Below are 226,494 nucleotides of genomic sequence, written 5' to 3'. Positions count from 1 at the left end.
TCTGGTGGGTGGTGCCCTGCCCGTCGGTCCACTCCATGACCTTGCCGGCCGAGCGGGACGAGGCGAACAGGCGCAGCGTGCCGACCGGCACCGAGCGCTCGGTCAGCAGCTTCAGCATCACGGTGCCGACCTGCCCGGTCGCGCCGACGACGGCGATGGTGGGGCGGGGGGAGTTGCTCACGGGGTCCTCCTGGGGAGTCGGGTTCACGGGGTCCGGGCTCATCGACCGGTGCCCGCGTGGACGACCGCCTCGGTGTCGCCGTCCAGGCCGAAGGCCGAGTGGATGGCGCGGGCGGCGTCCTCCACCTGGTGGTCGGCGACGACCACGGAGATGCGGGCCTCGGAGGTGGTGAACATGTTCACCGTGATGCCCGCGTCGGCCAGCGCCCGCATCAGCTGCGCGGGGACCTCCGCGTTCGAGCGCACGCCGTGGCCGCTGACGGAAATCTTGCCGACCCCCTCGTCCACCGAAACGTCGGTGAACTCCAGCTCGTCCTGCATCTCGAGCAGCGCGGTGCGCGCCCGCTCGGCGTCCTCGGTGGGCAGGGCGAACGAGAAGTCCACCAGGCCGTTCTCCCGGGCCGTGTGGGTCTGGCCCAGCACGTCGATGACGGAGACGGCCTGGGAGAGCGCCGCGAAGATCGATGCGGCACGCCCCGGCTTGTCGGGGATGTTCACGACGGTCAGCATCGCCTGGTCACGCGTGTGGGCGACGCCCTGGATGAGCGGCTCTTCCATGGGGTTGTCCTCGGTCTGCTGGGGGTCGGTGGTCTCGTCGGTGCGGGTCGTGGCCCACCCGGCGGGCAGGTCCTCCCGGGAGGCGGCGACCCACGTCCCGGGCTGCTCGGTGAAGCTCGATCGCACGTGCAGGCGCACGCCGTGGCGCTGGGCGAACTCGACGGCGCGCAGGTGCAGGATCTTGGCCCCGTGCGCCGCGAGCTCGGTGGCGTCGGGGTAGGTCAGGAAGTCGATCCGCTGGGCGGTCGGCACCACGCGCGGGTCGGCGGTGAACATGCCGTCCACGTCCGAGTAGATCTCGCACACGTCGGCGTCCAGCGCTGCCGCCAGGGCCACCGCGGTCGTGTCCGAGCCCCCACGGCCCAGGGTCGTGGTGTGCTCGTCGGCGGTCCAGCCCTGGAAGCCGGCGACGATGGCGACGCACCCCTCATCGAGGGAGGAGCGCAGGCGCGAGGGGTTGATCTCGGTGATGCGGGCCGCACCGAAGGAGTCGGTGGTGCGCAGCCCGGCCTGGCGGCCGGTGAAGCTGGTGGCCGGCGCGTCGAACTCGTGCAGGGCCATCGCCAGCAGGGCGCTGGAGATCTGCTCACCGGCGGTCAGGAGCTGGTCGAGCTCGCGCTGCGACGGGCTCGAGGTGATCTCGCGGCTGAGGTCGATCAGGTCGTCGGTCGTGTCGCCCATGGCGGAGACCACGACCACCACCTCGTGTCCCGCATCGCGGGTGGCGGCCACACGGCGCGCCACGCGGCGGATCGAATCGGCATCGGCGACGGAGGACCCGCCATACTTCTGGACGACCAGGGGCATGCACTCTCCGGGGGATCGGTGATGGGCTGTGACGGGGCTCGACCATAACGAAGGGTCATGCACATGTCACGTTCTTGCTTCACCGAGTATCTGTTCGGGGGATTTTGGGCCGTGCGAGGACGGGCGCTACGAGTGCGCCTCGGGTCGGTCGGCGATGGGTCCGGCACCCGCGCCGCACGTGTGCCGGACCCGTGCTGTGCCGCGCGGAGCCGGGCAATAGGCTGGGGGCAGATCTCACCGAGGAGGAGTCATGGGCGACACCAGCCGAGCACGGGCCATTCCCGAGAACGTCGTGGTGGTGGGGGTGGACGGCACCGAACGCGACCGCGAGGTCGTGGGCTGGGCAGCGCGCTCGGCACTGCGGCGCGGTGTGGGGCTCCACGCCATCCACGCGCAGGAGACCATGGCCACCGCCTACGCGCCGGTCGGGTTCGGCATGGACGCGCCCCTGCTCACCCAGCAGGGCGACGAGGTGGACGCCGGCCGGGAGGTCCACGAGCACGTGCTGGACATCCTCGGCGGCTTGGAGGAGGCACCCGAGCTGACCTTCAGCGCCCCGTGGAACACCGGCAGCCAGGCGCTGCTGGAGGCCCAGGACAAGGCGCAGCTGATCGTCGTGGGCACGGCTCGCAAGCACGGCCTGACCCGTTTCCTGCTGGGTTCCACCAGCCTCACGGTGGCCATGCACGCCACCTGCCCCGTGGTCGTCGTGGGCCCCGAGGTGAGCCGCGAGACCCGTGGCCTGCTGCTGGTGGGCGTCGACGGCAGCCGCGACAGCTCCAAGGCCCTGCACTTCGCGATGGACGCCGCCCACAAGTGGGGCCTGCGCGTGCGGGCGGTCACCACCTGGCACATGGCCGTCGTGAACGGGTACGTCGTCACCGAGCCGGACTCCCAGGAGTGGCGCGGCATCGTGGCCGACCTCGAGGGCTCGGTCCAGGAGGTCGTCGCCGAGGTCAAGGCCGCCACCCCGGAGCTGGCCGACGTGGAGGTGGAGGTCCAGGCCGTCCACGGGCGCCCGGTCTCGGCCCTGGTCGAGGGCTCCAAGGAGGCCGACCTGGTGGTCGTGGGCTCGCGGGGCCGCGGCGGTGTCGCCGGCGCCCTGCTGGGCTCGGTGAGCCAAGGGGTCCTGGCCGACGCGCACTGCCCGGTGGCCATCCTCACGCACTGAGCGGACCCGTCCGGCGCCGGCCCACCCGGCACCCCGTCAGCGGCGGGCGGCGGCGTGGGCCTCGGCCTGGTCGGCGAACCAGTGCGCCAGCGGCGTCCACGCGGCACGGAGCTGGCCCTCCGCGACGGCCACGCGGCCGGCGGCCTCGGCGACGTCGATGCCGTCCTGGCGGGCCTGCTCGGCGCTCGGCTTGTCGATCGTCCAGGAGTTGAAGATGCGGGGCCCGGCCTCGGGGTGGCCCTGGATCCCGAGGCCGTGGCGGCCGAAGCGAGCGGCCTGGAGGGACCCGTCCGGGTTGTGGGCCAGCACGGTCGCGTTGTCCGGCAGGTCGACCACCACGTCGTTGTTCCACATCACCAGGGGTGCGCCGTCGCGCGGTGCCAGCACCGGGTCGGACCCGCCCGCGGGCGTCAGGGCCACCGGTGCCAGCCCGGTGGCGTGGCCGTTGGGGTTCACCGCCACCCGCCCGCCGTGGGCCACCGCCATCAGCTGGTGCCCCAGGCAGGTGCCGAGCTGCGGGACGGCAGCCGCCTCGGCCCGGCGGATCAGCTCCTTGGTGGGGGTCAGCCAGGCGAAGCGGTCGTCGTCGTGCGCGCCCATCTCGCCGCCGAGGACGAGCAGCCCGTCGCAGGCCTCCAGGCGCTCGGCGATATCGGCAGGCCAGTGCTCCCAGGCGCGCACGAGGTCGATCTCCACCCCGCGGTCCTCCCACACCTCCCCGAGCAGGCCGGCGGGGCAGTTCTCCTCTTGCTGGATGACCAGGATGCGGGGGGTCGCGGACGACATGGTCGCTCCTTCGACGGTGGCGGGATGATGCGGGGTGCGTGGGCCGGGGGCGCCCGGCGCGCAGGGTGCCGGGCCCACGGGGTGCCCGGTGCACGGTGGACGGGGCACCAGGTGCCCGGGGGTGCCTCGGCTCGGGTGCTCTGGCGGCAGCGCGGCCCGGGTCAGAGGGCCGAGCCGACAGCGTAGGTCAACGCCATCGCCAGGGCGCCACCCAGGCAGTTGCGCACCACGGCGACTCCCGGCGGCGCGTCCGAGAGCCTCGCGCTGGAGTACCCGGTCACGGCCAGGGCCACCAGCACCGAGACCGCCGTGATGGCCACCCGGGAGGCCTCGGGGGAGAGGACGATCGCCAGCAGCGGCAGCACGGCCCCGAGCGCGAACGCGATCATCGAGGCGATCGCCGCGCTCCACGGGTTCACCTCCTCGCCGGGGGTGACGCCGAACTCCAGCTCGCTGTGCACCTGGAGGGCGGCCTCCTCATCGAGCTGGTCGGCCACCTGGTGCGCCAGCGGCTCTGAGATCCCGCGCTCCTGCAGCATCTCGACCAGCTCGCGCCGCTCGAAGTCGGGCATCTCCGCCAGGTGGCGCCGCTCGTCGCGGACCAGCTGGCGCTCAGCATCACGCTGGCTGGAGACCGAGACGTACTCGCCGGCCGCCATGCTCAGCGACCCTGCCACCAGACCGGCCAGCCCGGTGATGAACAGGACCCGCGAGTCCGCCGTGGCACCGGCCACGCCGACCACGAGGCCGGCCGTGGACACGATGCCGTCGTTCGCGCCGAGCACGGCGGCGCGCAGCCAGTTCAGCCGGTCGCCCGTCCGGTGGACGTCACCGTTCGGGTGCACACGGGGCGTCGCCATGCCTGCACGTCCTCCTTCGGGCCGACGGCCCCGTTCAGACCACCAGCGGGCGGTCGTCGTTCTGAATGGCGGTGTCCTCGGCCGAGTGCGCGTCCGGACCGGCCTCCACCTCGATGGCGTGCGGCTGGATCTCCCCGTGGAAGATCTGCTCCACGTAGTGGCAGGCCACCCGGTGGGTGCTGGTCACGCCTGGCAGGTCCACGGTCCGCAGCTCCGGCCGCTCGGTGGAGCAGCGCTCCTCCTGCACGAACGGGCAGCGCGTCCGGAACCGGCACCCGCTCGGCGGGTTCGCCGGCGAGGGGAGGTCGCCCTGCAGCAGGATCTGCTCGCGGGAGTCCTCCACCACCGGGTCCGGGACCGGAACAGCCGACATCAGCGCCCGCGTGTACGGGTGCAGCGGAGCAGTATAGAGCTCCTCCGCATCGGCCTCCTCGACCAGCCCGCCCAGGTACATCACGCCCACCGTGTCGGAGATGTGCCGCACCACGGCCAGGTCGTGCGCGATCACCAGGTAGGTGAGGTCGTACTGCTTCTGCACCTTGCGCAGCAGGTTGATGACCTGGGCCTGCACCGAGACGTCCAGCGCGGAGACCGGCTCGTCGGCCACGATCAGCTCGGGGTCCAGAGCCAGCGCCCGGGCGATGCCGATGCGCTGCCGCTGGCCGCCGGAGAACTCGTGCGGGTACTTGCCCAGCGCGCTCGCCGGCAGGCCCACCTCGTGGAGCAGCTCCTTCAGCCGACGCCGGGCACCCTTCTTGTCCGTGGTCATGTTGTGGGCCGACATGCCCTCGTACAGCAGCGACTCCACCGTCTGCCGCGGGTCCAGGGAGCCCATCGGGTCCTGGAAGACCATCTGCATGTGGCGACGCTGCTTGCGCAGGGCCTCGCCCTTGAACTCGGTGAGGTCCTTGCCGTCGAAGTGCACGGTCCCCTCGGTGATCGGCTCCAGCTGCAGCAGCGCGCGCCCGAAGGTCGACTTGCCACAGCCGGACTCACCGACCAGCCCGTAGGTCTCGCCGCGACGGATGGTCATGCTCATGCCGTCCACAGCCTTCACGTGGCCCACGGTGCGGTCGAAGATGATGCCGCGCTTGATGGGGAAGTGGACCTTCAGGTCGCGCACCTCCACCAGCACGTCACCACGCCCGGCCTCACCGACGCGACGGCCCGATGCGGGGGCCTCGCCGGGGCCGTCGCCGGCCACCGGGGCGTCCTGGCCGGCCGCCACGGGGCCGGGGTAGTCGTCGATATTCGTGCTCATCGCGCCTCCTGGACGGGGTTGTGGCAGCGCAGCTGGCGGTCGTCGGAGACCACGTCGTCGCCCACCAGCTCGGGGCTCACCCGGGTGCACACCTCGATCGGCTGGGAGCAGCGCGGGGCGAAGGCGCACGCACTGGTCCACGGCAGGTTGTCCACCACGGAGCCGGGGATGGGGGTGAGCTCGGCGTTGCGGTCGCCGCCCAGGCTGGGGATGGATCCCAGCAGGCCGGTGGTGTACGGGTGCCGCGGGTGCGCGAACAGCGGGTGGCGCTCGCCGCGCTCGACGATGCGGCCGCCGTACAGGACGTTGACCTCGTCGCACAGCCCGGCCACGACGCCGAGGTCGTGCGTGATCATGATCAGCGCCGTGTTCGACTCACGGACCAGGTCCTTGAGCAGCTGCAGGATCTGCGCCTGGATGGTCACGTCGAGCGCGGTGGTGGGCTCGTCGGCGATGAGCAGCCGCGGCTCGCAGGCCAGGGCCATGGCGATCAGCGCGCGCTGGCGCATGCCGCCGGACAACTGGTGCGGGTACTCCTTGAGCCGGCGCTCCGGGTCGGGGATGCCCACCTTGTCGAGCATCTCCTTGGCCCGGCTCATGGCCTCCTTGCGCTTCAGGCCCTTGTGGCGCTCCAGCACCTCACTGACCTGCAGGCCGATGGGGACCACCGGGTTCAGCGAGCTGAGCGGGTCCTGGAAGATCATGCCCAGGTCCCGACCGCGGCGGCTGCGCATCTCCTCGGGACGCAGGCGGAGCAGGTCGGTGCCCTCGAAGAGCACCTCGCCGGACACGCGCGACCCGCGCTTCGGCAGCAAGCCCATGATGGCCAGCGAGGTCACGGACTTGCCGCACCCGGACTCGCCGACCAGGCCCAGGGTCTGGCCGGGGTGGACGTCGAAGGAGACACCGTCGACGGCCTGGAAGGGCTCGGTCCCACGGCGGGTGAACTGGATGGACAGGTCGCGCACGGAGAGCAGGGGCTCCCCGGAGCGCACCCGTTCGGCGTTGGCGGACAGGGTGGTGCTGGACGCGGCAGACGCTGCGGTGCTCATGCGCGTCACCTCCGGCTCTTCGGGTCGAGGGCCTCCCGGAGCGCCTCGCCCATCAGCGTGAACCCGAGGGCCACGACGATGATGCAGAGGGCCGGATAGATGGCCAGGTGCGGGTAGGAGTCGATGTAGTTCTGGGCGGAGCCCAGCATCTGGCCCCACTCGGGCTTGCGGGTGTCGGCGCTGCCGACGCCCAGGAAGCTCAGGGCGGCGGCATCGATGATGGCCGTGGCCACCACCAGCGTCGACTGGACGATGACTGGACCCATGGCGTTGGGCAGCATGTGGCGGAACACGATGGGGCCGAACTTCACGCCGGCGGAGCGCGCGGCCAGGATGTGGTCGCTCTCGCGTTGGGCCAGCATCGACCCGCGCAGCAGGCGGGCGAAGATCGGCACCTGCACGATCGCGATGGCCACGATGACCGTTTCCAGGGTGGGCTCGGAGAACAGCGCGGCGATGGAGAAGGCCATCAGCAGCGACGGGATGGAGAGCATCACGTCGACGACGCGCATCACCACGGCGTCCACCCAACCCCCGAGGGCGCCGGCGAGGGTGCCCAGGACCAGGCCGCCGACGAAGCCGCCGAGGGTGGCGAGCACGCCGACCATGAGGGTCTGCTGGCTGCCGACGATGAGCCGGCTGAGCAGGTCACGCCCTCGGTCGTCGCCGCCTAGCGGGAAGCCGGGCTTGCCCTCGGGGATGGGGGTGGAGGGGGTCACGTCTCCGAGGAGAAGACGTTCGGTCGCGTCGTGGGGTGCGATCCAAGGGGCCGTAATCGCCAGGATGACGAAGACCACGACGATCGTCAGGCCGATGAGGAAGGCGACGTTCGTGCGCAGGCGCTTCCAGGCGCCCATCCAGAGGGATTCACCCTTGCCCTCGTCGACGGCTCCGGCCTCGTCGACCGCCTGGTCGATGAGCACGCTGGGATTCGGTTGGGTCATGGCACTCACCTCGTCCGGACGCGCGGGTCGATGACCGCGTAGAGGATGTCGACGATCAGGTTGACGACCACGTAGACACCGGCCGCCACCATGATCAGCAGCTGCAGCATCGGGTAGTCGCGCTGGGTGAAGGAGACGGCCAGGGCATTGCCCAGACCGGCGATCGAGAAGACCTTCTCGGTCAGCACGGCGCCGGCGAGCAGCGCACCCACCTGGAGGCCGATGATGGTGACCACCGGGATCATGGCGTTGCGCATCACGTGGCGCCCGCGGATCACGCGGCTGGCCAGCCCCTTGGACTGGGCGGTGCGCACGTAGTCCTCGTCGAGCACCTCCAACACCGAGGCGCGGGTGATGCGGAAGATCACCGCGAACGGGATCGAGGCGAGCGCCAGTGCCGGCAGGATCAGGTGCTTGAAGGCATCCCAGGCGGCGTCCCACTCCCGCGTCATCAGGCCGTCGAGGATGAAGAAGTTCGTGATGTGCGTCGCGTCCAGCCCGGGGTCCTGGCGGCCGGAGACCGGGAGCCAGCCCAGCTCGACGGCGAACAACCAGCGCAGCATGTACGCGAGGAAGAAGACGGGCACGGCCACGCCCACCAGCGAGCTGACGACCGACAGGTTGTCGAAGATGCCGCCGTGGCGGCGCGCGGCCAAGTAGCCCAGGGGGATGCCCGCCGCGGTGGCCAACAGGATGGCGAGGACGGACAGCTCGATGGTGGCCGGTGCGCGCTCGATGAGGATGTCGGTCACCGGAGTGCCGGGCAGCAGGGCCGTGGAGACCCCGAAGTCTCCGGAGAGGCAGCGCTGCACGAAGGCGACGTACTGCATCGGCAGCGGTTGGTCGAGGCCGAGTTGGGCCTCGAGCGCCGCCCGTGCCTCGGGGGTGCCGCGGTCGCCCAGCAGGGCACCGACCGCCCCGCCGGGCAGGGAGCGGAGCCAAAAGAAGAGCAGCAGGCTCAACACGAGCAGGACGAGCACCATCTGCAGCAGACGGCGCGCGATGAAGCGGATCAAGGGCGCACTCCTGTCGGGTGGTCCGGGGAGGAGGGGGTGGTCCTCGGATGGGGTGGTCAGGGCTCAGGGCTCAGGGCTCAGGGCTCAGGGGGAGGGGCCCGGAACGGGGGCGCCCGGGGTGTCGGTCGGACACCCCAGGCGCCGGGGCCCGGCGGCGGGTCCCCCAAGGGGAGGGGCCCGCCTCGCCCGGTCACTCCTTGATGGAGACCGTGTCGAACTGCTCGCCGGTCAGCGGCGAGGAGACCAGGCCCTCGACGTTCTGGCTCACCACGATGGCGGGCGGTGAGTGGGTCAGCGGCACGGCCGGCAGGTACTCCTCCACGAGCTGGGCGTTGAGCTCCTTGTACTTCGCCTCGCGCTCGGCGTCGTCGACGATGGCGTCGGCGTCCTTCAGGTCCTTCGCGAGCTCCTGACCCCACTCGTACTCGCCGGTGGCGAAGCGGTTCTCGGTGCTGCCGAAGAAGGTGCCGATGAAGTTGTCCGGGGAGTCGTAGTCACCGGTCCAGCCGAGCAGGAAGGCCTGGGCCTGGCCGGTGTCCACGCCGTCCAGGTAGCCACCGTTCCACGGCTTGGAGTTGGCCTTGACCGTGATCCCTGCCTCCTCCAGGTCAGCGCGCACGGCCTCGAAGATCTTCTGCGGGTCCGGCATGTAGGGGCGCGAGACCTCGGCCGGCCACCAGAACTCGAGCTCGAGGTTCTCGGCCCCAGCCTCCTTCAGCAGCTTCTTGGCCTCCTCCACGTCATGGGGGATCGCCTCGAGCTCGTCGTTGTAGCCCTTCACGGTGCTGGGCATGAACTGGCTGGCCACCTCCGCGTTCTCGGGCAGCTGCGTGGTCTTCAGCTCCTCGCGGTTGATCGCCATGGCGATCGCCCTGCGGACGTTCGGGTCCTTGAGCTTCTCGTTCTCGGTGGGGTTCAGGCCCAGGTACAGGATGTTGAACGGGTCGCGCTTCATCACCTGGTGGCCCTCGTCCTCGAGCGACTTCCAGTCGATGGGGTTGGGCAGGTCGTACCCGTCGATGGAGCCGGCCTTCAGCTCCTGCTTGCGAGTGGACTCGTCCGGGATCACCTTGAAGATCACCTCGTCGAGCTTGGCCTTGTCGCCGTGGTAGTCCTCGTTGCGCTTGATGGTGATCGTCTTGTTCGACGTGTCGTACTTGTCGAAGGTGAACGGGCCGGTGCCGGTCGGGTGCTTCGTGGCGTACTCGGGGTACACGAACCCCTCGCCCTGCGCCTTGACCTCGTTGGCCTTGTACTTGTCCATGGCCGTGGGCGACTGCATGGCCAGCGCGGCGAGCGTGAGCATGGTGGGGAACTTGGAGGTCGAGTTCGCGATCGTGATGACCGCCTTGTTGTCCTCCGGGGCCTCGCAGCCCTCGTAGAGGGACTCGGCCTTGCCGTCCTTGAAGCCGCCCATGGTGTCCTGCCAGTAGGCGGAGACCGAAGGGCTCTGGCCGGCGCCCTTCTGGTCGTACATGCGCTCGAAGTTCTTGCACACGGCCTCGGCGTTGAAGGGGGTGCCGTCGTGGAACTTCACGCCCTCCTTGAGGGTGAAGGTCCACTCGGTGCCGTCGTCGTTGGACTCCCACTCGGTGGCCAGCCCGGGGCCGACCTCGGCGGTGCCGGGCTTGATCTCCAGCAGGCCCTCGAAGATCTGGCGGGTGATGCGGAAGGTCTCGCCGTCGGTGGCGTAGAAGGGGTCGAACAGCTTGGGCTCGCCCGTGGCACCGAAGGTCAGGGTGCCTCCGGAGGCACCCTCCCCGCCGTTGCCGGAGTTGCTGCCCTCGTTGCCGCCACCGCCACCCTCTTCGCGCTCCGAGTCGGCGCAGGCCGTCAGGGTGAGCGCTGCGGCGCAGATGCTGGCCGCGATGGCCGCCTTGCGGTTGGTGCTCATGAGCTCTCCTCAGCGTGTCTCGCGGCCGAGCGGGAGCCCGGTTCGCGACCTGTGGCCGTCCAGCGGCCGATGTGTCGCAAACGCTATGCGGGCCCGGGCGGTGGTGTCAGCAACCACGGCCCGCCGGGGGGGTGATTGACACCAATTCGTGACCTGCCCGCATCCTGCGGGATACTGGAGCCCATGACGCAAACCTCCCGCGCCGACCGGCGCAATGTGGCCATCGTGGCCCACGTCGACCATGGCAAGACGACCCTCGTGGACGCGATGCTCCACCAGTCCGGGGTGTTCGGTGAACACTCGAAGGTGGACGAACGGGCGATGGACTCCGGTGATCTCGAGCGGGAGAAGGGCATCACCATCCTCGCGAAGAACACGGCCGTGCACTACCGCGGCCCGGCCGCCCAGGAGGTGGAGGGCGTCGGCGACGACGGCGTGGTGATCAACATCATCGACACCCCCGGCCACGCTGACTTCGGTGGCGAGGTCGAGCGCGGTCTCTCGATGGTGGACGGTGTCGTGCTGCTCGTCGACGCCTCCGAGGGCCCCCTGCCCCAGACCCGGTTCGTGCTGCGCAAGGCGCTGGACGCCAAGATGCCGGTGATCCTGGTCATCAACAAGGTCGACCGTCCCGACGCGCGGTGCGCCGCCGTCATCGACGAGGTGTACGAGCTCTTCATGGACCTGGGTGCCGAGGAGGAGCAGATCGACTTCCCGATCATCTACGCCTCCGGCAAGGCCGGGCGCGCCTCGCTGGACAACCCGGGCGACGGCCAGCTGCCGGAGAACCCGGACCTGGAGCCGCTCTTCCGCACCATCATGCAGACCGTGCCCGCCCCGGTCTACGACGACGAGGCCCCGCTGCAGGCCCACGTGACCAACCTGGACTCCTCGAACTTCCTCGGCCGCCTGGCGCTGGTGCGCATCAAGAACGGCACGCTGCGCAAGGGCCAGACGGTCGCGTGGATGAAGCGTGACGGCACCGTGTCGAACGTGCGGCTCTCGGAGCTGCTCGTGACCGAGGGCCTGGAGCGCGGCCCCGCCGAGGAGGCCGGCCCCGGTGACATCGTCGCCGTCGCGGGCATCTCCGAGGTGATGATCGGCGAGACGCTGGCCGACCCGGAGAACCCGGTGGCCCTGCCGCTGATCCACGTGGACGAGCCCGCCATCTCCATGACCATCGGCACCAACACCTCGCCGCTGGCCGGCCGGGTGAAGGGCTCCAAGGTCACCGCGCGCCTCGTGAAGGACCGCCTCGAGTCCGAGCTGGTCGGCAACGTGTCCCTGAAGATCCTCCCGACCGAGCGTCCCGACGCCTGGGAGGTCCAGGGTCGTGGCGAGCTGGCGCTGGCCATCCTGGTGGAGCAGATGCGCCGCGAGGGCTACGAGCTCACCGTCGGCAAGCCGCAGGTGGTCACCAAGGAGGTGGACGGCAAGGTCCACGAGCCGGTCGAGGCCCTCACCATCGACGCCCCGGAGGAGTTCCTCGGTGCGATCACGCAGGTGCTGGCCAGCCGCAAGGGCCGCATGGAGGAGATGTCGAACCACGGCACCGGCTGGGTGCGCATGGAGTTCCGCGTGCCGAGCCGCGGCCTCATCGGCTTCCGCACCGAGTTCCTCACCGAGACCCGCGGCACCGGCATCGCCCACCACATCTTCGACGGGTATGAGCCGTGGTTCGGCGAGATCCGCACCCGCATCTCCGGGTCGCTGGTGTCCGACCGCGCGGGGACCGCGACCTCGTATGCGATGTTCAACATCCAGGAGCGCGGCACGCTGTTCATCAGCCCCACCACCGAGGTGTACGAGGGCATGATCGTGGGCGAGAACTCGCGCGCCGACGACATGGACGTGAACATCACCAAGGAGAAGAAGCTCACCAACGTGCGCTCCGCCGGCGCCGAGGTGCTCGAGCGCCTCGCCCCGCCGCGCGCCATGAGCCTGGAGCAGTCACTGGAGTTCTGTCGCGAGGACGAGTGCGTGGAGGTGACGCCCGAGGCCATCCGCATCCGCAAGGTCGTCCTCGATGCGGTGACGCGCGGTCGTGACGCGCGGCGCGCCAAGAACGCCTGAGGCCCACCAGTCACGTCCGGCGCGCCGCGCCGGACGTGACTCCGCGAGAACGGGCGCCCACCCCCGCCGGGGGTGGGCGCCCGTTCTCGTGCCCGCCGGCAGTGCCGCAGGCGTTCGCCGGCTCAGCGCACGAAGCCGAAGAGCACACCGCCGACGGCGAGCAGCCCGATGAGGACCAGGAACCAGTTCTGCCAGGAGCCCCGGTACCGCGCCAGGGCCGGCACCGTGGCCACCGCGTACATGGGCAGCAGGAAGATCAGCATCGCCATGACCGGTCCGGACAGGGACTCGATGGTGGCCAGGATGCCCGGGTTCAGGATCGCCGCTCCCCAGGTGACGGCGAAGATGACCACCGCGGCGGCGATCTTCATGGTGCGGTCGCTGATCCGCTGCTCACGGTCGGCCACGGCACGGGTCAGGCCGATCAGCCCCTCGGAGGCGCCCAGGTAGTGGCCGAAGAAGGAAGAGACGATCGCGGCGATGGTCACCAGCGGGCCGAGGACCGTGAAGAACCAGTCACCGCGCTCGTTGGCCAGGTGGGAGAGCACCGGCAGGTTGGCCTCGCGGGCGGTGACCACGCCGTCGGGGCCCAGCGCCAGCACGCAGGACCACACGAAGCCCATCGTGAAGACCACCAGCAGCAGGGCCGAGCGGAAGAGCACCTTCGAGGCGCGGCGCTCGGCGTCCTCACCGTGGGCCCGCTCCATGGCCATCGAGAAGGAGGAGACGGCCGCGGCGTGGTTGAACGCGAACACCAGCACCGGGATCATCAGCCACACGCTCATCAGCAGCGGCCCCAGCCCGGGCCACTCGGTGGCGCCCTCGAAGGACCAGTCCGGCACCAGCATCGCGGTGGCGATGGACAGCATCACGATCAGCGGGTAGACGACCACTTGGGCCACCCACAGCATCACCTTCTGGCTGGCGACGACCACGGACATCAGCAGTCCCACCAGCACCAGCGAGAGCAGCCACCGGGGCACGCCGGTCCAGCCCAGCTGGTTCTCCAGCAGGCTGCTCACGGAGTTGGTCACCGCCACGCCGTAGATGGGCAGAATCGGCAGGAAGCACAGCGCGTACAAGGCCGTGACCAGCAGGCCCTTGCCCTCCCCGAACTTCTCCCGCGAGAGCTCGGTGATGTCGGTCTCGGGGTCGTCGCCGGAGACCACGAAGCGGGCCAGCGCCCGGTGGGCCAGGAAGGTCATGGGGAAGACCAGCAGCGTGCCGATCACGAGCGGCCAGAAGCCGCCGGCGCCGGCGTTGAGTGGCAGGAACAGGATCCCCGCGCCCACGGCGGTCCCGAACAGGGTCAGTGTCCAGGCGTTGTCGCTGCCGGAGGGGTTCTGCGACTCGTCCGCGCGCAGCAGGGTCGACCCGTGGGCCGTGGTGGGGACGTCGGTGCGTCGCAAGAGGTCCTCCAGGTCGGACGGTGGGCCCGAACACTGTAGGGGCAGTGCAACAGCCCGAGGCAGCCACCCCTCATCGGGGCGCGGCGGTGGGGGGCGCGGTGGTGCGGAGACCCGGCGCGTCAGTCGCCGATGGTGTCCTTCGCGCGCTTCACGATCTGCGGGTCGGGTGAGCCCACGATGTCGGTGTCCTTGCCCTCGTAGTCGAACTGGCTCAGGAAGTAGCGCATGGCGTTGATGCGGCCCCGCTTCTTGTCGTTGGACTTGATCGTGATCCACGGCGCCCAGTCGACGTCCGTGCGGGCGAACATCTCCTCCTTGGCCTCGGTGTAGGCGTCCCACTTGTCCAGCGAGGCCAGGTCCATGGGGGAGAGCTTCCAGCGCCGCACCGGGTCGATCTGGCGGATGGCGAAGCGGGTGCGCTGCTCGTGGGCGGTCACGGAGAACCAGAACTTGGTGAGCGTCGTCCCCGCGTCGGTGATCATCTTCTCCAGCTGCGGTGCCTGTTCCATGAATTGTTCGTAGTCGTCACGGGTGCTGAAGTCCATGACCCGCTCCACCCCGGCGCGGTTGTACCAGGAGCGGTCGAAGAAGACCATCTCGCCGGCGGTGGGGAAGTGGTTGACGTAGCGCTGGAAGTACCACTGGCCCAGCTCGCGCTCGCTGGGCTTGTTGAGCGCCACCACGCGGGCGAATCGGGGGTTCAGGTGCTCCGTGAAGCGCTTGATGGTGCCGCCCTTGCCGGCGGCGTCGCGCCCCTCGAAGACCAGGATGTGGCGCTGCCCGGTGTTCAGGGTGTGGTTCTGCAGCTTGATGAGCTCCACCTGCAGCAGGTACTTCTCCACGTCGTAGTCCTCGCGCGTCATACGCTCGGCGTACGGGTAGTTCTCCCGCCAGGTCTCCACCGCGCGGCCGCCGGGGTCGATGAGGTCCGGGTCCGACCCCTGGTCGTCGCGGACCGTGTACCCCTCGCGGGAGAGACGGTCGATGTACTCGCGCAGTTCCATCTGCATGTCGGCAAGATAACGCCCTTCGGTGACCACAGGGTGAACGGAGCCCGGCCCCGTGCGGCGCGCGCGGACGGTTCGTTGCCTACCGTGGGGCCATGCCCTCCGACGCCCCGGCCACCGTCCCCGTCCTTGCGGTCCACGCCCACCCCGACGACGAGACGCTGGCCACCGGGGTCGCCCTGGCCACCCTGGCCGAGCGTGGGCACCCGGTGCACGTGCTGACCTGCACGCTGGGAGACCACGGAGAGGTGCTGCCGGCCGAGCTGCGGCACCTGGAGGGCACCGCGGACCTCGCGCCGCACCGCCGAGGCGAGTTGGCGGTCGCCTGCGCTGCCCTCGGGGTGGAGCACCGGGTGCTGGGAGAGGAGCCGGGCGTGCCGAACCCCACGGCCGTGCGCTACCGCGACTCCGGCATGGCCGGAAGCTCCGAGGCGGAACACCCCCGGGCCCTGGTCAACGCCGACCGGGCCGAGCTCGCCGACCTGGTCCGGGAGGAGATCCGCCGGGTGGGCGCCCGCATCGTGCTCACCTACGACGAGACCGGCGGCTACGGCCACCCGGACCACGTGGCGGCCCACCGGGCGACGGTGGCCGCGGTGCGCACCATGCCGGTTGCGGAGCGGCCGCAGCTCTTCGCGGTGGTCACCCCGCGCTCCTGGGAGCAGGAGGGCCGCCGGTGGGTGGCCGAGCGGGTCGAGGCGGTGCCCCCCTCGGGCTCGTTCCGGGGCCGCCCGACCGCCGGGGTGCTCGTGCCCCACCCGGACGGGCCCGATGCGGAGCGCCGCCCCGGTGCCGTGGAGGTCGACGCCCTCGCCTCCGGGGTGCGCGCCGACAACGACGTCACCCACGAGGTCCACGGCACCCCCTCCAGCCTCGAGGCGGTCTCTCGCGCCCGTCGCGCCCACGCCACTCAAGTGGCCGAGCACGACGGGTGGTGGGCGATGACCAATCTCGTGGCCCACCGTGCCGCTCCGGCGGAGGGCTACTCGTGGCTGGACCCCGCCTCTGGGCGCATCGTCACCGGGGACTCCGACCTGCGAGCCCCGTTGGCTGGTCCGATGGCGAGCCGCGAGGACTTCCGCTCGGCGATGGGGCACTTCGCCACCGGGGTGACCGTCCTCACCACGCGCCTGGGGGCGGGGGAGCACGCGATGACCGCGAACGCCGTGATGTCGGTGTCCCTGCACCCTGTCTTGCTGGCCGTCTGCATCGACAACGCGGCCCGCTTCTGCGAGGCCCTCGAGGCCAGCGGCGTGTTCACGGTGAACGTGCTGCCGGCCTCGGCCCGCGGCCACGGGGAGTGGTTGGCCACGCCGGGCCGACCGCTTGCGGGGCAGTTGGACCAGGTGCCCGCCTATTCTGGTCCGATGACGGGTCTGCCCTTGCTCGAGGAGGCCTCGGCCCGGGCCGAGTGCCGGGTCGTCCACCGGGCGGTGCTGGGTGACCACACCTTGTTCGTCGGGCTGGTCGAGGACGTCTCGGAGGGGGAGGCCGCGGCCGGCGCCGACCCGCTGCTCTTCCACCGGGGCCGGATGCGGGGCCTCCTGTGAGTTCCTCCCCCCGGCAGGCCGGGAGCAGCTGGCAGAGCCTCGTGGCGTCCCTCTTCCTGCTGATGGGCCTAGTGGCGTTGATCTACCTGGCGCTGGTGTTCGTGGTCGGGCGCACCACACCCTCGCACCTGACCGTGGGCGGCGTCGACGTGAGCAGCATGGCCCCCGACGAGGCGGAGCGCTCCCTGGAGCAGGAGGCGGAGCGTCTGATGCAGCAGCCGGTCACCGTCGTGGCCGCGGGCGAGGAGCACGAGTTCACCCCGCAGGAGCTCGGTCTGGGCTACGCCGTCGCCCGGAGCATGCGGGGTACGACGGGTCGTACCTGGGACCCGCGGGACCTCTGGGCACGGGCCACCGACCAAGTGGACCGCGACTGGGCGGTCACCCTCGACGAGGGGCGCCTGCACGACCGCCTGCGCGACCTCTCCGCGGAGATCGACGTCCCGGCCACGCGCGCCACCATCGAGCTGCGCGGTGCCGAGGTCGAGGTGACCGAGGGGTCGACCGGTTCGGCGCTCGACGTCCGCGAGACCGGGGAGTCGGTGCAGGACGCTTGGCCACGCGAGCACCGGGTCGAGGGCACCGTCGAGGAGGTGGAGCCGGAGGTCACCGCCGCGGTGCTGCGGCGCTTCGCCGACCAGGTCGTCGAGCCCGCCCTGTCCGCGCCCGTCACGCTCGTGGCCGTTCCCGTCGAGGGGCCGCGCCAGGGCCCGTCCGGCGAGTCGGCCGACCCGGCGTCGCCCGAGCCCTCCGACGGCTCGTCCGCCAGCGCCTCGGCACAGGACGAGCTGACCGCCACCCACCGGGTGACGATCCCGGCGGACCAGATCGCGGAGATGGTCTCCATCGGCGGCACGGCCCGCGAACCCGCCCTCGAGGTGGACGCCACCCGCTGGCGCGACGGGTTGCCGGACGACCACCCCTTCTCCGACCGGGAGGCCCGGGAGGCGAGCCTGCGGCTGGAGGACGGCAGCGTCCGCATCGAGCCTGCGCAGGTCGGGCGCTCGGTCTCCACGGGCGACATCGAGCAGGGCGTGCGCGACGCGGTGCGCGCCCAGGAGCGTGAGGCGCGGGTCACCGTCAGCGTCACCCGGCCGTACGAGCTCGGGGACGGGTGGACCGCCCAGCACCTGTCCACCTTCACCACCATGCTCCCGGGCGGGGAGGGGAACGAGGGCCGCACCCGCAACATCCGCACCCTCACCCGCAAGATCCACGGCACGGTGGTGCCCGCCGGCGAGCAGTTCAGTCTGCTCGAGGTGATGGGGGAGCCCACCAAGGAGGCCGGGTACGAGGAGGCCCACGTCATCAGCAACGGCACGCTGTCCCATGCGGTCGGCGGCGGGCTGTCCCAGGTCTCCACGGCCGTGTACAACATGGCCTTCATCGCCGGGGTACAGCTGGACGAGCACAAGCCGCACAGCTACTACATCGCCCGCTACCCCGAGGGGCGTGAGGCGACGCTCTGGTACCCGGCCATCGACAACGCGTGGACCAACGACACCGGCTCGCCCATGATCATCAGCGCCCAGCTGGACGGCCGGGAGCTCATCATGAGCCTCTACGGCGAGAAGCAGTACGACGTGGACGCCACCACCCGGCCACGCCAGAACGTGGTGCCCTTCCGCAAGTACCACAGCAACGACCCCGAGTGCGTGGATCAGGGCGGGGTCGACGGCTTCGACGTGACCGTGGAGCGGATCCTCACCCCGTACGGGGACCACGACGGCGAGGAGCGCACCGAGGTCATCGAGACGCACTACGACCCCAGCGACGAGGTGTTCTGCACCAACCCCGAGTCCCCGGAGTACTCGGGCTCGCAGGAGCCCCCGTCCGACGAGTACCGCCCCTTCTCGCAGCGCGAGCAGGACGTGAAGGACGACGCCCGCGCCGAGGCCGAGCGCGAGCTGCGCGAGGACGAGCAGGCCGATGCGGAGGCGCAGGAGGAGGACGGCCGCCCCGAGGGGACGCCGAGCAGCTCGGCGGAGCCGGAGCCCAGCGGGTCCTCGACACCGCAGCCCAGCGGTTCGGCCTCGGGGGACTGAGGCGGATGACCCCCATCGTGCCCGCACCGGGCCACAGACCATAGAATGAGGAGCCGGTGGGAGACCCTGACATCCGCCGTGCCCAGCAGCCAGGAGGATTCGCGTGACCTACGTCATCGCTTTGCCGTGCGTGGACGTCAAGGACAAGGCCTGCATCGACGAGTGCCCGGTCGACTGCATCTACGAGGGTGAGCGCTCGCTGTACATCCACCCCGACGAGTGCGTCGACTGTGGTGCCTGCGAGCCCGTCTGCCCCGTCGAGGCCATCTACTACGAGGACGACCTCCCCGAGGAGTGGGCCGACTACTACACGGCGAACGTCGACTTCTTCGACGACCTGGGCTCGCCCGGTGGCGCCGCCAAGATGGGGATGATCCCCAAGGACCACCCGCTGATCTCCGCCCTGCCACCGCAGGGTGACGCCTGACCTGGACCCTGTTGACCGGACACCGCCCGCGCGGTGTCCCCGCCCCGCTGAGTGCCCGCCGTGCGCGGGCTCCCCGAGAGGATGAGCATGACCGCCGACAAGGCACCCGCCACCTTCACCCACGAGGACGTCACGCTGGAGTTCCCCTTCATCGCGTCCGTCGAGGGTGACAACGGCTACGACATCTCCGCCCTCCGCAAGGAGACCGGCAACGTGACCCTCGACGTGGGTTTCGTGAACACGGCCTCGTGCTCCTCGGCGATCACGTTCATCGACGGCGACGAGGGGATCCTGAGGTACCGCGGCTACCCCATCGAGCAGCTGGCCGAGAAGTCCACCTTCATGGAGGTCGCCAAGCTGCTGATGGACGGTGAGCTCCCCTCCGAGCGGGAGCTCGAGTCCTTCCGCGAAGACGTCCGCGCCCGCGCCGAGATGCCCGAGGGCATGAAGGACTTCTTCAAGTCCTTCCCCACCGACGCCCACCCGATGCCGGTGCTCTCCTCGGCGATCTCCGCCCTGTGCACCTACGACACCGAGAACCTCGACCCCTTCGACCCCGAGCAGCTGGAGAACGCCTCCCGCCGCCTGATGGGGCAGGTGCCGGTGCTGGCCGCCAACGCCTACCGCAACCGCCAGGGCCTCCCGCCGATGCAGGCCGACACCAGCCTGACCGTGGTGGAGAACTTCCTGCGCATGACCTTCGCGGACGCCGAGGGCAACTACGAGCTCGACGAGCGCATGGTCCGCGCGTTGGACATGCTCTTCGTGCTGCACGCCGACCACGAGCAGAACTGCTCCACCTCCACGGTGCGCCTGGTCGGGTCGGCCAACACCAACCTCTACGGCTCCATCTCCGCCGGTGTGCAGGCCCTGTGGGGCCCGCTGCACGGGGGTGCCAACCAGGCCGTGCTGGAGATGCTCGAGGAGATCCAGAACCTCGAGGGCGGTGTCGAGGAGTTCGTCCGCAAGGTTAAGAACAAGGAGGACGGCGTCAAGCTGATGGGCTTCGGCCACCGGGTCTACAAGAACTACGACCCGCGCGCCGCCATCGTGAAGAAGACCGCCGACGAGGTGCTGGAGCACCTGGGCGCCGGGGACGAGCAGCTCGAGATCGCCATGCAGCTGGAGAAGGTCGCCCTCGAGGACGACTACTTCGTGCAGCGCAAGCTCTACCCGAACGTGGACTTCTACACCGGCCTGATCTACCAGGCCATGGGCTTCCCGACCGACATGTTCACGGTGCTGTTCGCCATCGGCCGTCTGCCCGGCTGGATCGCCCAGTACCGCGAGATGATCAACGACGAGAACACCAAGATCGGCCGCCCGCGCCAGATCTACACCGGTTCGGAGCAGCGGGACTACCCCACCGCCTGAACGAGTTCCCCGGCACCACCCCGGTCCCGCCCCGTCCTGCACCTGCAGGGCGGGGCGGTTACCGTGATGCGGTGAACACGACGAGCAGGCAGGCACCGAACGACCCCTGGGACGGCGACCTCCCCGAGGGGGCGGGAGCCGCCACGGACCCCAGCCGTGAGGTCCCGCAGCCCGAGGGGCTCCCGGCCCGGCGCCACGACTACTTCAGGGGCCCCTTGCGCCTGCGGGGCCGTCGGGTGCCGGAGGAGACCACCGACGAGCGGCTGCTGCGCAACGACGGCCAGGGCGCCTTCATCCACACCGACCCGTGGCGCGTCATGCGCATCCAGGCCGAGTTCGTGGAGGGCTTCGGTGCGCTGGCGGAGCTCGGGCCGGCTGTGAGCGTCTTCGGCTCGGCCCGGGCCGCCGCGGATTCCCCGGCCTACGCCTACGGCCTCGAGGTGGGGCGCCAGCTGGTCGAGGCCGGGTACGCCGTCATCACCGGCGGCGGCCCGGGCACCATGGAGGCCGCCAACCGCGGGGCGCAGGAGGCCGGAGGAGACAGCATCGGCCTGGGCATCGAGCTGCCCTTCGAGGCGGGGCTCAACGACTTCGTCGACCTCGGGGTCAACTTCCGCTACTTCTTCGTCCGCAAGACGATGTTCGTCAAGTACGCCAGCGGGTTCATCGTGCTCCCGGGGGGCTTCGGCACCCTCGACGAGCTGTTCGAGGCGCTGACGTTGGTGCAGACCGGCAAGGTGACGCACTTCCCCATCGTGCTCATCGGGACGGACTTCTGGCAGCCCCTGCTGGACTGGCTGCGCACCGTCCTGGTCGAGCGCGGGATGATCTCGCCGAAGGACCTCGACCTGCTCCACCTCACCGACGACCCGGCCGAGGCCGTCCGCCACATCGTGGAGAACCCCGGGGCAGCCCGGAGGGGGCGCCCCCCGGAGTGAGGCCTCGGCGGGCCGGTGGGGCTCCGGCATGTCATGATCAGCGCCATGGTCGTCGTTCTCATTGCCCTGCTGGCGTGTGTCGTGGCCTGGGTGGCCGCCGTGGTCATTGGCCGGCTCCCGGCGGGGGAAGGTGCACTGGCGCCCGAGATCCCCGGTGACGCCGCGGTGCACCTGCCCGACGGTCCCCTGCACCCCGAGGACGTCCGGGGCCTGCGACTGCCTACTGCGGTCCGGGGCTACCGGATGGCGGAGGTCGACGACATGCTGCGCCGCATGGCCGAGGAGCTGGAGCACCGCGATGCCGCCCTCGCCGAGATGCGTTCCCAGCGCCCCGCCAACCTGTGACGCAGGCCGTTTCATGGCAGGGTGACAGGCACCGTCCGCACTGTTCGGACCGTCCACTGCCCCACGCCCCCGTCCCGGACCCGAGAGGAACATCGTGAAGTCGTTCGAGGTGGAGCGCTTCGCGCACGCCCCCGTCGAGGCCCTGTGGCCGTTGGTCGCCGACTTCGGCGGTGAGGGCCGGTTCACCCCCTACCGGGTCACCTCGGCCGCTCCCGGCCCGGTGGCCGTGGGATGGACCTTTGAGGCGCGCACGCCGGTGGGGCTCGTCTCGGCGCGCGACGCGCTGAAGGTCACCCGTTGGACGCCGCCCGCCGGCGGCGCCGCCGCGTTCTCGCTGCGCCGGGTGGGCGCCAAGGTGGCCGGCTGGTGCGACGTCACGCTGACCCCGCACCCGCGCGGCTGCCGGGTCTCCTGGCGCGAGGCCGTGAAGACCTCCACCCCCGGCGCCGCCGGGGCGGTGGAGCGCGCGGTGGACAAGAACCTGCGCCGCGCGATCGACGAGGCCGAGGCCGGCATCCGCCGCCGCTGACTCACTCGCCGGTGAAGACCGGCTGCTCCTTGGCCAGGAAGGCCTGCACGGCGCCGCGGTGGTCGCGGCTGGACCCGGTGCGCTTCATCTGCGTGGCCTCGAAGGCCAGCGCGCCGGCCAGGTCCGTCCCCTGGGCGGTGCGCAGCGAGGACTTGATGCCGGCGAAGGCCAGCGTGGGTCCCTGCGCCAGGCGCTGGGCGAGCGCGTCCACGGCCTGGTCCAGCTCCGCGGCCGGCACCACGGTGCCCACGAGCCCCATCTCGAGGGCCTCGGTCGCGGAGAGCTTGGCGCCCAGCATGAGCAGCTCGGTGGCCCGGGCCGGCCCCACCAGCCGCGGCAGGTGCCAGCTGGTGCCGGAGTCGCACGAGAGCCCGATGCCGGAGAACGCGAAGGTGACGGCGGCCCCCTCAGCCATGATCCGCAGGTCGCAGGCCATGGCGAAGGCCGCGCCGGCGCCGGCACAGGCGCCGTTGATGCGGGCGATCACGGGCTTGTCCATGCCTGCCAGCAGGGTCACGATGGGGTTGTAGTGGTCGGTCACGGTCGCCCACGGGTCCGGCTCGTCGAGCAGGCGGATGTGCTCCTTGAGGTCCTGCCCCACGCAGAAGGCGCGGTCCCCGGCCCCGGTGAGCACCACGGCCCGGGCCAGCGGGTCCTCGGCCACCTGCTGCAGGGTCTGCAGCAGCCCCTCCTTCACGGCCGTGTCCACCGCGTTCATGGCGTCGGGGCGGTTGATGGTGACCGTCGCGACCCCGTCGGTGAGGTCGAGCAGGACGGGCTGGTCGGGCTGGTCGGTGGGGGCGGGCTGGTCGCTCACGGGGCGTCCTCCTGGGCGTCGGGGGTGATGACCCGAGCCTGCCACCTGAGCCCGCACACCGGGAGCCCGCGCGCCCGGATCGGTTGCGATTGGGTGACGATCCGCCCCCCGGGAGCCGTCGGCGGGTACCACTGCGGGGAATGAGAGATAATGGGTCCCGCGACAGCGGTCCTGCGCCTGCTGGACCATCCGGTGCCGATGCCGCACGAGCGATCGGCACGACGACGAAAGGTAGATCATGGCTGCCATGAAGCCCCGCACCGGCGACGGCCCTCTGGAGATGACCAAGGAGGGCCGCGGGATCGTCCTGCGCATGCCCCTGGAGGGCGGTGGTCGCTTGGTCGTGGAGATGACTCCCGACGAGGCCAAGGACCTCGGCAGGGTCATCAACGACTGCGTCGGTGGCTGACCAGCCGTCACGGCACTCTTGACAGGCCCTCGCCCCTGCGGGTGGGGGCCTGCCCGTCATCCGCCCGGCGCGTGGGCGCATAGTGTGGCCCCATGAATCGTGAGCAGGCCGCACTGGTGGGGTACGCCGAGCACTGGTCGACGCCACCGGCCGGGGCGTCCGACGCGGCCGACCTGGCCCGCACGGTGGCCCGCGGTCGCGACGCGGCGGCCGAGGGGGCCCTGTTGCGCATGTTCGCCCGCACCTCGCGGGCCCGGGCGGCGGTGACGGCCACCACACTCGGGGGAGCGCTGCCCCTGTGGATCCTGCAGGGCATGCCCACCGACGGAGCGCTCACCTGCATCGACCACGAGGCCGAGGCCGCGCTGACCCGGCGCGCGACGGCCTCCGCGGGGGTTCCGCAGCACCGCTGGCGCGTCATGCCGGGGAACCCCGGGGAGGTCATGAACCGGCTGCGGGACGCGGCCTACGACCTGGTGGTGCTGGACGCCACGAGCCCCGACCTGGCCGAGCAGGTGCAGCAGGCGCGCCGCCTGGTGCGCTCCGGCGGGCTGCTGGCGATGGTCGGTGTGGGGCTGGACGGCCGCCTCGCCGACCCCGTGGACCGCAGCAGTGGCACCCACCTGGTCCGCTCGGTGCTGGAGGAGTGGCGCGAGCTCGACTCCGATGCGGTGATCGTGCCGGTGGGCGCGGGGGTGGCCGCGGCGGTGATGCCGTGACGGGGGACTGGCACACTGTGCCTGCACGCTCCCGGTGGAGGGGGCCATGCTGCCGTGCGCTCGGGCCGGTGGCACCGACGACCAGGACGGGAGCACGCAGGTGAACATCTTCGGGATGTCGCAGTGGGAGCTGCTGCTGATCATGGTGGTGGTCCTGGTGATCATCGGCCCCGACCGGCTTCCCGGTGCCGTGGAGAACGTCCGCCGCTGGATCCGTCAGGCGCGGGACATGGCCAACCAGGCCAAGGGGGACCTGCGCGAGCAGGTGGGCGACGACATCGACCTCGACTGGCGCAAGTGGGACCCGCGCCAGTACAACCCCAAGCGCATCGTCCGCGAGGCGCTGATGGAGGACGTGGAGTCGCTCAACCCGTTCGCGCCGGACCCGGCCGACGACACCCCCGCCGGGGTGGAGGAGTCCGAGGCCGCCGTGGCACCGTCCCGGCACGCCCTCGAGGGTGCGGGGCGCCGCTGGGGCAACCCGCACGGTTACGACCCGCTGGCCCCCACCCCCTTCGACACCGACGCCACCTGAGCCCCCCGGTCGCGCCCGGCCGCCCGCAGCGGCCCGCCGGCACGGCCCCCGACGCGAGGAGGCCCTCCCCATCAGCGCATCGATGGGGAGGGCCGCGGCACGTACCGGACGGGTCAGACCGGGCTGATGCCCAGCTTGCGGCCGGACAGGCCACGGGCCCGCTGGGCCAGGCCGGAGGCGATGTCGTTCAGGGCCGACCCGGCGGCGCTGTCGGGCGCCGAGAGGACGACCGGCGTCCCCGCATCGCCGCCCTCGCGCAGACGGGTGTCCAGCGGCACCTGGCCCAGCAGCGGCACCTCGCCGCCCATGGTGCGGCTCAGTGAGTCGGCGACGGTCTGACCGCCACCGGAGCCGAAGATCTCCTGGCGGGTGCCGTCGGGCAGCTCCAGCCAGGACATGTTCTCGATGACGCCGGCCACGCGCTGCTTGGTCTGCATGGCGATGGCGCCGGCGCGCTCGGCCACCTCGGCCGCGGCCTGCTGCGGGGTGGTGACCACTAGCAGCTCCGAGCCCGGGAGCATCTGCGCCACGGAGATGGCGATGTCACCGGTGCCCGGGGGCAGGTCGAGCAGGAGCACGTCGAGGTCGCCCCAGAAGACGTCGGAGAGGAACTGCTGCAGGGCGCGGTGCAGCATCGGGCCACGCCACACGACCGGCTGGTTGCCGGGCACGAACATGCCGATGGAGATGACCTTCACGTCGTGTGCCAGCGGGGGCATGATCATCTCGTCGACCTGCGTGGGCTGGTGGGTCACGCCCAGCATGCGCGGCACCGAGAATCCGTAGATGTCGGCGTCCACCACGCCCACCTTCATGCCCTGGGCGGCCATCGAGGCCGCGAGGTTCACGGTGACCGAGGACTTGCCCACGCCGCCCTTGCCGGAGGCGACGGCGTAGATGCGGGTCATGTTGTCCGGGCGCTGGAAGGGGATCTCGCGCTCGGCCTGGCCGCCGCGCAGCGTCTGCTTGAGCTGGGCGCGCTGCTGCTCGTCCATGACGCCCATCTCGACCGTGACGCGCTCGACGGAGTCCACCTGGGAGACCGCCGCCGTGACGTCCTTCTCGAGGGTGGACTTCATCGGGCAGCCGGCGATGGTGAGCAGGATCCGGACCGTGACGTGGCCGGGGTCGGCCTCGTCGAGGCGGACGTCACCGACCATCCCGATCTCCGTGATCGGGCGGCGGATCTCCGGGTCCTGGACGGTGCTCAGGGCACTGCGGATGGCGTCGAGATCAGGAGTGGGCATGCCCTCCATCGTACGTGCCACTGCGGGTGGCACCCCCACACCGGGGGGAGGTGGGGGCCTCGGTGGGTGCTGCGTCCTGCGCCGTGTCCGGGGCGGGGTCGGGGTCGACGGGGTCCTCCGCGCGGCGGGCCTCGCGCTCGTCCAGCTCCTCCAGCAGGTCGGTCAGCAGGTCGCGCAGCTCGGAGCGCACGTAGTCACGGCTGGCCATCTCGCCCACCGTCAGCCGCAACGAGGCCACCTCGCGGGTGATGAACTCGGTGTCGGCCAGGTTCCGCTCGTCGCGGGCGCGGTCCTGCTCGATGCTGACGCGGTCGCGGTCGTCCTGCCGGTTCTGTGCGAGCAGGATCAGCGGGGCGGCGTAGGAGGCCTGCAGGGAGAGGATCAGCGTCAGCAGCGTGTAGTTCAGCGCCCGCGGGTCGAACTGCGCACTCTCGGGCATGAACGTGTTCCAGCCCAGCCACACCACCACGAACAGGCTCATCCACAGCAGGAACTGCGGGGTGCCCATGAACCGGGCGAAGGACTCGCTCGCGCGACCGAAGGCCTCGGAGTCCACCCGCGGCCGGGGCAGGCGCCGACGGGTCGCCTGTGGGGTGGCCAGGCCGCCGCCCGGCTCGGTGCGGTCGGTCGGCTTCGGCGCCGGGGTGCGCGTCCCGCTGCGGACGGCGGCGCCGCCCACCGCCTTGCGTCGGTCGCGGCGCTCCCGCAGCTCGCGCAGGCGCTGGGCGCGCTCGTCCGGGTCGGTCTCAAGCGCCATGGGCTGCCTCCTCGTCCTGCACGCTGAGGGCCGCGGTCACGTCCGGGGCCGCTTCGTCACGGTCCTCGCGCCAGTCGTCCGGGAGGATGTGGTCCAGCACGTCGTCCACGGTGACCGCGCCGAGCAGCCGACGCTCGGAGTCCACGACGGGCAGCGAGATCATGTTGTAGTTCGCCATCGAGCGCGTCACCTCACCGAGGCTGGCGTCCACGTCGAGCGGCTCGATGTCGCTGTCCACCACGGCGCCGATCGACTCGTGCGGGGGCTCGCGCAGCATCCGCTGCAGGTGCACCACGCCCAGCAGCTTGCCGGTGGGGACCTCCAGCGGGGAGCGGCAGACGAACACCATCGCGGCCAGGGCCGGGTGGAGCTCCGCCCGGCGGACGGTGGCCAGGGCTTCGGCGATGGAGGCGTCCGCGCCCAAGATCACCGGCTCGGTCGTCATCATGCCGCCCGCGGTGTCCTCGCCGTAGGTCAGCAGCGTGCGCAGCGGCTCGGCCTCCTCGGGCTCCATCGCCCCCAGCAGCTCGGCCGCGGTCTCGTCGGGCAGCTCGCCCAGCAGGTCGGCGGCGTCGTCGGGCTGCATGGCCTCCAGCACGTCCGCGGCACGGTCGGTGCTCAGGTCCGCAACGATCGCGACCCGGTCTTCCTCGGGCAGCTCCTCCAGCACGTCGGCGAGCTTCTCGTCCGGCAGGGCGTCGGCCACCTCGCGACGGCGCTTGGGGGTGAGCTCCTGCAGGGCGTCGGCGACGTCCGCGGGCTTCAGCTCCTCGAAGGACTCGATGAGGCGGTCCGCCCCCTGCCGGGCGTCCTCGGTGTGCAGGCCGCTCACCGCATCGACGTCCACCACCAGGGTCTCCCCCCGTCGACGGAGGTTGAGGCGACGGCGCTGCGTGGGGTCGGCCTTGCGCACGAACACCTTGGCGACGTGCCAGTCCCGGTTGCGCTGCTGGGTGATGCCGATGTCCTCGACCGTCGCGTCGAAGGCGTCGTCCTCGTCGAGGCGCACGTGCACCTGGCGGTCGAAGAGCTCGGACTGCACGAGCACCTCGCGGGGGCGGCGCTCGAAGCGGCGCATGTTCAGCAAGCCGGTGGTGATCACCTGCCCGGCGTCGATGGAGGTGATGCGGGTCATCGGCAGGAAGACCCGGCGCCGCCCGGGCACCTCCAGCACCAGGCCGATGACGCGGGTCACCTGGCGGGCCGATGAGTGCTGGACCACCACGTCGCGGACCTGCCCGACCCGGTCACCGATGGGGTCGAACACGCCGAGACCGATGAGGCGGGACACGAAGACACGGGCTGCACTCACGGGCTCAGGGTAGTCGGGCGGCCGCTCGGCAGGTTCTCAGGCAACGATCAGGGATCTGGGAGAGACTGGGCCCATGAGCACGCAGGCAGGTATGGGACCCCAGGCCGGGTTGGGCGCCGGACGGTCGTTGCTGGAGCTGAAGAACCCCCGCTCCGTGGCGACCTACGACGACTACTCCGAGGCGCAGGGCGCCGTCGACCACCTCAGCGACAAGGGCTTCCCGGTGGACCAGCTGGCCATCGTGGGCAGCGACCTGCGTCAGGTGGAGCGGGTCACCGGGCGGCTCTCCTGGGGCCGGGTGCTCCTGGGGGGCCTGCTCAGCGGCCTGTGGCTGGGTGCCTTCGTGGGCCTGATCATGTCGCTCTTCAGCGACGACGGCTTCTGGGCCATCCTGGCCACCACCCTGCTGGCCGGTGCCTTCTTCGGTGCCGTGTGGGCAGCGCTGGGCTACGCCATGACGAGGGGCCGCCGTGACTTCACCTCGGTGACCGCCGTCGTGGCCACGAGCTACGAGATCCTCGCCGAGTCGGCCCAGGTGGCCTCCGCGCGCGAGCTGCTCGGTCTGAACGCGCAGGCGACCCCGGTGCACGAGGGGCCGAAGCGCACCTACGGCGAGGCCGTGGACGAAGCGCGCCGTCAGGAGAGGGCGACGGCGGCCGGCCAGCCCCAGTACGGCCAGCAGGAGCCGCAGGGGCACGCGCCGCAGGGGCAGCCGCAGTACGGCCAGCAGCCGGCCCAGGACCCGCACGCCCAGCGCGACCCGCAGGGCTGAGCCCTCCCCACGTGATGGGGCCCGCCGCCGTGCACCCGGATCCACCGACCCCCCGCCGCCTCGCGCCCCTCGTCGAGCCGGCGGGTGAGTTGTCGGTGGCGCAGGTCGAGCGCTACGCCCGGCACGTCCTGCTGCCCAGGCTGGGCCTGACCGGGCAGCGCCGGCTGCGAGCCGCCCGGGTGGCCGTGGTGGGCGCCGGCGGACTGGGGTGCCCGGTCTTGCAGTACCTGGCCGCGGCGGGGATCGGCGCGCTCACCCTCATCGACGACGACCTGGTGGAGTCCAGCAACCTCCAGCGCCAGGTGCTCCACGGCCTGGACGACGTCGGCCGTCCCAAGGCCGTCAGCGCCGCGGAGTCGCTGCGGGCCACGGGCACCGAGACCGAGCTGCACGTGGTCCAGCGCCGGGTGACCGCCGAGAATGCCGTCGACCTGCTGCGCGGCCACGACCTGGTGGTGGACGGCACCGACAACTTCCCCACCCGCTACGTGCTCGATGCCGCCGCCGCGGAGCTCGGACTGCCGGTCGTCTGGGCCGCACTGATGCGCGACCAGGCCCAGCTCACGACCTTCTGGGCAGCGCCCCGCCCCGCGCCCGGCACCCCTCCGGTCGACCCGGTGCGCCTGACCGACCTGTTCCCGCACGCCCCGGACCCGGCCACCGTGCCCGCCTGCGGTGACGCGGGGATCCTGGGCGCCCTGTGCGGGCTCGTGGGCTCGGCCCTGGCGCTGGAGGTGGTGCGTCTGGTCACCGGGACGGGCGAGTCGATGCTGGGTCGCCTCGTCTTCGTGGACGCGGCCGCGATGCGGTTCGCCGAGCTCCCGCTCGCCGGTGCGGGCCGCGCCGGAGTGCCCGCCGGTGACGCCCCCGTGCACCACGCGCAGCCCGAGGAGCCCACGCGGGCTGCACACCCCAGCGAGCGGGCGGCAGCCACGGAGTCCGCGGGACGGGGCGAGCCCGCGGACGCCCCGGAGGTCACCCCCACCGCGCTCGCTGCCGCCCTCGCCTCGGACGCCCGCCCGGTGGTGCTCGACGTGCGCAGCCCCGGGGAGCTCGCGATGGGGGTGGTCCCCGGCGCGGTGCACCTGCCGCTCGACCGCATCCTGGACGACCCCGCCGCGGCCAGGGCTGAGCTCCGGGCGGCCGGCGTGCTGGGCGCGGCGGGCCTGGCCGGTGGCCCCGAGCCGGACACCGGAGAAGGGGGCCCCCGAGAAGGCGGCCCCGCGGTCGTGTGCGTGTGCAAGGCCGGGGTCCGGGCCGCGCTGGCCGCCGACCACCTGCGCCGATGGGGTGTCCCGGGCGTTTCGGTGCTCGCGGGTGGGATGCTGGCCTGGCGCGAGCAGGTCGACCCCAGCCTGCCCCGCTACTGAACCCCCGGGCGGCCTAGCACGTGGCCGTCGCGCCCGGCCGGATGCCACCCGTGCCGCCCGAAGCCCGCACCCACCCCCCAGGAGGCCGCTCGTGACCACCCCGCGCGAGGTGCTCAGCATCGAGGAGTACCGGTCCGAGGTGGTCGCTCTCGTGGACGGCCCCGTGGCCAGCGAGACGGTCGACACCGCATCGGCGGTCGGGCGCGTGCTGGCGCGGGACGCCCGCTCCGGCGGGGACGTGCCGGCGTTCGCGAACTCGGCCATGGACGGGTACGCCGTCCGCGGCGCGGATCTGGCCGGCGCCCTGCCGGTGCGGCTGCGCGTGGTGGCCGACCTGCCCGCCGGCTCGGCGCAGGACCCGGCCCTGGCGGCGGGGGAGTGCGCCCGCATCATGACCGGGGCCGCCGTGCCCACGGACGCCGACACGGTCGTCCCGGTGGAGCTCACCGACGCCGGGGAGGACGAGGTCACCGTGACCGAGGTGCCGCGCGGGGGAACCGGTGCCCACGTCCGCGGGGCGGGGGAGGACCTGGCCGCCGGCGACCTGGTGCTGCCCGCCGGCACCCTGCTCGACCCCGCGGCCCTGGGGGCCCTGGCCGGGACCGGGGTGGCCACCGTGCAGGTCCGCCGTCGCCCCGTGGTGGGCGTGTTGGCTACCGGCGACGAGCTCGTGACCGGCGGCGGTGCGCTGCGGCGCGGCCAGATCCATGAGAGCAACGGCGTGTTCCTCGCCGCTGCGGCGCGCCAGGCCGGCGCCGAGGTCGTGACCGGCCCACCCGTGCCCGATGACGAGGCCACCTTCACCGCCCGCCTCGACGAGCTCGCCGCGGCGTGCGACCTCATCGTGCTGTCCGGCGGGGTGAGCGTGGGCACCTACGACGTCGCCCGCATCGTCCTGGGCGATGCGGGCGAGGGCACCTTCCGCCACGTCCGCATGCAGCCGGGCAAGCCGCAGGGCCACGCGACTTGGGGTGGGGTCCCCGTGCTGGCCTTCCCGGGCAACCCGCTCTCCGCGGCGGTGTCCTGGCAGCTGTTCGGCCGCGCGGTGCTCAGCGCGCTCACGGCCAGCGCCGCGCCGGCGTGGGGGACGGCCGCCGCGGGCAGCGCGTGGAGCAGCCCGCCCGGGCGTCGCCAGCTGGTGCCCGTCGTCACCGCCACCGACGATGCGGGGCGCCTGGTCGCGACCCCCTCCCACCAGCGCGGGTCGGCCTCCCACATGGTCACTGCCCTGGCCCGCGCCGACGCCCTGTTCGCGGTCCCCGAGGACGTCACCGACGTCCGCCCCGGGGACGTCCACCCCCTGATGAGGTTCTGATGACCGACCCCGCACCCGCCCCCCAGCCGTTCACCCACCTCGACGCCGCGGGCCACGCCCGCATGGTCGACGTGACCGCCAAGCAGCCCACCGTGCGCGCCGCCACCGCCCACGGGCAGGTGGCCTGCTCATCCGAGGTGGTCGAGCTGCTGCGCTCGGGGAGCCTGCCCAAGGGCGACGTGCTGGCGGTGGCGCGAGTGGCCGGTATCCAGGCCGCCAAGCGCACCCCGGAGCTGCTGCCGCTGGCGCACACCATCGGAGTGCACGGGGCGGTGGTCGACCTGGAGGTGACCGACAACGGCGTCGCCATCGAGGCCACCGTGCGGACCGCCGACCGCACGGGCGTGGAGATGGAGGCGCTCACCGCGGTGTCGGTGGCGGCGCTCGCGGTGATCGACATGGTGAAGGGCGCCGATCGCAGCGCGCACATCCGGGATGTGCGGCTGGTGCGCAAGGAGGGCGGCCGCAGCGGCACCTGGGTGCGTCCGGACGAGGGCGCATGAGGCCCGTCGTCGATGCGGTGGTGCTCGCCGGGGGCGCCGGGCGGCGTCTGGGCGGGGTCTCCAAGGGGGAGGTCGAGCTGGCGGGGCAGCGGTTGATGGACCACGTGCTGGCCGCGACCGGCGCGGCACGGCAGGTGGTGGTCGTGGGGGAGGTGCCCGTGCCCGAGGGCGTGCTGCTGACGCGCGAGGAACCGCCCGGCGGTGGGCCGGCCGCCGGCGTGGTCGCGGGCCTGGAGCGGCTCGCTGCACAGCCCAGGCCGTCCGCGGACTGGGTGCTGCTGCTGGCCTGCGACCTCCCCGGGGCCGATGAGGTGGTGCCGGAGCTGCTCGCCGTGCTGGAGGAAAAGGTCCCCGGCGGCGCGTCGTCCTCTGCAGCCATGCCGCCGGGCGCGGCGCCACCGAACGTCACGCCATCGGATGCGCGGCCACCGGGCCCGAACACCCAGGCCGTGGTCGCGGTGGACGGTGACGGCCGGCCGCAGTGGCTGCTGGGCGCCTACCGCCGGGACGCCCTGGCCGCGGCGGCCGACCGGCTCGGCGACCCGCAGGGCCGGCCGCTGCGGGCGCTGGTGGGTGAGCTGGGCCGCATCGAGGTCCGCCCCGCACCGGCGGCGGTGGAGGATGTGGACACGTGGTCGGACCACGCGCGGTGGACCGACCGACTGATGCGAGAGGAGCACGCCATGAGCACCGAGACCCCATCGTCGGGGGCTTCCGCCCCTGACGGTCGCGCTGGGCACCTGCCCGAGGAGTGGCGCACCTGGTTGACCGAGGTCTGCGCCGCGTTCCACCTGGATCCCGCGCAGGTGGACGTCCGTGCGGTGCTGGACCTGACCAAGGAGGTCGCCCACGGGGTCGACCGGCCGATGGCGCCGGTCACCGCGTTCGTGCTCGGGCTGGCCCTGGCGAAGGACCCCGAGCTGTCGATGACCGACGGGTGCGAGCGCATCTCGGCGGTGGTCGCCGCGCGCGAGGGAGTGCAGGACGCTGCCCAGGACGACGCGAAGGGCACCCCGTGAGCGCCCGGGTGCGCTGGTTCGCCGCCGCCGCGGAGGCCGCGGGCTGTGCCGAGGGCGACTACCCCGGCGCCACGGTGGCTGAGCTGCTGGAGGCCGCCACCGAACGCCACGGCGCCCGGTTGGGGGCGGTGGCCGCACGCTGCGCGGTGCTCGTGGAGGGCCGCCGGGCGGAGCCGGCCACGCCCGTGCCCGCGGGCTCGGTGGTGGACGTGCTCCCGCCCTTCGCCGGCGGCTGAGCGGCGTTCGCAGCGCCAGGCCCACCCCTCTCGCGTCACCGGCCTGCCTCAGCCGCCGATGGCGCTCATGGGCCGCGGGGGCTGCAGGAACCCGGGGTCGTCGATGCCGTGCCCCGGCTGCTTGCCCAGCGTCGCCTCGCGGAACAGTGCCGCGAGCTCGGCGTGGTCCGCCCCGGCCCGCAGCGGACCGCGCAGGTCGGTCTCGGAGCGCGCGAACAGGCAAGAGCGCAGCTGGCCGTCGGCCGTCACCCGCAGCCGGTCACAGGCGCCGCAGAAGGGCGCCGTCACCGAGGCGATGAGGCCCACCACCGCCGGGCCGCCGTCCACCAGGAAGCGCTCGGCCGGCGCGGCCCCGCGCCCGGGCAGCGGGGTGAGTGTGAAGCGCTGCTCGAGCGCCGCCATGACCTCGGCGCGGGTGACCATGTCGCCGCGCTCCCAGGTGTGCCCGGCATCCAGCGGCATCTGCTCGATGAAGCGCAGCTCCACCCCGCGCTCGACGGCCCAGGTCAACAGGTCCACCGCCTGGTGGTCGTTCTGCCCCCGCATCAGCACGGCGTTGATCTTCACCGGGCGCAGGTCGGCGGCCAGCGCGGCGTCCACGCCCGCGAGCACCGCGTCGAGGCGCGGGCGGCGCGTCATCGTCCGGAAGGTCTCCGGGTCCACCGTGTCCAGGCTGATGTTCACGCGCGCCAGCCCCGCATCGGCCAGGCGGTGGGCGCGGTGGTGCAGCCCGATGCCGTTGGTCGTCATCGAGAGCTCGACGGGGCCGTCCTCGCCCTCCAGCGACGCGAGGTCGGCCACCAGGTCCTCGAGGTCCGGGCGCAGCAGCGGCTCCCCGCCGGTGAGCCGGATCTCGGTGATGCCGCTGGCGACGGCTACCGCAGCAATCGCGCGCAGCTCCTCGCGGCTCAGCAGCTCGTCCTTGGCCATCCACGGCACGCCCTCGGCTGGTAGGCAGTAGGTGCAGCGCAGGTTGCACTTGTCGATCAGCGAGATCCGCAGGTCGGTGTGCACGCGGCCGAAGCGGTCGACCAGTCCGGGGGTGCTCACGAGACCCCCAGGTTCGACCACGTCGACCGCCCGTCGGCCTCGCGCTGGTGCTTCCACACCGGCACCCGGGCCTTGACCTGCTCCACCAGGGCCTCGCAGACGGCGAAGGTGACCGCCCGGTGGGCCGCGGCGACCGCCACGACGATCGCCGGGTCACCGACCTCCAGACGCCCGATGCGGTGTGCCACCGCCACGCGCGTCCCACCGTGGGGGTCGTGCTCCGCGAGCACGTCGGCCGCCACCTCGTGCAGCGCCCGCTCGGCGTCCGGGTGGCAGCTGTAGTCCAGCGCGACCACCTCGCCGGCGGCCTGCGGGTCGTGGTCGCGGACGCGCCCGGTGAAGGTGGTCACCGCGCCCACGTGCGGCTCGGTCACGAGACGCTCCAGGGCAGCCGGCTCCAGCGGCTCGTCGCTGATGCGGGCGTGCACGACCCGCGGGTCGTCCACCCGGGGGTCGTGGACCCGGGGCGGGGCGCCCGTGCGGTCGTGGGACGCGTCGTCGGGGATCACGCGTGGTCACCCCCGCCCAGCTGGTCGAGCAGGTGCGGAACCAGGGGCAGCAGCACGGCCAGTCCGTCGCGGACGCCGCCGGTGCTGCCCGGCAGGTTCGCCACGACGGCGCCGGGGTGGCCGTCGGCCGCATCGACGACGCCCACCAGTCCCCGGGTCAACACGGCGTGCGGCGTCTGCTCGGCCCCGGCGCGACGGATGGCCTCGGCGACGCCGGGCAGCTCGCGGTCCAGCACCGGTGCGGTGCCCTCGGGGGTGCGGTCGCGGGGGGAGACGCCGGTGCCGCCGGTGGTCACGACCAGGCGGGAGCCACGGGCGAGCGCCGCGCGCACCGCACCGGTCACCGCATCGGCGCCGTCGGGGACGACGCGCAGGTCGACCGGCACGTCGAGGACAGCGGTCGCGAGCTCCAGGGCGAGCGGACCCGAGCGGTCCTCACGCACCCCGGCCGCGACGCGGTCGGAGACCGTGATCACGGTGACCGTCAGCGGGGTCTGCATCCCGTCGAGCCTATCGCTGCCGCGACGTCTTCGTACGATGCGGTCATGGCCACACCCGACGCGCGCCCCCTCCCGGTGCCGGTCAGCGCCGCCGACCCCGCGCCGTCGGCCCCGCAGTGGCGGTGGGACGCCCGCGAGCTGGCCGGCGCCGTGGCCGACCTGGGGGTGCTGGTGCCGATCGCCGTGGCGCTGGTGCTGGTCAATGGCCTCTCTGCCACCGCCGTGCTGCTGCCGGCAGGGCTGTTGTACCTGACCGCCGGGCTCGTCTACCGGGTGCCGGTGCCGGTGCAGCCGCTGAAGGCCTTCGGCGCCATCGCCGTGGCCCAGGGCCTGGGGGCGGACGTGATCGCCGCCGGCGCGCTGGTGATGGGGGTGCTCTTCCTCGGGCTGGGGGCCACTGGCGGCATCGATGCGGTGGCGCGCTGGGTGCCGCGCCCGGTGGTGCGGGGTGTGCAGCTCTCGGTGGGGCTGCTCTTCCTGCAGCTCGCCTGGGGGCTGGCCGCCGACCCGCCGGTGAGCTTCACCGGGCCGCAGCTGGGTTCGCTGCTGGGGCCGGCCGCAGCGGTGGCGGTGGCGGGGCTGCTCGCGCTGGGTGCGGTGCTGCTGCGCCGGTGGGCCTCGGCGCTGGTGCTGGTGGTGGCGGGGGTGGCGGTGATGCTGGCCACGCACTCCGGCGGCGTGGACTGGGGCCCCTCGGCGCTGCACCGGCCGGGGCTCACCGGCTCGGCGCTGCTGACGGCCAGCGTGGCCCTGGTGCTGCCGCAGTTGCCGCTGACCTTCGCGAACTCCTGCGTGGCCACCGCGGACGTGGCCCGCACCTACTACGGCCGCCGCGCCCAGCGGGTGACGCCCGGCCGGCTGGCGAGCACCCTGGGAGCGGCGAACCTGCTGGCCGGCGCGATGGGGGGCATGCCGGTCTGCCACGGGGCCGGGGGCATGACCGCCCACCGGTCCTTCGGGGCGCGGACCGGGGCCGCCCCCGTCGCGATGGGGGCGGTGCTCCTGGCGCTCGCACTGGGGGTCGGGGCGGGGCTGGCCGGGGTGCTGGCGCACTTCCCGGTGGTGGTGCTCGCGGCGCTGCTGGCAGTCGCCGGAGCCCTCCACATCACGCTCTTGCGTGACCTGGAGGGCTCCCGGGAGGTGCTGCTGGCGGTGGCCGTCGGCCTGGTCGGCTTCCTGGGCCACCTGGCGCTGGCGCTGGTGGCCGGCTGCCTGGTGTGGTGGGGCCTGTGGTGGGGCGTCCGGAGGCGGGTCAGCCGCGCAGGCGGGCCATCCAGGCCTCGACCTCGTCGGCCGTCCGGGGCATGAAGCCCGAGAGGTTCTCGCACCCGTCCTCGGTGACCAGCACGTCGTCTTCGATGCGGACGCCGATGCCGCGGAACTCCTCGGGCACCTTCAGGTCGTCGGCCTTGAAGTACAGGCCGGGCTCGACGGTCAGGCACATGCCCGGCAGCAGCTCGGCGCCGAGGTACTCCTCGCGGCGCGCCAGGGCGCAGTCGTGCACGTCGATGCCCAGGTGGTGGCTCGTGCCGTGCACCATCCACCGGCGGTGGTACTGGCCCTCCGGCTTCAGGGAGTCCTCCACGCTGACGCCCTCGGGGAGCAGGCCCCAGGAGTGCAGGTGCTCGGCGATCACGCGGATGGCCGCGGCGTGCACGTCACCGAACTTGTTGCCCGGCTTCACCGCTGCGATACCGGCCTCCTGCGCCGCGTAGACCGCGTCGTAGATCTTGCGCTGGGTCTCGGTGAAGGTGCCGTTGATCGGCAGCGTGCGGGTCACGTCGGCGGTGAACAGCGAGTCCACCTCCACGCCGGCGTCCAGCAGCAACAGGTCGCCGGGCTTCATGTCGCCGGTGTTGCGGATCCAGTGCAGCGTGTTCGCGTGGTCGCCGGAGGCCACGATGGAGTCGTAGCCCACCCCGTTGCCCGCGTGGCGTGCGTGGAGGCCGAAGACCCCCTCGATCCAGCGTTCGCCGCGGCCGCGCTCGACCGCCTCGTCCAGGTTCTCGATGACGGCGTCGAAGGCGCGGCCGGTGGCCTGCACCGCCGCGCGCAGCTGGTCGGCCTCCCAGTCGTCCTTCACCAGGCGGAGCAGCGAGCAGGCGTGGGCCAGCTCGTCGTCCTGGGCGCGGGCGGCCTGCCCGGCGTCGCCGGCTGCGTCGCCGCGCACACGGCGCACCAGCTCGGTCATCTCGCGGTCGGCGTCGGGCACGACGCGCAGTCGCTCGGCGTCGGTCTCCAGGTCCGCCTCCAGCTGGTCCACGTGGCGGGCGTCCAGACCGAGCTCGCGGCGGATGTCCTCCTCCACGGGGCGCGGCCCCACCCAGAACTCGCCGTAGCGGGAGTCGGCGAAGAACTCCTCGGAGTCCCGCGCGGCCATGGGGCGGAAGTAGAAGATCGCCTCCGGCTCGGCGCCGGCCTCACCGGCGCGGATGACGAGCACCGCATCGGGCTCGCGGTCGGCGCCCAGTCCGGTCAGGTGCGCGAAGGCCGAGTGCGGGCGGAAGACGTAGTCGGTGTCGTTGGAGCGCACCTTCAGTCCGCCGGCGGGCACCACCAGGGTCTCGCCGGGGAACTTCTCGGCCAGCGCCGCACGTCGGGGAGCCGCGTACTGGGCCGCCTCCAGCGGCCGCACTCCGGAGAAGTCGCGCTCGGCCCAGTCGGCGGCGATGAACGCGCGGAAGTTCTCACCATAGGGTCGGCTGCGGTGGTCTTGCTGCTTCTGCTCTTCACTCACCTGTGCAGTGTGTCACGCGGGGCGGACCCGCCGGCCGCCGGTCCGGTCCGGCCGCGGCCGCCCCCGGCGGGCCCGGACTTGTGGAACGGCGGGCTCCCGGGCGACAGTTACCCGCGTGTCCCCGTCCCGTGCACCGCGCTCCCTGAAGTCCGTGGCCCGGGGGGCGTCGGACCGGACCGCGCCGGGACCGACCGGACCGGGCGCCGGGCGGGCAACCGAGACCGGCACCCCCACGAGCTCCGGCACCCCCGCACCCCTCGTGACCGTCGCCGGAACCCAGCCGCTGCAGGCCAGTTCGGTGGCCACCGGACGGGACGAGACGTTCGTCCTGGCCCCCGGGGTGCAGGAGCAACTCACGCCCGGCACCATCCAGGGCGGCACCCGCCGCCGGGCCATCCGCCTCGCGGACGTCGTGCGGCCCACGAAGACCTCGGCGAGCCCCCTGGTGGACTCCGGCGACCGGGACCTCGACGAACGGCGCGGTCGTCACGTCATCGACCTCGCGCTGCGCACCGGGGAGGCTCTGCTCGCGGCCGGCACCCCGGCGGCCGACGTGGTGGCCACCCTGCTGCGCCTGACCAGCGCCTTCGGGGTCCGCTCGGCGCACGTGGACATCACGTTCACCTCGATCACCGTCAGCATCCACCGCGGCATGGGCGAGGACCCCCTGTCGGTGATGCGCGTGGTGCGCGCCCGCACGGCGGACTACATGGTCGTCGAGCGGCTCCAGGCCTTCGTCAACAGCCTGGCCCGGACCCCCGGCGACCTCGATGCGGCCTCGGCCCGCCTGGAGGAGATCCTCCATGCGCCGCGCGCCTACCGGCCGTGGGTGGCCAGCGTCTCGTTGGCGATGATGGGAGCGGCCATCTCCGCCCTGCTCGGCGCGGAGTGGGTCACCTGGATCCTCACCTTCTTCTCGGCCCTGTTCATCGACCAGACCCTCTCCCGCCTCGGCCGGTGGGGTCTGCCGCCCTTCTTCGGCCAGGTCGTGGCGGCCATGATCCCCACGAGCATTGCGGTGGCCATCTACGCCATCGAGAAGTACCAACCGACCCTCGGCGGAATCCCGCTTGACCCGCCGGGCGACCAGTACCACTCGCTCATCGTGGCCGCGGGCATCATCGTGCTGCTGGCCGGCCTGGGCGTGGTCGGTACCGCGCAGGACGCGTTGGACGGCTACTACGTGACCGCCGGGGCGCGCGCCTTCGAGGTGGTGATGATGACCGGCGGCGTGGCGATCGGGGTCTCGCTGGTCCTGTCCGCCGCCCGCCGGGCCGGCCTGAGCATGACCATCCTGAACCGGCCCTACCTTTCGGAGGACCTGAGCACCCTGGTGCTCAGCTCGGCGGTGTTCTGCTTCTTCTCTGCGATCGCCACCTACGCCTCGATGCGGGCGGCCGTCCTGTCCTCGATGCTGGGCGCCACCGCCTTCGCCGTGTACTGGGTGGTGGACGCCGGCGGGCTGACCTACGAGATGCGCATCCTGGTGGCGGTGGCGTTCGTGTCCTTCCTGGCGCAGTGGGCCGCCCGCGTGCTGCACGTCCCCTCGCTGGCGCTGACCACTGCGGTGATCGCGCCCTTCCTGCCCGGTGGCATGGTCTACCGAGGCCTCTTCCAGCTCATGGACAACGACCCGGCCACCTACACCTCGGGTCTGCAGCAGATCTTCTCGGCCGTGGCCAGCGGTCTGGCCCTGGCGGCCGGCGTCAGCCTCGGCACCTGGCTCTACCGGGCCCTGAACGGCATGAGCCGGTCGGAGCGCAAGGCCAGCCGGGTGGTGGAGACGTGAGCAACGACCTGCGCCACCGCATCGACCCCCACACGCACTCCGCGGCCTCCGACGGCACCCAGGCGCCCGCCGAGCTGGTGCGCACCGCCGCCGAGCTGGGGCTGGGCGCCGTGGCGCTGACCGACCACGACACCACCTCCGGGTGGGTGGAGGCCCTGGCCGCCGGGGAGGCGCTGGGGGTGCAGGTGCTCGGCGGCATCGAGGTGAGCGCACAGGTGCCGCGCATCGGGGAGCGTCCCGTCTCGGTGCACCTGCTGGCCCACCGGCTGGAGCCCGGCAATCCGGCGCTGGTGGAGCTGCTGCAGGCCACCGTCCGCGGGCGCCACGAGCGGATGGACCGGATGGCGGCGATGGTGGCCGAGGACCTGGGGTGGACGCCCCAGGAGGTGTGGGCCCACGTGCCGACCGGGGCCACCCCGGGGCGCCCCCACATCGCCGACGCCCTGGTGGCCGCGGGCACCGTGGCCGACCGCGACGAGGCCTTCGCCGGTCCGCTGGGGCGCGGTGGCCGGTACAACCTGCCCCACCCCGTGCCCGCGGCGGCCGACGTGCTGCGCGCCGTGCGGGAGGCCGGGGGCGTGGTGGCCCTGGCCCACCCGCTGGCGGCCCTGCGCGGGCGCAGCGTCACCCGCGAGGAGGTCGAGGAGATGGTGGACCTGGGGCTGCAGGGTATCGAGGTGGACCACCGTGACCACGACGCCGCTGAGCGCGAGCTGGCCGCGCACTGGGCCCGCGCCCTGGGCCTGGTGCCGCTGGGCTCCAGCGACTACCACGGGGCGGGCAAGCCCAACCGGATGGCGGAGAACACCACGCCGCTGGAGGTCTTCGGGGAGTTCCTGGCGCGCTGAACGCACGGCGCCCCGGACACCCTGTGGCGGGGGTCCGGGGCGCCGTGCGTTGCGTGGGGGCTCAGCCCTGGGCGCCGCCCCGGGTGCGACGGCGGCGACGGGGCCGGCGCGCGCCCTCGTCAGCGTTCTCGGACACCGGCGCGGTGCGGCTGGACTCGCTGCGGCCGCCGCGCTCGCGGGAGCCCTGGTCGTCCCGGCCCCCGCGGCCACCCTGTCCACCGCGGCCGCCCTGACCGCCACGTCCGCCCGCAGACCGGTCGCCGCCGCGCTGGGAGGACTTCAGGTCGCCGGCGTCGTCGAGCTCCTCGGCCTTCAGCCCCGCGCGGGTGCGCTGGGCGGAGGGCAGCTCGCCGGTCACCTCGGCCGGGATGCGCTGGTCGGCGTAGAAGTGGGCGGAGGTGGAGTAGGTCTCGGCCGGCTCCGGGGCGCCCAGCTCCAGAGCCCGGTTGATCACGGCCCAGCGGTGCAGGTCGTCCCAGTCCACCAGCGTGACGGCGACACCGTTCTTGCCCGCGCGGCCGGTGCGGCCGATGCGGTGCAGGTAGGTCTTCTCGTCCTCGGGGCACTGGTAGTTCACGACATGGGTGACGTCCTCGACGTCGATGCCGCGGGCCGCCACGTCGGTGGCCACCAGCACGTCGACCTTGCCGGTGCGGAAGGCGCGCAGCGCCTGCTCGCGGGCGCCCTGGCCGAGGTCGCCGTGGATGGCGGCCGCGGCGAACCCGCGCTCCACCAGCTGCTCCGCCACCTTGGCGGCCGTGCGCTTGGTGCGGGTGAACACGATGGTGAGCCCGCGCCCCTCGGACTGCAGCAGCCGCGCGACCATCTCGACCTTGTCCATCGCGTGGGCGCGGTAGACGAACTGGTCGATGGCCTCCACCGTGGCGCCGGCGCCCGGCACCTCCTCCATCGCGCGGATGTGGGTGGGCTGGTTCATGTAGCGGCGCGCCATGGCGACCACGGCACCCGGCATGGTGGCCGAGAACAGCATCGTGTGACGCCCGGCCGGGGTCATCGCCAGCAGCTTCTCCACATCGGGGAGGAAGCCCAGGTCGAGCATCTCGTCGGCTTCGTCGAGCACGACGGTGCGCGCGTGAGCAAGGGTCAGGTGGCCGCGCTCGGCGAGGTCGATGAGGCGCCCGGGGGTGCCCACGACGATCTCCACGCCGCGCTCCAGCGCCTCGATCTGCGGCTCGTAGGCGCGCCCTCCGTAGACGGTGAGGACGCGCACGCCGAGGCGCGCGGCGGCGCGTTCCAGGTCCGTGGCCACCTGCAGTGCGAGCTCACGGGTGGGGGCCACGGCCAGGGCCTGCGGGGCTCCGGGGCGCTCCAGCTGGTCGTAGCCCTCGTGGTTCGGGCCGACGACGTTCTGCACCATCGGCACGCCGAAGCCGAGCGTCTTGCCGGTACCGGTCTTGGCCTGGCCGATGATGTCCTGCCGGTCCAGCGCGACCGGCAGGGTCATCGACTGGATGGGGAAGGGGTGGGTGATCCCACCGGCCTCGAGTGCGGCCACGATGTCGGGGTGGATGCCGAAGTCGGCGAAGGTCTTGTCGGTCATGGATCTCCTGATCGCGCGCCGGGGCGCTGGCTGCGGGCCGATCGGAGATGTCTTCAGGCGCGTTCGCGCAGGGCCGCGCGTGCGGCGTGGGGGCGTCTCGCCCCGTTCACGGTGTGCCGACCGGGCACCGGGTGTCGGCCTCATCCTAGGGCCACCCGGCGCCCCGGGCGGCGGGGCGTGGCAGGGGGTGTCGGTCAGACGGTGCCGAAGCCCACGCGGCCGCGGTCCTCGCTGCCGAGGTCGACGTAGCCGATGTGGGCGGCCGGAACGATCACCTTGCGGCCGTGGGTGTCCTCCAGGGTGAGCACCTGGCTCTCGCCGGACAGGGCGGCGGTGACCAAGGCCTCCACCTCGGAGGCGGCCTGGTTGGACTCGAGGGTGACCTCGCGGGCGACCTCGCGGATGCCGATGCGGATGTCCATGGTGTTCCTCACTTCTGCGTCGTGGGGTGGCCGGGACGGGGCCCGGCCGGGGCGTCGGGCACCAGCGTAGGTCGTCCCCCGCGGGCGCACCCTGCGTAGGGTGACCGCATGTCCCCCGCCGTGATCGACCCCGAACCCTCCCCGGCGACAGCCGAACCCCGCATGCCCGGCCCGGGACACCCCCTGACGGACATGGCCGGTGAGTTCGACCGCGCCACGGTGCAGCGGTACGCCCGCCACATCGCGACGCCCGGCATCGGCATGGTCGGGCAGCGGCGCTGGTCCGCGGCCCGGGTGGCGGTGGTCGGCCTGGGGGGCCTGGCCTCCCCGGTGCTGGAGTACCTGGCCGGGGCGGGCGTCGCCGAGATCCTCGTGGCCGACGTCGATGCGGTGGAGCTCTCCAACCTCCAACGCAAGCCGATCTTCGCCACCGAGTGGGTAGGCCGGCCCAAGGTCGAGGCAGCCGCCGCCGGGGTGCACCGCATCAACGACCGCGTCACCGTCCGGCCCGTGGAGGGCTACGTTACCGAGGAGAACGCGCTCGAGCTGCTCGAGCGCTACGACGTCATCGTGGACTGCACCGACCACGCGGCCAGCCGCCGTGTGCTGGCGCGGGTGAGCGCCGAGCTGGGCGTCCCGCACGTCTGGGGCTCGGTCGAGCAGTTCGGCGGCCGGGTGGCCGTCTGGTGGCCGCCCTACGGTCCGTGCTCGGAGTGCACCCCGGACATCGAGCCCTCGAGCTCCACGGAGCTGAAGTTCACCGAGGCCGGCGTGTTCGGGCCGGTGACCGGCCAGGTGGGCATGGTCATGGTGAGCGAGACGCTCAAGCTGCTCCTGGCGCTGGGGGAGCCGCTGCTGGGTTGGATCCTGCACGTGGACACCCTCACCCAGCAGTGGACCGACGACCGGCGCGCGGCCGACCCGCAGTGCCCGGTGTGCCGTCCGGCCGCGGCGAACGAGCGGGCCTGGGCGCAGACCGAGGCCATCCCCCTGGCGGCTGGCGAGGACGCCTGGGAGCCGCCCCTCATCGGCGCGACGACCCTGCAGGAGATGCTGCAGAACCGGGAGGAGTTCGAGCCTTTCGTGCTGCTGGACGTCCGCGGCGCCCACGAGCGCGAGGTGGCCTCGCTGGAGGGCTCCTTCCACCTCGAGCTCGACGAGGTGCGCCAGGGGGCCGCCCGCGAGGTGTTCGGACCGCACGACAACGTGGTTGTCTACTGCCGCAACGGGCGACGCTCGGCCGAGGCCGCGCGTCAGCTGCACGCCCAGGGCATGCAGGGGGTCTACGTGCTCGACGGCGGCCTGATGCAGTGGGCCCAGGAGGTCGACCCCGACCTGCCCATCTGGTGAGCTCTCCGCTGGGCCCCGCCGGTCGGGGAGGTTGTCGGTGACGGCTGGTGGGATGGGACCCATGTCGCCCGCCGCCTCCTCGCCCCCCGTGACGCACCCGCCGGGTCGCCCGGGTGTGCACGTGGTGCTGGGCGCGCCGGGGACGGGCAAGTCCACCCGGGTCGTCGAGGAGGTCGTCGCCCACCTCGAGGCGGGGGGTGACCTCTCGCAGGTGCTGGTGCTCACCCCAACGCGCCTGACGGCCACGATGCTGCGCGAGCGGCTCGAGGAGCGCTGGCCCCACGCGACCACGGGCATGCCGGTGCACTCCCACCAGGCCTTCGGGTTCGCCGTGCTGGGCCACCACGCGCGGCTCACCGACGCGCCAGCGCCCACCCTGCTCACGGGTGCCGACCAGGACGCGGTGCTGGCCGAGCTGCTGGCGTCCGCCGCGCAGGACGACGCCGCGGCCGATGCGGCGGGGTGGCCGGAGGCGGTGCGCGCGGCGCTGGGCACACAGGGCTTCCGCGACCAAGTGCGTGACCTGTTCATGCGGGCGGTGGAGCACGGCGTCACCGCCGGGGAGCTCGCGGAGTTCGACGACCGTCAGGGGCCCGACGGGACCCCCGGGCTGTGGCGGGCTGCCGGGCGGCTGATGCGGGAGTACGAGCAGGTGACCGCGCTGTCCTCGCAGGCAGCGGTCGACGCCGCGTGGGTGGTGGCCGCCGCGGCCGACCTGCTGGTCGTGGACGACGAGGTGGCCGAGGACGCAGCCGGCCGGTTGCAGCTGGTGCTGGTGGACGACGCGCAGGAGCTCACGGCAGGCACCCTCGCGCTCATGGACGCCCTGGCCCGGCGCACCCCCCGGGCGCGGTGGGTGCTGGCCGGCGATCCCGATGCTGCAGTGCAGGGTTTCCGCGGTGCCCGGCCCGGGGCCTTCCTGGAGTGGGCGCGCGACGGCGTGTCGGAGGTGCTGCCCTGCTCCCACCGGCACGGTCCGGCGCTGCGGGCGGTCGCCGGGCGCATCGCCGAGCGGATCGGCGCGCACGGCGTGGAGCACCGGCGGCCGGGGCCCCGGGCGGACGGCGAGGGGTCGGGAGGCCCCGGGGTGGCCCCCTCGGAGGCTGGTGACGGGCCGGGGGTGGCAGGTGGGTCCGTGCGGCCGGAGGAGGCCGCTGCACTGGTGTTCCCCAGCGTGCACGCCGAGCTCTCGCACGTCTCGACGGTGCTGCGCCGGGAGCACGTGTTGGCCGGTGTGCCCTGGGGGCGCATGGCGGTGGTCGCGCGCGGCCGGGGGCGCACGGAGCAGGTCCGCCGTGCCCTGGAGCGGGCCGGGGTGCCGGTGCAGGTCTCCGGCGGGGGGCAGCCGGTCACCGGGCAGCCCGTGGTCGCGACGTTGCTGGACCTGGTGGTCGCCGCGCTCGATCTCGCGCGGCTGCGCCCCGGTGCGTTCGCCGGGCAGGGCGCCGGATCGGCGGCGGTGGTGGACCAGGAGCGCATCACCGGCTGGCTGACCTCGCCGGTCGGTGGCCTGGACCAGACTTCCGTGCGCCGGCTGCGGCGCGTGCTGCGTGCCGAGGCGGGTGCTCCAACCGGCGTCACCAGCGGCGAGCTGCTCGAGCAGGCGGTGCTGGACCCGGCGCACCCGTGGGAGCGGCGCGGCGCGGAGACCGGGGCCCTGCGCCGCCTCGCCACCGCCCTGCACGCGGGGGTGGCCGCGGCCCGGCGCACGCCCGACGGCCGCGGTTGGGCGCTGGGGGTCGATGCGGAGACCGTCCTGTGGGCGGTGTGGGACGGCCTGGGTCTGGCGAGCGGCTGGCAGCGGCAGGCCCTGGCCGGCGGGGTGGCCGGGCGGCGGGCCGACCGAGAGCTCGACGCTGTGCTGGGCCTGTTCGCGGCCGCCGAGCAGTTCGTGGAGCGGCGCCCCGGCGCGGGGCCCGACGTCTTCGTGGACTGGATGCGGTCTTCCCAGGTGGCGCGCGACTCACTCGTCCTGGGGCGGCAGCGTGACGCCGTCCAGGTGCTCACCCCGCAGACGGCCGCCGGGCACGAGTGGGAGGTGGTGTCCGTCGTCGGCGTGCAGGCGGGGGTGTGGCCCGACCTGCGGCTGCGGGGCTCGCTGGTGGGCTCCTCGCGGCTGGTGGACCTCGTGGAGGGCCGCGCGGCCACCGTGGCCGACGAGCTCGCGAGCGTGCGGCACGACGAGACCCGGCAGTTCCTCGTGGCCTGCACCCGCGCCACTCGGTGCCTGCTGGTGACGGCCGTCCGCGACACCGAGGAGTCCCCGTCAGCGCTGCTGAACCTGGTGGAGCCGCTGCCCGACGGTGCTGAGGAGCGGCCGTGGGCGCCCTGGGAGCCACCGCTGGACCTGCGTCACCAGGTGGCGCTGGCCCGCCGTGAGCTGCTGGCGGCGGCCGGCGCGGACACCGGGGAGGACAGTGCACCCGGGGAGCACCGCATCGACCCCGGGGCCCGCGCGGCCTGGGCCGCCGAGCTCGCGGCGCTGGTGCGCTCCGAGGTGCCACGCGCTCACCCGGAGCAGTGGTGGGCCCTGCGGCAGGTGACCTCGGCCCGGGCACCGTGGCCGGCGGACACGGTGCCGTCGGTGCGCCCCTCGGCGCTGGGTACCTACCAGGACTGTGCCCTGCGCTGGTTCCTCAGCACGCACGGGGGGAGCACCCCGCCGGGACGCTCGCAGGAGCTGGGCATCCTCCTGCACGACCTGCTGGCCGAACGGCCGGAGGATCCGGTGCCGGCGCTCGCGGCCGAGGCCGAGCGCCGCTGGGCCGAGCTGGGCTCGCCGGAGGTCTGGTGGTCCCGGCGGGAGCGGGAGCGCATGGCCGAGTGGCTCCGCCGCTACGAGATCTACCGCCGGGAATCCGGCCGGGAGCTGGTGGGCACCGAGCTGCCGCTCGCGGTCGAGGCCGAGGGGGTGCGCCTGGCGGGGCGCGTCGACCGCCTGGAGCGGCACCCGTCCTCCGGCGCGCTGCACGTGGCGGACCTGAAGACGGGATTCGTCGGGCCGCCCTCGGAGCTGCCGGGGAACCCGCAGCTGGGCGCCTACCAAGTGGCCGTGGCCGCCGGCGCGTTCGAGCAGGGGACCGTCGCCGGGGGCGCCTCGCTGGTGCAACTGGACTCCGGCGAGCGGATCGGCACCATCGACCGGCGCCAGCCGCCCCTGGACGAGGGAGAGGTCGACCACCGGGAGCGCGTCGCGCAGGCCGGGCAGGGCATGGTGCAGCCCCGGCACCTGGCCACCGTCGGTGACGCGTGCCGCGGGTGCCCGGTGAGGTCCAGCTGCCCGGCGGTGCCCGAGGGGAGGGAGGTCGCATGACGGGGCAGCCGGGGCAGTCAGAGCGGGCGGTGCAGCCGGAGCGGGCGGTGCACTGGGGCGCGGCGGACCTCGCCGACCTGTTGGGCCAGCACCGGCCGACGCCGGAGCAGGCCGCCGTCATCGAGACCCGCGACCCGGCGCAGCTGGTGGTGGCCGGGGCCGGGTCGGGCAAGACCGAGACCATGGCCGCCCGTGTGGTCTGGCTGGTGGCCAACCGGCTGGTGCGCTCCGACCAGGTGCTGGGGCTGACCTTCACCCGCAAGGCCGCTGCCGAGCTCTCCGAGCGGCTCGCGGCGAGGCTGGACGCGCTGGTGCGGGCGGGGGTGCTGGCGGCCGAGGAGCTGCAGCCGCCGGTGGTCTCCACCTACAACGCGTGGAGCGGCGGCATCGTGGCCGAGCACGGGCTGCGGCTGGGCATCGAGCCCGGCGCGCGGGTGCTCTCGGCGGTGGAGGCCTGGCAGGGGGTGACCGACCTGGTTACCACCTGGCCCGGTGAGCTGCCACCGGGGCTGACCAGCATCGAGGGCGCGGTGCAGGGGGTGCTGACGCTCGCCGGCCAGATGGGCGACCACCTCGTGAGCGGCGAGCAGGTGGAACGCGAGCTCGACCGCCTGGACGAACTGCTGGGCACCGTCGCCCCCAACCGCTCGGGCCGGCCGTACGCCGACGTGCTGAAGGCGCAGGCCACGCTGGCCGTCCGCCGGGCGCTGGTGCCGATGGTGCAGCGCTGGCAGGAGCTCAAGGCCGAACGCCAGGTGCTGGAGTTCTCCGACCAGACGCAGCTCTCGGCCCGGTTGGCGCGCGGCCACGCCGCGGTGGGCCGGGTGGAGCGGGCCCGCAGCCGGGCGGTGCTGCTGGACGAGTTCCAAGACACCACCGAGGCGCAGCTGTCGGTGGTCCGGGGCGTGTTCGCCGGCGACCCCACGCTGAGCGTCACCGCCGTGGGGGACCCCCACCAGTCCATCTACGGCTTCCGGGGGGCCTCGGCGCGCACGATGGAGTCGTTCGTGGAGTCCTTCGACGCCACCGAGCGCCACCTGTCCACCAGCTGGCGCAACTCCGGCCGCGTGCTGCGGGTGGCCAACCGGGTGGCCGAGCCCCTCCGCGAGCGCAGCGCCCTGGACCTGCCGGCACTGCGCCCGCGCCCGGGCACCGACGAGGGCCCACCGGTCACCGCCAGCCGGTTCGGGACCCCTGCCGACGAGGCCCGGGCCGGCGCGGCGTGGCTGGCGGAGCACTGGGCGCCCGGGGAGCTCGGCGCCGCGGTGCTGTGCCGCAAGCGCTCGCAGTTCCCGGTGGTGACCGAGGCCTTGGAGGCCGCGGGCCTGCCCTACGAGGTGGTGGGCCTGGGGGGCCTGCTGCTGGTGCCCGAGGTCGCGGACGTGCGGGCGCTGCTGGGCGTCGTGGACGACCCCACCCGGGGGGACCACCTGATGCGGCTGCTCACCGGGCCCGCCGCCCGGCTGGGCGCTGCGGACCTGGTGGGTCTGCACGCCTGGCGCCGCGAGCTCGAGCGGCGGTGGGGCGTGCGCAGCCCCGGTGACGAGGGATCTGCCGAACGGCGCGACCACCAACAGCTCGCGGTCACGCTGCTCGATGCGGTGCTCACCCCGGTGGAGGCCGGGTGGACCGGGCCGCAGGGGGAGGCCGTCAGTGACCTGGCCCGGGCCCGTCTGGCCTCGCTGGCCGAGGCTGTCACCCAGTGCCTCGGCGCCCAGCACCGGGGCGTCGGCGAGCTGGCGCTGGTGGCCGAGCAGGCGCTCGGGGTGGACGTCGAGCTGGCCTCGCGCACGGACGTGCCGCCGTGGCGGGCCCGCGCCCACCTGGAGGCCTTCCACGAGCACGTGGCCACCTTCGCCGAGGCCGGCACCCGCGAACCGAGCCTCTCGGCGCTGATGGGCTGGCTGAGCGCCGCCGAGCAGCACGAGGGCGCCCTGGAGCCCGGCGCCGTGGAGGTGGACCCTTCCGCGGTGCAGGTGCTCACCGTGCACGCCTCCAAGGGGCTGGAGTGGGATGCGGTGTGGGTGCCCGGGCTGGTCGCCGGCACCTTCCCCTCAGGCACAGGCACGGTGCGCCCCGAGGGTCCCGAGTGGGTGGCGCGGCCGGCCACCGACAGTGCCTGGTGGGCCCCGGCCTCGGGGATGCTGCCCTTCGCCCTGCGGGGGGACGCCCCCTCGCTGCCGGAGTGGTCGCTCCCGGCGGACCCGGACAAGGCGGACTTCGAGACCGCCATGAAGGACTTCGCCCGGGCCAACGGCGAGCGCGGTCTGCAGGAGGAGCGCCGCCTGGCCTACGTGGCCGTCACCCGCGCGCGCCGACTGCTGCACCTCTCGTCCGCGGTGTGGGGCACCTCGGCGGCACCCACGCCCACCAGCGACTTCCTGCTGGAGGTGCTGGACGACTGCGCACCGGGCACCTGGGTGGAGATGCCGCCGACGGACCCGGTGCCCGAGAACCCCGTGACGGCCACCCCCCGCACGGCGCTGTGGCCCCGCCCGGAGGCCGAGGACCTGGAGCACCACGCCCACGCCGCGGCGGCGGCCGAGGTGGGCCTGGCCCTGGAGACCGCCCCGGGCTCCGAGCCCGGGTGGACGGGCCTGGCTGAGGACTCCCGGGAGCACCTGCTGCGCTTCCGGCAGGACGTGCGCCTGCTGCTCGCGGAACGCGATGCCGCCGACCAGCCTGACATCGAGCCGCTGCGGCACGTCAGCACGAGCTCCCTGGTGGCACTGGCCCGGGACCCTGGCGCCCGGCGCTTCCTCGCCCGTCCGGTCCCCACCCCGCCGGCCCGGGCCGCGAGGCAGGGCACGGACTTCCACGCTTGGGTGGAGTCGCAGTGGGCCCCGGCGCGCCTGTTCGACGTGCCGGACCTGCCGCAGGAATCGCAGGGGGAGTGGGACGCGCACGAGGAACGGGACGCGCAGGAGGAGCGGGCCGCACCGGGTGCGCCGCAGGACGGGCTGGCACTCGACGGGCCCCGCCTGCGCACCCGCGCGCCGGGGGAGGCGGACCTGCGCCGGTTCCAGGAGCACTTCGTCGCCAGCGAGTGGTCGGGCCGCACGCCCACCTGGGTCGAGCTGCCGCTGCAGACCAACGTGGCGGGTCTGACGGTGCGCGGCCGGGCGGACGCGATCTTCCCCGCCACCCGGGCCGAGCGCGACGCCGGGCTGGAGTGGGTGGTGGTCGACTGGAAGACCTCGTCCTCCCCCCGGGAGGCAGAGGTCGGCGCGGCGGCCGTCCAGCTCGCCTGCTACCGCCAGGCCTTCGCGGCGTGGCGCGGCATCGACCCCGCCACCGTGGGTGGGGCCTTCTTCCACGCTGCCGATGGGGTGACGGTCCGCCCCGAGCTGCCCGACGGCGAGCGCCTGGAGCAGCTCGTCCGGTTGCTGGGCGAGCCCCCGGCCTGAGCGGACCCTCCCGCCCGAGCGGTCGGCTCGAGCGGCCAGCCCCGCCCTGCGCGACGCTCACTCCCAGGCGTCGAGCTCCTCGGCCTCGGCCAGCAGCCGCGAACGGTGGGAGAGGTCGGACTGGATGTCGGCGAGCGCGTCCCGGTCCCCGCGGGCGTGGGCCTCGACGAGGGCCGGCAGGCTGGCCATCTCGGCCACCAGCCGGGCCCGCTCCAGCAGGCGCTCGTCCGTCCGGCCGGTCCGCCGGTCGTAGCTGGCCCGCACGGTGCTCAGCACGTCCGGGCTGGCCGAGGTGCTCAGCACGGCGAAGTCCTCGGCGGGGTCACCCACGTGGGCGTCGCTCCACCCCATCACGGCAGCGAGCTCGTGGTCGGGGGTGACCAGCACGTGCTCGTCGGCCAGGCGACCGTGCACGACCGTGGGGGTGATGTCCCACAGCTCGGTGTCCTCCAGTGCCTCCTCCCAACGGCCGAGCAGGCGCGGGGGCACCAGCCCGGTGGTGGCGGCCTGGTCGAGGGTCTCCAGGCGCTCGGCGCGCAGGTCCTCGGCGGTGGGCGTGGCGTCGGGTGCGCCGGTCACCCCATCGGACTGGTGGGGCGCGTCGGGGGCCAGGGTCCGCACGTCGGTGCCGTGGAGGGCGGCCAGGAAGGCGGCGAACTCCTCCACCACGGGGTCGCCGGGGCGCACCATCACCCAGCGCAGCGCACGCCCCTCGACCCACGGGCGCACCGTGATGGTGGATCCGTCACCCAGCGTCGTGGCGCCGGCCGGTCGGGGTGGGGCGCCCGGCAGGTCCGTGGGCAGGGCGTCGGCGAGCCGCTCCCCGGGCGAGGGGGCGCCCGTCGTGTGCCGCACCGCCCAGCGCGCCGAGTCCTCACCGGTCACCTGGGCGAGCTCGTGGCGGGTGGCGCGGGGGTCCACCCACGCGACCTCGCGCGGGCTGATCGTCGGGACCGTCGCCACGGCCCACGCGGCCATCCGGGCCCATGTGGGCCGCACCCTCGTGTTCACCTGCACCTCCCGATGATGAGCGCACACCTTCTCACGTCGACCTCAGCGTCCACTGCTCGCGGAGCCCGTCGCGTCGATGGTCGCCCCGCGCGCGAGCGGGGTGCCGTCGTCGACCGGCAGCAGGGCCACGAAGGTGTCGCCCGGCTCGCCCTCCTCCTGCTTGCCCGAGGCCACGCGGGTGGTGGACTCGTTGTGCACGAACAGCACCACCGCCTCGGGGTGCTCGGCCCAGAAGTCCGTGGAGGTGAACTCCTCGGTGAGCGGCACCGAGGAGACCCGGTGCCCGTTGCGGCTGCGCTGCAGCAGCCCGTCGTAGTCGGTGGGCGGTGAGAAGGCGATGTTCCCGATGAGGTGGCCCGCGGTCGCGCGCCGCGCGTGGTTCTGCTCCTCGTCGCGCTTGAGGCTGAACACGTTCTGCCGGCCCAGCACGTGCCCGAACTCCGAGGCGGCGATGGCGTTGGTGCCGTCGTCTCGCGTGGCGCACACCATCGACTTGATGCCGGCGAGGTCCATGTCCTCCACCGCGTACTCGCTGATGATCGAGGCGGCCTCGGTGCGCAGCCCGGACATGCGGGCCTGGCGCAGGTCGCCGCGCTCGCGGGCCACGATGAGGGTGGGCACGCCGAGCTCGCGCAACCGCTTGGCGGCCGGCACCACCCACGGGCCGGTGCCGGAGAAGAGCACCCCGCGGGGGCTGGTGGTGGCTAGGCCCAGCCGCTCGGCCAGCCGGCCCACCCCCAGGCCGTAGAGCGCCACGGTGCAGACGATCACCAGGAAGACCAGCGGCACCAGGGTGTCCACCTGGGTGGAGAGGGCGTAGAGGTCGCTGGCGCGCTCGAACAGCGTGGCTGCCTGCGCGTGGTCGCCGTCGGCCCGGGCCTGCTCACCCACCGAGATCGCGTTGTCTGCGGCGTGGCTGAACTCCAGGGCGAAGATCGAGGTGATGGCCGCCGCCACGATGCCGCGCGGCGCCATCAACATCATCAGCGTCTTCTCCTCGCGGGTGACCTCGGTGCCGTACAGGCCGATGGCGATCGCCACCACCCGGATGACCACCAGCCCCAGGATGAACACGAAGGCCACGGGGGCCACGTCCACCAGCGCCGCGGGCTCCACCCGCCCGGCGAGGACCACGAACAGGGCGCCGACGAACAACACCTGCAGGTGTTCCTTGAACTCGATGATGTGGTTGATGTGCAGGTCCGGCTGGTTGGCCAGCAGGATGCCCAGCAGGGTCACGGTCAGCAGCCCGGACTCGGCCTGCACGTAGTTGCTGGCGGTCATGCCGCCCAGGGCGACGGCTAGGAAGGTGACGCCCTGCAGGTAGTCGGGGATCAGGTCCTGCTTCATCATCCAGGTCAGCAGCCAGGCCGAGACCGCGGAGATCAGCACCGCGATGCCCACCGCGCGGGAGAGGGTGAGCACGGCGTCCAGGAACGGACCGGTGCGCCCCGCGGCGGTGACCACCTGCAGCACCAGCACGGCGAGGATGGCGCCGATGGGGTCCACCACGATTCCCTCCCAGCGCAGCAGCTGGGAGACGCGGCGGGTGGGGCGCAGGGTGCGCAGGATGGGGTTGATGACGGTGGGTCCGGTGACCGTCAGGATCGCGCCGACCAGCAGCGCCGCGCGGATGTCGAAGCCCAGCGCCCAGGCCATGAGCGTGACCAGCACCCAGGTGACCAGCACCGTCCACGTGCACAGGCGCAGGATGGGTCTGCCCAGGTCCCGCACCTGCCGGAAGCGCAACCCCAGCGCCCCCTCGAACAGGATGATGCCGACCGCCAGCTGCACGAGGCTGAACAGCATCGACTGCCCGAGCACCTCGTCGGGCACGACGACCCGCCCCAGGCCGAACCCGATGACCAGCAGCAGCAGCAGGGAGGGGACCTTCCACCTCCAGGCGACCCATTGGCAGGCCACGGACAGGGCCACGACGAGGGCGAGGTAGGGCGCCGGTTCCATGGCGACACTGTAAGTGCCCCGCCTACGCTGGGGGGGTGGCCAACTCCCCTCAGCACCCGACCGACCACCCTTCTGCAGACCCCTCCCCGGGCCCGGCCGTGCGCCGATCCGCGTGGTTGCGCGGCGCGGTGGACGGTCGTCCGGGGTGGCACCGTGACGGGGCTCACCACCGGCTGTGGGTGACCGCTGGCGGGTCGGTGGCGATGGTGGGCGAGGACTCGCCGCGTGTGCTGTGGCAGCACGCCCCGGCCGGATCGCTGGCGGCCGACCTCGATGAGGACGGCGCCCCCGACGGCGTGGAGGTCTTCCTGGGGCAGGGTGCCCGCGGCCCGTTGGTGGCCGTGGTCGTGCCCGATGAGGAGTCGCTCACCCTGCCGGAGGGGGCCGCCTGGCAGGACCTCAAGGTGGTGGGCACCGGGTTGTCGGAGGACGACCGCCAGGCCGCGATGACGGCGGTGGCGCTGGCCCGCTGGCACCAGCGACACCGCTACTCGCCGACCACCGGCGAGGAGACCGAGGTGGTCGCCAGCGGCTGGGTGCGCCGGGACTCCAGCGGGCAGCTGCACTTCCCGCGCACGGACACCGCGGTGATCATGGCGGTGGTGGACGACCGGGACCGCCTGCTGCTGGCACGGGGGAGCACCTGGCCGCAGGGGAGGTTGTCGGTGCTGGCTGGTTTCGTGGAACCCGGCGAGACGCTGGAGGAGGCGGTCGCCCGGGAGGTGTACGAGGAGGTGAGCGTCGAGGTGGCGGACGTGCGGTACTTCGGCTCGCAGCCGTGGCCGTTCCCCGCATCGTTGATGGTGGGGTTCACGGCGCAGGCCGGTGCCCAGCCCGACACGATCGAGCCGATGGCGCTGGAGCGCGACGAGATCGCCCAGGCCCGCTGGTTCTCCCGGCAGGAGCTCGCCGAGGCGCTGACGGCCCGCGAGGTGGGTCTTCCCGGGCCGTTCTCCATCGCGCGGCGGTTGATCGAGCACTGGTATGGCGGTCCGTTGCCGGTGGCGCAGGAGCTGCGGGGGTCCGTGCGTGGCTGATCCCGAGCAGATCCTCCAGGGGCTCGACCCCGAGCAGCGGCAGGTAGCGGCCAATCCGGTCGGGGCCATGCGGGTGCTGGCCGGTGCCGGCACGGGCAAGACCCGCGCCATCACCCACCGCATCGCCTACGGGGTGCACGCCGGGGCCTTCCCCGCCCAGCAGGTGCTCGCGGTGACCTTCACGGCCCGCGCCGCGGGGGAGATGCGCACCCGCCTGCGGGGGCTCGGGGTGCCGGGTGTGCAGGCGCGGACCTTCCACGCCGCGGCGCTGCGGCAGCTGCAGTACTTCCACCCGCAGGTGGTGGGTGGGGCGCCGCCGCAGATCATCGCCTCCAAGGCACCGTTGGTGGCCGAGGCGGCCAGTCGCCTGCGCCTGGAGGTGGACCGAGCGGCCATCCGTGATCTCGCGGCCGAGGTGGAGTGGGCCAAGGTGTCGTTGCTGACGCCGGCCACCTACCCGGCCGAGGCGCGCCGTCTGGCCCGGGCCGCCGGGGGACTGGACCCCTCGGCCATGGCCCGCCTGCTGGAGGTCTACGGCGAGGTGGCCAGCGACCGCGGGGTCATGGACTTCGAGGACGTGCTGCTGTCCATGCTGGCCATCCTGCGCGACCGTCCGGACGTGGCGCGCACCATCCGCTCGCAGTACCGCCACTTCGTGGTGGACGAGTACCAGGACGTCAATGCCGTGCAGCAGGCCCTGCTGGAGGCGTGGATGGGGGAGCGGCACGACGTCTGCGTGGTGGGCGATGCGGCGCAGACCATCTACACCTTCACCGGTGCCTCACCGCGCCACCTGCTGGAGTTCCCCTCGCGGCACCCGCAGACCACCTCGGTGGTGCTGCACCGCAACTACCGGTCCACGCCGCAGATCCTGCAGGTGGCCAACGCGGTGATCGCGGCGGACCCGCAGGCCGCCGGGGGACGGGTGGAGCTGCACTCGCAGCGCCCCCTCGGCCCCGAGCCCGAGCTGAGCGTGCACGACGACGACGAGGCCGAGGCCCGCTGGGTGGCCGACCGCATCGGGCAGCTCACGGCGCAGGAGGACGTGACCCCGGGCGACGTCGCCGTGCTCTTCCGCACGAACGGGCAGTCCGAGGCGATCGAGACCGCGCTCGCCCGCGCCGGGGTGCCCTACCTGGTGCGTGGCGGGGAGCGCTTCTTCGCACGGCAGGAGGTGCGGGCTGGCATCGTGCTGCTGCGGGGTGCGGTGCGCAGCGACGACGGCGAGGTGCCGCTGGTGCGGCTGACCACCGACGTGCTCTCCGGGGCGGGGTGGACGCACGAGCCGCCCGCCTCCAGCGGCGCGCAGCGGGAGCGCTGGGAGTCCCTGCAGGCGCTGGTGTCCGTGGCCGAGGACCTCGCCGCGGTGAACCCCGACGCCCGGATGGGTGACCTCGTGGCCGAGCTCGACCGCCGGTCCGCCGAGCAGCACGCCCCGGCGATGGATGGGGTGACCCTCGCCTCCCTGCACGCGGCCAAGGGCCTGGAGTGGCCGGTGGTCTTCATCGTCGGTTGCTCGGAGGGGTTGATGCCGATCTCGCTGGCGCGCACCCCGGAGGCCGTCGCGGAGGAGCGTCGGTTGGCCTACGTCGGCATCACCCGCGCGGAGGACCGGCTGTTCCTCACCCGGGCGCGGGGCAGGGCGGGGGCGCGCAGCGAGCGCGAGCCGTCGCGCTTCCTGGCCGGTGCGGCCTCGGTGCTGGGGCAGGAGGCCGTCTCGGAGAAGCGGCCAACCGGCCCCGGGAAGAAGCGCTCCCGGCGGCGGCCCGCGGTGTGCCGGCAGTGCGGCACCCCGCTGGAGAACGCCACCCAGGCCAAGGTGGGGCGGTGCGCGGACTGCCCGCCGGACTACGACGTCGAGACCTTCGAGGCGTTGAAAGCCTGGCGCAAGGCGTTGGCGCTGAAGCTCTCCAAGCCGGCGTTCGTGATCTTCAACGACGCGACGCTGGAGGGCATCGCCACCGCTGACCCGCACGCCGTGGAGGACCTCGCCGGGGTCTCCGGGGTGGGCCGGGCCAAGCTGGAGCGCTTCGGGCCGGACGTCATCCGGGTGCTGGGCGGGGCGGACCCGCAGGAGGTCGCCGAGAAGTTCGAGGCCGAGGCCTGAGGCCGGCCGCCTGACCAGGCCCGGCACCTCGCGCATGGTCACGGCCCCGCACGTGGGTCCCAAGGTCTCGGTTCGGCCACGAAACCCGCATCCGGGAAAAAGGGATTGCCGCCGGTGAGGCGGTGTGCATAGTGTGGGCTCACACCTTCCGGGGCCGCGTGCGGTCCTGCCGGGTGGGCATCTGACCGCGAGTGAGGAAGGAGGAGCGAAACCATGATCAACACGATGAACATCAACGCCGTGGCTCACGCCGCGCGTCTCCGCGTTGCCCCTGTGACAGCCGACCGCCGTCCTGTGCAGGCCCGCTCCCACCTCATCGCGGTTCTGCCTCTGGGCTGACGTCTGGCGCGCCGGCACCCCCGGCCCCCGCGTCCTGAGTCTGCGGGCACCGCATCGACTCCCCTCGGCACCTGCTGCCCTTGCACGTCGCCTCGGCGCGTGCCGCTCCCTGCCCCCGTGCGGCGCAGGGACCCACCCGAAGACCTCGGAAGGAACTCCCAGGCATGTTGGCCCTGGCAGATCACCAGACACTCATCGACCAAGCCCGTGTGGCCGGGCGCCCCCTGCCCTGCCTCGAGAACGACCCCGACACCTGGTTCGCCGACACCCCCACGGGTGTCGAGTACGCCAAGTCCCTGTGCCACGCCTGCCCCGTGCGCACCCTCTGCCTCGAGGGTGCCTTGGAGCGCCGCGAGCCCTGGGGTGTGTGGGGCGGCGAGCTCATCGAGGCCGGCCGGGTGCTGCCGCGAAAGCGTCCGCGAGGACGTCCGCGCAAGCACCCCATCGCGGCCTGATGCGGCAGCACACCACGGCGGCGCGCCGCCGGTTGCCGTGCAGCCCGCTGGCGCGGCGCCGTTACGCCCTGCGGGCGCACCAGCAGTCCGGGTGCACCCCGAACTGCTCCACCCGGGGCATCGGGGAGTGGGCGATCACGCTGACCCGCGTGGCCACCTGCTCCCCGGTGCCGCCCCCAGCCCCTGTGCCGGCTGCCCCGTCGAGCGCCCACAGCGCGGTGCGCCCACCCCATCGGACCGCCCAGTCCACCAGGTCCTCCGGCGGATTGCCCTCGGCGGCACCCGGCAGCACCTGCGGCGACTCCTGGAGTCTGCCGAACCACTCGGTGACCACCTGCTCGGCCGGCACCTCGTGCCGCACCACGCACTCGGTGCACGCACCACCGGGCCGGACCAGCGGCCCGACGCTCACCCATCCCGCGGTGACCACCACCGGCAGGTGTGGGATGCCCACCTCCACCAGCTGACGCAGCATCACCGCATCGGTCCGGGCGGAGAACACCGGCACCACCAGGCTCGCCAGCTCGCTCGAGCCCACGTCCCCCAGGTCGTGCCACCACCGCTGTGCCGCAGCCGGCCCCACCAGGTGCCCCACGCCCCCCTGGTCCAGCCGCTCCAGCAGGCCACTGGCCACCGTGCCCACCGACTCGCAGCCGGCCCACGGCGGTCCGTGGTCCACCACCACCGTCGCCCGGTCGCGGGCCTCGATCGTCTCCCACCCGCCGGTCGCCCCGGAGGCGAGCAGGTGGTGCAGGGCCCCGCGCAGGCGGTCCCGGCGCGCGCCGCACATCTCGCGCACGTGGGCCGGGTCCGAGACGTCCACCACGGCATCGAGCTCGCGCAGGCGGGCGATCAACCGGTCCCGCGTCGCCTGGTCCAGCCCGGACTCGCGCAGCGCCCGGCGGTGGCTGCGCGGCGACTGCGGTGAGGCCAGCGCGCACAGGTAGGTGTACTCGCCACGGGTGAGCCCGGGCACCTCCACGCAGCGGCCCGGGGGACTGCCCAGCTGCACCACGCCGTCGTGGCGCAGCACCGGTCGCAGGCTGTGGGGGAGTCGGACGAGTTCGGCCATGCCCGGCACCCTGACACCCGCCGCGTCGACGGGGTCGCCGCTCGTCCACAGGCGGCCGGCTCAGGCAGTGCCCCACGCGTTCCGGGGTGGTCGGCTCCGAGGGCGTCGTCCGGCCACCGGTGGTCGGACGACGCCGACGGCGCTGCTCGTCCACATCCCCAGGGGCGGGGCGACGGGCCTGTCGGCGGGCGCGGCTAGCGTGCTCCCCATGACCAGCGCCGCCAGCCACCTGCCACCCGATGCCGTGACCACCGACCACCCGGACCTCGCCCTGCACCTCGTGCCGCACGGATCCGGCGAGATCGCCGTGGTCGAGCTCGCGCTGCCCGACAAGCGCAACGCCATGAGCGAGGAGATGACCGCCTCCTGGGAGCAGGTGGTGGCCGAGCTCGCCGGGCGGCGTGCCCTGCGCGCGGTGGTCGTCACTGGTCGCGGCCCGGCCTTCTGCGCCGGTGGCCAGCTCGACTGGATCGTCGCCGAGCCGGACGCGCCGGCGACCCTGCTGCGGGAGCGGATGGCGCGCTTCTACGCCACCTGGCTGTCGATCGGCCGGGTGGAGGTGCCCACCATCGCGGCCGTCAACGGCCATGCGATCGGGGCCGGCCTGGCCGTCGCCCTCGCCTGCGACCTGCGGGTCGTGGCCGATGAGGCGGCGCTCGCCATGCCGTTCACCGCCTTGGGGCTGCACCCGGGCATGGCCTCCACGTGGCTGCTTCCGCAGGCGGTGGGGCTCCCGGTCGCCCGGGACATGCTGCTGACGGGACGCCGGGTGCGGGGGGCCGAGGCCGTCGGCCTGGGGCTCGCCTCGCGGTCGGTCCCGGCCGAGCAGGTGCTGCCAGAGGCCCTCGAGATGGCCCGGGCGGTGGCCGACACCGCGCCGCAGGCCGAACGGCTGACGACGGTGGCTCTGCGCGACGGCGGGCACCGTTCGCTGGCCGATGCCCTGCAGTGGGAGGCACTGGCCCAAGGGGTCACGCTCACCACGGCCGACCTGCGCGAGGGGATCGCCGCAGCATCCGAACGACGTACACCGAATTTCCGAGGAGAGTGACCATGTGGGGGGAAGCCATCGATGGGGGAGCCCAGCGGCGGGACGACGGCTGGGAGGGGACCTTCGGCCCCGGCGAGCCCGTCGTTCCACAGGCACCGCAGCCCGAGGTCGTGATCACCCGCAGTGAGCGGCGCCGCAAGACGCTCTCGGCGCGGTGGGTGGACGGCGTGGTCGAGGTGGCCGTGCCGGCCGGCATGAGCCCGCAGGCCGAGGCCGACGCGGTGCACGCCCTGGTGCAGAAGATGGTGCGGCGAAGGGCCAACGAGGCCGACCAGGGGGCGCTGGAGCGCCGGGCCCACCGGCTCAACCGCAGCTACTTCGAGGGACTGGCCACCCCGGCCGAGATCCGGTGGGTGACCAACCAGCAGGCCCGGTGGGGTTCGTGCCACACGGGGCGGCGGACCATCCGCATCAGCGACGCGGTGCAGGGCATGCCGGACTGGGTGGTCGACGCGGTGGTCGTCCACGAACTGGCGCACCTCGTGGAGGCCAACCACGGGCCGGCGTTCAAGGCACTCGTGCAGCGTTACCCGCGGTACGCCGACGCGATGGTCTTCCTGTCCGGCGTCTCCCATGGGTGGGCCCACCCGCAGGGGTGAACCCACCTGTGGGTGGGAGTCAGGGGGTCAGCCCTTGGCGGGGCCGTCCTGACCGGAGTCGTCGCCGTCGCCCTGCGTGGGGCCGTCCCCGGCCGGACCGGTGGACCCGCTCAGACCGCCCGGACCGCTGCCCTCGGCATCGAGCAGCTTGGCCAGCTCGGTGTCGAAGTCAGTGCCCGTGATCTCGCCGGGGGCAGAGGTGCCCCAGGCCTGCACGAAGCCCAGGACATCGTCCAGGGCGGCCGCATCGGGGGCTACGTCCGGGTGGTCCCAGACCGCATCGCGCGCAGCGGCACCGTGCTTGTCCTCCATGGCGGCGAACAGGTTGGCGGCGTCCCGCATCCGGCGGGGGCGCAGCTCCAGTCCCACCAGCCCGGAGAAGGTCTTCTCGGCCGGGCCCTGCGTGGCGCGGCGGCGGCGGACCACCTCGGCCAGCGCGTCGGCGTGGGGCAGCGTCCCGCGGGTGGCGCGGTCGGTAACCACGTCCACCCAGCCCTCCACCAGGGCCAGCCAGGTCTCCAGCCGCGTGAGGGCCGCCTTCTGGGACTCGCTCGGCTCGGGGTGGAACAGCCCGTCGGCCAGCACCTTCTGCATGGCCTCGGGATCGGTCGGGTCCACCTGGGCCACCTTGGACTCGATGCCCTCGGTGTCCAGGCGCATGTCCGCGGCGTACGCCCGCACGGCCTCGAGCACCTGGCTGCGCACCCACGGGGCGCCGGCGTAGAGGCGCTGGCGGGCGCTCTCGCGCACGGTCAGGAAGAGCATCACCTCGGCCGGGTCGATCTCCAGGCCCTCGGCGAAGTCCCGCACGTTCGCCGGCAGCATCAGCACCTGCTCACCGCCCACCAGGGGCAGGCCGACGTCGGTGCCGGAGACCACCTCGTGGCTCAGCGCGCCGGCGGCCTGGCCCAGCTGCATGGAGAACATGGAGCTGGACATCTTGCGCATCATCGGCGCCATCTGCCCCATGATCGCGCTCATGTCCACACCCGGTGGCAGGCCCATACCCGGCGGGAGCTGCTGCTGCAGGGCCTCGGGGTCGTCGCCGAGGCGGTCGGTGAGCGAGGCGCTCACGGCGTCGTTCACCCCATCGGCCAGGGGGGTGAGGGCCTCCACCCAGGAGGGCATGGTGCTCTCCACCCACTCGGCGCGGCTCACGACGCGGGCGGGTCCGTCCAGGGCGGGGAACTCGGTGACGGCGTCCAGCCACAGCGAGGCCACGTTGCTCACCTGCTCCACGTCGCGCTGCGAGGCCTCGCCCACCGAGGAGTCGCCACCCTGGGCGGCGGCGCGGCGGGCGACGTCGGTGGCGAGGGTGGCGTTCACGGCCTCGTCACCGCCGGCGAACATCTGCTGGAACTGCGCCTGCATGGCGCCGAAGGCGGCCGGGTTGTTGGCCATCATCGCGGCCATCGGGTTGCCCCCCATCGCGCCGCCACCAGCACCGGCACCGGGGGCGCCCGCGCCGTTCAGCCCCAGGGCCGAGAGCATCTCGTCCACCTCCGGGGAGTCCACGGCGTCGCCGAGGAACTGCCGGAGCATGTCCTTCATGGGGTCGTTGCCCGACCCCTCGCCGTCCGGGTTCTCGCCGTCGTCGGCGCCCGAGCTGCCCTGGGGCAGGTTGTCTTGGCTCATGAGTTCCTCCCGATCGGTGGTCCTGCGTGCAACACCCGCAGGCCGGCATCACTTCCCGCCACGAGCACGGTGCGATGATGTCGCAATGACCTGGGCGCCCGACTCCGACCACGGCAGCACACGTGGGCGGTCCCGCTCGGCGGGCCGCCGGCTGGGGGCGGTCCTCCTGCTGGTGGGCGCCCTGGCCGTCGTGCTGGCCGTGCTCCTGTCCAACCTCATCACAGCCCCCTACGTGGTGTTCAAGCCGGGCCACGCCTACGACGTGCTCTCCGAGGACGGTCCAGGTGACGCTCCGATGATCAGCGTCGATGGCCACGAGACCCACCCCACAGAGGGCGCCCTGCGCATGACCACCATCTCCATGTACGGCGGCCCGGGGCACGAGGTGAGCTGGTGGGACCTCGCCGGGTCCTGGCTGGGGGGCGAGGACGAGATCCTGCCGCGCAGCCAGGTCTTCCCCGAGAAGGTCACCGAGCAGGAGGTCGAGCAGGTCAGCACCGCCCAGATGGTGGGCTCGCAGTCCGGGGCGGCGACCGTGGCGCTGCGCGCGGCCGGCATCGAGGTCAGCGAGGAGGTCGTCGTGGCGCAGGTGATGCCCGACGCCCCGGCCGAGGGTGTGCTGGAGGCCGAGGACGTCATCCTGTCCGTCGACGGGGTCAAGGCGACCGCGCTGGAGGCCGTCCAGCAGGCCATCCAGGAGGTCGACCCGGGCGATGAGGTGACCGTGGAGGTGGAGCGCGACGGCTCCACCAAGACCCTCAAGGTGCCCACCACCGAGATGGAGGGCCGCACCGTCGTGGGTGTGGGGCTGGCCACGATGGCCGAGAGTGACGTGGACGTGACGGTGCACGCCGGCGCGGTCGGGGGCCCGTCGGCCGGCATGATGCTGGCGCTGGGCATCTACGACAAGCTCACCCCCGGGCCGCTCACCGGCGGGAAGGACATCGCCGGGACGGGGACCATCAGCACCGACGGACGGGTGGGCCCCATCGACGGCATCCCGCAGAAGATGGACGGGGCCAAGGAGGCCGGGGCCACCTGGTTCCTGGCGCCGGACGACAACTGCGACCAGGTGCTGGGCAACGTCCCCGACGGTATGACGCACGTGGCGGTGACCGACTTCCCCGAGGCGCTGGCCGCCGTGGAGGCGATCGCCGCGGGGGAGACCGGCGAGCTCGAGACCTGCGAGGACGTCACCTCCCAGGGCTGACCGCTGGTGGCTCAGCCCTCGAGCGTCGTCCCCAGCGCTGCCTGCAGGTCGGTGCCCACCTCTGCGCCGACCGCCACGGCGTCGTCGCTGTCGTGGGCCGCGAACCGCACCAGCGTGAAGCGCTCGCCCTCGCGCGTGGCCACCACCAGCAGGCGCACGGGCTCGGTCCCGGTCCCCGATGCGGTGTCGCCCGCGCCGCCCCCCGATGCGGCGTCGCTCGCCTCGCCGGCCGTCTCGCCCTCGGCCGCGGGCGCGGCCCGCAGGCGCTCCACCGCCAGCGCGCACCCGGTCACCGAGCGCGGCCAGGCGAGCCGGCCGAGGTACTCCCCCAGCTCGACGCCCTCCGGCAGCTCCTGCTCGATCGACGAGTACCGCCCCGCGCCGGCCAGCGCATCGGCCAGCGACGGCTCGGCCGCCACCAGGTCGGCCGTGGGAACCAGCGCGAACACTCGCTCGCGCTGACCCCATCCGTCGGCGGCCACGTGCTGCTCGGTCTCCTGGGCCACCTGCAGCAGGTCGGCGGGGGGCAGGTCGGCGCGCTCGGGGCCCGGCGTGGCCCCGCGGTCGGCGTCGGACAGCTCGGGGGTGGGGGTGCTCTGGGTGGCGTCGTCAGTCACCCGCACAGTCTGGCGCATCCGCCGGCATCGTCGCCGGGGGTGTGGCCTACGCTGGGCACCCGCAATCCCCACCTGTGAGACGAAGGACGGCCTCGATGGCGCCACCCCTGCCCCGCCCGCGCACCGGAGCCGGGAGGATCGCGCTGGTCGTGGCCGGCCTGATGGTGCTGACCGTCGTGGCCACCTTCCTGTCCACGGTCTGGACGGACGTGCTGTGGTACCGCTCGGTGGACCACCAGGGTGTGTACCTGCGCGTGGTGCTGTGGGCCACGGGTCTCTTCGTGCTGGGCTTCGCCGTCACCTGGGCGCTGGTCGCCGGGGCGCTGTGGGCGGCCTACCGCTACCGGCCCACGCGCGACCCGCGCATGGCGGCCTACGACCCGCTGGAGAAGTACCGCGAGCAGGCCGCCGGGTCGCGCCGGCTCATCCAGCTCGGCGCCCCCGCCATCACCGGCCTGTTCATGGGCCTGGCCCTCTCCAGCGCGTGGCGGCAGGCGATGCTGTGGTGGAACCGCCAGCCCTTCGGCGAGACCGATCCGCAGTTCGGCCACGACATCGGCTTCTACGTGTTCACCGTGCCCTTCCTGTCGGTGCTCGTCGACGTCTTGCTCGCCGCGCTGGTGATCGCACTGGTGGTCAACCTGGCCACGCACTACCTCTCGGGGGCGCTCTCGGTGCGTCCGCTGCATGGCGGCCGCCACGTCACTCAGCCCGCCGCCTGGCAGATCGGCGGTCTGACGGCGGCCGCGCTGCTGGTCAAGGCGCTGGACTTCCTGGTGCAGCGCTGGGAGATGACCACCGTCATGGGCGGGCGCACCGCGGGGCCGGGGTACACCGACGTGCACGCCCGCATCCCGATGCTGGCGATCCTCGCGCTGACCACCGTCGTGGTCGCGCTCGTGGTGTTGTGGGCCGCGCGCGAGCGCAGCTGGAAGCTCCCGGTGGCCAGCGTGGCCCTGCTGGTCGCGAGCTCGCTGGTGGGCTTGAACCTCTACCCGGCCCTGCTGCAGCGCTTCTTCGTCGTCCCCTCGGAGGCCAGCCGCGAGGCGCCTTTCATCCAGCGCGGCATCGACGCCACCCGGGCGGCCTACGGCATCGACGACGTGGAGGTCATCCCCTACGACGCCCGCACCGCCGCCACCCCGAGCGTCCTGGCCGAGGACCGCAAGTCCATCCCCGGCATCCGCCTCATGGACCCCTCGGTCATCAGCCCGACGGTCAAGCAGCTGCAGGGAATCCGCAACTACTACCAGTTCCCGGACACGCTCGACGTGGACCGCTACGAGGTGGACGGTGCCCAGGAGGAGCACGTGGTGGCCGTCCGAGAGCTCGACCTGGACGGCATCTCCGCCTCGCAGCGCAACTGGGTGAACGATCACACGGTCTACACGCACGGTTTCGGCATGGTGGCGCTGGACTCCTCGGAGAAGTCCTCCAAGGGTGAGCCGGTGTTCACCGAGCGCAACATCCCGCCGACGCAGCAGCTGGGCCCGGGGGAGTACGAGCCGCGCGTGTACTTCGGGGAGTTCTCGCCGGTGTACTCGATCGTCGGCGCACCGGACGATGCGGAGCCGCGCGAGCTCGACCGCCCGGACGGCTCGGAGACCGGCCAGGCCAACACCACCTACCAGGGCGCCGGTGGCGTGCCGGTGGGCAACTGGATCAACCGGTTCGCGTACGCGGTGAAGTACCGCGAGGGCAACTTCCTGCTGGCGGACGCGTTCAACAGCGAGTCTCGCCTGCTGGACCACCGCACGCCGCGCGAGCGCGTGGAGCGCGTGGCCCCCTGGCTGACCCTCGATGGGGACGCCTTCCCCTCCGTGGTCGACGGCCGCATCGTGTGGATCGTGGACGGGTACACGACCTCCTCGCGCTACCCCTACTCGGAGACGACGAACCTGGAGCAGGCGACGGCGGACGGCACCACCGCATCGAGTGCGAACGTGGCCAACGCCAGCGGGCGGGTGAACTACCTGCGCAACTCGGTGAAGGCCACCGTGGATGCCTACGACGGTTCGGTCACCCTGTACGCGTGGGACGAGGAGGACCCGATGCTGAAGGCCTGGCAGCAGGCCTTCCCGGACACGGTGAAGCCGCGGGCGGAGATCGGCGAGGAGCTGATGAGCCACCTGCGCTACCCGCAGGACCTGTTCAAGGCCCAGCGAGAGATGCTGCAGCGCTACCACGTGACCACGCCCGGGGCCTTCTTCGGTGGGCAGGACTTCTGGCGCGTGCCGCCGGACCCGACGCAGGACAACGAGGCCGTGGTGCAGCCGCCGTACTACCTGGGCGTGCAGATGCCCGGGCAGGAGGAGCCGCGCTTCAGCCTGACCAGCACCTTCAAGCCGGTGGGTGAGCGCGAGGTCCTCTCGGGCTTCCTCGCCGTGGATGCCGATGCGGGGGCCGATGCGGGGGCGCCCCGTGACGGGTACGGCGAGCTGCGGGTGCTGGAGCTCCCGCGCGAGACCTCCGTGCCCGGACCGGGCCAGGTGCAGAACGACCTGGAGTCGTCGAACAACTCGTCGCCGGACTTCTCGCAGACGTTGTCGCAGTTCCTGTCGCTGAACCAGCAGCGCGGGTCGGACGTCCAGTTCGGCAACCAGCTGACGCTGCCGGTGGGCGGGGGCGTGCTGTACGTGGAGCCGATCTACGTGCAGTCCACCTCGGACTCCAGCTACCCGCTGCTGCGCCTGGTGGTCGTGGCCTTCGGCAACGACCTGGCCTGGGGCGACACCCTGGACTCGGCGCTGTCGCAGCTGTTCTCCGGTGAGGACGGCGAGGGCGACGGTTCCGGTGAGGACGGCGAGGGCGACGGTTCCGGTGAGGACGGCGAGGGCGATGGCCAGGGCGATGGTTCCGGTGATGGCCAGGGTGAGCAGCCCGGCACGCCCGACGAGGCTGCGCTGAACGCCGCCCTGGAGGACGCGCGCGCCGCCATGCAGGCAGCCGACCAGGCGCTGCAGGACGGCGACTTCGCCGCCTACGGTGACGCCCAGGAGGAGCTGCGCGACGCCATCCGCCGGGCCACCGAGGCCGCGCCGGAGGGCGGCAGTGCCAACCTCGGGCCGGAGGACCCGGCCAGTGAGGGGCAGGGCGAGGGCTCCGACCAGCAGGCACCCGACCCGGCCGAGGGCGAGGGCTCCGACCAGCAGGCGCCCGACCCGGCCGAGGGCGAGGGCTCCGACCAGCAGGCGCCCGACCCGGCCGAGGGCGAGGAGACCCCCACCGAGTGAACGCCGGTGGCCGGCAGCGTGGGAACTCCCACGCGGCCGGCCACCGGAGCGCCCCCACGCGGCCGGCCCCAAGCCACCGGTCGTCGCAGACTGCGCGGGCGACGGTGCAGCGGGCCCCTGGGCTTGGCCGGTCGTCGCACTCTGCAGACGAGTCGTCGCAATTTGCGCCGAATCTGCCGATAACGCGCAAACAACGACGACTCTCTTGCGATCTGCGACGACTCACCCCGGGCGACGGGGCGTTCCTCGACCCGAGAGGTGACTCCGTCGTGTTGAGTGCCCCCGGCCGATGAGGGGCAGGGCGATGGCTCCGACCAGCAGGCACCCGACCCGGCGAAGGGTGAGGAGACCCCCACCGAGTGAACGCCCGGTGGCCGGCAGGTGGCCGATTTGCGTCCTACCGATCCCTCCCGTAAAGTAGGCAATCGCCGACGCGGGGTGGAGCAGTTCGGTAGCTCGCCGGGCTCATAACCCGGAGGTCGCAGGTTCAAATCCTGCCCCCGCTACCAACGCGTCGAGGGCCACTGGCCCGCAAGCGCCCGAGAGGCCCGGAACCACACGGTTCCGGGCCTCTCGCATGTGCGGGTGCCCTTGTCCGGCCCAGGCCGTCACAGCCCCCATCGGACACTGCCGCCCGCCGACCCAACGGCGCACTAGGGCACGACCACCGGGGTCGACCGGCTACCGTAGGGGCGAGCCTTCGGGGCTCACCCCGCCTGCATGCGATCACCGAGGAGATCCACGTGTCCGTTGAGTCCGCTCAGAACACCACCGCCCCCGTCGCGACCGGCCGCCGCCGCGTCGTGATCGTCGGTTCCGGTTTCGGTGGCATCTCCGCCGCGAAGGCGCTGGCCGACGCGAACGTCGAGATCACCCTCATCAGCAAGACCGACACCTTCCTCTTCGTGCCGATGCTGTACCAGGTCGCCACGGGCATGATCGCCGAGCAGGAGATCGCCCCCACCATCGGCGAGGTCCTGGGCGGCCAGGACAACGTCCGCATCGTGCAAGCCGAGGTCACCGACATCGACGTCGACGGCAAGGCCGTCATTGCCACCGCCGATGAGCAGGAGTCGCGCTACCCCTACGACGAGGTCATCTTCGCCGCGGGCGCCGGCCAGTCCTACTTCGGCAACGACCACTTCGCCGAGTTCGCGCCCGGTATGAAGACCGTCGAGGACGCCCTCTACCTGCGCTCCCTCATCTTCGACTCCTTCGACCGCGCCGAGGCCGCTGCTGCCGCCGGCCGCATGGAGGACGCCCGCAAGGCCCTGACCTTCGTGGTCGTCGGCGCCGGCCCCACCGGCCTGGAGCTCGTCGGTCAACTGGCCGAGATCTGCCACCGCACGCTGGTGGATTCCTACCAGCACATCGACACCACGCAGGCCCGCATCCTGCTCGTCGAGGGCCTGGGCCAGGTCATGCCGCCGTTCTCCGAGAAGCTCGGCCGCTCCGCGCAGCGCCAGCTGGAGGAGCTCGGTGTGGAGGTGCGCCTCAACAGCATGGCCACCGACGTCGATGCGGAGTCCATCACCCTGACCGTGAAGGGCCAGGAGCCCGAGCGCATCGAGGCCGACACCAAGATCTGGGCCGCCGGCGTGCAGGCCGCGGGCATCGGCAAGATCGTGGCCGACAAGGCCGGCGCCGAGGCCGACCGCGCGGGCCGCATCACCGTCCAGGACGACCTGACGCTGCCGGGCCACCCGGAGATCTTCTTCGTCGGCGACATGGTGGCCAAGGTGCCCGGCGTGGCGCAGAACGCCATGCAGACCGGCACGCACGCCGGTGAGACCATCGCCCGCCGCACCGTGGGCCTGGACAGCACCGAGCCGTACGAGTACCACGACAAGGGTTCCTTCGCGATCATCGCCCGCGGCAAGGGTGTGGGCTACATCGGCGCGGACAAGAAGTTCGAGCTCACCCGCACCCCGGCGTGGCTGATGTGGCTGGGCATCCACCTGTTCTACCTGCCGGGTCTGCGCAACCGTGCGGTCGCGCTGAAGTCCTGGGTGGCCGACGCCACCGGGGCAGGCTCCTCGAAGGAGCTGGAGCAGGTCCGCGACGCCGACGCCCCGGACATGCGCCAGGTGGAGCGCGGCCAGGCCTGAGCCGCCGCGGTCCTCGACCGCCGCTGACGACGCCCCCCACATCGACTCGATGCGGGGGGGCGTCGACGTAGGGTGACGCCATGCCCTTGGACCTCCCCCTCGTCGAGTGTTCCCTGCCCAACGGACTGCGGGTGGTGGTGCAGCCCGACCACACGGCGCCGGTGGTGGCCGTCAACCTGTGGGTCCGTGTCGGCAGCGGCCATGAGGCGCCGGGCCACACCGGGTTCGCGCATCTCTTCGAGCACCTGATGTTCCAGGGCTCGGCGAACGTGGCCACCGGCGAGCACTTCTCGCGGTTGATGGCCGTGGGCGGGTCCGCGAACGCCACCACCTCACTGGACCGCACCAACTACTTCGAGACCTTGCCCTCCGGCGCGCTGGACCTGGCGCTGTGGCTGGAGTCCGACCGCCACCTGCACCTGCGCGAGGCGCTCGACCAGGGCACCCTCGACAATCAGCGGTCGGTGGTGGTGGAGGAGAAGCGCCAGCGCTACGACAACCAGCCGTACGGCAGCGCGTTCCACCGCATCCAGGCCGCGCTGTTCCCGGCCGGGCACCCGTACCACCACCCGACGATCGGCTCCATGGACGACCTCGCGGCGGCCTCGTTGGCCGACGCGCGCGCCTTCCACGCCCGCCACTACCGCCCGGACACCACGGTGCTCACCCTGGTGGGCGACGTGGAGCCGGAGCACGCGCTGGAGCGGGTGGCCCACTGGTTCGGCCAGTGGCGGGCCCCCGCCGAGCCGGCCGAGACGCCGCCCCTGGCGCCGCTGGGCCCGCTCACCGGTGACGGCCCGCGCTTTGCGACCGTGCCCGATGCGGTGCCGTCCCCGCGCGTGCACGTCACCTTCCGCGCGCCGGGCGAGGAGCACCACGACCACCTGCCGTTGTCGCTGGCGATGGACGTGGTGGCCGGGTTGGCCTCCTCGCGGCTGGCGCAGCGCCTGTTGCGCCGGGACGAGAGCGTCCACGGCGTGCAGGGCCACGTGATGGGCTCGGCCGCCGGCGTCTCACCGGGGCTGGTGGTGGCCGATGTGGCCGATGGCCACGACCCGCGCCGGGTCGCGCTGGACGTGGTGGAGGAGCTCGGACGGGTCGCGACCGATGGGGTGAGCGCGGACGACATCGCGACCGTCCTGGCGGACACCGAGCGGTCCTGGCTGTCGTCACTGGCCCACCACGACGACCGGGCCGACGTGCTGGGCCACTTCGCCACCCTGCGCGGTGGTGCCGAGCGGGCCTGGCACTGGCTGGACGAGCTGCAGGCCGTGACGGCCGAGGACGTCCAGCGCGCCGCCGAGGCCTGGTGGCAGCCCGGCGCCTTCGAGGTGCTCACCTTCCAACCGCAGGAGGCCGTGTGATGTCGCAGACCGACCGTTCGCAGACCAGCGCCGCCGGCGCGGCCCAGGCCACCGCGGCGGACCGTTCGCAGGCGCCCGCCGTGGAGCAGCCGCGGGCCTGGGCCTACCCGCAGTCCGCGCAGCTCGACCTGACCGGTGCCGGCGGGGTGCGCGTGTTCGACCTGCCCGGGCAGAAGGTCGTCAGCGTGGAGGTGGCCGTGCCCATGCCGTGGGCGGCCGAGCCGCGGGAGATCGAGGGCGTGGGCGTCATCGTGGCAGCCACCCTGGAGGAGGGCACGGGCTCCAAGGACGCCGACCAGGTGGCCCGGGCGTTCGAGCGCCTCGGGGTGGACTTCTCGGTGATCTCCTCGGAGTTCGGCCTGCTGGTGGGCCTCGAGGCCACGCCGGACCGCCTGGCCCAGGGCCTGCGGCTGCTGGCGGAGGTGCTCGCGGAGCCGTCCTTCCCCGAGGCCGCGGTGGCCCGGGAGGTGCGGGGGCGGCTGTTCGACATCGCCCAGGAGCTGAACTCCCCGGCCAGCCGGGCCGCGCGCGAGTTCGCCGCGCTGTTGCACGGCGCCGACGCGCGCGAGGGCCGTCCGGGTGCCGGGAGCGCGGAGACCGTGCAGGCCGTCACGGTCGATGCGGTGCGCGCCCACCACCGCGCGTGGGTGCGCCCGGCGCGTGCTGAGGTGGTGGTGGCCGGTGACCTGGCGGGTCAGGGTGCGCAGGAGGTGGCCGCGATGGTGCAGCGCGAGCTCGTGGACCCGTGGTCCGAGCAGGTGGCCCAGTGGCCCGAGGAGGCTGCGGAGGCTGCTGCGGACGCCGCCGAGGTGCCCGGTCGCGAGACCGGTGCGGCAGGTGCGGCGCCGGCGAGCGACGCGGCAGGCGAAGGCGACGGCGCAGGCCGTGGCGACGGCGCCCCCATCGAGACGGCGGGGGAGGAGGCCCAGCCCCCGCTGGAGGTGCTGACGGTCGACCGTCCCGGCGCCGCGCAGACCGAGGTGCGATTGGGCTGGCTCGGCCCGACGCGGCACGCCGAGGGTGGCTTCGCCCCCTATGCACCCTTGGCGGTGCACGTGGGCGCGTCGCCGGCGTCCCTGCTCGATGCGGTGCTCCGTGAGGAGAAGGGGTGGACCTACGGCATGCGTGCGGGTTTCCGTCCGCGCTCGCGGGTGGGGGAGTTCACCGTCTCGGGGAGCTTCACCACCGAGGCCACGGCGGAGGCAGTGCACGAGATGGTGCGTCTGCTGCGGACGGTGCGTGACGGCATCGAGGAGAGGGCCGCCACCGAGGCGCGGGACTACGCGCTGTTGACGGCGCCCATGCGGTACGCCACCGCGCAGGTGGTCGCGCACGAGGCCGCGGTGCTGGCGCTGGACGGGCTCACACCGGAGTACACGACGCGCACCTTGGCCGAGTTGGCCGAGCTGGACGCCGCCGCGATGGTGGACGCCTGGCGCCGCTGGAGCGGTGGCCGCTGGGTGATGGTGCTCGTGGGTGACACCTCGGTGTGGGGCGACGGCTTGGCGGGCCTGTCGGACCACCAGACACTCGTGGAGGCGTGACGGCTCCGGGGCAGCCGTGGGGCCGCCCGGCTTTCACTGACGAGACCGAGATCGGGGGCGCCGACGCTGTCCCCGAGAAGACCACGGGCAGCGAGACCCGGGACGACGCGGAGTTCTGAACCACGCGGACCGCGTGAGCATCACTGCCGCCCTGCGACGCCCATGACCCAGGCGGAGCTCGGCGGGCCGGTTGGCCGCCCGACGCGCACAGCAAGCGGCCCCTGCCGGAGCGCGGCTCCGGCAGGGGCCGCTGTGACCCGCGTCGCGGCGGAGTGGGTGATCAGGGGCAGCCGATGGGCGGCACGGTCAGCTCGAAGTCCGTGAAGAAGACGCGCTGTGCGCGGTCCTCCTTCGGGTCGTAGCCGCGGTCGTGGTTGGCGTACTCGACGGTGAACTCCGTGATCTGCTCGCCGTGCAGCTTCAGGTTGTTGTCACCGGAGTCGTTATCGGTTGCGCCGGTTACCTTGGGCCGGTAGAAGCCCGAACGCGTCACCTCGAGGGTGTCTTGGGGGGTCGCAACGAGGTTGCTGCCCGGGCGGACCGCGTCACGGAAGTCGTCCGGGTTCCAGTCGATGTCCGTGATCTGGAAGTCCAGGGTGGTCAGGGTGCGGTCGAAGGTGAAGGTGACCGTCTGGTAACCGTTAAGCCTGCGGTGCCCAAAGTCGTTCTGGTGGAGGATGAGGCCGGGCTCCCCAGTACCGCCGATGTCGAATGTGCTCAACTTCAGCTGGTCGTCGGTGGTTCGCTCACCGTTCGGCCTCATGTTCTCGAACTTGGCGCGGATGTCCAGTTGCATGGTCGAGCCGTCCGACAGCGGGATCGTGTAGTAACCCTCATAGGGGGAGACCCGCACGTAGTTTGCAGACTCCCAGTCGACGGTCACCGGGGTGGGCTCACACGGGTCGGTGCTGGCTGCGAGGGCCGGGGCGGACCCGGCGACGACGACGGCTGGGGCGGTCCAGGCGGCGCCGCGCAGAACGGTGCGGCGCGTGGTGGTGTTGCTGGTCATGGGATCTCCTCGGGACAACCTGAGGCCCACTGGCTGGGCCGATCTAGATGGTAGCGAAGGTCCCCTCAAAGTTACCACGCCCGGATGGCGTGACGAAGATCTCGGATGCGTGTGGTTCTGATGAGCGATGTCGGACCCCTTGTCCCATAGTGCCTTTCACTGCGAATAGCGCGCATGATGTGTTTCACAGCTCGTCAGTCCGCCGTGTGGCTTCGGAAACCCGGCCGGCTAACTCCCGGGGTCCTCGCCGCCGCGGGCGCGCAGCAGCCGCCGCAGCGAGTCCAGTCGCTGTGCCCCGCCGGGGCCGGCATTCCCCGCGGCCACCCAGCCGTCCAGCCCGCAGTCGTCCACGCCCTCGTGGGGGCACCCTCGGGGGCACTCCTCGGTGCCCGGCGCCAGGTCGGGGAACAGCCCCACCAGCGCCTCGGGGTCCACGTGCGCCAGCCCGAACGACCGGATGCCGGGGGTGTCCACCACCCAGCCACCGTCCGGCAGCTCCAGGGCCACCGCGGAGGTGCTCGTGTGCCGCCCGCGGCCGGTGGTGTCGTTCACCCCGCCCACGGCGCGCCCCGCACCGGGCACCAGCTCGTTCACCAGGGTCGACTTGCCCACCCCGGAGTGCCCCACCAGCACGGTCCACCGGTCGGCCACCAGCTCGTGCACCGCGGCGAGCCCCACGTGTGGGTCCTCCCCGGCGCGCGCGACCACCACGGTGGGCACGTCCAGCGCCGCGTACTGCGCCAGCAGCTCGGCGGGGTCGGCGAGGTCGGCCTTGGTGATCACCAGCACCGGCTCGATGCCGGCCTCCCAGGCGGCCACCAGGCAACGGTCGATGAGGCGCGGGCGCGGCTCCGGGTCGGCCGCGGCGGTCACGATCAGCATGCGCGAGACGTTCGCGACCAGCACGCGCTCCACCGGGTCGGTGTCGTCGGCGGTGCGGCGCAGCAGCGTCTCGCGGGCCTCGCGGCGCACGATCCGGGCGAGCGCGTCCGGGTCTCCCGAGACGTCCCCCACCAGCGACACCTGGTCGCCGACGACGATTCCCTTGCGGCCCAGTTCGCGGGCCTTCATGGCCCGCACGCGCACCTCATCGACCAGCACGTCGAAGCGCCCCCGGTCGACGGCCAGCACCTGCCCGGTCGCGGCATCGGAGTGCGCCGGGCGCTGCTTGGTGCGGGGGCGCGAGCCGCGCTTGTTGGGGCGCATCTTCACGTCGGCCTCGGAGTAGGTGGCCAGGTTGCGTGCCATCAGGCGTCCCCGCCCAGCATCGGCTCCGAGCCCTGCCCTGCGCTCATGCCCAGCATGGACTCCCAGAGGCGGTCGAACCCGGGCACGGTCTTGGCGGTGGTGTCAATGTCCTGCACCTCGATGCCGGGCACGCGCAGCCCGAGTAGCGCGCCCGCCATCGCCAGCCGGTGGTCGTGGTAGGTCGCGAACGAACCCCTGTGCAGCGGCCGGGGGGTGATCTCCAGCCCGTCGGGCAGCTCGCGTACCTCGCCGCCCAGGGCGTTGATCTCGGTGGCCAGGGCGGCCAGCCGGTCGGTCTCGTGGCCGCGCAGGTGGCCGATGCCGGTGAGCCGGCTGGGGGAGTCCGCCAGGGCTGCCGTGGCCGCGACCACGGGCGTCAGCTCGCCCGCGGCGGAGAGGTCGGCCTCGATGCCGTGGAGCTCGCCGCCGGTGACGCGCAGGCCGGCGTCGGTCAGCTCGCAGTGCGCCCCCATCCGGGTCAGGAGGTCGCGGATGGTGTCGCCGGCCTGGGTGGTGGAGCGGGGCCACCCGGGCAGGGTGACGGTGCCGCCGGCCACGGCGGCGGCCGCGGCGAACACGGCCGCGCTGGAGAGGTCCGGCTCCACCGTCACCTCGAAGGGGTCGGGGCGCTTGCCCTCCACCCACCAGCTGGTCTCGTCGCGTTGCTCGGCCACGACGCCCACCTGCTGCAGGGCGTGGCAGGTCATGTCGATGTGGGGGCGGCTCGGCACGGTGCCGGTGGCCCGGACCGTCAGGCCGGAGTGCACGGTGCAGCCGGCCAGCAGCAGGGCGCTGACGAACTGGGAGGAGGCGCTGGCGTCCACCTCCACGGTGGCGTCGTCGGGGTCGCTGGGGTGCAGGGCGCCGGCCATCAGCAGCGGCAGGACGCCGGCCCCGGTGGCGGTGGAATCGGCCCGGTCCGCCGTGCGGCCGGCGTGGCCGTGCAGCCCGGTGCTGACGGTCAGGCCCAGGGAGCGCACCGCATCGAGCAGGGGTTCCAGGGGGCGGTGGCCGAGGCGCTCGTCACCGGTGAAGGTGACCGGGCCGTGGGCCAGTGAGGCCAGCGGCACCAGGAAGCGCAGGACGGTGCCGGCCAGGCCGCAGTCGATGGGCTCGGCCGGCGCGTGCCAGCGGTGTGCGGGGGTGACCCGCCAGGCGGCGCCGGTGCTGCCCGCATCGATCCGGACGTCGTGGCCGAAGGCGCGCAGGGCGCCGGCCATCAGGCGGGTGTCGCGGGCGTCCAGGGGGGAGTGCAGGGTGCTGGGGCCGCTGGCCAGGGCGGCCAGGGCGAGCCAGCGGTTGGTCCAGGACTTGGAGCCCGGGACGTGCACGGTGGCGTCCAGTGGGCCGGTCGCGGTGGGGGCGGGGTACGCCGCGGGGCGCGAGCTGCCACCGGTGTGGTCCTCGCGCCCCGTCGGGTTGCTGCTCATGTGATCGGCCTGGTGCTCAGGCGACCTTCTTCTTGGCAGTGTTGTAGGAGTCCTCGACGGCGTCCAGCGCACGGTCGATGAAGGAGTCCTTGCGCTTCTTGGCGGCGAAGGCCTTCTTGCCGGCCTTGGCCTGGCTGCCCAGCAGGCCGGTGACGCCCGCGGCCTTGCCGGTGGCCTTGCCCGCGGAGCCGCTCACGGCGGCCTTGGCCTTGAGGGCCTTGTTCTCGGCCTGCAGGCCCGCGATGTCCTTCTTCAGGCCGGCGATGGTGCCCAGGTGGTCGGCGCGGTGGCCGGCGGCCTCGGCAGCGTGCTGCGCGCGCCAGGCCAGACCCGGCTTGCCCTTGGTGTCCACCGAGGCGATCAGCAGACCACCGGCGATGGCCAGGTCCTTCAGGAACTGGATCTGCGTGCCCTGGCGCTCCTCGCCCTCCTGCTCCCAGAAGCGGTTGGCGGTGAGGTTCACGGCGGTGACGTCCGCGGCGAGCGCGAGCGCGCACAGGCGGGGGGCCACGCCGAGGGCCAGACCGGCACCGGCGACCACGGAGACGTAGCCGTGCACCTTCATGAGAGTGGGGCCGTCGGCGCCCAGACCCACGGGCTCCAGAACCTGGTCGTTGAAGCCCTGGGCAACCTCTGCGCCGTAGTCGGGGTTCTTGATGTGGTTCATGCCGGTGGCGACGAAGATGCCGCCGAGCATCGGGCGGGCGATCATACGGATGGGGTCCATGCTGTCCTCCTCGGGACGGGTGATGGTCTGCTTCGAGCCTATCGTGCAGGCATCTGGACCGCCGCCGCACGCTGCGTGTAACACGTCACCCGGGGGCTGGGTCGCTCAGCAGTTGCCGACGCCGAACCCGAGGGCCAGTCCAGCCAGACCGCCGAGGGCCAGGCTGCGCGCCGGCAGCGGCTCCGAGGGGGAGGTGGGCAGCGTGGCCGTCTCCAGTGGCACCAGCTCCAGCTCGGTCTTTCCCCCCTCGATCTCCACGGCGCGGTCGGCCGTCGCCTGCATGGCCGCGTTCGCGATCGCCTGGGCGTCGCGCGGGGTGGACGCCTTGGCCGTGATCGTCAGGTTCACGCTGCTCTCGGGGCCGCGGCCGTCAGCCAAGAGGCGATGGTGGTGGGGCTCTCCTCCAGCTGGAGGGCCTCGCGCACCTGCTCGACCAGAGGCAGGCTGCTCACCAGCGGCAGGTAGGGCTGGGTGCGCTTCTCCGCCAGCAGGGTGGCGGAGTACGACTGCGTGGTGGACTCGCTGTTCGTGCCGTGGACGAAGCCCACGGCGTGCGCGGTGTAACGGACCGGTTGCAGAGCGGTCCACACGGCGGCGGCAATGAGGCCCAGGGCCAAGCAGGCGAGCAGGACGTGGGCCTGTCGCCGGGCCGGCCGCATGAGGTCGGTGGTGGTCAACGGGTTCCCTCCTGCGTGTCGTCCGGTCCATTATTTTCGGCACTGCTGTCACGGCGCTGTCACGCGGGTGGGAAGGGCTTTGTCGTGGATGCGGCTCAGCCTACGGTGGGGGAGTCAGTGTCCACAGGGGACAGACACCATGCTCTCAGAAGGGGAAACACCATGACCATCTCGCGCCGCACGCTCGTCCAGGGCGCCGCCTGGACCGCGCCCGCCATCGCCGTCGCCACCGCCGCCCCGGCCCTAGCCGCCTCGCCCACGCCGGACACCCCCATCGTCATCGACGGGGAGGCGGAGGGCAGCTGCAAGTTCCCGGGCAAGAGCCGGGGCCAGAAGGCCTACCGCATCGCCGTCCACTTCTCGAATGAGTCCGAGGTCGACGGCACGGTGACCATCGTCGACATCGTCGGCCCCGACGGCAAGGAGCTCACCTGGGCCAACGACCAGAACCAGGACAGCTACACCATCGAGCCCGGCGGCGGCGACGTCGTCTTCTTCCTGCTCTCGGACGACTCGGCCAACATCTCCGTGGAGGTCACCTACACCGTGGCCGTCGACGGCAAGGTGTACACGCTCACCGAGACGGTCGCCATCCCCGCCTTCCCGCCCTGCGAGAAGGACATCTGCTCGCCCTGGGAGTGAGTCCTGCGCCCCCGCACCGCGGGTGGCTCCCCGTGGTCCCCGCGTCACCCCCGTCTCGGAGGGTGGCGCGGGGACCACGTCGTCGCGGGCGCTGACACTGGGCCCACCGTCCGGCGGGCCCAGTGGGTCCGGAGGGTCACGGGCGAGACGGCGCGCCGAGCAGCTTGTGCGTCCCGTCGCACCAGGGGAGCCTGCCAGAGGACTCGCACCGGCACACCGCGACGACGGGGCGCGTGACCGGGTGCGTCTCACCCGCCGCGTCGACCACGTGGGTGGCGCCGCGCAGCAGCGCCGGCCCGCCGGGGCACTCGGTCACCTCCACCGACCCTGCCGGTAGGGCCTGGACCGGCAGGTCGGCGGGGTCGCTCACGCGGCTCCCGCGGCAGCCAGCGCGGGGGCCGCCTCGTGCAGGGCGCTGCGCCCCGCATCCCACTGCTCGATGGCGTGACGCCCCACCTCCCCGTCGAGGTACAGGCCGGCGAGGAACCCGAACAGCATCCGCTCCGGCCCCTCGGCCTCCACGACGGCGGGGCACATCTGCCGGATCGCGACCTGCTCGTGGGCGGCGTCGGCCTCCACGTGCTCGTCGAAGTACGCCCACGCCTCCCGGTCTAGCCCCAGCCGTCGGGCACCGGCCACGTACTGCTGGCAGGGCAGCGAGCTGGTCGTCTCGATCATGGCCAGGTGCCCCGCCACGGCCCCGGCCCAGTCACGCCGGGAGGCCCACCACCCGAGGGCGACGTTGGCCGCGAGCACCGGGGCGGGCCAGGCATCCACGTAGGCGCCGTAGGTGGGGTCCAGCCCGACGGCGGTCATCGCCCGGGCGAACAGCCCCGAATGCACGTCCTCGGCGCGGCAGTTGCCGTACTCGTCGACCTGGATCTCCAACATCGCCAGCTTGGCCGGCATCGGCAGGCGCGGCAGGGCGAAGGTGTGCGGGTCGGCCTCCTTGAGCTGGTAGGCGGACTTCAGGACCAGCACCTCCCGCCACTGCTCCAGGGTCAGCGAGCGCCGGGCCCGGACCGCCAGCGAGGGCGCGTCGGTGAACTCGGCGTCGGGCAGGGCGAACAGTGTTGTCGCGAGGTCCTCCCGCGCCGCGGCCAGGTGCCGGGCCACGGCTGGCTCGATGAGGGGGCGCAACGCCCGCTCGAGGGCGTCCTCCAGGGCCACCCGCAGGTGCACGAGGCGGTAGTCCACCTCCCACCGACCGCCGACGCCGTCGAAACCGTGGTACGCCAGCCCCTGCAGGGTCCACAGGGCCAGCAACGCGTCCTCGTCCTGGAGCAGCGCCGTCCCCGCCCCCGGGGGCGCGCGCGGCGTGTCCCTGCCCGCCGCGCCCGCCCCCCGGCCCCGCCCCGGGCGGGATCACGGCGCCGTGGCGGAGCCGCTGCCGTCCCAGGGGTGGGGTGGGGCTGAGGCGGTGCACCACGCCAGGTCCGCCCCGAGCACGCCGGGGACCGCACGTCCCTGCGGGGCCGAGTGCACCAGGGTCCACCGCAGGGCACCGTCCGGCAGGTGACCCGGCTCCGGCTCCGGCGGCATGGCGCTGCCGGATTCCTCGGCGGTGCAGGCGGCGTCCACCAGGCCGTCCAGGCGGCGGGCGTACCCGGGGGCCAACCGGCGCCCGGGGTTGACCACCACCCGCTCCCAGTCGGGCCGCAGGAGCTCGAGCAGGCGCAGCGAGCGGTCCACCTGCTCGGGGTGCTCGTCGCCGCTGCACCACTCGTCCAGCATGAGCGTGCGCAGCCCGTCACGCTGTTGCCAGGTGGCGGCGTCCGCCAGCACCGCCTCGACGGCTCGCCGCCCCCATCCGGTGTGCACGTACCCCGCGATGCAGGGGGCGGGGGCCGCCGTCGTGAGAGCACAGAGGGCGGGCTGGTAGGCCTGCCACGACCGCTGGTCACCGGGACCGTCGTGGACGTTGACGACCACCAGGCCGTCGCCCCACTGCCGCCAGCTGGCCGCCATCGCGGTGGCGCGCTCCCACACGGCGGGGTGGGTGACGGGGTGGGCGTACAGCGGCCACCCCGGCGCGGGGCGGGGCACCCGGACGTGCTCTGGCGTGGTCACACGAACACCCGCGCGTCGTGGAAGTGGCGGATGCTGTACAGCAGGCTCACCGCGGTGCACAGGGCGGCGACCACCACCACCCACAGGGCCCGGTCCAGCGCCAGGGCCGCCCAGGCGGTCACCAGGGCGCCGACGGCGGGGACCAGGGGACCCCACTTGTCACCGAACGCCGCCAGCAGGGCCGAGAGGGCCGCCGGCACGCCGAACCCGGCCGCGGCGTAGGCGGCCCCCCGCGCCCCGGGGGCAGGGATCTGCAGGAGCGGGGCGGCCAGCAGCACGGCTCCCGCGCAGACCAGTGCGGTGGCCACGGAGGTGGCCAGCACCAGCGACCACGCGGCGCTGCGGGACCACCCCAGGGAGGTGCTCCGGTGGGCGACGTTCGCGAGGCTCACCCGGACGCCGGTGATCCACGGGTCCAGCAGGCACATGGCCCCGACGATACCCGCGACCATCGCGGTGGTCGCGTTCGCGGGGGCCGCGTTCAGGGCCAGCAGGAGGGCCACCACCAGCACCAGCGCCTGCAGCAGGGGAGGCACCGCGGCGCGGGCCTCGGTGCCGGTGGGCGCGGGCACCCGCCAGACGTGGGTGGTGCGGAGCACCACGGCGCAGGCCACCCCCAGCACGCAGGTGAGGGCGACGCCGGCCACGGCCCACTGCTCGGCCCGCCCGTCCAGCGGCCACTGCAGGAGCCATGCCAGCCCGGCCGCGGCCCCGCAGGCCAGTAGCGCGCCGCCGTAGCGGTTGACCACCAGCAACAGGGACAGACAACAGGTCAGCACCATCCACCCCAGGCAGACCAGCACCATCTCCACCCGGTCCGGGACCAGCGCGGCGTACAGCAGGACCAGCACCAGGCTGCCCTGCACCAGCCGCTGGGCCAGCCACCAGCCCACGTCGAGCGCGCGCTGGGGCTGGCCGGCACCCAGGGCGTGCCAGGAGGTCCCGGCCACGGTCTGACCGGCGACCCACCCCAACCCGCCGGCCGTGCCCATCGCCAGCACCGAGATGCCCAGGGCGTGCTGGACCGCGGCCGAGAGCAGCGCGCACGCCACGATGAGCAGGGCCCGCCGCAGGGAGGCGGTCATGAGCCGCCGCTGCACCATGGCGTGCCGCCGGGTCGGCGGGGCCTCCTGCTCGGCGTAGATCTCCTCGGCCATGGAGAAGACGTCCGGGTGCCCCCACAGTGCGCGCGCCGTGCGGTCGGTGACGCCGGCCGCCTCGATCCGCGCGGTCATGTCCCACGAGTCCACCGCCCCGGCGGCAGCCTGGGCGACGTCCGGCCCGGGGTCCGCCGGGGGGCGGGGCGCGACGGAGGAGGGCATCAGCGGGTCCGGGTCTCGGCTGCGTGCAGGTACTCCTCGTGGTAGGCCTCCAGGCACTGGCGCAGGTCGAAGCGCTCGCGCGCCCACACCGCGGCGCGGCGCCCCATCGTGTGGCGCGCCTCGTGGTCGGTCAGCAGGTGGGCCAGCTCGTCGGCCAGGGCCTGCGGGTCACGGGCCGGGACCAGCGCCCCGACGGTCTGTTCCTCGTCCACGCAGTCGGACACCCCGCCGACGTCGGTGGAGACGGTGGCGCGGCCGCACATCATCGCCTCAATGAGGCCGAAGGGCAGGCCCTCGCTGATGCTGGACATGGCCACTACGTGGCCGGTCTCGAAGCCGGGGCGGCTGCCGGGGGAGGCCCCCTCGAAGGTCACGCTGTCGCCCACCCCCAGCTCGTCCACCACCTGCTCCAGGCTGGCGGCGTACTCACGGTTGGCGTCGTTCAGCGGGCCGAACAGCCGCAGCCGTGCGTCCGGCACCCGCTGGCGCACCAGGGCGTGGGCCCGGATCAGGGTGGCCAGGTCCTTCAGCGGGTCGATGCGGCCGACGAAGGCCGTGGTGGGCACCTCCGGCTCGCGCTCGATCACGGGGTACCGGTCCACCTCCACCCCGTTGTGGATGACCCGGATGGCGGACGCCGGGGCCCCAAGGCGCCGTTCCCACCGCGCGTTGAACTCGGTGACCGGCAGCAACCGGTCGGCCCGTCGGCAGGCCAGCCCCGCCAGATGCCGGTGGAAGGAGGTGACGGCCCGGCGGACCGACCAGCTGCTCTCGTCCGCGGCCGCCAGGTAGCGCTCCCGCAGCTGCACCCCGTGCTCGGTGAGCAGCCACCGGGCACCGGTGCGGGCCTCGTGCGCCATCGCCACCAGCGAGGTGGGGCCGCTGCCGGTGGCGTGGACGACGTCGATGTCGTCGGCCAGCCGCGTGTCGGCCAGGGCCAGGGTGCGGTCCACCAGGCCGCAGGCGCGTGCGGCCTCGGCCACCGAGAGGGGCGGCAGGTCCCCGGCGTGCCGGTTCCAGGCATCCAGAAGCCCGCCCAGGGACCCCTCGCGGGTGAGCAGCGCGCTCACCGACGTCTCCCGGGCCAGCTCGAGCCAGTCCGCGATCGCGGCGTCGAACTCGTCGGTGCGCCCGTCGGAGGGCGCGATGACCGCATCCCACATCCGGGTGGTGACGTCCCGCAGGGCCCGGCGGTGCTCCCGTCGGGTGCGTGTGGGTTCGCAGCGTGCCCACACGCCCACCTGCTGCACGCTCCGGACCGAGGCCGGCAGCTCCCACCGCAGCTCCTCGGTCCCCGTCCCGGTCAGGGCGACCAGGTCGAAGGACACGTCGATGCCCTGCACCAGCTGGTCACACCACGTGCTGACGCCGCCGGTCGTGTAGGGATAGGTGCCCTCCGTGACCATCGCCACCCGCACGGGCGGCGCGGTCACGAGGACCTCGTGGCCGAGGCACCCCATCCGTCGCCGGGAACGGTGAGGGTGCGCGGCAGCCAGGTGCCAACCTCGTAGGTGCCCACGGCCTTGCCGGCGTACTCCTGGGGCAGGCGGGACCAGCCACTGGTGGTGCCGGCCGGCATCGAGACCGGGATGGTGGCGCCGTCGCCGGTGGCGCGCAGCTGCACCCGGCCGCCGCGCCAGGTGGCGCGGGCGTCGCCCTCGGCCTGCCAGGCCGCCGCAGCGCGCAGCTGCTCACCGGCCTCCGCCTGGGTGGGGTTCACCAGCGGCGTGTTGTCGGCGAAGATCGCGCGGTAGTCGGTCAGCAGACGCTCCAGCACCGGGTAGATGATGCGATCGCCGGTCTGGTTGGCCTGGTGTACGTAGTGCGGGCGGGCGTCGTTGTTCACCACGCGGGAGAGGGCGTTGGCCGCCTCCCGGGGCACCAGCACGTCCTGAAAGTCCTCCGCCCCGCTCAGCGGGGGCAGGCAGGTGGTGCGGGGGTCGGTCTCGCAGTGGCCGGAGCCACCGTCCGCCCGGGAGGAGTAGATCCAGGTGTACTCGTCCACCTGCTGCTCTTCGGTGGCCGCGTTGTAGAAGATGTTCATCGGGTGGCGGGGCACGGTGAGGGCCGGGCCCACCGGGCGCTGCCACGGGTCGCGGCTGTTGTCCGCGGCGATCCACCGCACCCCGGTGCTACGCAGCGCGCCGCCCAGGTTCGGGTTGTCGGTGGACAGCTCCGGGTCACCCAGCAGGCCGGAGTGTTCCCCGGTGATCAGCTCGGTGCGGTCCACCGGCAGGCCGTTCCAGAACGCAAAGTCCAGATTGCGCCGGATCTCCTCGACGAGGGTGGCCCGGGGCACGGTCACCACGGCGCCGGCGGCATCCCGCTGGCAGCTGGCAGCGCCGGTCACCGGGTCGTACTGGCGCTCGCAGCCCAGGTGGCGGTGACTCCAGGTGTGGTTGATGAAGCGAAAGTCGCGGGGTCGGGTGCGCAGCGCGGCCAGCAACGGGTCGGTGCCGTGGGTGGCGGCGTACTCCCGGGAGCCGGCGCCGTTGAAGGCCTGGTCGATCTTCAGGCCCCACTGCTGCTGCCAGGAGCGCATGAACTCCACGTCGGCCGCGTCCATCCGGGCGGTGGCCGGCTCGTCGGGGAGCACCTGGGCCGGGTCGCACCCGGCGCCGATGGTGCAGTTGCCGTGGGGGCTCCACAGGCTGCTGGCGCTGAACGTGTCGTCGGAGTGCACGGAGAACGCGTTGCTGTAGCTGCCCAAGTGGATGCCGCGGGTCAGCCACTCGATCTGGCCGTGGACCAGGATGCGGGTGTGAACCTGGTAGCGGTTGAAGGAGAAGGTGTTGAACATCTCCTCCCGGCCGTCGGCGCGGTGGATGCCGGTCATCACCGCGGTGGCTCCCGACGGCGCGCTGCTGGTGGCCACCGCCTCGGCGCCTCCCTCCAGCGCGGCGGCGCGGTACCCGTAGGTCTCGGTGACCGCGGGGTTCACGTCGTCCACCGGCACCGGGCCGTCAAGGTAGCTGAACGCGCCGGCCCGGGCGCTGGGGGTCACCTGGAGGGTGCTGTCGTCCAGGGGCCCGGCGGCCTCGGGGGTCTGCAGGCCGACGGCGGCCGAGGGGTAGACGTAGGCCGAGATTTGGCGGATGGCGAAGCGCGCCTGCCAGTCGCGCAGGGCGTCCGCCTCCGCCTCGGAGAGCTGCGCGGGAGCCGAGTTGGGGGTGATGACGCCCTGGAAGGCGGCGTGGTCGGCGCGACCGCCGACGGTCAGGAAGGACGCGTCGATGGTGGGCCGGTCGGCGGCGTTCAGGTTCACCAGCCGGTGGGGCACGCCCTCGCGGACCAGTCGGTCGGTGTACGCGTCCACCGTCGGCGACCCGTCATCGAGCACCAGCACTACCAGCTCGATGCTGGGGTCGGCGACGACCTGCACCGAGGGGGCCGGGGCGTCAGCGGCCTGGGCGGTGGCCGGGGTGAATAGGCCCAGGGAGGTGAGGGTCAGGGCGCTCAGGGTGCGCGAGAGCAGGGGGCGGGGGGGCATGAGGAGGGCTCCTTGCTGATGGGGGACGCCCGCAGCAGAGGGGATCCGGGCCGCGCGGGGGATCAGCCAGCGGCCCGAGCAGCGGTGGGGCTGCGTCCAGGTGTTGTTCAGTGTGACCCTCGTGCGGGCCCCGGCGCAACGCTGATTCTGTCAGCGCGCTGTCGCCCCCGAGCAAGCCTTTGCCACACAGGGGTTTTGAGGAACATCGAACCCTTGTGTGAGACCTGTCACGAACGTCCTCCCGCCCCCCGCCGGGGTCCCTGCGGCTCGGGGGGTGCGACGTGACCCCGGCGGACGGCTAGCGTGGGCCCATGCGCATCCTGGTGACGGGCGGAGCCGGCTACATCGGCTCCCACACGACCCTGCTCCTGCTGGCCGAGGGCCACGAGGTGGAGGTGCTGGACAACCTGTCCAACTCCTCCCCGGTGGCCCTGGAGCGGATGGGCCACATCGCCGGCGGGCCAATCACCTTCCACCAGGTGGACCTGCTGGACCGCGACGCCACCGACCAGGTGGTCTCCCGCGGGTTCGACGCGGTCATCCACTTCGCCGGCCTGAAGGCGGTGGGGGAGAGCGTGGAGCAGCCCCTGCGCTACTACCGCACCAACCTCGAGTCAACGTTCAACCTGCTGGAGGCCATGACCCGCCACGGGGTGCGCCAGCTGGTGTTCTCGTCCTCGGCCACCGTCTACGGCCCCGATGGGGTGTCGCCCCTGGCGGAGGACGCCCCCACCGGGGCGACGAACCCGTATGGCTGGACCAAGGTCTTCATCGAGCAGGTGCTGCGCGACCTGGCCGCCGCGGACGCCGCGTGGCGGATCGCGCTGCTGCGGTACTTCAACCCCATCGGGGCCCACGAGTCCGGGCTGATCGGGGAGGACCCGCAGGGCATCCCCAACAATCTGGTGCCCTACATCGCGCAGGTGGCGGTCGGGCGCCGCGAGCACCTGACGGTTCACGGGGACGACTACGACACCGTGGACGGCACGGGGGTTCGGGACTACATCCATGTGGACGACCTGGCGCGGGGCCACGTGGCGGCGCTGGACCAGCTGGCGCGAATGGACCACCCGGTGGGCGTCTGGAACCTGGGCACCGGGGGAGGGGTCTCGGTGCTGCAGATGGTGGAGGCATTCCGCCAGGTCACCGGCCGGGAGATCCCGGTGCGGGTGGGCCCGCGCCGGGCGGGGGACCTGGCGCAGGCGTTCGCCTCGGTGGACAAGGCGGCGGACGAGCTGGGCTGGCGGGCCGAGAAGCGGCTGGCGGAGATGGCTGCCGACACCTGGCGCTGGCAGCGAGGCAACCCGCGGGGTTATGAGGGCTGACTCCCTCAGCCGATGACGCGGGCGGGTACCCCGGCCACGGTGACCCCGTCGGGCACGTCGCGGGCGACCACCGCTCCCGCACCCACCATCACGTCGGCTCGACCGTCATCCGTGTGGCCCGCTCCCGCAGCTCGTCGGGGTACTTCCATGGTGCTGGCATGCTCTGCATCCTTCCGTGGGATCAGAGCCTCCAAGAAACCCCGGGCGATTCATCGGTGTCGTCGGCGGTGCGGCGCAGCAGCGTCTCGCGGGCCTCGCGGCGCACGATCCGGGCGAGCGCGTCCGGATCTCCGGAGACGTCGCCCACCAGAGACACCTGGTCGCCGACGACGATCCCCTTGCGCCCCAGCTCGCGGGCCTTCATGGCCCGCACGCGCACCCCACCGACCAGCACGTCGAAGCGCCCCCGGTCGACGGCCAGCACCTGCCCGGTCGCTGCGTCCTCGTGCGCCGGGCGCTGCTTGGTGCGCGGCCGCGAGCCACGCTTGTTGGGGCGGATCTTCGCGTCGGCCTCGGAGTAGGTGGCCAGGTTGCGTGCCATCAGGTGTCCCCCTCCAGCATGGCGCCCCAGAGGTGGTCGAACCCGGGCACGGTCTTGGCGGTGGTGGCGATGTCCTGCACTTCGATGCCGGGCACGCGCAGCCCGAGCAGCGCGCCCGCCATCGCCAGCCGGTGGTCGTGGTAGGTCGCGAACGATCCCCCGTGCAGCGGCCGGGGGGTGATCTCCAGGCCGTCGGGCAGCTCGCGCACCTCGCCGCCCAGGGCGTTGATCTCGGTGGCCAGGGCGGCCAGCCGGTCGGTCTCGTGGCCGCGCAGGTGGCCGATGCCGGTGAGCCGGCTGGGGGAGTCCGCCAGGGCTGCCGTGGCCGCGACCACGGGCGTCAGCTCGCCTGCGGCGGAGAGGTCGGCCTCGATGCCGTGGAGCTCGCCGCCGGTGACGCGCAGGCCGGCCTCGGTCAGCTCGCAGCGCGCCCCCATCCGGGTCAGGAGGTCGCGGATGGTGTCGCCGGCCTGCGTGGTGGAGCGGGGCCACCCGGGCAGGGTGACGGTGCCGCCGGCCACGGCGGCGGCCGCGGCGAACACCGCGGCGCTGGAGAGGTCCGGCTCCACCGTCACCTCGAAGGGGTCGGGGCGCTTGCCCTCCACCCACCAGCTGGTCTCGTCGCGTTGCTCGGCCACGACGCCCACCTGCTGCAGGGCGTGGCAGGTCATGTCGATGTGGGGGCGGCTCGGCACGGTGCCGGTGGCCCGGACCGTCAGGCCGGAGTGCACCGTGCAGCCGGCCAGCAGCAGGGCGCTGACGAACTGGGAGGAGGCGCTGGCGTCCACCTCGACGGTGGCGTCGTCGGGGTCGCTGGGGTGCAGGGCGCTGGCCATCAGGCGGGTGTCGCGGGCGTCCAAGGGCGAGTGCAGGGTGCTGGGGCCGCTGGCCAGGGCAGCCAGGGCCAGCCAGCGGTTGGTCCAGGACTTGGAGCCCGGGACGTGCACGGTGGCGTCCAGTGGGCCGGTCGCGGTGGGGGCGGGGTACGCCGCGGGGCGCGAGGTGCCACCGGTGTGGTCCTCGCGCCCCGTCGGGTTGCTGCTCATGTGATCGGCCTGGTGCTCAGGCGACCTTCTTCTTGGCAGTGTTGTAGGAGTCCTCGACCGCGTCCAGCGCACGGTCGATGAAGGAGTCCTTGCGCTTCTTGGCGGCGAAGGCCTTCTTGCCGGCCTTGGCCTGGCTGCCCAGCAGGCCGGTGACGCCCGCGGCCTTGCCGGTGGCCTTGCCCGCGGAGCCGCTGACGGCGGCCTTGGTCTTGAGGGCCTTGTTCTCGGCCTGCAGGCTCACGATGTCCTTCTTCAGGCCAGCGATGGTGCCCAGGTGGTCGGCGCGGTGGCCGGCGGCCTCGGCAGCGTGCTGCGCGCGCCAGGCCAGACCCGGCTTGCCGGCGGTGTCCACCGAGGCGATCAGCAGACCACCGGCGATGGCCAGGTCCTTCATGAACTGGATCTGCGTGCCCTGGCGCTCCTCGCCCTCCTGCTCCCAGAAGCGGTTGGCGGTGAGGTTCACGGCGGTGACGTCCGCGGCCAGCGCGAGCGCGCACAGGCGGGGGGCCACGCCGAGGGCCAGGCCGGCACCGGCGACCACGGAGACGTAGCCGTGCACCTTCATGAGAGTGGGGCCGTCGGCGCCCAGACCCACGGGCTCCAGAACCTGGTCGTTGAAGCCCTGGGCAACCTCTGCGCCGTAGTCGGGGCTCTTGATGTGGTTCATGCCGGTGGCAACGAAGATGCCGCCGAGCATCGGGCGGGCGATCATACGGATGGGGTCGGTGTACTGATTCGACAGTACCGCGCGGCCGCAGGGAGCCGCCCGCTGAGAGGCGGGGGTCGTGAGGCATGTCTCACCGGCCGTGGCGGGTGGTGGGGGCCCTCAGCCGCCGATGATCTCCCCGGTCGCGGGGTCGAGGACCCCCACGAGCTGGTCGGCCGGGATAGGCTGCGTGAGCTCGGGGCCGTTCGTGGCCACCCGGCTCACCGCGGGGCTGACGGGCCACGCCTGGAAGCGGCCCTCGGGCTGGGCCTCGAGGACGTCGAGCACGTCGGACTCGTCGGTGGCCGTGGGGTCCAGCCAGGCCTCCCAGTCCGCCGGGTCGAGGACCACGGGCTGGCGGTCGTGGAGGCGGTCCAGCCCGGGCTCGGCAGCGGTGGTGAGGATCGCGAAGCTCACCACCCAGTCGGCACTGTCCTGCGCGCCGGTCGGCTTGTGGAACTCGTAGATGCCGGCGAAGGCGAGCTGGGCGCCATCGAGCCGGGACATGAAGAAGGGCTGCTTGCGCGGCTTTCCGGCGGCGGTCGTGGCCACCGGGGAGGCCTGCCACTCGTACCAGCCGTCCGCCGGCCCGAGGCAGCGTCGGCGCTTGGCCGGCCCGGCGAAGGTGCGCTTCTCGAAGAGGGTCTCGCTGCGCGCGTTGATCATCCGGTTGCCCACTGAGATGTCCTTGGCCCACGGCGGCACGAGTCCCCAGCTGAGCAGCCGGAGCTGCCGAACGGCGTGGTCCGGGTCGTCCTTCGGGGCGCGGGTGAGGACGACGGGGGCCTGCTTGCTCGGGGCCATGTTCCAGTCCGGCTGGCCGGGCGGTGGCGTCTGCGGGTTCTTCACCACCGCGGCCGAGGGCTCGGCGGTACGGTCCGCCTCCACCTCGAAGACCTCGACCAGCTCGGCGGGGTTGGCGCTGGCTGCATAGCGTCCGCACATGGTCCGAGAATAGGCCGCCCATCGCTTGTAGGCTGGCGACGATGAACAGACCACCTGCCACGCCTGACGGCCTCTCCATCCGGGAGCGTGTTGCGCTGGGTTCGGCACTGGTGGACTTTCTCGCTGGGTCGGCCGATATCCGCACGCTCTTGGTCAAGGGGCCTGCTGCGGAGCAGGCCCTGGGCTACAGCCGGTTGTCCATGGATGTCGACGTCCTTGTGGAGCCGGGCCGGTTTCAGGACCTGCTCGACCTGCTCTGCGCTCATGGCTTCGTGGGGGACCTGGGCGCGGTCAAGGAGTCCTGGGCCCATTCCGTGGAGGTCGTCTCGGACGAGTGGAGCATCGCCATCGATGTCCACCGCTGGTTTCCCGGTATCGATGTTCCTGCCGACCGTGCCTTCGAGGTGCTCTGGAGTTGCGCCGCGCCCGTGGAGCTCGCCGGCAGGCCCTGCACCACCGTTGATCGGCCCGCGCACGCCGTGCTCATTGGTCTGCACGCGGCCCGGAATCGACGCGGCTCACGGAAGCATGCGGAGATCGCTGATGCGTGGGCAGCCCTGACCTCGTCCGAGCGGAACGAGATGCACCGGCTCGCCGCGGACCTGGGTGCAGAACCCGTGCTGGGGATCGTGCTGGAGGACTTCTCCGCGGCGACGTCAGGTCGCGTGAGATCGCGATGGGAGGCCAGGGCCCACAAGCGAGTGCTCCGAATCTGGTACTACCGGGTCCGGGACTCGGACAATCTGTGGCGAACCGGAAGGGAGGTCCTCAGGGGCCTCCGCAGACGCCGGGGACGCCGAGCGAAGAGTGCCACCGGCTCAGGGACCCGGGTTCCGCGGCAGGGTCCCCGCTGAGGAGCTGTCAGCGGCCTCCCTGCGGTGGGAGCACCGAGAGCGAATCGTTGGATCCGCTCACGGTGCTCCGGCGGTTCATCCTCGAGATGAGCTCCGGTTCAGAGCAACCTCTTCCATCTCCTCCGCGTTGAGGGCGCCAAAGGTGGGGAGGCCCAGGGTGCGGCGCAGGAGGGCCCAGGCGAGCGGTCCGAGGATCAGCAGGCCGGCGCCGAGGAATCCCACCCACACGTTGGGCAGGCCCAGCATCTTGGCCGCCGTCACGGTCAGCACGATGGCGATGCCGCGCCGGCTGACGGACTGCGAGACCATGCCGGTCAGCTTGGCCCCGAGGTAGGTACCGGGAGCACCGCTCACCAGCAGCGGGATGAGGATCTCGAGGTCGACCCCCGTGGTCAGCGCATGCGAGATGGCAGCGGCTGTGACCAGGGGGATGGCCTGCAGCAGGTCCGTCCCCACCATCCTCACCGCGCTCAGCGTCGGGTAGAGGAGGAGCAGGCACACCATGATCAGGGTGCCCGAGCCGACGCTGGTGATTCCCACGAGCAGGCCGCCCACAGCGCCCACGATCAGGGTGGGGATGGGGCGAGCCTTGGGGTGCCCGTCGGTGTCAGGGGTCAGCCCCTGCTCCAGCAGGTTCAGGGTGCGGCTGAAGTGGAGGTAGGTCCTCAGGACGTAGGTGGTCGCAGCAACGAGCAGGGCTCCACCGATGATGAGGCGCAGGACGTCCTGACCGCTCTCCTCGTGCCCACCCAGGGCTGAGACGATGAAACCGCCCGCAAAGGCCATCGGGACGGAGCCGATCAGGAGCCACAGGGTGATGCCGAGGTGGGGGGAGCCGTTGCGCCAGTGGACGGCCGCACCGACGGACTTGTTCACCGCCGCGGCCACGAGGTCATTGGAGACAGCGGCGGCCGGGGGGATGCCGAGCATGATCAGGGCCGGGGTCATCAGGGCACCGCCGCCCATCCCGGTCAACCCGATGACGATGCCGATGCCGAAGCTCACGACGAGGAGGCCAAGGGCGCCGCTGGTCAGCAGCTCGGTCATGCCTGCACACCTTCGAAGAGGTTCAGCGGAGCGAGGGAAGCGACGACGCGGTCCAGGGCCTCGTCCACGGAGATCCCCGTCGTGTCGATCCTGAGGGTCGGAGCCTCCGGGACCTCATAGGGGGAGCTCACCCCCGTGAAGTCCGGGATCTCTCCAGCCCGAGCGCGCGCGTAGAGGCCCTTGCGGTCACGGCGCTCACACTCCTCCAGGGGCGTGGCCACGTGGATCAGAGCGAAGCTGGCGTCCTCCTCGTGCGCCATCTCCTCGATGGCCCGCCTGGACGACTCGAAGGGCGCGATGGGGCTGCAGATCGCGATGGCGCCCTCGCCAGCGATCTGCGCGGCGACCCACCCGATCCGCTTGACGTTGACCTCCCTGTCGGCGGGGGAGAAGCCCAGGCCGGCAGACAGGTGACGGCGGACGACGTCCCCGTCGAGCAGCACGACGGAGCGCTGGGTCTCCTCGATCAGCCGGTCCCGGAGGCGCCGTGCCAGCGTCGACTTGCCCGAACCAGAGAGACCGCTGAAGAGGATGACGGCGCCCTGGGGTGAGGAACGCTGCGCAGCAGGAGCGGGTCGCACGTCGAGACCGATCTGACCCAGCGTGGGCTCGACCACGTGATCGGCCATGGGAAGGTGCCACACGGGGAGGGACTGGTCCCCGGCCTCCTCAAGGGTGCTCCGGAGGATGCGCACGGCTGCCCGGGAGACGGCCCCTTCGGCGGTCCGCAGCGAGCGGGTCACCAGCACTCCAGTCCTCGCGCCGGCAGGAGGGGGTGAGAGCTGGGGCTCTCCATCACGGACATGGACCAGCTCAGTGAGTCCCTCGAGGTCCTGCGGGCGCGGGCGGAGATGCTCGAAGGGCATGCTGCTGGGGGACTCGGCCGGCACCATGCGACCGCTGACCAGGCCCTGCGACCAGGTGATGTCCACGAGGTCTCCCGCAGGGGCACCCTCGGCATCGAGGACCCGGATGGAGTCCACCGGGGGAGCCGCGGGGTCGAGGTTCTCGAAGAGGCTCGCGGCAGGGGTTGCGGCCACCTCCGCGGGCCAGCCCAGGCGGGCCCGATCGAAGGCGTCGAGCGCCTCAGGGGTTCCGGTCAGAGGGCGCATGGATTCATCGGCCATGACCGGGAGTATGGCATGCTGACCGGCGTCCAGAGTCGTGGTGAGGGAGATGGGTAGATGACGCTTCGCAGCAAGGTCCAGGACGCCCTGTGGCGGGCTTACGTCTGGCCCAAGGGGCGGTACGGCAACGCCCTCCAGGGGGCCGTGATCGGAGGCCTGGAGACAGCGCGTACCCAGCGTGAGTGGGACCGCTCGGAGCGCATCATCCTCGTGCACACCCCAGGCAAGGTGGGCTCCAAGGCCATGGTCGCTGCCCTCTCCGGTCAGGTGGGGCCGAAGGACACCATCTTCCACACCCACCGCATGAATCCGCGGTACATGGCGGGCATCGACGAGGAGATGGAGGGCCTCGCCCCTCGCCGGACCGTCTACACGACGAAGGCACTGGGGCCCAAGGTCCTCGAGGAGCTGGACAAGCCCGTCGTCATGCTCTCGGTGGTCCGTGACCCCATGGCCAAGAACCTGTCGGACTTCTTCCAGAACACGGAGCGGTACACGTCCGACCACCGGCCGCTGACGGACTTCTCGCTCTCGCGCGCCGAGGAGCTTGCGGAGGTCTTCGTCTCCGACTTCGACCACGAGGTGACGGTGGGTTGGGTGGATCGCGAGGTCAACGACTTCATGGGCGTCGATGTGTATGCCGGGGAGTTTGACCGTGAGCAGGGGTACCAGGTCGCAGGTGAGGGCAACCGTCGAGTCGCCATCGCCCGTCACGACATGCTCGATCGCGCCTTCCCCGGGATGACCCGCGACCTGCTGGGTCAGCCGATTGCCATGGGTGGGCGGGTGAACGACTCCAGCAACAAGGGGTACGGCGCCCTCTACGCGCGGGTGCGCGAGCTGGTGACCCTCCCCGAGCAGCGGCTGCGGGAGATCTACGACAGCCCCTTCGCCCGCCACTTCTTCACCGAGGAAGAGCGTGAGGCGGCTGTGGAGCAGTGGTCCAGCACGTCCTGAGGTACCTCCCGCGCGGGGGCGCTGACCCCGGCGTGGAGGGCTCTCCGCACCGAGTAGGGTGCACAAGAACCCCCAGTCCGACAGGAGAGAGGTCGCACATGTCGACTCATCCCGACTACCGGTTGTCGCAGCTCGACGAGCTCGAAGCCGAGTCGATTCACATTTTCCGCGAGGTCGCCGCGGAGTTCGAGAAGCCCGTGCTCATGTTCTCCGGCGGCAAGGACTCCATCGTGATGCTCCGGCTCGCGGAGAAGGCGTTCTACCCGGCCAAGGTGCCGTTCCCGGTGCTGCAGGTCGACACCGGCTACGACTTCCCCGAGGTGCTCGCGTGCCGTGACCGGTGGGTGGAGCGACTGGGCCTTCGCCTGCACGTCGCGTCGGTCGAGCAGGCCATCAAGGACGGCATCGTGGTGGATGACGGCAAGACGCCGCGCAACCGCCTGCAGATCGGCACCCTCCTCCACGCGCTGGAGTCCGAGGGCTACACCGCTGCCTTCGGTGGCGGCCGCCGTGACGAGGAGAAGGCGCGCGCCAAGGAGCGCGTCTACTCCCACCGCGACGAGTTCGGCCAGTGGGACCCGAAGAACCAGCGCCCCGAGCTGTGGAGCCTGTACAACGGGCGCATCCACGAGGGCGAGCACATGCGCATCTTCCCGCTGTCGAACTGGACCGAGCTGGACATCTGGGACTACATCGGCCGCGAGAAGGTCGACATCCCGGAGATCTACTTCGCCCACCAGCGTCGCGTCTTCGAGCGGGGCGGCATGCTCTTCACGGAGACCGAGAACAACCCGCTGCGTGAGGGCGAGACCGTCTCCGAGCGTCAGGTGCGCTTCCGCACGGTCGGTGACATGACGCTCACCGGGTGCCTGGAGTCGGATGCCGACACCGTGGAGAAGATCATCGAGGAAGTGGCCGCTTCCCGCATCACCGAGCGTGGTGCCACCCGTGGTGACGACAAGTTCTCCGAGGCCGCCATGGAGGACCGCAAGAAGGAGGGCTACTTCTGATGGGTACCGAACTCGGTCTCGACCTGCTGCGCTTCGCTACTGCTGGCTCGGTGGACGACGGCAAGTCGACCCTCATCGGTCGACTGCTCATGGACTCGAAGTCGATCTTCGAGGACCAGCTGGAGTCGGTGGAGAAGACCTCCAAGGACAAGGGCTTCGACTACACCGACCTGGCGCTGCTGACTGATGGTCTGCGCTCGGAGCGCGAGCAGGGCATCACCATCGACGTGGCCTACCGCTACTTCGCGACGCCCAAGCGCAAGTTCATCATCGCCGACACCCCGGGCCACGTGCAGTACACCCGGAACATGGTGACCGGTGCCTCGACCGCCGACCTTGGTCTGGTGCTGGTGGACGCTCGCAACGGGCTCACCGAGCAGTCGCGCCGCCACGCGGTGCTGCTGTCGCTGCTGCGCGTTCCCCACATGGTCCTGTGCGTCAACAAGATGGACCTCGTGGACTACTCCCAGGAGCGCTTCGAGGAGATCCGCAAGGAGTTCGAGGCGTTCGCCACCAAGCTGAACGCCCCGGACCTCGAGATCATCCCGATCTCGGCTCTGGCCGGTGACAACGTGGTGCACCGCAGCGAGAACATGCCGTGGTACGAGGGCTCCTCGCTGCTGCACCACCTGGAGAACGTCTACGTGGGCGCCGACCGCGACATGACTGATGCCCGGTTCCCGGTGCAGTACGTGATCCGACCGAAGTCCGACCAGTTCCACGACTACCGTGGCTACGGTGGTCAGGTGGCCGGAGGCGTCTTCAAGAAGGGCGACGAGGTGATGGTGCTGCCCAGCGGCATGACCTCGACCGTCGCGGGTGTCGACCTCGCGGAGCAGGAGGTGGATGAGGCCTTCCCGCCGATGTCCGTCACGCTGCGTCTGGAGGACGACGTGGACATCAGCCGTGGGGACATGATCTGCCGCCCCCACAACGCGCCCGAGCCCAGCCAGGACATCGACGCGATGGTCTGCTGGATGGACGGTGCGAAGACGCTCAAGCCGAAGTCGAAGCTGCTCATCAAGCACACGACCCGACAGGTGAAGTGCCTCGTCAAGTCGGTGGACTACCGGCTGGACGTGAATTCGCTGCACCGTGACCTGGAGGCCGGGGAGCTGGCCCTCAACGAGCTCGGCCGCGTGCAGATCCGTTCGGCGCAGCCGCTCATGGTCGACCCGTACGAGCGCAACAAGACGACGGGCTCGTTCATCCTCATCGACGAGGCCACCGGAGTCACCGTCGGCGCGGGCATGGTGAACGGCTGAGGGGTGACTCACCGCAACGATGGTCCATCGGGACTACGGGCACCGGGCGTCTCGCGACGCCCGGTGCTGGCGGCTGTGCTGGGAGCAGGAGTGACGGTCGTGGCAGCGTGTTCGACTCCTCCAGAGGAGACGCCCGACCGGCCGGGCCTCAAGCAGATTCGCGACCAGCTCCGCGGTGCGCGGCCTGGGGAGACGGTGCGTTTGGAGAGCCGCGAGGGCGGGTACCGCCTCGACAGACCACTTCAGGTCCCAACGGGGGTGGCTCTGGCCGGGGACGAGGGCGCTCTTCTCTACGCCGCCGGTCGGCTGAAGTCCGCAGTGATCCTGGAGTCGGGCGCCCACTTGTCGGGTCTGAGGATCGAGTCCCGGGGGGCTCCCCTGATCTCCGGCATTCAGGTGGTGCGCGAAGCGAGGAACGTCCAGATCGAGAACTGCGAGGTGGTGGGCACCTCAGCCGCGTTGGGCATCATGGCGCACGGGATGCCGCGAGATCTGGTGGTCAAGCAGTGCCTCCTCGACGGGCTAGCTACTGGCGTGAGCCTTGTGGGCGGGGGCTCCGGGGTCCGGCTGGAGGGTGTCGAGGTCGCCAACTGGTCGCAGCGGGGGATCTATCTCCAACAGAAGGGGAGTGGGCGCTTCTCACAGGTCGAGATCGCCGATTGCCGCGTCAGCGACCTACGCCCCGGGGGCGCCTCCCGGTACCCCTTGGTCATCACGGGAACGGCCGGCCACGACACGCGGGGCCTCAAGGTGACGGGCAACCAGGTCGACGGCCCGGGGCGGTCGTACCGCGACCCAGAGCAACCGGGTACCGCTGATCAGATCGCGATCCGTTTCGCCCGCGACGTCGAGGCTCGGGAGAACCGCTCCGTGGGGGGTGGCGATGTCGGCATGACAATCTCCCACTGCCACGACGCCAAGGTGATCGGCAATGAGATTCGTGAGTGCGACACGGCGGGGATCTACGTCGGCACACGGGGTAGCGGCACCGCCGGGAACATCCTCGTAGAGGGCAACGTCCTCGTAGACAACGGGCAGAATCGCAACGGCGACAGGCGCGACCACGGAAGGGTGGGCATCCGGGTGACCTTGGCGAAGAATGTCACGGTCCGCAAGAACAAGATCATCGATACCCGTGGAACCCAGATCTCGGGCATCACCCTGGAGGACGCTCCCACCACCACCCTCGAGGAGAACACCATTGAGGGAGCACGTCAGGAAATCGTTCGCTTGAACAAGCTCGCAGGAGACGTCGATGGATGACAGTGTGGCTCGCAATTCGTTCACCTATCCGCCGACGATCTATGTCACGGGTGCAGCGCGTAGCGGCTCAACGCTCCTCGGGGAGGTTCTGGGCGCTCAGCCGGGCGTTCTCAACGTGGGCGAGATCTCCCTGTTCTGGCGGGACCTTGCGCGCGGCAACCACTGCGCTTGTGGACTCCCGATCGCGATGTGCCCCCTGTGGGCCGCGGCCTTGGATGTGGTGGAGCAGCAAACGGGCGCCTCTCATGACGCCTATGCGGAGCTGGCTGCCACTAGGGCGCGGCTCGCGCGCACGAGTCGGCCCACGGAGCTGCTGCAGCTTCGGCGACAGGATCCTGCTGAGTGGCCGGCCGACGTGCGGCGACTCGTGGAGGCGACCAGGGTGCTGGTGGCGGCGGCGGCACGCGAGTCGGGTGCGGAGCTGGTCGTCGACACCTCCAAGACGACCCCTGGAGTCCTGTTCCTGCACCTGTGCGGCGCTGACTACGACCTCGTACACCTGGTACGTCGTCCGGAAGCCGTCGTCTCCTCGACGCTTCGTTCCCGGGGGGTGGAGCGTGGCAACGCAGAGTCGGCCCCACCTGGCGGCAGCCTCCTCACGGGTGTGGCACGTTGGTCGTGGGCGAACCTGAACGCCCTCGTGGCTGCCCGGCTGGGGCGTCCGACCAGGGCGAGCGTCGTCGGCTACGAGGACTTCGTGGCGGATGGTCCTGGCACAGTTCGCGCGCTGCTGGCCCCACGCGGGATCGAGGTGGCTTACGGCGTTTTCGACGACGACACGGTGCAGCTGGCGAGCGTGAGTCATGCGGCGGTTGGCAACCCCGGGCGGGGTAGGTCGACGATCACCCTGCGGGAGGACACGAGGTGGCGCTCTGAGCTGACGGAGGGCCAACAGCGGGTCATCGCCTTGTTGACGGCACCCGCTCGACTCGCACTGAAGGCTTTCGGGGCATGAGCACCGTCGCCCCCGAGATCACGGTCGGTGACGTCCCCCGTGCCTCGGGCAAGGGGAGCGCCGTTCCTGGCCTTGTCCTGCTGGCCTGGCTGGCGATCGCGTTGGTGGCTGCCACGAGGGCGTTGTCCTTCCCCTCGTACTGGCCCATCGCGATCGGCTCAGCGACCTGTTGCCTGGTGACTCTGCCGGCTCTTCGCAAGGATTACTCACCCTACGGCCCCTGGACAGCGGTGATGGCCATCACCTATGTCGCGGGCGGATTGCGTCCCCTGTACGTCCGCTTCGGCGAAGAGGGCACGCGGTCCTTCGACGTCTTGTTCCTCCTGGGCCGCGACTGGGCGTTCTTTGCCCACAACGGCGCCATCTACCTGCTGGGCTTCGCCCTGTTCGTCCTGGGCTACATGTGGGCACGGCCCGAGCGGAGGATGGAGAACAGCCCCTTGCGCGCCTTCAGCAAGCCCGTGCTCGGGCCGTCAACGCCGCTCGTCATCATCCTGTGCGCTCTCATCGGGACGTTTGGGCTGGTGAGCTACATCCAGGCTACGGGTGGACTCGACCTCTCGGACTTCTCCGGCAAGCAGGCCAGTGGAGGCACGGAGATGTCCCAGGACTACGAGAGCCACGGGATCCAGCGCTCCCTGACGCAGTTCTGCGTCGTGGCCTTCTGGCTGCACGTCGCCTACGTCCTGCGCCCGGGGCACAAGTTCCCGCTCCTGTCCTTCGAGGTGGTGGGGGGAGTGTTCCTCTTCCTCCTGAGCTGCATCTTCCCGATCGTGACCAGTTCAAGGTCGGACATCGTCTACACGATCTTTGTCACCTTGGCCATTGCCGCCATGTTGCGCCGCCCCTTCCGTTTGTGGGCGCTGGTCCTGGTCGGGGTGGTGACGATCGCCAGCATCAACTTCATCACCTTGGCGCGAGGCTCCAGCTCGTCGGAGGTCTCGGTCTCCTCCGTGCTGGCACTGGATGCTGTCGAGGAGTCGATCATCTACAACCGCAACTTCGCGGACCTGTACAACGCCTCCCACATCATCGGTAACACGCCCGAGGTCCTCCCAGCGGCGAACGGGCGCACCATCACCGGATGGCTGGCGGCGCCCATCCCTCGGGCCGTGTGGCCGACCAAGCCCATCGTGAATCCTGGCCCCATCGTCGGCGAATACATCTACGGCAACGGCCGTTCGGGGGTGCCGCCGGGAGTGGTGGCGGAGATGTGGTGGAACTGGCAGTGGCCCGGCATCGTCGTAGGAACAGTTCTGGCTGGGATCCTGGTAGGACTCATCTCGCGATTGAAGAACATCGACTACAGGAACACGGCCTGGGTCGTGCTCTTCTGCTGCGGGCTGCTCCGCTTCGGCGCCTTCACACTCACCTCCGGTGTAGGAGGCGCAGCGTTCAAGAGTCTCGAGGCGTTCGTGTGCATTCTCTTTGCCGTCACGCTGTGCAGCGTGTGGCCAGACTCGGCGGACGAGAGCTGAGGATCGGTTTTGGGTGTGGTCCGACCGGTCAGGGCGGGGGGACTGCTGCAGGTTTGGTTGACACTTCAGGTTTGGTGTTTCAGGCCGCGTGTGCGGGCCAGTAGATGGTCTCAAACTCGATCGGGGTGGTCTTGCCCAGAGCCCGTTGCCGGCGTCTGCGGTGGTAGGTCCGCTCGATCCACGTGAAGATGGCCAGCCGGAGCTGCTCCCGGGTGGCCCAGCGACGGCTGTTCAGGACGTTCTTCTGCACCAGGGCGAAGAAGGACTCCATCGCGGCGTTGTCCGCGCTGGAAGCCACCCGACCCATGGACCCGGTCAGGCCATGCCGGTGCAGCGCGCAGAGGTACGTGCGCGACCGGAACTGGCTGCCCCGGTCGGCGTGGACCACGCACCCGGCGATCTGGTCACGACCCCGTCGAGCCACGGCCATCTCCAGAGCGTCGACGGCCAGCTGGGAGGTCATCCGGTCATTGATGGAGTACCCCACGATCCGCCGTGACCAGACGTCCTTCACGGCGCACAGGTACAACTTCCCCTCGGCCGTGGGGTGCTCAGTGATGTCGGTCAACCACAACCGATTCGGGGCCTCGGCGGTGAAATCGCGCTGGACGAGGTCGTCGTGGACCGGCGGGCCGGGCTTCTTCCGTCGCCCCCGGGTACTGGAGTGCGCGGAGACGATCTGCCCCTGGTGGCAGATCTTCCACACGCGTCGCTCAGACAGGGCATGACCGGCGTCCGCGAGTTCATCAGCGATGAATCGATACCCCAGTCCAGGGTCCTCGGCGTGGATCTCATACGCGGCGTTCATCGCGTAGGCATCCACCAGGTCCCGGTCGCTGACCGGGTGGGCGCACCAGGCGTAGAACGCCTGCGGGGAGAACTTCAGCACCCGGCAGGCCACCGTGACGGGGATCCCGTCAGCGGCAAGGTCACGGACCAGCGGGTAGGTCATTTTGGGGACTGGCCCAGCTTCAGGTTCGCCTGTGACAGGTACGCCGCTGCTCGGCGCAGGACCTCGTTCTCCTGCTCCAGCAACCGGTTACGGCGCTTCAGGGCACGCACCTCCTCGGACTCGGCCTTGGTCACGCCCGGACGGGCGCCGTCCTCGACGTCGGCCTGGCGGAGCCAGTTGCGCAGGGTTGATTCCGAGATCCCGAAGTCTTTCGCCGTCTGCGCGATCGGCGCATCGCCACGGCGAGCCACCGCGATCACGTCGTCACGGAACTCCTTGGGGAGAGGTGCAGGCATGGTGACATCCTTCCAGCAGGGACCCAGTCCCCACAGATCAGGTATCAACCAAACCCTCAGCAGTCCCGGGGGGACCTCAGGCGCGGTGTCGGCGGGCGTCGTTGGTCCTCTTGCGCTGAGCGCCGTAGGCGAGTGGGCGCGTCAGACGCGCTGTCTGCCCAAACCGTGGTGGTTTGGTGGAGGCCGTCGGGTGGGTCAGGACCGACCGGTGCCGGCCGCCCCTGCAGGCGTCGAATCCTTCCGCCCATCAAGGGCCCACGGGCCCCAGAGTTCGTGGACCAGACCCGACAGACACCCCGCGATCGGGTCAGGGTCAGGGTGCCTCAGCCGCCTCGATGGGCTTCATCCGCTGGACCATGCGCCAGATGTAGTACAAGCCCACGAGACAACCCAGGAAGAATCCCAGGCCGGAGGTGAGAGCTGCCCCCATCAGACCCCAATTCGGGATCAGGGTGACCGCGGCCACCAGGGCCCCGACCGCCGTCACCCCGTTCATGATGAGGAACTCCCTGAATCGTCGTCCGCCCTGGAGGCCGCGGCCCAGCACGCGCTGGAGTGTGGCGAAGGCGGCGCCTGCGAGCAGCGTGAGGAGCACCGGCTGGTTCACGTACTCCTCGCCGAGGAGCAGTCTCGTCATGGGTGCACCGACGGCGGCAGCGCCGAGTAGGACGACGAGTGACACGGCACAGGAGAAGCCGGCGAGGATGCCGAGGTTCCGGAGGAACTGCCTGCGCCGTCCGGCCTGGGCGGCGCGAGCGAGGCGGGCGATCATCGAGTCGGCCAAGGACCCGGTGACCATGGAGATGGTCTGGCCCAGGTAGGCGAGCGCGGCGAACAGGCCGAGACTGCCGGTCCCGAGGAAGAACTGCAGGGCGTAGCGGGGGATGTTGAGAGTGACCGACGAGATACCGGCGGTGACTCCGAGAGGCAGGGCCTCACGGGCCAGCGAGGCCCGGGTGGCACCAGCCTCCGGCATCGGGGAGTCAGCCGGGTCGTCCCGGCGTAGGCGTGCCTCCACGGGGCGGTCGTGCAGGACAGTGACCAAGGTCCACCCCAGTGCCATCACCACGCACCCCCACAGGAGGTCGCGAGTGAACCAGAAGACGGCCGCGAAGCTGGCGGCTCCCAACGCGGAGCGCAGGTACAGGCTCCTGGACATGAGGTCCAGCCGCTCACGGAGCTGCCAGTAGCCGTAGGACAGTTGGCTCGAGGCCTCAGAGGCCTTGCTCCAGGCCACCGCTGCCACCAGCAGGAGGAAGTCGATGCTGGGGGAGACCAGCCACGCCAGGGCGCAGGACAGCAGGAGTGATGCGGCGTTGAGGATCTCCCGCAGGCTGCCGTACTGGCTGGCCGTCCAGCGTCGGCTGACATCTGTGGCCCGCGCCGCGCGGAGGTTGAGCCCGACCGTGAGGTAGACGGGGGCAGTGATGGCCTGGGCCAAGGCGAAGTAGCCCACCATCTCCTTGGTTCCCCACTGGGCGATGAACGCGATCAGCAGCCACTGGCTGAGGCGATAGAGCGTGTTGGCGCCGAGGACGGAGGTGAAGTTGCGTCGGAGGCTGCGCGGCCGCGGCTCTGCCCCAGCCGTCGTCACATCCCCTCCGGCAGGGTCACGTCCGTGCGCGGGGTGGAGCGGGCGGGGACGCCCTTCGCGATGTGCCAGGCAGGCACGTCCGACACCACGACCGCTCCCGCACCGATGACGGCTCCGTCACCGATCGTGACCCCGGGACTGATGCGTGCCCCGGCGCCCACGTACACCTCATTGCCGATCACGACGGGCTTTCGTTTAGCCGGAACGGTCCCGAGCGGGCGGCCGGCCAGGTCGGTGGTGCTCGAGAAGATCGTCACGGCGGGCCCGATGGCGCAGTGCTCGCCCAGTGTCACACCCCCGAGGCCGGAGATCACGGTCTGGCGGGCCACGTGCGAGTGCGCGCCAATGGTGACGTGTCCGGTGCGGCCAGTGATGATCTGGGCGCCAGCGTGAATGCGGACGTCCCGGCCGATGTGGAGGTTCGCGCCGTCCAGGATGCAGTTCCTCCCGACGCTGAGGCCTCGCGCGCCCACGCGACGACCCCAGAATGCCCCTCGCACGAGGCCCTCCACGCCCTGCGCGTGGTGGGGCTGGAGGATTCCGACGAGCCATCCGCCCCCGCGGGCGGGGAACTCCGCGGCGGCCTCGGGGACGACCCACGCGGATCGGCGGGCGAGCGACTTCAGGCTGACCATTTCTCCTCCAGGTCCCACCACGGGGCAGTCGAGATCAGGGAGGCCAGGGCCTCCACTTCGGGTGTCAGTTCAGCGACCAGGCGGTCGAGCGTCTCCTGGGACGGAGGGGATGGCCGGGGCGGCGCCTTCGGGAGCAGCATGGCCTTCGCGGTGGCCTTCGCGCCCTGCGGGATCCGCGGCCGAACGACCGTGCGGTAGAACCAGCTGCGGGCCACCACGCCTCCAACGCCAACTGCCACGCGCTTTGTCGTGGCCGCGTTGTGCTGGGTCGTGGCGTCCTCCAGCGGCACCTCGGGGAGGCCCATGAGGGCGTGCAGTGACGCCACCCCGTGGTCGCGGTCCGCCATGTAGTCCTCGAACTTCAGGACGGTCACCTGCTGCGGGCCGTAGGCCTCGAGCCACGGCTCCAGCTGGTACGCGTACCGGCTGTAGTCGACGAGCCGGGGAACGGTCCGGACGGCCTCCTCGATGTCACCGACCACCGTGCGGGCTGCGACCTCGTGGTGGTGGTGACTGATCAGGCGGGCAATGGGGTCCCGGACGATGTACACGATGTGGGCGTCCGGCGCGACCTCGTGAGCTCGCTGCGCCGGGTCGTTGAGCGGGCGCATCGCGTACTCGGTGCTGACCTCCACCAGCCGCCCCTCGGGGGGAACGGCTGTCCGCGAATAGAGTTCGCGGCTCTGAGTCGCGTCGGGTGCCAGGAGGTGCGAGGACTCCTTCTCCGTCAGCCGGATCTGAGGGTGCTGCGAGAGGTCCTCGTACAGGGTGGTGGTCCCGCACTTCTGGGCACCGATCACGATGAGGTCGGGACTGGTCATCGGGTCCACTCCTGGGGGTACTGGGTCCACGGGGGGCGGGGCGAGGCGGCGCTGCGGGACAGCAGGTGCAGGGTGTGCTCCAGGGGCCAGCTCGTCATGACGTGGTCGCGGAGCAGGACGAGCGGCCGCTCGGCGTCGTCGGGGGAGGCGCCGCAGTGCGAGCCGCGCACCGCAGAGCTGCACGTGGTGTGCCCCGTCTCGAAGACGGTCTCCACGAGCTCGGGGGTGATGTGGAAGGTCCGCCCGAAGGGCCAGGCGAAGTGCGGGACGTCGCCATAGCGGGCGGTGAGCACCTCGTGCGCGCGGCGAATCTCCTCGCGTGCGTCGGCGACCGGGACCTCCGCGAGGTTGGCGTGCGTGCAGGTGTGGCTGCCGATGCCATGACCCCGCTCGCGCAGCTCGTCGATCTGCGCCCATGTCATGCCCGGCTCGGTCACATTCTGCTCGTAGCCGAACAGCCTGCGCGTGCCCTCCACCGTTCCGGTGCCCGGCATGTCGGCAGGAACGAAGAACATCCCGCGCGTTCCGTACTCCTCGAGGATCGAGGCCGTGCGGTAGTTGCTGGCGAACGCGTCGTCGAAGCTGAAGCTCACCGCTGGTGCCGTGATGTCACCGGTGCGGATGCGTCGGACCGCCTCGTCGTGGGTGACGAACTCGTGGTCCTTGGCCAGACGGTCCAGGAGCGCGCGGAAGGCCGGTTCCTCGTGGACGGGGACGGCGTGCAGGTACAGGAGGTGGACACGCGGCGTCTGCAGCAGCCCCGTCACGCTCCCCGTCATGCGGTCACGCAGGGCCAGGGCGTCGAGCGCCAGGTGGCGGGCTGCGGCCCGCGCAGGCTTCTTCAACTCCGTGAGGGTGGTGGTCACACAGTTTCGACCCACGAGTGATCCCTTTCGTAGCCCAGCGTGATGAGGGCGTCGCCGGCGACCGCGTCAAAGGCCTCGGCCGCCGTGCGGTCGAAGTGGTTGCGCCAGTCCCCGGCGATCCCCTTGCGCTGGAAGCTGGAGGTGTCCTCCTGACCGGCCTTTCGTCCTGTGGCGGACGCGAACGCGAACCGGTCGACGCTGGCCTGGATCTTGACCGGGTCGGCCTCCTGCCCGGTCAGGTCGGTCATGAGGCGGGAGAACTCCGCGGTGGTGTCCGCGAGCAGTGCCTCGTAGGTCGTGTGGTGCACCTGCGGGCGATCCCACCAGTCGGCGATGTGCTGCGGCCAGGTCACACCATGCGTCGCCCGCGGGTTGCTCAGCTCGTGCTCGACGAAGGTCGCCATGTTCTCGCGCGACGCTGCGGGGTCGAAGGAGGGGCCGTAGAGACGGTGGAACAGGGCCGTCAGCTGCTCCTTGCGGCGGGGGCTCTTGTCCAGCGTCAGGGCGCGGGTGTAGTAGAAGTAGGTCGAGACCATGACGTCGCGGCCGTCACGGGCGATGTAGGCGGTGGTGGGGAACTCGGGGCGGTAGGCCCAGTGCGAGTGGATGACCGACGACATGGCGATCGGCAGTCGGTAGTCGCGGGGGTAGGGGACCCCCAGGTACGTCCCCATCAGCTGGCAGAGCCACACGGTGCCGGACTTCGGGAAACCGCAGCCGAGCCACATCGGCAGGGTGTCGCCGAACCGGAGGGCGATGCGCCGAGTGCCCTCGGCCGCTGCGCGCCGGAGCTGCTCCTCCGTCCGCTTGCCCAGCTGCCTGGTGATGTCCTGTCCCGTCATGCGCGAGATCCTTCCGTTGCACGCGGCAGGCCGAGGGCCTCACCCACGCGCGACCATTGTTGGGTGGCGTCCGCACTGTTCACAGCGGCGCGGGGAGTGATCGGGGGGTCGTGCGGCTGCCAGTGCTCCACGAAGACGGGCTCCCGTCCCAGGGCGTCGGCCACCTCGCGGTGGACCTCGATGCCGCTGGCGATGACGCGAGGGCTCAGCAGCAGGGCCTCGGCGAGGCAGAAGCTCAGCGACTCGAGCTCGCTGGGGACCACCGTGACGGCCGAGGTGCGGAGCGCCTCGAACATGCACTGGCGGTCGGCCGTGCGCAGGCTGATGGAGAGGCCCAGGCGGTCGGCCTCGGCCTGCGTCGCCTGCCACGTGCCGGAACCGTCATCGTCCCCCAGGAAGTCGACGGCCAGCTCGGTGCCCCACACGCGGCGCAGGTCGTCCGCGATGTGCAGGGCCGACTGCGGCCGCTTGTACCAGGTCATGGTGCCGGGCACCACGACCACGGGGCGCAGCTCAGCAGGAGCCGGCCCGACCGGCGCGAACGGGATGTCCAGGGGCGCCACGACAGGGCACACCTCGACGGGGACAGTCGTCACCCGCTCCACCATCCGCCCCATGGCCTCGGAGAGCACCACGACCTTCTCGGCCCGGCGGAGGTTGAACTGGGCCACCGCCCGCCGTGCGGCCATACGGGCGCGCCAGCGAGGCGGGTACGGAGCGCTCAGGCGCGCATAGTCCTCGTGGGGGATGACCGTCCAGGCATTCTGCGCCAGCACCGCTCGGAGTGGTTGGCGGGAGGGGCGTGCTGTCTCGACCAGGCTGACACCCTCGGCCCCGGTCTGGAACCCGGCGGCGCGCAACGAGCGCTCCACCGTGGATCCCCCACCGGATCTGCGAGGGGTCTTGCCAGCTCGACTGGCCGGGTTCATGCTCCCACCCGGATCCCTGCCCACTGGTGGTGGCGGTGCGCGGTGGAGAGGATGAACTTCACGGTCCGCTCGCTCGTGTTGTCGATGAGGTAGTCGTCCGGGGTGAGGTGCGAGACGCCCTCGCGGGTGTAGCCGGAGTCCATCGCCACCTGCACTGCAGCCACGCAGTCCTCGGCGTGCAGGCCGGTCATCATGATGCCGCCGGTGTCGAGGGCCTCCGGGCGCTCGATCGAGTCCCGCAGGGTCACGGCCGGGAAGCCCAGGAGCGAGCTCTCCTCCGCGATGGTGCCGGAGTCGCTGAGCACGCAGGCGGCCGAGAGCTGCAGCTTGTTGTAGTCGTGGAAGCCCAGCGGCTCGCTGAAGATGATGCCCTCGGGCTCGCTCCAGTCCGGGAGCGCCTCCAGGCGCTTGCGGGTGCGCGGGTGGGTGGAGACGAACACCGGCAGGCCGAAGTGCGCGTGCACGGCGGTCAGGCAGTCCAGCAGCTGCTGCAGGCGCTCGGGGCGGTCCACGTTCTCCTCGCGGTGGGCGCTCACCAGGAAGTAGGCGCCCTCGGTGAGGCCCTTGTCCGCCAGCACCGTGGAGGCGTCGATCTGGTCGCGGTAGGCGTTGAGCACCTCGCGCATGGGGGAGCCGGTCTTGAGGATGCGCCGGGGGTGCAGGCCCTCGGCCAGCAGGTTGCGCCGGGCGTGCTCGGTGTACACGAGGTTGAAGTCCGAGACGTGGTCCACCATCCGGCGGTTGGTCTCCTCCGGCACGTTGAGGTCGAAGCAGCGGTTGCCGGCCTCCATGTGGTAGGTCGGGATCCGCAGTCGTCGGGCCATGAGGGCGGCGATGCAGGAGTTCGTGTCGCCGAGCACGAGCACGGCGTCGGGCTCCTCCTCCCGCATCACCTTCTCGGCGGCCACGAGGGTGCCACCGAGCACGGCGCCCAGCGAGGAGGTGTCCACGCCCAGCATGTGGTCCGGCTTGCGCAGGTCCAGGTCCTCGAAGAACACCTCGTTGAGGGTGTAGTCGTAGTTCTGGCCGGTGTGCACGAGCACGTGCTCCACGCCGGCGGTCCCGTCCAGGCGGTGGATCACACGAGCGAGGCGAATGAGCTCGGGGCGCGTGCCCACCACGGTCATGACCTTCATCGGGCGTTCTCCTCGGCATCGGCGGCCGGACGGACCGGCTCGGGGAAGGTGTCGGGGTTCTCGGGGTCGAAGAACTCGTGGACCCAGAACTGGGTGATGAGGATGTCATCCCCGGTGTTGGTGATGTTGTGGACCCAGCCGACCGGCATGTCCACCGCGGCGGTCTGGTCACCGGTGACGTCGAAGTCGATGACCTCGTCGGTGAACATCTTGCGCAGACTCATCCGGCCGGTGCCCTGGACCACGGCGAAGCGCTCGATCTTGCTCAGGTGGTAGTGCTCGCCGCGGGTGATGCCCGGGACGGTCGTCGAGATGGACGACTGGCCCTGCCCGCCGGCGCAGCGGACGGTCTCGACGAAGAAGCCGCGGTCGTCGGCGTGCGGCGTGAGCTGGACCGGGTAGTGCTGGGGGAAGAGCGCGGCCCGGTAGGAGTTGAACAGGTCGATGCGGAAGGGCGTCGAGAGGTCGGGGATCTCCCCGCGCTCGACGTAGGAGGAGTGGAACTCCACCAGCAGGTCCCACACCTGCTGCACGCCGACATCCTCACCGCGCGGCTCCAGCACCGGCTCGGAGGTCTCCAGACCCTCAAGCAGTGCCGCTGCTGCCCGCTGGGCGTGCAGCAGATTCACCGGGTTGTCGTTGATGGTGGGCTCCTCACCGTTGATCACCTTGTCAATGAAGGTGGCGGTGAAGGAGTTGTAGTTCGGCCGGCAGTGCTCGCCGAACAGGTTGGGCAGCATCACCTCGGTGAGGTGGCCACCACCTGCTTCGGCAGCCTCACGGAGCACCTCACCGGCACGCTGCTTGCCAGCCCCGTACGGGGTGCCGTTCCCAGCCTGGATGCTGTTGGCGTACACCACGCGGACCGGGTGGCCGGCGCCGCGCACGGCCTCGGCCAGCTCCCGGGCCAACCGCACGTTGCCCTCGTTGACCTGCTCGTCGGCGGACATGCCGCCCTCGGTGTCGCGGGCGCGGTTCACCCCGGCGATGTGGATGACCGCGTCGGCCTCACGGACGAGCCGTGGCAGGTCACCCCACTCCTCGCGGCCCACGGCGACGACCTCGTGGTCGGTCAGCGCGTGCAGGCGCAGGCGGGTGTGCCAGCCCATGAATCCACGGGCGCCGGTCAGGACGATGCGCATCAGATGCCCCCGTTCGCCAGGATCTCCTGCACCTCGGGCAGGGAGCGGACCAGCTCAGCGGTCTGCTCCACGTCCATCTGCTCGGCGGTGTTGGAGTCAAACTCCTCCTCCAGCACCGGGAGGTCGTCGCCGTCGTCCACGTACTTGGTGTAGTCGAGGTTCCGGGCATCCAGCGGCACACGGTAGTAGTCGCCTTGGTCGGTGGCCTTGCGCATCTCCTCGCCGGAGAGCAGCGTCTCGTACATCTTCTCGCCGTGACGGATGCCGATCTTGCGGATCTCGTGCTCCGGGCGGTCGAACACCACCGCCACGGCGCGGGCGAGCGTGCCCACCGTGCACGCGGGGGCCTTCTTGACGAAGAGGTCCCCCGGCTCCGCGTGGAAGAAGGCGTGCTTCACCAGATCGACCGACTCCTCCAGCGACATCAGGAAGCGCGTCATGGCCGGCTCGGTGATGGACAGGGGCTTGCCCTCGCGCAGCTGCTTGACGAACAGGGGGATGACCGAGCCGCGGGAGTACATCACGTTGCCGTAGCGGGTGATGGAGACGGTGGTGGGGGAGTCGGGGTTGTTGCGGGCGAAGGCCTGGGCGGTCTTCTCCATGAGGGCCTTGCTCATGCCCATGGCGTTCACCGGGTAGACGGCCTTGTCCGTGGACAGGCACACCAGCGACCGCACACCGGCGTCGTGCGCAGCCTGGATCACGTTGTGGCTACCGGTGACGTTGGTCTTGACCGCCTGGTCCGGGAAGAACTCACAGCTGGGCACCTGCTTGAGGGCGGCCGCGTGGAAGGCGTAGTCCACGCCGATGAAGGCGTTGTCCACGCTGTCGCGGTCGCGGATGTCGCCGAGGAAGAAGCGCAGCCGGGGGTCCGCCATCGCGTGGCGCATCTCGTCCTGCTTGGCCTCGTCGCGGCTCAGGATGTTGATCTGGTCCACACCCTCGTCAAGGAGGGCCTTCACCATCGTCTTCCCGAAGGAACCGGTGCCTCCGGTGATGGCGATGCGGGTGCCGTGGAGGTCAGTCATGTGTCTCCTTGTTCGAGGTGCGAATGCTGCGACCGAGGGCTTCCCAGGACTCTCGTCCATCCGGGGCGACCCATTGGATGCTATCGAGCCAGCTCGGGGCCTGTGACTGGCCGAACCAGAGCACCTCGAGGCGGCGCGCGTGCCCCGCGAGCCCGGGACGCACGCGCCCGGCGGCTCGGGCCACCTCGACGAGGCCGCGGGCGAGCGCGGAAGGCAGGTGCACCGGCTCGCGGCCGCCGAGGGCGCGGAGGAGCGAGGCCGTCGTCTGGCCCTCCCACGGATGGTGCACCACCCGCGGCGGGGTGTCCGGGTGGGTCGCCAGGGTGGCGACCGCCGCACCTACGTTGCCGATGAGCGCCTGCGCCGCCGGATGGCTGCCGTCGCCGGCCACCGAGGAGAGAGGAGAGCCCGCCAGCCGTGCCACGGTGCGCGTGACGTCACGGTTGGCGCCGTGCACGCCAGGTGGGCGGTACACGACCACCTCACCGCCCTGCTGGAGGGCCTCGCGCTCACCACGGACCTTGGACTCCGAGTAAGGGGAGAAGGGGCGCACGTCATCGGAGGAGTCGAGCACCTCCTTGTCGCCCTGCACGGCCGCGCTGCTCACGTGCACGCAACGGAGACCGAGTCGTCGTGCGGCCTCGGCCACGATGCCGGGCAGCACCGTGTTGGCCCCGACCATCGCGTCGTAGTCGCTGCCGGTGGCATCGGGCACACCCGCGGCGTTCACGACGGCGTCGCACCCCCCGAGGGCGGCCTGGATCTCGCCCACGAACTGCTCGCGCTGAGCCGCGGAGATCTCGTCGGTCTGGACGCGCGGGGCCACCGCGGTGGTCACATCGTGGCCCTGCTCCCGCAGCGCGGCACAGACTGCCGTCCCGACGAACCCGCGGGAGCCCAGGACGAGGACGTTCACGAGAGGCCCTTCCGGCGGTGCTCGGCGAGGAGGCCCTCGAGAGCGTCCCCCACGGACCGCTCCGAGAAGGTCGAGTCGTAGTAGGCGCGGGCCCGCTGACCCCGTGCAGCCAGCTGCTCGGGGGACAGGGAGGCGAGCTCCTGCACGCCCGACGCCAGGCCCGCGGCATCACCTGGGGCGACCGCGGTCCCGCCACTGGCGCGGACGACCTCGGCTGCGTCCCCCGTGAGTGCCGCGATGATCGGCTGACCCGCAGCGAGGTTCGCCTGGATCTTGCTCGGGGTGGTGGTGCGGTACAGGGGCTCGTCCTTGAGGCTCACGATCTGCGCGTCGGCGCACGCGAGCACGGCGGCCATCTCGGAGAACGGCTGCGGCTCGATGAACGTGATGTTGTGCAGGCCGCGCTGTTCGGCCGCAGCCACCAGTTCCTGCTTCAGCACACCGTCGCCCACCAGGGCGAAGCCGATCCGCGGGTCGTCGAGCAGGCGCTCGGCGGCGTCCAGCACCACCCACAGGTTCTGCATCTCACCATGGTTCCCGGCGTACATCACCGTGAACGGGGAGGTGATGCCCAAGGCCTCCCGGCGGGAGTCCGAGCGCTCGGCGGGGTAGAAGGAGCGCTCCTCGGCCCAGTTCGGTACCACACTGGTCTTCTCCAGGGGGGCGCCACGCTCGGCCAGCAGGGTGCGCATGCCCGGTGAGATGACGGCGACGTGTGCAGCGCTGCGGTACATGGCGGTGCAGGCCGCGTGGAGGGCCTTCTCGGTCAGCTCGGCCTTGCGCCCCCCGACGAAACCGCTCGCGGTGACGCTGTCCGGCCAGAGGTCCTGGACGTGCATCACGTAGGGCACACCGCGCAGAGACCGCAGGGCCATGGCGGCGAATCCGGTGGTCACGGGACTCGAGTAGACATAGCACACATCGACATCCCCCAGGACCTTGGGGGCAACCACGGAGCTGGACGCGGCGAAGCTGAGGTAGTTGGCCATCCGCTTGGCGGCAGAGGTGTCGTGGCTGGGGTAGATGGCGCAGCGGTGGACGGTCACCCCCTCCAGGACCTCCCGCTGGTAGGGGCGGTTGCGGTAGCCCTCGAAGATCTCGCCGCGGGGGTAGATCGGGAACCCGGTGACGACGTGGACATCGTGGCCCCGGTCCCGCAGGGCTCGGGCGATGGTGCCGGGGCCTGCGGCTGCGCCGCCCTCGGGGTCGTACCAGTGCGAGATGATCCCGATCTTCATGCCGGGTGCTCCTCCGGGCCGGTGGTGGGGGTAGGACGCCGCCCGAGCAGGGCCGACTTCCGTGTGGTGCGCTGACAGCATAGTCATGGGCCATGGGGGGTTCCGGGGTGGCCGAGGGACGACCTCGGGCAGCTCCCGGCACGTGTTCGCGGCCACGGCTGCGCCTGTACATTCCGGGGTGGGCGGCACCCGCCCGACCGTCTATGCACCCGTGGAGAGTCATGCGCCGAACTCGAGGTCTCGCTCTGCTGGCCACCGCCCTCGGAACTGCTGCTGCTGCACCCGTCGTGGAGCGCACGCTCCGCAGGGCGAACCGGATGGACGTCCCCAACGCCCGGTCCTCGCACGAGCGCCCCACGCCTCGGGGTGGAGGCCGAGCCTGCCTCGTGGGTGGCGCAGTGGGCGTGGTGGTGGCCCGGCGGCTGGGGGTGCCTGTGTCCGCGTCGTGGGCCCTGGCCACGGCCGCACTCGCAGCAGTCGGCCACCTGGACGACCAGCACGACCTGCCCGCCAGCACACGACTCGGGGCCCAGCTGGCCACGGGTGCCCTGCTCGGCGCCTGGGAGGGCGGCACTGCAGGTGGAGCCCTGGGGGCGGTGGGAGTCCCGGCTGTGGTCAACGCCGTGAACTTCATGGACGGCATCAATGGCATCACTGGCTGCACGGCCGTCGCTTGGGGACTCTCGGCTGCCGGCCTCGGTGGCGTCGAGGCCACGCAGGGGTGCCTCACCGCGGGCATGGCCGCTGGCTTCCTGCCGTTCAACATGCCCCGTGCGCGGATGTTCCTGGGTGATGTCGGAAGCTACCTGTTCGGGGCCTCCATGGCGGTCACGGCGTTGCAGGCCTTCCTGCGCGCCGAGGACGGCGAGCGCGTCCGGCGTCTGCTGCCCGCTGCCGCTCCACTGACCCTCTACCTCGCCGACACGGGGACCACGCTGGTGCGGCGGGCTCGGCGTGGTGAGCCCCTGTTCGAGGCCCATCGCGAGCACGCCTACCAGCGACTGGTGTCCGATGCCGGCCTGGCGCACTGGAAGGTTTCCACTGCAGTGGGCCTCGCCACCGGGGCTGCTGGCCTCGCTGCCCGCGACCCGCGGGTGGCCACCGTGGCCCTCCCGCTGCTGGCGGGCTCCTACCTGGCTTCACCGTCGGTCCTGGCGGGGAACGGCCTGCCCGTGAACGCGGCGTGAGCATGGTGACGGCTGAGCTCGCCCCTCGAGCACTCCCGGTGGACGGGGCCTACCTCTTTCCGCTGGGCGGGGGCAGCGATGAGCGAGGACGTGGGCGCATGCTGGTGCCCGCCGCGCTGAGGGAGGCCGACGCGACCACGCGGTTCACCCTCGACCAGGTGTCGGTGCTCACCAACCGCCGTGGGGCCCTGCGCGGCTTCCACGTTGCGGAGCACCCGGGGCACACGAAGCTCATCACGTGCGCAGCGGGGGCCGTCTGGGATGTGCTGATCGATCTGCGCCAGGACAGCCCGACCTTCCGTGGAGTGGCCGAGGTGCACGTGGAGGGGAGCGATCCGACGGCGGTCCTCTGCCCCGCCGGGGTGGCGCACGGATTCCTCTCCCTGACCGAGGGATCCGTGGTCCTGATCGGCGTTGACGACAACTTCGCGGGGGTGACGGAGCACGGTTTCGATGCCCTGGACCCTGCACTGGGTGTCCGGTGGCCCCTGCCGGACGATGACTTCATCCGCTCGGCTCGTGACGCCTCGGCTCCTCCGTTGGCCGATCTGCTGGGGTCCGGCTTCCGGTTCCCGTCCGGGCACCCTACTTCGGGCTGAGCCTGCGCCGAGGGCGAACAAGCAGGGCACGTCGCGGGGCTGGCGCCTAGCATGGGCGCGATGAGCATCCGCGAGGAGAACCGGTGATGACGCCTACCATGCACGATGCCGAGTCGGACGAGGCGATCGAGCTCCAGGACCAGGCGGTCGACGTCGAGAACGAGACGCCCGAGCAGCGCGCAGCGCGCTTCGAGCGCGAGGCGCTGCCCCACCTGGACCAGTTGTACAGCGCGGCACTGCGCACCACGCGTAACCCGACCGACGCCGAGGACCTGGTGCAGGAGACCTACGCCAAGGCGTACGCGGCGTTCCACCAGTACAAGCCGGGCACCAACCTCAAGGCGTGGATGTACCGCATTCTCACCAACACGTACATCAACACCTACCGCAAGAAGCAGCGCCAGCCACTGCAGTCCGACGCCGCCGAGGTGGAGGACTACCAGCTGGCCGCAGCGGAGTCGCACACCGCCAAGGGGCTGCGTTCTGCGGAGACCGAGGCGCTGGACCACATCGCCGACTCCCAAGTGACCGACGCCCTGGCCCAGCTGAGTGAGGAGTTCCGCCTAGCGGTGTACCTGGCCGACGTGGAGGGCTTCGCCTACAAGGAGATCGCGGAGATCATGGACACGCCGATCGGCACCGTGATGTCTCGCCTGCACCGGGGAAGAAAGCAGCTGCGGGAGCTGTTGGCCGAGTACGGAGCCGAACGCGGCTTCGGCCGGCAGTCCCAGGGTAAGGAGGTCTCCTCGTGAAGCGGATGTGCCACGAGTTCGTCGAGGAGCTGTACGCCTACCTCGACGGTGAGGTGTCCGAGGCGGACTGTGCCGCGATCCAAGCGCACCTCGACGAGTGCGGCCCCTGCATGGAGGAGTACCAGCGCGACGCGCGGCTCAAGGAGCTCATCCGACGCTCCTGCGCCTGCCAGCCGGCGCCCACCGAACTGCGCCGCCGGATCGTCACCTCGATCCACACCAGCGTGACCGTGGTGCGCCGACAGGGCTGAGCGCTGCCTGAGGCAGGCCGGTGAACCTGAGGGTGCGCTGGGTGGAAGGTAAAGATTCCCCCAAGAAGTGCCCCCTCGGCTTGGAGAACACTGGGAGCCGGTTGACACTGGGTGGAGGCAACACGCCCCGACCCACCCGAGGAGTCCCCCATGTTCGTTGAGACGATCACCGCCCTGTACGACGTCGCGATGGCCGGTGCGCACCTCGCGAACACCTCCATCGAATTGATCGCGCCGCTGGCGAACACGTCGATCGAGTTGGTTGCGCCGCTGGCCAACACCTCCATCGAGTTGGTGGCCCCGGTTGCGAACACCTCCATCGAGCTCGTTGCCCCGGTGGCCAACACCTCCATCGAGCTGGTGGACCGCCTCGTTGACTGATGCAATGAGCGCATGACGCGCCTCCTGTGGTTCATGGTGCCGACGGCTCTGGCCGTCGGCACCATGACGTTGTGGTGGTCTCCGCCGCTCACCTTCTGGATGTGGGCGTGGGCATTGCTCACAGCGGTCCTCGCGTTCGTCGCCCACCGCCACTCAGCCGTCACCCGGTGGTTGGGCCTGGGGCAATCCCTCATGGGCGCTGTCCAGGCCTTCAGTTGGACCGTGGCGGGGCCGTGGGGGGCGTTGTTGGGGTGTCTCGCGCCGTTCGTCATGCCGCGCAAGCACTTGCCCATGGTGCAGACCTACAACATGGCCAGCTTCGTCATCATGAGCTGCGCTGGCTGGTGGGGTTTCGTCGCGGCAGGAGGACGGCCGATCTGGCATGCCGAGCACGCACTCCACCATGTCGCGATCCCCGTGGCCGTCGGTGCGCTGGTGCAACTGTTGACCAACGTGCTGCTCATCGTGCCTGGCCTGGCCCTGATCCGGGGTCACCGCCTGCCCGCCCTGGTCCGTGACGCCACGGGGGTCCTGCGCGCCGGGTGGGCCAACCAGATCATGGGCGCCGTCGTCCTGGCCCTCCTGGCCTGGGCCATCAAGCCCCACGGCGTGGGCCTGCTGCTGGCCGCCGTGCCGCTGATGGTGCACATGGCCGTGGTCAACACCATCCAGACCGCCGAGGTGGGCCAGACGCGCGCCCTGCGCACCCTCAGCCGCGCAGCCCAGGCCAGCGACCCCTACGTGGAGCTGCACGGCGCCCGGGTGGCCGAGTACGCCAAGGAGATCGGGCGCCACCTGCGCCTCGGCCCCCACCAGCTGGAGAGCCTGGACCTGGCGGCCCGCCTGCACGACATCGGCTTCGTCGCCCTGCCCCCGGAGGTCGGGGAGCGGGAGCAGGGGCACGCCGCCCAGGGTGCCCGCATGCTCGAGGGGCTGCCCTTCCTGGACGCGGCGGCCGACCTCATCCGCCAGAGCCATGACTCCACCAACCCGTCGGACGCGCCCCACGGCCCCCACCGGGGCGCCTCCGACGAGTCCCGCCCCCTCGAGCTGCGCGTGCTGCAGGTGGCCGATGCGGTCGACGCCCTGGTGGCCGAGCGGCCCGGGCTCGACGTGGACGGCATCTGCGACCTGCTGGCCCTCGACGGCGCCTACGAGCCCCGGGTGGTCGCCGCCTTGCGCAGCGCACGCCCGGTGCTGCGTGCCGCGGAGGTGCCCGTCCAGGAGCGCCCGGCGTGGTGGCGGCACGACCTGCCCGCTGACCTGCGAGGTGCCTCGTGAGCGCCGCGCTGGGCGGCGCCACCGTCCTGGCGCTCCTGCTGCTGCTCGCCGTGGTGGTGCGTTGGCGCTGGCCCCACACGCACGTGGCCATGTGGCTGGTCGGCCGGGCCGCGCAGATCGGCCTGGTGGGGCTCGTGCCCCTCGTCGGCGACGGCGGGTGGCGGGGGTGCCTCACGGCAATCGGGGCCGCGCTGGTGACCAGCCTCGCCGCCCTGGCCCTCTCGCTGCGGCCCAGCCCCGACTCGTCGCTGCTACCGGACGCCACCGGGTGGTTCGGCGTGTCCGCCCTCACCGGGGTCGCGGCCGGCACCGTGGCGGCCGCGCCCATCCCCACCGGGTGGATGCCCGTGGTGGTGCTGCTCGTCGCCGGGCTCGGCCTGTGCCTGGAGGTGATGGCCGGGCGCGGGCGGGGCCAGCTGCGCGGCCTGCGGGCCCTGCGCGCCACGGAGGGCTTCGCGCTGGTGAGCATCGCCGCCACCGCCGCCGCCCTGGTGGCCGGCGTGCCGGTCATCGGCTGGTGGTTCGCCCCCATCGCGCTCAGCCCGCTGGTGAACATCGCCGCCGCCCTGCAGGGGCGCACCCGCGCGCTTGCTGTGGCTCAGGAGACGGTCACCGCCCTGGCGCGCCTGCCCGACGTCGCCGGCCACACCCGCGCCGACCACGGCCAGCGCGTCGCCGAGGTGGCCGTGGGCATCGGCGAGGGGCTCGGGCTCACCGACACCGAGCTCGCCCACCTGCGGCTGGCGGGCCTCATGCACGACGTGGGCCTGGTCTCGCTGAACACGCGCATCAAGGACGGCAGCACCAGCCTGCTCGCCCCGCGTGACCAGCAGCGCATCGCCGCCCGCTCGGCCGAGATCGCCGCTGAGCTGCCCGCCGACCCCGCGGTGATCGGCACGCTGCACCACCAGGCGCACCTCTTCATCGACCACGTCATGTACCGGGCCGACGTGCCCCGCGGCGCCCGCATCCTCAAGGTGGCCAACGCCGTGGACGACTACGCCGAGGGGCAGCGCACCGCGACCGCCCTGGAGGCCGCGCTCTCACGCATCTCCATGCAGCAGGGGTACGAGTTCGACCCCGAGGTGGTGGCCGCGGCGCGGCACGTGGTCACCCGGCTGCGCTCGGACTGATTCCGGGTTCAGTCCGGGAGGTTGATCTCGGCGAGGGCCGCCACGACCTCATCGTGGACCTCGGGCCGAGCCACCACCAGATCCGGCAACCACGGGTTCTCGCGGTTGTAGACCAGTGGGCTCCCGTCGACCCGGTGAGTGACGAGTCCGTGGGCGCGGGCCACGGCCACGGGTGCGGCGGAGTCCCACTCGTACTGGCCGCCAGCGTGCACGTATGCGTCGCACTCACCCGAGACGACCGACATCACCTTGACGCCTGCAGACCCCATCGGGACCAGCTCGCCATCCAGCCGATTCTTTAGATCGTCGACGAAGGCCGGCGGTCGTGATCGCGAGACGGCGAGTCGAATGGGGCCCTCGCTCCGCTCCGCCAGCGGTTGCCCCTCCGCGCTGTGGTAGGTGATGCCCGCCCCGGGTCGTGCCACCGCCCCCGTGGTCAGTTCACCGTCCTCCCACAACGCCACGTGAACGGCCCAGTCGTCCCGAGGCGGCTCACTGAACTCGCGCGTGCCGTCCAGCGGATCGATGATCCACACCCGGCGGGCGGCCGACCGGTCCAGGACATCCTCCGCCTCCTCGCTCAGTACGGCATCCTCGGGGCATCGCCGGGCTAACTCCGCGGCCAGCCACGCCTGCGCCGTCCGGTCCCCAAGATCCTTCAGGGCCTTCGGGTCGGCCCCCCGCCACTGTGCCCGTACCGCGAGGAGTTGTTGGCCAGCACCCGTGGCGAGGTCAACGGCTGTCTGGAGGTCGTCAGTCATGAACGGAAACCTACCCTGAACCCCCCCTGGGATGCAGATGGGCCCGTCGGGAGTTCCGACCGGCCCATCTGCGGGAGGGTGAGCGAGGCTCAGGCCGCCTTCTTGGTCTCCCAGAAGATCTCGGCGATCTCGTCGATCTTGGCCAGCAGCTCGTTGGCCTTGTCCAGGTCCAGTGCGCCCTTGGTGCCCGAGGCACCGGCCAACTTGGTGGCCTCGTTCACCAGGGTGTGCAGCTGCGGGTACTTCTCGAAGTGCGGGGGCTTGAAGTAGTCGGTCCACAGCACCCACAGGTGGTGCTTCACGAGCTCGGCGCGCTGCTCCTTGATGATGATGGCGCGGGTGCGGAAGTCGGCGTCGCCGGCCTTCTCACCCTCCACCTTCTCGATGATGCCCTTGATGGACTCGGCCTCGATGCGGGCCTGGGCGGGGTCGTACACACCACAGGGGAGGTCGCAGTGGGCGCTCACCTCGAGGGTGGGGGCGAGCATGCGGGAGATTCCGGAGAACATGACACAACCTTTCACTGGTTCGTACGTCCTGCCCCACGCTAGTACCTCCGCGTTCCCAGTGCGAGGGGTGGGGGCGTGGGGCGCCCTCAGTCGCGGTCGGTGGGGTGGTCCTGGGTGATGGTGACGTTGCTCTGCGTATCGTCGCTGCGTCGCTGCGTCAGGTCGAAGGTGGCCTCGCGGTCCATGTAGGCCCGTGCGCTGGCGTGGTCGGGGAAGGTCAGGTCACGCACCACGTCGCGGTCCAGCAGCGGCACGTCCACCGCGGAGACCAGCTCGTGGCCGGTCACGCGGGCCTCGTCGCCGGGCTTGAACAGCTCCTCGCTCATCTTCTCGCCCGGGCGCAAGCCGGTGTAGACGATCTCGATGTCGCGCTTGCCGGACATGCCGATGAGGCGCTTGGCCACGTCCACGATCTTCACCGGGGTGCCCATGTCCAGCACCATCACCTCGCCGTCGTGGCCGATGGCGGCGGCCTGCATGACCAGCTGGCAGGCCTCGGGGATGAGCATGAAGTAGCGCTCCACGTCCGGGTGCGTCACCGTCACCGGGCCGCCGGAGCGGATCTGGGAGGTGAAAGCCGGGATCACCGAGCCGCGGGAGCCCAGCACGTTGCCGAAGCGCACCGAGACGTAGCGGCCCGGCTCCTTGCGGCCGAAGTCGCTGGTGATGCGCTCCGCCAGCCGCTTGGAGTAGCCCAGCACGCTGGTGGGGTTGGCCGCCTTGTCGGTGGAGACATTGACGAAGGTGGTGACGCCGCTCGCGGCGGCGGCGGTGAGCACGTTGTGGGTGCCCCGCACGTTGGTCAGCCACGCCTCGTGCGGGTAGGCCTCCAACAGCGGCAGGTGCTTGAGCGCCGCGGCGTGGAAGACCACGTCGGGGCGGTGCGTCTGGAAGACCTCGTGGAGGCCCTGCAGGTCGCGGATGTCGGCCAGCACCAGGTCGTCGGAGTCCAGCAGGCCGTGGCCCGTCAGGCTCATGGACGTGGACTGCAGCGATCTCTCGTCGCGTTCCAGCAGCAGCAGCTTGGCCGGGCCGAACTTGGAGATCTGGCGGGCCAGCTCCGAGCCGATCGACCCACCGGCACCGGTCACCAGCACCACCTTGCCCGAGAGCTCGTTGGCGATGGCGCCCTGGTCGAGCTCGATCGGGCGGCGGCCCAGCAGGTCGGCCAGGTTGATGTCGCGCAGGTCGGACACCTGCGGGCGCCCGTCGGCGATGCTGGCGATGGGGGGCAGCACCATCGTGCGCAGGCCCGCGGCGGCCCCCAGGTCGCTGAGCTCGCGCAACAGGCCGGCATCTGCGTTTGGCAGCGCGATGATGAGGTGGCTCGCGTCGTGCGTCTCCGCCAGGTCCTTCAGGTCACGCCGGGTGCCCAGCACCTTCACGCCGTCGATGCGGAGGCGCGCCTTGGTGGGGGAGTCGTCGACGAACCCGACCGGCTCGTAGGCCGCGCCCGGGTCCTGGATGATGGAGCGCACCAGCTGGCGGCCTGCGGAGCCGGCCCCGAAGATCAGGGCGCGGTGCTCGCGGTCGGCGTGAGCGGCCTGTTTCGTGGTGCGGGAGCGCACCACGAAGCGCACGGCGAGCATGCCGGCCAACGCCAGCGGCCCGGCGATCAGCGGCACGCTGCGGGGCACCACGACGGGGCTCGAGAGCAGCGCCCAGATGAAGACGGGCACCATGGTGATCAGCACTGCGCGGCCGAGGTCGGTGGCCTCCTCGAACGAGCCCCGCTGGTGGCCGACGGCGTACGGCCCGACGACGAAACCGACGGCCACGTGCAGCAGGCCGGCCACGACGGCGACGGCGAGCGTGCCCCAGCCCATGGTGTTCTCGACGTTGAAGTCGAACCGGAGGCTGGTGGCCACCCACACGGCGGTGAACCACACCACCGCATCGATGGCGGCCCACAGGTAGCGGACCCTCCGGTCACGAATCGCCAGCTCTCGGCGGACGTCAGTCGGCACGCCGTCCCTCTCCCTCGGTGGTGTGTGATGACCGTCCACCCGTGGGTGGAGGCTCCCTGAACCTAGCGGAGAGTGGTCCGGAAAGAGAACACGGGGGCGAAAAGGCCTCAGCCGCGGGAGTAGTCGTCCTCGAGGCGCTCGATGTCGTCCTCGTCGAAGGTGCCGAAGGCCACTTCGAGCACCTGGCCCTCCTCGGTGCCCTCGTTGCCCAGGCGGTGGTTCACACCGCGGGGGATCCAGACGCGCCCGCCCACCCCGACGGTGGAGATCTCGTCGCCCACCTGCGCCGTCACCGGGCCACGGGTGACCACCCACAGCTCGTCGCGGTGCTCGTGCACCTGCAGGGAGAGGCGCTGGCCCGGGGCGACGGTGATGAGCTTCACCGTGGAGACCTCATTGTGGGTGAACTGCTCGAAGCGGCCCCACGGTCGGGTGTCCTCGATCACCTCGGCGCGCGGGTCGCGTCGGGCCTGCGTGGTGTCCTGCTGCACTGTCTGCTCCTGCTCGTCAGCGGGGCGTCGGCGGTAGACGACGGCCGTCCCCGGCCCCGGACCCCTCTGGGGTGGTGGCTCACCCTAGCCCGGTGAGCCCTCCGGAGGCCTCCGACGACGGCATGAGGCGCGTCACCCGCCAGGGGGATGGGGGCGCGTCACCCAGCGCCCGAGCCCCTGCTCGCCAGGCGCGTCACCCAGCGCGGCACCCGCGCTAGGCCCACCGCCAGCACGTCCGCCGCCGGCACCGCCCCGAAGGTGCGCGAGTCCGTCCCCTGGTCCTGGTTGTCGCTGCGCACCCACCAGGCCACCGTCCCCCCATCGATGCGGCGGCACACGGCGCGCTTGATGCCCAGCGGACGCGCCCCCATCGGCCCGTCGGGGAGGCGGCACACGACGAGGCGCCCCGGACGGACCGGGGCGCCGTGCAGCACCACCACGAGGTCGCCGGGGCGCAGGGTTGGCTCCATGGAGCGCCCCGCGACGCGGGCCAGGCCCAGCCTCACCGGCGGGCCGACCCCACGGGCGCGCCACCCCTCATCGGCGGGCGGGGATCACTCGCCGAGGCGCATCCAGCGGGCCCACCCGCCGTTGAGCACCAGCCAGGCCACCAGCCCGTACCCGGTGCGGCCCGGGTTGCGGCCGTCGCCGTTCAGCAGGTCGGACTCCCACTGCTCGTGGCCCAGCAGGGGCGTGAAGCAGTCCACGAAGGGCACCCCGCGGCGGGCGCACACGTCGGCCTGCGCCTCCACGATGGCGTTCAGCTTCTCGTTCGCGATCTCGTCCGCCCGCGGGGTGGGGCTCACCACGAAGGTCGCGATGCCGTGCGTGGCCGCATCGTCCAGCATGTTCGCCACGTTGAGGCGCGAGCGGGCCGTGGTCAGCGCCGCCTCCGGGTCGCCCCCGCCAACGCCGATCACCAGGCGCCGCTCGTTGCGGCCACCCCAGCGCGGGTCGCACTCGGTGCGCCAGCGGCCCAGCAGGTGCGCGGAGTTCGCCCCCACCACGCCCAGGTTGTAGGCGGCCACGTCCACGTGCTCCAGCGGGGTGCGGGCCATCACGCGGCCCACCCAGCCCAGCGCACGGTCGTCGCCGTACCCGGAGACCGAGCCGTCGCCCACGAAGCACAGCCCGATGCGCCGCTGCCCCTCGCTCACCGAGAACTGCTGCTTGGAGTCGAAGGTGGTGCGGGTGCTGTCACTGGGGTAGATGGGGCGGGAGTCGCTCACGCCAGCTCCTTGGGTCTCGTGGGTCTCGGGGTTTCTCGGTGCGGGCACCGCGGTCCGGGGCACATCATCACCCGGCAGTGCGGGTGCTGTCGACGTGCCTCAGTCCTGCGGCACCTGCAGCGGGGCGTGCCAGGTCTCGGTGGCGTACTTGGTGCGCCACCCCATCGCCGAGTAGATCTCGTGGGCGTTGGTGGGGGAGTCGGCGTCCACCTCCAGGTCCACGAACGCACGGCCCCGCTCCGCCGCGTCGCGGATCACCGCGTGCAGCAGACCCTTGGCCGCACCGCGGCCGCGGGCGGCCCGGGTCACGCCGATGTACTCGATGTAGCTGCCCACGGCCTCCGGGACGGCCTGCTGCAGGCCCTCCTCGGCGCGGCGCAGCTGCTCGTCCAGGTCACCGTCGTCCAGCACCGCGGCAGCGATCACGGCACCCGCGGCGGTGCCGTCCTCGGCCAGCTCGGCCAGCCACCAGTGGTCCCAGCGGTGGGAGCGCTCCTCGCGCAGCCGGCTGACGAACTCCAGGAAGGGCTCGGGCTGGCTGTTGAAGTGGTCGCGGAAGGAGTCCTCCAACGCCGCGTGCACGGCGCGCAGGTCGTCCTCGTTGGGCAGCCGGCCGGAGGTGTTCTGGTCCACCCTGCGGATCACCAGGCCCTCCTTGGGTGGGCCCAGGGTCTCCGGGTCGGCCTCCTCGGGGGTCACCGGGCGGCGCATCTGCCACCAGGTGCGCTCTTTGTGGAAGCCGGCCGCGGCCAGGCGCTCGCGGGTGAACTCGTCCGCCTCGTACGGGCTGGAGTCCAGCACCGTCTCGGAGACGCCACGGCGCCAGGCCATGCGGATCGCCGCGGCACGGCCCCAGGCGAACAGCGCGTCCCAGACCGCTGCCGCATCGGCGCCGTCCACCTCGCCGGCCACCAGTGCCGGGTCGAGGTACACGTCGATCATCACGCGGTGCACGGCGCGGTCGTTCACGTTCACCCAGCCGCGCGCCTGCCCGTCGGCGTCCTGCGCGATGCGATGGAAGCGGAACTCCGCCCCCCGCCCCAGCACGCGGTCGTCGACGTCGGCCCAGGCGGCGGACGCCTTGCCGAGCACCCGCTCCTGGTGGGCGGCGAGCAGCCGGGTCATGGCCGGGGTCTCGGCCGCCACCGGCTTGCGCAGGTGCCAGCCGGCGGGGAGTTGGTCCTCGCCGGCCGTCACCCCATCGGTGATGTCCAGCGCCAGCGCGAGCTCACGGTGGTATGCCTTGCGGAAGTCCTCCATCACCTCAGGCCTCGAACGCGCGACGGATGAGGTCGCCCTGCTCGTCCTTGTGCGTGGAGTTCACGCCGGTGGCGGGGGAGGCCGCCGCCGGGCGGCTCACCACGCGCAGCGAGCGCTCCTCGCCGTGCTCGGCGAACACCTCGGGCAGGTTCATCGCCATGAACGGCCACGCACCCTGGTTGCGGGGCTCGTCCTGCACCCACACCAGCTCGGCGTCCGGGTACGCCCCCAGCGCCTCGACCAGCTCCTTGCCAGGGATGGGGGCGAGCTGCTCCACACGGATGATCGCCACGTCATCGGCACCACGCTTCTCACGCTCGGCGGCGAGGTCGTAGTAGACGCGGCTGGAGCAGACCAGCACCCGCTTGACCGTGTTCGCCTCGGGCGAGGTGGGGTCGGCGATGACGGGCTGGAACTGGCCGTCGGTGAACTCCTCGATGGGGCTGACCGCCGCCTTCAGGCGCAGCAGCTGCTTCGGGGTGAACACCACCAGCGGACGGCCCGGCTCGCTCTCGGCCTGCTTGCGCAACAGGTGGAAGTGGTTGGCCGGCGTCGAGGGGTAGGCCACGGTCATGTTCTGCTCCGCGAAGAGCGTCAGGAAGCGCTCGATGCGGGCCGAGGAGTGGTCCGGGCCCTGGCCCTCGTAGCCGTGCGGCAGCAGCAGCACCACGCGGGAGCGCTGGTTCCACTTCTGCTCCGAGGAGGCGATGAACTCGTCGATGATGGTCTGCGCGCCGTCGACGAAGTCGCCGAACTGCGCCTCCCAGACCACCAGGCCCTCGGTGTCCTCCACCGCGTAGCCGTACTCGAAGCCCAGCACCGCGTACTCGCTGAGGAGCGAGTCGTAGATGTCGAAGCGCCCCTGGTCGTCAGCGATGTGGCGCAGCGGGGTCCACTCGTCGGCGGTCACGTTGTCCACCAGCACGGCGTGGCGCTGGGTGAAGGTGCCGCGGCGGCTGTCCTGGCCGCTCATGCGGACGCTGCGGCCACCGGCCAGCGTGGCCCCGAAGGCCAGCAGCTCGCCCATGCCCCAGTCGACCCCGCCCTCGGCGGCCATCTTCTTGCGGCGCTCGAGCAGCTTGGTGAGCTTCGGGTGGATGGTGAAGCCCTCGGGCACGTCGGCCCACACCGATCCGAGCTTGTCCAGGTCCTCGGCCGACAGGGAGGTGTCGGTGGGGCTGTCCCAGCCGTGCGCCACCGGCTCCGCGCCGGCCTCGCCCTGGCCCTTGTCCTCCTCGGCGGCCTCCTTGAGGGCCTGCTTGGTCTCGGTGAAGACCGACTCCAGCTTCTGCTGGTAGTCCTTCAGCATCGCCTTCGCGTCGTCCTCGTCGATGTCACCACGGCCCAGCAGCGAGTCCTGGTAGATCTTTCGCACCGAGCGCTTGTTGTTGACCATCGTGTACATCTGCGGCTGCGTCATCGAGGGGTCGTCGCCCTCGTTGTGACCGCGGCGGCGGTAGCAGACCAGGTCAATCACGACGTCCTTGTGGAAGGCCTCGCGGTAGGCGAAGGCCACCTCGGCCACGCGGGCGCACGCCTCGGGGTCGTCGCCGTTCACGTGGAACACCGGCGCCTCGATCATCTTGGCCACGTCCGTGGAGTAGCGCGAGGTGCGGCCCTCCAGCGGGGAGGTGGTGAAGCCCACCTGGTTGTTCACGACGATGTGGATGGTGCCGCCGGTCTTGTAGCCCGACAGCCGGCTCATCTGCAGCGTCTCGGCCACCACGCCCTGGCCGGCGAACGCGGCGTCGCCGTGCATCAGGATCGGCAGCACCGGGTACTCGCCGTTCGTGGCCAGGCGGTCCTGCTTGGCGCGGGCGATGCCCTCGAGCACCGGGTTCACGGCCTCCAGGTGCGACGGGTTGGCGGCCAGGTAGACGCCCACCTCGTTGCCCTCGTCGTCGGTGAAGGTGCCGGAGGTGCCCAGGTGGTACTTCACGTCACCGGAGCCGCTGGTCGCGCCCGACTCGCCCTCGAACTCGCGGAAGATCTGCGCGTAGGACTTGCCGGCGATGTTGGCCAGCACGTTGAGGCGACCGCGGTGCGGCATGCCGATGCACACCTCGTCGAGACCGTCGGCGGCCGCCCCGCGCAGGATGGTGTCCAGCATCGCGATGACGGACTCGCCGCCCTCCAGGCTGAAGCGCTTCTGGCCGACGAACTTGGTCTGCAGGAAGGTCTCGAAGGCCTCGGCGGCGTTCAGGCGGCCCAGCAGGTTGAGCTGCTCCTCGCGGCCCGGCTTCTCGAAGGGCTGCTCGAGCTGCTCCTGCATCCAGCGGCGCTGCACCGGGTCGGAGATGTACATGTACTCCACGCCGATGGTGCGGCAGTAGGAGTCACGCAGGATGCCCAGGATGTCGCGCAGCGGCAGGCGGTCGGCGCCCCCGAAGCCGTTGGTGGGGAACTCGCGGTCCAGGTCCCACAGCGTGAGGCCGTGGGTGTTGATGTCCAGGTCCGGGTGGCGACGCAGCTGGTACTCCAGCGGGTCGGTGTCGGCCATGAGGTGGCCGCGCTCGCGGTAGGCCTGGATGAGGGCCTGCACGCGGGCGTCCTTGGAGAGGTCGTTCTCGTGGACCGCGGCGATGTCCGGGGTCCAGCGGACCGGCTCGTAGGGGATGCGCAGGCTCTGGAAGATCTCGTCGTAGAAACCGTCCTCGCCGTTGAGGTAGCCGTGCACCAGCTTGAGGAACTCACCGGAGGCGGCACCCTGGATGACGCGGTGGTCGTAGGTGGAGGTCAGCGTCAGGATCTTGCTGACCGCGTCCTCGGCGATGCGTTCGGGGGACATGCCCTGGAACTCCGCCGGGTACTCCAGCGCGCCGACGCCGATGATGGCCGCCTGGCCGCTCATGAGGCGGGGCACCGAGTGGGTGGTGCCGATGCCGCCGGGGTTGGTCAGCGACATCGTGGTGCCGGAGAGGTCGGCGATGTCGAGCTTGTTGTCACGGGCCTTGGCCACCAGGGCGTCGTAGGCGTACCAGAACTGGGTGAAGTCCATCTGGTCGGCGTGCTTGATGCTCGGCACCAGCAGCGTGCGGCTGCCGTCCGGCTTCTTCATGTCGATGGCGATGCCGAGGTTGAGGGTGCCGGGGTTGGTGACCTGCGGCTTGTCCTTCTCGTCGGTGCCGTAGACGAAGTTCATGTCCGGCATGGCGCGGACGGCCTTCACCAGCGCGTACCCGATGAGGTGGGTGAAGCTGATCTTCCCGCCGCGGTTGCGGGCGAGGTGGCCGTTGATGACGATGCGGTTGTCGATGAGGGCCTTGGCCGGCACCGCACGCACGGAGGTGGCGGTGGGGACGGTCAGGGAGGCGTCCATGGCCTTGACGATGGCGCCGGCGGTGCCCTTGATCTTCTCGGTGCTCGGCTCGGCCTCACCCTGCACGTCGCGGGGGCTGGGCATGTCGCGGCTCAGCGGGCGGCGGCGCGGCGGGTTGAGCTCCTCGCCCAGGGTCTCGGCCTCGGTGTTCACCACGGAGCGCTTCTGGGAGGGGGAGACCTTCTCGGTGCTGCCCGAGCTCTTGGACGCGCTGGACTTCTGGGCGTCCTTCCCGTCCTGCGAGGTGGGGGACTGGTGCTGCTCGGCCTTGTCCTCGGTGCGGCCGGCGGCGGTGTCCTTCTGCTTCCCGGTATCTGCCTGCTTGCCGGCGTCCTTCTGCTTCTCGGCGTCCTTGGCCGGGGCCTTCTGCTTGGCCTCCTCGGCCGGCTTCGAGTCCCGCGGGGCCTTGCCGGCGGAGGGTGCGGCCCCCGCATCGGACGGCGCCTGACCACCCTCGGGCGACCACGTGGCGAACAGCTCCTGCCACTCCGGACCCACCGAGCTCGGGTCCTGCTGGAACTGTTCGTACTTGTCCTCCACGAGCCAGTCATTGGCCCCGAAGGTGGCCTGGGCGTCGGAGGAGTGGTTCTCGGCCACGGTGGATGCGCCTTCTTCCCTGAACTCGAGTGTGATCGTCCTGTGCGGGGCTGCCTCCGGGTGGCACCCCACATCACTGCTGGGGTCCAGCCTAATGCCCGCGTGGCGCGGGGGAGGGAGGTGGGGACGCCGCGGGGCGGGCGGCGACCGTGGTGGTCGTCCGCCCGCCCCGCGGCGGTGTGGTGGGGTGAGGTGCTCGATGGGGTGGGTCACCGCATCGAGCACCCTCGGGTGGTGCGTCAGCCCACGTCCTTGCGCCGGTAGATGAAGATGCCCACGAGGGTCAGCACCAGGGCGTAGGCCAGGAGCACCAGCCCGCCCTGCCACTGCGAGAGAGCGTCCCAGAACAGGAACTCGTCGTCCGTCCCCATCAGGGCACCGGTGGCCGGCCCGGGGAGGTAGGGCGCCACGTCGGCGATCCAGTCGACGAAGCCCGCGATGATCTGCAGGCCGACGTCGGCCACCAGTGCACCCACCACGCCGATCAGGACGGTGACGATGGGGCTGGACACGACCGAGCCCAGACCGAGGCCGATCAAGCTCCACAGGACGATGGCCAGGAGCACGGCGCCGAACGTCTTCGCGAGTTCGGCCGGCTCCGGGAAGGCTGCCGCGTCGTTGACCGCCAGCACCAGGCTGCCGGCGCCCACCGCACCCACCAGCTGGGTCACGCCCAGGATCAGGCCCATGAGCGCCACGACGAACGCCTTGGCGACGATGGTCTGCCAGCGCTGCGGCACGGCCAGGGCGGTGGAGGTGACGGTCTTGTACCGCTCCTCGGAGCCCACGAAGAGCGCCGCGGCGGTGAGCGCCAGGAGGTACACCCACATCGTGGGCGCTCGGTAGACCTGCTGGGCGAGCTCGAGGTCGCTGAAGTCGGGGGGGCCGCCCTGCGTTCCCTCGGGAACGTCGAAGGTGACGGCCCATCCCAGGAAGGCCGACAGGCCGGCCGAGAGGAGCAGGACGACCAGCGCCATGCCCCAGACGAACTTGGTGGTGAAGAGCTTGCGGAGCTCGGACCTCAGTGCGCCGCCCATGTCAGGCCTCCTCGTTGCGGTTGCCGTGCTGCTCGGTGAGACGGACGAACATCTCCTCGAGGTCGCTGCGGGTGGTGGACATGCCGTAGATGGGTTGACCGGCTGCCAGGGCGGTGTCGCCGATGAACTCGGCGTCCTCGCTCTCGATGTCCAGATGGCCGTCCTCGAGCACCGTGGCGCGGGTGCCGCGGTCGGACAGGACGGCCGCCAGGGCCTGCGGGTCGCGCGTCCGGACACGGGTGCCGGTGGTGCCCTCCAGCTCCGCGAGGGGACCGGCGGCGATCTTGCGCCCGTTGGCGATGATCACGACGTCGTCGACGGTCTGCTGTACCTCGGAGAGCATGTGCGAGCTGACCAGGATGGTCTTGCCCTGGTCGTGCGCCAGGTGGTGCAGGACGCCGCGGAGCCAGCGGATGCCCTGCGGGTCCAAGCCGTTGGCCGGCTCGTCGAGGACGAGCACGCGGGGGTCGCCCAGGAGGGCCGTCGCGAGGCCGAGTCGCTGGCGCATGCCCATGGAGTAGCCGCCTGCTTTCTTGCGGGCGGCGCCGGGGATGCCCACGAGCTCCAGCAGCTCGTCGACGCGCGAGTCGGGGATGCCGTGGGTGGCCGCGATGGTGCGCAGGTGGTTGCGACCGGAGCGGTTCGGGTGGAAGTTCGTGGCCTCCAGGGCTGCGCCCACGGTGTGGAGCGGGCGCTTGATGGACCGGTAGTCCCGGCCGTCGATGGTGGCGGTGCCGCTGGTCTTGCGGATCAGCCCCAGCAGCATGCGCAACGTGGTGGTCTTGCCCGATCCGTTGGGGCCCAGGAAGCCGGTGATGCGGCCGGGCTCGACCGTGAACGACAGGTCGTCGACGGCGCGGAAACTGCCGTAGTGCTTGGAGAGGTTCTGGATCTCGACGCGGGCGCCCTGGCCGCCGTGGCCGTGGGCGGGCCCGGTGGGCTGCGGGGCTGCGGGCCCGGGCGCCTGGTCTGTCATCGCAGTGCTCATGTCACCCCCATGGGTGTGGAGGGCTCACGGGAGCCGTGGTCTGGGTACTGGTTCATCAGATCACCGCCCCGTGGTCCCGGAGTGTGAACTGGGGGACCATTCGGGGTGACATCCGTCATCCCGTGGGGGGATCCGGTGGGTGGAGTGGTTGCCCGGCCGCGCCCCCCGGTGCCCCCCGGTGCCAGCTCCCCGGCCCCCGGTGCCCCCCGGTGCCAGCTCCCCGGCCCCCGGTGCCCCCCGGTGCCAGCTCCCCGGCCCAGGCACCGGTGCCTCACCTCCGGTGCCCGGCGCATGCCCCCCCCGGTGACGGGCGCCCGGCGTGACTGATCGCCAACGGTCGGGCGCGCCACCCTCAGTCGTCGCAGATTGCAGTTGAGGCGTCGCAGATTGCACAGAATCGGGGGTCTCAGCGCAATCTGCGACGACTGTTCTGCAATCTGCGACGACTCAGGAGCACCAATGCGGACACCGCCTCGGCGCCCGATCCTGTACGTCCCGGCCTGCGGCGGCTCACTGTCGAGGGAGCAGCCGCTGGGCGAGGTCCGCCAGCCACGGAGCGTCCGGGCCGCGACGAAGATCCTGCTTCGTGAGGGTGATGGGGTGCCAGCCCGCATCCATCAGTCGTTCGCGGCGGCGGAGCGTCTTCTGCAGCGCCTCGGGGTCGGCGTAGTGGTAGCCGCCGTCGTACTCGACCGCCAGCCGGTGCTCCTCCCAAGCGAAGTCCACCTCGCCGACGAACGCGCCCGCATCGGAGAGGACGGTGTGGTTCAGCAGCGGCTCGGGAAGTCCCTTGAGCATCATCCAGAAGCGGACCTGTGACTCGGTGGGGGAGCGCGACCCGGTACGGATGTAGGCCAGTGCCTGCCGTGCGATGCGGTGCCCCGGAGACCTGGGCCGGCGCTGCAGGACCTCGGAGAGGCTCTCCGGTGGTGAGCCTGTCCACCGATTGACCACAGCATCACCGGCAACGACGAGCGCTTGGAGGCCCCAGTGCCCCGGAGCCGCGAGGTCCAGCCAGGTGTCCGGCGCGGAGGTGACTGCCACGCCCTGGACGGTCTCGACCTGGCGGTGCTCGAGGCCCCCGTGGCCGATGAGGCGCGGGCGTCGCGCTCGCAGGTGGCCTTCGCGGCGAACGTGGACCGGGTCGCCGGCGCGTGCCCGGTAGGGGGTGGGGATTCCCAGCAGGACGGCGGCCGAGTCACAGCTGAATGCGGTGCGTGAAGGCATGCCCTGCCAGAAGGCGAGGAGGTCCTCGGCGGCTGAGCTGGGGATGGTGCGGGCGCGGGCGCCGAAGGTCGGAACGTGCCAGCCGCGATGACGGAGCTGGTTCGGGGTGAGCCCCGCCGCGATGCCCTCGCTGTAGCGGAAGCGCTGCGGACTGTTGACGGGCGGCTCTGTCCGGGGGTCCGGTATGCGGGGGCCGGTGTTCATGGGCCGCAGCCTCGTCGGGCCGGCAGTTCTGCGGGCGTGGGGATGGTGGGGCCGGTGGATGGGCCGTCGCGCGTGGCAGACAGGACCGTCGGCTGTGGACGGACGCGCCTGGGGTCGGGGCCGTGCGCCGGTGGATGCCTGGGAACGCTGGGGCTGGGCAAGTGAGTCGTCGCACTTTGCACGTGTGGCGTCGCAGATTTCAGGGTTTGGGGGCGCACGGTGCAATGTGCGACGAACGCCGTGCAATCTGCGACGACTGACGAGCTGGGCGCCGCCACCGCACCACCCCAAGCACGCCGCAGGCCCCGGTCCGTGGTGGACCGGGGCCTGCGTTCCGTGCGCCCCCGGCAGGATTCGAACCTGCGCTCCCGCCTCCGGAGGGCGGTGCTCTATCCCCTGAGCTACGGGGGCACGGTGTCCACACAACCGGCCAAGAGCCGGACTGATGAACCGAGGGGACACCCTACCAGCGCACCTCGGTAGGGTTCGCGCATGACTCCCGAGCAGCTCGCCCAGGCCATCACCGCCGCCCTCGAGGCGGCCGTCGCCGACGGACAGATCGCCGTCGAGATCCCGGCCGAGGTGCGCGTGGAGCGACCCAAGGACCGCAACCACGGCGACTGGGCCAGCAACATCGCCCTGCAGCTGGCCAAGAAGGCCGGCATGAACCCGCGCGAGTTCGCCGAGATCGTGGCCGCCCGCCTGCGCGAGGCCGAGGGGGTGGCCGCCGTCGACATCGCCGGCCCCGGCTTCCTCAACATCACCCTCGATGCGGCGAGCGCTGGTGAGCTGGCCCGCACCATCGTCGAGGGGGACGCCACCTACGGCAACAACGACGCCCTGACTGGCCACACCATCAACCTCGAGTTCATCTCGGCCAACCCCACCGGCCACCTGCACGTCGGCCACACCCGCTGGGCCGCCCTGGGCGACTCGATGCGGCGACTGCTCGCCGCGAGCGGCGCCGACGTCACCGCCGAGTACTACATCAACGACGCCGGCGCCCAGATGGACAAGTTTGGCGCCAGCGTCCTAGCCGCGGCGAAGGGCGAGCCCACCCCCGAGGGCGGCTACCCCGGCGAGTACGTCCAGGAGCTCGGCGCCGCCGCGCTGGAGCAGCGCCCCGACCTGGCCGAGCTCCCGCAGGACGAGGCTGTCACCGCTGCCCGCGAGCTCGGCTACCCGATGATGCTGCAGCAGATCAAGGACACGCTGGACGCCTTCGGCGTGCACTTCGACGTCTGGTTCTCCGAGGCCAGCCTGCATTCCAGCGGCTTGGTGGAGAAGGCCGTGGAGCGCCTGCGCGAGCAGGGCCACGTCTACGAGGAGGGCGGCGCGGTCTGGCTGCGCACCACCGACTTCACCGACGACAAGGACCGCGTGCTGGTGCGCGCCAACGGCGAGCCCACCTACTTCGCCTCCGACGCCGCCTACTACCTCAGCAAGAAGGACCGCGGCTTCACCGAGAAGATCTACCTGCTGGGCGCCGACCACCACGGCTACGTCAACCGCCTCAAGGCCATCAGCGCCGCCGCCGGTGACGACCCGGCCAAGGACATCGAGATCCGCATCGGCCAGCTCATCAGCATCAACGGTGCCCGCCTGAGCAAGCGCGCCGGCAACGTGGTGGACCTGCGCGACATGCTCGAGTGGATCGGCGCCGACGCCATCCGTTACTCGCTGGGCCGCTACCCGGCGGACACCCCGCTGGAGCTCGACGGCGAGGAGCTGCGCAAGCAGACCAACGACAACCCGGTCTTCTACGTGCAGTACGCCCACGCGCGCACCGCGAACGTCGCGCGCCTCGCCGCCGCCGATGGGGTGAGCCGCGCCGAGGGCTTCGACCCGTCCCTGCTGAATGACCCCACCGAGGCGACGTTGCTGGCCGCGCTGGGCGACTTCCCGCGCGTGGTGGCCCAGGCCGCCGAGTTGCGTGAGCCGCACCGGGTGGCCCGCTACCTCGAGGGCCTGGCCGGTGCCTTCCACAAGTGGTACGACGCCTGCCGCGTGCGCCCGCGCGACGGTGAGGAGGTCACCGACTTGCACCGCAGCCGGCTGATGCTGAACGACGCCACCGGCGTGGTGCTGCGCCGTGGGCTGGACCTGCTGGGGGTCTCGGCGCCCGAGCGCATGTGAGCCGCGGCTCAGCTGGCCGCAGCGTCCCCGCCGGCCGGCTGAGCCGACAAGCCCGCCCAACACTGCCCGGCGTGCTCGCAGCACGGGGTGCCCCGGGGCGTCTCGGCCGGTGATAGTGTGACGAGCGTCGGCAGGAACACTCGTTCCACTCCGGCATCTCCCGGCCCGAGGGTCGTCCCGCGGATCCCACGCAGTCGCATGGGTCTGATCCGACTGTGATGACGAACCCGGTTGAACGACCGCTCGCCAGCACGGCGATCCTCATCGGCCAGTAACCGAGCACGACCGTCCCCGCGCCGTACGGCGCGCCTGGCGTCGCGCCGAATCCATCACTTCTGCGCCCCTCTGGCGCAGGTTGGAAGGACATGCATGATTGACATGACCCAGCCGGCCGAGAACCCGAAGCGTTCCACGGCCCTGAGCGTTCTCCGCCTGGCCGAGCTCCAGGAGCTGGCCGCCAGCATGGGCATCGACACCACCAAGAAGCGCAAGGGGGACCTGGTCGCCGAGATCCGCCAGGCGCGCGTGGACGCCGGGTCCGCCCAGCCGTCCGCGGCCGCACAGGGTGGGGAGACCGAGCAGGCCGAGCAGGCCGCCCCCCGCCGTGAGCGCACCCGCGCCACCAGCGATGCGGGGCAGGCTCCCACCGCCGGCACCACGACCTCCGACGCCCCCGAGAACGCGGCCGCGTCGACCCCCGAGGACGTCCAGGACGCCCCGGGGACGCGCGGCACCCAGAACACGTCCGATGAGGGCGACGACAGCGACGGCGGCTCCGGCCGCACCCGTCGTGGTCGCCGTGGCGGCCGCACCCGCGGCGAGTCCGGTCAGGACGGCCAGCAGGACGACCACCAGCAGGACGAGCGCGGTGCGCGCGGCCAGCAGGGCCAGGACGACCGCAGCTCCCGGGACCAGCAGGACGACGCCCGCACCCAGCGTGAGCAGCAGTTCCAGCAGGCACCGCAGACCGACGAGCGCGACGACCGGGGCCAGCGCGAGGACCGCGACGAGCAGGACGGCCAGCAGCGCGAGTCCCGCGGGGACCGCGGCAACCGGGGCGACCGCGCCCAGGACGACCCCCGTCAGGGCCAGGACAGCCGTGGGGACAACGGACCGGACCGGGGCGGCGACGACGAGGACGACGAGCGCGGCGGACGACGCCGCAGCCGCCGCAACCGTCGCAACCGGGGCCGCGGTCGTGGGGACGACGATCAGCAGGGCGGTCAGCAGAACCGCGACGGCCGGGGCGACCGCGACGGCCGCCAGGACCGCGGGGACCAGCAGGGCGGTGGCCAGCAGAACCGCAACCAGGACCGCAACCAGAACCGCGGCGGCCAGGACAACGACGCCGACCTGGTGCCGATCGCCGGCATCCTGGACGTGCTCGACTCCTACGGGTTCGTGCGCACCACCGGCTACCTGCCCGGCCCGAGCGACGTCTACGTGCCCATGCAGATGATCAAGCGCCACGGCCTGCGCAAGGGTGACGCCGTGATCGGCCGCATCAAGCCGCGTCACGACCTCGAGGACGACAACTCGACGCCCACCCCGCAGCAGGGCCGCCGCAACCAGAAGGCGAACAAGAACAAGTTCAACGCCTTGGTGAAGGTTGACCAGGTCAACGGCCTGGACCCCGAGGATGCGCGCCGCCGCGTGGAGTTCGGCAAGCTCACGCCGCTCTACCCGCAGCACCGCATGCGCCTGGAGAACGGCCAGAAGAACTACACCAACCGGATCATCGACCTGGTGGCGCCGATCGGCAAGGGCCAGCGCGGCCTCATCGTGGCCCCGCCGAAGGCCGGCAAGACGATGATCCTGCAGGCCATCGCCAACGCCATCACGGAGAACAACCCCGAGGCGCACCTCATGATCGTCCTGGTGGACGAGCGCCCCGAGGAGGTCACCGACATGCAGCGCACGGTCGCCGGTGAGGTCATCGCCTCCACCTTCGACCGTCCCGCCGACGACCACACGATCGTGGCCGAGCTCGCCATCGAGCGCGCCAAGCGTCTCGTGGAGATGGGCAAGGACGTGGTGGTGCTGCTGGACTCCATCACCCGTCTGGGCCGCGCCTACAACATCGCGGCGCCCGCCTCCGGCCGGATCCTGTCCGGTGGTGTGGACTCCTCGGCGCTGTACCCGCCGAAGCGCTTCTTCGGTGCCGCGCGCAACATCGAGAACGGTGGCTCGCTCACCATCCTCGCCACGGCGCTGGTGGAGACCGGATCGAAGATGGACGAGGTGATCTTCGAGGAGTTCAAGGGCACCGGCAACATGGAGCTGCGTCTCTCGCGCCAGCTCGCCGACCGCCGCATCTTCCCGGCCGTGGACGTCAACGCCTCGGGCACCCGCAAGGAGGAGATCCTCCTCAACGCCGAGGAGCTCAAGGTGGTCTGGAAGCTGCGCCGCGTGCTCTCCGCGCTGGACAGCCAGGCCTCGATCGAGCTGCTGCTGGACCGCATGCGCAAGACCGGCAGCAACGGCGAGTTCCTGATGCAGGTGCAGCAGACCTCCTCGATCAAGCTGGAGGACGAGGAGGACTGACCCTCTTCGATGGGGTGAGCTCACCTCATCCCTCCTTGATGGGGTGAGCCCGCCTCACCCGCCGGACCGGGCCGGGGCCTACCGTGAACACATGACCACGGATGAGGCCCCGGCCCGCAACGCGTCCAGTGAGGGCGCCTTCGAACGAGACACCCGCTACCTCGCCGACCGCATCTCCGCCGACGCCCCCACCCCCGGCCCGACCGGCGAGAAGGTGGGGGAGATGACCTGGCCGGTGGAGGCCGGCCGCTACCGGCTGGTCGCCGCACGGGCCTGCCCGTGGGCGCACCGCACCGTCATCGTGCGCCGCCTGCTGGGCCTGGAGGAGGTCATCTCCCTGGGCCTGGCCCACCCCGTGCACGGCGAGGCCTCCTGGAACTTCGACCTCGATCCCGACGGCCTCGACCCCGTGCTCGGGGTGCACCGGCTGCGCGAGTGCTACAACGCCCGCGTGCCCGACTACCCGCTGGGCATCACCGTCCCGGCGATGGTGGAGGTGGCCTCCGGGCAAGTGGTCACCAACGACTTCGCACAGCTGACGCTCGACTTCTCCAGCGAGTGGACCGCGCACCACCGCGAGGGGGCGCCGGACCTGTACCCCGAGGCGCTGCGGGCCGAGATGGACCCGATCATGAAGCGCATCTACACCGAGGTGAACAACGGCGTCTACCGCTGCGGCTTCGCGGCCGACCAGCAGGCCTACGAGGACGCCTACGACCGGCTCTGGACGGCGCTGGACTGGCTGGAGGAGCACTTGGCCGACCGCCGCTACCTGGTGGGCGAGCACATCACCGAGGCCGACATCCGGCTGTTCACCACGCTGGTGCGCTTCGACCCGGTGTACCAGGGGCACTTCAAGTGCAACCGCTCCACGCTGCGGGCGATGCCGGTGCTCTCGGCCTACCTGCGGGACCTCTTCCAGACCCCGGGCTTCGGCGACACCACGGACTTCGAGCAGATCAAGCAGCACTACTACGAGGTGCACCGCGAGGTGAACCCCACCGGCATCGTGCCCGCGGGGCCGGACATGGCCTGGCTGCTCGAGCCCCACGGCCGCGAGGAGCTCGGCGGCTCGCCGTTCGGTGCCGGCACGCGCCGGGGCCGGTCCCCGCATCGGAGCAGGTCCCGGCGGAGAACACGCCGCTCTGACCCCGGTGGGCCGACCGGGCCGACCGGCACCCCCACAGCCCGAAGGGCCGCTCCCGCACTGTGCGGGAGCGGCCCTTCGTCGATTGCCGGGTGGGCGCCGGTGTCAGCCCTGCGGGCGACCCTCGGGGCCGTCCTGCGGCCACTGCTGGCCACCCTGACCGGGCTCACGGCCCGGCTGGTCGTCCCGCATGGGAGAGTTGCGCTGCGGCTCGTCGTCCGCGTGCGTGTCCAGCCCCGGGTTGCTCTGGATGGCCGAGCCACCTGCCGGGGTGGAGCCGCCCAGACCGCCCATGCCCGCAGCGGAACCGCGTCGAGCGGTGGCCGAGTCGGCGACCTCGTCGGTGGCGCCACGGGCCTCTGCGCGCGCCTTGCGCAGCGCCTCGGCCGGGTCCTCCAGGTTGGTCTCCTCGATGTCGAGCGTCATCGGCTCGCCCATCGTGTTGGTCTCGTGGACCGAACCGCGCCCGTCGTCGAGCCCGGGCTGGCCGCCCAGCACGCCGCCCACGCCCTTGAGCGCGTCGGTGATCTCGCTGGGGAAGAAGAACATCTTGTTCGCCTCGCCCTCGGAGATCTTGGGCAACGCCTGCAGGTACTGGTAGGCGAAGACCTTGCTGTTCGGGTTGCCGCGGTGGATGGCGTCGAACACCTGCATGATGGCGCGCGACTCACCCTGGGCGCGCAGCACCGAGGCCTGCGCGTCACCCTCGGCGGTCAGGATGGCTGCCTGCTTCTCACCCTCGGCCGTCAGGATTTGCGACTGCTTCACACCCTCGGCGTTCAGGATGGCCGCGCGACGGTCACGCTCGGCGCGCATCTGCTTCTCCATCGAGTCCTGCACGCTGGGCGGCGGGTCGATCGCCTTGAGCTCCACGCGGTTCACGCGGATGCCCCAGCGGCCGGTGGCCTCGTCCAGCACGCCGCGCAGGCGGCCGTTGATCTGGTCGCGGCTGGTCAGGGTCTGCTCCAGGTCCAGCGAACCGATCACGTTTCGCAGGGTGGTGACCGTGAGCTGCTCGATACCCGAGATGTAGTTCGCGATCTCGTAGGTGGCGGACTTCGGGTCGGTGACCTGGAAGTAGATGACGGTGTCGATGGAGACCACCAGGTTGTCGCTGGTGATCACCGGCTGCGGCGGGAAGCTGACGACCTGCTCACGCAGGTCGACGCGGGCGCGCGACTTGTCGACGAACGGGATGAGCAGGTTCAGGCCGGCGTCCAGCGTCTTGCTGTAGCGGCCCAGGCGCTCCACGATCACCGCAGTGGCCTGCGGCACGATCATGATCGATCGCACCAGCACCACGACGACGAACAGGAGCAGCAGTATCAGGACCACTGCTGTGATGACTTCGGGCACGTCTCCTCCTTGGGGACGGGTCGGTCGTTCGGTCGGGTCGGGGACTCGGGGAGGGGTCCGGCGTGTGTCAGGCCGCGAGGCGCTCGATGCGGGCCGTCGCACCCTCGATGCGGGCGATGCGGACGCGCTCGCCGATGGCGAAGGTCTCACCGTCCCACTGCGGGCGGGCCGTCCACGTCTCACCGGCGAGCTTCACGGTGCCGGCCAGCTCGGTGACGGGCTCGGTGACCAGGGCGTCGCGGCCCTTCAGCGCCGCGGCGTTGGTCACGGCCAGCGGGGTGTTCTCCAACAGGCGGCGCTTGAGCACCGGGCGCACGAGGAAGAGCAGCAGCAGCGAGGCCAGGGCGAAGGTGACCACCTGGCCGGTGAAACCCAGGCCCAGGGCGGCCAGGACCATCGCCACGAGGGCGCCGATCGCCAGCATCAGGAACATGAAGTCGAGTGTCATCATCTCCACGGCGCCCAAGGCGAGGGCGGCGCCGAGCCACCACAACCACGGAGATTCTTGGAGAAAGTCCACCATGCGATGAACTGTAGTTCGCGTGTGGTCCGGCACACATGGGCCCGCAGGTGGACGTGTCCCGCACCACGCTGCCGAGGGTGGTCCCGGGGCCCGTTTGGCGGCAGGGCACGGCAGTGGCACAATAGGTCGTTGCGTCCGGTTCACGTCACGCCTCCTGCTGGTCATCCTGATCAGCACGTCGTGACCAGTAGGTCATGACCAGTGCGTCGAGATGGGCACCTCAGCAGCGGCACGCGGCGATCCGTCCACACGGGCACGCGGACGACCCGGGCATCACCCCCTGAGCAAGGAGACACCATGCGCAAGGACATTCACCCCGCGTATGACACCACCGAGGTCGTGTGCACCTGCGGCAGCACCTTCACGACCCGCAGCACCGCCGACGGCGGCCGCATGAGCGTGGACGTGTGCAGCCAGTGCCACCCCTTCTACACCGGCAAGCAGAAGATCCTGGACACCGGTGGTCGCGTGGCCCGCTTCCAGCAGCGCTACGGCAACAAGGCCGGCAACTGAGACATCTGGTCATGGCCGGGTACCCCACGGGGGTCCCCGGCCATCATCATGTCCGCAGGAGGACGTGACGATGAGTGAGGCACTGGGCGAGGCGCTGGCCGAGCACGCACGGCTCGAGGCCGAGATGGCCCGGCCGGAGGTGGTCGGTGACCCGGCACGCTTCCGCGCCGCGGCTCGGGGCTACGCGGCCCTCGAGCCCGTGGCCCGTGCGGCCGCCCGCCGGGAGGCCGCCGAGCAGGATCTCGCCGCCGCCCGCGAGCTGGCCGCCGAGGAGCCGGACTTCGCGGCCGAGCTGCCGGCCCTGGTCGAGGAGCTCGAGGCCGCGCAGGAGGCCCTCACCCGCGCCCTGGTGCCCCGCGACCCGGACGACGACCGGGACGTCATCCTCGAGGTCAAGGCAGGGGAGGGCGGTCAGGAGTCCGCCCTCTTCGCCCACGAGCTCGTGCGCATGTACCTGCGCCACGCCGAGCGTCGCGGGTGGGCGGCCACGGTGCTGGAGTCCACCGCATCGGACCTGGGCGGGGTGAAGGACGCCCGGGTGGCGATCCGGGCCCGGGGTGCGGGGGAGCCGGGCGACGCACCGTGGGCGCGGCTGAAGTTCGAGGGGGGAGTCCACCGGGTGCAGCGGGTGCCGGTCACCGAGTCGCAGGGGCGCATCCACACCTCGGCGGTGGGGGTGCTGGTGCTGCCGGAGGTCGACGACCCCGGTGAGGTGGAGATCGCCCCGGCCGACCTCAAGGTGGACGTCTACCGCAGCTCGGGCCCGGGTGGGCAGAGCGTCAACACCACCGACTCGGCCGTCCGCCTCACGCACCTACCCACCGGCGTGGTCGTGACCTGCCAGAACGAGAAGTCCCAGCTGCAGAACAAGGAGGCGGCCCTGCGGGTGCTGGCCTCCCGGCTGCGGCGGATGGCGCTGGAGGAGGCCCAGGCGGAGGTCTCGCAGGCCCGCCGCGCGCAGGTGCGCACCGTGGACCGCAGCGAGCGGGTGCGGACGTACAACTTCCCGGAGAGCCGGGTGAGCGACCACCGCACGGGGTACAAGGCGCACAACCTGCCGGCGGTGCTGGACGGGGACCTCGATGCGGTGATCGACTCCCTGGTGGCCGACCACGAGGCCCAGCTGCTCGCCGGGGAGGGCTGAGCCGTGGAGCCGGTCGCCCTGGACGCCCTGCTGCGGTCCGCCACCACCCGCCTGGCCGATGCGGGGTGCCCGAGCCCCGCGGCCGACGCCGCCGCCCTGCTCGCCCACGCCCTGGACTGCGAGCCGGGGGAGCTGCACCGTCGGGTGCTACTGGGGCACGCGCTGGCCGGCGACGACCCGCGGAGGGAACGCTTCGAGGCCGGCGTGCAGCGGCGGGAGGCCCGGGAGCCCCTGCAGCACGTGACCGGGACCGCCTGGTTCGCCGGGCTGGGGCTCGAGGTGGGGCCGGGGGTGTTCGTGCCTCGGCCGGAGACCGAGCTGCTGGTGGAGCTCGCGGCCGAGCGGGTGCTGGCGCTCGCCGGTGGGGCTGGCCCTGAGGCGCAGGTCGAGGTGGTGGACCTCTGCACCGGCAGCGGGGCCGTGGTGCTGGGGCTCGCCCGGCGGCTGGCGGACCGGGCCGAGGCGGGGCAGGCGGTGCCCACCGCCACCCTGCGCGCGGTGGAGCAGGACCCCCGGGCGGCCGAGTACGCCGAGCGGAACATCGAGGCCGTCGGGGTGACCGTCGACCTCAGGGTGAGCGATGCGCGGGAGGAGTTCGTCGACCGGGAAGGGTTGGTGGACGTCGTGGTGAGCAACCCTCCCTACGTTCCCGAGGGCGCGGAGCCGCTCGAGCCCGAGGCCCGCGAGCACGACCCCCGGCAGGCGCTCTACGGCGGATCGGCCGACGGGCTCGTCCTGCCAGTGGAGCTGGCGCGGCACGCTCGCGTCCTGCTGCGCCCCGGGGGCTGGCTGCTCATGGAGCACGACGACAGTCAGGGGGAGTCGCTGCCCCGGGCCCTGGAGGAGATCGGGTTCGACCAGCTGGCCGACCACCTCGACCTCGCCGGCCGTCCCCGGGTGGTCGAGGCGCGCTGGCCCGGCCGCGGCTGAGCCCGCCTGCACGCCCCACAGCGCGCCGCCGGGGTGGTCAGACCTCCGCGACGACGATGCCCCACTGGGCGGCGGCCAACCGGGAGAGCTGACCCGGCGTCAGCACGGCACCCCCCAGAGCCGTCAGGGGGAGGTCCTCCGGCAGCCCCGCCGCCCGCAGGTCCGCCCCGACCAGGTCCGCGCCCTCGATCTCCGCGCCGAGCAGGTCGCACCCGTCGAAGGTGGCGCCCCGCAGGTCGGTGCCGCGGAGCACCGCATCGGTCAGGCGCGCCCCGGCGAAGGCGTTGCCGGAGAGCCCGGCCCCCGTCAGGTCGACGGCGAAGGCCGTCCCGCCGCTGAGGGTGAAGCCCATGCCCCGCGTCTCCCGCAGGCTGGCCCCGCTCAGGCGGCTGCCGGTGAACCTGGCGCCGGTGAGCAAGGCCTTGTCGAACACCGCGTTGGTGAGGTCCGCCGCATCGAACCGGGCGTCGCACAGGTCGGCGCCCTCCCACCGGGTGCCGGTCCAGCTGCCCCCGGTCACGGTGACGCCGTCGGCGGTGGCGTGGTCGAACCGGCTGCCGACCGCCGAGCACTCCTCGAAGGTGGTGCCGGACAGCTCGGTGCCGCGCAGGTCCAGCTCCTCCAGGCTGCACCGCAGTAGGTGGGCGGCGGTCTGGGCGGCCTCCCGCACCTCGGCCTCCCCGAGGGCCCGGTCGGTCCAGCGGGGGTCGCGGGTGCTCGGTCGGCGTTCCGGGGTCATGGGCCGATCCTCGCACCGGCTGGGATTCCGGGGCGATCGCCCGCGCGTGACAGACTGCCCCGAGCCCACACAGGAGGACAGGCATGAGCCCGGTGTTCGACTGCACCGACCCCACGGACGAGCAGCGTGACGAGGCGTTCGGCGCCGCGACCGAGGCGCTCGGCGAGGGGCGTGTCATCGTGATGCCCACCGACACCGTCTACGGCGTCGCTGCCGACCCCTTCCACCCCGACGGCGTGCCGAACGTGCTGGCCGCCAAGCAGCGCTCCGCCGCCATGCCGCCGCCGGTGCTGGTGCCCTCGGTGCGCACCGTCGACGGGCTGGCGACCTCCCTGCAGCCCTACGTCAAGACGCTCATCCGCGAGCTGTGGCCCGGACCGCTCACCGTCGTGGTGCAGGCGCAGCCCTCCCTGCAGTGGGACCTGGGGGAGACCAACGGCACCGTGGCCCTGCGGATGCCGGACCACGACCTGGCCCTGCGGCTGCTGACCCGCACCGGCCCGCTGGCCGTGACCAGTGCCAACGTCACCGGTCAGCCGGCGGCCACCTCGGTGCTGGAGGCCGCGACCCAGCTCGGGTCGGCGGTGGAGGTCTACCTGGACGGCGGCCCCACCGCGGGCAACCGACCCTCGACGATCGTGGACTGCACCCGCCCCAGCCCCGTGATCCTGCGCCTGGGGGCGCTGTCGGTGGAGCGCCTGGAGGAGGTGATCGGCCCCGACGTGCACCTGCGGCTCTCGCCGGCCGAGCCCGAGCCCGCCGCCGACCGGGAGGCCCTGGAGAAGGAGCTCAAGGCCGCCGGTCGCTCCACGACCCCGGCCCCCGCCGGTGACGGGGGACCGACCGGTGAGGGCCCCACCAGTGAGGCCCCGGTGGGCAGCCCGGACGACGTGCCCGTCATCGGCGACGAGATCGACGACGAGGACGAGGAGGCCGGGCGCCGCGAGGAGGCCGAGCACGAGGCCTGGCTGGCCGAGCTGGAGCGGCGCGAGCGGGCCGGCGGCGAGACGGACGCCCCGACCACTCCCACCACCCCGGCCGGTCCCGGCCGCTCGACCGGTGCGACGAGCCTCTGGGCGCAGCCCGCAGACCCCGCGGACGCTGCCCACGAGCCGGGGGCCGCACGGGAGGCGGAGCACGCCCCCGGTGCGGACGCCGAGCGGGGCGACGCCCACCCCATCCAGGACGACGGGGTGGCCCAGGTGCACCAGCCCACCGCCTCCACCCTGCGCACCGTCGCGGTGCCGGTGGGCCAGGAGTTCGACGTCGTCGGCGTGGACACCGCTGGTCACGAGGTGCAGGACAGCCCGGCGCGTAGGCTGCACGGTGGCCGGGCGCACGACGCCCACGCGGTGGAGGACGCCGCGCCGAACGACCCCGTCAACGACGACAGGAGCACACGATGAGCGAGACCCCCTTCTTCGGTCCGGACTACGCGATGCTGGAGCAGCAGGACCCCGAGATGGCAGGGATCCTGCTCTCGGAGCTGGAGCGCCAGCGGACGGGCATCCAGCTCATCGCCAGCGAGAACCAGACCAGCCCCGCCGTGCTGACGGCGCTGGGGTCCACGCTCTCCAACAAGTACGCCGAGGGGTACTCCGGCAAGCGCTACTACGGCGGCTGTTCCGAGGTCGACAAGGCCGAGGACCTGGCCATCGCCCGCGCCAAGGAGCTCTTCGCCGCCGACCACGCGAACGTGCAGCCGCACTCGGGGGCCTCGGCCAACCAGGCCGTCTACGGCGCGTTCGCCAAGCCCGGCGACACCATCCTGGCCATGAGCCTCGACCATGGTGGCCACCTCACCCACGGGTTCAAGGTGAGCTTCTCCGGCAAGTGGTTCAACGCCGTGCACTACGGCGTGAACGCCGAGACCGAGCACATCGACTACGACGAGGTCGAGCGCCTGGCCAAGGAGCACCGCCCCAAGATCATCCTGGCGGGCGGCTCGGCCATCCCGCGCCTGATCGACTTCGAGCGCTTCCGTGCCATCGCCGACGAGGTCGGTGCCATCTTCTGGGTGGACGCCGCGCACTTCATCGGCCTGGTCGCCGGTGGCGTGATCCCCTCTCCGGTGCCCCACGCCGACGTGGTCTCGTTCACCACCCACAAGGTGCTGCGCGGCCCGCGCGGTGGCGCGATCGTCTGCAAGGCGGAGCACGCCAGCAAGATCGACAAGGCCGTCTTCCCGATGATGCAGGGTGGCCCCCTCATGCACGCCGTCGCCGCCAAGGCGGTCAACTTCCACGAGTGCATGCAGCCGGCCTACAAGGAGTACGCCGCCGCGGTGGTGGAGAACTCCAAGAAGCTGGCCGGCGCGCTGGGGGAGCACGGCCTGCGGCCGATCTCCGGCGGCACCGACACCCACCTGTCGCTGCACGACCTGCAGGGGCTGGGCGTCTCCGGCAAGGATGCCGAGGCGCGCTGTGACGCCGCGGGCCTGGTGCTCAACAAGAACACCATCCCGTTCGACCCGGCGCCCCCGATGCTCGCCTCCGGCGTGCGTGTGGGCACGCCGGCCGTCACCACCCAGGGCATGGGTGTCGAGCAGATGCAGACCATCGCCGACCTCATCGCCAAGGCCGTCACCCAGGGCGACGGGGACCGCGAGGGAGCCGTCTCCCGCGAGATCCGTGCCCAGGTCGACCAGCTGACCGCCGAGTTCCCCGCATACAAGCGCTGAGGGACCAGCGGCCGCCGCACCCGATGCGGCGGCCGCTGACCCCTGCCCGATCCCAGGAGGTGTCCTTCGGTGCGTGAATACCTCCTCATCATGCTCATCGCCGGGTCGGTGACCTTCGCGATCACACCGTTGGTGCGCTGGTTCGCCATCCGCGCCGGGGCGATCACACCGGTGCGCGGCCGCGACGTCCACGTGATGCCCAAGCCCCGCCTGGGGGGACTGGCGATGCTGGCGGGTCTGCTCGCGGCGACGCTCATGGCCGCGCGCCTGCCCTACCTCAGCCAGATCTTCGCCGACACCCAGATCCAGGGGATCCTGCTGGCCGCGGTCGTGGTCAGCCTGCTGGGGGCGGCTGACGACCGGTGGGACCTGCACTGGGCGCTCAAGCTCGGAGGACAGCTCGCGGCGGCCACGGTGCTGGCAGCGTTCGGCGTCACGCTGGTGAGCCTCCCCATCCAGGGCTACACGGTCCTGCCGGGCCCGGTCTCGCTGGCGCTGACCATCCTGCTGGTCGTGGCCACCATGAACGCGGTGAACTTCGTGGACGGTCTGGACGGACTCGCGGCGGGCATGGTGGGCATCGCCTCGGCGGCCTTCTTCGTGTGGAGCTACGAGCTCTCGCACACCTACGACCCCCCGAACGTGTTCTCGACGGCCACCTTCATCACGGCCGTCCTGGTGGGGGTGTGCGCCGGCTTCCTGCCCCACAACTTCCACCCCTCCCGGTTGTTCATGGGTGATGCGGGGTCGCTGCTGCTGGGGCTGCTGGTCGCCGCAGCCACCATCTCGTTGACCGGCACGGTGGACCCCGCCGCCGTGGGGACGCCTTCGCAGACCGCCGCGGTGGTGCTGCCGCTGGCGCTGCCGGTGGCCGTGATCGCCGTGCCGCTGGTGGACATGGTGCTGGCGGTGGTACGGCGCACCCGGGCCGGGCAGAAGCCGTGGGACGCCGATGCGCGCCACCTGCACCACCAGCTGCTGCGGCTGGGCCACTCCCACCGGTCGGCCGTCCTGACCATGTACCTGTGGGCCGGTGGCGTCGCCGGGGGAGTGCTGGCCTTCAACTTCGCCCCGGAGTGGGCCGCCCTGCTGCTGCTGGTGTCGCTGGTGGTGCTGGCGGCCCTGGTCACCTGGGTGGTGCCGCGGCGGCACGTCGCCCACGGAGGAGGCTCGTGAACCGTGACCCGTGGCGCCTGATGCTGGTGCGTGGCCCGCTGGCCTCGCTGCTGGTGCTGGCCGTGTCCGTCCCGACCGCGCTGTGGACCCGTGGCCCCGAGGGTGCGGTGACCGCGGCCGGGGTCTGCCTGGTGACGATGATGGTGCTCACCGCCGGGCTGGTGATGGTGCGGACCGTGCTGGACGGGGCGCCGGCCCTGGTGGTGCCGATGGCGCTACTGGTCTTCTTCCTGCAGGTCGGCATCTTCGCCGCTGCGGTCTTCCTCGTGCCGTGGTCCGACGGTCTCGTGTTCGCCCTGGTGGGTGGGCTCGCCGTCATCGCCTGGCAGGCCGGCGTGGTGCAGGGCTACGTCGCCGGCCGCCACGCGATGGTGTTCGTGGATCCCGGTGCTCCCGGTGTGGGCGACGCCGCGGTGAGCCACGACGACGCCGCCGAGGGGGCAGGTCGTGGCTGAGTACAAGGGCCCCTGGGTGGGTGACGACGAGCCGGAGGGCGAGTGGGAGAAAGAGGCCTGGCGCGGCGGCAGCAGTCGCGGCGCGGACCTCGGCATGGCCGTCCTGGCCACGCTGCTCACCAGCATCGCGGCCTTCGCGGGCCTGGGCTGGGTGCTCGAGTGGGCCACCGGCTGGAGGTGGCTGATGCCGGTGTCGATCCTCACCGGGGTGGGATTGTCCATGTACGTGCTCATCCTCAGGTATGGTGACGCCTGACAACGACGAAGCATCGTTGGTTCGACCTGCCCGCAGGTGGGCCCCGAGGGGCTCGAACACCCGGGCGGTGATGACGAACAAGTGCTTCGACGCCGTCTGACCCCGTGCATCGGCGCACGAGATCGGGGTCGGGACCCCTGACCCCGTGGAGGAGTAACACGTGAGCCACGCACCGGCCTTGTTGGCGGACGTCGAGTTCCACTCGCCGAGCACCAACGACTTCTGGCTCCCCCTGTTCGAGGTGGGCGGCTACGCCTTCACCCGGCAGATGCTGGTGGCCCTGCTCGTGACCGCGGGCCTGTGTGCCTGGATGCTCTGGGCCGCCAAGCGCGCCGCGGTCGTGCCCTCGAAGGGCATGTTCGTCACCGAGGGCATCTACGACTTCGTGCGCAACGGCATCGCCCGCGACCTCATCGGCGGTGAGAAGTTCAAGCCGTTCGTGCCGCTGCTCTTCTCGCTCTTCGTGTTCATCCTGGTGAACAACCTGATGGGCGTCATCCCCCCGGTGCAGATGCCCACGATGGCGTCCATCGCCTTCCCGATCGTGCTGACGCTGATCGTGTACGTGGTCTACAACGTGGTCGGCATCCGCAAGCACGGCTTGGTCGGCTACCTCAAGACCTTCGTGCCCGCTGGGCTGCCCAAGCCGATCGTCCCCATGGTCTTCCTGCTGGAGTTCGTCTCCAAGACCATCACCCAGCCGCTGACGCTCGCGCTGCGACTCTTCGGCAACATGCTCGCCGGCCACATGGCCCTGGTGCTGTTCATCATGGGTGGCTGGTTCTTGGTGAACTCGGGCCCGCTGTTGGCCATCGCCGGCGCTGGCTCCTGGATCATGGGTCTGCTCATGACCGTCTTCGAGATCCTGATCCAGGGTCTGCAGGCCTACGTGTTCACCCTCCTGTCGGCCAGCTACATCGGCTCGTCGCTTTCCGAGGACCACTGAGCACCACCGCCCACCGGGCACACCGCGGGGACCACCCCGCCCACACGCTGCATGACGCACAACTGAAGAGCACCACCCACTGAACCCGCCCCGCGTGGAAGGACCGCGCGGGACACAAGGAAAGAGGAAATCCATGGAAGGCTCGCTGAACCTCGTCGGTTACGGTCTCGCCACCATCGGCCCGGCCATCGCCGTCGGCCTGATCTTCGCCGCCTACATCAACGGTGTGGCTCGCCAGCCCGAGTCCCGCTCGCTCCTGCAGCCGATCGCCATCCTGGGTATGGCCATCGCCGAGGCGCTGGCCATCCTGGGCTTCGTGCTGACCTTCATCCTCTGACGGATCCGCGTCACCACGTGGACCGCCCCGGCGATCCACACCCCCTGTTGAATCCGTTGAAGGAGACACCGTGCACAACCTGAGTGTGCTGGCTGAGGGCGAGGAGCACGCGGCCGGTCGTTCCGGCACCGACGCGCTGATCCCGTACCTGCCCGAGCTCATCTTCGGTCTCATCGCCATCGGCATCGTCTACTACGTGGCCAGCAAGTTCTTCGTGCCGGCCATGGAGAAGGCATATGCCGAGCGCCGTGACGCCATCGAGGGTGGCATGGCTCGTGCCGAGGAGGCCGAGGCCGAGGCCAGGGCTGCCCAGCAGAAGTACGAGTCGCAGCTCGCCGAGGCTCGCGCGGAGGCCAACGCCATCCGTGAGAAGGCTCGCGAGGAGGGCGACGCCATCCGTGCGGAGAAGCGTCAGCAGGCTGACGCCGAGGCCGCCCGGGTCCTGGAGACCGCCCAGAAGCAGATCGCCTCGGAGCGCCAGCAGGCCCAGGTCCAGCTGCGCGGTGAGGTCGGCCGTCTCTCGACCGACCTGGCCGGCCGCATCGTCGGTGAGTCGCTGACCGACGAGACCCGCCAGAAGGGTCTGGTCGACCGCTTCCTGAGCGAGCTCGAGTCGGGTTCCGCGAGCGCGACCGGCAAGGCCCGCTGATGCAGGGGACTTCGATCGGTGCGTACACCACCACCCGCCAGGCGCTCGAGCAGCAGCTCGGCGCCGGGGCGCAGGGCATGGACCTGGCCGACCAGCTCTTCGGCGTGGCCGAGGTCCTGGGCGACAGTGGACAGCTGCGGCGGGCGCTGACCGACCCCACCCGTGAGGGCGAGGACCGGGCAGGCCTGGCGGCCAAGGTGTTCGCGTCCGCGTCGGAGCCCACCCGCACCGTCGTCCACACCGCCGCCAGCCAGCGCTGGCGCACCGAGGGCGACCTCGGGGAGGCGATCATCCGCCTGGGTGTCGAGGCCGTCCTCGACTCCGCCGAGCGGTCGGGCAACGGACAGCGCGTCACCGACGAGCTGTTCGCGGTGGAGCAGCAGTTCACCGACCACGCCGAGCTGCGGTCCACGCTGACCGACCGTCGGGTGGACCGGGAGGCCAAGTCCGAGCTCGTGGACAAGATCCTCGGCTCGAAGGTGGCACCCGAGACCCTGCGCCTGGTCCGCCAGGCGGTGGGCGGCGCGAAGTCGCTGCGCTTCGACCTGGCCCTGCGGGCCTACCGCGAGATCGCCGCGGCCCGCGCCGAGCGGCTCACGGCCGTGGCCCACACGGCCGTGGAGATGAGCGACGACCAGCAGGAGCGCCTGCGGGTCGCCCTCGCCAAGCAGTACGGCCGTGACATCACGCTGAACACCGTCATCGACCCGGACGTCGTCGGTGGCGTCCGCATCGAGATCGCGGACGACGTGATCGATGGCACCGTCTCGCGCCGCCTGGCCGAGGCCCGCGACGGGATGGTCGGGCGCGACTGAGCGCCTCCACCCGCACCCCCAGAACATCGGCCGAGACACTGACCCGGGCCCACGAGCGGCCCACCAAGGAGAGATCATGACGGAGCTGTCGATCCGTCCGGAGGAGATCCGGGACGCGCTGGACTCGTTCGTCGCGTCGTACGAGCCCCAGGCTGCTGCCAGCCAGGAGGTGGGCCGTGTGAGCGACGCCGGTGACGGCATCGCCCACGTCGAGGGCCTGCCCTCGGCGATGACGAATGAGCTGCTGAAGTTCGCCGACGGGACGCTGGGCCTCGCGCTCAACCTCGACGTGCACGAGATCGGTGTGGTCGTCCTGGGCGACTTCGCCGGCATCGAGGAGGGGATGGAGGTCCGCCGCACCGGTGAGGTCCTGTCCGTCCCCGTGGGTGACAACTTCCTGGGCCGCGTGGTGAACCCGCTGGGTGAGCCCATCGACGGCCTGGGCGAGATCCAGTCCGGCGAGCGTCGCGCCCTCGAGCTGCAGGCCCCCAGCGTGGTCGAGCGCAAGTCGGTGCACGAGCCGATGCAGACCGGCATCAAGGCCGTGGACTCGATGGTGCCGATCGGCCGTGGCCAGCGTCAGCTGATCATCGGTGACCGCCAGACCGGCAAGACCACGGTCGCGGTGGACACGATCCTGAACCAGCGCCGCAACTGGGAGTCCGGCGACGTCAACCAGCAGGTGCGCTGCATCTACGTGGCGATCGGCCAGAAGGGCTCCACCATCGCGGAGGTGCGTCGCACCCTCGAGGAGAACGGCGCCCTGGAGTACACGACCATCGTCGCCGCCCCGGCGTCCGACGCGGCCGGCTTCAAGTACCTCGCCCCGTACACCGGCTCGGCCCTGGGCCAGCACTGGATGTACGACGGCAAGCACGTGCTGATCGTCTTCGACGACCTGAGCAAGCAGGCCGAGGCCTACCGCGCCGTGTCGCTGCTGCTGCGCCGCCCGCCGGGCCGTGAGGCCTACCCGGGTGACGTGTTCTACCTGCACAGCCGGCTGCTGGAGCGTTGCGCCAAGCTGAGCGACGACATGGGTGCCGGTTCCATGACCGGGCTGCCGATCATCGAGACCAAGGCCGGCGACATCTCGGCCTACATCCCGACGAACGTCATCTCGATCACCGACGGGCAGATCTTCCTCGAGTCCGACCTGTTCAACTCGGGTGTCCGCCCCGCCATCAACGTGGGTGTGTCGGTGTCCCGAGTCGGCGGTGCCGCGCAGATCAAGGCGATGAAGTCGGTCTCCGGTCGTCTGCGTACCGACCTCGCGCAGTTCCGTGAGATGGAGGCGTTCGCGATGTTCGCCTCCGACCTGGACGCCGCCTCCAAGGCCCAGCTGGCCCGCGGTGCGCGCATGGTGGAGCTGCTGAAGCAGCCGCAGTCCTCGCCGATGAACGTCGAGGAGCAGGTGGCGGTCGTCTGGGCCGGTACCAACGGCCACCTGGACGACGTGCCGGTGGAGGACGTGCGCCGCTTCGAGTCCGAGTACCTGGACTTCCTGCGCCGTGAGCACTCTGGCCTGTTCTCCTCCATCGTGGAGAGCGGCAAGCTCTCCGAGGATGCCGAGGGCGAGCTCGAGAGCTCCATGACCGCCTTCAAGAAGCAGTTCGCACCCTCCGACGACGCCGGCATCCGCCCGGGTTCCGACGAGGCCGACGAGAACACCCCCGAGCTGGGCGACGGCGACGTCAACCAGGAGCGGATCGTCAAGGCGAAGCGCTGAGTGGACGCCGGGGAGGGCTCGCCCTCCCCGGCCCCACCGGCACCGCCCCGATGAGGGGCGGACGACCCGGGTGACCGGGTCACCGGCCGCGCGCAGGACGCGGCGGCCGCCCGCCCTCGGCGGGACCGATGAGAACGTGCACTGACCACCACCGGAAGGCGGAACGACATGGCAGCGGGGACGCGGGAGTACCGCCAACGCATCAAGTCCGTCAAGGCGACCAAGAAGATCACCAAGGCGATGGAGCTCATTGCTGCCTCGCGCGTGATCAAGGCGCGGACGCGCGTTGCGGAGACCTCGCCCTATGCGCGGGCCCTGACGAAGGCCGTCTCGGCCGTCGCGACGAACTCCAACGAGGACCACCCGCTGACCACCGAGCGCGAGAAGCGCGTGCGGGCAGCCGTCGTGGTGATCTCCTCCGACCGCGGCCTGGCGGGTGCCTACCCGTCGGCGCCGATGAAGTTCGCCGACCGCCTCACCGAGCAGCTGCGGGACGAGGAGGGCCTGGAGGTCGCGCCGTACCTGGTGGGACGCAAGAGCGAGGGCTACTACCGCTTCCGCAACCGCGAGTGGGTCAAGAACTGGGCCGGCTTCTCCGACGCCCCCACGGTCGAGGACGCGCGGGAGATCTCCGACGCGATCATCGAGGCCTTCCTGACCCCGACCGACGAGGGCGGAGTCGATGAGGTGCACGTGGTCTACACGCGCTTCGTCAACATGGTGACCCAGGAGGTCACGGCCGCGCGCCTGCTCCCGCTGGAGGTCGTCGACGCCGATGACGAGACGGTGGCCGGTCAGGACCAGCACGCCGCGACCGGTGTGGACTCCCTGACGCCGGAGTACGACTTCGAGCCCAGCGCCGACGAGGTGCTCGACGCGCTGCTGCCGCAGTACGTCTCCTCGCGCATCTACAACATGTTGCTGCAGTCGGCCGCCTCCGAGTTGGCCGCCCGGCAGCGAGCGATGAAGTCCGCGACGGACAACGCCGAGGACCTCATCAAGGACTACACGCGACTGGCCAACCAGGCGCGTCAGGCCGACATCACGCAGGAAATCAGCGAAATCGTGGGCGGCTCCGCTGCCCTCGCGGACGCCAAGTGACCGAGCAGTGACGGACAAGAAGGAAACGGATCACATGAACGCCACCATTGCCGCGGAGCGCTCCTCCGACACCCAGCAGGGCGGCGGCGTCGGACGTCTGGCTCGGATCATCGGGCCGGTCGTCGACGTCGAGTTCCCGCCGGACGCAGTGCCGTCCATCTACAACCTCCTGAAGGTCGACGTCGACCTCGCGGGAGAGACCAAGACGCTGAACCTCGAGGTCGCCCAGAACATCGGTGACAACCTGGTCCGCGCCATCTCGCTGCAGCCGACCGACGGCCTCGTCCGCGGTTCCGAGGTGCGCGACACCGGCGGCCCCATCAGCGTGCCGGTCGGTGACGTCACCCTGGGCAAGGTCTTCAACGCCACCGGTGACTGCCTGAACCTGGAGGAGGGCCAGACCCTCGAGGTGACCGAGCGCTGGGGCATCCACCGCAACGCGCCGGACTTCGACAAGCTCGAGTCCAAGACCCAGATGTTCGAGACTGGCATCAAGGTCATCGACCTGCTGACCCCCTACGTGCAGGGCGGGAAGATCGGACTGTTCGGTGGTGCCGGTGTGGGCAAGACGGTGCTCATCCAGGAGATGATCGCCCGTGTGGCCCGCGACCACGGTGGTGTGTCGGTGTTCGCCGGTGTCGGCGAGCGCACCCGTGAGGGCAACGACCTCATGGTCGAGATGGAGGAGGCCGGCGTCCTCGGGCAGACCGCCCTCGTCTTCGGTCAGATGGACGAGCCGCCGGGCACGCGTCTGCGCGTCGCCCTGTCGGCCCTGACGATGGCCGAGTACTTCCGTGACGTGCAGAAGCAGGACGTGCTGCTCTTCATCGACAACATCTTCCGCTTCACGCAGGCCGGTTCCGAGGTCTCCACGCTGCTGGGCCGCATGCCCTCGGCCGTGGGTTACCAGCCGACGCTGGCCGACGAGATGGGTGTGCTCCAGGAGCGCATCACCTCGACGCGTGGTCACTCGATCACCTCGATGCAGGCCATCTACGTGCCGGCCGACGACTACACCGACCCGGCCCCGGCCACGACCTTCGCCCACCTGGACGCCACGACCGAGCTCTCCCGCCCGATCGCGTCCATGGGTATCTACCCGGCCGTGGACCCGCTGACCTCCACCAGCCGCATCCTGGACCCGCGCTACATCGCGCGGGACCACTACGACACGGCGGCCCGCGTGAAGTCGATCCTCCAGCGCTACAAGGAGCTGCAGGACATCATCGCGATCCTGGGTATCGACGAGCTCTCCGAGGAGGACAAGATCCTCGTCGGCCGCGCCCGTCGCATCCAGCGCTTCCTGTCGCAGAACACCTACGTCGCCAAGCAGTTCACCGGCATCGAGGGTTCGACCGTGCCGCTGAGCGACACCATCGAGGCGTTCACCAAGATCGCCGACGGCGAGTACGACCACCTGCCCGAGCAGGCGTTCTTCATGTGTGGTGGCCTCGAGGACGTCGAGCGCCAGGCGCACGAGCTGGAGAACAGCTGACCATTGCCTGCCGGCTCACCTGAGCCGCAGCACCCAGAAGGCCCCCACCGTGTGGTGGGGGCCTTCGTCGTCGGTCCCCGCGCCCCGGGGGACCCCCGGCTCACGGGAGGGGCCGCCCGCCCAGGAGGGGCGGCCTCACTTCCGGTGGAAGAGGAACCAGCTGGTGGCGATGTACTTGTCCCCACCGCGGGGCATGTTCCCCCGGTGGGTGTGCGTGAACGCGGCGGGTGCGATCAGGAGCGACCCGGTGCGCGGCTCCACCAGCCGGTCCTGGTACAGGAACTCGGTCCCGCCCTCGGCGAAGTCGTCGTTCAGGTAGACCGTCCACAGGCAGTGGCGGTGGAGCGTCTCGTGGGAGGCGTCGCGCGGCATCGTCTCGCAGTGCCAGTAGGGGTAGCCGCCGGCGTCGGCGGTGTACCGCTGTACGTTGATGCCCCCGGGGCGCAGTGCGGTGCCGGCCATCGCGATGAGGTCCGCGTCCGACATGTCCGCCACGTGCTCCTCGGTGATCCGGGTGCTCGTGCCGTCGGGCAGCTGGTGGTGGAAGACCATCGGGGCGATGAGGACGTGCGGGTACTTCCGCACGTACTGCACCAGGCACCGGCTCGCCGCGGTCACCAGCTCGGCTTCGAGCTCGCGCCACTCGGGCCGGTCGGAGATGAACACGTCCACGGAATCCTTGAGGTCCGGGTTCACCCCACCGCCGGTGCTGCCGGGGGCTTGGGCGCTGCTGGCCTCGAAGGCCTCGCGGATGGCACGGCAGGTGTCGCCCGAGAGCGCGTTCGGGTAGACCTCGATGAAGTCCGGGTACCCTGCGGCGGGCGCGTCGTGAGTCGTCGAGTCGGTCGTCGGCATGGGCTCATCGTGGCACTGACCACGACCTCGCGGCTGCCCACCCCGCCGAACGGGCGGAGCCTGCACCGTCGGCACCTGCCGCACCACCGGGTGCCCCGCCCCCGCCGCTCCCCGGAGGAGTCCCATGTCCTGGTCATCCGCAGACTTCTGGCGCCTGCACGGCGACGGTCGCACCATCGCCCCCGGTGCCGTCGTGCACCCCCGCGAACGCCTGAGCTGGGGACGCACCGCCGGCATCGGCGCCCAGCACGTGGTCGCCATGTTCGGGGCCACCTTCCTGGTGCCGCTGCTCACGGGCTTCCCGCCGGCCACCACGCTGTTCTTCTCCGGCGTGGGCACACTGCTCTTCCTGGTGGTCACTGCCGGACGGATCCCCAGCTACCTGGGCTCGTCCTTCGCGTTCATCGCACCGATCGGTGCCGCCACGGCCGCCCACGGGCAGTCCGGGGCGCTCGGCGGAGTGGTGCTCACCGGCATCGCGCTGGTCGGCATCGGCCTCGTGGTGCACCTGGCAGGCCACCGGTGGATCACCCGGCTGATGCCGCCGCTGGTCACCGGCGCCATCGTCGCCCTCATCGGGCTGAACCTGGCACCGGCCGCCAAGGACAACTTCATGAAGGCCCCGCTGACGGCCTTCCTCACCCTGCTGGCCGTCGTGCTGGCGACCGTCGCACTGCGCGGTCTGCTGGGCCGGCTGTCGATCCTCATCGGCGTGACGGCGGGCTACGTGGTCGCGGTCCTGCGCGGCGAGGTCGACTTCGCCCGGGTCCGGGCAGCCGACTGGGTGGGGCTGCCGGAGTTCACGACGCCCACCTTCGACATCGCGGTGCTCGCGCTCTTCGTGCCCGTGGTGCTGGTACTCGTGGCCGAGAACGTCGGGCACGTGAAGTCGGTGGCCTCCATGACGGGCCAGGACCTCGACCCGATGATGGGGCGCGCCCTGGTGGCCGACGGCCTGGCCACGACGTTGGCCGGCTCCGGCGGTGGCTCGGGCACCACGACCTACGCCGAGAACATCGGCGTCATGGCCGCGACGAAGGTGTACTCCACGGCCGCCTACCTGGTGGCCGGCCTGGCCGCGCTGCTGCTGAGCATGTCGCCCAAGGTGGGCGCCCTCATCGCCACCATCCCGCCCGGGGTGCTCGGGGGAGTCTCCACGGTGCTCTACGGCATGATCGGCGTGCTGGGGGTGCGCATCTGGATGGAGAACCGGGTGGACTTCTCCCACCCCATCAACCTGACCACGGCCGGGGTGGCGCTGGTGATCGGCATCGCGGACTTCACGTGGGTCTTCGGAGACGTGACCTTCGCCGGCATCGCGCTCGGCACGGCCGCCGCGGTGGGCGTCTTCCACCTGATGCGGTGGCTCAACGACCTCACCGGCGCCACGCCCGACCCGCTGGAGCCGATGCCGCAGGACCCGACGCCGCGCGAGCGCGCTGCCGGCTGACGGGGCGGCGAGGCACTGGCGCGGGGCCGCGTAGTATGTGACCCCACCACCCCCGACCCCCCAGGAGTACCCGGTGAGCCACCTGACTGTCGACCTCGTTGCTGCTGATCGCGAGGTCTGGAGCGGCGAGGCCTCCATGGTGACGGCCCGCACCACCGACGGGGAGCTCGGCATCATGCCCGGCCACACCCCGCTGCTCGGTGCGCTGGTCTCCGGCACCGTGGGCATCCACACCGCATCGGGCAAGCAGGAGGTGACCATCGACACCGGTTTCCTGTCCGTGGACAGCGACCGAGTGACCGTGGTGGCCGAGAAGGTCGACGCGGGCGCGCTCACCGACTGACCCGCGTGGACCAACCTCTCCTCGTCGTCGAGCTCGTCGTCGGTCTGCTGGTCGTCGTCCTCGTCTGCTTCGTGGCCTTCACCTGGTGGCGGCGCATCCGCATCGCCGGTGGGCACTCCACGGCCGTGTGCACGGTGCGCCGGGGGGACGACTCGCGCCCGGCAATCATGAGGATGGGGCCGCGCGCGCTGGAGTTCCACGGCCTGTGGGGGGCCGGGACCACGCCCTACCTCGCGCTGCGGCGCACCACCATCGAGCTCGAGTGGCTCGATGAGGCGGCCCCGCGTGCCAGTGCGCGATGGGTCCGGCTCACCGGGGACCAGGCGGGTGCCGGGGCAAGGCTCGCCGGGGCCGAGGTCACGCTCGACGTGGCGCTGCCCCCGGGGGACGGGCGCGCGCTGCGGGCCTGGCAGGAGACGCTGCCGCCCGGGCACTCGGTGGCGCTGGGTCTCTGAGCCGGTGTTCCATCCGTTCCGGGCACTCGGTGGCGCTGGGTCCCTGGGCCCGCGCCTCACCCCTCCTGGCGGGTCCCGCGACGACGCTCCGGCTGCTGGTTGCGCCCGCCACCCGGCTCCCACAGCACGTCCCCCTCGGCCCCGGCAGCGCTCCGGGCGAGGATGAACAGCAGGTCCGAGAGCCGGTTGAGGTACTTGCCCGGCAGGACCGAGACCCCTCCGGTGCCCTTCTCGGCGCCCTCCTGCGCCGGGTCCGTCCCGTGCACCGCCACCGCGGTCCAGGCTGCCCGCTCCGCGCGCCGGGCGACCGTGCGTGCCACGTGCAGGTGGGCCGAGAGCTCCCCGCCCCCCGGCAGGATGAAGCTGCGCAGCGTCGGCAGCCCCTCGTTGAAGCGGTCGCAGTCGGCCTCCAGGTCGTCGATCCACTCCTGGGTCACCCGCAGCGGCTCGTACTCGTAGCTCGCGCGCAGGGGGAGCGACAGGTCCGCGCCGACGTCGAACAGCTCGTTCTGGATGCGGCGCACCACCTCGGCGATGTCCGTCCGCTCGCCGGCGTGCAGCATCGCGACGCCCAGGGCTGCGTTGGCCTCGTCGGTGTCGGCGTAGGCCACCAGCCGCGGGTCGTCCTTGGAGGTGCGGCCGAAGTCGCCCAGCCCGGTCGTGCCGTCGTCGCCGGTGCGGGTGTAGATGCGCGTGAGGTTGACCATGGGGCCAGCCTGTCACCCCGGCGCCGGGGTGCACCCGACGGGCGCCCTCAGAACAGCTTGCCCTCGGCGTCGTCCAGGCCGCGCAGGGCGTCGTAGTCCAGGGTCACGCAACGGATGCCGCGGTCCTCGGCCAGCGTGCGCGCCTGCGGCCGGATCACCTGGGCGGCGAACACGCCCTGCACCGGGGCCAGGTGCGGGTCGCGGTTGAGCAGCTCGAGGTAGCGGGTCAGCTGCTCCACCCCGTCGATGCCGCCGCGGCGCTTGATCTCCACGGCGACGGTGCGCCCGTGGTCGTCCTTGCAGAGCAGGTCGACCGGCCCGATGGGGGTCATCCACTCGCGGCGGACCAGCCGCCACCCCTCGCCGAGCGTCGTGACGTGCTCGGCCAGCAGGGCCTGCAGCTGCGCCTCCACACCGTCCTTGACCAGTCCGGGGTCCACGCCGAGGTCGCGCTGCAGTTCCTCGAGGACCTCGTGGATCTCGATCACCAGCTGTTCGCCGGACTTGGTGTGGGTGACGGTCCAGACCCGCTCCACGCCCGCATCGGCCTGCTCGTCGCTGGGGTCGGACTCCACGAGCACGCACGGCGGGCTCATCCAGTTCAGGGGCTTGTAGGAGCCGCCGTCGGAGTGCACCAGCACCGAGCCGTCGGCCTTCACCACCAGCAGGCGGGTGGCCAGGGGCAGGTGGGCGGTCAACGCGCCGGAGTAGTCGACCTGGCAGCGGGCAATCACGAGTCGCACGGGCTGCACCCTATGCGAGGCGCCCGGTGCCGAGGGTCCCGGCGCCCGATCGGGCCCCGGAGGTGGGCGGCACCCCGGCTGGCGTCGGCCGGGCGGCGCGCCACCCCATCGGGGATGGGAGAGTGGGGGCATGACGCAGATCGCATCGGTGGGAATTGTCGGACTGGGCACCATGGGCGCCGGGATCGTGGAGGTCTTCGCGCGCGGAGGCCTGCGCGTGGTCGGCGTGGAGATGAGCCCCGAGCTGGCCGAGCGCGGCCGCGGGTTGCTGGAGAAGTCCACCGCCCGCGCCGTGGAGAAGGGCAAGCTGGACGAGGCGGACCGCGCCGGCATCCTCGATGCGGTGACCTTCACCGCCGACCTGGCGGACCTCGCCGAGGTGGACCTGGTGGTCGAGGCGGTGCCCGAGAAGATGGCGATCAAGCACGACATCTTCGGCAAGCTCGATGCCGCCACCAAGCCCGAGGCGATCCTCGCCACGAACACCTCCAGCCTGTCGGTCACCGAGATCGCCTCCGGCACGCAGCGCCGCAACCGCGTGGTCGGGATGCACTTCTTCAACCCCGCGCCGGTGCAGAAGCTCGTGGAGGTCATCCACACACCGACCACCGACGACGACGCCGTGGCCGCCGTGGCCGAGCTCGCCACCCGCCTGGGCAAGGAGCCCGTGGTGGTGGCCGACCGGGCCGGCTTCGTGGCCAACCACCTGCTCTACGGCTACATGAACCGCTCCGGCCAGCTGTACTTCGACGGCGCGGTGAGCGCCGAGGACCTCGACACCGCGATGCACGTGGGCGCCGGGCTGCCGATGGGGCCGCTCACCCTCATGGACATGGTCGGGCTGGACGTGTGCAACGGCATCGGCGGGGTCATCCACTCGCTGACCCACAAGGCCATGCATGCGCCCTCCTACGAGCTGGCCACGATGGTGAACGCCGGCCTGCTGGGCCGCAAGAGCGGCGCGGGCTTCCACCCGTACTCCGAGGAGGCCCGGGCGGCCGCCGCGCAGTCCGCCGATGACGCCGCCGCGCCGGCCCGCGACGTGTCCGTCGTGGGCGTGATCGGCGCAGGGGACGCAGCCGGGGAGCTCGCGGAGGCCTTCTCGGGCGCGGGGCTGGAGGTGCTCCGCATCGAGGAGGCCGGCGACGACCTCTCCGTGCTGTCGCGCGCGCAGGTGGTCGTCGAGGCCGCCGAGCTGGTCGAGTCCACCGAGGTGGACTGGGACGAGCTCGACGACGAGGAGCTCGAGGAGGACGCCGCCCTGGTGGAGCTCGACGCGCTCTTCCTGGAGCTGGGCCGCGTGCTGGAGCCCGATGCGGTGATCGTGTCCCTGACCGCGGACTCCACCGTGGACCTCGCGGTCACCAGCGGGCGCCACATGGCCTCGCTGCGGGCGGTGCTCCACGAGGCCACGCCGTACGGTCGCCTCATCGAGTTCGGGCGGATCACGACCACGGCGCCCGAGGTGGAGGCCACGGTCCGTGCCCTGGTGCAGAGGGCCGGGTTGACGCCCGTGGTGGTGCGGGACCAGCCGGGGCTCGTGGTCGAATGGCTGCTGGTGCCCTTCCTCAACGAGGCGGTGCTCATGGCGCAGTCGGGCTACGCCAGCTCCGAGGACATCGATACCGCGATGGTCCACGGCTGTGGCTACCCGATGGGGCCGTTCGCCCTGCTCGACCACCTCGGTGCCGCCCACGTGCTCGACGTGCAGTCCGAGCTGTTCGGGGCCACGCAGGAGCCGGGCCTGGCGCCCGCCGCCAGCCTGGTGGACCACGCGGTGCTGGACCTGCCCTTCGGCGCCTGAGCGTGGGCAGGGCACGACGCCGCGGCGGGGCCCGGGGGAGTGCCCGGGCCCGCCAGTCCGCGAGCCCCCGCGGCCCGGTGGGCGGAGGCCTGGTGCACACGCCCGACCGGACCGAGTGGCGCGGCGGCCGGGAGTTCGTGGTGCGCACCCTGCGCGGCAACGGCGAGCTGAAGGTCTACCGCTGCCCCGGGTGCCAGCACGAGGTCGCCTCGTCGACCGGCCACTACGTGGTCTGGCCCAACGACGGCATGCTCGGGGTCGAGGAGCGGCGCCACTGGCACACCCGCTGCTGGGAGATGGGCTGAGACGAGTGCCCGCGTCGGGCCCGGTGTGGTTCCCCCATCGGGCCGGCGAGGGACCCCATGGGCACGGGGAGATCCCCCATCGGGCCGGGGGAGGGTCCGGTGTCGAGCGGAGGTGGGCCTGCGCCCAGCGAGGGACCGGACGTCGCCCCGCGGGCGGGCATCGCATCACAGATCGCGCACAGTCCGCGCACAGGACCTCGTCTGCCCTACCCGCGCGGGGCGGTTCCGCGTACGGTGGACACACCGGCCGGACAACCCGGGAGACTCCCGGGGGAGGGGACCATCGCTGACCGGAGCGATGGCCCGGTCGAACAGAAGGAGAGGACGATGTCCCGCACCACACTTCCCACCATCACCCGTCGTCAGGCGGTCACGGGCGCTGCGGCGGTCGCTGCGACCGGCGCCACGGGCCTCGCTGCGGCGTCCAGCGCGTCGGCGGCCTACCAGGTGCAGCGGCGCACGCTGCGCAAGGGGGACCGCAACGACGACGTGCTGTACTTCCAGCGCAAGATCCGCTCGGCCGGTTTCTGGGCCGGGACGCCGGACGGCGTCTACGGCGCGCAGACCGAGCAGGCCGTCTGGGCCGTGCAGAAGGCCTACGGGCTGCGCCGCGACGGCGTGGTCGGCAACTCCACCTGGCTGGCGGCCATCCGCCAGCCGCGGATCCCGGTGAAGACCACCAAGGGCCGCTACATCGAGATCGACCTCGACCGACAGCTGCTCTTCTACGTGGTCGACGGCCAGGTCAAGCAGGTGCACAACACGTCCACCGGCAACGGCAAGGGCTACTGGTACAACAAGAAGTGGTACCCGCACGCCAAGACGCCGCGTGGCACCTGGCGCAGCATGTGGAACACGGACTCCGGATGGCGCGTCGGCCAGCTGGGACGCATGTGGCGCCCGTACTTCTTCGCGCCGGGTGGCTACGCCATCCACGGCTCCACGTTCATCCCGCCGTACCCGGACAGCCACGGCTGCGCCCGGTTGTCGGTGTCGGCCATGAACCACATGATTGCCACGGGCGCGATCCGCTCGGACCGCGACATCACGGTCTACGGCACCGGCCCCAACCAGGACCCGCTGGGTGGCCGCTTCGGGGCAGGGACCTCGTCCGCGCCGCAGCACGTCGTCGAGCTGGGCCTGACGGACGTCCGCAGCACCATCTGAGGTCGTCGCCGCAGCAGGGCGGGGTATCGCGTGATGCGGTGCCCCGCCCTTCGCGTGCGCCCGCGCTCACCCGAGCAGGTGGATCACCAGGCGTGCGACGCCGGCCCACGCGCACGCCCACAGGATGCTGGCGAACGTGCCGATGATGAAGCGCTCGGAGACCGCGCTGTTCTTGGCCGTCCGCAGCTCGGGGTAGCGGCCCAGCCCCTTCACGGCGACCACGAGCGCCAACGCCGGCGCCGAGCCCACCAGGACCGCCGCGAACGTGCCGATGCGCTCCAGCAGGCCGATCCATCGACCGCCTGGGAGCTCGATGCCGTCGGGGTCCGGCGACTCCACGTGCGAGAGGAACCAGACCACCACCGGGCTGCCCAGGAAGGCCGCCGCCGCGCCGCACAGCAGCACCACCGGGATGACCTGCGGGTCCCACCAGTTCATGCCGTCTCCTCGCCAGCCGGGGCGTCGCTGGTCGTCTCACCGCACTGCGCTGCGTCGGACCGTGCCGCGTCGGCGCCCAGCGTCGCACAGTCGTCGTGTGCAGCCTCCAGGAGAGCGGCGACCAGGGCGGCCCCGCGCCGGGACTCCACCCAGCCGGCCGTGCGCAGCCGCTGGCTGACCGCGCTCGCCGAGACGCCGAGGGTCGCTGCCACCTCCTTCTGGGTCGACGCGGCCTGCATCAGCTCGGCGACCTCCCACCCCTCGTCGGTCCGGCGCGCCAACACGGCCGCCCACAGCCAGAGCGCCGTCTCGGCGTGGCGCAGGGGGGAGGACTCCGGGGCGTCGAGCTCCGCATCGACACCGGTGTTCGCGTCCAGGGCGACGGGCTGCGGGCAGCGGTGGCTGCGCTCCACGGCCCGCCGGGCGGCGATGAAGGCCGGGCCGCGGGCCTCGCGGACCGAGGTGGGCAGCGGCTCCTCCACGGGCCCCAGGCCGATGCCGATGCGCCACCCGCCCGTGCGCAGCAGCGCCTGCACGACCTCCACGACCGCCGCCCCCGAGGTCACCAGCCCCTGGATCTCGTCGCCGGCGGCGCGGTCGAAGACCAGCCCCCCGTCAGCGGTGGGGGCGCCGGGCAGGTCCGAGAGCACGCCGAGCATCCCGGGCACGGCGTCGGCGCGGTGGCGGGAGGACTGCTGGTCGGCGGTCACGACGAACCGACGCTCCCGCAACGGAGCCTTCAGTGCTGTGCCTTCACTCATGAAGATCAAGGGTACTCCCTTCACCGAGGCGCCTCCCGGTGGTCGGTGGTGGTGCGTGTCACCGCCCGGTCGGTCGGCGCGGCGGCGTGGGTGGGCGTGGCTGTCGGCGTCGCGGCCTAGGGTGGGCCCGTGGCAGATTCCCGCACCCGTCGCTCGTCCTCGGCCCCTCGCAACGCCCCGCGTTCCGGTGGGTCCAGGCGCCGTGCCGAGACGGAGACCAGCACACGCTCGGCCGGCACCGGGACGCGTTCCCGCTCCGGGACGGCGGCGGGCTCGCGTGCGTCCGGCGCGAAGGCGCCCGGAGCCAAGGCCTCGGGTGCGAAGGGTGCCGGCTCGAAGGCGTCGGCCAAGGGGTCCGGGGCGCGTGCCGCCGGCTCCCGGGGCTCCGGTGCCCGCACGACCAGCCGTGGCACGTCCGGCGGCGCCGGCGGCGGGACCGGTCTGCTCGGCCGTGCCGTGACCGGCCTCTGGAACGGTGTGACCGGCGTGGTCGGGGGAGCCGTCCGCAGCGTGGGCGGGTCCGCCCGGGGCCTCGAGCGCGACCACGCCCGCGACGGGGTGGCCTTCCTCCTGCTCGCGCTCGCCGTCATCGTCGCCCTGCGCGAGTGGTGGGGCCTGTCCGGGGCGCTGGGCGGTGCCATCCACGCGGTGGCCGCCGGTACCTTCGGCCTAGTGGCCATGGCGGTGCCCCTGTTGCTGGCCTGGGCCGGAGTGCACATGATGCGACGGCCCGCCGACTCCGCCGACAACGCCCGCCTGATGGTGGGCTCGATCGCCGCGGTGTTCGCCGCCTGCGGGCTCACCCACGCCGTGCAGGGCTTCCCCGACGCCACCCACGGCCTGGCCCAGGTGCGCGCCGGTGGCGGCATGCTCGGCTACCTCATCGCGAACCCGCTGCGGGTGGGGCTCACCGGCATCGGTGCCGTGGTGGTGCTGGCGCTGCTGGCCCTGTTCGCGCTGCTGGTGCTGACTGCCACGCCCGTGCATCGCATCCCCGAGCGCCTCGCGGACCTGGGTGACTCGCTCTTCCACACCGGCCACCCCGACGACGAGGACGTGGAGCGGGACTCCCGCGGCCTGCCGCGTCGCACCCGCGCCGACGAGGACGACGACGCGGCGCCCAGCCGGTCGCGTCGCCGCCGGCGCGAGGTGGTCGAGGACGAGAGCATTCCGTTCGACCAGGCCGCGGAGGTGGACGACTCCTCGCGCCGTCCGGTGCGGACCGCGCGCCGCACCCGCAAGGCCGATGCGGGGTCGCGCGAGGACGAGCGCGCTGCCACCCGGGCGCTGGAGGTCCAGGGTGGGTCGATCGACGACGGCGGCGACCCCGCATCGGGCGGTGCCAAGCCCTCCCGCCCGGGGGCCCGTCCCGGCGTGCGGCCCGGCGCCAAGCCGGGTGCGCGGCCCGCTGCGGCCCAGGGCGACTCCGACCCCGTGCCCCCGCCGACCACCCAGCTCCCGCAGCGGGTGGAGCAGCTGGCCCTCTCGGGTGACATTACGTACACGCTCCCGGACACGGCCTTGCTCAAGCCGGGGACGCCGCACAAGGAGCGCTCCGCCGCGAACGATGCCGTGGTGGCGGCGCTGACGAACACCTTCGAGGAGTTCAACGTCGACGCCGTGGTGGCGGGCTTCACCCGTGGCCCCACCGTGACGCGCTACGAGATCGAGCTCGGCCCGGGCGTGAAGGTCGAGCGCATCACCGCGCTGAGCAAGAACATCTCCTATGCCGTCGCCTCGGCGGAGGTGCGGATCCTCTCGCCGATCCCCGGCAAGTCCGCCATTGGCATCGAGATCCCGAACACCGACCGCGAGAACGTGTCGCTGGGTGACGTGCTGCGCAGCGAGAAGGCGCGCAACCACACCCACCCGATGGTCATGGGCGTGGGCAAGGACGTCGAGGGCGGCTACGTCATCGCCAACCTCGCGAAGATGCCCCACCTGCTGGTGGCCGGTGCCACGGGCTCGGGAAAGTCGAGCTTCGTGAACTCGATGATCACCTCCATCCTCGTGCGCGCGACGCCGGAGGAGGTGCGGATGGTGCTCGTGGACCCCAAGCGGGTGGAACTCACCGCCTACGAGGGGATCCCGCACCTCATCACGCCCATCATCACCAGCCCGAAGAAGGCCGCCGAGGCCCTGCAGTGGGTGGTGCGCGAGATGGACCAGCGCTACGACGACCTCGCGAACTACGGCTACAAGCACATCGACGAGTTCAACAAGGCCGTGCGCTCGGGCAAGGTCAAGGTGCCCGAGGGTTCGCAGCGCGACCTGCAGCCCTATCCCTACCTGCTCGTGGTCGTGGACGAGCTCGCCGACCTGATGATGGTGGCCCCGCGCGACGTCGAGGAGTCGGTCGTGCGCATCACGCAGCTGGCGCGTGCGGCCGGCATCCACCTGGTGCTGGCCACCCAGCGCCCGTCGGTGGACGTGGTGACGGGTCTCATCAAGGCCAATGTGCCCAGCCGGATGGCGTTCGCGACCTCGTCGCTGGCCGACTCCCGCGTGGTGCTCGACCAGCCCGGTGCCGAGAAGCTCATCGGGCAGGGTGACGCCCTCTTCCTGCCGATGGGGGCGAGCCGCACCCTGCGCGTGCAGGGCGCCTGGGTGAACGAGTCCGAGATCGAGGACGTCGTCGCCCACGTGAAGGGGCAGCTGGCGCCGAACTACCGCGAGGACGTGCAGCAGGCCGCGCCGAGCAAGGGGATCGACGAGGACATCGGCGACGACCTCGACGTGCTGCTGCAGGCGACCGAGCTGGTGGTGAACACCCAGTTCGGGTCCACCTCGATGCTGCAGCGCAAGCTCCGTGTCGGGTTCGCCAAGGCCGGGCGCCTGATGGACCTGATGGAGTCCCGCGAGATCGTCGGGCCCTCGGAGGGTTCGAAGGCGCGTGACGTGCTGGTGCGTCCGGAGGACCTGCCGGCCACGCTGGCGCGGTTGAAGGGCCAGGAGCCCGAGGAGGACCGAGAGGCGGCGGCCGGGAGCGGCCAGGGCGGCCAGGCCGAGGACAGCCTCGGTGACGACGCGTCTTCGGACGATGAGGGCTCCTACGACGGATACGAGGACGGCGCTGCCGACCACGATGCCCGTGGCGGTGCTGCGGGCGGGGCCGCTGGCCGTGGGAGCGGCGACCACGGCGCGGCATCCGATGGATCGGTCCGGGGCATGCGTGACCGCTACGCCGGGGTGGACGTCGGGGAGCACGCGGTTTCGTCCGAGGACGACGAGGATGACGACGAAGACGCCTGGCAGTTGACGGGACGCTGATGTACCGCAACACGGTGCGTCCGCCGACGCCGTGGCACGTCAAGGTGCGGCGAGGCATCGCTGCCAACCCGTCGGCAGTGCTGTTGGTGGTGCAGCTGCTCAGCATCATCGCGTACCCGTTCACGACCGAGTCCGGTCCGGGGCGGCTGACGCTCGCGCTGCTCGGGCTGCTGGTGCTGGTGCTGGCCCTGCGGGCAGTCCGACGGACGCCCATGCTCACCTGGGTGGGTGTGCTGGTGGGTGGCCCGGCCGCGGTGCTGACGGTGTGGGAAGTGATCGCGCCGGACAACGACGCGGTCTACCTGGCCTCGATGGTCTTCCACGCGATCTTCTACTTCTACGTGGTGTTCGCGCTGCTGGTCTACATGTTCGCGGACAACTGGGTCACCAGCGACGAGTTGTGGGCCACCGGAGCGACGTTCACCGTGGCGGTGTGGGCCTTTGCCTACACCTACGGTGCGGTGCAGGCGATCTGGCCGGGGTCGTTCGCTGCTCCCCACGGCGAGCAGTTGAGCTGGTTCGAGCTGATCTTCCTGTCGGCGACGACCATGACCGGCACCGGGCTGTCCGACATCGCCCCGGCTGGCAACCACGCCCGGTCGTTCATCATCCTCGAGGAGCTGGCGGGCATGAACTACGTGGCCCTGGTGGTCGCGCGCCTCCTAGGCCTGACCCTGGCCAAGTTCCGCGGCCGCTGAGCCGCGGCTCGGTACGACCCAGAGCCACCAGCCGACCCGCCAGCCTCGCGGGCCCGGGGCCCGGGGCCCGGGGCCCGGGGCCCTCAGACGTCCAGCCCAGCCCCGCGGGCCCGCGGACCCTCAGCTGTCCAGCTGCTCGATGCGCCACCGCCGCCCGGGCTCGTCGCTCAACACGTCGGCCACGGTGTCCGCAGCCTCGAGCACACGCAGGATGTTGGCCCCCGCGAGCTTCTCCAGGTCGTCCCGGCTCCATCCGCGGTCCGCCAGCGCGGCCAGCAGGCGTGGGTAGCCGGTCACGTCCTCGAGACCCTCGGGCAGGGTGGGCGTGCCGTCATAGTCGCCGCCGAGCCCGATGTGGTCGATCCCCGCGACCTCACGCAGGTGCTCGATGTGTGCCACCACGTCGTCCATCGTGGCCACGGGGGGCGGGTGCTCCTCCATGTACCGGTCGAGGAAGGGGTGCCATCCGTCGGAGGTGGGTTCGAGGCCCGCAGCCCGGGCAGCGTCCTCCCGCTCGAAGCGGTGGTCCGCGGCGCCCTGGTTGACGAAGCTGGGCACGAAGGTCGCCATGCAGACGCCACCGTTCGAGGCCAAGCGGTCCAGGACGTCATCGGGGACGTTGCGCGGGTGGTCAGTGACCGAGCGCGCACCGGAGTGGGTGAACACGACGGGGGCGCGGGAGGCGGCCAGAGCGTCCCGCATCGTGCCTGCCGAGACGTGCGAAAGGTCCACGAGCATGCCGATCCGGTTCATCTCGGCCACCACCTCGGTGCCGAAGCGGCTCAGCCCGCCGATGTTCTCGTCGTCGGTCGCGCTGTCCGCCCAGTCGACATTGCTGTTGTGGGTCAGGGTCATGTACCGCACCCCGAGCTCACGCAGGATGCGGAGCGTCGCCAGGGAGTTGTTGATGCTGTGGCCGCCCTCAGCACCCATGAGGCTCGCGATGCGGCCCGACGCGTGGATGCGGCGCACGTCGGCGGCCGTGTCTGCCAGCTCGAGGCGGTCGGGGAACATCTCGACCAGGGCGCGCACCCGGTCGATCTGCTCCAGGGTCATGGAGACGGCGTCGTCACCGGAGAGGTGGGCCGGGACGAACACGCTCCAGAACTGCGCACCGATGCCGCCGTCCAGCAGGCGAGGCAGGTCGGTGTGGGTCTGCGTGGCCGTCCCCAGGGTCCCGGCTCCGATGTCGGCGACGGTCAGATCGGTCGACTCGGCATCGGCCTGCGACAGGGCGTGCAGCCGCCACGGAAGGTCGTTGTGGCCGTCGACGAGTGGGAACTCGCGCAGCATGGAACGCACGGCAGCGATGTCAGTCATACCGCCATTGTGCCCGGCGGGTGTCCTGCCTCGCCCGGCGGTGGCCAGGGCCTCGTGCGGCAGGCCGGCCGAGCTCATCTGGGGGTGACCGGAGCTGGTCATGGGATGGCTCCCATGGGTGGCGGTCATGGATGGACGTCCGGTGGTCATGGACGGGTGTCTGGGGTCGGCCAGGCGCGGGTGCCGGGGGTCGGTGGGGTGGTGGCCCGGGGCGGGGGGTCACTGGTTCCTTGCGGGGGTTGGTGGGGGGGTGCGGTGGGTGGTGTGGCCTGGTTCCAGGGGTCGCTGGTGTTCCAGGGGTCTCCGGGTTTGCGCCAGGTGTAGGTGATGGCGGCTTTGCCGTGGTGGTCGCGGTGGATGGTGTGGGTCAGGCGGTGGTCGGTGAGTTGGCGGTGGTGTTTGCCGCACAGGGGGATGGCGTTGGTGAGGTCGGTTTTGCCTGCGCCGGGGTGGAGGAGTTGTCCGTCGGGTCCGTGGACGGGTTTCCAGGGTTGGGCGTGGTGGATTTCGCACCAGGCGAAGGGTCGGTCGCAGTCGCCGGCGGCGCAGGTGTCGTAGACCAGTGCCAGGGCTGCTCGTTGGGAGTCTGTGAAGAACCGGCGTTGCCTTCCGAGGTCCAGGGGGATGGTGGTGCCGTTCATGACGATGGGGATGAGTCCGGCGTTGCTGGCCAGGCGGCGTAGTTCGCTGGTGGAGATCTCGGTGCCGGTGTCGGTGATCCCGGCCCGGTCTGTTTCGCCGCGGAGGGTGGCCAGGTCGGTGCGGATCAGCACGGTGGCGTTGATCTTGGTGCCGAGCTGGTCGGTGGGCAGGTGGTCGATGAGCTCGGCCAGTGCTTGTCCGCGCTGCTGGTCACGCACTGCCCGGTCGAACCGACCATCACCCGTCGGTGCGGCCATGCCAGCTCCCGTCGGCGCGACGCCGCCTTCGGCTGCGCCATTGCCCGCCTTGGGGTTGTTGGGGTGGTTCGTGCGGCGGCGGGGGTTGGTGAGGGCTTCGAGGGCTTTCTTGAGCATGTGGGCTTGGAGTTCGGGCAGGGTGAACTGTCCGAACCAGGTCCCGTCGTGGTTGTCGCGCATCCAGAAGCTCGCGGCGTCCCACGCTGCGCGTTCTTGGTTGTGCAGGAGCTGGTCGTGGTGGGCGTCGACCTCGGCGTCGGGCAGGTCGAGTGCTTCCAGGGCTCGTTTGGCTGCCTTGCGCAGGGTGGCGGGGTTGACCTGTTGGGCCTTGGCGACCAGCCCTTCTTCGACGGTCAGGCGCTGCCCGTCGGTGAGGTGCTCGGGCAGGTCGTCCAGAGCGCCGGTGATGATCAGTGCGTGCTCGCGGGTGATCAGCCCGGCGTCCCAAGCCGCAGCCGTCGGCGACAAAACACCATCAGCACCATCAGCACCCGTATCCGGCGCGTCACCGGGTGCGCCGCCCGGGCCGTGGTCGCCGTGCGTGCCGTCGCCGAGCTCGCCTGCACCTTCAGGGCCCGCCGGGGGAGCGCCCTTGGGACCGTTTGGCGGGGGTGTGGGGGGTTGGTTGCCGAGGGCTTTGGCGAGGTGGGTGTCGCGGGCGGCGCCTCGGGGGTCGGTGTGGGTGCGTCCGGCGGTGAACTGGGCGTCGTTGTCGTGGTGCGACCCGCCAGCCTCCCGGGTACGACGCACCACATCCAGGGCGCGGATCCTGATCCGGTCGTGCCGGTTGACCACGCGTTGGGCTTCCTGGACGAGCCACTCCAAGGTCGCCACGTCCAACGGCAGGTCGGTCGACCCCAGTGCCGCGACCGCGGCCAGGGCGTGGTCGGCGGCGGTGTGCACGGCCGCGAAGGCTTCCCGGGCTACCGCGACGGCATCATCGGTCGTCGACTGGGTCGACGCGGTTGTGGTCATGGCCATGGAGCACCCCCTCCCGGGCTGTGTGGTCGAACCCCCTGTCCAACCAACTACCCCCAGACTAGTACACACCACCGACAACAGTCAAGCCCTAGATAGTACATGTGGACGAGTGCCCGCCGTCTATCGGATGCCCGGCCCACCTGTGGACTACGACAGGGGGAGCACGGCCGCCGGTGAACCTTGGTCAAGTCTTTACCCAGATCCTGTGGACAAACCGTTCCCCGGGCCCGGGGGTTGTGCCATGGTGCAAAAGCAGCAGAGACGTCGACCCCTCGAGGCCCTGATGAACACCACACGACACATGCTCCTGACCGCCGCCCTGGCCGGTTCCCTCACGCTGGCCGCCTGCTCCGACGAGGCACAGGACCCACCCTCCCCGAGCTCCTCCGGCCCCGCCGAAGAATCCAGCCCCGCCGGCGAGACCAGTCCTTCTGGCTCGCCCTCCAGCGAGCCGACCGATACGGGACCCAGCGAGGATCCGAGCCCGTCGGTCTCGCCCTCCGATGCGGGCACCTCGCCCAGCCCGTCCAGCCCCGCCCCCTCTGGCTCGGGCAGTGCGACCCCGTCACCCTCCGACGGGGCCAGCCCGCCCTCCGGCGACGCCGCCAGCCTGCCACCGATGCCCCCAGCGGCCAAGGAGAACTCCGAGGAAGGCGCCGAGGCCTTCGCCCGCTGGTACGTCGAGACCCTCAACCACCTCTGGCAGCAACCCCAAGCTGGCGCGATCGAACAATTCTCTGCACCCACCTGTCGGCAGTGCGCAAACTACGAGCAGACCTTTCGCGAGCAGGAACAGTCAGGAGAACATCAGGAGGGGGAGGCTGCGCGCATCGTCGGCACTCACGTCGCTGGCGGGGAGAGCCCATCGACGCACGAGGTCATCGTGGTGGTAAGCCAACCTCCCGCTCGTCAAGTGGACGCCTCGGGGGAAAAGATCAAGGACCTACCGGCGATCGACGGACTGGGACTCCGCCTGAACATGCACTACGCCGGCGGCTGGCGGATCGACAAGATCCCCACCGACCCCACCGCTGGCGAATGGGTGGAACTCGACCAGTGATCGCGGAGACTCTGCTCGCATTGAACAGCGTCACGGCGTGCGACTCCTACGTCGACTGTGATCGTGATGGTGATGGCGTGTCCGTCGGCCTGACGCTTGAGCAAGTACAGGCCCTCGCGGATGAGTTCCCGCCGGACTCGGCACCGGCGCGTCCGAAGGATCCGCCGGTGTCGTACTACGAGTACTCGTCGCAGCCGATGTGTTCTGGGCGGACCCCGGGTTCCTCTGAGGGCAACATGTGCACCGAGGCCGAGATCAAGTGCGACACGGCTCCAGGTGATGGTCCGTGGATGGTGATCGCTCGTCGGGAGTTGCTGACCGAGGACGACAGTGTCCAGTCCACGTGGGAGGAGATCGGCAGCACCTGCGGGCTTGTCAAGGTTTCTGTGTAAGCGGGGGTGTTCACAGGTAGGGGTTGATTCGGTCGGGGTAGGCCGCTGCGAGTTGGGCCAGTGCCTGTTTCCAGTTGGTGACGACCTGGCCCTGGACGAGGCGGCCCTTGGCTTTGCGTTCGGCCGCCGGCTTGCCCTTCTCACGGGCTCGTTCAGCGGCTCGTCGGTCCTCGATGTTGCAGATCGCCAGCCACAGCAGCTTGACCGCGGCGTCGGTCGAGGGGAAGTGCCCGCGGGACTTGGTGACCTTCCGCAGCTGATAGTTCAACGACTCGATGGAGTTCGTCGTGTAGATCACCCGCCGCAGCATCGGCGGGAAGGCCAGGAACGGGACGAACCGCTCCCACGCTGCCTGCCAGGTCGCGACCGCCGAGGGGTACTTCCGGCCCATCTCGCTGGCCGCGAAGTCCTCCAACGCGGCTCTGGCGGCCTGCTCGGTGGCGGCGGTGTAGATCGGCTTGAGCTCCTTGGCGACCTTCTTGCGGTCGGTGTACGACACGAACCGTGTGGACGCGCGGATCAGGTGGACCACGCAGGTCTGGACCATCGAGTCCGGCCAGGTCGCCTCGATCGCCTCTGGCAGCCCCTTGAGCCCGTCGCAGCACACGATCAGCACGTCGGACACGCCACGGTTGGCCAGGTCGGCGCACACGTGAGCCCAGAACGCCGATCCCTCGGTGTCCTGGACCCAGATCCCCAGGACGTGCTTGACACCCTCCAGATCGACACCGACCGCGAGATAGGCCGCCCGATTGAGCACCTGATGGTCCTGGCGGATCTTGACCCGGATCGCGTCTAGGTAGAGCACCGGGTAGAACTCCTCCAACGGCCGGTCCTGCCAGGCCAGCACCTCCTGGGCGACCGCGTCGGTGATCTTGCTGATCGTCTCGTGGGACAGCTCGGTGCCGATCGTGCCAGCCAGGTGGTGCTGGATCTCCCGGATCGTCATGCCCCCGGCGTAGAGGCTGATGATCATGTCGTCCAACCCGCCCAGCCGACGCTGACCCTTGGGGACCAGGCGGGGAGTGAACGACCCGTCCCGGTCCCGGGGGACGTCCAACTCGATCGATCCCACCTCTGAGGCGACCGTCTTCGGGGTGGACCCGTTGCGCGAGTTGCTGTGCGCTGAAGCGTCCACCGAGCCCTTCTCGTAGCCCAGGTGACTGCTGAGCTCGGCCTGCAACCCACGCTCCAGGGCAGCCTTCACCAACGCCGGGACGAAACCACCATCCCCGGTCAGCTCAACCTGCCCGGCATCGATCTGCGCGAACAAGCCGTCCAACTGCCCCGAAGCCTTCAACTCCTCCACCAAGTCCTGCCCCGAGGGCTGGGCACCAGCCCGCTGCTCCTTGTCAGTCATGGTCATGATCCTTCACCGTTCCTCTCAGTACGGCTTACACAGACCATCTGACAGGCCCGCACCTGCTTCCCCGAGGCCATCCCCGGCCGGTCCGGCCAGGTCGCGGACGCGCGCATCGCCAAGGCCTTCACAGTCACGAAGTTCGCCCTACCGGTCCCGGCCACCGACCCACCCCGCACCGACCCACTGGTCAACAAACCAGTCTACTTCACGACCGACTTCGCCGAAGCCGGCTACGAATCCGGCGAGGTCCGCGCCATCCCGCCAGCACAGATGCTCGGCCGCGACCTCAAGATCATGCCCGAGCTGAAGAACATCACCTACGACTACGGCGACGGCACCACCCACGGCCCCACCACCAACACCGGCGCCCCCTACCCCGACGGCACCATCACCCACACCTACGAGACCACCGACCCCGTCCAACCCCGCATCACCGCCACCTACACCGGCCGCTACTCCCTGGACGGCGGCCCCTGGCGACCCCTGGGAATCGACGTCGAAGTCACCGGCAACCCCATCACCCTGACCCCCACCGAATACACCACCGAACTCGTCCAACCCCCCACCTGACCAGGGCCGCCCCGCCCAACCGCCCCGACCATCCCACCCACCCCCACCGTGTGCGTCGCATCACCAAGCCCCCGCCGCAGCGCCACCCGGCCCCTACCCCGCGCGCGGCCGCCTACCCTTGACCCATGAGCTCTGCCACCACCGACCGCGCCGCAGCGCCCGACACCGAGCGCCGCAGCGTCCACATCGCGACCCTCGGGTGCACCCGCAACGAGGTGGACTCCGAGGAGCTGGCCGGCCGCTTGGCCGCCGCCGGCTGGGAACTCGTCGACGAGGCCGATGGCGCGGACGTCACCGTGGTCAACACCTGTGGCTTCGTGGACCAGGCCAAGAAGGACTCCATCGACGCCGTCCTGGACGCCCACGACCTCAAGGAGGAGGGCCGCACCGGCGCCGTCGTCGCCGTCGGCTGCCTCGCCGAGCGCTACGGCAACGAGCTCGCCGCCGAGCTCCCCGAGGCCGATGCCGTCCTCGGCTTCGACTCCTACGCCGACATGTCCTCGTCCCTGCGCGCCGTGCTGGCCGGCCACTCGCCCGAGGCCCACACCCCCGGCGACCGCCGCAAGCTGCTCCCGCTCTCGCCCGTCGCCCGCCAGGGCAGCGCCGCCAGCGTCTCCCTGCCCGGCCACGGCACCGCCTCCGCCGAGGACCTCGCCGAAGCCGGCCTGACCGTTCAGGACGATGCGGTGACTCCCGTCGAGCCCGCCGACGCCCGCCTGGACGCGCCCGCCCCCGCATCGGGCCCCTCGACGATCATCCGCCGCCGCCTGAACGACAAGCCCTGGGCGCCGCTGAAGATCGCCTCCGGCTGCGACCGCCGCTGCTCCTTCTGCGCCATCCCGGCCTTCCGCGGCGCCTACCTCTCGCGTCGCCCCACGGACGTCCTCGCCGAGGCGCACTGGTTGGCGGAGAACGGTGTCAAGGAGGTCTTCCTCGTCAGCGAGAACACCACCTCCTACGGCAAGGACCTCGGCGACCTCCGCCTGCTGGACACGATGCTGCCGGAGCTGGCTGCCATCGACGGCATCGAGCGCGTCCGCGTGAGCTACCTTCAGCCTGCCGAGATGCGCCCCGAACTGCTCCGCGCCATGGTCGAGACCCCCGGCGTCGTGCCCTACTTCGACCTGTCCTTCCAGCACGCCTCCGGGCCGCTGCTGCGCCGCATGCGCCGCTTCGGCGACGCCGAGGGCTTCCTCGGCCTCATCGACCAGGTGCGCACTGCCTCGCCCGATGCGGGGCTGCGCTCCAACGTCATCTGCGGCTTCCCGGGCGAGACTGAGCAGGACGTCGAGGTCCTCGCCGACTTCGTCACCCGCGCCCAGCTCGACGTGCTTGGCGTATTCGGCTACTCCGACGAGGACGGCACGGAGGGGGAGAAGCTCGACGGCAAGCTCCCGCAGGAGGTCATCGACGAGCGCGTCGCCCACATCCGCGACCTCGCCGAGGAGGTCATGGCCCAGCGGGCCGCCGACCGCGTCGGTGACGCGGTGAGCGTCCTGGTGGAGGCCCACGAGGACGAGGGCGAGGCCGGCACCCAGGTGGTCGGCCGCCCCGAGCAGCAGGGCCCGGAGGTCGATGGGGTGACGATCCTCGTCGACGCCGCCGGCGCCCCCGCCGACGTGGCGGTCGGCGACATCGTGCGCGCCACGGTGGTCGACAGCCAGGGCGTGGACCTGGTGGCCCGCATCGAGGAGGAAACGGCGTGAGCACCGCACCCGGGACCCCCGCGGCCGGCGCGGACCAGGCGGCGGCCCCCGAGCCGAGCCCGTGGAACATCGCGAACGCGCTGACCGTGCTCCGCATCCTGATGGTGCCCGTCTTCGTGTGGCTGCTGCTGCTCGACCCCGGCGCCGGGGGCGAGCACCTGGAGCTGTGGTGGGCGTTCGCGGTGTTCGCCCTGGCGGCCATCACCGACCGCATCGACGGCGACCTCGCGCGCCGCCACAACCTGATCACGAGCTTCGGCAAGATCGCCGACCCGATCGCCGACAAGACCCTCATCGGCTCGGCGTTGATCTGCCTCAGCGCGATCGACCTGCTGCCCTGGTGGGTGACCATCGTCATCCTGGCCCGCGAGCTGCTGATCACCGTGGTGCGCTTCGTGGTGATCCGCTACGGCGTGATGGCCGCGAGCCGCGGCGGCAAGCTCAAGACCGTGCTGCAGTCCGTGGCCGTGGGCCTGATGCTGATGCCCGTCGGCGGCGTCGTGGCCACCATCGCCTGGGTGGTGATGGTGGCCGCCGTGGTCGTGACGGTGGTGACCGGCATCGACTACCTGCTGGACGCCCGCCGCCTGTGGGCCAAGGGGCGCGCGCGCTCGTGACCGGCGGGCAGGGCGACGACCTGGCGCGCACCCTCATCGAGCAGCTCACGCGGCGGGGGGAGACCCTGGCGGTCGCCGAGTCCCTCACCGGCGGGCTGGTCTGCGCCGCCCTCACCGACGTGCCCGGCGCCTCGCTGGCCCTGCGCGGGGGAGCGGTCTCCTACGCCACCGACCTCAAGGCCTCCGCGCTGGGCGTCGATGCGGGGCTCCTCGCGCGCGAGGGCCCGGTCCACGCCGACGTCGCCGAGCAGATGGCTGCCGGCGTGGCCCGATGGGGTGACGCCACCTGGGGACTGTCGACCACCGGCGTGGCGGGGCCCGGTCCGACGGACGGTCACCCGGCCGGCACGGTGTACGTCGGGGTGGCGAGAGTCGCGGCGGGGGAACAAACCACCGCCCACAGGGCGTTCTGTTTCTCCGGGGACCGCACCGCGGTGCGACGCGCTTCTGTGGAGGCGGCGCTGCAGGAAATTCTCAGGCAACTAGACTTCACTGAACCCCTCGGGGACACGACGCACTGACAGGTGACCCTGGGAACCCGATCTGACCCACGAGACGCAGGAGGCGCGCATGGTGATCATTCGACGCGAGGTCGGCGACGTCCTGCGTGAGCGCCGTCGGCACCAGGGGCGCACCCTGCGCCAGGTGTCCTCGGACGCAGCCGTCTCCCTGGGCTACCTCAGCGAGGTGGAGCGCGGGGAGAAGGAGGCCAGCTCGGAGATGCTGGCCACCATCTGCCGCGCACTGGAGTTGCCGGTCTCGCAGATGCTGAACGACGTGGCCGTCCGAGTGGCCATCGCCGAGGCCGAGGAGGCCGTCAACGTGCCGGACTCGCCGGCCAACATGCCGCTGGGGGGCCCGCCGGAGCAGGTGCTCCGCCCGACCCCCGTCGGCTGAGACCAACCCGCCGCACGCCCTTCCCGCTTGTCGCGGGGAGGGCGTGCGGCTCGGTCGTGACCGCCGTGCCCCGTCAGGACGCTGCGACGGTGCCCTTGCTGTACTGATCGGGGACGTTGATCAAACGTGAGAACGGCGGCTGGTTATCGCAGGCGCTGTGTGGCCGGTGCTGGTTGTACTGGTGCAGCCATCCGTCGAGGGAAGCACGACGATCACCCTCGGAGGTGTAGCAACGTGAGTAGGCCCAACCGTCGGCCATGGTTCGATGAAGCCTCTCGACTTTCCCATTGGTCTGAGGCCGATACGGGCGAGTCCGTTTCGGGGTGACCCGAAGTGCCTCGCAGGCGTCACGCCACAGGAAGGACCGATACGCGGCGCCGTTGTCCGACAGGACGCGTTCCATGATGACGCTGCGGTCGACGAACCAGTCGACCGCCCGGTGCAGGACGGCGACGGCGGTGATCGCGGTTTCGTCGTCGTGAACCTCGCTGTAAGCGAGGCGGGAGTGGTCGATGACGGTGTGTACGAACGCGTACTCGAGCTTGGGGTTGTGCCACTTACTCCGCGGCTTGCCCGGGGTAGCGGAGCGGTTCTTCTCGCCTTGGCGGCGGCCGACATAGCTGTACTGACCGGTGACGTTGGTCAATCGTGAGAAGGGCGGCTTGTTCCCGCAGGCTGTGTGGGGTCGGTGGCGGTTGTAGTAGTGCAGCCATCCGTCGAGTTCGCCGCGTCGTTCGGCTTCGGATGTGTAGCAGCGGGCGTAGGCCCACCCGTCGGCCATGGTGCGATGGAAACGCTCGACCTTCCCGTTGGTCTGCGGACGATACGGCCGAGTGCGCTTGTGCGTGATGCCGAGTTCGGCGCAGGTCTCGCGCCACAGATGTGATCGGTAGGCACCGCCGTTGTCTGACAGGACTCGTTCGACGGTGACGCCCCGCTGGTTGAACCACTCAACGGCTCGGACCAGCACAGCGGTGGCGGTCGGAGCGGTCTCATCATCGTGGATCTCGGCATACGCCACGCGGGTGTGATCGTCAATGACGGTGTGGACGTAGGCCTTGCCCATCAACGGGTCGCTGTACTTGTTCCTGGGCTTGCCCGGTGTCGAGGCGCGGATCTTCTCGCCCTGCTGGCGGCCAACGTAGCGCCAGCCTCCGCCGTCGGGGATGTTTCCGAGCTTCTTCACATCGACATGAAGCATCGCGCCTGGGTGGTCGTGCTCGTAGCGCCGAATCGGCTCTCCGGTCGCGCGGTCGACATGCGAGAGCCGGTTCAGGCGGGCGTTGCGCAGGATGCGGTGGACGGTCGAGGGAGCGATTCCCAGCCGGCAGGCCAACTGCACCAGCCCCTCCCTCAGGCGCAGCCTCAGAGTGATGCAACGTCTGGTGATCTTCGGTCAAGTCCCGGGTAGTGGTGTAGCGGTGTCCTTCGGGTCGTGGGGTGGTTTGTCAGGCGGTGAGGGCGGGTAGCTCGGTGGTCGTGGTGGTGTCCTCCTGGGGGGTGGGGATGAGGTGCATGCGGCAGCGGGCCAGGAGGTCCAGGCCCAGGTAGCGGCGGCCTTCGGCCCATTCGTCGGTTTGCTCGGCCAGGACGGCCCCGACGAGACGGACCACGGCCTGGCGGGTGGGGAAGATCCCGACACTGTCGGTGCGGCGGCGGATCTCACGGTTGAGGCGTTCGGCGGGGTTGTTCGACCAGATCTGGGACCACACGTCCTTCGGGAAATTGGTGAACGCGAGGATGTCGGCCTCAGCGGCGTCCAGGTGGGCGTGGACCTCGGGAAGCTTGGTCTGGACGTAGTCCAGGAGCCGGTCGAACTGGGCGTCCACCGCGGGGGCGTCGGGCTGGTCGTACACGCTGTGCAGCATGGCCTTGACTGCTGGCCACATGCTCTTGGGAGTGACCGACATGAGGTTGGCTGCGTAGTGCGTGCGGCAGCGTTGCCAGGTCGCGCCGGGCAGGTTGGCCCGCAGCGCTTCGACCAGACCGGTGTGGGCGTCAGAGGTCACGAGCTGCACACCGGTCAGGCCGCGGGCGACGAGGTCGGCGAAGAACTCGTTCCATGCCGCCCCGGTCTCTCCGGTTGCTACGCGCAGGCCCAGGACTTCGCGGTGGCCATCGTTGTTCACCCCGGTGGCGATCAACGCGACGGTGTTGATGACCCTGCCGCCTTCACGGACCTTCATGGTCAGGGCGTCGGCCGCGATGAAGGTCCACGGCCCGGCGGTGTCCAGGGGCCGGTGCCGGAACTCCTCGACGTGCTCGTCGAGTTCGGCGGCCATCCGCGAGACCTGGGACTTCGACAGGCCGTCGATACCGAGGGTCTTGACCAGCTTGTCCATGCGGCGGGTGGACACCCCGGCCAGATAGCAGTCGGCCACGACGGTGATCAGCGCGGTTTCGGCCCGCTTGCGGCGTTCCAACAGCCACTCGGGGAAGTAGGTCCCGGTGCGGAGCTTGGGAACGGCCACGTCGATCGTGCCCACGCGGGTGTCCAGGTCGCGGTGACGGTACCCGTTGCGCTGGGCGGTACGGGTCGTGCTGGGGCGGCCGTACTCGGCGCCGACCACCGCGTCGGCGTCTGCGGACAGCAGGGCGTTGATGGTCTGCTGCAGCAAGTGGCGCATCAGGTCCGGCGAGGCTTCGGCCAGGGCTTCGCTCAGCAGGCCGGCAGGGTCCACAATGTGAGGTGCGGTCATCGTGATGACTCCGTTCGAGGATTCTGTGGAAGGTTGACTCGAAGGATCACACGGTGACCGCACCCATGTCCGGGCACATCGTGGCCACCGCGCTACACCACTATGCGGGACTCAACTTGATCTTCCTGCTCGTCTTGTTTGGCGACCGGTGGGGTCGGGAGCTGCGGTCCTGCATGGGCTGGCCGGCGCGGTAGCGGTCTGCCCAGCGCTTCACGGTTGGCCAGGAGACCTGGAACCGAGCGGCGACCTCGCTGACCGTCCAGCCCTCGTCGACGACGAGGCGGCCGACGATCAGGCGGTGGCGCGGAGTCAGGGCTGCATTGGGATGGGACATGGGCTCTCCTCATGAGAGACGGGCGGCCTCCGCAAGAAGGCCGCCCGTCGGGGGATGTTCTGTTCGGTCAGAGCTCGGGGAGTAGTTCGTCGTGAATCCAGCTGGTCAGCGTGGTGGGTGTCGTCGTGGCCAGGGATCGTGGCTGTTCGGGTTCGAAGTCATCGCGCAGCCCTGTGCTCATGCCCAGAACGGCGTCGGCCATCCCAGGAGGCATCCCTGCGGTCAGGTACTGCTCGCGCATAGCCTCGTCACTGATCTGCTCGACCCGCACCGGGTAGCCGACCTGGGCACTCAAGATCTCGGCCACCTGCTGCCAGGACAGGTCCTGCGGACCATGCACCGCCTGGATCCGGTGTCCGGACCTCGCGGTGTTCAGCAGTCTGAGGGTGGCGACCTCGGCGATGTCGCGGGGAGCCACCCAACTGAAGGCGTGATCTGGGGGCAGAACTGTCTGGACGCTTCCTTGCCGTACGGCCTCGACGTCCAGAAGCAGGTTGGTGAAGAAGTACCCGCAGCGCAGGTGGGTGACGTCCACGTCGAGGCCGTCCAGGGCGACTTCGGTAGCGGCGAGGCCGTCGATTTCACCGACGCCATTGCGCTTCTCGGCACCCACACTGCTCTGGAACACAACGCGACCGATCCGGTTGGCGGTGACCGCCTCCACCACCGTGTGGGTGGCCGCGGCGTAGTCCGTGAGAGGATCGGCTGACAGAACGCTGGGATCGACCCAATAGAGAGCATCCACGCCGTGTGTCGCCGCGGTGACCTGATCGGGGTTGGTGGAGTCGGCCTGCACCACATCAGCATGGCTACGCACCGCCTGGGGAATCTTCTCGGGGCTGCGGGCCAGTAGCAGTGGCCTGACTCCTGCTCGGATCAGCATTGTTGTGACGTGTCGGCCGACGTGGCCCATCGGGGTGGTGACCGCGATTCGCATGCGGGGTCCCTTCGTGAGGTCGTGCCCACTACGCTAACTAGAGATCCGGCCTAATCTGGTCCTCAACTTGTTCGAGAATGTACGCATGGACAGCCCCTCCTCACGCGCCTTGGTATTGCTATCGCTGTTACAGACCCGACGCGCCTGGACAGCTTTAGAGCTAGCACGGCACCTCGACATCGCAGAGCGCACCGTTCGCCGGGACATCTCCCGCTTGCGGTCCCTCGGTTACGACATCCGCTCCGCGCCCGGACCGGGCGGCACCTACCGACTGGTGCCGAGCATCAAGATCCCGCCTCTGCTGCTTGATGCCGACGAAGTCTGTTCCCTGGTCACGGGGCTGCTGATCCTGGAAGCCGGAAGCCCGGACACCGCCGCCGCGGCCGTGCGGGCCAAACTCGAACAGCTCCTGCCACCACGCCTACGACACCGAGCTGCAGCGACCGCCCTGGCGACCCAGGTGATCACCCCCGTCGCCAAGACCGCGGACTGGCATCTGCTCGGCCTGCTGGCCGAGGCCGTCGCCCAGCAGCAGCACCTGCAATTCACCTACACCGACCAGCACGGCGAAGTCACCGAACGCCTCGTGAACCCGTACCGACACGTCCTGCGCAACGGCATCTGGTACCTAGTTGCCTTCGACACGAAGCGCGACGACTGGCGCTTGTTCCGCCTCGACCGCATCCACGACGCAAGCCCACGGCCAGCACCTCGCGACTTCGACCTGCCGGACTTTCCCCCCACGTCCATCGAGGACTGGCTCACCACCGACTTCGGACGCCAACCAGCCCAGGTCAACTAACCTCTCCGGTCAGTACACATAGCGCCAGCCGCCGCCGTCGGGGATGTTCCCGAGCTTCTTCACATCCACATGCACGAGCGATCCCGGGTAGGGGCGTGATGCAGCGATAGGTGACAGCTGACTTCTGGTGCGCAGCATCAGAGGAGAGGATGTCGCTATGCCTGCTCCCTATCCGCAAGAGTTCCGCGAGGACGTGGTCGCTGTCGGTCGCGGGCGAGATTCGAAGACCACCCTGAAGCAGATCGCTGAGGACTTCGAGATCGCCGAGGCCACGCTCACGAACTGGCTCAAGGCCGCCGATGTCGAGGACGGCAAACGTCAAGGCAGGACCTCTGATAAGGCAGCAGAGCTGCGTGAGCTCAAGCGCCACAACCGGCTGCTGGAGCAAGAGAACGAGGTCCTGCGCCGAGCCGCGGCCTACCTGTCCCAGGCGAACCTGAAGCTGGGTGGCTCGTCAAAATGATCTACCCGCTCGTGCGCGAGCTGGCCGAAGGCGGGGTCCCCGTCACGGTCGCGTGTCGGGTTCTGAAGCTTGCCCGCCAGCTGTACTACCGCTGGCTCGAGAACCCGGTCACGTCTGCTGAGTGGGTCCAGGCGCACCGGATCAACGCCCTGCACGACGTCCATCTGGAGGATCCGACTTTCGGTTACCGATTCCTCGGCCACGAGGTGAGGGAGGCGGGCTGGTCGATGAGCAGGCGCACCGCGTGGGCGCTGTGCTCAGAATCAGGGATCCTCTCGGCGGCGCAGCGTCGACGACGCGGCAAGGGCACCAAGACGGGTCCGCCAGTCTTTGATGACCACGTGCAACGGATGTTCACCGCCGACGCACCCAACAAGGTCTGGTTCGGCGACATCACCGAGCACCGGACGGGCGAGGGCAAGCTCTACTGCTGCGCGATCAAAGACGCCTGCGGCCACCGCGTCGTGGGCTACTCGATCAGCGACCGGATGCCCGCGACGCTGGCCGTCGACGCGCTCAACAACGCCGTCGCCCGCCGCAAAGCCGAAGGCCACGATGTCGCCGGCTGCATCCTGCACGCCGACCGAGGATCGCAGTTTCGCTCCCGCAAGATGGGCCACGCGCTGAACCGTCACGCCATGGTCGGCTCGATGGGCCGCGTCGGCGCAGCGGGAGACAACGCCGCCATGGAGAGCTTCTGGTCCCTGTTGCAGACCAACGTGCTCAACCAGCGCCGCTGAGCCACCCGCCAGGAGCTTCACCTGGCCATCGTGGTCTGGATCGAGCGCAAGTACCACCGCCAACGCCCACAGGACTCACAAGGAGGGTTGACCCCCATCGAGTACGAGGACAAGATCACCACCACGGCAGCAGCCGCTGCCTAAACCATCGCTGTCACCAACGGCTGCATCACGCCTGGTCAATCAACGAGCGTGATAGGTGCCGAGATGAGAACTTATCGGAGGGCGGGATGGTGTCCCGTGGGTAACCGCGTGTGATCAAGGTCGCTGTTGCCTGGCGAACGCGGCACCCCACTCATCCATCGCGTCCACCAGCTGCTCGAGGGATCGACCCCGTTCGGTGAGGTCGTACTCGACCCGCGGTGGCACCTCGGGATATGCCGTGCGCCGGACGATGCCGTCTTCCTCAAGCTCACGGAGCTGCCGGGTCAGCGTCTTCGTGTTCGCCAGAGGAACGAGTCGGCCAAGCTCATTGAAACGCCGCGTGCCGCCCAGAAGATGCTTGACCAGCGTGAGCTTCCACGTTCCTCCCAGCACGGAGATCGCGACCTCGACCGGGCAGACCTCCATCGCTCGCGACACCGGCAGACGCATGACCCCTCCTGGCGACAAAAATGTCCGTACTGGTGGAACCTACTCTAATCCGAGATCATCGAGAACATGCACCGCACCGACACCACCGCTTCGACAGTCCTCTGGATCAGCGCCCACCCCGAACCATCCTCCTTGAACGGCAGCCTACGTCGAGATGGTGTCGAACACTTGTGCCGCCTTGGGTATACCGTCGTCGAGTCTGATCTCTACGCGATGGGGTGGGACCCGGTCGTGCGGGCTCCGGACGGAGGGCACGTCGCCGGTGACGAGCCGGGAGTGTTCCGCGTGAGCATCGACACCCGGGACGCCTACATCTCCGGCACCCAGCCGGCTGAGATCGTCGATGAGCAGGCGAAGCTTCGCCGAGCGGACGCGGTCGTCGTCCAGTTCCCGCTGTGGTGGTACGGGATGCCTGCCATCCTCAAAGGGTGGTTCGACCGGGTGTTCGTCAGTGGCTTCGCGTTCGGCTCCGATCCCGCCACCGGCCGGCGGCTACGCTTCGAGCAGGGGCCGTTCGTCGGCAAGCGGGCGCTTGTGGTCACCACGCTCGGAGACCGGCCGCACGCCATCGGTCCGCGTGGGAAGTCCGGTGAGCTGCACGAACTGCTCTTTGGGCTGCTTCACGGCACTTTCGCCTACACCGGGATGAGCGTCCTCTCGCCGTGGGCGCTTCCCAGCGCCGACCGCATCACCGACTACGAGCGAGCACGCGACGATCTCCGTCGGCGCCTCGACGGATTGTTCACCGATGAGCCGATCCCGTACCGGCCGCAGTTCACCGGCGACTACACCCCGGAGTGGGAGCTCGCGCCGCATGTCCGCCCCGGCGAGCACGGTGTTCGAGTGCACATCGAGGATTAGCGGCTCTTCGGAGTTGAGCGTGGGTCATGGGGTGAGTCCTCCGCCGATGAGGAGCATGCGGAGTCGGTAGTTGTGGCGGTTGCGGAAGCCGCGCGCGACGCGGCGGTGGAGCTCGATCAGTCCGTTGATGGCTTCGGTGCCGCCGTTGGATGCTCCGCCGGTGTCGTAGTAGGCCAGCAGGGGTGCGGACCATCGTTGCAGGGTGCGGTCCAGGCGTTTGACCTCGCGGATGGGACTGGTCGGCAGGATCTCGAGCAGGCGCTGCGCGGCGGCCCGGCCGACGGTGGGGGTGGGGGCGTGGAACAGGGCCCGGACGTCCTGGGCGACCTGCCAGGCGAGCTCCACCTCGACGTGCGCCTCGTGAGCGGTGAACGCCGCGGTCAGGCGGGCTCGTTGCCGGTCAGAGATGTTCTCGACCCCAGCGCGCAGCAGGGTCCTGATCCCGTACAAGGGGTCGCCCCTGCGCCCGCGGTGGCCGGTGGTGTCCTGCTGGACCCGGCAACGGACGAAAGTCCACGCACGCGGTGGCGAGCTTCACCACGTGGAAGGCGTCCACGACCGCGGTCGCGTCGGCGAGGTGGTCATCGATCGCGTTCTTGTACCCACCGAAGGGGTCCAGCGTGGCGATCTGCACCCCGCCGCGGAAGACCTGCCCCCGGTCAGTGAGCCACGCCCCGTACACGGCGCCAGAACGGCCCGGGACGAGGTCGAGCAGCCGGGCACGGGTCCGGCCGTCCTGGTCGCGGGTCAGGTCGACCATCCCGGTCAGCATCCTCAGGTCCGCGGCCCCGGGTGCGCGGATCGACGTGGTGCCACACGCTGGGGGCACCTCCCGCTTGGAGCGGTAGCGCGGGGGGGGGGAATCATCGACCCCGAGCATGGACACCCCGTCGAACCGGGCCGGGTCGGCCTCCAGGACCTCCAGGTGGGTACGGACGGCACGCCACAGGGTGTGCCAGTCCACCCCCAGCCGGCGGGCCAGACCTGAGATCGAAGCGTGCTCGCCGCGCAGTTCGCGCACTGCCCAGGACACCGCCCGGGTGGTCAACGTGCCCCGTGGTGGGGCCACCGACGGGTCCTGCTCGGTGAAGCTCGCACCAGGGCAGAGGGCCTCTCGGCACACGTATCTGCGCTTGGCCCACACCAGTCGCACCGGTCTGCCGAACGAGGGCGCGTCGACCAACACCACCTCGTCACGGCCGTGGCCGGTGGCCACCACCCCACAGTGCGGGCACCCGGCCGGCCCCGGCACGGACTCCACGTGCACCACCAGCCCAGCATCACCGTCATCCACCACACCGGTGACGCTCATCGCCGGCAACCCCAGCCACGTCTGACAGGCACCACACGAGGCAGCAGGGCACGGGGAAGTAGGCTCAGGCACCCCTCGAGGTCCTTGGCGATCCGAGGGGGTAGAAGTCCTCAGATCATGCCCGGGACCTCGACCCCTACCCCCAAGCACCCACGCTCAACTCCGAAGAGCCGCAGTGATACGGATCTCCGCGTCTTTGAGCAGAGACGGGATATTGAGTCGCTGAGTGGCGGTGGGGTCGCCTACGCTGGTCGGCATGTTGGTTTACGGCACTGCTTCGCTGCGTCTGCGCAGCCGCTGACGGCGGCGAGCACCCTCCACAGGTTGTTGCTCCCGCCCCCGGTGATCACGGCCGGGCGGCTCTTTCAGCGTGCCCGGCTCCGCCACAACCACGGAGCAAACAGTGCCTACCTATCGAGGTGGCCGTCATGAGCACGGCCAGAACTTCCTGACTGACCCATCCACTATCGCCACGATCACGCGGCTCGTGGCCGCCACCGATGGCCCGATCATTGAGATCGGCCCCGGTGACGGAGCACTCACCTCGCCGCTGGCCCAGCTCGGGCGACCGGTGACAGCCGTCGAGATCGACACCCGGCTCGCCCAACGCCTGGCCGAGCGGCTGGGGCCACATGTCGAGGTCGTCGCCGACGACTTCCTGGCCTACCGGCTTCCAACGTCCGCGCATGTGCTCGTCGGGAACCTGCCGTTTCACCAGACCACGGCCATGCTGCGACAGATTCTGCACTCCCCGGCATGGACCGATGCAATCGTGCTCGTGCAATGGGAAGTCGCGCGGCGCAGAGCGGGCGTCGGCGGTGCCACGATGATGACGGCCCAATGGGCGCCTTGGTTCGATTTCACCCTGCACAGTCGTGTTCCCGCTCGCGCGTTCACCCCGCGTCCGGGAGTCGACGGCGGAATCCTTGCCATTCACCGTCGCGAACATCCGCTGCTGTCCCCGGCACGGCGACGCCAGTTCCATGCCCTAGTCCACCGCGTCTACACCGGTCCCGGCCGCGGGCTCGCCCAGATTCTCGCACGCACCACCGCACTCGGCTCACCACAGGCGTGGCTGACACGCCACGGCATGAACACTGCGGACCTGCCGAAGGACATGCCCGTCGAGGTATGGGTGGACTTGTTCAAGACCACGGGTTCATCGCCGCCTGTACACCGTGCTCGGACGCAGCAGCCGAAGTCGAGGAGGCGCCGTCGATGAGCATCGCAGTGCGGCACCAAGGCTGCTCCTACACGCCAGCAGCCAGTAGTGCCACGGAGCACCGTTCCGGTGAAACAGCGACAGAACTGGCAGCAAGACTACTCGCGGAAGCTCCTGAACGGGATTGGCGGCTCCGTGACCTCGCCACACTGGTCCATCTATCCACATCCCAGCTGGGCAGAGCGTTCACACAACGATTCGGGATGCCGCCCATGCGGTACCTCGCTCACATTAGGGCCCACCGGCTGGCCGAGCTCCTGGTCGAGACTGATCTTCCGATCGGTGTCGCCATGACACACGTCGGGTGGCACAGTCGCGGCTACGCCGCACAGCAGTTCACCGCCATCGTCGGGATGAGCCCTTCCAGTTATCGGCGCACTGCGATTGCCCGATCTCGCACGGGTACTAGCCAGTGGCCATCAGCAGCACAGGGCAGCCCCGAATCATAAGGTCCCCTCAAGACAGGAGTGCCGCGATGCCGTCGGCGAGGATCTCGTGCGGGCTGATGTGGTGCGTCGCGTGGAGTCGCGCATAGGTGGGGGCTCGCTCAGGGTCGATGGCGACGCGCTTCTCGTCAGGCGCCATCGGAGCGGTCAGGGAGGCGCCGATCACCAGGTTCGACAGCAGATACGCGGCTCCCAGCGGATCCGGGGTGCCTGCTTGTTCGAGCAGGACGCACATCCGCTCGGAAAGGGCCAGGTACGCGGGCCCCCTGGGTGCGCGCATGCCGATGACCTGACCGGCCCACCGGTGGGTCGTGAGGTGCGCGAAGAAGGCGTGCATCAGGGCAGGCAGGTCGGCGTTGCGGATCGACTCGGACATCACGGGATCGTCTGCAAGCGCTGTGTCGAGGGCGAGGTCGAACAGATCGTCGACGGATTCGACGCGGGAGTACAGGCTGGCTGGAGCGACACCCACCTGTTGCGCCACAGATCGCAGGGTGAGGGCCCTCAACCCGCCTTCGTCCAGCAGCCTCACCGATGCCCTCGCAACCTCCCCGATGTCCACTGCGCGGAGGCGTCGCACAGGTTTGCGATGTTCCCAGTAGCTCACCCCACCAGCCTAACCAAACACGCTTCAGTTAGCTATCCATTCTATGTTAGGTTTAGCGCATGCTGGATGCCACCACCCTCCCGATCACCTTTGAGAACACTCGCCTACGCCCCCTCTCTGAGCTGGACGCAGACGCGTATGCAGCCGGCACCAAGGATGAAGCTGTGCGGCGCTTCGGCCACCTGCCCGAGTCCGACTACACCCCCGAGTCCGTGCGACGGATGATCCGTGACGAGGTTGCTGAGGGTCTGTCGTGCGGCACGCTGGCAGTCCTCGCACTTGCCGACGCCGAGACGGACCGGTTTGTGGGCTCCTTGGTGCTCTTCGACGTCAGCTCCGAGGCTGCCGAGGTCGGGTTCTGGATTCATCCGGATGCGCGGGGAGCAGGGCACGCTCGTCGGGGCCTGGAGTTGGCATCGCGCTTCGCACGCAACAGTGGACTGCGAAGCTTGACAGCACGCACGCTCCTGGAGAACAAGGCCTCCAAGCGGTGCTTGACGAACGCAGGGTTCCATGAGGTCGAGCGAGCCGTCGGGACCACGCCCGCAGGACAGCGCGAGGAACTATTCCATTACCGGCGCGATCTCAAGCCCACCGCCCAGTGGCCGTTGGCGACGGAGCGGCTTCGGCTCCGTCCGCATAACGCCGACGATGCCGAATGGCTTCACGAGCTGTACTCGCGACCCGACGTTGCCCGCTACCTGCTGGACGAGCCATGGACCGCGGAAGTCACCCACGACAAGCTCACCGAACGCCTAGCGAAGACTGACATCGATGGCGAGACTGGCGCGCTTGCGCTGGTCATCGAGCATGACGGCGTCCCGATCGGAGACGTCGCGTTGTGGCTCACCGATCACGAGCACCGTCAAGGCGAGATCGGGTGGGTTCTCGACCCGGCGCACGGTGGGCAAGGTTTCGCCAGCGAAGCCGTCCGAGCAGTACTCGCCCTCGGGTTTGACCACTACCGGCTCCACCGCATCACCGCGCAGATGGATGCCCGCAACAGCGCCTCGGCAGCACTGGCTCGTCGTGTCGGGCTCCGGCTCGAAGCACATCACGTCCAGGACTGGTTCAGCAAGGGCGAATGGACCGACACCCTCATCTTCGCGCGACTTGCCTCCGAGCACATGCGCCAATGATCGGGAGTCTGACTTTCATGCTCCCTGTACGCGGCTCCCAAATCTACCGCGCTTTGACGACGTATCGGCATATTGAAAGGCTGAGATGATTCAAGATCCCCTGCGCCGGCCTCGCAGCGCACACGGTGGTTCGTGCTCACCGTCGTCTCTCTCGGTTTGCTGCTTGCAACGGTCGACACTTCGATTCTCTACGTGGTCGTGCCTCTTCTGGCGGACGAGTTGTCGGCGAGCGTAAGTGAGTCACTGTGGATCATCAACATGTACCCCCTCGTCATGACTGGCCTACTGCTGGGCACTGGGACGCTCGGGGATAGGTTCGGACACAAGCTGGTTTTCTAGATTGGCATCAGCGCGTTCGGGATAGCTTCCCTACTCGCAGCCTTCTCTCCAAACGCGTGGGTGCTGATCGTCGCGCGGGCACTACTCGCGGTGGGTGCAGCACTGATGCTGCCCGCGACACTCGCGATCATCCGGTTCACGTTCGAGGACGAGGATGAGCGCAACGTCGCCATCGCTGTTTGGTCGAGTGTCTCGATCGGTGGCATTGCCTTCGGTCCGCTCGTTGGAGGCCTGCTCCTGGAGCGGTTCTGGTGGGGCTCGGTATTCCTCATCAACGTCCCCTTTGCCGGCTCTTCGGAGTTGAGCGTGGGTGCTTGGGGGTAGGGGTCGAGGTCCCGGGCATGATCTGAGGACTTCTACCCCCTCGGATCGCCAAGGACCTCGAGGGGTGCCTGAGCCTACTTCCCCGTGCCCTGCTGCCTCGTGTGGTGCCTGTCAGACGTGGCTGGGGTTGCCGGCGATGAGCGTCACCGGGGTGGTGGATGACGGTGATGCTGGGCTGGTGGTGCACGTGGAGTCCGTGCCGGGGCCGGCCGGGTGCCCGCACTGTGGGGTGGTGGCCACCGGCCACGGCCGTGACGAGGTGGTGTTGGTCGACGCGCCCTCGTTCGGCAGACCGGTGCGACTGGTGTGGGCCAAGCGCAGATACGTGTGCCGAGAGGCCCTCTGCCCTGGTGCGAGCTTCACCGAGCAGGACCCGTCGGTGGCCCCACCACGGGGCACGTTGACCACCCGGGCGGTGTCCTGGGCAGTGCGCGAACTGCGCGGCGAGCACGCTTCGATCTCAGGTCTGGCCCGCCGGCTGGGGGTGGACTGGCACACCCTGTGGCGTGCCGTCCGTACCCACCTGGAGGTCCTGGAGGCCGACCCGGCCCGGTTCGACGGGGTGTCCATGCTCGGGGTCGATGATTCCCCCCCCCCGCGCTACCGCTCCAAGCGGGAGGTGCCCCCAGCGTGTGGCACCACGTCGATCCGCGCACCCGGGGCCGCGGACCTGAGGATGCTGACCGGGATGGTCGACCTGACCCGCGACCAGGACGGCCGGACCCGTGCCCGGCTGCTCGACCTCGTCCCGGGCCGTTCTGGCGCCGTGTACGGGGCGTGGCTCACTGACCGGGGGCAGGTCTTCCGCGGCGGGGTGCAGATCGCCACGCTGGACCCCTTCGGTGGGTACAAGAACGCGATCGATGACCACCTCGCCGACGCGACCGCGGTCGTGGACGCCTTCCACGTGGTGAAGCTCGCCACCGCGTGCGTGGACTTTCGTCCGTTGCCGGGTCCAGCAGGACACCACCGGCCACCGCGGGCGCAGGGGCGACCCCTTGTACGGGATCAGGACCCTGCTGCGCGCTGGGGTCGAGAACATCTCTGACCGGCAACGAGCCCGCCTGACCGCGGCGTTCACCGCTCACGAGGCGCACGTCGAGGTGGAGCTCGCCTGGCAGGTCGCCCAGGACGTCCGGGCCCTGTTCCACGCCCCCACCCCCACCGTCGGCCGGGCCGCCGCGCAGCGCCTGCTCGAGATCCTGCCGACCAGTCCCATCCGCGAGGTCAAACGCCTGGGCCGCACCTTGAAGCGATGGTCCGGGCCGCTGCTGGCGTACTTCGACACCGGCGGGGCGTCCAACGGAGGCACTCCAGGCCATCAACGGTCTGATCGAGCTCCACCGCCGCGTCGCGCGCGGCTTCCGCAACCGCCACAACTACCGACTGCGCATGCTCCTCATCGGCGGAGGACTCACCCCATGACCCACGCTCAACTCCGAAGAGCCGGATTAACGGGCACGGGACCGCTGTAGGTTTGGTTGACACTTCGGGTGTGGTGTTTCAGGCCGCGTGAGCGGGCCAGTAGATGGTCTCAAACTCGATCGGGGTGGTCTTGCCCAGAGCCCGTTGCCGGCGTCTGCGGTGGTAGGTCCGCTCGATCCAGGTGACGATGGCCAGCCGGAGCTGCTCCCGGGTGGCCCAGCGGCGGCTGTTCAGGACGTTCTTGTGCACCAGGGCGAAGAAGGACTCCATCGCGGCGTTGTCCGCGCTGGAGGCCACACGCCCCATGGACCCGGTCAGGCCATGCCGGTGCAGCGCGCAGAGGTAGGTGCGCGACCGGAACTGACCGGGCTCAACCAGTCGATGCAACACCGGCCTGTTGGAGCAACAGTAGCTGCTCATTGAATGCCTCCGCGGGCGTCATCCATCCGAGCGACTTCCGAGGCCGCGTGTTCAGTGCGAATGCGACGGCTTCGATGTCTTCAGCGCTCCATCGGGACAGGTCGGTGCCCTTCGGGAAGTACTGTCGCAGCAACCCGTTGGTGTTCTCGTTCGTCCCGCGCTGCCAGGGCGACTGCGGATCAGCGAAGAACACTGGGATGCCCGTCTCGACGCGGAACTGCGCGTGCGCGGACATCTCCTTGCCGCGATCCCAGGTCAACGACCGCGCCAGCTGGGCCGGCAACGTCGACATCGTGTTCGCGAGGGCGCTCTTCATCGTGATGGCGCCGTAGCCCGCCAGGGCCGGCCCGTTCTTCGGCGTCTCCTTATGCCGATAGCCCTCCTCCCGTGGGAGATGGACGAGCAACGTGTAACGGGTCTTGCGCTCGACGACCGTGCCGACCGCGGAGCGCTCCAACCCGATCAGCAGGTCACCCTCCCAATGGCCCGGGACCGCGCGATCGGCGGCCTCCGCTGGCCGTTCGCTGATGAGCGTCTCCGGCGTGACGTGCGCCCAGGTCTTCCGCCGTGACCGCTCCCTCGGGACGCGCAACGCCCGGCCCGTGCGGAGGTTCCAGACGAGCTCGCGCTTGAGCGCGCCACGACCCTCGATATAGAGCGACTGGTAGATCGCCTCCGGGCTGATGCGCATGGACTCATCATCCGGGAAATCGATCTTCAACCGGTGCGAGATCTGCTCTGGACTCCAAGCCCAGGACCATGCCCTGTCTTTCCGGTGCGGCTTGCCTCTCCCGGTGAACCGCGGCGGCTCGGGACCGGTGACGACTGTGCCATCAGGGCGCGTTATCTTCCCCGACAGGCGATCAGCGACATACGCGCGCAGCCGCGGGTTCGCGACAAGCTTCGCAACCTTCGGTCGCTTCGCCGCCATGTCCGCCTTCCACTGCGCGACCGACGCCCGATACTCCAGCTTCCCGCCCCGCGTGGCCGCGTTGCGCCGCAATTCACGAGAGATCGTCCCGGCATCACGACCGATCGCGCGGGCGATCTCGCGAACGCCCTTGCCCTTCTCCTTGAGGATCGCGATCTCCTCACGCTCAACGAACGAGAGGTAGCGACCCGATGGCTGCTGAGTGATGTCGAACGGCGCCATGCCGCCAGCGTGTCGGAACCATCTCGCGCCGACCGCGGGCGCCACGCCACAGGCGCCCGCGGCTTCCTCCGCGAGCAGTCCTTTCGCGATCTCGCCCCAGAACGCCGCCTCGACGGGCTTCTGGAACTTCGGATGCCCCGGCGAACGGAGCTTCGGACGAACCGCCCTGTCTGCTGCCTGTTGACGACGAACCATCTGACACCTCCTGATCGAGGTGTTGCGACGACCAGTTGAATCCGCCCTGGCTGCCCCGGTCACTGTGGTGCACCAGGCCCTGCCTGCCACGGCTGGCTCCCGTGCTCAGCAGCGCGTGCTCGAGGGCCAGCAGCGGCAGCCCCGCGGTGTGGAGGCTGGACAAGACCGCCCAACCGACGATGCGCCGGGAGTAGACGTCGGTGATGAACGCGACATAGCAGAACCCAGTGATCGTCCGCACGTAGGTGATGTCAGCGACCCACAGCTGATGAGGACGATCCGCGACGAAGCGACGTTCCACCAGGTCCGGCCGGTGATCCGGCTGACCGGTCGGGCGCGTGGTCAGGGGCTTGCGGTCCCGCCGCACCCCCTGCAGGCCAGCGGCGCGCATGAGCCGGGCGACCTGGTCACGGCCGACCTCCCACCCGGCACGCCGCATCGCGTGGTGCATCTTCCGCACCCCGTACACGCTGTAGTTCTCCGCGTGGATCCGCTCGAGCTCCTCGATGAGGAGCTCGTCTCGTTGAGCCCTCGCGGAGGCAGGTCGTCTCTTCGCTGCGCGGTAGGCGCGGGAGGTGATGAACCCACACTCCGTCGCACTCAGCGTGCGGCAGATGGCCTCGACCCCGAACTGATCGCGGTGCTCGTCGATGAACCGGATCATCTCGTCGTGGGGCGGTCGAGCTCCGCTGCGAAAAAAGCCGACGCCTTGCGCAGGATCTCGTTCGCGCGTCGCAGCTCGAGGTTCTCCCTGCGCAGCTTGGTGATCTCCTCGGCCTCAGCGGTGCTCAACCCTGGAGCCTCACCTTGGTCGATGCGGTCCTGCTTCCACCAGTTCCGCAGCGTGTGGGGTGAGATCCCGCCGAGAGCTTCGCCGACGGCGATGCAGGCAACCCAGCCAGAGCACTGCTCGGCACGGACGCGTTCTTCGATGAGCTTCAGGGCACGAGCCTTGAAATCGGGGCTGTACTTCTGGGGCATGACCCGATCCTCCTTGAGGAAGTAGATCGGAACGAAACCCAGGACGCTTCAAGGGCATGACCGGCGTCCGCGAGTTCATCAGCGATGAATCGATACCCCAGTCCAGGGTCCTCGGCGTGGATCTCGTACGCGGCGTTCATCGCGTAGGCATCCACCAGGTCCCGGGTCGCTGACCGGGTGGGCGCACCAGGCGTAGAACGCCTGCGGGGAGAACTTCAGCACCCGGCAGGCCACCGTGACGGGGATCCCGTCAGCGGCAAGGTCACCGACCAGCGGGTAGGTCATTTTGGGGACTGGCCCAGCTTCAGGTTCGCCTGTGACAGGTACGCCGCTGCTCGGCGTAGGACCTCGTTCTCCTGCTCCAGCAACCGGTTACGGCGCTTCAGGGCACGCACCTCCTCGGACTCGGCCTTGCTCACGCCCGGACGGGCGCCGTCCTCGACGTCGGCCTGGCGGAGCCAGTTGCGCAGGGTTGATTCCGAGATCCCGAAGTCTTTCGCTGTCTGCGCGATCGGCGCATCGCCACGGCGAGCCACCGCGATCACGTCGTCACCAAACTCCTTGGGGAGAGGTGCAGGCATGGTGACATCCTTCCAGCAGGGACCCAGTCCCCACAGATCAGGTATCAACCAAACCCTCAGCAGTCCCGGAGGCCCAACCGTCGGCCATGGTTCGATGAAGCCTCTCGACTTTCCCATTGGTCTGAGGCCGATACGGGCGAGTCCGTTTCGGGGTGATCCGAAGTGCCTCGCAGGCGTCACGCCACAGGAAGGACCGATACGCGGCGCCGTTGTCCGACAGGACGCGTTCGATGATGACGCTGCGGTCGACGAACCAGTCGACCGCCCGGTGCAGGACGGCGACGGCGGTGATCGCGGTTTCGTCGTCGTGAACCTCGCTGTAAGCGACGCGGGAGTGGTCGTCGATGACGGTGTGTACGAACGCGTACTCGAGCTTGGGGTTGTGCCACTTACTCCGCGGCTTGCCCGGGGTAGCGGAGCGGTTCTTCTCGCCTTGGCGGCGGCCGACATAGCGCCAGCCGCCGCCGTCGGAGATGTTCCCGAGCTTCTTCACATCCACATGCACGAGCGATCCCGGGTAGTCGTGCTCGTAGCGGCGGAGAGGTTCACCTGTAGCACGGTCGACGTTTGCAAGCCGGTTCAGCCGGGTGGTCGTGAGGAGAAAAGAATCATCAGCACGGCTCCCCGTTAGACGTATGGGCGGGTAAGGAGTTCGACAAGGTGGCCGAATGGGTCAAGGACGTAGAGGGCGCGAGCATCCTCTTCCCTCCGGACTTGGGCGCGAAGCGTTCGCTGAGGGTCTGCCCAGTAGTCGGTTCCGGTGCTGACAAGTGAAGCCAAATTGCGAGCGAAGTGCTCGTCGTCGACTAGGAAGGCAAAGTGCAGTTCACTGAAGGTGCTGGGCGGACGAACGAACTGCAACAGCACGCCGTCATCGAGCAGCACGTGAGCAAAGGGACCCCAGGCGGGGGCCGACTTGGCCTCCAGCAGCTCCCGGTAGAATTTGGCGGATTCTTCGGCGTCATGGGCCGGGATGATGATGTGGTTGAACCGGGCAGTCATGGACGTCTCCTATTGATCTTGGGGCATGCAGAAGTGGCCCATGTGAAGACACATGGGCCTAGGGGCGCGAAAAGTCGGCGGTAGTGACCCGCGCAAGCGCCGGCCAACTGCTGACGTGATCTGGACTGGACGCTCGCGGTTAGTCACGCGGCGACGCTGGGTGCGGCGAAAACACCGTCGGCCTCCCAGGGGTTCGGCGCCTCCATGCCTGACACAGACTGCCACCGGCACGCGACGCTGCCTCAAAAGTACCACGGGAGGTGACGAAGCCTCGATCAACGTCCCCGAGCAGTACACCTAGCGGTCAGGACGTCCGTGGCTGGCAGACCGGACAGTGGAACATCACCCGGTCGGCCGGGGCGGCGCCGATCGGGTCCACCCGGATCGGGGTACCGCAGTTCAGGCAGGGACGGTCGGCGCGCCCGTGGACCCACTTCAGCTCCCGCATCGTGTCCGGGGTGGTCCGCTGCACCGCGCGGGCGCAGTTGACCAGCAGCGCCTGCCGGGCCGTGTCCACCACGCGCCACAGCTGGTCGGTGGTCAGCTCGGCCACCGTCGTCCACGGTGACACCCGACGCAGGAAGAGCGACTCCGCGGCGTACATGGTGCCGATTCCGGCGGCGATCCGCTGGTCCAGCAGCGCCTCCCCGAGGGGGCGGGACCCCGCCGCGGCGTAACCGGCCATCGCCCGGTCCCGGTCCCAGTCCGGCCCCAACAGGTCCGGCCCGAGGTGCCCCACGAGGTCGTCCTCGGCGCGGGTGTCCGCCAGGTCCAGCATGCCCAGCGAGGTGCCGACCGCCACGAACTCCGTGCTGGCCACCACCGCGCGCGTCGTGCTCGGGACGCGGCGTGGACCCGGCGCGGGGTGCACCCGCCACGACCCCTCCATGCGCAGGTGGGAGTGCAGCGTCAGCCCGCCCTCGATGCGGTGCAGCAGGTGCTTGCCGCGGGCCACCACCTCGAGGGTGGTGCGCCCCGTCAGGTCCACCGTGGCCAGCGACGGCCAGCGCAGGTCGGTGCGGGTGAGCTCGCGCCCGGCCAGCGCCAGGTGCAGCCGCCGCGCGGTGCGCCAGACGGTGTCGCCCTCAGGCACGGAGCCTCCACCCCTTCGGCGTCGCCCCGAAGCCCGCGGCCTCGAGCGCGGCCACCAGCGGTGACTCGGTGCGCAGGGCCGCCTCCCCGTCGATGGTCTCCACCGACAGGCCCGCGATGCGGCGCTCCCGCACCGCCCGCGCCGCCACCTCGGCGGCCTGCGCGAGCGCCTCGGGGTCGAGGGTGAAGGTCAGCGCCGTGCGGCCACCGCGCTCCCACCACACGGCCGGCACGCCCTCCACGAGGGCCACCAGCGCACCGGCCTTCCGTGACGGACGGTGGCCGCCGCCGGTGGTCTCGGGCCAGGGCAGGGCCGCCCCGTGGACGACGGCGGGGTCGCAGGCACTGAGCAGGCGCGCCTGCACCCGGGGCTGCTCGCCCCGCAGCAGGTCGACGGCTCCCGCGGTCGCGAACTGGGCGGCGCCCAGACCGTCGACGAAGTAGCCCCGCCGCACCCGTCCGGCGTCCTCCGCGGCCGCCAGCACCTTGTACAGCGCGCTGAAGCCGCCGGCCACCTCCTCCGCGGCCACGGCGCCCCGCGTCACCACCCCGTGACGGTCGAGGGCCACCTCCGCGGCGGCGACGGCCCGCACCGTGGGGTCATCGTCCCGCTCGGGCAGCACCGACCAGCGGCCGGCCAGCACGTCCGGCGTGGAGACCGGGCGGTCCCGGCGCACCGCCGCGCCGCTCAGCCCCTGCAACGATGCGGGGCGCCCCGACAACCGCGCCCGCCGGGCCCGGGGACGGGTCTTCTGCGTGGTCCGGCCCCCGGCCAGGCGGGCGCGAACCGGTGCAAAGGTGTCGCAGGTGGCCCGACCCTGCCCGACCAGGTCCCACACGGCATCGGTCCACTGGGTGTCGGTGCTCAGGTGCACCGGGTCCGCATCGTCCGCACGGGCGCCCTGGTGCGCTGTGCGCAGGTCCGCCCACCGCATCGCGCCGCGCGTGGTGAGAAGCTCGCGCACCAGCCCAGACGCGCGGTCCGGGTCCTCCTGCGCGAGCGGCAGCGTGGCCTCCGCCTGGTCGGCCGGGTGGAAGGAGACCCACAGGTCGTCCCCGGCCAGCAGCCCGTGCGAGACCCACAGGAACTCGCCGGTGGCCAACAGCTCGTCCAGCATCCCCGGCGCGTAGTCCCGCACCCGGGCCGGCAGCACCACGCTCTCCACCGCACTGGCGGGCAGCACCGCGCCCGTGAGCTGCTCCAGGGCGCGGGCCACCGCATCCACCCCGCGGCCGGGGTCCTCCAGGCCCTGCCAGCGCAGCACGAAGCGCGCGAAGTCGTCGCCGTCCACCGGCTCGACCTCGGCGCGCAACGCGGCCAGGGAGCGGCGCCGCAGCCGGCGCAGCACGTCGGCGTCGCAGAAGTCCGGGCCCACCCCGTCGTCGGTGTCCCGGCCGCCCAGGGCCGTCGGCAGCAGAGCCCCCTCGCCCACGCGTCCGGAGCGCACCAGCTCGCGCAGCGCCGCCACCACGACGGCCCGCCCCAGCCCGTACCGCTCGGCCAGTGCCTCGGCGCGGAAGGGCCCGTGGGTGCGGGCGTGGCGCACCAGCAGGTCGGTCAGCGGGTCGGTGCTCACCACCATGGCGGCCTGGGGGATGCCCGGCGGCACCGGCACCCCCAGCGCGTCCCGCAGCCGGGCCACGTCCTCCACCACCGCCCAGCAGTCCCGCCCGCCCACCGGCACCCGCACGATGCGGCGCGCGCCCTCCAGCTCGGCCGTCCAGGCGGCCGGGTCGCCCTCGGGCACGCTGCGGGCGGCGAGCTCCGCGTCATCGAGCGGACCCAGCACGCGCAGCAGGTCCGCCAGGTCCTCCGCGTGGCGGGCCCGGCGGTCGACGGCGGTGTGCTGCAGCTCGGCCTCGGTGTCGGCCACGGCCTGCGGGTCCAGCAGGTCCCGCAGCTGCGTGCCGTCGGACCGCCCCAGCAGGTCGGCGAGCAGCGTGGGGTCCAGCGCCAGGGCCGCGGCTCGCCGCTCGGCCAGCGGGGAGTCGCCCTCGTAGAGGAACTGCGCCACGTAGCCGAACATCAGGTTCTGCGCGAAGGGGCTGGCGGTGGGGGTCTCCACGAAGCTCAGCCGCACCTCGCGCCCGGCGAGACGCCGCATCAGCGCCGTCAGGGCAGGCACGTCGTAGACGTCCTGAACCACCTCGCGGACGGCCTCCAGGACGATCGGGAACTCCGGGTGCCCCGCCGCCACCTCGAGCAGCGACGCAGCCCGCTGGCGCTGCTGCCACAGGGCCTGCCGCCGGTCGGGCCGGCGCCGGGGGAGCAGCAGTGCCCGCGCCGCGCACTCGCGGAAGCGGGAGGCGAAGAGCGCGGAGCCGCCGATGAGGGCGGTCACCTCGTCGTGGACCTCCTCCGGGTCCAGGGCCACGAGCTCCCCGAGGGCGACGTCCAGCGAGCGGGCGTCCAGGGCCACGGTGCCGCTGGCCGCAGCGTCGGCCCCGTCACCCGGCGCGCCGACGGGTCCACCAGCACCGCCACCCGGCGCGCCGGCGGGGGCCACCGCATCGGGCACGGCCCACGCGTCCCACCCCCCGAGGTCCGGCAGGCGCAGCACGATGCCGTCGTCGGCGTGCAGGGCCTGCACGTCCACCCCGAAGCGCTGGCGCAGCCGCTCGGCCAGCACCAGCGCCCACGGGGCGTGGACGGGGGAGCCCCAGGGGGAGTGGATGACCACCCGCCAGTCGCCCAGCTCGTCGCGGAAGCGCTCCACCACCACGGTGCGGTCGTCCGGCACCGCGGTGGTGGCCTCGGCCTGCGCGGCCACGTGGGCCAGCACGTTGTCCACGGCCCACTCGTCCAGACCGCCGTCGGTCAGCCGGGCCCTCAGGGTCGCCTCGTCGCCGGTGGCGAGCTCGCGCACGAAGGCACCCAGGTGGCCGCCCAGCTCCGCCGGCCGTCCCAGCCCGTCGCCGTGCCAGAAGGGGAGCTTTCCCGGCTGGCCGGGCGCGGGGGAGACCAGCACCTGGTCGTGCGTGATGTCCTCGATGCGCCACGACGAGGTGCCGAGGGTGAAGACGTCGCCCACCCGGGACTCGTAGACCATCTCCTCGTCCAGCTCACCGACCCGCCGGCCCGGTCCGCCCCCGCCGGCGAGGAAGACACCGAAGAGCCCGCGGTCGGGGATGGTGCCGCCGGACAGGATGGCCAGGCGCTGCGCCCCGGGGCGGGCGGTCAGCAGGTCGTCCACGCGGTCCCAGACCAGCCGGGGCCGCAGGTCGGCGAAGTCCTCCGAGGGGTAGCGGCCGGTGAGCATCTCCAGGACGGACTCCAGCACCGCGCGCGAGAGATCCGACCACGGGGCCGCGCGCCGCACCATCGTGTGCAGCTCCCCGACCGACCAGTCGTCCATGGCACACGCTGCGACCACCTGCTGGGCGAGCACGTCCAGCGGGTTCGCGGGGATCCGCAGCGCCTCGATGCCGCCGCTGCGCATCTGCTCGACCACCACCGCGGTCTCCAGCAGGTCCTGTCGGTGCAGGGCGTGGAAGCTGCCGCGGCTGACCGCCCCCACCTGGTGGCCGGCGCGCCCGACCCGCTGCAGGCCGCTGGCCACGCTGGGCGGGGACTCCACCTGGACCACCAGGTCCACCGCGCCCATGTCGATGCCGAGCTCCAGCGAGCTCGTCGCCACCACGGCCGGGAGCGTGCCGGCCTTCAGCGCGTCCTCGATCTCGGCCCGGTGCTCCTTGCTCACCGACCCATGATGCGCCCGCGCCAGCACCGCGGGTGCCCCGGCCGAGGCGCCGGCCTGCGCCATCATCTCGGCGGGCGATCGGGGGCTCGATGCGGTGACTCGTCCTGCGCTGCCGCGGTCGGTGTCGCCGCCGCCCGCACCCTCGTCGGCTTCGGCTGCGCTGCCCGCGTCGGTGTCGGCCAGGGCCACCCGCTCGGCCCAGATCTCGTTGAGCCGCGCCGTCAGCCGCTCGGCCGACCGGCGCGAGTTGCAGAACACCAGGGTCGAGGTGTGGCGTGCGATCTCCTCGACGATGCGGTGCTCCACGTGGGGCCAGATGCTCGCCCGGTCGCGGGGATCGGCCCCCGCCACCTCCGGGGAGAGGTCCGCCAGCGTGAGGTGCTCCGGAAGGGAGAGCTCGGACTCGACGTCCGAGGTGCCTGGCACGCCGGGCGCTCCCGGCGCGCTGTCGCCCGCCGAGGCCGCCGCACCCGCCCCGCCCGGCACGCTCCCCGCATCGGGCTGGGCGGGCGAGACCTGGGGCGCGGTGCTCAGGTCGGCCATGTCCGGCACGTCGGCGTGGACGGACAGCTCCCACGCCTTCTCGGCCGGTGGCTGGACGATCGTCACCGGGCGCCCGCCCGTCAACCAGCGCCCCACCTCGTCCACCGGGCGGACCGTCGCCGAGAGCCCGATCCGCTGCGCGGGCCGCTCCAGCATCGCGTCCAGGCGCTCCAGGGAGAGCGCGAGGTGGGCGCCCCGCTTCGTGCCGGCCAGCGCGTGGACCTCGTCGACGATCACGGTGGTCACCCCGGTCAGCTGCTCCCGGGCCCGTGAGGTGAGCAGCAGGTACAACGACTCCGGGGTGGTGATCAGGACGTCGGCCCCGCCGCTGGCGAACCGGCGACGCTCGGCCGCCGGGGTGTCCCCAGAGCGCAACGAGACACTCACCTGCGGCGCCTCGCCCCCCAGTCGGGTGGCCGCGTGTCCGATGCCGGACAGGGGCGCCGAGAGGTTGCGCTCCACGTCCACCGCCAGGGCCTTCAGCGGCGAGACGTAGATGACGCTGCACGGCGCCTCGGGGCGCTGCTGGTCGCCGTGCGGGACGAACCGGTCGAGGGACCACAGGAAGGCCGAGAGCGTCTTGCCCGAGCCGGTCGGGGCCACCACGACCGTGTTCTCCCCGCGGCTGATCGCGTCCCACGCCCCGGCCTGCGCGGCGGTGGGCGCAGCGAAGTTCGCCTCGAACCACGCGCGGGTGGGAGGGGAGAACCGCTGCAGCACGTCATCGGACATCGGGGCCAGCCTGCCACCGTGCGCCGACAACCTCGCGGTCGGGGATGATCGTCCTCGTGCTGGCTGTCTTCGAGGGGTTCTGGACCATCGGTGGTGTGGTGGCCGTCGGGTGGTTCCTGGCCTCCCGCGAGCTGGTGCCGCACGCCAGCATCGAGGCGCTCAGCCGGGTCACCTTCACGGTGGCGACCCCGGTGCTGCTGTTCACCGTCATCTCCGCCGCGCCCCTGGGCAGCGTGCTGGGCCCCCACCTGGTGATCACCCTGGGGGCGGCGCTCACGGTGGCCGCCGTCTCGGTCCTGCTCGCGCGGCGATGGGGTGTCGGGCCGGGGGAGACGGTCATCGGCGCCTTCGCCGCGGGGTACGTGAACGCGGGGAACCTGGGCATCCCCATCGCGGTCTACGTGCTGGGCGACGCCGTGTACGCCACACCGGTGCTGCTGGGGCAGCTGCTCGTGCTGCAACCCATCGGCCTGGCGGTGCTCGACTCCGCCGACCGGCAGCGGGCGGGTCAGGGGAGGCTGCGCTCGGTCCTGGCCTCGGGGTTGAACCCGCTCACGGTGGCCTCACTGCTGGCACTGGCGGTGGCGGCGTCGGGCTGGCAGGTGCCCCAGGGGGTGCGCGGGCCGCTGGACCTCATCGCGGGGCTGGCCGTGCCGGCCATGCTGCTGGCCTACGGCATGTCGCTGCGATGGGGGCCGGTCCCGTTTGTCGGTGGGGGACGGCGCGAAGTGGTCGTCGCGTCCGTCCTCAAGCTGATCGTGATGCCGCTGGTGGCGTGGGGGCTCGCCGTGGCCTGGGGGCTGGAGGGGCACGCCCTGCTGGTGGCCGTGGTCACCGCGGCGCTGCCCACCGCGCAGAACGTGTTCCTGTTGGCGACCATCTACCGCCGCGGGGAGGTGGTGGCACGCGATGCGGTGTTCGCCACCACGATGCTCTCGCTGCCGGTGGTGCTGGCCGTGGTGGCGCTCCTGGGGTGAGGCTCACCCCATCGAGGACACACGGAAGGGGCCGGGTGGATCGCTCCACCCGGCCCCTTCTCAGCGTGCGGTCAGCGCTGCGTTCAGCGGCGCGTGCCCGGCAGGTCGTCGCCGTCGAGACGGCCGTCGCCGTCACCGAAGCGGTCGTCGGCCCTGCCGACGATGCCGTCGCGGCGCGTGTCGGTGCCGCCGACGCGGTTGTTGTTGGCGTCCACGACGCGCACGTCGTCATCGTCACGACGGGTCGGGTCGGTGCGGTGGGTGTCGTTGGCGCGGTAGGTGTCGGTCGTGCGGTCACGGGGGGTGTGACCCACCTCCGGCTGCTCCTTCTTGCGGCCGCCCAGCAGACCGGCCAGACCCAGCAGACCCAGCAGGCCCCACGGGAAGTCGAAGCCGTCGTCCTCGTTGTTCTCGGTGGACTCGGAGGAGGTGGTGGTGCTCTCAGAGGCCGAAGACGTCTCCGACGCCATAGCGGCGGGGGCGGTCACGGCGGCGACGGGGGTGGCGGCCAGCGCGATGGCCAGAGCGATGGAACGAGTGCTACGCATGGTGAATTCTCCTTGCGTCGTCTCGGGACGGTGGCGATCTGCCGATGTCCCTTTCACTACCGAGCCAAGCACAATCCTGCTCCCGGCGCGACCGTTTCGCTCCGGACCCGCCCGAATGTGAGACTTCATCCATGCGAATCAGCCAATTGAGGGAGCTCATGACCGACGAGTTCGGCGCCGGAATGACGGCCCACATCACGGGGAACCACGTGCTCTCGTCCATTCCCGGGGACCTGACGGTGGATGCCGCGCTGGCGCAGGACGTGCCGCCGCGCGACATCTGGCGGGCGCTGTGTGAGGACTTCGACGTCCCCCCGGAGCGGCAGCTGGGCCGTGACCAGGGACGGCGGCCGGGAGCCGGGGGCGGTGCGGGCGGCCGTGCCGGAGGCTCGTTGCGCTGAGCGACACGCCGAACAGTCGTCGGTGGCGGTGCGAACAGTTGTTCTGTACGCTACTCACAGGTCACCTCGCCCACGACGGGCTGGGGGCGCTCGTCCACACCGTGGACCCGTGTCCCCGGAGGTTGTCGGTGGGGGGACCTAGCGTCTGATGCAGACCCGGAAGTGCCGTGCGGGGATCAACCACACGGGCTTGTGGGAGGTACTGCGTCGAAGGTGGGCGCGCCCGACCCGATGTGAGAAGGAAGTGGTGAGCATGGCCGGCAAGAACAACGCGGACCCGAACGCGGAGCGTACGAGGTCGCTCGATGCGGTGATGTCCCAGATCGAGAAGCAGCACGGCAAGGGCGCGGTGATGCGTCTGGGCGACGACACCCGTCCGCCGATCGCCACGATCCCGACCGGGTCCATCGCCCTGGACGTGGCACTGGGTCTGGGCGGTCTGCCGCGGGGCCGTGTCATCGAGGTGTACGGCCCGGAGTCCTCCGGTAAGACGACCGTGGCCCTGCACGCCGTGGCGAACGCCCAGAAGGCCGGCGGGATCGCGGCCTTCATCGACGCCGAGCACGCGCTGGACCCGGAGTACGCCAAGAAGCTGGGCGTCGACGTCGACAACCTGCTGGTCTCGCAGCCGGACACCGGTGAGCAGGCGCTGGAGATCGCGGACATGCTGATCCGCTCCGGCGCGCTGGACATCATCGTCATCGACTCTGTGGCGGCGCTGGTGCCCCGTGCGGAGATCGAGGGTGAGATGGGTGACTCCCACGTGGGTCTGCAGGCCCGGCTCATGAGCCAGGCGCTGCGCAAGATCACCGGCGCCCTGAGCAACACCGGCACCACGGCCATCTTCATCAACCAGCTGCGCGAGAAGATCGGTGTGATGTTCGGCTCCCCGGAGACGACCACCGGTGGAAAGGCGTTGAAGTTCTACGCCTCCGTGCGCATCGACGTGCGCCGCATCGAGACGCTGAAGGACGGGACCGACGCGGTGGGCAACCGCACCCGTGCCAAGATCGTCAAGAACAAGGTGTCCCCGCCGTTCAAGCAGGCCGAGTTCGACATCCTCTACGGCCAGGGCATCTCCCGCGAGGGCGGAATCATCGACATGGGGGTGGAGCACGGCTTCATCCGCAAGTCGGGTGCCTGGTACACCTACGAGGGAGACCAGCTGGGGCAGGGCAAGGAGAACGCCCGCCAGTTCCTTAAGGACAACCCCGACCTCACCGAGGAGCTCGACCGCAAGATCAAGGCGAAGCTCGGCATCGGGGTCGACCCGAACGCCCCCGTGGACGACGTCGACGCCGAAGCCGCGGCCCTGCGGGACGCCCCGGCGGCAGACGAGGTCGAGGTCACCTTCTGACCGTGACCCCTCAGCAGCGCTCTGCCGAGCGCACCCTCCGCCCGTCGGCTGCTGCCGATGAGTGACGGACCCATGACACCGAACCCCGATGCGTCGACCCCGCGTCGGGGTTCGGCCCGTGCCCGAGGGCACTCCGGGGCGGAGGGCGTGGACATGGAGGAGCTGCGCCGGATCGCGGCGGGGGAAGGCGGTTCCGCCGGCGACGACGGGGTGGTTGTCGGCGGATCGGTGCGCGGGCGCTCGACGACCCCGCCCCCGGAGGACCCCGCCGCGCAGGAGTCCGAGGCGGACCCGTACGAGGTCGCTCGCGCGATCGTGCTGCGGCAGCTGACGGCGGCGCCGCGCAGTCGCAAGCAGCTCGAGGACAAGCTCCTCCAGCGGAACTGCGACCCCGACGTGGCCGCCGAGGTGCTGGACCGCATGGAGGCGGTCGGCCTGGTCGACGACGAGGCCTACGCCCACATGCTCGTGCGTTCGCAGCAGCAGGGCCGCGGTCTGGCCCGGCGCGGGCTGGCGCACGAGCTGCGCAAGAAGGGCGTGGACGAACAGACGGCCGAGGTGGCCCTGGATGCAGAGGTCACCGCCGAAGGCGAGCGGGCCCGCGCCGAGGAGCTGGTGGCCAAGAAGCTGCGCACCATGTCCGGCCTGGACCGGCAGGTGAAGACCCGTCGGCTGGCCGGCATGCTCGCCCGCAAGGGGTACTCCGGGGAGCTGGCCTACTCGGTCATCCGGGAGGCGCTGGACCAGGACCCCGAGCACCGCCGCGACTGAGTCACTGCGCGGACCGGACGCCCTGAGTCACTGCACCGAGCGGCCCACTTCGGTCACGAGGGCCTGCACCTGCGCCGTGATCGCTTCGCGGTTCGCCTCGAAGGTGGGGTTGGTCAGCTCGGCCGGGTTCTCGGCATCGAGGCCCTCCAGCACCGGGGTGTGGATGTGCCCGCCGGGCGCCCCCAGACCCAACGCGTCGCGCAGCAACGTGGCACGGTAGGCGATCTCGTTCGAGAGGTAGTCGCCCCCACCGCCGGCGCGGGCCTGGGACCCCGGCGTGGGCCCGTCCTCGCGGACGGTTCCCGGGTTGGCCGGGGCCGGGCAGTCGGTGGTGACCGGCTCGGGCGGCGTGAAGCCCCCGCGCCAGGCACCGTTGACTGCCTCGAGGTCGAACTGCCCGGGCCGTCCCTGGCTGGTGGTGGCGAAGGCGTCCACCTGCCGGCGGGAGATGCGGTCGAGGTCGTCGATGAGGCCCTGCCGGTCCGCCTCGGAGAGAGCGAACTGCGGGCCCCACTGCCGCAGCGTGGCGGCCATGGCCAGCCGGGTCCAGTAGAGGGGGCGGTCGTCGCCGGCGCTCAGCGTCCCCCTCACCGGCCCCTTGCCCTGGGCGCGCTTCACCGCATCGCGCCACAGGGCGGTGCTGTGCTTGGCCACGGTGCGCTCGGCCTGCGCGGGGTTTGTGGTGCGGCAGAACTCGGTGTGGAAGCGCTCGAGGGAGCGGGTGAAGCCGCCCTCGGCCACGAAGCGCGCCGGCTCGGGCCGCTCGAGGTAGGCCTCCTCGCCGGCGAGCTCGCGCCCGGCGTCCGTGCAGTCGGCGGCAGGCAGCTCGGGGGCGGTTCCCGTGCGGGCGGGCGGGAGTTTTCCCACAATGTCGCCAGGGAGTGGTGAACCTCCCGCTGAGGGGGTGTTTCACCGCTCCGTGTCCTCCGGGCGGCCGCGTCAGCCCTGCGAGCCGCCGGCGACGTCGTAGGACCACAGCTCGGCGCTCATGCCCACCGGCTTCTGGCGCTGCTCACCGGCAGCCTCACCGCCAGCGTGGCCGTGGCCGCCGCCGTGGCCGTCACCGCTCACGCTGTCCTTGCCCTGGCCACCGTGGGTGCGCTGGAACTCCTGCCCGGAGGTCCACGCCTCGAAGGACGCCTCGTCCTCCCAGCGGGTCACCACCAGCCAGGTGGTCCGCCCGTCGGTGGGGCGCAGCAGCTCGAAGCCCTTGAAACCCGGCTGGCCGTCCACCGCGCCGGCACGGGCGGCGAAGCGGCGGGCCAGCTCGTCGCCCGAGTCAGCGGGCACGGTGATGGCATTGATCTTGATGACGTCGCTCATGGGTCCATCGTGGCACCTGCCTGCGCCGACCGCGGCGCCGGTCGATTTGGCGGCGCCCCGTATTCTGGTGGGCACGATGAGCACCGCCACCCCCAAGACCTATGACGTCCGCACCCACGGGTGCCAGATGAACGTCCACGACTCCGAGCGCCTCTCCGGGCTGCTGGAAGGCGCGGGCTACACGGACCTCGATGCGGTCGAGCCCGCCGAACGCCCCGAGGTCGCCGACGTCGTGGTGTTCAACACCTGCGCGGTGCGCGAGAACGCCGCCAACAAGCTCTACGGCAACCTCGGTCAGCTGCGGCAGGCCAAGCGGGAGAACCCCGACCTGCAGATCGCCGTCGGGGGCTGCCTGGCGCAGAAGGATCGCGACACCATCGTGGCCAGGGCCCCGTGGGTGGACGTGGTCTTCGGCACCCACAACATCGGCTCCCTGCCGGTGCTGCTGGAGCGCGCCCGCCACAACCAGGAGGCGCAGGTCGAGATCCTCGAGGCGTTGGAGACCTTCCCCTCCACGCTGCCCACGCGGCGCGACTCCGCGTACTCCGGCTGGGTCTCCATCTCCGTCGGCTGCAACAACACCTGCACCTTCTGCATCGTCCCGGCGTTGCGCGGCAAGGAGAAGGACCGCCGCCCCGGCGACATCCTGGCTGAGGTGCGCGCGCTGGTGGAGCAGGGCGTCGTGGAGATCACGCTCCTGGGCCAGAACGTCAACACCTACGGCGTCGAGTTCGGCGACCGGCAGGCGTTCAGCAAGCTCCTGCGCGCCTGCGGTGAGATCGAGGGCCTGGAGCGCGTCCGCTTCACCAGCCCGCACCCGGCGGCCTTCACCGATGACGTGATCGACGCCATGGCCGAGACGCCCAATGTCATGCCGAGCCTCCACATGCCGCTGCAGGCCGGCTCGGACAAGGTGCTCAAGGACATGCGCCGCAGCTACCGCTCCAAGAAGTTCCTCGGCATCCTCGACCGCGTGCGCGAGCAGATCCCGCACGCCGCGATCACCACGGACCTCATCGTCGGCTTCCCCGGCGAGACCGAGGAGGACTTCGCCGAGACCCTCCGTGTGGTGGAGGCCAGCCGCTTCTCCAGCGCGTTCACCTTCCAGTACTCCATCCGCCCCGGCACCCCCGCCGCGGAGATGGCCGACCAGGTCCCCAAGGCCGTCGTCCAGGACCGCTTCGACCGCCTCATCGAGCTGCAGGAGCGCATCTCCTGGGAGGAGAATCGCACGCAGGAGGGGCGCACCGTCGAGGTGCTCGTCGCCCCCGGTGAGGGACGCAAGGACGCCGAGACCCACCGCATGTCCGGCCGCGCCGACGACAACCGTCTGGTCCACTTCGCCCTCCCGGCCGACCTGCCCGATGCGGAGCGCCCCCGCCCGGGCGACATGGTCACCGTGGAGGTCACCTACGGCGCGCCGCACAACCTCATCGCCGACTCCGCGGTCACCGGCGGCACCTTCTCCGTGCGCCGCACCGCCGGGGGCGACGCCTGGGAGCGCGCCCAGGGCATGCCGGCCAAGAAGCCGGCCGTGGGCCTCGGGATGCCGCAGGTCGGCCAGCCCCCGAAGCCCGACGTCGCGGTGGCGCCCTGCGCCGTGGACTGACCGGCCCGACGGCGTGCCCTCCTCCGAGTAGTACCTCGTCAGCGGAGTCGACAGGGAACGATCGCCGTCACCGGCGGCGACGGTGCGCAGGAGATACTCATACCCGTCGCCAGCCGACATCACCCGCATCGAGACCGTCATACCCACCAGGTGAGCCGACGCCGTAACCGACGCTGCCGCTACACCGAGGCAGGGTTCCGCCTTCAGGAATAGAGCGACTGCTTGTTCACGGCGTTCCAGAGGACGAGAGCGAGGCCGAGAGCGAAGGCGATCGCCGCTCCGAGGGCTGCGGCTCGGAAGCCGGTGATGTTGCCGAACCCGGTTGCGAGGCTGCCGAGCACGGCGACGCCGACGACGCTGCCGGTCTGTCTGGCGGCGTTGATCACGCTTCCGGCGATCCCCGTCAGGGTGTCCGGGGCGGCGGAGACCGCGGCGCTGGTCGCCGCGGGCATCGCGATCGCCATTCCCAGCCCTGCGACGAATGTCAGGATCGCCACCACCGGGTAAGGGGTAGAGGTGTCGAAGATCATCAGACTCGCGAATCCTGCCGTGCCGATCGCGAGGCCGGTGAGCATCGCCCGCTGTGGGGTGTGTGCGGCGGTGATGCGGCCGCCGAGCGGGGCGCCGATGATCGCGCCGAGTGCTTGCGGGGCCATGACGAGCCCCGCGATCGCGGGTGCGAGGCCACGGGTGTCCTGGATGTACAGGGTGAGTGCGAGCAGTTGCCCGAAGAAGCTGAAGTTCAGCACGAACCCGACCACCGTCGCCGTGGAGAATCCGGGCGCGGAGAAGATCGACAGTGGCAGCATCGGCGTCCGGCTGCGGCGCTCGTGCCACACGAACCCGACTGCAGCCAGGACCGCGACAGCGAACCCGGCGGCCGCACGGGCGGTGAGGCCGTGGTCGCCGGTGTCGATGATCGCGAACGTCAACCCGGCCAGCGCCAGGATCGCCAGCATCTGACCGGCCGCGTCGAGCCGGCCCGGTCTCGCGGTACGGGCGGGCAGAGACCGGAGGGCGCCAATCGCTATGGCGACGACGACGGGCACGTTGACCCAGAAAGCGGCGCGCCAGCCGATTCCGTCGAGGAGCACGCCGCCGAGCAGCGGCCCGACCGCCGCGGCCACGCCGCCGGCCGCGCCCCACAGTCCGACCGCTGTGGCTCGTGCGGCGGGGTCGGTGAAGAGCTCGGTGATCAGGGCGAGGGTGGCCGGTACGACCGCGGCCGCCCCGATACCTTGGATCGCGCGGGACGCGATGAGCAGGCCAGCGTTCGGGGCCAGGGCGCACGCGATCGAGGCGAGCGCGAACACGGCGATGCCGGTCAGGTAGACGCGGCGCGCCCCGTACTGGTCGCAGGCGCTGCCGGCGGGCAGCAGCAGGGCGGCGAACACGAGCGTGTACGCGTCCATGATCCACGCCAGGCCACCCGGTGAGACTGACAGACCGGTGCCGAGGTGGGGCAGGGCGATATTCACGATCGTGGTGTCCAGCATCACGAGGAAGTAGCCGGCGACGACGACCCATGTCCCTGCACTGCTTGCCCGTTGCCCCATGGGTTTCCTCTCGTCGTACTGCGTTCAGCTACGACGCTCCCACGCGGATGGTTCGGTGGCCGCCGAACCGTTCGGGCGGGAGAATGGGGGGCATGGAGCGGACCTTCCCCGAAGCGGCGCCGAGTATCGCGCCGGTCGCGGCGGCGCTGGCCGACCCGTCACGGGCGGTGATGTGCACGGCGCTGATGGACGGGCGCGCCTGGACGCCGGGCGAGCTGGCGACGCTCTGCGGTATCGCGCGCTCTACCGCGACCGAGCACCTGTACCGGCTTGCCGAGGCTGGTATCACCGTCGACGTCCGGCAGGGCAAGCACCGCTACGTCACCCTCGCCGGTGATCAGATCGCGGAACTCCTCGAACGCCTCGCCGCCGTCAGCGGTCACACGCTCCCGACGGCGCCGAGCCTGAGCGCGTCCGACCGGACGAGGCGATTCCGCGAGGGGCGCACCTGCTACAAGCATCTCGCTGGGCGTCTCGGCCTCCACCTCACTGACGCCCTCCGCTCACACGGTCATCTCGATGAGGACTGGCGGCTCACCGGCGCCGGCACAGCGTGGGCCGCACGTCACCGTCTCGATCTGTCCGAGCATCGCGGCAAGCCCTGCCTGGATACGACGGAACGACGTCCTCATCTGGCCGGGCCCCTGGGAGTCTCCCTCTGCGCGGCCCTGTTCGCGCAGCGCTGGATCAGCCGCATCGGAGACGGCCGAGCGGTCAGGCTCACGCCAGATGGTCGAGGCAACCTCCGCGATCTCCTACAACTCGCCTGAAACCATGCCCAAGGAGATGCCGCTACGTTCACGACCGGACGGCGTTCTCGCTTGCATGTGGTGCCGCTTGGCTGGCGTGGGCGGTGGTCAAGTCCCGTGGAGTGGTGTAGCGGCATCCTTCGGGTCGTGGGGTTGGTGGTTTAGGCGGTGAGGGCGGGCAGGGTGGTGGTCGTGGTGGTCTCCTCGGGGGTGGTGACGAGGTGCAGGCGGCAGCGGGCCAGGAGGTCCAGGCCCATGTAGCGGCGGCCCTCGGCCCATTCGTCGGTTTGTTCGGCCAGGACGGCTCCGACGAGGCGGACAACGGCGGCCCGGTTGGGAAAGATCCCCACGCTGTCGGTGCGGCGGCGGATCTCCCGGTTGAGCCGTTCGGCGGGGTTGTTCGACCAGATCTGGGACCACACGTCCTTGGGGAAGGCGGTGAAGGCCAGGATGTCTGCCCGGGCAGCGTCCAGGTGGTCGTGCACGTCCGGGAGCTTCTCGGCGACGTAGTCCAGCAGTCGGTCGAACTGGGCCTCGACTGCGGGGGCGTCGGGCTGGTCGTACACGCTATGCAGCATGGCCTTGACCGCCGGCCACATGCTCTTGGGGCAGGTGGCCATGAGGTTGGCGGCGTAGTGGGTGCGGCATCGCTGCCAGGTAGCGCCGGGCAGGTTCGCCCGCAGCGCCTCGACCAGACCGACGTGGGCATCAGAGGTGACCAGCTGGACACCGGTCAGGCCGCGGGCGACGAGATCGGCGAAGAACTCGTTCCACGCCGAGTGGGTCTCCCCGGTGGCCACGCGAAGGCCCAGGACCTCCCGGCGACCGTCGTTGTTCACACCGGTGGCGATCAGAGCGACGGTGTTGATGACTCTGCCGCCTTCACGGACCTTCATCGTCAGCGCGTCAGCCGATATGAAGGTCCAGGGGCCGGCGGTGTCCAGGGGGCGGTGGCGGAACTCCTCGACGTGCTCGTCGAGCTCGGCGGCCATTCGGGAGACCTGCGACTTCGACAGGCTGTCGATCCCCAGTGTCTTGACCAGTTTGTCCATCCGTCGAGTGCTCACTCCGGCGAGGTAGCAGTCGGCCACGACGGTGATCAGGGCCGACTCGGCCCGCTTGCGGCGCTCCAGGAGCCACTGGGGGAAGTAGGTCCCGGTGCGGAGCTTCGGGACGGCCACGTCGATCGTGCCGACCCGGGTGTCCAGGTCCCGGTGGCGGTACCCGTTGCGTTGGGCGGTGCGGGTCTGGCTGGGGCGGCCGTACTCGGCGCCGACCACCGCGTCGGCGTCTGCCGACAGCAGGGCGTTGATCACTTCCTGCAGCAGGTGGCGCATCAAGTCCGGGGACGCCTCGGCCAGGGCTTCGCCCAGCAGGCCGGCAGGGTCCACAATGTGGGGTGCGGTCATCGTGATGACTCCGTTCGAGGATTCTGTGGAAGGTTGACTCGAAGGATCACACGGTGACCGCGTCCATGTCCGGGACGATCACGGGGCCACCGCGCTACACCACTATGCGGGACTCAACTTGGGCGGTGAGGGGTAACGCTGGGGTTACCTCCGATTGGGGTGGCAGCGTCATCGACGGAGGGGCGCTTGCGGCGTGAGATGGACGTATGGTTCTTCATCAGGCACCGGCCCCTCCTGCGTCGACGATTCACGCCGAGCAGATCGTCAAGATCCCCCCCGGCAGCGTCGGGCAGCCTCCCATCCTTCGGGGTGTCTCTCTGGACCTGAGCGGTGGTGGACTCACCGCCGTGGTCGGCCCCAGCGGTGCGGGCAAGACATCCTTGCTGTATTGCCTCAGCGGCCTCGACAAGCCGGACCAGGGGCAGGTCTGGGTCAACGGAACGGATCTGTACTCGCTCGGCGACGAGAAGCGCACCCGGTTCCTTCGTGGGACGGCGAGTTTCGTGTTCCAGCAGTACAACCTCATCGGCTACCTCACCGTGGAGGAGAACGTCCGGCTCCCTCATGCCTTGGCCAAGCGGAGAATCGATGCCGACGCGGTGACGGACATCCTCGCCCGGTTCGGTCTGACGGAGAAGCGTTCGGCGCGGGTGAGCACGCTGTCCGGGGGTGAGCAGCAGCGGGCGGCTCTATGCCGGGCGATCCTGATGCGGCCGTCGGTGATCTTCGCCGATGAGCCCACCGGCGCGCTCGACACCGCCAATACCGGTATCGTGCTGCGGGTCTTGCGTGAGCTGGCCACCCAGGACTGCTCGGTCGTGATGGTCACCCACGACGTCGAGTCCGCCGCGTTGGCCGATCGGATCGTGTTCATGCGCGACGGGATGATCGCCCATGTCACCGGGCGGCTCGGCGTGGACGAGATCCTCCACACCATGGCACGGCTCGGAGGCAGGTGACATGCACAAGTACGCTCGTCGCATCCTTCTGTCCGATCTCGGCAGCTGGTGGCCGGCGATCGCCACGGTCGCCGGCGTGACCATGCTGGTCGGGTTGTGCACCGCGCAGTTCGCCTGGACCCACGACGCCCGCTTCATCGCCGCAGTCTCGGCGCAGGGCCATGCGATCACCGAGTTCACGATCGTGTCCGAAACGATCTACCTGCTCGTCGCCGCCCTCGCGCTGTTCTCGCTGACGGTCGTCGGCATCGCGACCGTGGAGTCCACTCGGCGCACGTTCTCCCAGTGGCGTCTTGTGGGGGCCACGCCGAACGATGTCAGGCGCAGCATCTGGGCGCTGGTCGCGACGGCGGCGTGCATCGGTGCCGTGCCCGGATCGGTCCTCGCGCTCGGCCTGAGCTATCTCGTCGTCCCGGCATTCAACCAGATGGCCGCGCCGGGCTTCGACGCCCCGATCCTGCCGCCGTCGATCCTCGCCTGGCTCGTGTCCCTGCTCCTGGGGGTGGCCACCTGCATGCTCGGGGCGTTCGGGCCGGCGCATCGAGCGTCGCGGACGCAGGCGATCGAGGTCTTCCGTGCCGTTCCCGGCCGTCGCCGGAAGGGCTGGTGGTGGCGGGCACCACTCGCAGTGATCCTGCTCGTGTCCTCGCTGGCGATGGTGGTCGCCGCGGCCGTCATGGGCCGATCCGAGGCCGGTGTGGCGGTGATGTTCAACCTCGCCATGAACGCCGGCATCTCGGCGGTGCTGTTCATCTACGTCGTCGGCCCGCTCCTCATTCCCGTCGCGCTCGCGGGTCTGGGCCACCTGGCCGGGGCCGTGGGCAGCGTCACGGGGCTACTGGCGGGCAAGGCCGCCGTCGAGCGGGCGGGGACGAGTGCGAACACCATCGCCCCACTGGCGGCGGGCATCGGCGGTGTGGGCGTCATCCTCACCTCCGTCGAGTCAGCGGCAGCCGTGGTCAGGTCCTTCGACAGCTCGGTGGAGACGAACCTCGCCGACACGCTCATCATGGCCGCGCTGATCTCCTTCGTCCTCCTAGTCACCTCTGCCGCGGTCGTCTCGCTCGCCTCGCGTGATCTCGAACGCGAGCACTCGCTGCTGCGGATCGCCGGGATGCCCAGCCGCCGCATCACCCTCTGGTACGTCTGGCAGTCGTGCCTCCTCGCGCTGACCGGCACCGTGCTCGCGCTCGTCCCGATCGTCATCACCGTGGCGACGACGGCCATCAGCTCGGCCGCTTACGCCGGTCATCCGATCGTCTCTGTGCCGTGGATGACCCTGGTTCTCGGGTTCGTTCTGGCGTGGCTGGTGCTCTTCCTCGTGCAGTGGTGGCCTGCTCGGGCCTCGTTGCGCGCCGATGTCGCGGTGGGGCTGCGGGCGGCATGACGAAGACGGGGCTGAGCGTGCGCCAGCGGGAAGCTCCAGGAGCGCCCGCGACAATGGGAGGCATGCGAGACAGGCAGCCGAGAGTCACGACCCCCGGTGTCGCGCTGCGCCGCCATCCGGGCCGCCTGCTGTTCACGTCTTGGCCGTGGCGGTGCCTCGCCTTTCTGCTCAGCACCCCGCTGGTCGCCGCGGTCTGGCTCGTGAGTTGCTGGCCGCTGCTGACCTTTGCCGGTGTGCCGCTCGGGCACCTCGAACGGCACCGGCTCAGGTTGCTCGATCTCGCACCGATCCCGAACCCGCACGTCCCGGGCCCGCGGGCAGGGCTGGCGGCGTGGATCCGTGTGCGGGCGAGGGAGCGGATCAGCTGGACCGAACTGCTGCACGGTGCGCTCCTGGTCCCGCTGTCGGTGCTGAACTTCGCCGTCCTGACGTTGGGGCTGCTGATGCCGGGCATGCTCGCCACGTCCAGTGGGCTCCTGGTCGTGTTCAGCATCTTGGGAGTGGATCCGGCGACCGTCGACCCGGGCACGACCGCGATCCAGCGTGACCCTCTCGCTCAGGTTCTGCTCTGCGTGCTCGGCCTCGTTCTCCTGATCGCCGGCCTCTACGCCGTCACCCTCCTCGCGGAGGGGCAGCGCTACCTCGCCCGGATGCTGATCACCGAACCCGCCCCAGAGCTGTCCGCTCAGGTCGAAGGGCTCACCCGCTCCCGTGCCCGCGTCACCGACGCGTTCGACGCCGAACGCCGCAGGATCGAACGCGACCTCCACGACGGAGCCCAGCAGCGCCTCACCGCGCTCGTGATGACACTCGGAACGATGCGCTACCAGCACGACCGCGGCCACGACGTCACCGACCTCATCGACCAGGCCGGCCACGACGCCCGCCGCGCCGTCGAGGAGCTCCGCCAGATCGTGCACGACATCTTCCCCGCCGCGCTGCGCGAGAACGACCTGACCGGTGCCCTCGACGACCTCGCCGCCAGCACGGAGACCGCAGGCATCACCACGACGGTCACCATCGACCTCCCCTCCGAACTCCCGACCGACGTGCAAGTCGGGGTCTACTTCGCGACCAGCGAACTGTTCACCAACGTGCTCAAACACGCCCGCGCGACCAACGTTCGCCTCCTCGGCCACCAAACCGAGGAAGGTCGCATCTTCGTGACCGTCGAAGACGACGGAGCAGGCGGCGCGGATCCGGACGGCACCGGCCTGCTCGGCGTAATCGACCGCATCGAGACGCTCGGCGGCCGGGTCCACCTCGTCAGCCCGGTCGGCGGCCCGACCCGCATCAGTTTGGAGGTCCCATGCGCATCGTGATCGCCGAAGACGCCGCACTCATACGCGAAGGACTGAAGAGTCTGCTGCACACGGCCGGCCATGATGTCGTCGCCGCTGTCGAGAACGGGGAGGACCTCCTCGACGCCGTCCGCGCCCATGCTCCCGATGTGTCGATCATCGATGTGCGGATGCCGCCGACGTACACCGACGAAGGCATCCAGGCCGCACGCGCACTCCGGCTCATCAACCGGGCCGAACCGATCCTCGTGCTCTCCCAGATCGTCTCCCGACGCGCCGCCGCCGAGCTGCTCACCACCGGCGACGGCGGGATCGGCTACCTCCTCAAAGACCGCGTCGGCAACGTCGAGGAGTTCTTTACCGCGCTCGACACCATCGCCGACGGTGGCCAAGTCATCGACCCCCAAGTCGTCCGCGAACTGCTGCGCCGCCGATCCCGCCTGGACGCCCTCACGCCCCGCGAGATCGACGTCCTCGCACTCATGGCCGAAGGCAAGACCAACACCGCCATCGCCCGGGCACTCGTGGTCAGCGATGCGGCGATCGCCAAGCACATCAACCGCATCTTCGCCAAGCTCGACCTGGACACCGACGAGGCCTCCCACAAACGCGTGCAAGCCGTTTTGACGTATCTCCGCCAGTGACCACTCCACGCCTACTTGATCACCTCAATAGATTGAGAACCGCAGAAACTAGCCGATCAAGACGGCACTACTTTTACTTCCCCACGGGGTTGTCGGTTCAGCCTGACAACGTCGTCGCGGGGGGGGGCTCACGCCGCACCCGGCCGGCCCCCAGGAGCCCCGTGAGCAGCGGTCCCCCATTCGGAGACGGTCCAGCCTCCGGCTCCCGCGTCGGCGCCAGGGTGGACGCAGCGCCGGAGGGGCACGCCCGATCGGCCGGGTGAACGCCGGCCCGGTTGCGCGCCGCTGGGGCGGTGGTTGAGTCTGGGGCTCCAGGGACACCACCAGCGAGGGAGCACCATGCGCGCTGAACGCCTCACCGACCGGGTCGCTTACCACGGGGAAGGACCGGTGTGGCTGCCCGACCACGGGGGACTGACTTGGGTGGACATGCTCGATGGGGACGTGCTCACCCTGCGCGGCGACCGCATCGACCGCCGGCACGTCGACAGCGTGGTGGCCTGCGTACGCCCCCGCACGAACGGGGGGCTGGTGTACGGCATCGAGCGGGGGTTCGCCCTGGAGGACGCCGACGGTGCGCTGCGCCGCATCGAGCTCTGGCAGGACGCGAACCTGCGCATGAACGAGGGGGCGGTGGACCCCGAGGGGCACTTCTACTGCGGCTCGATGCCGTACGACCGCACCCCGGGCGCGGCGAGCTTGTACCGCTTGGCGCCCGACGGCACGGTGACCACGGTGCTGCCGGAGGTGACCATCTCCAACGGCCTGGACCACAGCCCGGACGGGCGGCTGGCCTACTACAACGACACCCACGAGCAGCGGATCGACGTCTTCGACCACGCCCCGGAGGCCGGTCTGGTGAACCGGCGCACCCTGGTGGACACCGGGCCCGACGGCCGGCCCGACGGGCTGACGGTGGACGCCGAGGGCAACATCTGGACGGCGATGCACCGCGGCAGCGCCGTGCACTGCTACAGCCCGGAGGGGACCCTCGAGCAGGTGGTCGAGCTGCCCACCCCGTTGGTGACCGCCTGCACGTTCGGCGGGGACGACCTGGCGACGCTGTTCATCACCACCTCGCGGGAGGGGATGGCCGAGGACGACGACGACCAGCTGGCCGGTTCGCTGTTCACGGTGCAGCCCGGGGTGAGGGGTCTACCGGTGCGGGCGTTCGCCGGCTGAACCCAGCGGTCACCCGGCCCGGTCGAGCTTCCCCGAGCCGGGAGACGCCGCAGGGCGGCCCCGGAGATCCCGGGGCCGCCCTGCGGCGGCGCTCACACGCGCCGGAGGCTCACTTCTCCTGGGCGTCCAGGACCGCACGGGCGGCGGCGAAGCGGGCGATCGGCACCCGGTAGGGGGAGCAGGAGACGTAGCTCAGGCCCAGCTCCTCGAACAGCGCGATGGAGGCCGGGTCGCCACCGTGCTCGCCGCAGACACCGAGCTTCAGGTCGGCCTTGGTGGACCGGCCCTTCTCGGCACCGATCCGCACCAGGCCGCCCACGCCGTCGACGTCGATCGACGCAAAGGGGTTGCCCGGGACGATGTCGTCGTCCACGTAGTGCGCGAGGAACGCACCCTCGGCGTCGTCGCGGGAGATGCCCACGCCGGTCTGCGTCAGGTCGTTGGTCCCGAAGCTGAAGAAGTCGGCGTGCTCGGCGATCTGGTCGGCCGTCACCGCAGCGCGGGGCAGCTCGATCATGGTGCCGATGGTGTAGTCCAGCTCCTCGCCGGCGGCCTCGAGCTCCTCGGCCACCGTGTCCTCGATGATGGCGCGCATGCGCTTGAGCTCCTCGGCGTACGCCACGATCGGCACCATGATCTCCACGTGCGGGTCGTTGCCCCGCTGCTTGGAGGCCAGGGCGGCGCGCACGATGGCGCGCGTCTGCATCGCGGGGATCTCCGGGTAGAGCAGGGCCAGGCGCACACCGCGCGTGCCCAGCATCGGGTTCTGCTCGGTGAGCTTCTTCACCTGGGCGAGCAGCGTGCGGGCCTCGGAGAGCTCGGCGTCGTCGTCGCCGCGACCCTCGATCTCCAGGCGCTGCACCAGCAGGGCCTGGTCCACGAGGTTCGGCAGGAACTCGTGCATCGGCGGGTCGAGCAGGCGCACCGTCACCGGCAGGCCCGTCATCGCGTCGAAGATCGCCTCGAAGTCCTCCTGCTGCAGCGGCAGGATCTCTGCGAGGGCCTGCGTGCGCGCCTCATCGGACTCCGAGAGGATCATCTTCCGCACGGCCGGCAGGCGGTCAGCCTCCATGAACATGTGCTCGGTGCGGCACAGGCCGATGCCCTGGGCGCCGAACTCACGGGCCTTCGCGGCATCCGCGCCGGTGTCGGCGTTCGTGCGCACGTCCAGGCGGCGGATCTCGTCGGCCCAGCCCACGATGGTGTTGAAGTCCTCGTTCAGCTGCGGCGGCACCAGGTCCAGCGCCGCGGCGTAGACCTCACCGGTGGAGCCGTCGAGGGTGATCATGTCGCCCTCGGCCAGGACCGTGTCACCGATGGTGAGCTTCTTGCCCTCGGTGTCGATCTTGATCTTCGAGGCACCGGCCACGCACGGCTTGCCCATCCCCCGGGCCACCACGGCCGCGTGGGAGGTCATACCGCCGTGTGCGGTCAGGACGCCCTGCGCGACGATCACGCCGGCGATGTCGTCCGGGGTGGTCTCCCAGCGGACCAGGACCACCTTCTCACCGGCCTTGCCGCGCTCGGCCGCCGTCTCCGCATCGAAGACGACCTCGCCGACTGCCGCACCCGGGGAGGCGTTCAGGCCCTTGGTGACCGGCTCCTGGCCGTGGCTCGGGTCGATCGCGGGGTGCAGCAGCTGGTCGAGCTGCATCGGCTCGATGCGCTTGAGCGCGCCGGCCTTGTCCAGCTTGCCCTCGTTCACCATGTCCACGGCGATCTTGAAGGCCGCCGGGGCGGTGCGCTTGCCGTTGCGGGTCTGCAGCAGGTAGAGCTTGCCGTCCTCGACGGTGAACTCGATGTCCTGCATGTCGCCGTGGTGCTCCTCCAGGCGGCGCATGGTGTCCAGCAGCTGGCCGTAGGCCTCGGGCAGGACGGACTCCATCTCCGCCAGCGGCTTCGGCGTGCGGATGCCGGCCACGACGTCCTCGCCCTGGGCGTTGACGAGGAACTCGCCGTACAGCTCCTGGGCGCCGGTGGAGGGGTTGCGGGTGAAGCACACGCCGGTGGCGGAGGTCTCGCCACGGTTGCCGAACACCATCTGCATGACGTTCACGGCGGTGCCCAGGTCGTCCGGGATGCCGTTGGCCTTGCGGTAGACGCCGGCGCGGGGGGTGCCCCAGGAGGAGAACACCGCGTTCACGGCGCGCTTCAGCTGCTCCTTGGGGTCGGTGGGGAACTCGGCGCCCATGTGGTCGCGGGAGACCTGCTTGAAGGTCTCGACCAGGCCCTTGAGGTCCTCGGCGGAGAGGTCGGTGTCGTTCTCGACCCCGCGCTCGGCCTTCAGGGCCGACAGGGCGTCCTCGTAGGCGTGGTGCGGCACACCCTCGACCACGTCGCCGTACATCTGGATGAAGCGGCGGTAGGTGTCCCAGGCGAAGCGCTCGCCGAACTCCGAGGCCAGCGAGCCCACGGTCTCGTCGCTGACACCCAGGTTGAGGATGGTGTCCATCATGCCCGGCATCGAGATGACGGCACCGGAGCGGACCGAGACCAGCAGCGGCTGGGCGGGGTCGCCCAGGCGACGGCCGGCGCGCTCCTCGAAGCGGGCGAGCGAGTCCTCGACCTGGCCCCACAGCTCGGCGGGCCACTGCCCCCCGTTGTTCATGGTGTCGATGCAGGCCGCGGTGGTGACCGTGAAGCCGTCCGGCACGGGCACGCCGAGCTTGATCATCTCGGACAGGTTGGCCCCCTTGCCTCCGAGCAGGGGCTTCATCGAGATGTCGCCCTCGGAGAGGTCGTAGGTGTACTTCGTGGCACCGCCGGTCATGCGGATCCTCCAGGTCACGTCGTTGTGGCGCAGGCAACGTGCCGCACCCGGGGCGCGGTCACCCGCGAAGAGTAGCGCGCCGGTTCTCCACCAGTTCAATGACGCGTCCGGCGGACTCCTCGAGGGCCAGCTCGGTGGTGTTGATGGTGGGGCACCCCACGCGGCGGAAGATCTGGTCGGCGTGGTCGAGCTCCTCGTAGATCTTCATCAGGTCGGCGTAGCCGTCGCGCCCCTGCCGGCCGCCGAGGGACCTCACGCGCCGCGAGCGGATGTCCTGGAGCCGCTCCGGGTCGATCACCAGGCCCACCACCTTCCAGCGCGGCACGTCGAACAGCTCCGCGGGCGGCTCGATGCCGTTGACCAGCGGGATGTTGGCGGTCTTGTAGCCCAGGTAGCCCAGGTACATCGACAGCGGCGTCTTGCCTGACCGGGAGACGCCGATGAGCACGATGTCGGCCTGGTCGAGCGTCTGCCCCATGTTTCCGTCGTCGTTGGCCACGGCGTACTCCATCGCCGCGATGCGGGTGAAGTAGTCCGCGCTGATGCCCACCGGGCGCACCTTGTGCTCGGCCTGCCGGTCGGCGACCCGCTCCACCGCCTCGAGGGCCGGGCCCAGCATGTCCACGTGCTCGAGGTGGGCCTGCTGGGCGAGCTCGTGCACCAGGGCGTGCAGGCGGTCGTCGACGATGGTGGAGAACACCACCACCTGGTGGGCGTCGTTCTCGATGCGGCCCATCACCGAGCGCAGCGTGTCCTCGGTGGTGATGCGCGGGTGGCGCACGATGTGGGTCTCGATGTCGGGGAACTGCGCCGCGGTGGCGCGCGCCACCCGGGCCGCGGTGTCGCCGGTGGAGTCGGCGACGACGTGGAACTCGATGTGCTGGGTGGTCATGGGCTCAGCGTAGGCGGGGGAGCGAGGGCTGCGGGGGCGCGTTGGTGCGGGAGAATGGGCCCGATGCCAAACGCCACCGCCTCCCGCCCGACCCCGGACCACCCGCTGGCCGGGCCTACCCCCATCGTGGCCGTGGTCGGGCAGACCGCCACCGGCAAGTCGGACCTGGGGCTGGCGCTGGCGGAGCGGCTCGCCGGTGAGGTGGTCAATGCCGACGCCTCGCAGCTGTACCGGGGCATGGACATCGGCACCGCCAAGCTGCCGGTGGCCGAGCGCCGCGGGATCCCGCACCACCAGCTGGACGTGCTGGACGTGACGCAGGAGGCGACCGTGGCGCGCTTCCAGTCCGCGGGGCGCCAGGACATCGCCGGCATCCGGCAGCGGGGGCACGTGCCCGTGGTGGTGGGCGGCACCGGGCTCTACGTGCGGGCGCTGCTGGACCGGCTCGAGATCCCGCCCACGGACCCGGCGGTGCGGGCAGCCCTGGAGGCCCGCCTCGAGGCCGAGGGGGTGGAGGTGCTGTTCGCGGAGCTGGAGCGACTGGATCCCCGGGCCGCCGGCGGCATCGAGCCGCGGAATGGACGACGGGTGGTGCGCGCGCTGGAGGTCATCGAGCTCACCGGGCGGCCGTTCTCCTCGACGATGCCGACGCGCGAGTTCCTCGTGCCGAGCGTCCTCATCGGGCTGCGGGCCGACGATGCGGTGCTGCACCCCCGCATCGACGCCCGGGTGGAGCGGATGTGGGCCGCGGGCCTGCTCGAGGAGGCGAGGGCCCTGGACGCCGCCGGCCTGCGGGCCGGTCCTGGGCGGACGGCGCGGCGTGCCATCGGGTACGCCCAGGCGCTCGCGCAGCTCGACGGGGAGATGACGCAGGCCGAGGCGATCGCCGACACCCAGCAGGGCACGCGGCGCCTGGCCCGGCGGCAGCGTGCCTGGTACCGGCCGGACCCGCGCATCCACTGGCTGGAGCACGACGCACCGGACATGGTGGAGCAGGCCCTCGCCGTGGTGCAGGCGGCCGGTCGCGGCTGAGCGGTGCGAGCACGGGGCGGATCCGGCGCGGAAAATGCGTGGCCGAGCGGTGCCCGGTGGTGATGGGGTGGGCGCCATGACCGACGACTTCGTGCTCGCCGTCCTCGACGCCACCCCCTCCGACGCCCCGCCCTCGCACCTCACCGAGCAGCTGGTGGAGCAGCACGCCGCGGTGAGCCGGGACCTCCTCGGTCACGACGACTTCACCGGCAACGGCCCAGACGGGGTGTTGCGGGCGCTGCAGCCCGGCGCCTCGCGCCGCCACTGGATGGTCGTCGCGCTTAGCCGGCTGCCCGACGGTCTGACAGGGGCCAGCGAGACGGAAACCGGCCTGCCGCTCGTCCCCGGGCGGGGCGCGGTAGAGGAGGGGGTTCGTCTTCTCGGGTCGGTGCACTGCGGGATCCCGCTCCAGGAAGACCTCGACCGGATGGACCTCGACCTCGGTGTGCTGCCGTCCGAGCGTCGGCGGGGCGTGGGGTCGGCCCTGCAGGAGGCCGCCGAGTGGATCGCCCGGGCGCACGGCCGCGCCGTGCTGGGCACCTACAGCGGTCACAACCGGTCGGCCGAGCCCGGGTCCCCCGAGGCGCTGGAGGCACCGACCGGCGCGGGCACGCTGGACCGCACCGATGCACCCTGCTCCTTCGCCCTGGGGCACGGGTACCGGCTGGTGCAGACGGAGGTGCACTCCCAGCTGGACCCCGCCGACGGCATCGCCCGGGCCGAGACCCTGGAGGCCGACGCGCTGGCCCACGCCCGCGGGTACGAGGTCGTGACCTGGGGCGGTCGCACTCCGCCGGAGCACGTGGGCGGGATGGTCGACCTGTACCGCCGCATGAGCACCGACGTCCCGCACGGTGACTCCGAGCGCGAGGAGGCCGTGTGGTCGCCGAAGCGAGTCGAGGAGAACGACGTGCGGCGGGAGGAGCTCGGCATGCGCTCGGTGTTCGCGATGGCGCGGCACACCGCATCGGGGCAGGCGGTGGCCTACACGTACCTGACGACGCCGAGCCGCCGGCCGGAGGCGTGCTATCAGGAGGACACGCTGGTGGCCGCCGAGCACCGGGGCCACCGACTGGGCACCCTCGTGAAGGTGGCGGCCCTGCGGCGGGCAGTGGCCGAGTGGCCGCAGGTGCGGCGCATCCACACGTGGAACGCCGGGGAGAACGCGCACATGCTGGCCATCAACACCGCGCTGGGCTTCCGTCCGGTGAGCCTCGAGGGCGTGTGGGAGAAGCGGATGGGGTGAGCGTCGCCCGCCGCGCGTCGCCCGGTTGCGGGGGCGAGCACATCCCGCCGTCCACGCCCGGTTCAGGCCGGGCGGGCCTCGAGCACCCAGAAGCCCTTGTGGCGAGCCACCCGGTCACAAGTGAAGGAATCCACCTGAAGGGTGCCATCTGAAGCCTCTGGGCTGAAGTTGCCGGACAACTCGCCGATCCACCGCTGCAGCGAGGGTGCGCCGAGGTTCTTGCCCACCACCAGCCAGGCCGCGCCGTCGGCCCGCAGCCGCGGCAGCCAGTGGGCCAGGATCTCGTGCAGCGCCTCCTTGCCCACGCGGATCGGCGGGTTCGACCAGATGCCGTCGAAGCGCGCCTCATCGGGCACCTCCTCCGGGGCCACCACGTGCACCCCCGGGGCTCCGGGGCGCTCGGCCAGCACCCCCAGGCGGGCGGCGTTCGCTCGGGCCAGGTCGGCGGCGCGCTCGTTCACCTCCGCCGCCCACACGGTGGCCTGCGGTGCCTGGAGGGCCAGGGAGAGGGCAATCGGCCCCCAGCCGCACCCGATGTCGAGCAGCTGCACGCCCTCGCCGCGCGCCGCGAGCGCCTCGGGCACCGGCACGGCATCGAGCAGGAAGGCCGTTGCGTGGTCGAGGTGCTCGGCGGAGAACACCCCGCCGGCGGTGACCACCCTGCGTCGCTCCCCGGCGAGCTCCACGGTGATCTCGCGCTGCTCGGCGGGGCTCGCGGGGGTCGCGCTGAAGTAGTGGTCCGCCATGGCCGCAGAGCCTATCCGTGGCCGGGGGTTTACAGGATCGCCATGACCGGCACACCGCGTGGCCACCTCGAGGCCACCGCCGGTACACCCGCCAAGGACAGGCTGCCGGCATGAACCCTCGTCACTCCACCCTGCCTGCCGTCTCCCGCCGAACCCTGTTGGCCGGCACCGCTGCCGGGGCCACCACCGCCCTGGTGGCACCCGGTGTCGCGGGACTCACCACCGCCCGCCCCGAGCTGACCTCCGGCCTGCAGTTCGGGGACGTGGGCACCGATGCCGGCATCGTCTGGTCACGCTCGTCCGTCCCGGGACGGATGCTGGTGACGCTCACCGACGACACCGGTCGCTCCCGCCGCCTGGAGGGCCCGTGGGCCGATGCCTCGCGCGACCACACGGCCAAGGTGCAGCTCACCGGTCTGCGCCCCGGGGCGCGGCACGAGGTGACGGTGAGCTTCGTCGACAAGGAGGGGCGCGAGGGGGAACGTGCCACCGGCAGCTTCACCACCGGCGACCACACCGATGGCGCCACCTCGTTCGTGTGGACGGGCGACACCGCCGGTCAGGGCTGGGGCATCAACCCGGACCTCGGAGGCATGCGGACCTACGCGGCCATGGCCGCCACCGAACCCGACTTCTTCATCCACTCCGGCGACACCATCTACGCCGACGGCCCGCTCGAGGAGACCGTGGTGGAGGCCGACGGGCAGGTGTGGCGCAACCTCCTGATCGACGAGGTGACCGAGGTGGCCCAGGACCTGCGGCAGTTCCGCGGCCGCCACCGCTACAACCTGGTGGACGACAACGTGCGACACCTGTACTCGCGGGTGCCCGTGATCGCCCAGTGGGACGACCACGAGACCACGAACAACTGGTACCCCGGTGAGGTGATCGACGACGAGCGCTACGACCGTGAGCGCCGCGTGGACGTCCTGGCTTCTCGAGCCCGCCGGGCCTTCTTCGAGTACCAGCCCCTGGCGGACGGGCACGGCCGCAAGTTCTGGACTCCTGCGGGTGGGGGCCGCATCCACCGCACCATCCGGCGCGGACGCCACCTCGACGTGTTCAGCGTGGACATGCGCACGCACAAGGGAACCAACACTGCGAACACCGAGGACCGGACCACTCCGTTGCTCGGGCGCTCCCAGTTGAACTGGCTGATCCGCGAGCTGCGCGGGTCGAGGGCCACGTGGAAGGTCATCGCCGCGGACCTGCCGTTGGGGCTCGTGGTGCCGGACGGGGAACTGGCGCAGGAAGGCGTCGGGAACGCCGACCCGGGCCGTCCGCTGGGACGGGAGCAGGAGATCGCCGTGCTGTTGAGCGCCATCAAGCACCACGGCATCAGCGGTGTGCTCTTCGTGACCGCGGACGTGCACTACTGCGCTGCGCACCACTACGACCCGAGCCGCGCGGCGTTCAAGGACTTCGAGCCCTTCTGGGAGCTGGTCGCCGGGCCGGTCAACGCCGGCACCTTCGGCCCCAACGACCTCGACGGCACGTTCGGGCCCCGGGTGGAGTTCCAGAAGGTGGCCGGTGAACCGGGTGAGTCCCCCCGGGCGGGCAACCAGTTCTTCGGCCACGTGGACATCGACTCCGACGGCGTCCTCACGGCCTCGTTGCGTGATGCCGAGGGCGCGGTGCTGTGGAGTCGGCAGATGCAGCCGGCTGAGACCGGCCCCATCATCGACACCGGTGTGAGCACGGGGTCCGCGCTCCGCACGGCCCGGGCCCGCGTGGACGCGCTGCTCGGGGTGTGACAGGCACCCGACAGGTGGGCGACAGCATCCCGTTGCGCGCGAGGGGCATCCACCGCTCGGTGGACGCCCCTCGCGCCTGCCCGGCCCCTAGGGTGAGGCGATGATGTCCAACAGGTGGGGAACGCGCGGCGTCGTCCGCGCAGGACTGCTGCTCGCAGCAGGTCTGGCGCTGGGAGGGTGCGCCGGGGACGCGATGGTGGACCGGTCGCCTCCGCCGCCGAGCGGGTCCAGCAACTCGAGCAGCCCGAGCGGCACCCCCTCCTCCGACGGGGTCAGCCCGCCGCCGTCCGACGGCACCAGCGCGCCATCCGCCGACGAGGCTCCCGCCCCCTCGCAGGGGGACGGCGCCGCGCCGACGCCCCAGCCCTCGCAGGACGCCGCACCCAACCCCCGTCCCGGTGAGGGAGGCGCACGGTTCCAGGGCCAGTACCTGCACCCCGAGAGCATCACCCCCCGTCCGGTCACCGAGGTGGGCCCGCACACCATCGTCAACCGGGCCAACGCGCTCCCCGAGGGGTGGGAGCCCGAGGAGCTGGTCGTCGTCGAGGGAGCCGCCAAGCAGGGCGCGGAGATGCGCCTGGTGCCGCAGGCGTCCCGGGCCTGGGACGAGCTGCGGGCTGCCGCGGCTGCCGACGGCATCGACCTGCGGCTGAACGCCGCCTACCGGTCGTTCGCCGAGCAGGAACGGACCTGGGAGTACTTCAAGGAACAGGACCCCGACCACCTGATGGTCTACGTCGCCGCCCCGGGACGCAGCGAGCACCAGATGGGGCTGGCGATCGACATCGCCGACATGCCCACGTACCCGCAGCCGGTGACGGACAGCGAACGGGGGCAGTGGCTGGTGGAGCACGCCGCCGAGCACGGGTGGGTGCTGCGCTACCCGCAGGGGCGCCAGGCCGAGACGGGCTACCGGTACGAGGCGTGGCACTGGCGCTGGGTGGGCAAGGACCTCGCCCAGCACCTGGCCGCCAACCACCTGACGATGGAGCAGTG

The 226,494-nt window shown here is 71.3% G+C and carries 199 protein-coding genes, 2 tRNA genes, 13 pseudogenes and 1 other annotated feature (2 of these 215 only partly in view); of the genes and pseudogenes, 109 read left to right on the top strand and 105 right to left on the bottom strand.

Going from position 1 to position 226,494, the window contains the following annotated elements:
• Both KSED_RS09615 and KSED_RS09610 read right to left on the bottom strand, forming a co-directional pair.
• On the bottom strand, positions 1-181 hold the start of the coding sequence (locus tag KSED_RS09615) for an aspartate-semialdehyde dehydrogenase (protein ID WP_015779903.1). Its footprint begins 917 nt before the window's first position; only the first 181 of its 1,098 coding nucleotides appear in the window; it begins with the start codon at positions 179-181; its stop codon lies beyond the left edge, outside the window.
• A 38-nt stretch (positions 182-219) separates the two neighbouring features.
• Positions 220-1,545 carry an aspartate kinase gene (locus KSED_RS09610; RefSeq protein WP_015779902.1) on the bottom strand — a complete coding sequence of 442 codons (1,326 nt, stop codon included), beginning with the start codon at positions 1,543-1,545 and terminating at the stop codon, positions 220-222.
• Between the two features lie 250 nt (positions 1,546-1,795).
• On the opposite strand from KSED_RS09610, the gene KSED_RS09605 reads away from it, so the two are divergent.
• The gene (locus KSED_RS09605) at positions 1,796-2,716 is read left to right on the top strand and encodes a universal stress protein (protein WP_015779901.1); all 921 of its coding nucleotides are present in this window, start codon (positions 1,796-1,798) and stop codon (positions 2,714-2,716) included.
• 36 nt (positions 2,717-2,752) lie between these two features.
• Here the strand turns inward: KSED_RS09605 and KSED_RS09600 are convergent, their stop codons facing one another.
• From KSED_RS09600 to KSED_RS09570, 7 genes are all read right to left on the bottom strand, one after another.
• Positions 2,753-3,502 carry a type 1 glutamine amidotransferase gene (locus tag KSED_RS09600; protein ID WP_015779900.1) on the bottom strand — a complete coding sequence of 250 codons (750 nt, stop codon included), beginning with the start codon at positions 3,500-3,502 and terminating at the stop codon, positions 2,753-2,755.
• 161 nt (positions 3,503-3,663) lie between these two features.
• Positions 3,664-4,362, bottom strand: a complete 699-nt coding sequence (locus tag KSED_RS09595) for a VIT1/CCC1 transporter family protein (RefSeq protein ID WP_015779899.1) — start codon at positions 4,360-4,362, stop codon at positions 3,664-3,666.
• A 34-nt stretch (positions 4,363-4,396) separates the two neighbouring features.
• A complete protein-coding gene (locus KSED_RS09590) occupies positions 4,397-5,623 on the bottom strand; it encodes an ABC transporter ATP-binding protein (protein WP_081439824.1) in 1,227 nt (408 codons plus the stop codon).
• Positions 5,620-6,675 (bottom strand): ABC transporter ATP-binding protein, encoded by a 1,056-nt coding sequence (locus KSED_RS09585; protein ID WP_081439823.1) that lies wholly within the window; start codon positions 6,673-6,675, stop codon positions 5,620-5,622. Before KSED_RS09585 ends, KSED_RS09590 begins: the two co-directional genes overlap by 4 nt.
• Before the next feature lie 5 nt (positions 6,676-6,680).
• A complete protein-coding gene (locus tag KSED_RS09580) occupies positions 6,681-7,619 on the bottom strand; it encodes an ABC transporter permease (RefSeq protein ID WP_015779896.1) in 939 nt (312 codons plus the stop codon).
• A gap of 5 nt (positions 7,620-7,624) precedes the next feature.
• The gene (locus KSED_RS09575) at positions 7,625-8,635 is read right to left on the bottom strand and encodes an ABC transporter permease (protein WP_015779895.1); all 1,011 of its coding nucleotides are present in this window, start codon (positions 8,633-8,635) and stop codon (positions 7,625-7,627) included.
• Positions 8,636-8,825: 190 nt separating this feature from the next.
• Positions 8,826-10,529: an ABC transporter substrate-binding protein gene (locus KSED_RS09570; RefSeq protein ID WP_015779894.1), complete on the bottom strand. Its 1,704-nt coding sequence runs from the start codon at positions 10,527-10,529 to the stop codon at positions 8,826-8,828.
• Positions 10,530-10,712: 183 nt separating this feature from the next.
• Between KSED_RS09570 and typA the strand changes: the two genes are divergently transcribed.
• The gene (gene typA, locus KSED_RS09565) at positions 10,713-12,602 is read left to right on the top strand and encodes a translational GTPase TypA (RefSeq protein WP_015779893.1); all 1,890 of its coding nucleotides are present in this window, start codon (positions 10,713-10,715) and stop codon (positions 12,600-12,602) included.
• A 122-nt stretch (positions 12,603-12,724) separates the two neighbouring features.
• Here the strand turns inward: typA and KSED_RS09560 are convergent, their stop codons facing one another.
• Complete coding sequence (locus KSED_RS09560) at positions 12,725-14,011, bottom strand: SLC5/6 family protein (RefSeq protein ID WP_015779892.1); 1,287 nt, start codon at positions 14,009-14,011, stop codon at positions 12,725-12,727.
• Positions 14,012-14,130: 119 nt separating this feature from the next.
• Positions 14,131-15,021, bottom strand: coding sequence for a polyphosphate kinase 2 (gene ppk2, locus KSED_RS09555; RefSeq protein WP_015779891.1), 891 nt, complete (start codon positions 15,019-15,021; stop codon positions 14,131-14,133).
• Between the two features lie 92 nt (positions 15,022-15,113).
• On the opposite strand from ppk2, the gene KSED_RS15375 reads away from it, so the two are divergent.
• The 7 genes from KSED_RS15375 to KSED_RS09520 all read left to right on the top strand — a co-directional run bounded on the left by KSED_RS15375 (position 15,114) and on the right by KSED_RS09520 (position 22,226).
• A complete protein-coding gene (locus KSED_RS15375; RefSeq protein WP_015779890.1) occupies positions 15,114-16,568 on the top strand; it encodes a flavin reductase in 1,455 nt (484 codons plus the stop codon).
• Positions 16,565-18,613 (top strand): VanW family protein, encoded by a 2,049-nt coding sequence (locus tag KSED_RS09545; RefSeq protein ID WP_015779889.1) that lies wholly within the window; start codon positions 16,565-16,567, stop codon positions 18,611-18,613. Before KSED_RS15375 ends, KSED_RS09545 begins: the two co-directional genes overlap by 4 nt.
• A gap of 103 nt (positions 18,614-18,716) precedes the next feature.
• On the top strand, positions 18,717-19,040 hold the full coding sequence (gene fdxA, locus KSED_RS09540; RefSeq protein ID WP_015779888.1) for a ferredoxin: 324 nt from the start codon (positions 18,717-18,719) through the stop codon (positions 19,038-19,040).
• 87 nt (positions 19,041-19,127) lie between these two features.
• The gene (locus tag KSED_RS09535; RefSeq protein ID WP_015779887.1) at positions 19,128-20,414 is read left to right on the top strand and encodes a citrate synthase; all 1,287 of its coding nucleotides are present in this window, start codon (positions 19,128-19,130) and stop codon (positions 20,412-20,414) included.
• Positions 20,415-20,485: 71 nt separating this feature from the next.
• Positions 20,486-21,352 carry an LOG family protein gene (locus KSED_RS09530; protein WP_015779886.1) on the top strand — a complete coding sequence of 289 codons (867 nt, stop codon included), beginning with the start codon at positions 20,486-20,488 and terminating at the stop codon, positions 21,350-21,352.
• A gap of 45 nt (positions 21,353-21,397) precedes the next feature.
• Positions 21,398-21,697 (top strand): DivIVA domain-containing protein, encoded by a 300-nt coding sequence (locus tag KSED_RS09525; protein WP_015779885.1) that lies wholly within the window; start codon positions 21,398-21,400, stop codon positions 21,695-21,697.
• Positions 21,698-21,791: 94 nt separating this feature from the next.
• Positions 21,792-22,226 (top strand): DUF2505 family protein, encoded by a 435-nt coding sequence (locus KSED_RS09520; RefSeq protein ID WP_015779884.1) that lies wholly within the window; start codon positions 21,792-21,794, stop codon positions 22,224-22,226.
• Between the two features lies 1 nt (position 22,227).
• Here KSED_RS09520 and KSED_RS09515 read toward each other — a convergent pair whose 3' ends face one another.
• Positions 22,228-23,043 carry an enoyl-CoA hydratase/isomerase family protein gene (locus tag KSED_RS09515; protein ID WP_015779883.1) on the bottom strand — a complete coding sequence of 272 codons (816 nt, stop codon included), beginning with the start codon at positions 23,041-23,043 and terminating at the stop codon, positions 22,228-22,230.
• A gap of 238 nt (positions 23,044-23,281) precedes the next feature.
• On the opposite strand from KSED_RS09515, the gene KSED_RS14205 reads away from it, so the two are divergent.
• The 3 genes from KSED_RS14205 (at position 23,282) to tatB (ending at position 24,706) form a co-directional block, all read left to right on the top strand.
• Positions 23,282-23,452, top strand: coding sequence for a DUF3117 domain-containing protein (locus KSED_RS14205; RefSeq protein WP_015779882.1), 171 nt, complete (start codon positions 23,282-23,284; stop codon positions 23,450-23,452).
• Between the two features lie 92 nt (positions 23,453-23,544).
• Entirely contained in the window at positions 23,545-24,171 is a 627-nt protein-coding gene (locus KSED_RS09510; RefSeq protein WP_015779881.1) for an O-methyltransferase, read from the top strand.
• Positions 24,172-24,217: 46 nt separating this feature from the next.
• Complete coding sequence (tatB, locus tag KSED_RS09505) at positions 24,218-24,706, top strand: Sec-independent protein translocase protein TatB (protein ID WP_015779880.1); 489 nt, start codon at positions 24,218-24,220, stop codon at positions 24,704-24,706.
• A gap of 113 nt (positions 24,707-24,819) precedes the next feature.
• On the opposite strand, the gene KSED_RS09500 is transcribed toward tatB, so the two are convergent.
• The 3 genes from KSED_RS09500 to KSED_RS09490 are packed head-to-tail and all read right to left on the bottom strand — an operon-like array spanning position 24,820 to position 28,022.
• Complete coding sequence (locus KSED_RS09500) at positions 24,820-25,953, bottom strand: Mrp/NBP35 family ATP-binding protein (RefSeq protein ID WP_015779879.1); 1,134 nt, start codon at positions 25,951-25,953, stop codon at positions 24,820-24,822.
• Positions 25,940-26,710 (bottom strand): DUF1003 domain-containing protein, encoded by a 771-nt coding sequence (locus KSED_RS09495; RefSeq protein ID WP_015779878.1) that lies wholly within the window; start codon positions 26,708-26,710, stop codon positions 25,940-25,942. Before KSED_RS09495 ends, KSED_RS09500 begins: the two co-directional genes overlap by 14 nt.
• Positions 26,700-28,022 carry a magnesium transporter MgtE N-terminal domain-containing protein gene (locus KSED_RS09490; RefSeq protein ID WP_015779877.1) on the bottom strand — a complete coding sequence of 441 codons (1,323 nt, stop codon included), beginning with the start codon at positions 28,020-28,022 and terminating at the stop codon, positions 26,700-26,702. Before KSED_RS09490 ends, KSED_RS09495 begins: the two co-directional genes overlap by 11 nt.
• Before the next feature lie 73 nt (positions 28,023-28,095).
• On the opposite strand from KSED_RS09490, the gene KSED_RS09485 reads away from it, so the two are divergent.
• The 6 genes from KSED_RS09485 (at position 28,096) to KSED_RS09460 (ending at position 33,237) form a co-directional block, all read left to right on the top strand.
• Positions 28,096-28,794: a YflT domain-containing protein gene (locus tag KSED_RS09485; RefSeq protein ID WP_174260698.1), complete on the top strand. Its 699-nt coding sequence runs from the start codon at positions 28,096-28,098 to the stop codon at positions 28,792-28,794.
• Between the two features lie 14 nt (positions 28,795-28,808).
• Positions 28,809-30,164 (top strand): ThiF family adenylyltransferase, encoded by a 1,356-nt coding sequence (locus KSED_RS09480; protein ID WP_015779875.1) that lies wholly within the window; start codon positions 28,809-28,811, stop codon positions 30,162-30,164.
• A gap of 91 nt (positions 30,165-30,255) precedes the next feature.
• The gene (locus KSED_RS09475) at positions 30,256-31,479 is read left to right on the top strand and encodes a molybdopterin molybdotransferase MoeA (RefSeq protein WP_015779874.1); all 1,224 of its coding nucleotides are present in this window, start codon (positions 30,256-30,258) and stop codon (positions 31,477-31,479) included.
• A complete protein-coding gene (gene moaC / locus KSED_RS09470; protein WP_015779873.1) occupies positions 31,479-31,982 on the top strand; it encodes a cyclic pyranopterin monophosphate synthase MoaC in 504 nt (167 codons plus the stop codon). The genes KSED_RS09475 and moaC overlap by 1 nt, the downstream gene beginning before the upstream one ends.
• Positions 31,979-33,001 (top strand): NTP transferase domain-containing protein, encoded by a 1,023-nt coding sequence (locus KSED_RS09465; RefSeq protein ID WP_015779872.1) that lies wholly within the window; start codon positions 31,979-31,981, stop codon positions 32,999-33,001. The genes moaC and KSED_RS09465 overlap by 4 nt, the downstream gene beginning before the upstream one ends.
• Positions 32,998-33,237 carry a MoaD/ThiS family protein gene (locus KSED_RS09460; RefSeq protein ID WP_015779871.1) on the top strand — a complete coding sequence of 80 codons (240 nt, stop codon included), beginning with the start codon at positions 32,998-33,000 and terminating at the stop codon, positions 33,235-33,237. Before KSED_RS09465 ends, KSED_RS09460 begins: the two co-directional genes overlap by 4 nt.
• A gap of 48 nt (positions 33,238-33,285) precedes the next feature.
• Here the strand turns inward: KSED_RS09460 and moaA are convergent, their stop codons facing one another.
• From moaA to KSED_RS09445, 3 genes are read right to left on the bottom strand one after another with little or no spacing between them, the layout of a single operon-like run.
• Positions 33,286-34,287 (bottom strand): GTP 3',8-cyclase MoaA, encoded by a 1,002-nt coding sequence (gene moaA, locus KSED_RS09455; protein WP_015779870.1) that lies wholly within the window; start codon positions 34,285-34,287, stop codon positions 33,286-33,288.
• A complete protein-coding gene (locus KSED_RS09450) occupies positions 34,284-34,796 on the bottom strand; it encodes a molybdenum cofactor biosynthesis protein MoaE (RefSeq protein ID WP_015779869.1) in 513 nt (170 codons plus the stop codon). Before KSED_RS09450 ends, moaA begins: the two co-directional genes overlap by 4 nt.
• Positions 34,793-35,296 (bottom strand): MogA/MoaB family molybdenum cofactor biosynthesis protein, encoded by a 504-nt coding sequence (locus tag KSED_RS09445; protein ID WP_015779868.1) that lies wholly within the window; start codon positions 35,294-35,296, stop codon positions 34,793-34,795. The genes KSED_RS09450 and KSED_RS09445 overlap by 4 nt, the downstream gene beginning before the upstream one ends.
• Positions 35,297-35,341: 45 nt before the next feature.
• On the opposite strand from KSED_RS09445, the gene KSED_RS09440 reads away from it, so the two are divergent.
• Entirely contained in the window at positions 35,342-36,604 is a 1,263-nt protein-coding gene (locus KSED_RS09440) for a putative sulfate/molybdate transporter (protein ID WP_015779867.1), read from the top strand.
• Here KSED_RS09440 and KSED_RS09435 read toward each other — a convergent pair.
• A complete protein-coding gene (locus KSED_RS09435) occupies positions 36,549-38,033 on the bottom strand; it encodes an aminopeptidase P family protein (RefSeq protein WP_015779866.1) in 1,485 nt (494 codons plus the stop codon). The genes KSED_RS09440 and KSED_RS09435 overlap by 56 nt on opposite strands.
• A gap of 115 nt (positions 38,034-38,148) precedes the next feature.
• On the opposite strand from KSED_RS09435, the gene KSED_RS09430 reads away from it, so the two are divergent.
• Positions 38,149-39,822, top strand: coding sequence for a threonine/serine exporter family protein (locus KSED_RS09430; protein ID WP_049758514.1), 1,674 nt, complete (start codon positions 38,149-38,151; stop codon positions 39,820-39,822).
• Positions 39,819-40,670 carry a PHP domain-containing protein gene (locus tag KSED_RS09425; protein ID WP_015779864.1) on the top strand — a complete coding sequence of 284 codons (852 nt, stop codon included), beginning with the start codon at positions 39,819-39,821 and terminating at the stop codon, positions 40,668-40,670. The genes KSED_RS09430 and KSED_RS09425 overlap by 4 nt, the downstream gene beginning before the upstream one ends.
• A 61-nt stretch (positions 40,671-40,731) precedes the next feature.
• Here the strand turns inward: KSED_RS09425 and KSED_RS09420 are convergent, their stop codons facing one another.
• Together KSED_RS09420 and KSED_RS09415 are read right to left on the bottom strand one after the other, a co-directional pair.
• Positions 40,732-42,231 (bottom strand): DEAD/DEAH box helicase, encoded by a 1,500-nt coding sequence (locus KSED_RS09420; RefSeq protein WP_015779863.1) that lies wholly within the window; start codon positions 42,229-42,231, stop codon positions 40,732-40,734.
• A 194-nt stretch (positions 42,232-42,425) separates the two neighbouring features.
• Positions 42,426-42,665, bottom strand: coding sequence for a DUF3107 domain-containing protein (locus tag KSED_RS09415; RefSeq protein WP_308699661.1), 240 nt, complete (start codon positions 42,663-42,665; stop codon positions 42,426-42,428).
• A 96-nt stretch (positions 42,666-42,761) separates the two neighbouring features.
• Between KSED_RS09415 and KSED_RS09410 the strand changes: the two genes are divergently transcribed.
• The 3 genes from KSED_RS09410 to KSED_RS09400 all read left to right on the top strand — a co-directional run bounded on the left by KSED_RS09410 (position 42,762) and on the right by KSED_RS09400 (position 50,723).
• A complete protein-coding gene (locus tag KSED_RS09410) occupies positions 42,762-44,003 on the top strand; it encodes a ThiF family adenylyltransferase (RefSeq protein ID WP_015779861.1) in 1,242 nt (413 codons plus the stop codon).
• A gap of 61 nt (positions 44,004-44,064) precedes the next feature.
• Positions 44,065-47,316 (top strand): UrvD/REP family ATP-dependent DNA helicase, encoded by a 3,252-nt coding sequence (locus tag KSED_RS09405; RefSeq protein WP_015779860.1) that lies wholly within the window; start codon positions 44,065-44,067, stop codon positions 47,314-47,316.
• Positions 47,313-50,723, top strand: coding sequence for an ATP-dependent helicase (locus KSED_RS09400; protein WP_081439919.1), 3,411 nt, complete (start codon positions 47,313-47,315; stop codon positions 50,721-50,723). Before KSED_RS09405 ends, KSED_RS09400 begins: the two co-directional genes overlap by 4 nt.
• 57 nt (positions 50,724-50,780) lie before the next feature.
• Here KSED_RS09400 and KSED_RS13770 read toward each other — a convergent pair whose 3' ends face one another.
• Both KSED_RS13770 and KSED_RS09390 read right to left on the bottom strand, forming a co-directional pair.
• Positions 50,781-51,701, bottom strand: a complete 921-nt coding sequence (locus KSED_RS13770; protein WP_015779858.1) for a phosphotransferase — start codon at positions 51,699-51,701, stop codon at positions 50,781-50,783.
• A gap of 75 nt (positions 51,702-51,776) precedes the next feature.
• Positions 51,777-53,699 (bottom strand): cation:proton antiporter, encoded by a 1,923-nt coding sequence (locus KSED_RS09390; RefSeq protein ID WP_015779857.1) that lies wholly within the window; start codon positions 53,697-53,699, stop codon positions 51,777-51,779.
• A 35-nt stretch (positions 53,700-53,734) separates the two neighbouring features.
• Between KSED_RS09390 and nudC the strand changes: the two genes are divergently transcribed.
• The 3 genes from nudC (at position 53,735) to KSED_RS09375 (ending at position 57,637) form a co-directional block, all read left to right on the top strand.
• A complete protein-coding gene (nudC, locus tag KSED_RS09385; RefSeq protein WP_143827373.1) occupies positions 53,735-54,736 on the top strand; it encodes an NAD(+) diphosphatase in 1,002 nt (333 codons plus the stop codon).
• Positions 54,684-56,843: an ATP-dependent DNA helicase UvrD2 gene (locus KSED_RS09380; protein ID WP_049758510.1), complete on the top strand. Its 2,160-nt coding sequence runs from the start codon at positions 54,684-54,686 to the stop codon at positions 56,841-56,843. Before nudC ends, KSED_RS09380 begins: the two co-directional genes overlap by 53 nt.
• A gap of 503 nt (positions 56,844-57,346) precedes the next feature.
• On the top strand, positions 57,347-57,637 hold the full coding sequence (locus KSED_RS09375; protein ID WP_015779853.1) for a WhiB family transcriptional regulator: 291 nt from the start codon (positions 57,347-57,349) through the stop codon (positions 57,635-57,637).
• Positions 57,638-57,698: 61 nt separating this feature from the next.
• On the opposite strand, the gene KSED_RS09370 is transcribed toward KSED_RS09375, so the two are convergent.
• Positions 57,699-58,709, bottom strand: coding sequence for a hypothetical protein (locus KSED_RS09370; RefSeq protein ID WP_015779852.1), 1,011 nt, complete (start codon positions 58,707-58,709; stop codon positions 57,699-57,701).
• Between the two features lie 208 nt (positions 58,710-58,917).
• On the opposite strand from KSED_RS09370, the gene KSED_RS09365 reads away from it, so the two are divergent.
• Together KSED_RS09365 and KSED_RS09360 are read left to right on the top strand one after the other, a co-directional pair.
• Positions 58,918-59,760 (top strand): enoyl-CoA hydratase/isomerase family protein, encoded by an 843-nt coding sequence (locus KSED_RS09365; protein WP_015779851.1) that lies wholly within the window; start codon positions 58,918-58,920, stop codon positions 59,758-59,760.
• Positions 59,761-59,762: 2 nt separating this feature from the next.
• Positions 59,763-60,359, top strand: a complete 597-nt coding sequence (locus KSED_RS09360) for a M48 metallopeptidase family protein (RefSeq protein ID WP_015779850.1) — start codon at positions 59,763-59,765, stop codon at positions 60,357-60,359.
• 27 nt (positions 60,360-60,386) lie between these two features.
• On the opposite strand, the gene KSED_RS09355 is transcribed toward KSED_RS09360, so the two are convergent.
• Positions 60,387-61,994: a zinc-dependent metalloprotease gene (locus tag KSED_RS09355; protein ID WP_015779849.1), complete on the bottom strand. Its 1,608-nt coding sequence runs from the start codon at positions 61,992-61,994 to the stop codon at positions 60,387-60,389.
• An 85-nt stretch (positions 61,995-62,079) separates the two neighbouring features.
• Between KSED_RS09355 and KSED_RS14655 the strand changes: the two genes are divergently transcribed.
• On the top strand, positions 62,080-63,204 hold the full coding sequence (locus KSED_RS14655) for a YlbL family protein (RefSeq protein ID WP_015779848.1): 1,125 nt from the start codon (positions 62,080-62,082) through the stop codon (positions 63,202-63,204).
• Between the two features lie 11 nt (positions 63,205-63,215).
• On the opposite strand, the gene KSED_RS09345 is transcribed toward KSED_RS14655, so the two are convergent.
• A complete protein-coding gene (locus KSED_RS09345; RefSeq protein WP_237699523.1) occupies positions 63,216-63,821 on the bottom strand; it encodes a PPA1309 family protein in 606 nt (201 codons plus the stop codon).
• A 95-nt stretch (positions 63,822-63,916) separates the two neighbouring features.
• Between KSED_RS09345 and KSED_RS09340 the strand changes: the two genes are divergently transcribed.
• From KSED_RS09340 to KSED_RS15560, 6 genes are all read left to right on the top strand, one after another.
• Positions 63,917-67,054, top strand: coding sequence for a UPF0182 family membrane protein (locus KSED_RS09340; RefSeq protein WP_015779846.1), 3,138 nt, complete (start codon positions 63,917-63,919; stop codon positions 67,052-67,054).
• Positions 67,055-67,486: 432 nt separating this feature from the next.
• A tRNA-Met gene (locus KSED_RS09335) sits at positions 67,487-67,563 on the top strand.
• A 234-nt stretch (positions 67,564-67,797) separates the two neighbouring features.
• Positions 67,798-69,162, top strand: a complete 1,365-nt coding sequence (locus KSED_RS09330) for an NAD(P)/FAD-dependent oxidoreductase (RefSeq protein WP_015779845.1) — start codon at positions 67,798-67,800, stop codon at positions 69,160-69,162.
• Positions 69,163-69,242: 80 nt separating this feature from the next.
• Positions 69,243-70,526 carry a M16 family metallopeptidase gene (locus KSED_RS09325; protein WP_015779844.1) on the top strand — a complete coding sequence of 428 codons (1,284 nt, stop codon included), beginning with the start codon at positions 69,243-69,245 and terminating at the stop codon, positions 70,524-70,526.
• Entirely contained in the window at positions 70,526-72,070 is a 1,545-nt protein-coding gene (locus KSED_RS09320) for a M16 family metallopeptidase (RefSeq protein WP_015779843.1), read from the top strand. Before KSED_RS09325 ends, KSED_RS09320 begins: the two co-directional genes overlap by 1 nt.
• Positions 72,067-72,189 carry a hypothetical protein gene (locus tag KSED_RS15560; RefSeq protein ID WP_015779842.1) on the top strand — a complete coding sequence of 41 codons (123 nt, stop codon included), beginning with the start codon at positions 72,067-72,069 and terminating at the stop codon, positions 72,187-72,189. The genes KSED_RS09320 and KSED_RS15560 overlap by 4 nt, the downstream gene beginning before the upstream one ends.
• Before the next feature lie 161 nt (positions 72,190-72,350).
• Here the strand turns inward: KSED_RS15560 and KSED_RS09315 are convergent, their stop codons facing one another.
• From KSED_RS09315 to KSED_RS09290, 6 genes are all read right to left on the bottom strand, one after another.
• Positions 72,351-73,079, bottom strand: coding sequence for a hypothetical protein (locus tag KSED_RS09315; protein WP_015779841.1), 729 nt, complete (start codon positions 73,077-73,079; stop codon positions 72,351-72,353).
• A 228-nt stretch (positions 73,080-73,307) separates the two neighbouring features.
• Entirely contained in the window at positions 73,308-74,327 is a 1,020-nt protein-coding gene (gene rsgA, locus KSED_RS09310) for a ribosome small subunit-dependent GTPase A (RefSeq protein ID WP_015779840.1), read from the bottom strand.
• Entirely contained in the window at positions 74,327-75,757 is a 1,431-nt protein-coding gene (aroA, locus tag KSED_RS14930) for a 3-phosphoshikimate 1-carboxyvinyltransferase (protein WP_015779839.1), read from the bottom strand. Before aroA ends, rsgA begins: the two co-directional genes overlap by 1 nt.
• A 16-nt stretch (positions 75,758-75,773) precedes the next feature.
• The gene (locus KSED_RS13765; RefSeq protein WP_015779838.1) at positions 75,774-76,484 is read right to left on the bottom strand and encodes a DoxX family protein; all 711 of its coding nucleotides are present in this window, start codon (positions 76,482-76,484) and stop codon (positions 75,774-75,776) included.
• A gap of 105 nt (positions 76,485-76,589) precedes the next feature.
• Complete coding sequence (locus KSED_RS09295) at positions 76,590-76,862, bottom strand: YveK family protein (protein ID WP_041290922.1); 273 nt, start codon at positions 76,860-76,862, stop codon at positions 76,590-76,592.
• Positions 76,829-77,161, bottom strand: a complete 333-nt coding sequence (locus KSED_RS09290; protein ID WP_015779836.1) for a YveK family protein — start codon at positions 77,159-77,161, stop codon at positions 76,829-76,831. Before KSED_RS09290 ends, KSED_RS09295 begins: the two co-directional genes overlap by 34 nt.
• Positions 77,162-77,323: 162 nt before the next feature.
• Between KSED_RS09290 and KSED_RS09285 the strand changes: the two genes are divergently transcribed.
• Positions 77,324-77,803: a hypothetical protein gene (locus KSED_RS09285; RefSeq protein ID WP_015779835.1), complete on the top strand. Its 480-nt coding sequence runs from the start codon at positions 77,324-77,326 to the stop codon at positions 77,801-77,803.
• Positions 77,804-77,939: 136 nt separating this feature from the next.
• On the opposite strand, the gene KSED_RS09280 is transcribed toward KSED_RS09285, so the two are convergent.
• The 6 genes from KSED_RS09280 to KSED_RS09255 form a co-directional block, all read right to left on the bottom strand.
• On the bottom strand, positions 77,940-78,173 hold the full coding sequence (locus tag KSED_RS09280; protein WP_015779834.1) for a CDGSH iron-sulfur domain-containing protein: 234 nt from the start codon (positions 78,171-78,173) through the stop codon (positions 77,940-77,942).
• The gene (locus tag KSED_RS09275; protein WP_015779833.1) at positions 78,170-79,069 is read right to left on the bottom strand and encodes an iron-containing redox enzyme family protein; all 900 of its coding nucleotides are present in this window, start codon (positions 79,067-79,069) and stop codon (positions 78,170-78,172) included. Before KSED_RS09275 ends, KSED_RS09280 begins: the two co-directional genes overlap by 4 nt.
• 99 nt (positions 79,070-79,168) lie before the next feature.
• On the bottom strand, positions 79,169-79,873 hold the full coding sequence (locus KSED_RS09270; protein ID WP_015779832.1) for a spherulation-specific family 4 protein: 705 nt from the start codon (positions 79,871-79,873) through the stop codon (positions 79,169-79,171).
• Positions 79,870-81,195: a hypothetical protein gene (locus KSED_RS14925; protein WP_015779831.1), complete on the bottom strand. Its 1,326-nt coding sequence runs from the start codon at positions 81,193-81,195 to the stop codon at positions 79,870-79,872. The genes KSED_RS09270 and KSED_RS14925 overlap by 4 nt, the downstream gene beginning before the upstream one ends.
• On the bottom strand, positions 81,195-82,628 hold the full coding sequence (gene pelF / locus KSED_RS09260) for a GT4 family glycosyltransferase PelF (RefSeq protein WP_169307789.1): 1,434 nt from the start codon (positions 82,626-82,628) through the stop codon (positions 81,195-81,197). Before pelF ends, KSED_RS14925 begins: the two co-directional genes overlap by 1 nt.
• Positions 82,625-84,685, bottom strand: coding sequence for a hypothetical protein (locus tag KSED_RS09255; RefSeq protein ID WP_015779829.1), 2,061 nt, complete (start codon positions 84,683-84,685; stop codon positions 82,625-82,627). The genes pelF and KSED_RS09255 overlap by 4 nt, the downstream gene beginning before the upstream one ends.
• Before the next feature lie 311 nt (positions 84,686-84,996).
• Between KSED_RS09255 and galE the strand changes: the two genes are divergently transcribed.
• Positions 84,997-86,010 (top strand): UDP-glucose 4-epimerase GalE, encoded by a 1,014-nt coding sequence (galE, locus tag KSED_RS09250; protein ID WP_015779828.1) that lies wholly within the window; start codon positions 84,997-84,999, stop codon positions 86,008-86,010.
• 5 nt (positions 86,011-86,015) lie between these two features.
• Here galE and KSED_RS15670 read toward each other — a convergent pair whose 3' ends face one another.
• The 5 genes and pseudogenes from KSED_RS15670 to KSED_RS09230 form a co-directional block, all read right to left on the bottom strand.
• Positions 86,016-86,159, bottom strand: a complete 144-nt coding sequence (locus tag KSED_RS15670; protein WP_198479843.1) for a hypothetical protein — start codon at positions 86,157-86,159, stop codon at positions 86,016-86,018.
• A 62-nt stretch (positions 86,160-86,221) separates the two neighbouring features.
• Positions 86,222-86,551 (bottom strand): annotated as a pseudogene (locus KSED_RS09245) (ribosome small subunit-dependent GTPase A); the annotation flags it as partial.
• Positions 86,551-87,597: a 3-phosphoshikimate 1-carboxyvinyltransferase gene (locus KSED_RS09240; protein ID WP_015779826.1), complete on the bottom strand. Its 1,047-nt coding sequence runs from the start codon at positions 87,595-87,597 to the stop codon at positions 86,551-86,553. The pseudogene KSED_RS09245 and the gene KSED_RS09240, both read right to left, overlap by 1 nt.
• 16 nt (positions 87,598-87,613) lie before the next feature.
• The gene (locus KSED_RS09235) at positions 87,614-88,309 is read right to left on the bottom strand and encodes a DoxX family protein (RefSeq protein WP_081439818.1); all 696 of its coding nucleotides are present in this window, start codon (positions 88,307-88,309) and stop codon (positions 87,614-87,616) included.
• A 114-nt stretch (positions 88,310-88,423) separates the two neighbouring features.
• Entirely contained in the window at positions 88,424-89,248 is an 825-nt protein-coding gene (locus KSED_RS09230) for an SOS response-associated peptidase (protein WP_015779824.1), read from the bottom strand.
• Between the two features lie 41 nt (positions 89,249-89,289).
• Between KSED_RS09230 and KSED_RS13760 the strand changes: the two genes are divergently transcribed.
• Positions 89,290-90,102: a nucleotidyltransferase family protein gene (locus tag KSED_RS13760; protein WP_081439817.1), complete on the top strand. Its 813-nt coding sequence runs from the start codon at positions 89,290-89,292 to the stop codon at positions 90,100-90,102.
• A gap of 75 nt (positions 90,103-90,177) precedes the next feature.
• On the opposite strand, the gene KSED_RS09220 is transcribed toward KSED_RS13760, so the two are convergent.
• Together KSED_RS09220 and cysC are read right to left on the bottom strand one after the other, a co-directional pair.
• The gene (locus KSED_RS09220) at positions 90,178-91,149 is read right to left on the bottom strand and encodes a sulfite exporter TauE/SafE family protein (protein ID WP_015779822.1); all 972 of its coding nucleotides are present in this window, start codon (positions 91,147-91,149) and stop codon (positions 90,178-90,180) included.
• Positions 91,146-92,276, bottom strand: a complete 1,131-nt coding sequence (gene cysC, locus KSED_RS15370; protein WP_015779821.1) for an adenylyl-sulfate kinase — start codon at positions 92,274-92,276, stop codon at positions 91,146-91,148. Before cysC ends, KSED_RS09220 begins: the two co-directional genes overlap by 4 nt.
• A gap of 57 nt (positions 92,277-92,333) precedes the next feature.
• Here cysC and KSED_RS09210 point away from each other — a divergent pair, with 57 nt between their 5' ends.
• From KSED_RS09210 to KSED_RS09185, 6 genes are all read left to right on the top strand, one after another.
• Positions 92,334-93,233: a capsular polysaccharide synthesis protein gene (locus KSED_RS09210; protein ID WP_015779820.1), complete on the top strand. Its 900-nt coding sequence runs from the start codon at positions 92,334-92,336 to the stop codon at positions 93,231-93,233.
• 98 nt (positions 93,234-93,331) lie between these two features.
• Complete coding sequence (cysD, locus tag KSED_RS09205; RefSeq protein WP_015779819.1) at positions 93,332-94,243, top strand: sulfate adenylyltransferase subunit CysD; 912 nt, start codon at positions 93,332-93,334, stop codon at positions 94,241-94,243.
• Entirely contained in the window at positions 94,243-95,508 is a 1,266-nt protein-coding gene (locus KSED_RS09200; RefSeq protein ID WP_015779818.1) for a sulfate adenylyltransferase subunit 1, read from the top strand. The genes cysD and KSED_RS09200 overlap by 1 nt, the downstream gene beginning before the upstream one ends.
• 90 nt (positions 95,509-95,598) lie before the next feature.
• Positions 95,599-96,771 (top strand): right-handed parallel beta-helix repeat-containing protein, encoded by a 1,173-nt coding sequence (locus KSED_RS09195; RefSeq protein WP_143827372.1) that lies wholly within the window; start codon positions 95,599-95,601, stop codon positions 96,769-96,771.
• Positions 96,764-97,726 carry a sulfotransferase gene (locus KSED_RS09190; RefSeq protein ID WP_015779816.1) on the top strand — a complete coding sequence of 321 codons (963 nt, stop codon included), beginning with the start codon at positions 96,764-96,766 and terminating at the stop codon, positions 97,724-97,726. Before KSED_RS09195 ends, KSED_RS09190 begins: the two co-directional genes overlap by 8 nt.
• Positions 97,723-99,204: an O-antigen polymerase gene (locus KSED_RS09185; RefSeq protein ID WP_015779815.1), complete on the top strand. Its 1,482-nt coding sequence runs from the start codon at positions 97,723-97,725 to the stop codon at positions 99,202-99,204. The genes KSED_RS09190 and KSED_RS09185 overlap by 4 nt, the downstream gene beginning before the upstream one ends.
• A 79-nt stretch (positions 99,205-99,283) precedes the next feature.
• Here the strand turns inward: KSED_RS09185 and KSED_RS09180 are convergent.
• The 12 genes and pseudogenes from KSED_RS09180 to KSED_RS09120 all read right to left on the bottom strand — a co-directional run bounded on the left by KSED_RS09180 (position 99,284) and on the right by KSED_RS09120 (position 111,599).
• Positions 99,284-100,452, bottom strand: a pseudogene (locus KSED_RS09180) (IS3 family transposase).
• Positions 100,453-100,765: 313 nt separating this feature from the next.
• The gene (locus tag KSED_RS09170) at positions 100,766-102,046 is read right to left on the bottom strand and encodes a lipopolysaccharide biosynthesis protein (protein WP_015779812.1); all 1,281 of its coding nucleotides are present in this window, start codon (positions 102,044-102,046) and stop codon (positions 100,766-100,768) included.
• Complete coding sequence (locus KSED_RS15665) at positions 102,043-102,681, bottom strand: acyltransferase (RefSeq protein ID WP_015779811.1); 639 nt, start codon at positions 102,679-102,681, stop codon at positions 102,043-102,045. Before KSED_RS15665 ends, KSED_RS09170 begins: the two co-directional genes overlap by 4 nt.
• Positions 102,669-103,502, bottom strand: coding sequence for a sulfotransferase family protein (locus KSED_RS09160; RefSeq protein ID WP_015779810.1), 834 nt, complete (start codon positions 103,500-103,502; stop codon positions 102,669-102,671). The genes KSED_RS15665 and KSED_RS09160 overlap by 13 nt, the downstream gene beginning before the upstream one ends.
• Complete coding sequence (locus KSED_RS09155) at positions 103,499-104,347, bottom strand: polysaccharide deacetylase family protein (RefSeq protein ID WP_143827371.1); 849 nt, start codon at positions 104,345-104,347, stop codon at positions 103,499-103,501. Before KSED_RS09155 ends, KSED_RS09160 begins: the two co-directional genes overlap by 4 nt.
• Before the next feature lie 17 nt (positions 104,348-104,364).
• Positions 104,365-105,210: a sulfotransferase domain-containing protein gene (locus KSED_RS09150; RefSeq protein ID WP_015779808.1), complete on the bottom strand. Its 846-nt coding sequence runs from the start codon at positions 105,208-105,210 to the stop codon at positions 104,365-104,367.
• Positions 105,207-106,139 (bottom strand): glycosyltransferase family protein, encoded by a 933-nt coding sequence (locus KSED_RS09145; RefSeq protein ID WP_143827370.1) that lies wholly within the window; start codon positions 106,137-106,139, stop codon positions 105,207-105,209. The genes KSED_RS09150 and KSED_RS09145 overlap by 4 nt, the downstream gene beginning before the upstream one ends.
• Positions 106,136-107,275 carry a non-hydrolyzing UDP-N-acetylglucosamine 2-epimerase gene (gene wecB, locus KSED_RS09140; RefSeq protein WP_015779806.1) on the bottom strand — a complete coding sequence of 380 codons (1,140 nt, stop codon included), beginning with the start codon at positions 107,273-107,275 and terminating at the stop codon, positions 106,136-106,138. Before wecB ends, KSED_RS09145 begins: the two co-directional genes overlap by 4 nt.
• On the bottom strand, positions 107,272-108,417 hold the full coding sequence (locus KSED_RS09135; protein ID WP_015779805.1) for a polysaccharide biosynthesis C-terminal domain-containing protein: 1,146 nt from the start codon (positions 108,415-108,417) through the stop codon (positions 107,272-107,274). Before KSED_RS09135 ends, wecB begins: the two co-directional genes overlap by 4 nt.
• Positions 108,417-109,445, bottom strand: a complete 1,029-nt coding sequence (locus KSED_RS09130) for a polysaccharide biosynthesis protein (protein ID WP_015779804.1) — start codon at positions 109,443-109,445, stop codon at positions 108,417-108,419. Before KSED_RS09130 ends, KSED_RS09135 begins: the two co-directional genes overlap by 1 nt.
• Positions 109,438-110,361 carry an NAD-dependent epimerase/dehydratase family protein gene (locus KSED_RS09125; RefSeq protein ID WP_015779803.1) on the bottom strand — a complete coding sequence of 308 codons (924 nt, stop codon included), beginning with the start codon at positions 110,359-110,361 and terminating at the stop codon, positions 109,438-109,440. Before KSED_RS09125 ends, KSED_RS09130 begins: the two co-directional genes overlap by 8 nt.
• Positions 110,358-111,599 (bottom strand): glycosyltransferase family 4 protein, encoded by a 1,242-nt coding sequence (locus tag KSED_RS09120; protein WP_015779802.1) that lies wholly within the window; start codon positions 111,597-111,599, stop codon positions 110,358-110,360. The genes KSED_RS09125 and KSED_RS09120 overlap by 4 nt, the downstream gene beginning before the upstream one ends.
• Positions 111,600-112,033: 434 nt before the next feature.
• Here KSED_RS09120 and KSED_RS09115 point away from each other — a divergent pair, with 434 nt between their 5' ends.
• The 7 genes from KSED_RS09115 to KSED_RS13750 all read left to right on the top strand — a co-directional run bounded on the left by KSED_RS09115 (position 112,034) and on the right by KSED_RS13750 (position 117,183).
• The gene (locus KSED_RS09115) at positions 112,034-112,786 is read left to right on the top strand and encodes an MraY family glycosyltransferase (RefSeq protein ID WP_169307788.1); all 753 of its coding nucleotides are present in this window, start codon (positions 112,034-112,036) and stop codon (positions 112,784-112,786) included.
• A 2-nt stretch (positions 112,787-112,788) separates the two neighbouring features.
• Positions 112,789-113,385, top strand: coding sequence for a dTDP-4-dehydrorhamnose 3,5-epimerase family protein (locus KSED_RS09110; protein WP_081439814.1), 597 nt, complete (start codon positions 112,789-112,791; stop codon positions 113,383-113,385).
• Between the two features lie 86 nt (positions 113,386-113,471).
• Positions 113,472-114,137: a sigma-70 family RNA polymerase sigma factor gene (locus KSED_RS09105; protein ID WP_198479829.1), complete on the top strand. Its 666-nt coding sequence runs from the start codon at positions 113,472-113,474 to the stop codon at positions 114,135-114,137.
• 5 nt (positions 114,138-114,142) lie between these two features.
• Positions 114,143-114,388: a mycothiol system anti-sigma-R factor gene (gene rsrA, locus KSED_RS09100; protein ID WP_041291508.1), complete on the top strand. Its 246-nt coding sequence runs from the start codon at positions 114,143-114,145 to the stop codon at positions 114,386-114,388.
• 150 nt (positions 114,389-114,538) lie between these two features.
• Positions 114,539-114,769 (top strand): hypothetical protein, encoded by a 231-nt coding sequence (locus tag KSED_RS09095; RefSeq protein ID WP_015779797.1) that lies wholly within the window; start codon positions 114,539-114,541, stop codon positions 114,767-114,769.
• A 12-nt stretch (positions 114,770-114,781) separates the two neighbouring features.
• Positions 114,782-116,050, top strand: a complete 1,269-nt coding sequence (locus KSED_RS09090) for an HD-GYP domain-containing protein (protein ID WP_015779796.1) — start codon at positions 114,782-114,784, stop codon at positions 116,048-116,050.
• Positions 116,047-117,183 (top strand): HD-GYP domain-containing protein, encoded by a 1,137-nt coding sequence (locus tag KSED_RS13750; protein WP_015779795.1) that lies wholly within the window; start codon positions 116,047-116,049, stop codon positions 117,181-117,183. Before KSED_RS09090 ends, KSED_RS13750 begins: the two co-directional genes overlap by 4 nt.
• Before the next feature lie 8 nt (positions 117,184-117,191).
• Here KSED_RS13750 and KSED_RS09080 read toward each other — a convergent pair whose 3' ends face one another.
• From KSED_RS09080 to KSED_RS09025, 12 genes are all read right to left on the bottom strand, one after another.
• Positions 117,192-117,944, bottom strand: coding sequence for a 3'(2'),5'-bisphosphate nucleotidase CysQ (locus KSED_RS09080; RefSeq protein WP_015779794.1), 753 nt, complete (start codon positions 117,942-117,944; stop codon positions 117,192-117,194).
• A gap of 89 nt (positions 117,945-118,033) precedes the next feature.
• Positions 118,034-118,453, bottom strand: coding sequence for a superoxide dismutase, Ni (gene sodN, locus KSED_RS09075; protein ID WP_015779793.1), 420 nt, complete (start codon positions 118,451-118,453; stop codon positions 118,034-118,036).
• Positions 118,454-118,539: 86 nt separating this feature from the next.
• Positions 118,540-120,420: a polysaccharide biosynthesis protein gene (locus KSED_RS09070; RefSeq protein WP_015779792.1), complete on the bottom strand. Its 1,881-nt coding sequence runs from the start codon at positions 120,418-120,420 to the stop codon at positions 118,540-118,542.
• A 107-nt stretch (positions 120,421-120,527) separates the two neighbouring features.
• Positions 120,528-120,911, bottom strand: coding sequence for a phosphomannose isomerase type II C-terminal cupin domain (locus KSED_RS09065; RefSeq protein ID WP_015779791.1), 384 nt, complete (start codon positions 120,909-120,911; stop codon positions 120,528-120,530).
• 158 nt (positions 120,912-121,069) lie between these two features.
• The gene (locus KSED_RS09060) at positions 121,070-121,417 is read right to left on the bottom strand and encodes a S26 family signal peptidase (RefSeq protein ID WP_015779790.1); all 348 of its coding nucleotides are present in this window, start codon (positions 121,415-121,417) and stop codon (positions 121,070-121,072) included.
• A 48-nt stretch (positions 121,418-121,465) separates the two neighbouring features.
• Positions 121,466-122,140, bottom strand: a complete 675-nt coding sequence (locus KSED_RS09055) for a GDSL-type esterase/lipase family protein (RefSeq protein WP_015779789.1) — start codon at positions 122,138-122,140, stop codon at positions 121,466-121,468.
• Positions 122,141-122,239: 99 nt separating this feature from the next.
• Positions 122,240-123,400 (bottom strand): GNAT family N-acetyltransferase, encoded by a 1,161-nt coding sequence (locus tag KSED_RS09050; RefSeq protein WP_015779788.1) that lies wholly within the window; start codon positions 123,398-123,400, stop codon positions 122,240-122,242.
• Between the two features lie 4 nt (positions 123,401-123,404).
• Complete coding sequence (locus tag KSED_RS09045; RefSeq protein ID WP_015779787.1) at positions 123,405-127,316, bottom strand: multifunctional oxoglutarate decarboxylase/oxoglutarate dehydrogenase thiamine pyrophosphate-binding subunit/dihydrolipoyllysine-residue succinyltransferase subunit; 3,912 nt, start codon at positions 127,314-127,316, stop codon at positions 123,405-123,407.
• A gap of 239 nt (positions 127,317-127,555) precedes the next feature.
• The gene (locus KSED_RS09040; protein ID WP_015779786.1) at positions 127,556-128,353 is read right to left on the bottom strand and encodes an ABC transporter permease; all 798 of its coding nucleotides are present in this window, start codon (positions 128,351-128,353) and stop codon (positions 127,556-127,558) included.
• A 1-nt stretch (position 128,354) separates the two neighbouring features.
• Positions 128,355-129,341, bottom strand: a complete 987-nt coding sequence (locus KSED_RS09035; RefSeq protein WP_237699522.1) for an ABC transporter ATP-binding protein — start codon at positions 129,339-129,341, stop codon at positions 128,355-128,357.
• Between the two features lie 510 nt (positions 129,342-129,851).
• Positions 129,852-130,772, bottom strand: coding sequence for a putative endonuclease domain-containing protein (locus KSED_RS09030; RefSeq protein WP_015779784.1), 921 nt, complete (start codon positions 130,770-130,772; stop codon positions 129,852-129,854).
• Between the two features lie 339 nt (positions 130,773-131,111).
• Positions 131,112-131,183 (bottom strand) — tRNA-Arg (locus tag KSED_RS09025).
• 81 nt (positions 131,184-131,264) lie between these two features.
• On the opposite strand from KSED_RS09025, the gene argS reads away from it, so the two are divergent.
• From argS to KSED_RS14190, 3 genes and pseudogenes are all read left to right on the top strand, one after another.
• Positions 131,265-132,908 (top strand): arginine--tRNA ligase, encoded by a 1,644-nt coding sequence (gene argS, locus KSED_RS09020; RefSeq protein WP_015779783.1) that lies wholly within the window; start codon positions 131,265-131,267, stop codon positions 132,906-132,908.
• Positions 132,909-133,286: 378 nt separating this feature from the next.
• Entirely contained in the window at positions 133,287-135,452 is a 2,166-nt protein-coding gene (gene rho / locus KSED_RS09015; RefSeq protein ID WP_015779782.1) for a transcription termination factor Rho, read from the top strand.
• 91 nt (positions 135,453-135,543) lie between these two features.
• Positions 135,544-136,601: pseudogene (locus tag KSED_RS14190) on the top strand (glutathione S-transferase family protein).
• A 103-nt stretch (positions 136,602-136,704) separates the two neighbouring features.
• Here the strand turns inward: KSED_RS14190 and KSED_RS09005 are convergent.
• Entirely contained in the window at positions 136,705-137,955 is a 1,251-nt protein-coding gene (locus tag KSED_RS09005; protein ID WP_015779781.1) for an SPFH domain-containing protein, read from the bottom strand.
• A gap of 67 nt (positions 137,956-138,022) precedes the next feature.
• Positions 138,023-138,478 carry an NfeD family protein gene (locus tag KSED_RS09000; protein ID WP_041290916.1) on the bottom strand — a complete coding sequence of 152 codons (456 nt, stop codon included), beginning with the start codon at positions 138,476-138,478 and terminating at the stop codon, positions 138,023-138,025.
• A 297-nt stretch (positions 138,479-138,775) separates the two neighbouring features.
• Here KSED_RS09000 and rpmE point away from each other — a divergent pair, with 297 nt between their 5' ends.
• From rpmE to prmC, 3 genes are all read left to right on the top strand, one after another.
• Positions 138,776-138,991 (top strand): 50S ribosomal protein L31, encoded by a 216-nt coding sequence (gene rpmE, locus KSED_RS08995; protein WP_015779779.1) that lies wholly within the window; start codon positions 138,776-138,778, stop codon positions 138,989-138,991.
• Positions 138,992-139,061: 70 nt separating this feature from the next.
• Positions 139,062-140,135, top strand: a complete 1,074-nt coding sequence (gene prfA, locus KSED_RS08990; RefSeq protein ID WP_015779778.1) for a peptide chain release factor 1 — start codon at positions 139,062-139,064, stop codon at positions 140,133-140,135.
• Between the two features lie 3 nt (positions 140,136-140,138).
• Complete coding sequence (gene prmC / locus KSED_RS08985; protein WP_015779777.1) at positions 140,139-141,065, top strand: peptide chain release factor N(5)-glutamine methyltransferase; 927 nt, start codon at positions 140,139-140,141, stop codon at positions 141,063-141,065.
• 37 nt (positions 141,066-141,102) lie between these two features.
• On the opposite strand, the gene KSED_RS08980 is transcribed toward prmC, so the two are convergent.
• Positions 141,103-141,804, bottom strand: coding sequence for a pentapeptide repeat-containing protein (locus KSED_RS08980; RefSeq protein WP_015779776.1), 702 nt, complete (start codon positions 141,802-141,804; stop codon positions 141,103-141,105).
• Positions 141,805-141,887: 83 nt separating this feature from the next.
• Here KSED_RS08980 and KSED_RS14635 point away from each other — a divergent pair, with 83 nt between their 5' ends.
• From KSED_RS14635 to atpD, 12 genes are all read left to right on the top strand, one after another.
• A complete protein-coding gene (locus tag KSED_RS14635) occupies positions 141,888-143,210 on the top strand; it encodes an L-threonylcarbamoyladenylate synthase (protein WP_015779775.1) in 1,323 nt (440 codons plus the stop codon).
• Positions 143,207-144,484 carry a serine hydroxymethyltransferase gene (gene glyA, locus KSED_RS08970; protein WP_015779774.1) on the top strand — a complete coding sequence of 426 codons (1,278 nt, stop codon included), beginning with the start codon at positions 143,207-143,209 and terminating at the stop codon, positions 144,482-144,484. The genes KSED_RS14635 and glyA overlap by 4 nt, the downstream gene beginning before the upstream one ends.
• Before the next feature lie 69 nt (positions 144,485-144,553).
• Complete coding sequence (locus tag KSED_RS08965) at positions 144,554-145,660, top strand: MraY family glycosyltransferase (protein WP_015779773.1); 1,107 nt, start codon at positions 144,554-144,556, stop codon at positions 145,658-145,660.
• Positions 145,657-146,115 carry a hypothetical protein gene (locus KSED_RS08960; RefSeq protein ID WP_015779772.1) on the top strand — a complete coding sequence of 153 codons (459 nt, stop codon included), beginning with the start codon at positions 145,657-145,659 and terminating at the stop codon, positions 146,113-146,115. Before KSED_RS08965 ends, KSED_RS08960 begins: the two co-directional genes overlap by 4 nt.
• A complete protein-coding gene (locus KSED_RS08955) occupies positions 146,108-146,371 on the top strand; it encodes a hypothetical protein (RefSeq protein WP_015779771.1) in 264 nt (87 codons plus the stop codon). Before KSED_RS08960 ends, KSED_RS08955 begins: the two co-directional genes overlap by 8 nt.
• A gap of 160 nt (positions 146,372-146,531) precedes the next feature.
• Positions 146,532-147,317, top strand: coding sequence for a F0F1 ATP synthase subunit A (atpB, locus tag KSED_RS08950; protein WP_015779770.1), 786 nt, complete (start codon positions 146,532-146,534; stop codon positions 147,315-147,317).
• A gap of 133 nt (positions 147,318-147,450) precedes the next feature.
• Positions 147,451-147,654 carry an ATP synthase F0 subunit C gene (locus KSED_RS08945; protein WP_015779769.1) on the top strand — a complete coding sequence of 68 codons (204 nt, stop codon included), beginning with the start codon at positions 147,451-147,453 and terminating at the stop codon, positions 147,652-147,654.
• Between the two features lie 79 nt (positions 147,655-147,733).
• Positions 147,734-148,303: a F0F1 ATP synthase subunit B gene (locus tag KSED_RS08940; RefSeq protein ID WP_237699598.1), complete on the top strand. Its 570-nt coding sequence runs from the start codon at positions 147,734-147,736 to the stop codon at positions 148,301-148,303.
• Positions 148,303-149,118: a F0F1 ATP synthase subunit delta gene (locus KSED_RS08935; RefSeq protein ID WP_015779767.1), complete on the top strand. Its 816-nt coding sequence runs from the start codon at positions 148,303-148,305 to the stop codon at positions 149,116-149,118. Before KSED_RS08940 ends, KSED_RS08935 begins: the two co-directional genes overlap by 1 nt.
• A 76-nt stretch (positions 149,119-149,194) precedes the next feature.
• Positions 149,195-150,844, top strand: coding sequence for a F0F1 ATP synthase subunit alpha (gene atpA / locus KSED_RS08930; protein ID WP_015779766.1), 1,650 nt, complete (start codon positions 149,195-149,197; stop codon positions 150,842-150,844).
• A gap of 168 nt (positions 150,845-151,012) precedes the next feature.
• The gene (locus tag KSED_RS08925) at positions 151,013-151,945 is read left to right on the top strand and encodes a F0F1 ATP synthase subunit gamma (RefSeq protein WP_015779765.1); all 933 of its coding nucleotides are present in this window, start codon (positions 151,013-151,015) and stop codon (positions 151,943-151,945) included.
• A gap of 34 nt (positions 151,946-151,979) precedes the next feature.
• Positions 151,980-153,440, top strand: a complete 1,461-nt coding sequence (gene atpD, locus KSED_RS08920; RefSeq protein WP_015779764.1) for a F0F1 ATP synthase subunit beta — start codon at positions 151,980-151,982, stop codon at positions 153,438-153,440.
• 135 nt (positions 153,441-153,575) lie between these two features.
• On the opposite strand, the gene KSED_RS08915 is transcribed toward atpD, so the two are convergent.
• Positions 153,576-154,295 (bottom strand): 2OG-Fe(II) oxygenase, encoded by a 720-nt coding sequence (locus KSED_RS08915; protein ID WP_015779763.1) that lies wholly within the window; start codon positions 154,293-154,295, stop codon positions 153,576-153,578.
• A 124-nt stretch (positions 154,296-154,419) separates the two neighbouring features.
• On the opposite strand from KSED_RS08915, the gene KSED_RS08910 reads away from it, so the two are divergent.
• The 3 genes from KSED_RS08910 to KSED_RS08900 all read left to right on the top strand — a co-directional run bounded on the left by KSED_RS08910 (position 154,420) and on the right by KSED_RS08900 (position 156,543).
• Positions 154,420-155,745 carry a uracil-xanthine permease family protein gene (locus KSED_RS08910; protein WP_015779762.1) on the top strand — a complete coding sequence of 442 codons (1,326 nt, stop codon included), beginning with the start codon at positions 154,420-154,422 and terminating at the stop codon, positions 155,743-155,745.
• A 73-nt stretch (positions 155,746-155,818) separates the two neighbouring features.
• Positions 155,819-156,088, top strand: a complete 270-nt coding sequence (locus KSED_RS08905; RefSeq protein ID WP_015779761.1) for a F0F1 ATP synthase subunit epsilon — start codon at positions 155,819-155,821, stop codon at positions 156,086-156,088.
• Positions 156,089-156,093: 5 nt separating this feature from the next.
• Positions 156,094-156,543: a DUF2550 family protein gene (locus KSED_RS08900; RefSeq protein ID WP_015779760.1), complete on the top strand. Its 450-nt coding sequence runs from the start codon at positions 156,094-156,096 to the stop codon at positions 156,541-156,543.
• Between the two features lie 56 nt (positions 156,544-156,599).
• Here KSED_RS08900 and KSED_RS08895 read toward each other — a convergent pair whose 3' ends face one another.
• Positions 156,600-157,250: a cob(I)yrinic acid a,c-diamide adenosyltransferase gene (locus KSED_RS08895; RefSeq protein WP_015779759.1), complete on the bottom strand. Its 651-nt coding sequence runs from the start codon at positions 157,248-157,250 to the stop codon at positions 156,600-156,602.
• A 47-nt stretch (positions 157,251-157,297) separates the two neighbouring features.
• Positions 157,298-157,993, bottom strand: coding sequence for an endonuclease NucS (nucS, locus tag KSED_RS08890; protein ID WP_015779758.1), 696 nt, complete (start codon positions 157,991-157,993; stop codon positions 157,298-157,300).
• Between the two features lie 130 nt (positions 157,994-158,123).
• Here nucS and KSED_RS08885 point away from each other — a divergent pair, with 130 nt between their 5' ends.
• The 3 genes from KSED_RS08885 to KSED_RS08875 all read left to right on the top strand — a co-directional run bounded on the left by KSED_RS08885 (position 158,124) and on the right by KSED_RS08875 (position 161,269).
• On the top strand, positions 158,124-159,797 hold the full coding sequence (locus KSED_RS08885) for a 3-hydroxyacyl-CoA dehydrogenase family protein (protein WP_015779757.1): 1,674 nt from the start codon (positions 158,124-158,126) through the stop codon (positions 159,795-159,797).
• Positions 159,798-159,889: 92 nt separating this feature from the next.
• The gene (locus tag KSED_RS08880; RefSeq protein ID WP_015779756.1) at positions 159,890-160,102 is read left to right on the top strand and encodes an Rv1322 family protein; all 213 of its coding nucleotides are present in this window, start codon (positions 159,890-159,892) and stop codon (positions 160,100-160,102) included.
• A gap of 327 nt (positions 160,103-160,429) precedes the next feature.
• Complete coding sequence (locus KSED_RS08875; protein ID WP_015779755.1) at positions 160,430-161,269, top strand: L,D-transpeptidase family protein; 840 nt, start codon at positions 160,430-160,432, stop codon at positions 161,267-161,269.
• 66 nt (positions 161,270-161,335) lie between these two features.
• Here KSED_RS08875 and KSED_RS08870 read toward each other — a convergent pair whose 3' ends face one another.
• Together KSED_RS08870 and KSED_RS08865 are read right to left on the bottom strand one after the other, a co-directional pair.
• Positions 161,336-161,707, bottom strand: coding sequence for a hypothetical protein (locus KSED_RS08870; protein ID WP_015779754.1), 372 nt, complete (start codon positions 161,705-161,707; stop codon positions 161,336-161,338).
• Positions 161,704-162,468: a transposase gene (locus KSED_RS08865; protein WP_143827369.1), complete on the bottom strand. Its 765-nt coding sequence runs from the start codon at positions 162,466-162,468 to the stop codon at positions 161,704-161,706. Before KSED_RS08865 ends, KSED_RS08870 begins: the two co-directional genes overlap by 4 nt.
• A gap of 129 nt (positions 162,469-162,597) precedes the next feature.
• Between KSED_RS08865 and KSED_RS08860 the strand changes: the two genes are divergently transcribed.
• Both KSED_RS08860 and KSED_RS08855 read left to right on the top strand, forming a co-directional pair.
• Positions 162,598-165,738 (top strand): FtsK/SpoIIIE family DNA translocase, encoded by a 3,141-nt coding sequence (locus KSED_RS08860; protein WP_015779752.1) that lies wholly within the window; start codon positions 162,598-162,600, stop codon positions 165,736-165,738.
• Positions 165,738-166,436: an ion channel gene (locus KSED_RS08855; protein ID WP_015779751.1), complete on the top strand. Its 699-nt coding sequence runs from the start codon at positions 165,738-165,740 to the stop codon at positions 166,434-166,436. The genes KSED_RS08860 and KSED_RS08855 overlap by 1 nt, the downstream gene beginning before the upstream one ends.
• A 120-nt stretch (positions 166,437-166,556) precedes the next feature.
• Here the strand turns inward: KSED_RS08855 and KSED_RS08850 are convergent, their stop codons facing one another.
• Positions 166,557-167,756: a dipeptidase gene (locus tag KSED_RS08850; protein ID WP_041290915.1), complete on the bottom strand. Its 1,200-nt coding sequence runs from the start codon at positions 167,754-167,756 to the stop codon at positions 166,557-166,559.
• Between the two features lie 146 nt (positions 167,757-167,902).
• Positions 167,903-169,636: an HNH endonuclease signature motif containing protein gene (locus KSED_RS08845; protein ID WP_015779749.1), complete on the bottom strand. Its 1,734-nt coding sequence runs from the start codon at positions 169,634-169,636 to the stop codon at positions 167,903-167,905.
• 283 nt (positions 169,637-169,919) lie between these two features.
• On the opposite strand from KSED_RS08845, the gene KSED_RS15360 reads away from it, so the two are divergent.
• Both KSED_RS15360 and KSED_RS08835 read left to right on the top strand, forming a co-directional pair.
• Positions 169,920-170,696: a DUF6318 family protein gene (locus KSED_RS15360; RefSeq protein WP_237699521.1), complete on the top strand. Its 777-nt coding sequence runs from the start codon at positions 169,920-169,922 to the stop codon at positions 170,694-170,696.
• A 20-nt stretch (positions 170,697-170,716) separates the two neighbouring features.
• Entirely contained in the window at positions 170,717-171,088 is a 372-nt protein-coding gene (locus tag KSED_RS08835; protein ID WP_143827368.1) for a hypothetical protein, read from the top strand.
• 10 nt (positions 171,089-171,098) lie between these two features.
• Here KSED_RS08835 and KSED_RS08830 read toward each other — a convergent pair whose 3' ends face one another.
• Positions 171,099-172,454 carry an IS256 family transposase gene (locus KSED_RS08830; protein WP_373419158.1) on the bottom strand — a complete coding sequence of 452 codons (1,356 nt, stop codon included), beginning with the start codon at positions 172,452-172,454 and terminating at the stop codon, positions 171,099-171,101.
• Between the two features lie 267 nt (positions 172,455-172,721).
• On the opposite strand from KSED_RS08830, the gene KSED_RS08825 reads away from it, so the two are divergent.
• The 5 genes from KSED_RS08825 to KSED_RS08805 all read left to right on the top strand — a co-directional run bounded on the left by KSED_RS08825 (position 172,722) and on the right by KSED_RS08805 (position 176,241).
• Complete coding sequence (locus KSED_RS08825; protein ID WP_015779745.1) at positions 172,722-173,021, top strand: hypothetical protein; 300 nt, start codon at positions 172,722-172,724, stop codon at positions 173,019-173,021.
• Positions 173,022-173,146: 125 nt separating this feature from the next.
• Complete coding sequence (gene rimO / locus KSED_RS08820) at positions 173,147-174,727, top strand: 30S ribosomal protein S12 methylthiotransferase RimO (RefSeq protein WP_015779744.1); 1,581 nt, start codon at positions 173,147-173,149, stop codon at positions 174,725-174,727.
• A complete protein-coding gene (gene pgsA, locus KSED_RS08815) occupies positions 174,724-175,344 on the top strand; it encodes a CDP-diacylglycerol--glycerol-3-phosphate 3-phosphatidyltransferase (protein ID WP_015779743.1) in 621 nt (206 codons plus the stop codon). Before rimO ends, pgsA begins: the two co-directional genes overlap by 4 nt.
• Entirely contained in the window at positions 175,341-175,865 is a 525-nt protein-coding gene (locus KSED_RS08810; protein WP_041291497.1) for a CinA family protein, read from the top strand. The genes pgsA and KSED_RS08810 overlap by 4 nt, the downstream gene beginning before the upstream one ends.
• A gap of 49 nt (positions 175,866-175,914) precedes the next feature.
• A complete protein-coding gene (locus KSED_RS08805) occupies positions 175,915-176,241 on the top strand; it encodes a helix-turn-helix domain-containing protein (protein ID WP_015779741.1) in 327 nt (108 codons plus the stop codon).
• A gap of 73 nt (positions 176,242-176,314) precedes the next feature.
• Here KSED_RS08805 and KSED_RS14630 read toward each other — a convergent pair.
• From KSED_RS14630 to KSED_RS08785, 5 genes and pseudogenes are all read right to left on the bottom strand, one after another.
• Positions 176,315-176,872: pseudogene (locus KSED_RS14630) on the bottom strand (integrase core domain-containing protein); the annotation flags it as partial.
• A pseudogene (locus KSED_RS08795) lies at positions 176,864-177,628 on the bottom strand (IS481 family transposase); the annotation flags it as partial. The pseudogenes KSED_RS14630 and KSED_RS08795, both read right to left, overlap by 9 nt.
• 61 nt (positions 177,629-177,689) lie before the next feature.
• Positions 177,690-178,940 carry an IS256 family transposase gene (locus KSED_RS08790; protein ID WP_012802028.1) on the bottom strand — a complete coding sequence of 417 codons (1,251 nt, stop codon included), beginning with the start codon at positions 178,938-178,940 and terminating at the stop codon, positions 177,690-177,692.
• Between the two features lie 121 nt (positions 178,941-179,061).
• Positions 179,062-179,274: pseudogene (locus KSED_RS14180) on the bottom strand (helix-turn-helix domain-containing protein); the annotation flags it as partial.
• Positions 179,275-179,341: 67 nt separating this feature from the next.
• On the bottom strand, positions 179,342-180,211 hold the full coding sequence (locus KSED_RS08785) for an NAD(P)H-binding protein (RefSeq protein WP_015779739.1): 870 nt from the start codon (positions 180,209-180,211) through the stop codon (positions 179,342-179,344).
• A gap of 85 nt (positions 180,212-180,296) precedes the next feature.
• Here KSED_RS08785 and KSED_RS08780 point away from each other — a divergent pair, with 85 nt between their 5' ends.
• Together KSED_RS08780 and KSED_RS08770 are read left to right on the top strand one after the other, a co-directional pair.
• On the top strand, positions 180,297-181,013 hold the full coding sequence (locus tag KSED_RS08780; protein WP_015779738.1) for a helix-turn-helix transcriptional regulator: 717 nt from the start codon (positions 180,297-180,299) through the stop codon (positions 181,011-181,013).
• 157 nt (positions 181,014-181,170) lie between these two features.
• Positions 181,171-182,360: pseudogene (locus KSED_RS08770) on the top strand (IS3 family transposase).
• Positions 182,361-182,474: 114 nt separating this feature from the next.
• Here the strand turns inward: KSED_RS08770 and KSED_RS08765 are convergent.
• Positions 182,475-182,810, bottom strand: coding sequence for a winged helix-turn-helix transcriptional regulator (locus KSED_RS08765; protein WP_015779736.1), 336 nt, complete (start codon positions 182,808-182,810; stop codon positions 182,475-182,477).
• A gap of 66 nt (positions 182,811-182,876) precedes the next feature.
• Between KSED_RS08765 and KSED_RS08760 the strand changes: the two genes are divergently transcribed.
• Positions 182,877-183,671 carry an NAD(P)H-dependent oxidoreductase gene (locus KSED_RS08760; protein WP_015779735.1) on the top strand — a complete coding sequence of 265 codons (795 nt, stop codon included), beginning with the start codon at positions 182,877-182,879 and terminating at the stop codon, positions 183,669-183,671.
• Between the two features lie 24 nt (positions 183,672-183,695).
• On the opposite strand, the pseudogene KSED_RS08755 reads toward KSED_RS08760, so the two are convergent.
• Positions 183,696-185,055 (bottom strand): annotated as a pseudogene (locus KSED_RS08755) (ISL3 family transposase).
• 331 nt (positions 185,056-185,386) lie between these two features.
• On the opposite strand from KSED_RS08755, the gene erm reads away from it, so the two are divergent.
• Both erm and KSED_RS15765 read left to right on the top strand, forming a co-directional pair.
• The gene (gene erm / locus KSED_RS08750; RefSeq protein ID WP_041290913.1) at positions 185,387-186,205 is read left to right on the top strand and encodes a 23S ribosomal RNA methyltransferase Erm; all 819 of its coding nucleotides are present in this window, start codon (positions 185,387-185,389) and stop codon (positions 186,203-186,205) included.
• Positions 186,115-186,654: a helix-turn-helix transcriptional regulator gene (locus KSED_RS15765; protein ID WP_081439811.1), complete on the top strand. Its 540-nt coding sequence runs from the start codon at positions 186,115-186,117 to the stop codon at positions 186,652-186,654. The genes erm and KSED_RS15765 overlap by 91 nt, the downstream gene beginning before the upstream one ends.
• Before the next feature lie 7 nt (positions 186,655-186,661).
• On the opposite strand, the gene KSED_RS08745 is transcribed toward KSED_RS15765, so the two are convergent.
• Entirely contained in the window at positions 186,662-187,258 is a 597-nt protein-coding gene (locus KSED_RS08745; RefSeq protein ID WP_237699520.1) for a TetR/AcrR family transcriptional regulator, read from the bottom strand.
• A gap of 59 nt (positions 187,259-187,317) precedes the next feature.
• Here KSED_RS08745 and KSED_RS08740 point away from each other — a divergent pair, with 59 nt between their 5' ends.
• The 4 genes and pseudogenes from KSED_RS08740 (at position 187,318) to KSED_RS08730 (ending at position 190,485) form a co-directional block, all read left to right on the top strand.
• Positions 187,318-188,397 carry a GNAT family N-acetyltransferase gene (locus KSED_RS08740; RefSeq protein ID WP_015779732.1) on the top strand — a complete coding sequence of 360 codons (1,080 nt, stop codon included), beginning with the start codon at positions 187,318-187,320 and terminating at the stop codon, positions 188,395-188,397.
• 132 nt (positions 188,398-188,529) lie between these two features.
• A complete protein-coding gene (locus tag KSED_RS15830; RefSeq protein ID WP_049758490.1) occupies positions 188,530-188,736 on the top strand; it encodes a hypothetical protein in 207 nt (68 codons plus the stop codon).
• On the top strand, positions 188,737-189,060 hold the full coding sequence (locus KSED_RS15825) for an MFS transporter (RefSeq protein ID WP_308699679.1): 324 nt from the start codon (positions 188,737-188,739) through the stop codon (positions 189,058-189,060).
• Positions 189,061-189,124: 64 nt separating this feature from the next.
• Positions 189,125-190,485: pseudogene (locus KSED_RS08730) on the top strand (ISL3 family transposase).
• Positions 190,486-190,563: 78 nt separating this feature from the next.
• Here the strand turns inward: KSED_RS08730 and KSED_RS08725 are convergent.
• The 9 genes and pseudogenes from KSED_RS08725 to KSED_RS08685 form a co-directional block, all read right to left on the bottom strand.
• Positions 190,564-190,848: pseudogene (locus tag KSED_RS08725) on the bottom strand (integrase core domain-containing protein); the annotation flags it as partial.
• Positions 190,849-190,855: 7 nt separating this feature from the next.
• Positions 190,856-192,253: an IS30 family transposase gene (locus KSED_RS08720; protein ID WP_015779731.1), complete on the bottom strand. Its 1,398-nt coding sequence runs from the start codon at positions 192,251-192,253 to the stop codon at positions 190,856-190,858.
• 58 nt (positions 192,254-192,311) lie between these two features.
• A pseudogene (locus tag KSED_RS15345) lies at positions 192,312-192,917 on the bottom strand (IS3 family transposase); the annotation flags it as partial.
• Positions 192,846-192,956, bottom strand: a sequence feature (AL1L pseudoknot). Its footprint overlaps the pseudogene before it by 72 nt.
• Complete coding sequence (locus KSED_RS08710; protein WP_015779730.1) at positions 192,914-193,234, bottom strand: transposase; 321 nt, start codon at positions 193,232-193,234, stop codon at positions 192,914-192,916. It overlaps the preceding feature by 43 nt. The gene KSED_RS08710 and the pseudogene KSED_RS15345, both read right to left, overlap by 4 nt.
• Before the next feature lie 59 nt (positions 193,235-193,293).
• Positions 193,294-193,815, bottom strand: a pseudogene (locus KSED_RS15340) (transposase); the annotation flags it as partial.
• 70 nt (positions 193,816-193,885) lie between these two features.
• Positions 193,886-194,416 (bottom strand): annotated as a pseudogene (locus tag KSED_RS08700) (DDE-type integrase/transposase/recombinase); the annotation flags it as partial.
• Positions 194,417-194,442: 26 nt separating this feature from the next.
• Positions 194,443-194,817: a VOC family protein gene (locus KSED_RS08695; protein WP_015779728.1), complete on the bottom strand. Its 375-nt coding sequence runs from the start codon at positions 194,815-194,817 to the stop codon at positions 194,443-194,445.
• A gap of 304 nt (positions 194,818-195,121) precedes the next feature.
• A complete protein-coding gene (locus KSED_RS08690) occupies positions 195,122-195,910 on the bottom strand; it encodes an Fpg/Nei family DNA glycosylase (RefSeq protein ID WP_015779727.1) in 789 nt (262 codons plus the stop codon).
• Positions 195,903-200,885 (bottom strand): Lhr family helicase, encoded by a 4,983-nt coding sequence (locus KSED_RS08685; RefSeq protein ID WP_015779726.1) that lies wholly within the window; start codon positions 200,883-200,885, stop codon positions 195,903-195,905. The genes KSED_RS08690 and KSED_RS08685 overlap by 8 nt, the downstream gene beginning before the upstream one ends.
• 44 nt (positions 200,886-200,929) lie before the next feature.
• Here KSED_RS08685 and KSED_RS08680 point away from each other — a divergent pair, with 44 nt between their 5' ends.
• Positions 200,930-201,862, top strand: a complete 933-nt coding sequence (locus KSED_RS08680) for an AEC family transporter (RefSeq protein WP_015779725.1) — start codon at positions 200,930-200,932, stop codon at positions 201,860-201,862.
• 83 nt (positions 201,863-201,945) lie between these two features.
• Here KSED_RS08680 and KSED_RS15040 read toward each other — a convergent pair whose 3' ends face one another.
• Positions 201,946-202,410, bottom strand: a complete 465-nt coding sequence (locus KSED_RS15040; RefSeq protein ID WP_015779724.1) for a WGxxGxxG family protein — start codon at positions 202,408-202,410, stop codon at positions 201,946-201,948.
• Between the two features lie 131 nt (positions 202,411-202,541).
• On the opposite strand from KSED_RS15040, the gene KSED_RS08670 reads away from it, so the two are divergent.
• The 3 genes from KSED_RS08670 to KSED_RS08660 all read left to right on the top strand — a co-directional run bounded on the left by KSED_RS08670 (position 202,542) and on the right by KSED_RS08660 (position 204,939).
• Entirely contained in the window at positions 202,542-202,811 is a 270-nt protein-coding gene (locus tag KSED_RS08670) for a DUF3046 domain-containing protein (protein WP_041290912.1), read from the top strand.
• A gap of 148 nt (positions 202,812-202,959) precedes the next feature.
• Positions 202,960-204,168, top strand: a complete 1,209-nt coding sequence (gene recA / locus KSED_RS08665) for a recombinase RecA (protein ID WP_373419157.1) — start codon at positions 202,960-202,962, stop codon at positions 204,166-204,168.
• Between the two features lie 57 nt (positions 204,169-204,225).
• On the top strand, positions 204,226-204,939 hold the full coding sequence (locus KSED_RS08660; RefSeq protein WP_237699517.1) for a regulatory protein RecX: 714 nt from the start codon (positions 204,226-204,228) through the stop codon (positions 204,937-204,939).
• A gap of 27 nt (positions 204,940-204,966) precedes the next feature.
• Here KSED_RS08660 and KSED_RS08655 read toward each other — a convergent pair whose 3' ends face one another.
• Positions 204,967-205,806, bottom strand: a complete 840-nt coding sequence (locus KSED_RS08655) for a PA0049 family protein (RefSeq protein WP_015779720.1) — start codon at positions 205,804-205,806, stop codon at positions 204,967-204,969.
• A 72-nt stretch (positions 205,807-205,878) separates the two neighbouring features.
• Complete coding sequence (locus KSED_RS08650; RefSeq protein ID WP_015779719.1) at positions 205,879-206,262, bottom strand: antibiotic biosynthesis monooxygenase family protein; 384 nt, start codon at positions 206,260-206,262, stop codon at positions 205,879-205,881.
• 76 nt (positions 206,263-206,338) lie between these two features.
• Between KSED_RS08650 and miaB the strand changes: the two genes are divergently transcribed.
• A complete protein-coding gene (miaB, locus tag KSED_RS08645; protein WP_015779718.1) occupies positions 206,339-207,871 on the top strand; it encodes a tRNA (N6-isopentenyl adenosine(37)-C2)-methylthiotransferase MiaB in 1,533 nt (510 codons plus the stop codon).
• 203 nt (positions 207,872-208,074) lie between these two features.
• Here the strand turns inward: miaB and KSED_RS08640 are convergent, their stop codons facing one another.
• Positions 208,075-209,427 carry an MFS transporter gene (locus KSED_RS08640; RefSeq protein ID WP_015779717.1) on the bottom strand — a complete coding sequence of 451 codons (1,353 nt, stop codon included), beginning with the start codon at positions 209,425-209,427 and terminating at the stop codon, positions 208,075-208,077.
• Between the two features lie 92 nt (positions 209,428-209,519).
• Between KSED_RS08640 and KSED_RS08635 the strand changes: the two genes are divergently transcribed.
• Positions 209,520-210,197 (top strand): ArsR/SmtB family transcription factor, encoded by a 678-nt coding sequence (locus KSED_RS08635; protein ID WP_015779716.1) that lies wholly within the window; start codon positions 209,520-209,522, stop codon positions 210,195-210,197.
• A 140-nt stretch (positions 210,198-210,337) separates the two neighbouring features.
• Here the strand turns inward: KSED_RS08635 and KSED_RS08630 are convergent, their stop codons facing one another.
• Positions 210,338-211,585, bottom strand: coding sequence for an IS256 family transposase (locus KSED_RS08630; RefSeq protein ID WP_012802133.1), 1,248 nt, complete (start codon positions 211,583-211,585; stop codon positions 210,338-210,340).
• Positions 211,586-211,791: 206 nt separating this feature from the next.
• Between KSED_RS08630 and KSED_RS08625 the strand changes: the two genes are divergently transcribed.
• From KSED_RS08625 to KSED_RS08605, 5 genes are all read left to right on the top strand, one after another.
• A complete protein-coding gene (locus KSED_RS08625) occupies positions 211,792-212,544 on the top strand; it encodes an ABC transporter ATP-binding protein (protein ID WP_015779715.1) in 753 nt (250 codons plus the stop codon).
• Between the two features lies 1 nt (position 212,545).
• Positions 212,546-213,931, top strand: a complete 1,386-nt coding sequence (locus tag KSED_RS08620; RefSeq protein WP_015779714.1) for an FtsX-like permease family protein — start codon at positions 212,546-212,548, stop codon at positions 213,929-213,931.
• A 62-nt stretch (positions 213,932-213,993) separates the two neighbouring features.
• The gene (locus KSED_RS08615) at positions 213,994-215,253 is read left to right on the top strand and encodes a sensor histidine kinase (RefSeq protein WP_198479746.1); all 1,260 of its coding nucleotides are present in this window, start codon (positions 213,994-213,996) and stop codon (positions 215,251-215,253) included.
• The gene (locus KSED_RS08610; RefSeq protein ID WP_015779712.1) at positions 215,241-215,876 is read left to right on the top strand and encodes a response regulator transcription factor; all 636 of its coding nucleotides are present in this window, start codon (positions 215,241-215,243) and stop codon (positions 215,874-215,876) included. Before KSED_RS08615 ends, KSED_RS08610 begins: the two co-directional genes overlap by 13 nt.
• A 339-nt stretch (positions 215,877-216,215) precedes the next feature.
• Positions 216,216-217,058 (top strand): SMP-30/gluconolactonase/LRE family protein, encoded by an 843-nt coding sequence (locus KSED_RS08605; protein WP_015779711.1) that lies wholly within the window; start codon positions 216,216-216,218, stop codon positions 217,056-217,058.
• Positions 217,059-217,167: 109 nt separating this feature from the next.
• Here the strand turns inward: KSED_RS08605 and ppdK are convergent, their stop codons facing one another.
• Both ppdK and KSED_RS08595 read right to left on the bottom strand, forming a co-directional pair.
• Positions 217,168-219,828: a pyruvate, phosphate dikinase gene (gene ppdK, locus KSED_RS08600; protein WP_015779710.1), complete on the bottom strand. Its 2,661-nt coding sequence runs from the start codon at positions 219,826-219,828 to the stop codon at positions 217,168-217,170.
• 58 nt (positions 219,829-219,886) lie between these two features.
• On the bottom strand, positions 219,887-220,720 hold the full coding sequence (locus KSED_RS08595) for a pyruvate, water dikinase regulatory protein (RefSeq protein ID WP_015779709.1): 834 nt from the start codon (positions 220,718-220,720) through the stop codon (positions 219,887-219,889).
• Between the two features lie 63 nt (positions 220,721-220,783).
• Between KSED_RS08595 and miaA the strand changes: the two genes are divergently transcribed.
• Positions 220,784-221,752, top strand: coding sequence for a tRNA (adenosine(37)-N6)-dimethylallyltransferase MiaA (miaA, locus tag KSED_RS08590; RefSeq protein WP_015779708.1), 969 nt, complete (start codon positions 220,784-220,786; stop codon positions 221,750-221,752).
• A gap of 76 nt (positions 221,753-221,828) precedes the next feature.
• Positions 221,829-222,998 carry a GNAT family N-acetyltransferase gene (locus KSED_RS08585; protein WP_015779707.1) on the top strand — a complete coding sequence of 390 codons (1,170 nt, stop codon included), beginning with the start codon at positions 221,829-221,831 and terminating at the stop codon, positions 222,996-222,998.
• A 62-nt stretch (positions 222,999-223,060) separates the two neighbouring features.
• Here the strand turns inward: KSED_RS08585 and KSED_RS08580 are convergent, their stop codons facing one another.
• Entirely contained in the window at positions 223,061-223,744 is a 684-nt protein-coding gene (locus tag KSED_RS08580; RefSeq protein ID WP_015779706.1) for a class I SAM-dependent methyltransferase, read from the bottom strand.
• Between the two features lie 110 nt (positions 223,745-223,854).
• Here KSED_RS08580 and KSED_RS08575 point away from each other — a divergent pair, with 110 nt between their 5' ends.
• Both KSED_RS08575 and KSED_RS13730 read left to right on the top strand, forming a co-directional pair.
• Entirely contained in the window at positions 223,855-225,498 is a 1,644-nt protein-coding gene (locus tag KSED_RS08575; RefSeq protein ID WP_015779705.1) for an alkaline phosphatase D family protein, read from the top strand.
• A gap of 100 nt (positions 225,499-225,598) precedes the next feature.
• Positions 225,599-226,494, top strand: the 5' portion of a protein-coding gene (locus KSED_RS13730) for a M15 family metallopeptidase (protein WP_143827367.1). It continues 19 nt past the right edge of the window; the window shows 896 of its 915 coding nt (coding positions 1-896); its start codon is at positions 225,599-225,601; its stop codon lies off the right edge, out of view.

This window comes from Kytococcus sedentarius DSM 20547, assembly GCF_000023925.1.
Taxonomy (GTDB): Bacteria; Actinomycetota; Actinomycetes; order Actinomycetales; family Dermatophilaceae; genus Kytococcus; species Kytococcus sedentarius.
This window is presented reverse-complemented; position numbering and strand designations above follow the sequence as displayed.

Excerpts from the sequence above, each read along its gene's own strand:
- KSED_RS09610 (WP_015779902.1), bottom strand. The coding sequence starts at position 1,545 with ATGCCCCTGGTCGTCCAGAAGTATGGCGGGTCCTCCGTCGCCGATGCC.
- KSED_RS09605 (WP_015779901.1), top strand. The coding sequence starts at position 1,796 with ATGGGCGACACCAGCCGAGCACGGGCCATTCCCGAGAACGTCGTGGTG.
- KSED_RS09600 (WP_015779900.1), bottom strand. The coding sequence starts at position 3,502 with ATGTCGTCCGCGACCCCCCGCATCCTGGTCATCCAGCAAGAGGAGAAC.
- KSED_RS09595 (WP_015779899.1), bottom strand. The coding sequence starts at position 4,362 with ATGGCGACGCCCCGTGTGCACCCGAACGGTGACGTCCACCGGACGGGC.
- KSED_RS09590 (WP_081439824.1), bottom strand. The coding sequence starts at position 5,623 with ATGAGCACGAATATCGACGACTACCCCGGCCCCGTGGCGGCCGGCCAG.
- KSED_RS09585 (WP_081439823.1), bottom strand. The coding sequence starts at position 6,675 with ATGAGCACCGCAGCGTCTGCCGCGTCCAGCACCACCCTGTCCGCCAAC.
- KSED_RS09580 (WP_015779896.1), bottom strand. The coding sequence starts at position 7,619 with ATGACCCAACCGAATCCCAGCGTGCTCATCGACCAGGCGGTCGACGAG.
- KSED_RS09570 (WP_015779894.1), bottom strand. The coding sequence starts at position 10,529 with ATGAGCACCAACCGCAAGGCGGCCATCGCGGCCAGCATCTGCGCCGCA.
- typA (WP_015779893.1), top strand. The coding sequence starts at position 10,713 with ATGACGCAAACCTCCCGCGCCGACCGGCGCAATGTGGCCATCGTGGCC.
- ppk2 (WP_015779891.1), bottom strand. The coding sequence starts at position 15,021 with ATGCAGATGGAACTGCGCGAGTACATCGACCGTCTCTCCCGCGAGGGG.
- KSED_RS15375 (WP_015779890.1), top strand. The coding sequence starts at position 15,114 with ATGCCCTCCGACGCCCCGGCCACCGTCCCCGTCCTTGCGGTCCACGCC.
- KSED_RS09535 (WP_015779887.1), top strand. The coding sequence starts at position 19,128 with ATGACCGCCGACAAGGCACCCGCCACCTTCACCCACGAGGACGTCACG.
- KSED_RS09525 (WP_015779885.1), top strand. The coding sequence starts at position 21,398 with ATGGTCGTCGTTCTCATTGCCCTGCTGGCGTGTGTCGTGGCCTGGGTG.
- KSED_RS14205 (WP_015779882.1), top strand. The coding sequence starts at position 23,282 with ATGGCTGCCATGAAGCCCCGCACCGGCGACGGCCCTCTGGAGATGACC.
- KSED_RS09510 (WP_015779881.1), top strand. The coding sequence starts at position 23,545 with ATGAATCGTGAGCAGGCCGCACTGGTGGGGTACGCCGAGCACTGGTCG.
- tatB (WP_015779880.1), top strand. The coding sequence starts at position 24,218 with ATGCTGCCGTGCGCTCGGGCCGGTGGCACCGACGACCAGGACGGGAGC.
- KSED_RS09500 (WP_015779879.1), bottom strand. The coding sequence starts at position 25,953 with ATGCCCACTCCTGATCTCGACGCCATCCGCAGTGCCCTGAGCACCGTC.
- KSED_RS09495 (WP_015779878.1), bottom strand. The coding sequence starts at position 26,710 with ATGGCGCTTGAGACCGACCCGGACGAGCGCGCCCAGCGCCTGCGCGAG.
- KSED_RS09485 (WP_174260698.1), top strand. The coding sequence starts at position 28,096 with ATGAGCACGCAGGCAGGTATGGGACCCCAGGCCGGGTTGGGCGCCGGA.
- KSED_RS09480 (WP_015779875.1), top strand. The coding sequence starts at position 28,809 with ATGGGGCCCGCCGCCGTGCACCCGGATCCACCGACCCCCCGCCGCCTC.
- moaC (WP_015779873.1), top strand. The coding sequence starts at position 31,479 with ATGACCGACCCCGCACCCGCCCCCCAGCCGTTCACCCACCTCGACGCC.
- KSED_RS09465 (WP_015779872.1), top strand. The coding sequence starts at position 31,979 with ATGAGGCCCGTCGTCGATGCGGTGGTGCTCGCCGGGGGCGCCGGGCGG.
- KSED_RS09445 (WP_015779868.1), bottom strand. The coding sequence starts at position 35,296 with ATGCAGACCCCGCTGACGGTCACCGTGATCACGGTCTCCGACCGCGTC.
- KSED_RS09440 (WP_015779867.1), top strand. The coding sequence starts at position 35,342 with ATGGCCACACCCGACGCGCGCCCCCTCCCGGTGCCGGTCAGCGCCGCC.
- KSED_RS09420 (WP_015779863.1), bottom strand. The coding sequence starts at position 42,231 with ATGACCGACAAGACCTTCGCCGACTTCGGCATCCACCCCGACATCGTG.
- KSED_RS09410 (WP_015779861.1), top strand. The coding sequence starts at position 42,762 with ATGTCCCCCGCCGTGATCGACCCCGAACCCTCCCCGGCGACAGCCGAA.
- KSED_RS09405 (WP_015779860.1), top strand. The coding sequence starts at position 44,065 with ATGTCGCCCGCCGCCTCCTCGCCCCCCGTGACGCACCCGCCGGGTCGC.
- KSED_RS09400 (WP_081439919.1), top strand. The coding sequence starts at position 47,313 with ATGACGGGGCAGCCGGGGCAGTCAGAGCGGGCGGTGCAGCCGGAGCGG.
- KSED_RS13770 (WP_015779858.1), bottom strand. The coding sequence starts at position 51,701 with ATGGCCGCGTGGGCCGTGGCGACGGTCCCGACGATCAGCCCGCGCGAG.
- KSED_RS09390 (WP_015779857.1), bottom strand. The coding sequence starts at position 53,699 with ATGGAACCGGCGCCCTACCTCGCCCTCGTCGTGGCCCTGTCCGTGGCC.
- KSED_RS09380 (WP_049758510.1), top strand. The coding sequence starts at position 54,684 with ATGGCGGTCCGTTGCCGGTGGCGCAGGAGCTGCGGGGGTCCGTGCGTG.
- KSED_RS09375 (WP_015779853.1), top strand. The coding sequence starts at position 57,347 with ATGTTGGCCCTGGCAGATCACCAGACACTCATCGACCAAGCCCGTGTG.
- KSED_RS09370 (WP_015779852.1), bottom strand. The coding sequence starts at position 58,709 with ATGGCCGAACTCGTCCGACTCCCCCACAGCCTGCGACCGGTGCTGCGC.
- KSED_RS09365 (WP_015779851.1), top strand. The coding sequence starts at position 58,918 with ATGACCAGCGCCGCCAGCCACCTGCCACCCGATGCCGTGACCACCGAC.
- KSED_RS09360 (WP_015779850.1), top strand. The coding sequence starts at position 59,763 with ATGTGGGGGGAAGCCATCGATGGGGGAGCCCAGCGGCGGGACGACGGC.
- KSED_RS09355 (WP_015779849.1), bottom strand. The coding sequence starts at position 61,994 with ATGAGCCAAGACAACCTGCCCCAGGGCAGCTCGGGCGCCGACGACGGC.
- KSED_RS14655 (WP_015779848.1), top strand. The coding sequence starts at position 62,080 with ATGACCTGGGCGCCCGACTCCGACCACGGCAGCACACGTGGGCGGTCC.
- KSED_RS09340 (WP_015779846.1), top strand. The coding sequence starts at position 63,917 with ATGGCGCCACCCCTGCCCCGCCCGCGCACCGGAGCCGGGAGGATCGCG.
- KSED_RS09325 (WP_015779844.1), top strand. The coding sequence starts at position 69,243 with ATGCCCTTGGACCTCCCCCTCGTCGAGTGTTCCCTGCCCAACGGACTG.
- KSED_RS09320 (WP_015779843.1), top strand. The coding sequence starts at position 70,526 with ATGTCGCAGACCGACCGTTCGCAGACCAGCGCCGCCGGCGCGGCCCAG.
- KSED_RS09315 (WP_015779841.1), bottom strand. The coding sequence starts at position 73,079 with ATGACCAGCAACACCACCACGCGCCGCACCGTTCTGCGCGGCGCCGCC.
- rsgA (WP_015779840.1), bottom strand. The coding sequence starts at position 74,327 with ATGGCACGCAACCTGGCCACCTACTCCGAGGCCGACGTGAAGATGCGC.
- aroA (WP_015779839.1), bottom strand. The coding sequence starts at position 75,757 with ATGAGCAGCAACCCGACGGGGCGCGAGGACCACACCGGTGGCAGCTCG.
- KSED_RS13765 (WP_015779838.1), bottom strand. The coding sequence starts at position 76,484 with ATGGACCCCATCCGTATGATCGCCCGCCCGATGCTCGGCGGCATCTTC.
- KSED_RS09285 (WP_015779835.1), top strand. The coding sequence starts at position 77,324 with ATGACCATCTCGCGCCGCACGCTCGTCCAGGGCGCCGCCTGGACCGCG.
- KSED_RS14925 (WP_015779831.1), bottom strand. The coding sequence starts at position 81,195 with ATGCCCTCCTCCGTCGCGCCCCGCCCCCCGGCGGACCCCGGGCCGGAC.
- KSED_RS09255 (WP_015779829.1), bottom strand. The coding sequence starts at position 84,685 with ATGCCCCCCCGCCCCCTGCTCTCGCGCACCCTGAGCGCCCTGACCCTC.
- galE (WP_015779828.1), top strand. The coding sequence starts at position 84,997 with ATGCGCATCCTGGTGACGGGCGGAGCCGGCTACATCGGCTCCCACACG.
- KSED_RS15670 (WP_198479843.1), bottom strand. The coding sequence starts at position 86,159 with ATGGAAGTACCCCGACGAGCTGCGGGAGCGGGCCACACGGATGACGGT.
- KSED_RS09240 (WP_015779826.1), bottom strand. The coding sequence starts at position 87,597 with ATGAGCAGCAACCCGACGGGGCGCGAGGACCACACCGGTGGCACCTCG.
- KSED_RS09235 (WP_081439818.1), bottom strand. The coding sequence starts at position 88,309 with ATGATCGCCCGCCCGATGCTCGGCGGCATCTTCGTTGCCACCGGCATG.
- KSED_RS09230 (WP_015779824.1), bottom strand. The coding sequence starts at position 89,248 with ATGTGCGGACGCTATGCAGCCAGCGCCAACCCCGCCGAGCTGGTCGAG.
- KSED_RS13760 (WP_081439817.1), top strand. The coding sequence starts at position 89,290 with ATGAACAGACCACCTGCCACGCCTGACGGCCTCTCCATCCGGGAGCGT.
- KSED_RS09220 (WP_015779822.1), bottom strand. The coding sequence starts at position 91,149 with ATGACCGAGCTGCTGACCAGCGGCGCCCTTGGCCTCCTCGTCGTGAGC.
- cysC (WP_015779821.1), bottom strand. The coding sequence starts at position 92,276 with ATGGCCGATGAATCCATGCGCCCTCTGACCGGAACCCCTGAGGCGCTC.
- KSED_RS09210 (WP_015779820.1), top strand. The coding sequence starts at position 92,334 with ATGACGCTTCGCAGCAAGGTCCAGGACGCCCTGTGGCGGGCTTACGTC.
- cysD (WP_015779819.1), top strand. The coding sequence starts at position 93,332 with ATGTCGACTCATCCCGACTACCGGTTGTCGCAGCTCGACGAGCTCGAA.
- KSED_RS09200 (WP_015779818.1), top strand. The coding sequence starts at position 94,243 with ATGGGTACCGAACTCGGTCTCGACCTGCTGCGCTTCGCTACTGCTGGC.
- KSED_RS09190 (WP_015779816.1), top strand. The coding sequence starts at position 96,764 with ATGGATGACAGTGTGGCTCGCAATTCGTTCACCTATCCGCCGACGATC.
- KSED_RS09185 (WP_015779815.1), top strand. The coding sequence starts at position 97,723 with ATGAGCACCGTCGCCCCCGAGATCACGGTCGGTGACGTCCCCCGTGCC.
- KSED_RS15665 (WP_015779811.1), bottom strand. The coding sequence starts at position 102,681 with ATGGTCAGCCTGAAGTCGCTCGCCCGCCGATCCGCGTGGGTCGTCCCC.
- KSED_RS09160 (WP_015779810.1), bottom strand. The coding sequence starts at position 103,502 with ATGACCAGTCCCGACCTCATCGTGATCGGTGCCCAGAAGTGCGGGACC.
- KSED_RS09150 (WP_015779808.1), bottom strand. The coding sequence starts at position 105,210 with ATGACGGGACAGGACATCACCAGGCAGCTGGGCAAGCGGACGGAGGAG.
- KSED_RS09145 (WP_143827370.1), bottom strand. The coding sequence starts at position 106,139 with ATGAACCCGGCCAGTCGAGCTGGCAAGACCCCTCGCAGATCCGGTGGG.
- wecB (WP_015779806.1), bottom strand. The coding sequence starts at position 107,275 with ATGAAGGTCATGACCGTGGTGGGCACGCGCCCCGAGCTCATTCGCCTC.
- KSED_RS09135 (WP_015779805.1), bottom strand. The coding sequence starts at position 108,417 with ATGCGCATCGTCCTGACCGGCGCCCGTGGATTCATGGGCTGGCACACC.
- KSED_RS09130 (WP_015779804.1), bottom strand. The coding sequence starts at position 109,445 with ATGACTGACCTCCACGGCACCCGCATCGCCATCACCGGAGGCACCGGT.
- KSED_RS09120 (WP_015779802.1), bottom strand. The coding sequence starts at position 111,599 with ATGAAGATCGGGATCATCTCGCACTGGTACGACCCCGAGGGCGGCGCA.
- KSED_RS09110 (WP_081439814.1), top strand. The coding sequence starts at position 112,789 with ATGGTGACGGCTGAGCTCGCCCCTCGAGCACTCCCGGTGGACGGGGCC.
- KSED_RS09105 (WP_198479829.1), top strand. The coding sequence starts at position 113,472 with ATGACGCCTACCATGCACGATGCCGAGTCGGACGAGGCGATCGAGCTC.
- rsrA (WP_041291508.1), top strand. The coding sequence starts at position 114,143 with ATGTGCCACGAGTTCGTCGAGGAGCTGTACGCCTACCTCGACGGTGAG.
- KSED_RS09095 (WP_015779797.1), top strand. The coding sequence starts at position 114,539 with ATGTTCGTTGAGACGATCACCGCCCTGTACGACGTCGCGATGGCCGGT.
- KSED_RS09090 (WP_015779796.1), top strand. The coding sequence starts at position 114,782 with ATGACGCGCCTCCTGTGGTTCATGGTGCCGACGGCTCTGGCCGTCGGC.
- KSED_RS09080 (WP_015779794.1), bottom strand. The coding sequence starts at position 117,944 with ATGACTGACGACCTCCAGACAGCCGTTGACCTCGCCACGGGTGCTGGC.
- sodN (WP_015779793.1), bottom strand. The coding sequence starts at position 118,453 with ATGTTCTCCGGAATCTCCCGCATGCTCGCCCCCACCCTCGAGGTGAGC.
- KSED_RS09050 (WP_015779788.1), bottom strand. The coding sequence starts at position 123,400 with ATGGAGGACTTCCGCAAGGCATACCACCGTGAGCTCGCGCTGGCGCTG.
- KSED_RS09040 (WP_015779786.1), bottom strand. The coding sequence starts at position 128,353 with ATGGGCGGCGCACTGAGGTCCGAGCTCCGCAAGCTCTTCACCACCAAG.
- KSED_RS09035 (WP_237699522.1), bottom strand. The coding sequence starts at position 129,341 with ATGAGCACTGCGATGACAGACCAGGCGCCCGGGCCCGCAGCCCCGCAG.
- KSED_RS09030 (WP_015779784.1), bottom strand. The coding sequence starts at position 130,772 with ATGAACACCGGCCCCCGCATACCGGACCCCCGGACAGAGCCGCCCGTC.
- argS (WP_015779783.1), top strand. The coding sequence starts at position 131,265 with ATGACTCCCGAGCAGCTCGCCCAGGCCATCACCGCCGCCCTCGAGGCG.
- rho (WP_015779782.1), top strand. The coding sequence starts at position 133,287 with ATGACCCAGCCGGCCGAGAACCCGAAGCGTTCCACGGCCCTGAGCGTT.
- KSED_RS09000 (WP_041290916.1), bottom strand. The coding sequence starts at position 138,478 with ATGGTGGACTTTCTCCAAGAATCTCCGTGGTTGTGGTGGCTCGGCGCC.
- rpmE (WP_015779779.1), top strand. The coding sequence starts at position 138,776 with ATGCGCAAGGACATTCACCCCGCGTATGACACCACCGAGGTCGTGTGC.
- prfA (WP_015779778.1), top strand. The coding sequence starts at position 139,062 with ATGAGTGAGGCACTGGGCGAGGCGCTGGCCGAGCACGCACGGCTCGAG.
- KSED_RS08980 (WP_015779776.1), bottom strand. The coding sequence starts at position 141,804 with ATGACCCCGGAACGCCGACCGAGCACCCGCGACCCCCGCTGGACCGAC.
- KSED_RS14635 (WP_015779775.1), top strand. The coding sequence starts at position 141,888 with ATGAGCCCGGTGTTCGACTGCACCGACCCCACGGACGAGCAGCGTGAC.
- glyA (WP_015779774.1), top strand. The coding sequence starts at position 143,207 with ATGAGCGAGACCCCCTTCTTCGGTCCGGACTACGCGATGCTGGAGCAG.
- KSED_RS08945 (WP_015779769.1), top strand. The coding sequence starts at position 147,451 with ATGGAAGGCTCGCTGAACCTCGTCGGTTACGGTCTCGCCACCATCGGC.
- KSED_RS08935 (WP_015779767.1), top strand. The coding sequence starts at position 148,303 with ATGCAGGGGACTTCGATCGGTGCGTACACCACCACCCGCCAGGCGCTC.
- atpA (WP_015779766.1), top strand. The coding sequence starts at position 149,195 with ATGACGGAGCTGTCGATCCGTCCGGAGGAGATCCGGGACGCGCTGGAC.
- KSED_RS08925 (WP_015779765.1), top strand. The coding sequence starts at position 151,013 with ATGGCAGCGGGGACGCGGGAGTACCGCCAACGCATCAAGTCCGTCAAG.
- atpD (WP_015779764.1), top strand. The coding sequence starts at position 151,980 with ATGAACGCCACCATTGCCGCGGAGCGCTCCTCCGACACCCAGCAGGGC.
- KSED_RS08915 (WP_015779763.1), bottom strand. The coding sequence starts at position 154,295 with ATGCCGACGACCGACTCGACGACTCACGACGCGCCCGCCGCAGGGTAC.
- KSED_RS08910 (WP_015779762.1), top strand. The coding sequence starts at position 154,420 with ATGTCCTGGTCATCCGCAGACTTCTGGCGCCTGCACGGCGACGGTCGC.
- KSED_RS08895 (WP_015779759.1), bottom strand. The coding sequence starts at position 157,250 with ATGGTCAACCTCACGCGCATCTACACCCGCACCGGCGACGACGGCACG.
- KSED_RS08885 (WP_015779757.1), top strand. The coding sequence starts at position 158,124 with ATGACGCAGATCGCATCGGTGGGAATTGTCGGACTGGGCACCATGGGC.
- KSED_RS08875 (WP_015779755.1), top strand. The coding sequence starts at position 160,430 with ATGTCCCGCACCACACTTCCCACCATCACCCGTCGTCAGGCGGTCACG.
- KSED_RS08870 (WP_015779754.1), bottom strand. The coding sequence starts at position 161,707 with ATGAACTGGTGGGACCCGCAGGTCATCCCGGTGGTGCTGCTGTGCGGC.
- KSED_RS08865 (WP_143827369.1), bottom strand. The coding sequence starts at position 162,468 with ATGAGTGAAGGCACAGCACTGAAGGCTCCGTTGCGGGAGCGTCGGTTC.
- KSED_RS08855 (WP_015779751.1), top strand. The coding sequence starts at position 165,738 with ATGTACCGCAACACGGTGCGTCCGCCGACGCCGTGGCACGTCAAGGTG.
- KSED_RS08850 (WP_041290915.1), bottom strand. The coding sequence starts at position 167,756 with ATGACTGACATCGCTGCCGTGCGTTCCATGCTGCGCGAGTTCCCACTC.
- KSED_RS08845 (WP_015779749.1), bottom strand. The coding sequence starts at position 169,636 with ATGGCCATGACCACAACCGCGTCGACCCAGTCGACGACCGATGATGCC.
- KSED_RS15360 (WP_237699521.1), top strand. The coding sequence starts at position 169,920 with ATGAACACCACACGACACATGCTCCTGACCGCCGCCCTGGCCGGTTCC.
- KSED_RS08830 (WP_373419158.1), bottom strand. The coding sequence starts at position 172,454 with ATGACCATGACTGACAAGGAGCAGCGGGCTGGTGCCCAGCCCTCGGGG.
- KSED_RS08825 (WP_015779745.1), top strand. The coding sequence starts at position 172,722 with ATGCTCGGCCGCGACCTCAAGATCATGCCCGAGCTGAAGAACATCACC.
- rimO (WP_015779744.1), top strand. The coding sequence starts at position 173,147 with ATGAGCTCTGCCACCACCGACCGCGCCGCAGCGCCCGACACCGAGCGC.
- KSED_RS08805 (WP_015779741.1), top strand. The coding sequence starts at position 175,915 with ATGGTGATCATTCGACGCGAGGTCGGCGACGTCCTGCGTGAGCGCCGT.
- KSED_RS08790 (WP_012802028.1), bottom strand. The coding sequence starts at position 178,940 with ATGACCGCACCTCACATTGTGGACCCTGCCGGCCTGCTGAGCGAAGCC.
- KSED_RS08785 (WP_015779739.1), bottom strand. The coding sequence starts at position 180,211 with ATGCGAATCGCGGTCACCACCCCGATGGGCCACGTCGGCCGACACGTC.
- KSED_RS08780 (WP_015779738.1), top strand. The coding sequence starts at position 180,297 with ATGGACAGCCCCTCCTCACGCGCCTTGGTATTGCTATCGCTGTTACAG.
- KSED_RS08765 (WP_015779736.1), bottom strand. The coding sequence starts at position 182,810 with ATGCGTCTGCCGGTGTCGCGAGCGATGGAGGTCTGCCCGGTCGAGGTC.
- KSED_RS08760 (WP_015779735.1), top strand. The coding sequence starts at position 182,877 with ATGCACCGCACCGACACCACCGCTTCGACAGTCCTCTGGATCAGCGCC.
- KSED_RS15765 (WP_081439811.1), top strand. The coding sequence starts at position 186,115 with ATGGGTGGACTTGTTCAAGACCACGGGTTCATCGCCGCCTGTACACCG.
- KSED_RS08740 (WP_015779732.1), top strand. The coding sequence starts at position 187,318 with ATGCTGGATGCCACCACCCTCCCGATCACCTTTGAGAACACTCGCCTA.
- KSED_RS08720 (WP_015779731.1), bottom strand. The coding sequence starts at position 192,253 with ATGGTTCGTCGTCAACAGGCAGCAGACAGGGCGGTTCGTCCGAAGCTC.
- KSED_RS08710 (WP_015779730.1), bottom strand. The coding sequence starts at position 193,234 with ATGCCCCAGAAGTACAGCCCCGATTTCAAGGCTCGTGCCCTGAAGCTC.
- KSED_RS08695 (WP_015779728.1), bottom strand. The coding sequence starts at position 194,817 with ATGACTGCCCGGTTCAACCACATCATCATCCCGGCCCATGACGCCGAA.
- KSED_RS08685 (WP_015779726.1), bottom strand. The coding sequence starts at position 200,885 with ATGTCCGATGACGTGCTGCAGCGGTTCTCCCCTCCCACCCGCGCGTGG.
- KSED_RS08680 (WP_015779725.1), top strand. The coding sequence starts at position 200,930 with ATGATCGTCCTCGTGCTGGCTGTCTTCGAGGGGTTCTGGACCATCGGT.
- KSED_RS15040 (WP_015779724.1), bottom strand. The coding sequence starts at position 202,410 with ATGCGTAGCACTCGTTCCATCGCTCTGGCCATCGCGCTGGCCGCCACC.
- KSED_RS08670 (WP_041290912.1), top strand. The coding sequence starts at position 202,542 with ATGCGAATCAGCCAATTGAGGGAGCTCATGACCGACGAGTTCGGCGCC.
- recA (WP_373419157.1), top strand. The coding sequence starts at position 202,960 with ATGCAGACCCGGAAGTGCCGTGCGGGGATCAACCACACGGGCTTGTGG.
- KSED_RS08660 (WP_237699517.1), top strand. The coding sequence starts at position 204,226 with ATGAGTGACGGACCCATGACACCGAACCCCGATGCGTCGACCCCGCGT.
- KSED_RS08650 (WP_015779719.1), bottom strand. The coding sequence starts at position 206,262 with ATGAGCGACGTCATCAAGATCAATGCCATCACCGTGCCCGCTGACTCG.
- miaB (WP_015779718.1), top strand. The coding sequence starts at position 206,339 with ATGAGCACCGCCACCCCCAAGACCTATGACGTCCGCACCCACGGGTGC.
- KSED_RS08640 (WP_015779717.1), bottom strand. The coding sequence starts at position 209,427 with ATGGGGCAACGGGCAAGCAGTGCAGGGACATGGGTCGTCGTCGCCGGC.
- KSED_RS08635 (WP_015779716.1), top strand. The coding sequence starts at position 209,520 with ATGGAGCGGACCTTCCCCGAAGCGGCGCCGAGTATCGCGCCGGTCGCG.
- KSED_RS08630 (WP_012802133.1), bottom strand. The coding sequence starts at position 211,585 with ATGACCGCACCCCACATTGTGGACCCTGCCGGCCTGCTGGGCGAAGCC.
- KSED_RS08625 (WP_015779715.1), top strand. The coding sequence starts at position 211,792 with ATGGTTCTTCATCAGGCACCGGCCCCTCCTGCGTCGACGATTCACGCC.
- KSED_RS08620 (WP_015779714.1), top strand. The coding sequence starts at position 212,546 with ATGCACAAGTACGCTCGTCGCATCCTTCTGTCCGATCTCGGCAGCTGG.
- KSED_RS08615 (WP_198479746.1), top strand. The coding sequence starts at position 213,994 with ATGCGAGACAGGCAGCCGAGAGTCACGACCCCCGGTGTCGCGCTGCGC.
- KSED_RS08610 (WP_015779712.1), top strand. The coding sequence starts at position 215,241 with ATGCGCATCGTGATCGCCGAAGACGCCGCACTCATACGCGAAGGACTG.
- KSED_RS08605 (WP_015779711.1), top strand. The coding sequence starts at position 216,216 with ATGCGCGCTGAACGCCTCACCGACCGGGTCGCTTACCACGGGGAAGGA.
- ppdK (WP_015779710.1), bottom strand. The coding sequence starts at position 219,828 with ATGACCGGCGGTGCCACGAAGTACACCTACGACCTCTCCGAGGGCGAC.
- KSED_RS08595 (WP_015779709.1), bottom strand. The coding sequence starts at position 220,720 with ATGACCACCCAGCACATCGAGTTCCACGTCGTCGCCGACTCCACCGGC.
- miaA (WP_015779708.1), top strand. The coding sequence starts at position 220,784 with ATGCCAAACGCCACCGCCTCCCGCCCGACCCCGGACCACCCGCTGGCC.
- KSED_RS08585 (WP_015779707.1), top strand. The coding sequence starts at position 221,829 with ATGACCGACGACTTCGTGCTCGCCGTCCTCGACGCCACCCCCTCCGAC.
- KSED_RS08580 (WP_015779706.1), bottom strand. The coding sequence starts at position 223,744 with ATGGCGGACCACTACTTCAGCGCGACCCCCGCGAGCCCCGCCGAGCAG.
- KSED_RS08575 (WP_015779705.1), top strand. The coding sequence starts at position 223,855 with ATGAACCCTCGTCACTCCACCCTGCCTGCCGTCTCCCGCCGAACCCTG.